This is a genomic window from Actinopolymorpha sp. B9G3 (assembly GCF_040120725.1).
In the GTDB taxonomy this organism is placed as follows: Bacteria; Actinomycetota; Actinomycetes; order Propionibacteriales; family Actinopolymorphaceae; genus Thermasporomyces.
This window is the reverse complement of the sequence record NZ_JBEEAB010000016.1, coordinates 1-181,670: the sequence shown is the minus strand read 5'-3', so window position 1 is coordinate 181,670 and position 181,670 is coordinate 1. Positions and strand designations below refer to the sequence as shown.

The following is a 181,670-nucleotide window of genomic DNA, read 5'->3' as shown; positions in this document are numbered from 1 at the left end:
CCAGTGCAGCATCGGCCAGTGCAGCATCGGCCAGTGCAGCATCGGCCAGTGCAGCATCGGCCAGTGCAGCATCGGCCAGTGCAGCATCGGCCAGTGCAGCATCGGCCAGTGCAGCATCGGCCAGTGCAGCATCGGCCAGTGCGGCCGGGCCAGGCCCTACGCGTCGGGGTTGATGTCGTGTCGGCGCAGCAGGTCCCGGAGGCGGGAGACCTCGGAGGCAAGGCGTTCTGTCTCGGCCCGGAGCCGGTCGTTGTCGTCGAGCATCGCCATTGTCTCGCGCAGGATCAGGTTTCGCCGTCCGCCGGGCTTGTCGGACCCGAGTACGGACTCGCGCACCATCTCGGCAACACTTTCCTCCCATGCCGTCTCCAGCGCCGTTTCCATACCACTGGGAGGAACGGTGCCGCGGTGGGCCTCGAGGCGCTCGAGGACCTTCGCGCGGGCGGCGTCGAGGCTGACGCCGAGCTTCACCAGCGCCTGCATGGCGACGCCCTCCCCTTCACGGATCAGGCCGAGCAGAACATGTTCGGTGCCGATGTAGTTGGTGCCGAGCTGGATCGACTCACGGAGGGCGAGCTCGAGCACCTTCTTCGCTCGTGGCGTGAACGGAATGTGCCCGCCCGGTGCGTGCTTGCCCCGCCCGACGATCTCCTCGACCTGGGCACGGACGGCTTCCGTCGTGATGCCGAGGCTCTCGAGCGCCTTGACGGCCACGCCCTCGCCCTCGTGGGTGAGGCCCAGAAGGATGTGCTCGGTGCCGATGTAGTTGTGGTTGAGCATCCGGGCCTCTTCCTGGGCCAGGACGGTTGCCCGCCTTGCGCGGTCGGTGAACCTCTCGAACATCCCGCCACGTCTCCCCTCGGTTGTCCGTACGGCATGAACCTGCGGATCGAACTCGCCCAGCTCGGCCGGACTCATCCTCGATTCCGTGCCCGTGCGAGGACGGCCGGTACGAAGTGGCCGCAGCAGCGCGCGAAGCTGGTTGTCCACGCGCGCGATGCGCCGTTTCGTGATGTCCTCGGACGACGCTCCGGCGGCGATCGAGTCGAGGAGTCGGTTGACGCCGGCGACGTCGTCGAGGTCGAGGTCCCATCCGTTCAGGGCGAGGAACTGCAGCGTCGTCGCGAGCGCGATGCGGCGGTTGCGCCGCGGGTACGGACGTCGCCGAACGAGGCCGACAAGCAGACTCGCCGCAGCGGGTACGGCGCCTGCTCCGGTGTGCGGTGCTCGCGCATCCACGAGCGTCTCTTCGACACCGTCGACATCTGCCAGCTCGACGATCGTCTCGGACGAGCACCCGAGTACGTGTGCGGCGATGGCCAGCGCGGCCGGCAGGTCGAGGTGGATCACTCGTCGTCCTCCCGCAGCAGATCGAGCGTGCGCTGGTGCCGCGCCAGGCTCTCCTCGAGCAGGGCGGCGAAGCGCTTGTCGGTGCGGCGTTGCTGGACGAGTTCGGCGATCGCTTCGCGGGCGAGGTCGGACACCGAGCGACCTTCGACCTCGGCGATCGCCTGGAGTCGCTCCGCCAGCTCGGGATCGAGCCGGAGCAGCATGTTCTTTGTCGCCTTGACCATAGATAGCAAGATATCACGCTATCGATCCGGCGAGGGAGACCAATTCTCCGGCGGGAGTGGGCGGGTGTCCTCCTGCGGCGGAGTCCGGGGCGCGGCCCTGCGTTCGAGGCGCATCTCGACGACGTTGTAGCCCGCCACCGCCAACAGAAGAGACAGGGCGAGCGAGAACCCGTACCGGGTGTCGACGAGCCCGTCCGCGACGTCGGCCGGTACGTCGGAGTCCCGCAGCTTGGCGATCAGGTGGTCCTGAGCGACGGCCTGGTTGGCGATGAGCAGGACGACCGCGACGCACGCGACGACGCCGCGGACGAGCGGTGAGACCCTCGGCCGGGCAACCAGGGCGACGCCGCCGGCGACGACGAGGACAGTGAGCAGGGCCAATGCCTGGATCGCGACGGGCTCGGCGTTCTCGTCCGGCGAAGGCTGGTCCGGCGGCAACCGGGGCGGATCAGATCCCGCCTCGCCCGGCTTCCCGGTCGTGATGTGCGGCTTGCCACCGATGACGAAGTCCCACCCGGTGTAGTCGGCGGTCATCACTCCGGTCTCCGCCTCACAGGAGACCGTGACAAAGGGGAACGAAAAGCAGACCAGGACGAGCGCGAATCCGACTGGACTGACCAACCGCTGCCTCCAACGCGAGCCGAATATCGCCATCTCCCACCGACTCTCCCTTCAGTTCCTTTCAGACCCCACCCAAGCGGTCCCCTTACGGCGGTTCCCACACCAAACGGCGACAGCGTACGCAATCGGGGCAGCTGAACGCGCACTCGAAGTGAACCGCGACGAATCCGCAGACACCTTCTACGATTGGACGATGGCCAACGGGGACGTCGGCACGACGCCCGGCCAGAAGGCGTCTCATCTGCGCGCGCAAGCTCGTCTTGACGGGCCCGCGGGGCATGAGGTCGTTCCTGTCCTCACCGGAATCCTCATGTCCGCGTGCCAGCTGACCGGCGCTGCGTTCGGTGTGGCGCTGGTGGGCGATTCGGACCATGGCGTCACCGATATCGCCTGCGCGGGGATCCCTGAGCAGAATCTCGGCGATGCGAATGGCGCACCCGGGTGGCACGCCTTTCTCGCAGCCCTCCTCGAGGCGCCGCAACCGCTGCTGCTGAAGGACGTCCGCGCACATCGCGCCAGCTACCACGTCCCGGACCGCCATCCCGCCATGACGAATCTGCTCGGTGCCCCCCTCCACCTGCGCGACGGCTCGTCCGGATACCTGTACGTCGCGAACAAGGCCGAGGGTGAGGAGTTCTCGCCCGAGGATGAGCGCACCGTCCTCACCCTCGCGGCCGCGGCCGGACTTGCCGTCCACGCACATCGCCTGGTCCGCAACAAGCCACGACGGCTCCGGTGGCTTGACGCCATCGCGGAACTCGTTCACCTGCTGCACGGGGACGTCGAACGGGAGACCGGACTCAGGTCGGTCGCCGACCTGCTGAGAGAAGCCGCGGGCGCGGACACCAGTGTGATCGCCTTGATCGACCCCGGGGACGAGGAGGGGCACGTGATCGTCGATGCCGCTTCGGGTCTTGGCGCGGAGCTGATGTCCGGCGCGCGTCTGCCGCGTACTCCCTTCCTCGACGAAGCGATCGACACGGACCGCCCGATCGTGAGTGACGACGTCACCCAAGACGTCCACCTTGCCCCGCCGATTCCGTGGGTACCAAGTCTGTCGGTGCTCGGCCCGGGCCTCTTCCTTCCCCTGAGGACGCCCACCACCTCGCTGGGAGCGATGTTCGTCGCCTGGCGACGGGACTCGCCACAGGTCCAGCATGTCGAGTCCATCGCGACGCTCGCCATCCCGTTCGCCCGGGCGGCCGCGCTCGTGCTCCAACGACACGATGACCAGCAGGTGCGGATCCGCCAGCAGCGGTGGATGGACGCGGGCGCGGAGATCACCCGGTTGCTGCTCGAGGAGGTCGCTCCGCACGAGGTGATGTCCACGGTGACCCGCCAGATCCGGAGCATCTCCGGTGCGGCGTACACCGCGATCGCACTGACCGACCACCTCGGCCCGCAGCGGACCGTGATCTTCGACGTCATCGACGGCCTTGGCCTGGAGCACGCCGCCGGCGTGCGGGTTCCGTGCCCGAACCCGCTCGCCATGGTGATCGAGTCGGGCCAGCCGATCATCGCCTCCGACATCTCCCGCGACGCGCGCTACGACCCGCCTCCGGCATGGCGGGACGCGCTCTCTGACCTCGGTCTGGTCATGTTCATGCCGCTCCAGACCCGGCGGGAGATCCAGGGCGCGCTCATCGTCGGCTGGCGCCGGGGATCGCCGGAGGAACGCATAGCCAGGAACGACGCACCGCTGGTGGAGTCGTTCGCGGACAAGATCGCCCTGTCTCTGCAGCGGGTGCGTACGAACGAGGACCGCGACCGCCGGCAGGGCTGGCTGGACGCGTGCGGGGAGCTGACCCGGCGGCTGGCGGGCGACGCGGACCAGGACGCGACCCTGCGTCGGGTGATCCGGCTGCTGCGGAAGGTGTCCGGGGCGGACTTCGGCGCCATCATCATGCTCGACCAGACGCCCCGCGACAGCGCTTCCCTCGTGATCCTCGAAGGGTACGGCGAGCGCCACTACACCCGGCACCAGATCTCGCACCGGGGCCTGGTGGCGGCCGCGATCGAGTCGGGTCGGATCTTCGTGAGCGAGGACTTCACCCAGGAGGAGGGCTACAATCCGCCACCGGAGATGGCGGACCAGCTCTCGTCCGTCGGCCTGGGCATGGTCATCCCGCTCGTCGCGTCAGGCGAGATCCTGGGTGCGTTGTTCGCCGGGTGGCGGCGCGGCTCTCCCCATGAACGTCCCGCCCGGCGCGAGGTCGCGCTGGTGGAGACCTTCGCCGACCAGACCGCGATCGCCTTGCAGCGAGGGCGCGTCCAGCTCGAACACGACCGCAGCGAACGGTGGCTGGAAGCGACCGCGGAGATGGCACGCCTGCTGATCGGCGAGGTCGACCGCGACGAGGCGATGGCCCTGGTGATCCGCCAGCTTCGCGGGATCTCCGGCGCCGACGTCGGCGGTGTCCTACTCGTCGACCCGATCGATCCGACCTCGATGCGGGTCGTGGACTTCCGGGGTCCCGGTATCCCGCCCGTCTCTCCCGACGCACGGAGCCCGCGGATCGGCCTGGTCGCCCGCGTCATCGAGACAGGTCAACCGTTCGTCAGCGAGGACTATCCCCACCAGCCTGGTCACAATCCGCCCGCGGAATGGCGTGACGCCCTGTCGAAGATGGGTCTCGGCATGATCATGCCGCTCACCGCGGGCGACGAGGTGCTGGGTGTGTTGTTCGCCGGCTGGCTGCGTGACTCACCCCACGCGGCCGCAGCGCGGGAGGAGTCCACGGAGGTGCAGACGGTCGCCGACCTGGCGGCTCTCGCTCTGCAGCGCGTCCGGGCGCAGGACGACAGGGAACGGGTGCACCTGCTCGAGGACCGCGAGCTGATCGCGTACAAGCTCCACGACGCCGTGCTGCAACGTCTCTTCGCCGTCGGACTGCGCCTGCACAGCGCCTCTGCGGTAAGCACCGAGCCGCCGGTGCAACACCGCCTGCGGCAGGCGGTCGACGACCTCGAGGCGACCACCGACCGGGTGCGGTCGACGATCGAACATCTCTCCGGCGACGGGTCCGACCCCGACGGCACGTCCGACACCGACGGTCGGTCCAACGGCGCCGCCGGCTGAACCGTCCTCACGGCAACCGGCCGTACCGGCGCAGGGTGAACGTGTTGAGCAGGGCGGAGAGTACGAGGACGACGCCCAAGGCGAGGAGCTGGTACTGGCTGCCTTCGGATCCCTCGAACGCGAGCAGCAGCCCGGCGTTGAGCCAGGTCACCAACAGCGCGGCGACGACCACACCGCCAACCGTCCCGACTCCACCCTGGATCGCCACACCGCCGAGGACCGCGATGGTGATGGCGGGCAGGGCCATGCCGTTGCCGACCGTGCCGGCGTCGGGCCGCGCGGAGGCGAACTGTGCCACTGTGACCACGGCCACGATCCCGGCGAGCAGGCCGGCGCCGGCGTAGGCCGTGAAGCGCACACGCGGCACCGACAGGGAGGCGAACGTCGCCGCCACGTCGTTCGTACCGACGGCGTAGAGCTTCCGGCCGTACGTCGCGCGGTTGACCGCCAACCACATCAGGACGACGCAGGGCAACAGGATCGTGAAGACCTGGCGGGGTACGAAAAGGCCGCCCAGCTCGACCGGCCGGGCCAGTCCGGTCAGGTCCTGCACCGGCCGGTTGGAGATCGGCGCGTTGTCGTTGCTGACCAGGGCGATCGAGGAGTACGCATAGTAGGTCGCGAGGGTCGCGATCAACGGCGGTACGCGAACGTACGCCGTCAAGAAGCCGTTGACAGCGCCCAGCAGCGTACCGACGGCCAGGCACACCGCCACCGCGGTCAGCACCGGCATGCCCCACACGCCGACACAGAAGCCGAACGCCATCCCCGCCAGGCTGACGATCGCGCCCACCGACAGGTCGATGCCGCCCCGTCCCGACACGATGACGAGCAGCTCGGCGAGCGCCAGCACGCACAGCGGTACGAAGGACTCCAGGGCCGAGGCGAGGTAGCCGGCGTCGTAGGGCGCGACGAGGTAGAGGTTCGCGTCCAGCACCATGAACCACCCGACGACCACCACCAGCAGGACCGTCAGCAGTACGACGCGTTCGGTGAGGACGTACTCCACCAGGCGGCCGGGCCAGGTGTGTCGGCGATGCGTCGCCGTCGCGGCGGGCGTCATCGTGGCTCCCTCCGCCGGGCGCGTACCAGGTCCACGCCGACCGCCACGAGGATGAAGATCCCGACGAAGAGCGTCGTCAGCTCGCTGCGCCAGCCGAGGAGGGTCACCGCACTGGTGACGGTCCCGACGAGGAGGGCACCGAGCATGGTGCCGAGCACGGTGCCGCGCCCTCCGACGATGCTGGTGCCGCCGATGACGACGGCCGCGATCACCTGCAGCTCGAGCCCTTCGCCCGCGTTCTGGCTGACCAGGCCGCCGCTGCCGATCAGTACGCAGCCGGCCAGACCGACCAGCGCACCGGTGAGGACGTAGGCGAAGAGCTGCCGGCGTCGCACCCGCACACCGGCGAGGCGGGCGGCCCACGCGTCACCGCCGATCGCGTAGAGGTGGCGACCGGTCGGCCACGACCGCATGTACCACCACATCGCGGCCGCGAGGACGGCTGCGGCGAGCCAGGCGTTCGGCAGGCCGGTGAGCCTTCCGGCGGCACCGCCGCCGGCGAACGCCAGCGTGTCCGGTACACCGGTGACCTGGCGGTTGTCGAAGATCCGCAGCGCGACGAAGCGGAAGATGTTCAGGGTCGCGAACGTCACGATGATCGGATGGATCCGGCCGAACGCGACCAGCCCGCCGTTGACCAGCCCGAGCACCGCACCCAGTGCGACGGCGACGCCCACCGCGGCCGGCGCCGGGATGCCCACGTCACGGATCAGCTTGGCGACCACCACCATGACGACCGCGACCGCGCTCCCCACCGAGACGTCGATGCCGGCCGTCACGATGACCGCCGTCATCCCGATGCCGATCAAGGCGATGGGCGCGACGTTGAACAGGATCGCCCGCAGGTTCGTGCCGGTGAAGAACGTGTCGGTGGCGAACCCGAGCGCCAACCACAACCCGGCGATCACGACCAGAAGAGCGATCTCCTGACCTTCGACCAGTCGGGCCGCGGCGCGCGGTCGGAGCCGAACCGCGATCGTCGTCACGGGTCCACCCCCTCGCGAGCCGCCGCTGCCAGGGGCTCCGTCATGGGCGCCGCCGTGGGCGCCGCCGTGGGCGCCGCCGTGGGCGCCGTCGTGGGCGCCGCCGTGGGCGCCGCCGTGGGCGCCGCCGTGGGCGCCGCCGTGGGCGCCGCCGTGGGCGCCGTCGTGGGCGCCGTCGTGGGCGCCGTCGTGGGCGCCGTCGTGGGCGCCGTCATGCGTCCACGCTCGGCAGATGACCACGCTGAGCATGGCTCTCGGCGATGGCGCCCGCCGCGGCGGCGAGCACGTCGGCCTGCCGCGCGCCCCGGGCGAACTCCGCCACGATCCGGCCCTGGCGTACGACGAGAATCCGGGCGGCGAGCCGCAGTACCTCGAGGAGATCGCTCGACACCACGACAGTCGCCATGCCCGCGGCCGCCAACTCCGCGACGATCGCGTAGATCTCCTCCTTCGCGCCCACGTCGACGCCCTGGGTCGGCTCCTCGAGGAGCAGCACCTGTGGGGACCGGACCAGCTGCCGAGCGATCAGCGTCTTCTGCTGGTTGCCACCGGACAGTGCGGCCACCGGCGTCTGCGGTCCGCGGGCGCGGATGCGGAGCCGGTCGACCAGCTCACGGGCGACGCGGTTCTCGCGCCCGCGGTCGAGCCAGCCGGGCAGCCGGGACAGGTGCCGCAGGTGCGCGCTGGAGAGGTTGAACGCGATCGACTTCGACGCGAACATCCCTTGCACGGAACGGTTTCCGGGCAGCAGGGCGATGCCCGCCCGGGCGGCGGAACGCGGCGACTTCAGGCGTACGACCCGACCGGCGACCGCGACCTCACCCTCGTGTGCGGGATCGACACCGAACAGCGACCGGGCGATGTCACCGGTCCCGGAACCGACGAGACCGTAGAGCGCGACCACCTCGCCGGGGGCCACGGAGATGTCGACGCCCGCGAAGCGCCCGGCGCGGCCCAGCGCACGGACCCGCAGTGCCGGCCCTGACGCTGCCGATTGCTCGCCTTCCTCCGTTCCTCCGTTCTGGCCGGCGTCTGGCTGCGCGGTTTCCTCGTCCTCACCGTCGGGGACGGTCGCCAGCTCGTGGCCGACCATCAGCTCGGCGACGACGCGCACCGCCAGGTCCTCGGTCGACCGGCTGGCGACCACCCGGCCGTCGCGCAGCACCGTCACCCGGTCACCGATCCGGCTCAGCTCGTCGAGCCGGTGGCTGATGTAGATGATTCCCATGCCCGCGTCCCGGAGGTTGCGTACGACGTCGAAGAGGACGTCGATCTCCCGGCCGGTGAGGATCGCGGACGGCTCGTCGAGGATGAGGATGCGGGCGTCGTGGGCGAACGCCTTCGCGATCGACACCAACTGCTGCTCGGCCACCGGTAGGTCAGCCACCCGGACGCCGGCGATGGCCGGGTCGACACCGAGCTGGCGCAGGAGTTCGGTGACCCGGTGCCGCTGCGTCGGCCAGTCCACCCGCCCGATCCGGCGACGTCGTCGACCCCAGTGGTCGGTGCCCGGTGTGCTCGCGTCGCCGCGGCGGATCTCCCTGCCCAGAAAGACGTTCTCGGCGACGGTGAGCTCCCCGAACAGGTGCGGCTCCTGGTAGACCGTCGCCACGCCGGCACTGATCGAGGCCTGGGTGCTGCCGCCGGCGAGGGGTACGCCGTCGACCACGACCGTGCCCGCGTCCGCGCTCTCGGCGCCAGAAATGATCTTGATCAGGGTGGACTTGCCGGCGCCGTTCTCACCGACGAGTGCGTGGACCTCGCCACCGCGAACGTCGAAGTCGACGCCGCGCAGTGCGTGCACGCCGCCGTAGCGTTTGACGATGCCGGACAACCGCAGCAGGGCCTCGTCCGGTTCGTGCTCGGGCGTGCTTTCCTGGTCTAAGGCAGGTTCGTCGCCGGATCCCCGCTCCAGGTCGGAGGCAGGTTCCTTGCCGGATGCCCGCTCCTGGTCGAGGGCGCGCTCCGGGTCCGGCTCGGTGGCGTCCATGGCGTGCCGGCCCGCTCAGTAGTCGTAGTCGCCGGCGTTGTCCTTGGTGATCAGCAGCGGATCACCGAGCAGGAGCATCTTCTCGTCGGGGAACCACTGCGCGTCCGGCACCGCGTCGGACAGCTCGCTGGTCGCGGACAGGTCCTCGCCCTTGCTCACCTTCAGCCCGGCCCAGGCGGTGAGGTAGCCGAGCCGCTCGACATCCCAGAGCACCGAGGTCGACGACGACCCGTCGGCCAGATAGCCCTCCATCCCCTGCGGGGTGCCGAGCCCGACGGTGAAGACCTTGCCGATCCTGCCGTTCTCGCGTACCGCCTTGGCCACTGCGGGAGCCGACGACGTGCACTGGCCGACCAGCCCGGTGAGGTCGGGGTGGGCGTTCATCAGGTCCTTCGCCATCGACACGGCGCGCGGTTCGTCCTCACCGGCGTACACCACGTCGACGAGTTCGAGCTCCGGGTACTTCTCCGCCGCAACCTTCTTCTCCACCTCGATCCAGGAGTTCAGGTTCGCGGCGGTCTGTCCGCAGGACACGATCGCGAACTTGCCCTTCTCGCCCATGGCCGCGGCGAGCGAGTCGATGATGGCGGTGCCGATGCCGTCGGCGGTGGCCTGGTTGACGAACACCTCGCGGACCGAGTTGGGCGCGTCGGTGTCCGACGTCATCACGTGGATGCCACGGTCCTTCGCCTGTTGGAGGACGGGCGCGAGCGAGTCCGGGTCGTTCGGCGCGACCACGAGGACGTCCACCCGCTGCTGGATCAGGGACTTCACGATGTCGGTCTGGGCGCCCGGATCGGCCGTCGTCCCGCCCTTGTAGATCCAGCGCAGGCCGAGCTCCTTCGCGGCCTTCTCGCCGCCGGCGTTCATCGCCTCGAAGTACGGGATGCCCTGCAGCTTCGGCACGAACGCGACGCTCACCTTGTCCGCTCCCCCGGAATCCCCGGAGGTCGTGGTGTCCGTCTTCTTCGTACACCCGGCCAGTGCCGCTGCCATCACAAGCGCCGCGACCATGGACAGCACCAGCGCCGTGCGAGATCTGCGTCCACGCATCGTCTGACATCTCCTCCACTGATCAGCCGTCAAGGGGCCAGCCGTCACCAGGGCACGCCGGGTCCAGGCAGCGCAGGGTCCAGGCAGCGCAAGGTCCACGATCGCAACCAAGCCGCTACCGTGCGAGGTTTTCGGACAAACCGGTCCGCTTGCGGTCCAATCGGGCGCTCGGCTCCGCGGGGTCCCCCAGGTCAGGTGCGCAGCTTCGCCACCGTGACGACGATGGCCACCGAGAAGTCGGCCGCGAAGGCGCGTGGGCTGTCATACCCGATCGCCGCGAGTCGGTCGCCGTACTTCTCGACGTATGCCGGAATGGTGTCGAGGCCCGGGTAGGACGGGTCGGCAACCGCCTCACCCTCGAGCCGGATCACGTCCCACCCGAGGCGGGTGTCGTCGAGGCCGAGCGCGACGTACGGATGGACTGCGAGGTTGCGCAGCTTCGGCGTGCGCGGCCTGCTGTAGATCAGAATCTCGTCGCCGGTCCAGAGGTACCAGATGGGCACGCAGTCGGGCCGTCCGCTCGGGCGCACGGTCGTGAACCAGGCGATGACGTCGTCCCGCAGTCGCGCCTCGACCTCCGCTCGCCGCTCGGGCGTGAGCCCTTCCAGGATGTCCATCGCGGTCTCCTTCACACCTTGGTTGTCCACCCACGACAGACTGGCGCGTCAAGTGCACTTCAGGTCAAGGTCGGTGGCGAGGACCAGGAGCGTGACCGCCTGAGCCTCGGAAGCTGCCCGCTATTGTCGGCCGGAGTCTGACGGCCCCGACCCGAGAGGAAGCGCCCGCGCCGTGCCCACACTCCCAAACGCCGACTCTTCCGCTGGCGATTCGCTCGTCGGCGATCCTTCCGCCGTCGGTTCCGCCGCCGTCGGTTCCGCCGTCGGTTCCGCCGTCGGTTCCGCCGTCGGTTCCGCCGCCGAAGTCTGGTTGGCGAAGGCGTACGTCGAACCGGCGGTCCACACGCTGCGTCCGGACTACCGCGCACTCCTCGTCCTCGCGGAGGGTCTCGTCCCCGGGCCCAGCGACGACGTGAGCGACCGGCTGCTGGCCGCCGCCACCGCGAAGGCGCGGCAACGGCTGGGCGATGGTGGTGTCGACGGGGACCTCCACGTCGCCGCGTGGCGGGAGGCGTTCCGCTCCTTCGGCGCCAAGCCGAAGCGGACCCGGTCCAGCGTCGAGGCGCTCCTGCGACGGCTCGACGACGGCCTGCCCCGCATCGACCGGCTGACCGACACCTACAACGCCGTCTCGATCGCGTATGCGGTGCCGGTCGGCGGCGAGGACATCGACCACTACGAAGGGCCCCTGCGGCTGGTCCGGGCGACGGGCGAGGAGTCGTTCGACACCGTTGACAAGGGCGAGCCCGCCGTGGACCACCCCAACCCCGGCGAAGTGGTCTGGCGCGACGACGCGGGCGTCACCTGTCGGCGCTGGAACTGGCGGCAGTGCGTCCGTACCCGGCTCACCGGGACTACGACGCGGGCCGTTTTCGTGCTCGACGCACTGGCGCCGATGGACGACGATGCCGTCCACGCCGCCGGTGCGGCGCTCGCCGAGGCCCTGCGGACCACCAGCCCGGACGTACGCCTGACATCGCGGCTGCTCGCCCACGTCGCGACCTGAACCCCCCACCCATCCGGACTACGGGGAGCTACGGGGTTCCGGTGAGCAGGTCGCGGATGGCCTGGACGTAGCGTTCCTGACCGGATTGCGAACGTACGAAGGCCCGCCCTTCCTCGCTCTGGCGCCGGTACAGCGTCGGGTTCTCGCAGAGCCGCCGGACCAGCGCCACGACGTCGCGGGCGAAGCAGTAGAGCGCGCCGTCGCCGAACGTCTCGGCGTACGCGTGCGGGAGGACGGCCACGGCACCACTCGCCATCGCCTCGAGGATCGCCCGGTAGGGCGCGCCGACGCGGGCCGGATGTGGGAAGTAGACGAAGAAGTCGATGCCGGCCAGGAACTGCCTGGCATCGAGGTCACCGTCCGGGCGTACGTCCCAGTTCGGCGGCGGCTCTGCCAGGCCGAGGATGCCGAGCGGCACGTCGGCGCCGCCGAGGATGCGGACGTCGACGCCTGAGTTCTCGCCGTCGACCGGATAGCAGCGCAGCAGCGACTCGCGGGACCGCGGCCACTCCAGAGCGTCACCGCCGACATGGCGCCCGATCACCGGGCGCGGGTTCTGCACAGAGTCCCTCGGCGACCACCACGCGTCGGCGTCCACGAACGGCGGAAGATCCCACCCGGCCAGGGAGTCGGCGGGAACGAGTGGAGCGAGCTGCCGCCGCACGTCCGCTGCCTGCGGAACCCAGATCGCATCCTTGCCGAACAGGTCCCGGACGTTCGCGTCACTGCGGGTCAGCTCGTAACGGTGGTGTGAGCCGTCCGAGGCGTACGGCGCCCCGTCGACCATGATCGCCACCCGTTCGGCGCGCAGGCGTACCGGTCCGCCCGGTGCGAACTGGAGGACTTCCGGGTCACCGATGACGAGCACTCCGACGTCCGCGTCCTCCTCGAGCGCGATCTGGTCCACCGTCGCTTCGTTGAGGAACGCCTGCACCGGTTCGCACGGGCCGAGCATGGCGGCGGTCATTCCCCGCATGGCCTCGAGCGGGACGACCGCCACCCGGAACCCCTGCGCCAACAGGGCTCGAGCCTCCTCGAGCAAGGCGCGTTGCCGCGGGCCGTGCTGCCGCCAGTCGCCGGCGAACGCGACGTCGTACCGGACCGCGCCCGTCTCCCGCCGCGACCTGAAGTCGCGCGGCACCGGAAAGGCACGTGCCAGACCGCCCGCGATGACGAACGGACTCGCCTCGCCGTTCGCGATGTCCTGGTGCCAGTGGGCGTAGGCATGCCGGTACGCCCGCCGTGCCGGGGCGTGCCAGCCCGGGCGGAAGTCGCTCCGCGAGAGGGACGCCGTACGCCGTCGTACGACCGCGAGGGGCGCGGGGTCGATGTCGGTGACCCGTTCACCGAACACGGTGAGCAGCCGCTGGAAATGCTCGGAGTCCGCCGCCTTGCGTACCGGGTCGAAGTAGCCGACGCGATCCATCACCTCGCGGCGCCGGAACATCAGCGAGGAGCTGTTGGGACGCGTCGGGAGATAGCCGAGCTGGTTGAACTCGAGCTGGTCCGAGACGCGGACACACGTACTCCTCGTCGCTACCAGGTGCTCCTGCGCGATGAGCGGCTCGACCTGGCGCTGGATCCGCCGCGGATGCGACCAGTCGTCGGAGTCCTGGAACGTCACGAACTCCCCGCGGGCGAGGTCGAGGCCGGTGTTGCGGGCGGGATAGGTGCCGCGGTTGGCGACCTCGCGAACGATCTTGATCCGTTCGTCCACGCCCTCCCAGCGGTCGAGTGCGGTCTGCCGGTCCTGCGGTGAGCCGTCGTCAACGATCACCAGCTCGAGGGACCGCCACGACTGTTCGAGGATCGACCGGACGGCGACGTCGAGCCCGTTGTCCGGACAGTACGTCGTCATCACCACGGAGACGAGCGGACCACTGAACACGCGTTCGCGCGCGCGGGCGTACAACCGGTCGAACGGAGCGACACGGCCCGCGGGTGCGAGCTCGATCGGCTCGAGACCTTCCCGGGCCAGGAGGCCATTGACGACGGCGAGCCAGGCCCTCTCGTCTCCCACCACCGAACCGGCGAACGGATTGAGCAGGTCGGCCTCGACATAAGGTCGGACGGCTGGACCGAGATTCGCCCGATCGATGAGCGTGTCCACCCGCGAATGGTGACCCATCTCGAACATCAGTTGCAGATAGACAAGACAGTGCACCGGCTTCCACATGCTCGACCCGTCCAGCCAGTCCGCGATTTCATACATCGTCGCCGCGTTGAGCTGGTCGAGCTTCGAGCCAGGTTGCAGTGCGGTCACCCGCGCCATGCTCAACAACCAGGCGACGTCGAGGCGCTCCAGAATCCGCAGGTGTGCCTTCCTGCGTACGGGTTCGCGACAAGCCTCGAGCAGGGACTCGAATTCGGCGTAGGTGTACTCACCGCCGGTCGCCGCGAATGCGAGGACGTCGCGCAACTGCGTCGAACCCGTGCGCAGGCAGGTCTCCTCCATCGCCCGGTGCCCAGGGGTCTCGGCGAGCACCGCCGTGGTCCAGACACTTCCACCGACAGCACCGTACGGTGTTTCCGCCGTGGCCGCCTTCGCGAAACTGGCCGGCGCCCGGGAACGCCCCGCGCGAATGAGATACCGCACGCCTCGAAAGGAAACGAAAGCCAACGCGAGAACGGCGACATGAAGGAACACGAGCCCGCCGACCAACAGCGTCCATTCATGGCGGAACAAACCTGTGAGAGCCACCGAGGTCGCTGATACCGCAAGGACGATGACAAGCCACTGGAAAACGGACAACCTGCGCCGGCCGTGCAGATAAGGCTGAAGGCGACGCCAAGCGGCGCGGGCGACCCTGACCATGCGTTCCCTCGAGTGTGCGCGGCCGGCACGACCCAGGTGGACGTCTCAATGAATTCCCCGTCATCGGCTCCCACAAACGACGCCAGCGGGCCGTCCCCGCGGTGAAAAGCCCTCCCGCTGTACGGAGATGTACGCACCGACGACGGCGGAACTCGCGCTGGCGGAAAAGCTGTTGAAATTCGTGGCGCCGCTGCCGATGATCGGTGGCTTGACGGTGGAACTGGGAGAATCCCTCCACGTTCCCGCGCGGCCGACACGAGGGGCGTTGTGTGCGCTGAGCATCCTGCTGGCCGTGATCCCGGTCGTCAGGTCAGCTACTGCTGGCGACTCCGCGAACTCATGAGCGCCCACGGCATGGTCGCCGCGACCGAACTCCAACCGCCGCTGGCCGCGCGCGGCATCCGGATCTCGGCCGTCGCCGCCTGGCGGCTCGTCACCCACCCGCCGACCCGGCTCTCGCTTCCGGTCCTCGCCGCGCTGTGCGACATTTTCGACTGCACCGCGGCGGACCTGATCCAGACCTCCGCGGTGGACTCCCGGCGTCCGCGTACGTAACGGAAGCCGGTCAGTCGACGCGCCAGGTCAACGCCGGAGCGCGGACGGACGCGAACACCGGCCCGCCGCGGCTACTGGTGAGGTCGAGGTCGGCGACGAGTGTGCGGCCACCTTCGAGCGCCGACTCGACCAGCGGTTCCTCGATCGTCAGGAGCTGCAGCTTGATCCGCCCTCCACCGGCGACGCTGGTCCAGCCGTCGTCGGTGTCCCGTCCCCAGTTGAGGTAGAGGAACCGCTCACCTTTGCGTCCGAAGACGTACGGACCGCGATAGTCCAGACCGTCGGTCCGGCGTACGGCATCGACCGTGAGCTCGAACGCGGCCTCCGGCTTCGTGGTGGGGGTCACCGACACGACCTCCTTGGCCTTGCTGAGCCCGAGGTGCGGCACGTCGTGCGCGAGGCACCAGTCGTTCGGCATGTTCCGTCCGAGAATTCTGATCGGCAGGTCGGTCATGGCTGCAGCCCTCGTTTCGCACTTCGGCCAAGAAGGCCGTCACTCCGGTCAGGTGGTGTAGGAATGGGGATAGCGGCCATGCCGCCCATAGCAGCAGCGCTCTTTGGATCCGGGACCAAGCAGGGATCGAGCCGCCAGCCCGGTAAGACCTTTTGGTCGCGAGGCCCGCAACGAGAGGCGCTCCTGGGGGCTCTCCCGTTGGCCGGAAGGTTGTTCACTGTGCAGCTCGGAGTTTGTTGGCTGCGAACTTCTTCAGCGCGGCGACGACTTCCTCGGTCGTGCCATCGGTGAGGGCCGGCTGGCAAATGACCCAGTTTCGATAGCGCCTGGACCAGAGAACGCGCCGCGGCCCTTCCTTCGGGTCGGTGACGTGGGCAGCGGGCGTTGCAAGCACCATCTCGCGTTTCGCCAATCGCGCGAAGAAATCCTCCGGCACACCTACCCACCAGGATTCGATGTCGGCCCAAGGAATGACAACCTCACGCCAACGGGTGCGTACCACTATGCCGCTAGCACCCAATGAGACTCGATAGCCACGGAGACTCGTGTGGAGGGCGTCGACGCAAACGAGGGTTATGACTGGGCCAAGGATGATAAACAAGACGGCGGACGGGAGTCTTGTGTTCGAAACAAAGAGCGAGACTGCGTAGTACGCACTACACACTCCGAGAAGTACACCAAGAGCCATCGCGACGACTCTTGCGCCATTCACCTTAATGCGGCCGAACTGCGTTCTGACCTCGCTCGCTGTCATCTTTGACCTCTTCCGTCGCCCTACTGCCGCAGCATACCTGGGACAAAGTTATCCACAGCCTTGCGATACGCCCCAATCATGGGATGGCATGATGAGGCCCAGCCACTCGATCTCCAGCCGGGGAGGGAACGGGCCGCGTATGGGAGCGCAGACATCGCACAACGCCAAGCAGCTACGGGCAGTCGCTCGACGCCTGGGGGAAGCAGAGCTGGAGACGCGCGTGGTCCGGCGGATCCGTGACCTGGAGATTCCCGCGTTGACCTGGCCATTGCTGGCCGCGTTGGGTAGTGCGTCCGAGTATGACCGAACCCGCCAAGCTGCAGAAGAGGCGGCAGCCGTTGTCGACACGGTGGTCGGTGCGCTCGGTCGCACGGTCGAGGCGGTAGCGGCGTACTACGAGCGGATGGAGGAGCAGTACGGCACGGACTTCGATTCGGCCATTCCGGAGACCGAGCGGTCAACGGATCGGGAGAAGTGAGGGCCGATGGCGGTCGTTGAGGGCGGTGTCGTCAGTACCGCCGACGTCGCCGTACACGGGGCGTTGTCACTCGCAGTGCTCACGGCGGGCCTCTCCCTGGCGGGTGTCGCCCAGGAGTCAGGCACGAGCGCAGTCATCGCTCTGGTGACGACCGGACTCGCCATTCCCAACCTCGCCGCGCCATGGCCGTTCGATCAGGCCGCGGAAGAATGGCAGGAGGTCTCCGCAGAGTTACACACCTTCCACTCCGAGTTGAGTGATCTGATCAACAAGCGAAGTGGCCTGAATGACTCGTGGGAAGGTCCGGGTGCCGATGCGTTCTGCGCCTATGTGAACAACAAACTCCTGCCAGCAATCGAGGAACTCGCCGACTGTGCCACGGATCTTCGCAACGCCTGCAGGGGCGTAAGTGAGACTCTCACGGGCGGAATCATCGAATATTTCCTTCTGACTGGGATTGCTATCGCCGCCTGCATTGCACTCACCGTAACCAAGAACCCAATCTTGTACCTTGCCTGTGCGCTCGCCAAGGCTGCGATCGTCGAGTCGTGGCTGATTGGACTTACCCTGCAATTCAGGGATATCTACAACACACTGACGGCTCTGGAGGCCGAACAGGCACGGTTGCGCGTTGCGTACGAGAACTTGATTAGCAGGTTCGGTTTCGAAGGCGATCGACTGGATGCTGCGGCCCTGGAGATCATGCGGCGGCGGGTCCTTCCGGCGATGCAGGATGTCGACGGTTGGAACAAGGCGTGAACCCGGTCCCACGGATGCCAGGGAGGAGTGGATGCATGGTCAATTCAGGTGAATCTGGAAAAGATGGAGGGCCCGTTGTCGAGTTACTGGACTTAGCGCGCGAAGCCGTTGCGGAAGGGGGCGATCCCGTTGAAACCTTTAGACCTTTGCAAGAGGGCCTTTCCGGCATTGTACACTCGTTTACAGAAAACCTCTCTCGCCAATATGATGGCTCGGCAGCGGATGGTGAGATTGTCGCTGTCGTGAATGGTCTGGGAAACCTGCTGAGCATCGAAATTGGCCTGGCCGCAATGCGAGACATGGATGCGGCGGCGTTGTCATCTGCATGTACAGACGCGATCGCCGCGGCACAGTTGTCGGTCACCGAGGAAATGAAATCAGTGATGATTCAGCTCGCAGACCCTGACGATTTCGGTACAGCATTACCGGATCCGATGGCAATTTGGCGAAACTCCATGGAGGCGTCTGGATGGAAGAGGCGTACCTAACGGCGCTCATGAGTGAGCTCGAACACAAGATTTCCAATGCCGCAGCGAAGCTCGGCGATCTCGGAGAAGCGCAGGAGTACGTAGGCACGTCCTCAGACGGGTTAGTGACCGCGACAGTCGCGGGGGCGAGCGTCATAGTTGACATTCATATCCTAGCCAAGCGACGACTGGACCGTCATGACCTTGGTGAGGCGATCGTCGAGGCGGTAAACGACGCCGAGCGCCGGTCAACGGAAACTCTGAGCGGCGTGGTCCGTGACCGAGACGGCAATAGGAAGGCCGGAGAGGTGTTCAACCACCACCTTCAGGATGTACTTCGGCAGCTACGTCGAAGAAGAACTCCTTAGCTTTCGTGGGTTTCATGTCCTGGCTCAGCCGGCATCGTAGAGGGATTTCAAGCGAGTCGACCGTCGAGCGGGCACGTTGGTCAACGCGCGCTTCACGGCATGCTGAGTGCCGAACTCGGTGGACGGCTATGCGACGCCCCAGCTCATCACGCTATGGAGGGTGGCGTCCTTATATCCGTCGTGGGCCAGGCTCGTCGGCGCGAAGCTGGCCCCCCTCGGCGCGCGGACCCCAAGGCGCCCTGTGGGCGGTCAGCCGACGACTGTCGCGCCGTCGGTCGATGCGGCCGGTGCCCCGGGCACGGTCTCCTCGGGGAGTACGGCCGACCCGTTCGGCGAGCTGGGCTGGTCGAACTGGGTGCGGTACAGCTCTTCGTACCGCCCTCCCGCCGCGAGCAGCTCGGTGTGGGTACCGCGCTCCACGATCCGGCCCTCCTCGACCACCAGGATGAGGTCGGCCGCACGGACCGTGGACAGCCGGTGCGCGATCACCACGGCGGTACGGCCGGCGAGCGCCTCCCCCAGCGCCGCCTGGACAGCGGCCTCCGATGTCGAGTCGAGGTGGGCGGTCGCCTCGTCGAGGATCACCACCCGTGGCCGGGCAAGCAGGAGTCGGGCGATGGTCAGTCGCTGGCGTTCGCCGCCGGAGAGCCGGTAGCCGCGTTCACCCACCACCGTGTCGAGCCCCTCGGGCATGGCGGTGATGAGCTCGTCGAGGCGGGCCCGCCGCAGGACGTCCCAGACCTCGTCCTCGGTGGCCTCGGGCCGGGCCAGGAGCAGGTTCGCGCGTACGGACTCATGGAACAGGTGACCGTCCTGGGTCACCATCCCCAGCGTGTCGCGGATCGAGTCGGCGGTCAGATCACGGACGTCCACCCCCGACAGGCGTACGGCCCCCTCCTCGACGTCGTAGAGCCGCGGGACGAGCTGCGCGATCGTCGACTTGCCGGCACCGGAGGAGCCGACCAGCGCCACCATCTGTCCCACCTCGGCACGGAACGACACGTCGTGCAGCACCTCGACACCGCCGCGCTGGTCCAGCTTCGCGACCTCCTCGAGGGAGGCGAGCGACACCTTGTCCGCCGACGGGTAACCGAAGTGGACCCCATCGAACTCCACCGACACGGGACCGTCGGGCACCTTCCGCGCGCCGGCCTTCTCCGCGATCAGTGGCTTCAGGTCGAGGACCTCGAAGACCCGCTCGAAGCTCACCAGGGCGCTCATCACCTCGACACGGGCGCTGGCGAGTGCGGTGAGCGGTGCGTACAGCCGGGTGAGCAGCAGGGCGAGTGCGACCACGGCGCCGGGATCGAGCTGTCCGCGCAGTGCGTAGAACCCGCCGACGCCGTAGACCACGGCGAGCGCGAGGGCGGAGACGAGGGTCAGCGCGGTGATGAAGATCGTCTGCACCATGGCCGTGCGTACGCCGATGTCGCGCACCCGCCTGGCCCGCTGGGCGAACTCGGCGGACTCCCGCGACGGCCGGCCGAACAGCTTGACCAGCGTGGCGCCGGGTGCTGAGAACCGCTCCGTCATCTGCGTACCCATCGCGGCGTTGTGGTTGGCCGCTTCGCGTTCGAGCCGGGCCAGGCGGGTGCCCATCCGTCGGGCGGGAAGGACGAACACCGGCAGGAGTACGAGAGAGATCAGGGTGATCTGCCACGACAGCCCGAGCATCACCACAAGGGTGAGGACGAGTGTCACGAGGTTGCTCACCACGCCGGACAGCGTGTCGCTGAACGCCCGTTGGGCGCCGATGACGTCGTTGTTGAGCCGGCTGACGAGGGCGCCGGTGCGGGTGCGGGTGAAGAACGCGATCGGCATCCGCTGGACGTGGTCGAACACTGCCGTGCGCAGGTCGAGGATGAGACCCTCACCGATGCGGGCCGAGAGCCACCGCGTCGCCAGCCCGAGTCCGGCCTCGGCGACGGCGATGGCGGCGATGAGGCCGGCCAGTCCGAGCACCAGGGTGATCGACCGGCCCTGGAAGATCGCGTTGACGACCCGGCCGGCGAGCACGGGCGTCGCCACCGCCAGCGTCGCGGTCACGATGCTGAGCACCAGGAACCGCACCAGCTGGGCACGGTGCGGGCGGGCGAATCCACCGATCCGGCGCAGCGTCGCACGGGAGAACGGGCGTCGGTCGTCCTGTGCGTTCATCGCGTGGTAAAGCGATATCCACGCGGTGACTTCCATGTCCATGCGTACTCCACCTGTCGGGTTCTGCGTTGATCTTCGAACTGCTGGTCTCGGACTACCGCTACCTGGGCTGTTGTCGGACCGCTGCTGTCGGACCGCTGGGCGGTCTGCTCGCTACTCGTACCTGCTCTGACCGCCTGGACTAGCGAAAGTCATCGGCGTGGTCGATCGCCCACTGACGGTAGGTGAGAGCCGGCGCTCCTGTGAGGTCTTCGACCGCTGAGGTGACCTGTTCGGGTGCCGTCACCATCTCGGCGTGGGCGTGCAGCATGCCATCGACCACCGACACCGGCCATCCGTCCGCGAGGTACTGGGCCCGGGCGTCCTCGGAGGAGATCTCCTCGAAGCGCAGCGACCGGCCGATGGCGCCACCGACGATGCGGACCCGTTCGCGGGTGGTGAGCGTCTCGGGGCCCGTCAGGACGTAAGTCTTCCCGCGGTGGTCCGGGTGGGTCAGCGTGTGGGCGGCGACGGCGGCGATGTCCCGCTCGTGGATGACCGACCTGCCGGCGTCGCCGAACGGAGCCCGTACGACGCCTTCCTCATGGATCTGCGCCGCCCACCCGAGATCGTTGCTCGCAAACCCTCCAGCCCGCAGGAAGGTCCACTCCAGTCCGTCCGGTCCGTCCGGTCCGTCCAGTCCGGCGTCCTCGATCAGCCGCTCGAGGTCGGCGTGAAACTGCGTGATGGGGTCGGACTGGCGCGCACGTTCCCTTCGTACGCCCGAAGCGGACAGATAGACGACCCTGCGGACTCGATTCTTGACGAGCGCCTCGAGCACGCCTGGCGCGGCGTCGGCGGTGAGGAACGGCCAGACCAGGAACGCCGCCGATACGCCCTCCAGGCTGCCGGCGAAAGTCTCCGGCGCGGACAGGTCACCCTCCACGACACTCGCGCCGGCCGGCAACCCGGCAGCGTCCGGGTGGCGGGTCAGTGCGCGGACGCTGACACCGGCGTCGAGCAGCTGCGTGACGACGTTTCGTCCCACCTTGCCGGTCGCGCCCGTCACCAGGATCGTGGAGTCTGCCGTCATCGTTCCTGCCCTTCCCCGCTGGCGGGATCTGGTACCCGCGCTCGGAACCGTCCGTGCGTGCAGCCTCGACAGTAGAACCTCAACCATTCTTGAGGTCAAGGTCGCGGATTCAGGGCCCAGGCATCCGATGCGGAGAAGTGGTTGGCCCAGGGACGCCTCAGTTGACCACTACTCCGCAGTGGATGATGTCCGGCCGCCGATCGCCTGCGCCATCGCCCGGTCGAGCCGCGGGGCGAGCGAACGTGCGTAGGTCGCCGTGATGTGGTGAGCGTCCCGCCAGACGATCATGGTCCCGATCACGGGGGCGCATCGCGGCGCCGGGCAGACGTCGTCGGTCAGGTCGACGAGGTCCACGCCGGCGAGCCCCTCGGCGGCACGGATCTGGTCGTCGGTGGACATCGCCATCGCATGCTCCCTGGGTACCGCACACGCGGCAAGGTCCCGAGGATGCGCGGAGAGGCAGTCGGGTACGTCGATGTTCACCCTCGGCGTGTTCCGGATGACGACGAGCGGCACACCCGCCGCGCGGACCGCCTGCCAACTCCGCCGCAGCCCGGAGACGTACGCCGGCCGGCTGGCCCGTGGGTCGAGGATCGACCCGCCGCGTACGACCTGATAGTTGGTGTCGCTGCTCGTCACCACCAGGTCCGGCCGGTCGGGGCCGGTGAGCCGGTGGCGGAGCTTGGCGTTCCAGGCGGTGCAGGCGCGGTACGGAACGGCCGGCTCGCCGACTCCGACCTCGACGTCGAAGAATCCGCAGGCCGACTTCGTGTAGGTCTCCAGCCGCCACCCGTGGCGTGTCGCGACGGCTGCGAGGGCCGGCTGCCACTGAGCCGCGTGGGAGTCGCCGGCGAGAACCATCACCTTGTCCGACCCCAGATCGCCGTACGCACAGAACTGCAGCTCCGCGCTCGGCTGGTCCTGATGGCACTGCGGGCGGTAGATCGGGCCCTTGTCCTCGCGTGCCTTCAGGGGGTCGAGGGTGATCGAGGTCGGCTCGTCCTGCGGCGGATGCTTCGCGGTCGGACGTTTGCTGGACTCGGCGAGCGCCTGCGTCGCCGGTCTACTTCCGGCACTCGCGGTGACCTGCGGCGGAGGCGGGACAGCCGCGTGGACAACCACAGCGCCGGCCACTCCAGCCGCCGTGCACGCCGCCCCCATCAGCAACGCGCGCCGGGGCACGGCGACCAGGCGGCCCGAACGCCGCACCGGCGCCTCGACCAGCCGGTAGGTCAGCCACGCCGGCGCGAACGAGAAGCTGGCGACAAGGATCCCTTCGACGACCGACAGCGCGCCCCAGGCCGCCTCGGCGGCGACGAGCAGCGGCCAGTGCCAGAGATAGAGGGAGTACGACAGAGCCCCGACCGCGCGCATCGGGGCGACGGACAGGAACCGCCCGACGCCTCTCCCGTATCCCTCCGCCCCACCAGTCCCCGCCGCCCCATCAGTCCCCGCCGCGTCGCCGCCACGCCCCGCCGCTCCATCAGTCCCCGCCGCGTCGCTGCCACGCCCCGCCAGACCGGCCATGACCACCAGGGCGGCGCCGACCGTGGGCAGTAGCGCGGCGTACCCCGGAAACAGCGTCGAGGAGCCGTAGGCCAACGCCGCGCCCACGATCGCGGATACCCCCAGCCATCCCGCCCAGACCATGGCCGCCCGAGGCAACCGGCTCAGCCGGACGGCCCCGATCGCGAGGGCCGCGCCGATGGCGAGCTCCCATGCGCGCGTGGTCGACACGAAGTACGCCCGCCCCGGCTCCACCTGCGTGAGGCTGACCGACCACACCAGCGACGGCAGGGCGACGATCGCGAGGCCCGCGAGCAGGGTGCGGTCGAGCGACCATCCCGTACGCCGGTGCCACCAGACCAGCGCCACCAACACCAGCGGCCACACCAGATAGAACTGCTCCTCGACCGCGAGGGACCAGAAGTGTTGGACCGGGCTCGACGCCTGCTCCGACGCCATGTAGTCGACGGCCTGGTCGGCGAGGCGCCAGTTGACCGCATACAGCGCGCTGGCCGCCAGGTCGCCCGCGACCCCGCTCCACCGGATCGGAGGGAGCACTGCCACGGTGAGCCCAGCGACGGCTGCGAGCACGACCGCGGCAGCCGGGAGCAGCCGCCTCGCCCGCCGCGCATAGAACCTCGCCAGGCTGAGCCGACCGGTCGTACGCACCTCCCTGACGATCAGGCCGGTGATCAGGAACCCGGAGATCACGAAGAAGACGTCGACGCCGACGAATCCGCCAGGGACCGCTGGGACCCCGGCGTGGAACACCAGAACGAGGAGGACGGCGAGACCCCGTAGCCCTTCGATGTCGCCCCGGAAACCGGACACCGCCCGCTGCGTCTCCCGGTGGTGCGCGTCGTTCATCGGACGGTGAGGATGTGCTCGCCCCGCGGCACGAGCTCGCCGATCACGGGAGCGCCGGGGATCTCGCCGGCGACGAGCAGTCCGCCCGAGGTCTGGGCATCGGCGAGCAGGAACGCCTCGTCGGCATCGACGCCGCGCAGGTCGGCATGGGGTGCCACCCAGTCGAGGTTGCGCTTCGTACCGCCGCTGACGTAACCGTCGCGGACCGCCTCCCGCGCACCCGCCAGATAGGGCACGGCGGCCGCGTCCACGACCGCGCTCACGCCACTGGCCCGCGCGAGCTTGTAGAGGTGGCCCAGGAGACCGAAGCCGGTGACGTCGGTACCGGCGCGGACGCCGCCGTCGACCGCCGCCTGCGCGGCGGCCGCGTTGAGCGTGGTCATGGTCGCCACCGCTTCGTCGAACCGTTCGCCGGTCGCCTTGTGCCGGGAGTTGAGTACGCCGATGCCGAGGGGCTTGGTGAGGGTCAGCGGCTGGCCGGGCTGAGCGGCGTCGTTGCGGATGAGAGCCGCCGGATCGACGAGCCCGGTGACCGCCATCCCGTACTTCGGCTCCGGGTCGTCGACACTGTGCCCACCGGCCACGTGGCAGCCCGCCTGCGCCGCTACTGCGAGACCGCCACGGAGTACCTCGGTCGCCAGCTCGAACGGAAGAACGTCACGGGGCCAGCCCAGCAGGTTGAGCGCGACGACCGGCCAGCCGCCCATCGCGTAGACGTCGGAGAGCGCGTTGGCGGCGGCGATCCGGCCCCAGTCGTACGCGTCGTCGACGACGGGCGTGAAGAAGTCGGTCGTCGCGACGATCGCGAGGCCGTCCTGGATGCGGACGACCGCGGCGTCGTCGCCGGAGTCGAGACCCACCAGCAGCTCCCCCGGCGGTTCAGCGCCGGCGCTGGCCCCGACACCACCAACAGCGAGCCCACCACCCGCGAGCCCACCGCCCGTAAGGCCGCCACCCGCAGGGCCGCCGTCCGCGAGCCCACCGCCCGCAAGGCCGGCAACGATCTCCTCCAGCTCGCCGGGAGGGATCTTGCAGGCACACCCGCCGCCGTGGGCGTACTGCGTCAGCCGGATCGCCTGAGTCGCCGTCATGTCCCACCTGTCCGTTCGATGTCCCCACCTGTCCGTTCGATGTCCGCTGACAAACATCCCCCGGCCGGGGCGCGTATGCGACGAGCCGCCCACCTCCGCCTGCCAGGATGACGTACATGCTCCGAGGAGGCGTCTCCGGCCTGGTGGCCGGCACGGTCTTCAACACCGATGAGCGGCAGGATCTGTCGCTGGCGGGTTCGATTCCCGTCCGCCTCCGCCACGTCACCCAGCGTCATACCCCGAGTGGCACTGCGCCCACCCAACCGCGACACGCGACCCACCCCGACCGCGATGACTGACCCGCGCCGACGCATCCCCGCCACCGGTCTGGTGCTCGACGACCCCCGGGTCGCCGGGGCCGTCGAAGCCCTGGGCCGGCCGGCGGTGAAGGCGACGGTCACCGAGGTACAGCGCCGGGCCCGGGCGGGCCAGGTGGCGCCGGAGGACGTCGTCGACGTCGTCCTCGCCGCGCTCCCACGACACACCACCTCCCTGCGTACGGTCATCAACGCCACCGGCGTGATCGTCCACACGAACCTCGGTCGGGCCGCGCTCTCGGCCGCCGCCCGCGAGGCGCTCCAGGTCGCGGCGGGACCGACGAACGTGGAGTTCGACCTGGCGACCGGCGCGCGCGCCCGGCGGGGCAGGGGCGCTCTCGACGCGCTCGCCGATGCCGTACCCGAAGCCGGCGGCGTCCACATCGTCAACAACAATGCCGCCGCGCTGCTGCTGGCCGCGATGACCTTGGCCGGTACGAACGGTGAGATCCTGCTCAGCCGCGGCGAGTTCGTCGAGATCGGTGACGGGTTCCGGATCCCGGAACTGCTCGCGGCGAGCGGAGTCCACATCCGCGAGGTCGGTACGACGAACCGCACGACGCTCGACGACTATCGCCGGGCGATCGGGCCACGGACGGGTTTCGTCCTCCGGATCCATCCGTCGAACTTCGTCATCACCGGGTTCACCGCCGCGCCGACCGTGGACGAGCTGGCGACTCTCGACGTCCCGGTGGTCGTCGACATCGGCTCCGGGCTGCTGCGGCCGCACCCGCGGCTGCCCGACGAGCCCGACGCGTCGAGCACGCTACGAGCTGGGGCGACCCTGGTGACCGCGAGCGGCGACAAGCTGCTCGGCGGTCCGCAGGCGGGCCTGCTCCTGGGCGCGGCCGAGGTCGTCGAGAAGCTGCGGCGGCATCCGGCGGCGCGGGCGTTCCGGGTCGACAAGCTCACCCTCGCCGCGCTCGAGGCGACCCTGCGTGGTCCCGCTCCTCCGGTGGTGGCGGCGCTGGACGCCGATCCCGACGACCTGCGGGCCCGCGCCGTGTGGCTCGCGCGCAGCCTCACCGACAGCGGGATCGCGGTCGACGTGGTGTCGTGCGTGTCGGTCGTCGGTGGTGGCGGCGCGCCCGAGGTCGAGCTGGCGAGCTGGGGCCTCGGCGTCCCCGCGGACTGGGCGGCGCCGTTGCGGCTCGGCGACCCGCCGGTGGTCGGCCGGGTGTGGCGGGACCGCTGCGTCCTCGATCTGCGTACCGTCCCCGACGACGCCGACAACCACCTCCTCGGCGCCGTGAAGGCGGCCCACGCACGGTGTACGTCGTAGCGACCGCCGGTCACGTCGACCACGGCAAGTCGACGCTGGTCCGGCGGCTGACCGGGATGGAGCCCGACCGGTGGGCCGAGGAACGCCGCCGCGGGCTCACGATCGACCTCGGCTTCGCGTGGATGACGCTGCCGGACGGCGGGGAGTTGGCGTTCGTCGACGTACCAGGGCACGAGCGGTTCGTGTCCAACATGCTGGCCGGCGTGGGACCGGCGCCGGCGTGCGTGTTCGTCGTCGCGGCCGACGAGGGGTGGCAACCGCAGTCCGCCGAACACCTTGCCGCGCTCGACGCGCTCGGCGTACGGCACGGCCTGCTGGTGGTCACCAGGTCCGACCTCGCCGACCCCGAGCCGGCACGGGTGGAGGCCTTGGCGCGGCTGGCGGAGACGACCCTCGGCAGGGTGCCGTCAGTCACGGTGAGCGGTGAGACCGGCGCCGGCATGGACGGGTTGGAGCGCGCCCTCGTCGAGCTGACCGAGAGGCTGCCGTGCGCGGATCCCGACGCGGACGTACGCCTGTGGGTCGATCGGGTGTTCAGCGTGCGCGGTGCGGGGACCGTCGTGACCGGCACGCTGGGCGCCGGGACGTTGCGAGTGGGCGACGAGTTGGAGCTGGCCTCGGCGGATCCCGACCGCGGTCGGGATCGGGCGCGGGTTCGGGCGCGCGTTCGGCTGCGGGGGTTGCAGGCGCTGGGGCGGGACTCCACCAGGGTGGCAGCAGCGGCACGGGTCGCGGTCAACCTGCGGGGCGTGGAGCGGTCCGAGGTGGGCCGGGGCGCCGCGCTCCTCACGCCCGAGTCGTGGCTCGCCACCGAGGTCGTCGACGTCACCCTGCGGTACGCCGACGGTGGAGAGCGTTCCGACCCCAGCGGACCTGGCGCCATCGCCGAACGCCTCGTCCTCCACGTCGGCTCGGCCGCCGTGCCTGTGCGGGTACGGGCGTTCGACGCGACGACGGCACGGCTCTCCCTGGCGCGCCCGCTCCCCCTGCGTACCGGCGACCGTGCACTCCTGCGCGATCCCGGCCGGAAGCGGGTGGTTGCCGGGGTGGTCGTCCTGGAGGTACGCCCGCCGGAACTCCGTCGGCGCGGCGCCGCCCGGACCCGTGCCGCCGACCTCGCGGGTGCGATCGGACCTGCCAGTGCGGCCAGTGCGGCCGGTGCGGCCAGTGGGCCCGGCGCCGCCAGCGCCGCCAGTGCGGCCGGTGCGGCCGGCGCCGCCAGTGCGGCAGCGCGGGCTGCCGGCGTACCAGCACTCCGCTTCGACCAGCTGGCAGCGCTCGTCCTGCGCGACGGCGGCATCGTGCGAGGACAGGAGTTCCTCGTGCGCGGGCTGCCGGCACCTACCGGAGCGACGACACCGGCCCAGGACTGGTACGCCGACGAATCCCACTGGGCGCGCCTTGTCCGCCAGGCGACCGACGTCCTGGTCACCTGGACCGCCGCGAACCCGCTCGCCGCCGGTATGCCGGCCGACGCGCTGCGCCAACGACTCGACCTGTCGCCCACCCTCCCGTCGGACCTGTTTCAAGCGCTGGTCGCGGCCGCCGGGCTCGACCTTCGTGACGGCGTCGTCCGCCGTCCAGGCGACGACGACGGCCCGGTCCTGCCGCCGCACCTGGAGAAGGCCGTCCGCGCGATCGAGGAGGACCTGGGCGCTGCGCCCTTTGCGTCGCCGGACGCGCATCGGCTCAGCGCCCTGGGAATGGGCACGCGCGAGATCGCCGCCGCCGTACGCGCCGGCCGGCTGCTGAGGATCGCCGACGGCGTCGTGCTGCTGCCGGACGCGGACGACCAGGCGCGCGCCATCCTTGCCGAGCTGCCCCAACCGTTCACTCTCAGCCAGGCGAGGATCGCGCTCGGCACGACCCGCCGTGTGGCGGTCCCCCTCCTCGAGCTCCTCGATGCGAACGGCATCACCGAACGCCTCGCCGACGGGACCCACCGCCTCCGTTGACGCTGCCGGGACACGATCGGCGGTCGGGACACGGTCGGCGACGCGATCCGCAGCCGGGACACGATCGAGTGTGCGCAAACTGTAGGTTTCGCTGCCCAAAACCGACAGTTTGCGCACACTCACGGCCGGCGAAGCCGCGCTCACGCCCGAAACCGTGCCGCGCGCCAACGATCCCCAGCCTGTGCATGCCTCCGGCACGTCCGGTCGGCTTGACGGCATGATTTCCGACCATGCCGAGAAGGGAGCTGCCCGCCGCGCTCCTGGCTGGGCCGTTCCGTCTCAGCGACCTTCGTCGGTGGGGATTGCCTGACCAGCTGGTTCGGACCCGACGGTTCCGGCGCCTCTTCCACGGCGTCTACGCCGCGTCCTGCCTGCCGGACACGCTGCGGCTGCGCGTCGAGGCCGCTGCCCTGATCCTGCCGGCATCGGCGGTGTTCAGCCATCACACGGCTGCCGGACTCCGCGATCTGCCCGTACCGTCCTCGTCGCACCTGCACGTCACCGTTCCGCCAGGCACCGCCGCGCCACGTGGCAACGGGATTCTCGCCCCCCGGGCATCCGTCGAGGGCGGCGCGGTCACGACATCTCGCGGCGTACGAACGACGACACCAGTCCGGACCTTCCTGGATCTGGGTAGGTCGATCGGCCTGATCGACGTCGTAGTGCTGGGCGACGCCATGGTCCGGCGAAGCCTCGCGAGCGTTGGCGAGCTTCAGGACGCCGCGAGCCGCGCCTCGGGGCGAGGTTCGTCAGCGATCCGGACAGCGGCTCCGCTCGTCCGCGGGAGAGTCGACTCACCGATGGAGACCCGGGTGCGACTTCTGCTCGCCCTCGCCGGACTGCCCGATCCGGAGCCGGGCGTCGAGGTGCTCGACGACCATCGGTGGTCGCCACGGTCGACCTCGCCTACGCCGTGCAACGGATCGCGATCGAATACGACGGTGACCTGCACCGGGTCAGCAAACGCAAGTGGCGTCACGATGTGACCGGCCGCGAGCTGCTGCGCGACCTGGGTTGGAACGTCATCCTGGTCACAGCCGACGACATCTACGTACGACCGCACTACACGCTCGAGCGGGTACACGCGGCCCTGGTCAGGCGCGACCACCCGGACGTCCCGCCCGCACTCGACGAACGGTGGCGGGACTACTTCCGGCCTCGCGGACACCTCACCGATCACTGGTAGGCACACCGATCATCGGCCGGCAGGGTTTGCGCCACCGGCCACCGGGAACGTGCGCTCCGGAGGAGGCGATCATGGGCGTACGACAGTGGCTGCGTCAGCTGACGATCAAGGACTGGCCCGTCTATCGACAGCTCACCGGTGCCGACCCGCTCGGCCGGGGGGTCGCGGCGATGTCGGCGAGGACCCGCAGCCTCCGCCCCCGCACCGCCGACGCCGACAAGGTGGTGAGGTCCATATGCCCGTACTGCGCCGTCGGCTGCGGGCAGAAGGTCTATGTCAAGGACGGTGCGGTCACCCAGATCGAGGGCGATCCCGACTCGCCGATCTCGCGCGGCAGGCTGTGCCCGAAAGGTTCGGCCAGCAAGCAGCTCGTCACCAACCCGAGCCGCGTCACGAGCGTTCTCTATCGCCGTCCGTACGCAAGGGACTGGGAGCCACTGCCGCTCGAGCGCGCGATGGACATGATCGCCGAAAGGGTGCTCAAGACCCGCCGGGACTTCTGGCAGGACGAGGTTGACGGGCGCAAGGTCCGGCGGACGATGGGCATCGCCAGTCTCGGTGGCGCCACGCTGGACAACGAAGAGAACTACCTGATGAAGAAGCTCTACACCGCACTTGGAGCGATCCAGATCGAGAACCAGGCCCGTATTTGACACTCCTCCACGGTTCCCGGTCTGGGAACTTCCTTCGGTCGCGGCGGCGCCACGACGTTTCAGCAGGACCTGCAGAACTCCGACTGCATCCTCATCCAGGGTTCGAACATGGCTGAGTGCCATCCGGTCGGGTTTCAGTGGGTGATGGAGGCCAAGGCGCGGGGTGCGAAGGTCATCCACGTCGATCCGCGGTTCACCCGTACGAGTGCGGTCGCCGACCTGCACGTGCCGCTGCGCGCCGGGTCGGACATCGCGTTCCTCGGCGGTCTCGTCAACTACGTCCTGCAGAACGGCCTCGAGTTCCGCGACTACCTTCTCGCCTACACGAACGCGCCCGCGATCCTGCGCGAGGACTTCCGCGACACCGAGGACCTCGACGGACTCTTCTCCGGATACGACCCGGACAGCCGGCACTACGACATCCACACCTGGATGTACGAAGGAGCCGAGGAGGTCACGGCGGCGGCCGGGGAGCGCGACGACACCTCCGTGGGCACGACTCACGGCGGGCGAAGGCACCGCGAGGCGGCCCGCGCCGAGACGTACGGAAGCGGCGGCGCGGCTATCACGGCCAAACCGAGCCTCGACCTCACGCTGGAACACGAACGCTGCGTCTACCAGGTGCTGAAGCGACACTTCGCGCGTTACACACCGGAGGTGGTCGAGGAGACCTGCGGCATTCCGGTCGAGCAGTTTCGCCAAGTGGCGCAGGCGATCACCGAGAACTCCGGCCGTGAACGCACCACCGCCTTCTGCTACTCGGTCGGCTGGACGCAGCACACGGTCGGCGTACAGTACATCCGTACGGCGGCGATCCTGCAGACCCTGCTCGGCAACATCGGCCGGCCGGGCGGCGGCATCCTCGCCCTACGTGGCCACGCGAGCATCCAGGGCTCGACCGACATTCCGACGCTCTTCAACATCCTGCCGGGTTACATCCCGATGCCGCATGCGCACGAGCGGCTGGATCTCGACACGTTCGTGGCAACCGATTCCGCGCAGGCAGGGTTCTGGGGCAACATGCGCTCCTACGTCGTGAGCCTGCTCAAGGCATGGTGGGGCGACGCTGCGACCGCGGACAACGACTTCCTTTTCGACTATCTGCCGAGACTCACCGGCGACCACGGCACCTACCAGACGGTGATGAACCAGCTCGCCGGTGAGTGCAGGGGCTACTTCCTGGTCGGCGAGAATCCGGCGGTCGGTTCGGCCAACGCGAAACTGCAGCGGCTCGGGATGGCGAACCTCGACTGGCTCGTCGTACGCGACCTGCAGATGATCGAGAGCGCGACGTTCTGGAAGGACGGGCCGGAGATCGAGACCGGCGAGCTGCGTACGGAGGAGATTCCCACGGAGGTGTTCTTCCTGCCCGCGGCCGCCCACACGGAGAAGGACGGCAGTTTCACCAACACCCAGAGGCTGCTGCAGTGGCACCACCAGGCGGTCGAGCCACCGGGCGACGCCCGCAGCGACCTGTGGTTCTACTACCACCTGGGCCGGATCATCCGGGAGAAGCTCGCCGGGTCCACCGATCCGCGTGACACTCCGCTGCTCGATCTCACGTGGACGTACCCCACGCAAGGTCCACTTGACGAGCCTGATGCCGAGGCGGTGTTGCGTGAGATCAACGGCGTGGGGCCGGACGGCGCGTTGTCGGCGTACACCGAACTCAAGGACGACGGGTCGACCGCCTGCGGGTGCTGGATCTACTGCGGGGTCTACGCCGGCGAACACAACCATGCGGCCAATCGCCAGCCAGGTCACGAGCAGTCGTGGGTCGCGCCCGGATGGGCCTGGGCGTGGCCGGCGAACCGGCGGATCCTCTACAACCGCGCGTCGGCCGATCCGCAGGGCAGGCCGTGGAGTGAACGCAAACGCTACGTCTGGTGGGACGCCCAGAAGGCGCACTGGACCGGAGCGGATGTCCCCGACTTCGAGGCGACAAAGCCACCCGACTACGTGCCGCCGGAGGGCGCGAAGGCGCAGGACGCCTTGTCGGGAACGGATCCGTTCGTCATGCAGGCGGACGGGAAGGCGTGGCTCTTCGCGCCGGCCGGACTCACCGACGGCCCGCTGCCGACCCACTACGAGCCAGCGGAGTCGCCGGTCGCGAATCCGTTGTACGCCCAGCAGGCCAACCCGGCTCGCCAGGTGTACGTCGACGGGCGCAATCGTTACCACCCCAGTGGCGGGGAGCCTGGCAGCGAGGTCTTTCCGTACGTCTTCACCACCTATCGGCTCACCGAGCATCACACGGCGGGCGGGATGAGCCGGAGCCTGCCCTACCTCGCCGAGCTGCAGCCCGAGTTCTTCTGCGAGGTGTCACCGGAACTCGCGGCCGAACGCCGACTCACGCACCTGGGTTGGGCGACGATCGTCTCCGCGCGATCCGCGATCGAGGCGCGGGTTCTCGTCACCGAACGCATAAAGCCGCTCCGGCTACGGCGAAGCGATGGCGGCACCCGCACCATCCACCAGGTCGGCCTGCCCTACCACTGGGGACCGAACGGCCTGTCGACCGGTGACGCGGCCAACGAACTGCTGGCGGTCGTCCTCGATCCCAACGTGCACATCCAGGAGTCGAAGGCTGCGACCTGTGACATCCGCCCGGGGCGGCGCCCGCACGGCCAGGCGCTGCTGGACTTCGTGGCGCACTACCGCAGCCGCGTGCCGGAGGCGGGAGAGGAAAGGGAGGAGCCTTCATGAACGACGGCCACCGACTGTCCGGGCCGCTCGCCGATCCCGCGGCCGACGCGGGCCATCCCGAAGGCCACCCGCCGCGGGTCGGGTTCTTCACCGACACCTCGGTCTGCATCGGCTGCAAGGCCTGCGAGGTGGCGTGCAAGGAGTGGAACGCCCTACCAGAGGACGGTCTCGACCTGCTCGGCCAGTCGTACGACAACACCGGAGCGCTCGGTGCGAGCACCTGGCGACACGTGGCGTTCGTGGAACAGGGCGACAAGGAGGCCGGCGACGCCGGGGCCTTGCGCTGGTTGATGTCGAGCGACGTGTGCAAGCACTGTACGCATGCGGCGTGCCTCGACGTCTGCCCGACGGGAGCGCTGTTCCGTACGGAGTTCGGCACGGTCGTCGTCCAGGACGACATCTGCAACGGCTGCGGCTACTGCGTACCTGCCTGTCCGTACGGCGTCATCGACATCCGGCCCGACAACGGCGGCGCATTCAAGTGCACGATGTGCTACGACCGGTTGGGTGCCGGGCTCGAGCCGGCGTGTGCGAAGGCGTGTCCGACCGACTCGATCCAGTTCGGGCCGCTGGAGGAGCTGCGCGAACGCGCGGACCGCCGGGTCTCCGAGCTGCGGGACCTGGGCGTCGACACGGCTCGCCTCTACGGCGAGAAGCCGGACGACGGCGTGGGCGGAGACGGTGCCTTCTTCCTGCTGCTGGACGAACCGGAGGTCTATGGCCTGCCACCCGACCCGGTGGTGACGACCCGCGACCTGCCGTCGATGTGGCGGCATGCGGCGGTGGCCGCTCTGAGCGTGGCGGCTGGCATCGCGGCGTCCTTCGTGGTGACCGCGCGGAGGCGGCGATGAGGCACGGCGAGACTCCGAACGTGCCGGAGGCGGCCACCTCGGCGACGAGTGGCCGGTCGTACTACGGGCGTCCGATTCTCAAGCAACCCGCCTGGAAGACGCCTGACGCCCCGCTCTACCTGTTCCTCGGCGGGTTGGCTGGTGCGTCGGCGACGACGGCGGCCGTCGCCGACCTCACCGGACGACCGGGCCTCGCGCGCGCCGGTCGCTACGTCGCCGCGGCTGGCGCGACGGCGAGTGTGGGCACGCTCGTCCACGACCTCGGGCGGCCCGCCCGCTTCCTGCACATGCTGCGGGTCTTCAAGCCGACGTCGCCCCTGTCGGTGGGATCGTGGATCCTGGCACCGTTCTCGGCGGCGGCAACGGCGGCGGCGGTCTCGGCGGCGACCGGTGTCCTTCCCCGCTGGGGCCGTACGGCGGGCATTGCCGCAGGCATCCTCGGGCCCGCCATGTGCACCTACACCGCCGTCCTGCTGGCCGACACCGCGATCCCGGTGTGGCACGAGTCCTATCGCGAGCTGCCGTTCGCCTTCGCGGGGAGTGCGCTGGCGAGCGCGGGAGGGGCTGCGCTGCTGGCCGCGCCGCCGGCCGACCACCCACCCGTGCGCCGCCTCGTCGTGGTGGGTGCCGCCTTGGAGCTCGCGGCCGTGACCAGGATCGAACGCAGGAAGGACATCACCGCCGAGCCCTACCGCAAAGGACGCGTACGCACACTGCTGACCGCCGGCCGCGTACTCACCGGTGTCGGCGCCGGGCTGGCTTTGATGGGGCGGCGGAACCGGGCGATGTCGGCGCTTGCGGGCGTGAGCCTGCTCGCAGGGGGACTGTGTACCCGGTTCGGCATCTTCGAAGCGGGGCACGAGTCGGCGCGTGACCCGAAATACGTCGTACGACCGCAACGCGATCGGCTGGCCCGACAGGGTGGCAGATGAGTGAGGACCCGGACCGCCCGCAAAGCGCGTACACACTGCGCCGGGTCCTCGCGGCACTGGCTCTCGTGGGTGGCCTCGCGGGAACGATCGCCTTCGGAAGGGCCGCGGCACGACCGGACGGCACGACCACCGGTGAATGGGTCGCGGCGGTGATCTGCGCCGGAGTCGCCTTGACCGCGCTAATCGATCTCCTTGTCCTTCGGAGGAAACCGTAAGTTCTGGGGAAAGTGCGCAGATCTCCTTCCGTACAACCCATCCGACGGCCGCGAATGCATGTTTCCGGTAGCGCCGGGTAGAGCGTTCTGATAGGCAGAAAAGAGCAAGCTACGCCGTGTCGGCTCGCGGCGAGGCAGCGAAACCCCGCACGGCGAACCGCTCGTGAAGGTGGAAATGCCATGCCACAGCAACAATGGAGCAAGAAGCGCGAACGCCAGTACGAACACGTCAAGGCCAGCCAGAAGGACCAGGGCCGGTCGGAGGGCCGCGCGAAGGAGATCGCGGCGCGCACGGTGAGCAAGGAACGCGCACGCTCCGGTGAGGCGAAGCAGCGCAGCCGCACCTCGACGAAGGACATCTCCTCTGGTCGCCGCGGTGGGCTGCGTTCCGGACGCGGCCCGGCCGGACGGACCAAGGCCCAGCTCTACGCCGACGCGAAGCGAAAGGGCGTGCGCGGTCGCTCCACCATGACCAAGGCCCAGCTCGAACGAGCCGTCAGCCGGTGAGAAAGTCGCCGCCAGCACGTCGCGGTTGCGACTGACACTGCTCGGGGTCGGCGCGATGAACTCGCCGCGCTTCGCGCCCGCCGGCCTCGTGCTGCGGTACGCCGGGCACCGGATCGTCTTCGACGGCGGAACGAGAACCCCAACGCTACCGCGACGCATCGACGCGTGGCTCGTCACCGACGAACACGCCGAGCTTCGCTCCGTCCTTCGTCACATGGCCGCCGAACTCGGCACCGAGCCCAGGGCGGCGAGCCTCGCGTACGACGACCTCGAGGTGCTCAGCCACCCGGTCGTGCACACGTCCCATCCGGCGTACGGATATCGGATCGTCACCCCCGGACTGGTGGTGGTGTGGGCGCCGGAATTCTGGGAGTTTCCGTCGTGGGCCGCAGATGCGGACCTGATGTTCGCCGAGGCAGCTTCCTGGGACCGGCCGATCAGGTTCCGCGGCGGCGTCGGGGGTCACGCCAGCGTGCGTGACGTCGGCGCTGCCGCTGCAGGCCATGGTGTACGCCGGCTCGTCTACGCCCACATCGGCCGGCCCAGCATCCGGGCAATCGATCGGGGACTGCGCCCGGAGATCGGGGAGTGGGGCCACGAGGGCCGGACCTACGTCCCCCGCCCCGCCACCTGAGCAGGAGGTCAGGACGCCTTGGCGACGGCGCGTTCGAGTTGGGCCCGACTCATCTTCGACCGGCCGGCGATGTCGAGCTTGGCCGCCCGGTCATAGAGTTCCTGCTTGCTGAGGCTTGTGACGTCGGCGCTCTTGCGGCCGCGCGACTTGGCGGCGGTCTTTGTCGTACCCGAAGCCCTTCGGGCCTTCTCCTGCGGCCGGCGCGAACCCTTGCCCTTGGCTTCGTCGATGCTGCGTTGCAGGGCGTCCATGAGGTCGACGACCTTCTCCCTGCGGGGCCCGGGCGCCTCGACGGAGACCTCTCGACCCTTTGCCTTGTCGCGCACGATTCCCAACAGGCGTTCGCGATAGGTGTCGTGATAGCGCTCGGGATCCCACTGCGTGGTGAGCTGTTCGATGAGGTTGACCGCCGCCTTCATCTCCCGCGAGTCCTTCTTGTGCGCACGCGGCAACTCGTCGATCACGTCCTCGGGGTCGCGTACCTCGTCGGCGAAGAGCATCGTCTCCAGGACGAGCACGCGCTTCCAGGTGCGGATGACGGCGAGATATTCCTTGCCCCGCATGATGAACGACGCAACTCCCGCGAGTCCTTTCTGTGCCATCGCGTCACGCAGCAGGCCGTACGCACCGTGCGCGCTCTTGTCCTTCGGGGCGAGGTAGTACGTCTTCTCGAAGTAGATCGGGTCGACCTCGGCGATGTCGACGAAGTCGGTGATCTCGATGTTCCTGGACCTGCCGAGATCGGCGGCACCCACCTCGTCCTTGGTGAGCGTGACGAATGTGTCGCCGGAAAGCTCATAACCCTTCACGATGTCGTCGTAGTCGACCTCGCGGTTGGTGTCCTCGGCGACCCGCTTGTAGCGGATGCGGGCATTCGTCCCCTTCTCCCGTTGGTGAAAGGCGACGTCCTTCTGCTCGGTGGCGCTCAGCAGGCCCACCGGTACGTTCACCAGTCCGAAGCTCAGGGACCCAGTCCAGATCGAGCGCGCCATACCTCTTCTCCTACCACGAGGACGGCGGCGCCATACCCACAGCGTGATCAGCGATGGTCGGACAGTTCGAGACCCCTGGTCACCGTCGCATCGAGGTTCTCCGCGCTGAACAGCTGGTCGAGCGCCATGGCCGCAGCGCCGACGACGCCGGCCCGCGAGCCGAGCCGGGCCGTGACGATCCGCAGGTCACGGGTGGCCAGGGGGACGGCCTGGCCGTGGACCGCCTCCCGGATGGCAGCGGTGAAGAAGTCACCGCTCGCACTCATTCCGCCGCCGATCACCAGGACGGACGGGTTGAGCAGGCTCACGACGGTCGCGAGCATCGTCCCGACGATCGCACCCACCTCGCGCAACAGGCCCAGACAGGCCGTGTCACCGTGGGCGGCTGCCTGCGCCACGGTCTGCGCGGTGACGGTTTCGCCCTGCGCGACGACCTTGGCCAGCCATGGGCTGGTGCCGTCCGCGGCGTACTCCTTGGCTTTCTGGACGACCGCGGCGGCTGTCCACTGGCCGGCCGTGTCGCCGGGCGGCGGGAGATCTGACTGGCGCAGGCTCATCGCGAGGTGGAGGAGGTTGCCCAGCCGCCCGGCGCATCCCTGGGCGCCGCGGTGCAGGCGCCCCTCGGAGACGAGGGCAATCCCGATTCCCGTGCCCAGCTTGATGAAAACGGCGTTGTCGTTGTCCTTCGCCGCGCCTTCACGATGCTCGCCGAGCATCATGATGTTCACGTCGTTGTCGACCCAGGTGGGGGCGTCGTACCGCTCGGCCAGGCGTTCGCGGACCGGATAGTCGTCCCAGGTGGGCATGCCGGCGGGCGCGACCGCGCGTCCGGTGCCGAACTCCACCGGCGCGGGGATGCCGATCCCGACGCCCCAGAGCGGGCCGATGTCCTGGTGGTCGGCCAGCAGTTGGCCGAAGAGCTTCTCGACCTGGCTGAGGGTGACGTCCGGTCCGTCCGTCACGTCGGTCGACTCGGCGACGTGCGCGAGGAGCCGTCCCGCGAGGTCGGTGATCGCGACGTCGACGCTCGTCCAGCCGACGTCGGCCACCAGCAGATGTCCTGCGGGCAGGAACGTCAGCTGCTTGGGGCGCCGCCCGCCGCTGCTCGGACCGAAGCCCTCCTCCCGGAGCAGGCCGACGTCGAGTAGGTGCTGTACCCGCTGCGCGGTGACCATCCGGGTGAGGCCAGTGCGCCGCATGATCTCGACGCGGGACCTGCAGCCGTGGAGGCGGACCGCGGACAGGACCTGTGCCGCCCCGTCGGGGAGGCCGGCCGTGGGCGTGCTCTGGGTGGAAGGCGACGTCATGTTCCGCAGCATACAGCTTGACTTACGCATAATCGCTGCGTAAGTTCGCGCCATCGACGCAGAACGCGTCTCAGCCTCGGGCGACAGGACCCGCGCAGGGCCGCCCGAATGCACACAAAGTGCCGGCGAGAGGAGCCGTAGATGAGTCCAGTCATCAGCCGGCGGGGGATCATGCGAGGTGCGCTCGGCATCGGAGCGCTGCTCACCACCGCGTCGACCGGAGGTTGTTCGTCGGGGTCCCGCACCACCGGCACTCCCGGGACCGCGACCTACTGGTCAGCGCTGGAAGGCGGCGAGGTCCGCGGCTACTTCGCCGACACCATCGCTGCCGGATTCACCGAGCAGTATCCCGGCGAACGGGTGGAGCTCGTCTACAAGACCTCGGAGAACCTCGAACGCGACGTCCGCCTGGCCCTCGCGGCAGGCACCGCACCCGACGTGATCGAGACCAACGGGCCGGCGTTCGTTCCCGAACTCGCCGACCAGGACTATCTCGCCGACCTCACCAAGCGGGCGAGCGACCTGGGATGGAACGACGTCCTCCTGCCGTGGGTGCCCAGCGTCGGCACGATCGACGGCAAGCTCTTCTCCATCCCCACCCAGTTCGAGACGCTCGGCATCTTCTACAACGCCACGCTCTTCGAACGCCGCGGCTACACCCCGCCCCGGAGCCGGACCGACCTGGAAGCGCTGTGCGAGGAACTCACGAACGAAGGGATCGTGCCGTTCGCCGCGGGCAACCGGGAGTTCGCGCAGACGATCGAGTGGTTCACGAGCGTCTTCTTCTCCCACTTCGCCGGCCCGCAGGTGATGTACGACGTCCTGACCGGGGCGAAGCCGTGGACCACACCGCCGATGGTGGAGGCGGCCGCGCTGATGCAGGACTACTTCCGGCGTGGCTGGTTCGGCGGGAGCCCGCAACGGTACTTCACCACCTCGTTCAACGCGATGCATGCCGATCTCGCGGCCGGGAAGGCCGCGATGGACATGGAAGGCACGTGGTTCTTCGCCGAGATCGACAGCTTCTTCGGCAAGCAGGGTGGCAACGCCAACGACTGGGGCTTCGCGGCGTTCCCCGCACTCCGCGACGCGGTCCCCTATCCGCTGTACGCAGTCGGAACCGGCGCGACCCTGTCGATCAACGCCGACAGTGTGAGCGCGGACGAGGCGGCACACTTCATCGACTTCCTCATCGGCGACCGCAAGGCAGCGGCACAGCGGATCGCGGACCACCCGTCGGAGTTCGCCCTGCCGCTGCGGTTCACCGAGAGCGACTTCCCGCAGAGCATGGACCCGCGGATTCGCACGGCGTACGTCGACCTCATGGCGGCCACCGGCAAGGGCAACATCGGCTATACCAACTGGACGTTCTCCGCACCGCGCACGGCGATCGAGATCTACGAAAAGGCGCAGGAACTCGTCGCGGACGACCTCTCCCCCGAGGACTATCTCGCCGGCATCGAGGACACGTTCCAGTCCGACCTCGAGCGCGGGTTCACCCCGGTGGCCATCGACCCGAGGGCCGGCGATGAGTGAGACCACCTTCGCCAACCGGCTCTCCGCCGCCGACCAACGCTCGCGACGGCCCACCAGCACGCTTCACCGCTCCCGTACCCGCTTCGGGCTCGTCCTGCTGGTGCCGTTCGCCGTCCTCAACGCCGCCGTGATCGTGGTCCCGTCGCTCGCGACGGTCTTCTACTCCTTCACCGACTGGACGGGTGTCGGTCCGGCAAGCTGGGTCGGCCTGGACAACTACGTGCGCCTGGCGGGCGAGGGCGACTTCTATTCCGCACTGTCGCACAACCTGATCTGGACCGGGATCCACCTCACCGTGCCGATCGGCCTGGCGTTGCTGGGCGCGGCGATCCTCGCCAGGATCCGCCGGGCGCAGGTGCTCCTCCGGTTGCTCTACTTCCTGCCGTACACGGTGGCGAGCGTCGTCACCGCGTCGGTCTGGCAGGACCTGCTCGACCCGGAGCGTGGCGTCTCCGGCCTCTCGTCCTTCCTGGGCATCGACTTGCCGGATGATCTGGTCCTGCTCGGCAACCAGGCGACCGCGCTTCCCACGATCGCCATGATCAACGTGTGGGCGCTGTGGGGATTCCTGCTGGTGATCTTCCTGTCCGCCATGCAGGGTGTGGACGACCGGCTCTACGAAGCGGCGCGGATCGACGGCGCCAACGTCCTGCAGGAGTTCTGGCACGTCACCGTGCCGGGAATCCTTCCCACGCTGGTCTTCGTCGTCCTGATCAGCATCATGTGGTCGCTGCTGGCCTTCGACTACGTCTGGATCATCACCCAGGGCGGACCCGCCGGCGCGACCGAGCTGGTCAGCACCCTGCTCTACCGCGAGGCGTTCCAGCGTTTCGATGTCGGGTACGCGGCGTCGCTCGGCCTGAGCCTCACGTTCATCAGTGGGCTCATCATCGCCGGATTCCTCCTCCTGCAGAAGAAAGGGTGGACGGTGTGAGCGCACCGACGACAGGACGGATCTCACCGCGTCGCCGCCTCGGCGGCCTCGCCACCCGAGGCGCCACGTCCGTCGCGCTGGTCGTCCTCGCGCTCTATGCGGTCGGGCCGCTCGTCGTGCTGGTCTTCAATGCGTTCAAGACGAACGTCGACATCGCCGGCAACCCACTCGGACCACCGTTGCCGCCGACCTTCGACAACATCGCCGAGGCATGGGAGCTGGGCAACTTCGCGACGACGCTGCGCAACAGTGCCATCCTCGCGATCGGTACGGCGGTGGGGGTCTGCGTGGTTTCCTACCTGACCGCCTACGCGCTCGCGCGGGTCCTGCCGCGGCCGGCGCCCCTGGTGCTCTACCTGTTCGTGGGGACAGCCGTTCCAGCCCAGCTGTTCATCATTCCGGTGTTCTTCCTCTGGACTCGGCTACACCTCAACAACAGCCTCTTCGGCCTGATGCTGATCTACTGGGCGTTGTTCGCGCCGTTCGGAACGCTGCTGTTGCGGGCGTTCCTGGTGACGCTCCCGCAGGAGATCGACGACGCCGCCCGGATCGACGGCGCCACCGAGTGGGCGGTGATGAGCAGGGTGGTCCTGCCGCTGGCGCAACCGGGCATGCTCGTCGTGGCGCTGACCACGGGCCTCTTCGCCTGGAACGAGTTCTTCTTCGCCACCACCCTGATCGATGACGAGGCACTGAAGCCGATCTCGACAAGCCTGCTCGCCTTCCAGGGCCAGTTCTCCCGCGACTGGGGACTGACGAGTGCGGGCTGTCTCTTCATGATCGGCCCGGTGCTCGTGCTTTTCCTGGTCCTGCAACGTCGATTCATCGCCGGCCTCACCGCCGGTAGCCTCAAGGCCTGACCACCGAAGGGATCATCCGTGGCCACCTGTCTCGTCCTGACCGCGCCGCGCACGCTCGAATTCGTCGTCACCGAACACCGACCGCTTCGCGACGGTGAAGTCCGGCTGCGCACCCTCGTGAGCGGCATCAGCCACGGCACGGAGATGAACCTCTACCGCGGCACCGCACCGTTCGCCACGCGGAGCTTCGACCCCCAGCTGCGGGTCTTCGTACCCTCCGAGGAGTCCAGCCGGACGGCCAAGCTGGGCTACGACCTGGTGGGTGAGGTCGTCGAGGTCGGTCCGGGCGTCGACAGCGTGGCGGTGGGCGACATCCTCCACACCGGGCAGGCGCACCAGGAGGAGCCGATCGTCGCGCTCGACGAGCACACGGACTTCTATCCGCCCTGCAAGCTTCCCCGCGCGCACGTGGAGAGAGGCCTGTTCGTCAGTCTGGCGAGCGTCGCGTTGCAGGCTGTCCACGACGCGCGGATCAAGGTGGGTGACGCGGTCGTCGTGTCGGGCGCGGGCGTGATCGGCCAGCTCGTCGCCCAGCTCGCCCGCATGAACGGCGCCGATCCCGTGGTGGTCGTCGAACCCCATGCCGAACGCCGCAACCTGGCCGTGCGGCTCGGCGCGGCGGAGGCGCTGGACCCGACGGCCGGCGACCAGCCGATCGGCTACCAGGTGAAGAAGGCGCTGGGTAACCGCGGCGCCGACATCGCCATCGAGACCTCCGGCACGTATCCCGGCCTGCACGGCGCGATCGCCTCTGTCGGTGTCGGCGGCACCGTCGTCGCGGCCGGCTACTACCAGGGCGGCGCCGCCGACCTCAGGCTCGGCGAGGAATGGCACCACAACCGGCCGAACCTCGTGTCGAGCATGGGCGTCTGGGGCTGTCCGCACCGCGACCACCCGCTCTGGAACCGGGTCCGGATCGCGCGCACGGTGGTCGACCTGATCTATTCCGACCGGCTCGTGGTCGAGCCACTGCTCACCGACCGGGTGCCGTTCCGGCAGGCACCCAAGGCCTACGAACGGCTGGACAACGATCCCGCCAGCGCACTGAAGATCGCCCTCACCTACTGAGCGCGACCGGTCTGGCCAGGCGTCACGTACTTCTCGTGGAGGGCGTCCAGACCGATCCGGCCGTCGAGGTCGTCGGCGAGGGCGACGTTGGCCCGGACGACGTCGGCGTCGCGCATGCCGACGAGCGCCACGTCGACGTACGGATTGGACAGGACGAACTGCACCAGCGCGCTCGAGTAGTCGAACGTGTTGGCCGGGTTGACCAGCTGGACCCAGCGCTGGAACGTCCCTGACGTCGTCGTGCGCATCGTCGCGATTCCCAGCCCGTGCCGGTCAGCCTCCAACATGGCGCCGAACGGACGGCTCGGTTCGTACGGATGCTGGAACAGCAGGTTGTAGCAGACCTGGATGGTGTCAAAGACTCCGCTCGCGATCATCCGGTAGGCGGAGTCGTTGTTGTCCTCGGTGGTGAAGCCGATGTGCTTCACGAGTCCCTCGTCCTTGAGCGACAGCAGCTGCTCGGCCATCCCTCGCGGGCTGAGGATGTCGTCGGTCTGTTGCGTCGTCCAGGACTCGCCGTGCAGTTGCAGCAGGTCGACGGAGTCCCGCCGCAGCCGGGTGAGGCTGGCTTCGAGGGATGCCCGGACGTCGCCGCGCGCGCCGTACCCCACCTTGGTGGCGACGAAGAGGGGCTGCCCGCCGCTCGTCGGCACGCCCTGCAGCGCTTCGCCGAGCACCTGCTCGCTGGCACCGTTGCCGTAGCCGGGCGCGGTGTCGTAGTAGTTGATCCCGCCGTCGAGGGCGCTCTCGATGGCCTCGAACATCCGCGCCCGGTCGCCCGCGTCCTCCGGGTCGAACGCCTCCACGTAGTTGGTCAGGCCGAGCGTGGCGCCGCCGAAGCCGATCCTGCTGACGGTCGCGCCGGTCCCACCGAAGGTGGCGTACTCCATCTGTCGCCTCCGCTCGAACAAACCGGGTGCGCGAGTCTGCCGTCGAGGTTACGGTCTTGCCCATCGGCGTCGAAACCTGACGTCCGGTCGGCCCGCCGCGCGAAAGCTCTGTCCTCGCCGCCCGCTCAGTTCCCGAGTGGTTGCGGCGCTACCCGCGTGTGTCCGCCGCAGGAGCACACTCTCCCCTCACAGAGGACAACCGTGTCCCACGAAACGACCGCTTCCTTCGCCACGGCATTCCGGCTGCTCGTCGGCTTCGTCGCCCGCACGTCGCCGCCACGCTTCGCCGGGCTACTCGCCCTCGCGACCGTCGAGGGCCTGCTCGGCCCGCTCGTGATGGCCGCCACCGGCCTCGCCGTCGCCCGCGCGCCAGCCGCGTTCGACGCTGGCGTCGGGTCGGCGCAGGCGTACGACCTCGCTCTGGCGATCCTCCTCGTCGGGCTAGCGTTCGGCGCCGGGCAACTGCTCGCACCGATCCGCGTCGCCGTCTCGACCGGCCTGGGCTCGATGGTGGCCCAGCGAATCCGCCAGTGCCTGCTCGACGCGACGCTCTCGCCGCCCGGCATCGCGCACCTGGAGGATGCGGAGACCGCGAACGAGATCCAGCGCGCCGGGGAGTACGAATGGGCCGACCTGGCACCGCTGACCCGAATCGTGACCGAGTTCGGCTCCATGGTCTCGAAGGTGGTCACCGCGGCCGGAGCGGCAGTCCTGCTGGCCGGTTTCGCCTGGTGGGCGCCGGTCCTGCTGGTGGCCGGGGCGTTGGCGTCGCACGTGTGGATGGCCGGCAACGAGCACGCCGCCATCGAGAAGCATGAGGAGTACGCCCCGCTGGTCAGGCGGGCCAACTACTTCGCGAACCTCTCGCACGACCCGCCGGCGGCCAAGGAGGTGCGGCTCTTCGGCCTGGTGGGTCTCCTGGCGTCGCAGACCCGCCACTACCGCACGGAGTTCGGCCGGCACGTCTGGCGGGCTCGCCGGGCGAAGCTTCGGCCCGTCCTCGCCACGATCACCTCGATCGCCGTCGCCACCGGGATCGTGCTCGGCGCGTTGGCGTCCGCCGCCGTCGAGGGGCGGATCGACGCGGCCGGGCTGACGGTTGCCGTCCAGGCGATCTACGCGATCGAGCTGTTGGGCAGCGGACTGTTCGCGACCTGGTGGGTACGCCAGGGTGCCGCCGCGCTCCCCCACCTGCGCGCGCTGCCAGCACGGACGTCGGCGCTGAGCTTCGCCGCGTACGGCACGGGCTCGGCCGACGGCATGCCGCGCAGGCACATCCGCTTCGCCGACGTGCGCTTCGGCTACCCGGGCCATGACCGGCCGGTGCTGGACGGGCTCTCGCTGGAGATCCGCGCCGGCGAGTCCCTGGCGATCGTCGGCGAGAACGGCGAGGGCAAGACGACGTTGCTCAAGCTGCTCACGCGCCTCTACGACCCGGACGAGGGCGCGATCCTCGTCGACGGCCACGACCTGCGCGACCTCGACCTCGCGTCGTGGCGGTCCCAGGTGGCGGTGATCTTCCAGGACTTCGTCCGGTACGAACTGAGCGCCCGGGCCAACATCGGCTTCGGACGCGTGACCGACCTCGACAACGCCGAGGCCGCCGCCCGTGCCGCGGACCGGGTGGGTGCACACGACCTCATCACCGGACTGCCGGCCGGATGGGACACCGTGCTCGCCCGGCAGTACCGCGGCGGCCTCGACCTCTCCGGTGGACAGTGGCAGCGGATCGCGTTGGCCCGTGCCCTGCGGGCGGCGGAGGGTGGAGCCCGACTGCTCGTGCTCGACGAGCCGACCGCCGCGCTCGACGTCCGCGCCGAGGCCGAGCTCTTCGACTTCGCTCTTCGGGGGTTCCAGGGGGTCGGCCCCCTGGGAGAGCAGAGCCTCGACCTCACGGCCGGGGTGACGACCCTGCTGATCACCCACCGGCTGTCGAGTGTCCGGCGGGCGGACCGGATCGCGGTGGTGGGGGGTGGGCGGGTGGTCGAGGTCGGTACGCATGACGAACTGCTGGCCGCCGGCGGTGTCTATGCCCGGATGTTCCGCCTGCAGGCACAGCGATTCGAGACGGGAGCAAGCCATGGTTGACAGCACGCGTACGCCTACGGACGAGACCGATGTCTCTTCGTTGAACGGCGCCGACGGTGCCAAGGACCGGGACCTGCCGGGCCTGCTGCGTACCCTCTGGTTCACGGTACGGATCTCGGTCCGCTCCCACCCGGCACTCGCGGCCGGTGGGATGCTGATCATCCCCGTCGGTTGGGTGACGGGAAGCCTCGGCGCCCTGTGGCTGAAGTACTTCATCGACGGGGCCATCGGCGGACAGGCCGGCACGGTCGGCCTCGCGGCGAGCCTGCTGGTGCTCACCCAGGTGCTCGGCTGGGCCGCCGGCGGGCTCGGCATGCGACTCCAGCAGACGTTCCACGAGAAGGCCGGGATCATCTTCGAGGAACGCCTGATCCGGGCGTCGGCCGGTATGAACGGCATCGAGCACCTGGAACGCCCTGACTACCTCGACAAGCTCGACCCGCTCCGCAAGGAGGCCTGGATCGTCCACTGGACGCTGGAGGCGCTGGCCGAGACGATCGGCGCCGTCGCCCAGACCGCGTTGACCGTCGTGCTGCTGCTCTCGGTTGATCCGCTGCTGCTGGTGCTGCCGCTCTTCGGCGTTCCGGCTGTATGGGCCGCCCACACCGGTGCGGTGCGGGAGCGCGACGCGCAGGAGGCCACGGCTGAGTACCGCCGCCGGCAACGTCACCTCGTCACCCTGGGATCGGAAGCGTCGCCGGGCAAGGAGATCCGCGTCTTCGGGCTCGCCGGCGAACTCCTCCGGCTGAGCCGGGAGACGTGGCGGCGCGAACACACGGTCCGGGTCCGGATGGCGTGGGTCGGCGCCGGACGCATCGCCGCCGCGACCCTGCTGATGGCGATCGGGTTCGCCGGCGCGCTGTTGCTGGTGGGCTACCGAGTGGTCACCGGCGCGGCGAGCGTGGGCGACCTCGCCCTGACGTTCGTTCTCGCCCAGTCGTTGAGCGGCAACCTCGGGCTGGTCGTGGGGATGGTCAGCTGGCTCGTCGACTGCCTCGGGATCGGCGCGCGGTTCGTCTGGCTGCTCGACCGCGCCGACGCCGAACGACGCGGCCTCATCGCGAACCCTGTCGACGTGCCGGCCAGGTTGGTCGACGGGATCGCCCTGCAGGACGTGACGTTCGGCTATCCCGGCACCGGCATCATGACGTTCGACAAGCTGTCCTTGACACTGCCCGCGGGCAGCGTCGTGGGCATCGTCGGCGACAACGGTGCCGGCAAGACCACACTGGTCAAGCTGCTCTGCGGCATGTACGACCCGTCGAGTGGTGCCGTGCTGGTCGACGGGATCGACCTGCGCAAGCTGGACCTGACGGCCTGGCGGCAGCGCTGTGCGGGTGCCTTCCAGGACCATGCCCGGTTCGAGTTGCCACTGCGGCAGGCGGTCACGATCGGAGACGTCGCACGGTTCGACGACAGCCCCGCAGCCGCCAGGGCGCTGGCCGCCGCGAGTGCCGACGACCTCATCCGTACGCTGCCGGCCGGGCTCGACACCCAGCTCGGTACCACCTGGCCGGGCGGCACCGACCTGTCAGGTGGCCAGTGGCAGAAGGTCGCGCTGGCGCGCGGACTGATGCGGGCGGATCCCCTGCTCACCGTCCTCGACGAACCCACCGCCGCGCTCGACGCGCAGACCGAGGACGCCCTCTTCACGCGGTACGCCGAGGAAGCCCGCGACCGCCGGTCTCGCGGTGGGATCACGCTGCTGATCTCGCACCGGTTCTCGACCATGCGGACGGCAGACCACATCATCGTGCTCGACGCCGGCCGCGTGGTGGAGCAGGGCAGCCACGAGGAGCTCATGCACAACGCCGGCCGGTACGCCGAGCTCTACGACATCCAGGCCCGCGGCTATCGCTGACCGCCGCGACGTGTTCGCGAGGCTCGGGCGATGACCGGCGATTGGTCGGTGGATTCCTTGAAAACAAGGAACTCCCGCTCTGGCGATGATCACAGATCTGGTAGACTCGCTGGTATGTTCGAACGCGGGGGTGTGGACTTCTCGGCGCTGGCTTCGGCTGCGCCGGGTCCCGAGCTTGCTTCGGTGTTGGCGGGTATCGATCTGGCTGCGATCAATGGCCATGTGCGGGTGTTGGTTCTGCGGGCGTGGGAGCGGCAGTCGTCATGGGTGTCGGCGGCGATGTATGAGGCGATGGCGTTCGTGGCGCGTTCGCCTGCGTGCACACCGGATTCACCGCCTGAGGTGAACGCGTCGTTCTCGGAGTTCGCCTCAGCTGAGGTGGGTGCGGCGCTGGGTTTGTCGCCGTGGTCGGCTGATCGGGATTTGTCGTTCGCGTTCGAGTTGACCGAGCGGTTGCCGGGCACCCGTGCCGCACTCGCGGAGGGGACCATCAATCTGGGCAAGGCGCGGGCGATCGCCGAGGAGACCTGCTGTCTGTCACCGGAACTGGCGCGGGTGGCGGAGGAGTTCATCCTTGCTGCTGACGCTGCGGTCGGGATGGGTTTGACTCGGGCGCAGTTGGTGCGGCGGCTCCGGCGGAAAGTGCTCGAGCTCGACCCGGACGGCGCCGAGCAGCGACGGCGGGAGGCGCAGCAGGGCAGACGGATCCGGTTCGGTGCGGGAGTGGACGGCACCGGCAGCATCACGGGACAGGGCCTGCCGATGGCTGGCACCGCGGCGGCCAGGGTGTTCGTCAAGACCCTCGCCAGACGCATCAAGGGCGATGGTGATGGCAGGACGCTCGCGCAGATCGAGGCCGACGTCTTCCTCGACCTCCTCCGCGGCCGCCACCCCCGCACGGCGGTTGCCGATGCCGATGAGTCGCCTCCCGCCACCAACGCCGACACTGCCGATGACTCGGCGGCTCCCGCAGGCGGCGACACCGCCGGAGCCGACGATGGCGGCGACGGCGAGGACGCCGGGGATGGCGAAGATGCCTGGGATGCTCCGGGTGATGGTGGTGCGTGTGTCGAGACCGGTGACGAGCACCTGGTGGCCAAGGTCGAACTCGTCGCCGACCTCGAAACCTGGCTCCGCCTCGGCACACGAGCCGGTGAACTCGCCGGCCTCGGCGCCATCAGCCCCGCGGTGATCGACGACATCAAGACCGCCGCGGCCGGTGGATTCGAGCACTGCCGCACCGTCACCATCGACGGCAAAGTCGTCTACCACCAGGCCAGCAGCCGACGATACAAACCCACCACCACCCAACGCCGCCTCATCCAGGCGATGCACCGGACCTGTAGCCAGCCCGGCTGCAGCCGTCCCGCCATCGCCTGCGACCTCGACCACACCATCGAACACCGATTAGGCGGACCCACCTGCGCCTGCAACCTCGCACCCCTGTGCCGACGGCACCACCGGGCCAAACACGAAGCCGGCTGGTGGTGGACCCAGAACCAGCCAGGCGAGCTCACCGCCCAGAGTCCACTCGGCCACACCTACGCCATCCGACCCGCACCACCACCCGGCACAGGACCACCCAGCGCAGACGTCGAACCCGCCAAGGCTCCGTTCTGACGCAAACTGGGCGTCACGGCGTGCGTTCGCAGACGTTGGGGGCGTTCGCCGCCAAGCGTTGGAGGTCCGTCGCCTTCTATCCCGACAAACCTCCAACAGGTCGGGTTACGCGTCGGCGTACGCGCTCGCCTGGAGCCGGTACATGCGGGCGTAGTGCCCGTCGAGTGCCATCAGCTCGTCGTGCGGGCCCTGCTCGACCAGGCGGCCCTGGTCGAGGACGAGGATGCGGTCGGCCGTGCGTACCGTCGAGAAGCGGTGTGAGATCAGGACGATCGTACGACCAGCGCGAAGGTCCTGGATGGTCTGGAAGAGTGCCGCCTCGGCTTCGGCGTCGAGGGAGGCGGTCGGTTCGTCGAGCACAATGAACGCCGCCTGCCGGAAGAGCACCCGCGCGATCGCCACGCGCTGCCACTGGCCAACGGACAGGTCGGCACCGCCGTCCACCTCGACACCAAGCGGAGTGTCCAGGCCGTTCGGCAGGTCGGCGAGGAACTCCGCAGCCCCCGCCTGCCTGGCAGCCCGCTCAATCGCCGCGCGATCACCCACCCGGTCGACGTCGCCGAGGCCGATGTTGTCGGCGCCGGAGAACCAGTACCGGCCGAAGTCCTGGAACACCACACCGACGGGCGACAACCCGCCGTCGCGGGTCAGTTCGGCCAGCGGTCGGCCGTCCCAGCGCACCACGCCGCGCGTCGGTTCGTACAGGCCGCACAGTAGTTTGGCGAGCGTGGTCTTGCCGGACCCGTTGTGGCCGACGATCGCGATGACCTCGCCGGACGAGACCGAGAAAGCCACGTCCACAAGGGCTTGCGTTGTCGCGGCTGGATAGGTGAAGGTCACGTCCTCGACCTGGAGGCGCGCGAAGGGCGGCACCTCCACGGGCGCGAGCGGCCGCACCTCGTCGGCCCGCGCCGACACCCGCGCGAAATCCTCCAGATAGCGACCGTGCTCCAGTGTCTGGGCGAGACTGCTCGCCGCCTGCTGTGACCGGTTGGCCAGCAAAAGGACGGCCACGCAGGCGGTCGCGGCCGAGCCGAGTCCGAGGTCACCACGGCGGACGAACCACAGCACAGCAAGGAGTACGCCGCCCAGCACGAGTGCGCCGATCACACTGCCGAACGCCGACCGGCGGACGAACCGCCTGACCAGCTGCTGGATCCCGTCGATCCGCTCGTCGTACAACACCGACCAGCGCCCCAACAGGAACGGTGCCAGCCGAAACGCCCGCACCTCCGGCGCCGACGGGCGGCCGTGCACGATGCGTTCGATGTGGAACCGCGCCCGGTCGTTGGGGGTGTTGCCGAAGCTGAACGAGTACATCTCGTCGCTGTTGACCCGCCCCACCCACCACAACGGAACGCTGGCCAGCAAGGTGATCGGCACGAGCCACGGACTGATCGTCGCGAGTCCCGCCGCGATGCCAACCGTGCCGACCACCGCACCGGCGAACTGCGGCACCGCCATCGCGATGGGCAGCGTGCTGCTCCCGGCCCGCTCCGCGCGTTGCAGCGTGTCGTGGAACGCCGGAGAGTCGAACTCCCGCAGGGGTACGTGTCCCGCCAACCGCAGAACCACCTCGCTGCAGTGGCGTATCGTGCGTTCGGCCAGCAGTCGGTGCATGCCAGCACCCGCCGCTCCCGCGAACGACACCACGCCCGCGATGCCGATCGCGGCCGCGACCAGCCACCACACGTCCGGCGACAGGTCCGCCGCTGTCTCGTGGCCGATCACCTCGTGCAGCAGGGCGTTCCCGATCAGGAGCAGGACCGCGACACCGAGGCCGGAGAGCGCGAAGAGCCCCACGACGGCGAGGAACGCACCCCGCCCGGCCGCCCACACCAGAGCGACCGCGTGCATGAACGACGCCCAGCGTCGTCCCCGGCTGGTCGTCGCGTCGACACCGCCCGCGCCGCTCATGACGACTCCCGGTCCGAGCGCGTCCGACGGCGAGCGCCAGCGTCCGGCGCGTCGGTCCGGAAACCCCACGCGGCGATCGTCACGGGCTTGGCACTCTCCGGAACGTCGCCTGCTGGGCGCTTGAACGGCTCGAGGATCTCGCCGATCTGCCGGCTCACCTTCTTCAGCTCCTCGACCGTCATCCGGGTCTGGAACTCCATCTCGAAGCCGACCTTCTGCCAGGGCTTGGAATAACTGGACCGCTCCGCCACCCAGCGTTCGATTCGGCGGAGCAGGTTCGCTCGCCTGGCTCTGGCCATCGCCACCGCTGCGCGTCGCGCCTCGCCGTCCAGCTCCTCCTCACGAACCAGCAACCCCCCTTTGACCTCGCGCCATGGACGGTTGCGCCCTTTGCCCCGCTCGGCCTCCTCGACGAAGCCGTACTTCGCCAACGTACGCAGGTGAAACGAGGTATTCGCGGGACTCTCGCCGATCCGCTCGCCGAGCTCCGTTGCCGTCAACGGCCCCTCCTCGCCCAGGATCTCCAACACCTGGAGCCGGACCGGATGGGCCATCGCGCGCATCGCCTTCGGGTCCCGCAGCTCGCGGACACCCGGATCGATATCGTCGGAAGACATGTTTCGAAATTACTGTTTCGAAACATGTCTTGTCAACGAGATGGCGAGTGTTACCTGCTTCAGTTGCCGGCGGGAGGGGTGGGACGGTCCCGCAGGACCTGGTAGTCCACTCCGGCAAGCGGTCTCGTCGTGAGTGAGCCGTCTACCAGCGGGACCTCGACCGGCTTGTGGTCGCGGGTGAGCTGGACCCGCTCGACGCCGGGAAGCGAGGTCAGCGACAGCACGACCTGTCCGATGGTGAGCGGGCTCTCGGCGGCAGTCAGCCCAGCAGGGTCGCCGGCGAGGTCGATGGTGACCTGCCCACCCTCGAACGACGCGACGGCGAGCCGCAGGCCGGGTGGGATGGCCGAGCTGAGGCCACGGGCCTGTTCCGGCGCGGCGGGTCCGGAGGTCAGCGCCTCGACCACCACGTCCACCCGGTCCGGCAAGGGCCCCGGTCGGACCTTACGTTTCACTCCGACGAGGGTCTTGCCTTCGACGAAGTAGACCGCCACGCTCGTGTGGAAGAACGGGTCGGCACTCGTGTCCGAACCCGGCAGCGGAGTGACACCCGCCTCGGCCGCCGCCGACCGGTTGCTCAGCAGGCCGAACGGCACCGTGGTCGGTTCGATGAGTGTCGGCCGGTCCTGACTCGGCACCCCACACCCACCGAGCAGCGCCGACGCGGCAGAAAGGACGGCACCCACCAGGAGCAGGCCCACCGTTCGCCGGCTCATGGCTGCACCCGCGGCAGCGAGACGGCGAAGCGTGCGCCGCCCTCCGGACGATCCGTGCACCAGACCGCTCCCCCGTGGGCGGCCACCGTCTCACGCGCCAACGCGAGACCGAGCCCCGTGCCCGACGAGGACCGCCGTGCCGTCCGCCCGGTCGCGAAGCGTTCGAAGATGCGTTCCCGGTCTTCTCGTCGTACGCCCGGACCGTCGTCGTCGACCAATACCAGAACGCGGTCGTCGGCCTCGGTGTCGGCGAGGAGCCGGACCCGCACGAGCCGGTGCCCGTGGATCTCGGCGTTGTCGAAGAGGTTGCCGAACATCCGCTCCAGCATCAGCTTGTCACCGTTCACCTTCGCATCCGACTCGACGACGAGCAGGTCAGGCGAGCGGCCCGACCGGCGGAGCGTATGGCCCAGCAGGTCCGCGAGCGGCAACGGCTCGATCGCCCGCGGGTCGAGACCGGCGTCCATCCGCGCGAGCTCCAGCAGGTTGTCGAGCAGGTTGCGGAACCGCTCCAGCTCTCCGGTCACGAGATCCAACGCCTGCCGGGACCGCTGCGGCAGTTCGTCCCGCCTGGTGTTGAGGACCTCCACGCTCGCCACCAGCGTGGTGAGCGGCGACCGCAGCTCGTGGCTGACGTCGGCGGCCAGCCGGGCGTCGCGCTGGATCCGCTGCTGCAACGTGTCGACCATGCTGTTGAACGAACCGACGATGGTCGCGAGGTCGGGGTCCCTCGTCGCCGCCAGACGGGTGTCGAGTTGCCCGCCCGCGATCTGCGCCGCCGTACTGGCCACCTCGTTGAGCGGTCGCAGGACCGACCGGCTCGCCCACACGCCGAGCCCGCCACCGGCCGCGGCGGCCACCAACGCGCCGCCCAGCAGGACCGTGCCGAGGATGCGGAGCGTCTCCTGCAGTTCGGTAAGCGGCACGACCTCGTAGAAGTACGCACCGACCGCCCGTAGCGGCACCCCGACGACGAGGACGGGTTCGCCACCCAGCCGGGTCCGCATCGACGCGGGCCGCCCCGACTCCACCTCGGCGCGCAGCGCGAACGGCAGTGACTCGCGTCCGGCCTCCAGCGAGGAGGAGTACCACCGCCCACCGCGGCTCACGACGATGGTGGCGTCGGCCGAGGGCGTACTCGCGGTGAGGACCGTGGGCATGTCGGCTCCGGCGGTTTCCAGCCGGCCGCGAAGGAAGTTGGCATCGATGTACACCTGCCGCACCACGGCCTGCTCACGCTGGGTGAGCAGATAGCTCTGCGTCAGACCGTAGGTCAGGACGGCGAAGATGGCGGACACGAGCAGCGCGCCCACGCCGAAGGCGAGAACCACCCGACCACGCAGCCCGCGCGCCCGCACCACCCGGCTCATGCCGGTCGCGCTCATGCTGGGTCCAGCCGATAGCCCAGCCCCCGGACGGTGACGACGAGCCGCGGGGTCGCCGGGTCGCGTTCGATCTTCGTCCGCAGCCGGCGGATGTGGACGTCGACGATGCGTTGGTCGCCGAAGAAGCCGTGCTGCCAGACCGACTCCAGCAGCACCTGCCGGCTGAGTACCCGCCCGGGCGGAGTGGCGAGCTCGCTCAGCAGCCGGAACTCGGTGAGCGTCAGGTGCAGGTCCTGCCCAGCCCGCCGCAGTGTCCCCCGAGCCGGTGAGAGCACCAGCCTGGCGTCAGGATCGGAGTCGAGCACGATGTCGGCCGGCGCCTCCGCATCACTCGGCCCCCTGAGCCGCCTGCGCAGGGCCCGGAGCCGGGCCGTGATCTCCTTGATCTGGAAGGGTTTGGTGACGTAGTCATCGGCTCCCGCTTCCAGACCGGCGACGATGTCGTGGGTGTCGACCCGGGCGCTGACGATGATGATGGGCACGTCGCTTGACCGCCGGATCTCCCTGATGCAGGTGAAACCGTCCATTTCGCCGAGCATCAGATCGACGATGATCAGATCGGGAGACGTGGCCGAGAGGGAGGGCAGGGCCTCCTCCGCCGCCACCGCTTCGGTGACCGCGTAGCCCTCGTCTTCCAGGGCCAGCCGGAGGACGGACCTGATCCGGTCGTCGTCCTCCACCACAAGCACCCGCGTCGGCATGGGCCCATGCTGCCAAAGGTTGTGCGGCGACGCGTTCCAGGTCACGCCCGGAGGACTTCGTCACGTAATCGCAAAGTAACCGGCCGAGCGACCTCAAAGCCATGGTGACAACGTGGAGCCATACATCGGGGATTCTCGAAACCAACTCGGGAGTTGGCCATGGGGGCAACCGGAAAGTCTCTCGTCCACAGCGAGGCCGAAGTCATCCTGACCGAGGCGCTGGTCGCCAACGGCATGGCCGAGTTGCGGTGGGAGCTCCGCGATCTCGTTCTCGCCGGCGTACGCAACCTCATCGTCGACGTGTCCCGGATCGACCGCCTGTCGTCGACCACGCTGGCCGCACTGCTCGGCACCCACCGAGCCTGCAGGGCCCGGGGCGGCGGCGTCATCATCCGCAACCCCAACGCGAAGGCGCTCGACCTGCTCCGGCGTACCGGCCTGCACCGGGTCTTCCTCGTGGATCCGCCCCTTCGCTGACCGCGCAGAGTGCGGGCGCAGGCGACGAGCAGGCAGGGCAAGCGGCCAGCGCTATGCGGCGCGCGCGGTGGCCTTGGCGCCGAGCGATCGGCGGATGGCCCGCACGATCTTGCCCGCCTTCTGGGTCAGCCGGTAGGTGCGCGAGGAGCGGATCGCCATCAGCTCCTCGCGGGCACGCTTGAGTTCCTCCGTACGACTGGCGAGGAGCGCCGCCTGGGTGTGTCGCCTGGCGTCGCGGCGCCGCGCCTTGTCCTCCGCGGTCTGGGTCGCCGCCAGGGTCGTGACCTGCTCGGCGAAGTTGGTGAGGTTGTCGTGGGCGAGCTGGGAGAGCTCCCGCGACCGGGCGAGGACCTCGGGACGGTCGACGGCCTCCAGCGCCATTCCGACGGCCGCGTCCAGCCCGCCCAGGGACACGTCGAAGGGCATGTCTGGGTCCCAGGCTCGCGCGTACCGGGTCGGCTTGGTCCGCGACAGCGTCACCCGCGGGATGCCGTAGGCACAGGCGATGATCCGCACGTGCAGGGACGTGCCGATCACGACCCGCGCCTCGCGCATGCGGTCGCACAGGTCGAACGGGCGCCGGTCGGCGACGATCTCCATGTCGACACCGGGATCGATCCGCTTGGCGTGCGTGATGACCTTCTCGAAGTCGGCCACCGAGTCGTGGCCGTTGGCGGTGCCGGCCATCAGGAGCCGGATCCGCAGGCCCTTGAGGTGTTCGCTGGCGACGAGCGCCGCCGCGACGTTGGCGTGGCCCAGCTTGGTGAGGATGGACGTCGACGCCTGGAAGATCGCTACATCCGAGTCAGGGTTGCGTTCAGCGGGTCGCAGGACACTGATCGCGTGCACGGCGTCGGGAACCTGGCGGTGCTCGATCCCCAACTCGGTGAGATAGACGCTCGACTCCTTGTCCCTCACGGAGACCAGGGTTGCCGCGCGCAGCAGGGCGATGAGCTCTTCCCGGCGGTAGCGTTCGGCGCCCCGGATCCCGGACACCCCGACCGAGTTGAGCACCGAGATGGCCCCCGCGTTGAGCGGGTAGGAGGCCAGCGATGGGATGTACGGCGATGCGATGTGGACCTTGCCCGCCGCCTCGCGCACCATCTCGTCGCGCCTGGCCGGCGAACTGCGCCGGTACTCACGGTAGAGCTCAGGGCCGGCCGACATCCGGAACGCGCTCCTGAGGTCGGTGCCGCCCACCTGTCCTCCGACGGTCCAGACCGCGTCGAACTCCTCGTCCAACAGCAGCGGGCTGTAGGCCTCGACCTTGCGGTCCAGCAACGCGGTCATGTCGGCGCTGAACGGGGCGGACGAGACCACCTGCGCGTTCGGCAGATACTTCTCGGTCACCAGGAGAAACAGCAGGTCACCGAAGTTGTCTCGTTCGTACGCACCCACCATCAGCACCCGGGGACCGTGCGTCGTGCCAGTGCTCACTGCGCTCCTTTGGGTCGAACTGAACGGTATGGGCGATATATCAGACTAGTTAGGTAGGATTTGGAGAGTAGCAGTCAGGCCTGCTGGCAGATTGAGCGCCTGTACCCACACCACTCATCCCCGTGATCACGACCTGCATTCTCATGACGGATGAACTGGCACCAAAGTTGCCGGGGCTGGGCGACAACTTCGAAGCGTGCGCAGACGATCTCTCTGCGTACACAAGTTCGCCAACCGTCGGGATCGCACCGGCCTACAGGCGCGCCACAGTGGAAATACAGCGGCCGGGCTCACGATGGCGGCCATGTTGGGCAGAGCTGCGTACCGTCACCTTCTCCAGGTTGCCACCGCCCTCGCCGCGGCGTCCCTTGCGGCGGGACCGCTCGTGGCGCCCGCGCTCGCAACTCCACCCACCACGCTCCCCACGCTCGCGGCACCGCCCTCCGCGCTCGACAAACTCGACAAAGGCGAGGCCAGCGAGGGCTCGCTGCTGTTGGTACTCGACTCGTCGGGGTCGATGAAGGAGGCCGACCAGTCCGGTACCAGCAAGATCAGCGCGGCCAAGCAGGCGTTGAACACGGTGGTGGACAAGCTCCCGGGGGACGCCGTGGTGGGGCTGCGGGTCTACGGCGCCACCGTCTTCGAGAAGTCGGACCCAGGTGCGTGCACGGACTCCCAGCTGGTCGTGCCGATCGGACCGGCGGACAAGCGGGCGCTGAAGACTGCCATCGCGAAGTACAAGCCGTACGGAGAGACACCGATCGCGCACAGCCTCAAGCAGGCGGCCAAGGACCTCGGCACCGAGGGCAAGCGCACGATCCTGCTCGTCTCCGACGGTGAGGAGACCTGCACCCCCGACCCTTGCCTGGTCGCGCGAGACATCCACGCCAAGGGAATCGACCTCAAGATCGACGTGGTCGGCCTGCATGTCGGCGCCGCCGCGAAGCGCCAGCTGTCCTGCATCGCCGACGCCGGCGGCGGGACCTACTACGACGCGGACGACGCCGGCGACCTCGCCGCAAGCCTTGACCAGTCAGCACTTCGTGCGTTCACCGACTTCGCGGTCTCCGGTACGCCGGTCAAGGGCGGACTCCAACCCGGCGAGGCACCGGAGATCGGCGCCGGCCAGTACACCGACACGCTCGCCTCGCCGACCCAGCAGGACGGCCGGGTCAAGTACTACATGCTGACACGCACTCCCGGCTCCACCCTGCACGCCGCCGCCACCAGTCGGCCGGAGAAGCGCAGTGGCTCGGCGGCCTCCTCGGACGAGCTGAAGCTCGAGCTGCTCACCCCGGCCGGGGACGAGGAATGCACCTGGGGGAACGGCGCCGCGTTCGAGTGGAGCTCGACCAGGGACTTCCTCAACGCCTCGGTGTTCCAGGGGCCGAACGGCAACAGTTCCGCCTCGACGTACGTCCCCGACGAGTGCAAGACGTCCGACCGGCTGCTCCTGAAGGTCGAACGCAGCGAGGAGGACGGGGCGGCCAGCGGGCCCGAAGATCCGATGGAACTCGTCGTGATCGAGGAACCACCGCTCGACGGTGGCGTCGAGCAGTTGCCGGAGCAGGTCGAGGAGGCGGACATCGACTTCGGAGCGCTTCCCGCCGGCCAGAGCCAGGGCAAGGCAGACGGCGGCGGTGGCTTCGCCGACGCGACGACCCTCACGCCAGGGCACTGGACGGGCACGCTGCAGCCTGGCGAGCAGCTCTTCTACCGGGTCCGCGCCGACTGGGGGCAGTCCGTCGCGGTGACCTTCCGGCTCCCTGCGAACCCGGCACTGGACAGCCAACTCGGCCAACTCGGCGAGAAGGTGGAGATCCGTGCGTACGGACCTGACCGCGCCGAGATCTTCCTGCCCGGAGGCACCGAGAAGAACTTCACCGGTACGACGAGGACCTACTCGCGGAACCAGGTCTTCCATGCGACGTTGCCGGAGGTCCGGTACCGCAACCGGGAGGACGGTGGCGGCGACACCATCCAGGCAGCCTCGCTCGCGGGCCACTACTACGTCGCGATCCAACAGAACGCCGACGACGAAGGACGGAAGTACCAGGAGCCCATCGACATCGCGGTGGCGGTCAAGGGCGAGGTCTCTGGAGAGCCGACCTACCTGGAGCCCGACCCGGAACCGGAGCCGGCGAAGACTGAGGAGAAGCATGGTGAGGCTCCGGCTGGATCGTCGGGGGCGTCGGGATCGTCGGGATCGTCGGGAGAAGGAGACGCATCTGAGCCTTCGGCCGCCGACGGCTCGGGCTCGTTGATGCCCGTCGCCGTGGCGGGGGGCAGTGGTGCGGTGGTCCTCCTCGGCGTCATCCTGGCGGTGTTCCTGCTCCGCCGTCCCCGCAGCACGCCAGCAGGGGCACCGGGGCAGAACCTCCCATGGCCACCGCCGCAGCCGCCGCGACAGCCACCGCAACAGCCGAATCAGGGTCCGCCGCAGAACCCGCCGCCGGCCCCGCCTCGATAACACGCAACGCTCGTCGTCCACGATCCCTTACAGGGCTACCCTCGAGCGTTTGCCTCTGACGTGGGAGATTGACCACGGTGCTCGCAGGACGTTACGAACTCGTCGACATTCTCGGCGAGGGCGGCATGGGCGCGGTCTGGCGCACCTGGGACCATCGCGAACACCGCTATGTCGCGGCGAAGGTCCTGCAGCAGTTCAACGCGGGATCGCTGTTGCGGTTCGTCCGGGAGCAGAGTTTCCGGATCAGCCATCCGCATGTGATCACGCCACTCGGCTGGGCCGGCGAGGACGAGCGGGTCCTCTTCACGATGCAGATGGTCCACGGCGGTTCGGTCGCCTCGCTTCAGCGCAACGCGGGACGGCTGCCGCCGCAGTGGGCCGCCCTGCTGCTCGACCAACTGCTCGACGGGTTGGGTGCCGTCCATGCGGCCGGTCTCGTCCACCGCGACGTCAAGCCGGCCAACCTGCTCCTCGAGGCGACCGGCCGCGCGCGTCCGCACGTGTTCCTCAGCGACTTCGGGGTGGCTGTCCCGCTCGACGAGCCGCGCATGACGCGTACCTCGCAGGTCTTCGGAACACCTGGATATCTGGCTCCCGAACAGGTCCGGGGCGCCGAGCCCGAACCCCGCCACGACCTCTACTCCGCTGGCGTCGTCGCCGTCGAGATGCTGACCGGCGTACGACCCGATCCCGACGTCGGCGTGGGTACGCATCGCCCTGACCATGTGCCGCCTCCGCTCTGGGACTACTTGCGCAGGCTCGCCGCCTGGAGTGCTGGCGGCCGTCCCGACTCCGCTGCGCACGCCCGCTCGGAGCTGGCGGCGACAGGCCTGTTGCCGGATCCCGGCGCGGTCCCGAGTGACCCGGCCGGCGTGGTCGACATCGCCGACGTGATCCCGCCGCTGCCGCCAGGATGGGTGCCGAATGGACCATCGGCCGCCGACTTCGTACGCCGGTCGGCACCGCACCCTCCCTCCGTCAAGCCAGCCTTGACAGAACCGACGACGCCTCGCGACCCACGCCCAGCCAGGCCTCCTGCCCCGAGCGGGCGGCATTGGCGGCAGACTCTGGTGGGCCTCACCGTCGTCGCCGCGCTGGGCATGTCGGCCTACGTCGCGCAGGCGGCACTGCGCGGAGAGCAGCCGCCCGACCCGGGAACGCACACGCCTGGTACGCAGGCGCCCGAAACCTCGTCCTCGTCTCCGTCCCCCTCCCCATCTCCGTCCGCGTCTGGGGAGCGGTCGCCAGGAACATCGCCTCCCACCGGCGGCTCGGGGAGTGACGCCCGACCAGGCGAGCCTTGTACGTACATCGAGGTGGGTTTGATCGAGACGACCAGGAACGGAGAGAGGGTCACCTGCGTACGCCGGGAGAACGCGTACTCCTGGGAACGCACTTCCTGACCCCCCCTAAAGCACTGGTTCTCGACCCCGGCCTGCCGTTAGCTTTCGCGCATGGGAGTTCCAGGCTCGTCTCCGGTGGCCGGGTCGTTTCGTCGGATGGCTCTCTACGGCCGGGTGCTGTGGGCATCAGCACCGGCCCACTCGTTGACGGCCTTGGGGCTGGCCGCCGGCTCGGCTGCTGTCGTGACCGGCGGCATCCTGGCGACCGGTCAGCTGATCGGGTCGTTACATCAAGCCGCCGCGGCCGGGGCATCACCGGCCGCTGCCGAACGAGTGTGGCTCTGGCTGCTCCTCGTCGCGGCCACGTTCGTCTCCTCGCCGATCCTGACGTCAGCGACGGCCGCGTTGTCACAGGCGATCTCGGCACGTTACGTCCGCACGTTCTACGACATGGCGATGGACGCGGGGACGGCGCCGCACGGCGTTGCCCACCTGGAGGATCCCGACGTCGCCGGACGCCTCGATGCGGTGATCAACGCCAGCCGCGAGTGGGACTTCACCGCGGGTATCGAGCTCACGTGGTCGATCGTCCGCACCCGGCTCACCGGTGTGGGTTCGTTCCTCGTGCTGATGGCGTGGCATTGGTGGGCACCTTTCGTCGTGGCCGCGTCGTACGTCGTGCTGTCCCGGGTGTTCACCTGGTGGGTGAACAGGCAGCACGACAACGTCCTCGAGGTCGCTGGTGACGAACGTCGCCGCGCGGCCTATCTGCGGGGGCTGCTGACCGGCGCCGGACCAGCGAAGGAGGTCCGGCTGTTCGGCCTGGCGGGCTGGCTGCTGGAGCGTTACTCGACCACGTGGAAAGCCGCGATGGTTCTGGTCTGGCGCAATCGCCACCGTGGGCTGGGCATGGTGATGGTGGCCGCGGTCGCCATGCTCGCCGCCAACGGACTGGTGCTGGCTCTGCTCGCGCGCGACGCCTCGGCCGGTGTGGTCTCGCTCGCGGCGATCGTCACGCTGGTGCAGGCGATCCTCGCGTTGGAGGCGTTCGGCCCGCTGGGCGACGAGCAGATGGCGCTCGGCCGCTCCACCGCCGCGACGTGGGAGCTGGTCCGGCTCCGCACCCAGCTCGGGCTGAGGGAGCTGCCGGATCCTCCCGACCAGACGCCGGCGCAGGCGGCCTCGCGCGCGACGGCGATCCGGTCGGGTGCCGCGGGCATCGAGCTTCGCGACGTGACGTTCACCTACCCGACGCGCGAGGAGCCGACGTTCACGCGGCTGTCGTTGACGGTGCCGGCCGGCCAGGCTTTGGCCGTCGTAGGTGAGAACGGCGCGGGGAAGTCGACGCTGATCAAACTCCTCTGCGGGCTCTACGCGCCAGACTCGGGAACCGTCCGGATCGACGGCGGCGACCCCGCCGCCGACGACTCGGTACGCCAACGAGTCGGGGTGATCTTCCAGGACTTCGTCCGCTACAAGCTGTCGCTGCGCCGGAATGTCGGACCGCACAGCCGAACTGGCCCCACCGGACGCACCAACGCCAACCCACACTCGCCCGCGCACCAGGTCGACGACTCGGTCCTGGCCAGAGCGCTCGAGGACGCAGGCGGCACGGAGCTCCTGGAACGGCTCGAGCACGGCTGGGACACCATCCTGTCGCCTGAGTACGCCGGCGGCACCGACCTGTCCGGGGGCCAGTGGCAGCGGGTCGCCCTTGCCCGTGCGCTCGCCACCGTCGCAAGCGGGGCCGGGATCCTCGTGCTCGACGAACCCACGGCCGCGCTCGACGTGCGCGCCGAAGCGGCCTTGTTCGACCGCTTCCTCGAGGTGACGGCCGGGATGACGACGTTGCTCGTGAGCCACCGGCTCTCCAGCGTCCGGCACGCCGACCGCATCGTCGTGATCGGCCAGGATGCCATCGGCCGGGGACGCGTCATCGAGGACGGCACGCACGACCAACTCCTGGCCGCTGGGGGCACCTACGCCCAGATGTTCAGCCTGCAGGCGCGGCGTTTCGCCGCCGCAGGGGCCGGCCGGTCTGAGTACGCCGGGCACACAGCGGACGACACCGGGCAGGTGCCGGCGCCATGAGGGCACTTCGAGGCATCGGCATCGTCGTGGCCATGTCCGTGCGGGTCAGCCCCTGGCAGACGCTGGTCTGTCTCCTCGAGGCCGTCGGCAAGGTCATCGGCCTGCTTCAACCCCTCTACCTCGCGTGGTTCGTCGAAGGTGCCGTACGAAACGACACGAGGCAGATGGTGCTCGCCGTGAGCGCCTTCACCGCATCGATCGGCCTCAACTGGATCCTTCAGATCGCCGGCACGACCGCACGGGTCAACCAGATGGAACGCGTGGGCTTCGCGTTCGACACCGAGATCGCCCGCATCACCGCGAGCATCCAGACACTGGACCACCTGGAGTCGCCGCGTTATCTCGACCGGCTGCAGATCCTGCGCGATCAGCGCGACGCCCTCGGCGGCGCCTTCAACATGCTTCTCGGCACGTTCAATGATCTCGTCTTCGTGACCGGCACGATCCTGCTCGCGCTGACCGCCGACGCGAGACTGCTGCTGCTCGTGCTCGCCGGCCTCCCGATCCTCGCCGCGACCCGCTGGTTGGCGCCCTGGCAGGCCGCCGCCGAGCAGTCCTCAGCCGAACCGGGCCGCCTGACCACCCACCTGCTGGCTCTCGGCACCTCACCCACAGCCGGTGCGGAGCTACGCGTGTTCGGGATCCGCCGGACCATGCGGGCCGAACTCGCGGAGGCGGTGACCGGCTGGCGACAACCCGGTGTGCGCCTGGCCATCCGTACGAACGCAGTCGAAGGCGCGTGCGCCACGTTCTTCTTCCTCACCGCTGCCGCCGTCGTGGCGTGGATGGTCAGCGACGCACTCGCCCGGTCCGTCCCCGTCAGTGCGCTGGTCCTGGCCGTCCTGCTGGTCGGCCGTCTGCAGTACGCCGGACGGTCCGTGCAGTGGGCCATCATCAGCTTCACCCGCATCGCTCGCATCACCGGCCAGTTCCTCTGGCTGCGCGACTACGACCAGGAAGTCCGCGTCGGACGGTCTCGGACCAGCGCCCCGCCGGCTCGGCTCGACGACGGGATCCGACTGGAGCACCTGACCTTCAGCTATCCAGGCACCGGCTATCCAGGCACCGACACACCAGCCGTCCGCGATGTCGACCTCCACCTACCAGCAGGTGCCGTCGTCGCCGTCGTCGGCGAGAACGGCGCCGGCAAGACGACCCTGGTCAAACTCCTCACCGGCATGTACCGACCCACGTCCGGCCGGATCCTGCTGGACGAGACCGACCTCGCCGAGGTCGACATCGACGCATGGCGAACCAGCACCGCCGGAGCTTTCCAGGACCACGCCAGGCTCGAGCTTCTCGCACAGGAGACGGTGGGTGTCGGCGACCTCTCGCGTCTCCACGACCCGCCGGCCGTTCACGCCGCGCTCCGCAGCGCCGCGAGTGAGGACGTACTCCAGGCACTTCCCCAGGGCCTGGACGCCCAGCTCGGCAGCTCCTGGCCCGGTGGCGTCGACCTGTCCGGCGGCCAGTGGCAGCGTCTGGCGATCGCGCGCGGAATGATGCGTACCGAACCGCTCCTGCTCGTCCTCGACGAACCCACGGCCGCTCTCGACGCCACCACCGAGCATCGCCTCTTCGAGCGGTACATCGCTGCCGCCGGCAAGGCACGGTCCCGCGGCGCGGTCACCCTGCTGGTCACCCACCGCTTCTCCACGGTGGCCGCCGCCGACCTCGTAGTCGTCCTCGACCAGGGAAGCGTCGCCGAAGTCGGCACCCACCAGGAGCTGATGGCCGCCCAGGGCCACTACTCCGAGCTCTACGCACTTCAGGCCCGCGGCTACCACTGACCAGCCGACCCGGACCGTGGCCACAGTAGGCTCCCCAGATGGACGTCGGCTCCGAATCGACCCGGCTCATCGTGCTGCGCGGCAATTCAGGCTCGGGCAAGAGCACCGCGGCCCAAGCCATCCGCGAGGCGTACGGACGTGGACTTGCGTGGGTCTGCCAGGACATCATCCGCCGCACCATCCTGCGCGAACACGACTATCCCGGGATGGCGAACATCGGCCTCATCGAGCAGACGGCGCGCTATGCACTCGACCATGGCTACCACGTCGTCCTGGAAGGAATCCTGTACGCCGACAGGTACGAGTCGATGCTCGCCCGCCTGCACCGGGACCACCGCGGCCCTACGTACTTCTACTACTTCGACGTTTCCTTAGCCGAGACGGTACGCCGCCATGCCACGCGACCACAGGCGACCGCGTTCACGCCGGCCGACATGGAGAGCTGGTACCGACAGCAGGACTGCCTGACGTTCGTGACCGAACGCCTCATCGACGAGTCCAGCTCACTCGACGATACGGTCGACAGAATCCTTTCCGACACCGGCCTGCTGGACTCTCCCCACATCACCGAGATCCAGATGGAGAAGGTCGAGCGGGCTCCCACCCGCCACGAACGCCTCACCAGGGTTCCCTGGGACCACTCGTACCAGGACGCTTCCCCGCCGTGGGACTCCGGCCGCCCGCAGTCGGCGTTCCTCCAGCTCGCCGAACACGCGGGAGCCGTTCATGGTCGCGTTCTCGACGCGGGTTGCGGCACTGGCGAGAACGCGCTGGCGTTCGCCGCGGCGGGTTTCGAGGCCTGGGGCGTCGATGTCGCTCCCACCGCCATCGAAATCGCTTGCCGCAAGGCCAGCGAACGAAACCTGACGGTGACCTTCAAAGTCGAGGACGCCCTGCAACTGCAGCGACTGCAGCAGCGTTTCGACACAGTGCTCGACTCTGGGCTCTTCCATACCTTCGATGACGAGGAACGGGCCAGGTACGTCGACAGCCTCGGCACTGTGATTGAGCCGAACGGGACTGTTCACCTGCTGTGCTTCAGTGATGCGGTGGCCGGAGACGGCGGACCGCGCCGGATCAGCCGAGCCGAGATCTGTTCGGCGTTCGCCGACGGCTGGCATGTCGTCGACATCCGTGCGACCCGCTACGAGACCCGCTTTGGCGGTGACGGCTCACCGGCCTGGCTCGCCACGATCCGACGTGCGGACACGCTGTCGCCGCCAAGGGCCTAGAACGGCAGCCAGCCGGTGCGCTCATACCAGTGACCGCCGGAACGAAGGTGGGCGACGTAGGCGCGTTGCAGGGTGGTTTCCTGCGGGTAGTCGTCGAGGTCGGGGTAGGAGCGGCCGAACACGTACTCCGCGAGGTCCCCATCGGCCGGTGGTAGATCAGCTTCGGTGTGGACAGGTAGTAGGTGGAAGCGCCGTTGGAGCTGGACGATGTTGGAGCTCTCTGGCAGGTAGTCGGCGAGTTGGGGGTCCAACAGCCGGGATCCGCAGGTGAAGAACGTCACCGGTTCCTCAGGAAAGTGGCGGAAGAAGAATTCCCGTGCCTGGGTGAACGACTCATCGCACAAGCTCGGAGACAGCGGCCGGACCGGGGGAACGTGGACGGAGAGCGCGTATCCGCACGGGCCGTCGGACAACGAGATGGCCCCACGGTTGAACTCCAACTGTCCGAGTCTGTATTGCGCTCCTCGAAAGAGCAGCATTGCGCTTGTCCCGAACCCGAAGAGTCCGATGCCGCTGAGCCCGGTGACGGATCGGTGCTTCTGCATCACTGCCGCGAGCCCGGTCAGGCTGCTCCAGGACACGTCATCGGGAATCCCGCGCTCGGCGTGGTAGCGACGTACCTCGGGAAGAACGGCCAGATACATCCAGACAGGCACGTGCCGGCCTACCGGTCCGGTCTCCGGGGAGAACCGCACCGGCCATCCCGAGTGGCCCTCGATCGGTACAGCCTCGCCCATAGTGGCGAGTAGCGCGTGGTAGGCGCGGTCCAGCACCCACCACAGTGCGGGGTGCGTGTGCGGATCGGGGCGAGAGGCCAGCGTCTCGTCGCGGTCCTCCTCCTCGACGCCGAGGCGTTCCAACTGCTGCGCTGCCTCCGCATCGTCGGGCAACACCAGCCCGGGCGAGGTAGCTGGCCGGTCGATTCGCTCCAACCAGTTAACGGCCTCGGCAGGTAGGTCCAGTTCACGGACCAACGCCGCAAGGTCCACGTCGAAGGCAGAAGTCTCGGGCGGATTGACGGTCAGATCGCGGTCACAAGACACGTCAGGCAGGTCCTTCCGCTACTGGTCAGGCATGCGGATTCTGCTTGACGGCATACTGGCCGCCACGCCACGGATGTTTGCGATGACGCTACACCCCATCGCGGCAGGGTCGGGTCCGGTTGTGGACGTGGAGCGGTGTATCGCTGTCGCCGGTGTTACCGTGCTGGCCGCGGCATCGGTCCGTGGGCTGCTGGGGAGAGATGCCGAGATGCCAAGGGAGCAAGCATCCAAGGCTGAGGGACATGACCGCCTGGAGCTTGAGTTCAGTGGCGAGATCTTTCAGTGGCGCGGGCCCGCGCCGTACTACTTCGTCAGGGTGCCCGAGGAGGAGAGCCTCGAGCTGAAGATGGTGTCCTCTGGCACCTACTACCGGGGCATGATCCGGGTTCGGGCGCGTATCGGTGAGACGGAGTGGGCGACATCGTTGTGGCCCAAGGACGGGCGTTACGTCCTCCCGATACGAGACTCGGTGCGCAAGCCCAGGGGGCTCGCCGACGGGGACACCGTCACGATCCATCTCACCGCCGCTGCACCAGCGCTGCAGAAAAGTCAGGATCCCGCTCGGGCGCCTTCTGATCAAGCCAATCGAAAAGCACATCGGGTAGCCGGGCGACGCGAACCCCGTAGCGGAGACGATCAACGGACTGGGCGCCGCGGACCAGGCGTCGCAAAGGCTCGCAGCAGGCCACAGGTCACCGACGATCAGCTCCGGATCGTCCCAGCGAACGAGGCAACCTGGGAAGACTTGCAAGCGATCTTCGGCGTACGCGGCTCTTCGTCCATCTGCTGGTGCCAGCGGTACAAGATGCAGCCCAGAGAGCGTTGTATCGCCACGGTTGGAGCCGCCGAGCTCGCCCCCCGGCTCCGAGAGCAGACCGCCTGCGGGCAGCCGGAGTCGGCTCAGACGACCGGCCTGGTCGCCTACCTCGACGGTGAGCCGGTCGGCTGGTGCGCGGTGGACCCGCGATCTGCTAACCCGCGCCTGTTGAGCCAATGTCCCACACCGTGGGTCGGTCGGACCGAGGACAAGAGCGATGCCAGCGTGTGGGCGGTGACCTGCATCCTTACCCGGGCCGGTTTTCGGCGCCGCGGTATCAGCCGAGCACTCGCCCGGGCCGCCGTCGACTTCGCCCGACAACGCGGCGCCCGTGCCCTGGAGGCCTATCCCCACACCAGCGAGGTCGGGCACTTCGGCACTCCCAGCGTCTTCGCCGCCGCCGGCTTGGTCGAGGTGAGCAGGCCCACCCTCAGGCGCATCGTCATGCGCATCGATTTCTAGCTGCGTTCGGATCAGTCCCGCCTCCGCGAATCTAGGAGACACGGCCTGGCCGCTTAAAAGCACTGCGCCCGGTTCACCGGCGAACGTTACGATCGGCCGATGGCCGGATATGAGCCCGTGGATCTTCATCCGTACTGCAACGCAGGTGTCGACGTTCTCGGCGACCCTGCTGACGATGCCCCGCTCGGTCGCGTGCAGCTTCGTGGGCTGCCGTTCCAGGTCGGCGGCGACGACCCGGCGGCACAGCGGTGCTTCATCGCGCCCCAGCCGCAGACGCCGGTGTCGATCGCTGTCGGCCAACAGGCCAGCCGCGTGATCGTCGCCCATCGCCTGCTCGAGCCCACGAGGCCTGCCGGGCACGGAGTCGGTACGCAGGTCGCCGACTACGCCTTCCACCTCGCCGGCGGCGAAGTCGTCACCGTGCCCATCCGGGAGCGGTTCGAGATCCAGGTCGTCCCGACCGAGTGGGGCCGGGACGCGTTCCTCGCGGTCTCGGACACCCCCGACGGCAACGAGCCGCGTTTCGAGGGCCGCTGGGACGGCGCCGGCTACCGTCTCACCGAGCACCACAAGGGATGGGTCAAGGCGTACTGGCTGTGGTGTTGGGAGAACCCGCACCCCGAGAAGACCATCGAGCGGATCGAGCTCATCCCGCGCGGCCCGGCGTTCCTCGTGGCGGCACTCACGCTCAGCCAGGCCGACGAGCATCCGTTCGTCAACGGGCCTGCGAGGCCGGTGCGGCTCGAGGTCACCGATCCCGACCTTGCCGCCCGCGACGACGTGCTCAGCATCGAGGTCGACCGCGGTGTCGCGACCTATCCGCAGCCGCTGCCGACGACTGTCGACGACCGGCCGGGCTACGGCGCGGCCAACGCACCGCCACCCGCCAGCCCCGCCTACGCGGGCGTCGCGGCGATCCCGTCGGCCACCCTCGTCCTGCGGCAGCGGGACGAGGATCTCGGCCAGGTCACCTGGGGTGATGTCGAACGCGACGGGCACGCCGACACGGGGCGGGTACGGGTCGAGCTGGCCGACTCCGGCCGCAACTGGGTGCACGTCACGGTGCTCGACGACGCCACCGGCAAGCAGGTGCCGTGCCGGGTGCATTTCCGTTCCCCCGAAGGGATTCCGTACCAACCGCACGGCCACCACAACCACGTCGCGCAGAACCTCAACAGCTGGCACTACGACGTCGGCGGCGATGTCCGGATGGGCCAGTCCACCTACGCCTACATCGACGGAAAGTGCCAGGGATGGCTGCCACGGGGCGAGGTCGTCGTCGACGTGGCCCGGGGGTTCGAGTACGCGCCGCTGCGCGAGACGGTACGCATCGAACCCGGCCAGCGGGAGCTGACCCTGCGGCTCAACCGGGTCACCGACATGGCCGCGAACGGCTGGTGGTCCGGCGACTCCCACGTCCACTTCCTGTCCACGGCCGGCGCGCAGCTGGAACAGCTCGGCGAGGACCTGCGCGTCGTCAACCTGCTGCAGTCCCAGTGGGGTGCACTGTTCACGAGCACCGAGGAGTTCACCGGCCGCCCGAGCGGCGTGGGCGGGGTGCATGGCGGCGACTACCTCACCTACGTCGGCCAGGAGAATCGCCAGCACGCCCTTGGTCACATGGTCCTGTGGGGGTTGAAGGAACCCGTCATGCCGTGGTGCAGCGACGGTCCCGACGAGGCGGAGCTGGGCGGTGCGCTCGACACCAACCTCAGCGACTGGGCCGACCGTACCCACGCGCAGGGTGGCACGGTTGTCGCCGCGCACTTCCCCAACCCCAACGGCGAACCCGCCGTGCTCGTCGCCACCGGACGCGCCGACGCGGTGGAGATGCTCGCCCAGGGTGAGGACAACCTGCGCGAGTACTACCGCTACCTCAACTCCGGCTACCGCCTCCCGCTCGTGGGTGGTACGGACAAGATGTCCAGCGCCGTGCCGGTCGGGCTCTACCGCACGTACGCCCGGCTCGACGGCAACCAGGAGTTCAGCTACGACGCGTGGTGCGCGGCAGTCCGGGCAGGGCGGACCTTCCTGTCCGGCGGGCCGTTGCTGGATCTCCGGGTCGACGGCCGGCAGCCGGGCGACATGGTGGAGCTGTCCGGGCCAGGGACGGTCACCGTCGAGGCACAGGTCACCAGCATCTTTCCCCTGCGTACGTTGGAGATCGTGTGCAACGGCGAGGTCGTCGGCACGGCCACGCCCGACTCGACTGGCGACAGCGGCGACCGCCGGCTCTCCCTCACCCAGGACGTACGCATCGACGGCAGCGCCTGGATCGCCGCCCGGGCGTTCGGCACCCAGACGCATCTGGACGAATGGGGGCGGCAGGTCTTCGCCCACACCTCGCCGGTCTACCTCGCCAGCGGTGGACCGTGGGGAATGGCCGATCCGGAAGGCCTGCACTACATGCGCACGCTCGTCGAGGGCGCGCGGGAGTACGTACGCCACACGGCTCCGCGCCGGGCCGACCACCTCACGACCCACCACCACGGCGAGGCGGATCACCTGGCCTGGCTGCAACGCCCCTTCGACGAGGCACTTCGCGCCCTCGACGCCCGCCGCTGAGCTAGCTGTATGTCTGGGTTCGTCAAGCGGCGGGATCCTCCGGTGCCGGGGTCGATTCCCGACGCGCTCCAGGTGTTCGAGGCGGAGGTGCGGTTCTACCGGGAGGTCGCGCCCGTGGTCGGCGTGCGCACCCCCGCCTGCTTCGAGGCGGAGGCGGGTCCCGCCGGCACCCGGCTCGTCCTCGAGGACCTGTCGACGTGGCGGCAGGGCGCCGACCCCGCTGTTGCCGCTCGCGTCCTCGCCGGCCTTCACCGACGCTTCGAGAACGAAGCCGCCGGTCAGTGGCCGTGGCTGCGCCGGAGCGGCGCTGGTGGTGATCTGGTCGGCCAGCTCTACGACCGTACCTGGCCGATCCTCGCCGCCCGTCGCGACGTCACGGCGCGTGCTCGTGACCAGGGCGAGCGGCTCGTCGGAGCCGTGCCGGAGCTGGCGCGCGCCGGATCCGCCGCCGGACCGCTCACCCTGGTCCATGGGGACGCGTCGCTGCGCAACATGCGGACGGGACCCGACGGCACCCTCGCACTCCTCGACTGGGAGGACGTGAGCCTCGCCCCCGGCGTCACCGACCTCGCGTGGCTGCTGGTCTCGTCCGTGCCGCCGCCGCGCTGGCCCGACGTGTTCGCGGCGTACGGCGACTGCGCCGGCCTCGACCTCGTGCTCGCCGCGGCCGTTTCGCAGGCGTTCCTCAGCCTCGCGGACACGCCGGAAGGTTCACCCGACGCGCGGGAATGGATCGCCCGCATCGAGGCGGCTGTCGCGCGGCTGACCTGAGCGCCAGCCGGGCGACTTGTTGGAGGTTGGTCGACTTAAGAAGGCGACGAACCTCCAACAGTTCGAGCGGTGGCAGGCGACGATCCCTACCAGGGCAGGGGATCTGCGGCGTGCGTACGACCGAGGTCGCGGATCGCGTCCAGCGTCTCGGACGGTAGCTGCACCTTCGCCGCGGCGGTGTAGTCGAGGCGACCGGTGGTGCGCCTACGCCGCGGCCTTCCAGTCGACGAGCTGGACGATGACGCCATTGGGGTCGCGTACCTGGAAGGCCCGCTCGCCCCACTCCTCCACGGTCAGCGGCATCGTGATCGTGACCCCCTCCGCCTCCAGCCGTGCCAGCTCGCCTTCGAGATCGTCGACGACGAAGGCGAGGATCAGCCCGGACGCGTGGTCGTTGCGCTGGTCCTCCGGCAGCGACTCGAGCCCGCGCCGCAGGAAGACCACGTTCATCCCGGCGTCGTCGCGGGTCAGTGACGCGAACCCGTCCGCCGCCAGCTCCTCGCGGAAGCCGAAGTGGGTGGCCAGGAACTCGGCGGAGGCCGCCACGTCGTCGACGTTGAGCGACACTGCGGACGAAGTGATCTTCATAGAGCCCTCCAGGAGCGATAGAGTCGAGGCAACAATGCCGTACGCCGTACATTGTACGTCGTACGGAGTAATCTGACGAACGCCGACCCGGAAGGTCCGACATGTCCAGTGACCGCAGCAGCGCAGGCGACCCGGCACGCACCCTCGAACTGCTGTGGCGCGACCGGGGCGCGGCGGCGGGTGGGCAGCGAGGACCACGCCAGGGTCTGACCGTGGACCAGATCGTCACGGTCGCGATCGATCTCGCCGATGCCGAGGGCCTACCGGCGGTGACGATGCGCCGGGTCGCGCAGGAGCTCGGGAGGGCTCCGATGTCGCTCTATACGTACGTTCCCGGCAAGGGAGAGCTCGTCGACCTCATGCTCGACACGATCTACGCCCAGATGCCACGCACGACCCTGCCGGCGAACGCGGCGTGGCGGCGACGGGTCGAGGCGGTGGCGGGCGACAACCGGGCGATGTACGAACAGCACCCCTGGATGGCCACCGTCTCCACCAGCAGACCCACGCTGGGGCCGGGCGCGATCGCGAAGTACGAGCACGAGCTGAGCGCGTTCGACGGTGTGGGCCTCGACGACGTGGACACCGATGCGGCGCTGACCTTCGTGTTGAGCTTCGTCCAGGCATCCGCGCGTTCCGCCGCCGACGTTGCCGCGGCTCGTCGCGACTCCGACCTGACCGATGAGCAGTGGTGGGAGGCGAACGCACCGCTGCTGGAGCGGGTGTTCGACGAGGCGAAGTACCCTCGCGCGGTCCGCGTGGGCGCCGCGGCCGGTGCGGCTCACGGTGCGGCGTACAGCCCTTCCCATGCGTACGACTTCGGACTGCAACGCGTGCTTGACGGCCTCGCCGCCCTCGTCGACGACCGCCGCAGCACTCTCGAAGGCTAAAAGGGATCGACGCGGGCGATCAAAGAGACCTAGCTTCTCCCTGTGTCGACGCCACCAGAGCAGGTCCTTCGCTGGGCGGCCAACGCCGTGGGCGCGGGGGCCGTCGTCGAAAGCAGCCGCAGCCTGCGAGCTGGCGACGACGGTCCATGGCTTCTCCGCCTCACCGACGGCCGGACGACCATCGACGCTGTACTCAAGACCGGGCCGCCGGAATGGCATGAGCTCCGCACGGAAGGAACGGCACTCGCGTGGGCGGAGCAGCACCGGCTTCCCACGCCACGCCTGCTCGCCTTCGAAAAGGAAGCAGCCGCTGGGTTTCTGGCCATATTGACCGCCGTACTCCCTGGCAGCACAAGGATTCCGCGAGTGGCGACACCTCAACGCCTCCGCGCCCTCGGCGCCGCCGCCGCAGCGGTCCACTCCGTACCGCTTGCCCCACGGCCCGATCTTCCGCTGCGTACCCACCACATGCCGTGGGTCGACCGCGCCGCGGAACGTCGATGGGCGCGGAGATACCAGCAGACGACCGACGCACAGGAGCGCGACGCCATCGTGGCGGAGTGGCGCAACGTGGGGCTGGCCCCATCTCAGGACGAGGCCCACACCGTGCTGCGGGAGACCCGATCGACGCCGTTGCTCGACGAGGCGGACGATCGTCTGCAGGACATGACACCACCACGCGGCGAAACCGTCTTCGTCCATGGCGACCTCTGGCACGCCAACACGATGTGGGACGGCGATTCGTACGTCGGGATGATCGACTGGGACGCCGCTGGTGCCGGCCACTACGGAGTCGACCTGGGCTCACTGCGCTGGGATGCGGCCATTCTCTTCGGACCGAACGCACCCGGTGAGATCCTCACCGGCTGGGAAGAGGCCAGCGGCCGCAAGGCGGAGAACGTCGCCTACTGGGACATCACCGCCGCCCTGAACACCGACGTCGAACTCGACAGCTTCGTCGAGATCATCCACGCAGAAGGGCGTCCGGACCTCGACGCGGCAACATTGACCGAGCGTCGCGACGGCTTCATCCGGACAGCGCTCGATCGACTCGGCCACGACTGATCATTTTGTGCCAGCATTGGTTGAATGGGCGGCTCACGAAGGCGGACTCGCGAGCAGGAGGTGGCGGAGTTCCGCGACGCGCTGACAGATTCCGACTCCCAGGTACGCCTCAATGCTGCGGTCCGACTCGCCTACCTCGACTGCGCCGACGGCCTCGCCGAGCTCGTCACGGGCCTGTCCCATCCCGAGGGCGCGATCCGGCTGGTCCAGGTCCCCGAAGCCCTGTCGCTGCTGGGCGAACCCGGACTCTCCAAAGCTCGGCGACTGCTCAGAGACCGCGGTCCGGTGCGGCTCGCCGCTGCCAAGACACTGACGTACGCCGGTGCGTTCGACGGCGTGGTCGAGGTCATCATCGACTCACTGCACGATGCGGATCGTACGACCAGAACCGAGGCCGCCTCGCTCGTCGGCGAACTCGGACCACCTGCGGTCGACGCGTTCGACGCCCTCACGGCGGCATTCCGCGACCAAGGCGAGGAGCTGGCGATCGCTCTGCCGGCGTTGGCCTCCGCCGGTAGGCAACGGGCGCTCCCGATCCTTCGTCAGGCCCTCGGGCACGACACGTCGCCGTCGCCGGTGAGGACCTCCGCGATGCGGGCGCTGGCCAGTCTCGGTACCCGTGCCGCCGACACTCACCCGATGGTGGCGTCGGCCCTCGACGACCACTCGGCCCCGCTGCGGGAACGCCTCACCGCGGCCCACACCCTGACCCGCATCGGCCCTTCGGGCGAGGCGGTGGCCGCGACCATCGGAACGACGCTGCCGCAGGCGGACCGCTGGCTGCGGATCGGCCTCCTGCGGGCTCTTTCCCACATCGCTCCCGGCTACCCGCGGCGGCCGGAGGCCAGCCAGGAGTGGCCGTGGTGGGAGTCGCGCTCCGTCCACACACCACGGCCACAACGGGTCGAGCCGGTCGGGCGAGCCTGTGCCGATCTCCTTGGCACATTGGTCGCACACCTCGACCACGACGATTCAGACGTACGCCGGAATGCCGCCCTGGCGATGGCATTCTTCGGCCGGTTCGGGCGTACGGTCGCAGGCGACGTTCGGGCGGCACCTCGACTGCCGGAACCGTTGCGCGGCGACCTGCTGCGCCGGCTCTTGCCGCGTGCTTTCCACGAGTCCGTGAGACCGTCACCGTTGCAGTCCGGCCGCTACGCCCACCTCGATCCGGCCGCTTGGCAGTGGGGCCTGTATTTCGCGCAACCCGACGTCGACCTCGACGCCATCGCCGCCGACTGTGAACGCCAATGGGCACAGGCCGACGGCGGCGATCTCGACTACCAGCTCGCGGTACCGAAGTGGCAGTTCCTGCACTACCTGGTCGAGCGGCACGGTGTGGTGCTGCACGGTTCGGCGACACCCGGCATCGACGTGCTGCATCCACGCAGTCGCAGTTGGGGTGGCGGTCGTACGTCAGGCCAGCCTGGTGTCTTCGCGGTGGACCATGCCCTGATGGCGATGTACTTCGGGATCGTCGACCGGTCGAAGGTTTCGTCCATGAGCAACGGCGTGTGGTGGGGCAGGAACCCCGACGGAACGCCGCGCCGGTGCTTCTCCCTGGCCGTGGAGTACGCCGGACTAGCCGCGCGGCCGTTCGTGGATGCGACGTTGTACGTGCTGCCCTCCGACACGTTCACGATGATGGGTGAGCTGACGAGTCTGGTGCCGGTGAAGCCGCTGGCTCGGCTCGCGGTCGCCCAGGAGGACTATCCGCTCCTCGAGGACGTGTGGGGAAACGACATCGGACCACTCGCGTCGCAGTTCGGCGGGCGGTTCGCGTTTCTCCGGGACGTCGGGGCCTTTCCTGCCAAGCGTTTTGTGCCCTCCGGATCGAACTGAGGCATCGGTCAGAGCAACCTGTGTGTGCGCATTCTCGCCGCGGGTCCGCCCGGGACGCGGTCACCTGTCGGCGGACCCGTCAAGCGTGATCGTGGCAACGTCGAAGACGTGGACGACGCCAAGCTGGGCCGCGAGCCGACGCGACGCGTCGTTTCCGTGGAGATGGCTGTAGAAAGCGACCTTGCCCGCCGACATGACCTCCGCAGCCCAGGCGTGGGCGACCCGACGCCCATGTCCCTGGCGCTGGAATGCCGGGTCGGTTCTCACCCACAGCTCAGCGGCGTCGCTGTTGCTGCGTGCCGAGCTGGCCCACGACACCGCGCGCCCGTCGACCACACACGCGTACTCCTCCGCGCCCGTCCGCACGACGTCCGGATGCTGGCGTTCCGTCTCTGGAAAGACGTACGTATGAAAGCACCCCACGGCGGTGGGCCGCCCTCCCGCGACCGTTTGCGCGGCCAGTTCTGTGTCGAGGAAGAACAATCCAGGCTCGAGCAACGACGTACGGGCGATCAGGTCGTCGTCGGCGTCCTCGCAGAAGACGACCTGGTCACCATCGACGAAGCGCACAACGGAGCAGGTGGCGATCCCGTCGGGGTTGTCACCAGGGACCCGCACGATCCGGCCAGTGTCGTTCACGGCCTTGCACTCCAGCCGCAGTTGGACCGACCAGAGGATCCGCGGATCAGTGGGCAGCATGTCTTCGTCTATCAGCTAGGCGCGACCTGTGGCCAAGCAATTTGCGCCTGATCTCCCGTGACCTTGACAGGGAGAAGGCGACCACTACTATCGGAACATGCCTTCCGAGAAGGGTCGTTCCGACGATGCCCACGACAACGGTGGCACCGATCCCCGGGCGTTGCGAGCCGTCGCGCATCCGGTCCGCCTGGACCTGCTCTACCTGCTGCGCCGCGAAGGACCGCTCACGGCGAGCCGCTGCGCTGAGTTCCTGGGCCTCACGCCGAAGGTGTGTTCGTACCACCTGAATCTCCTCGGGAAGTACGGACTGACCGAGGAGACCGGCGAAGGCAAGGGGCGCGCCAGACCGTGGCGGCTGCGGCCAACCGGCCTGTCCTACGTCCACCGACCCGGCGAGGGCAGGGCGGCCGCCAGCGCGGCGGACGAGTTCGCCCGGACCTTGCTCGCCCGCGACGCCCAACAGGTCGAGGCGTTCATCGAAGGGCGGCACGCACTCCCGAGCGCCTGGCGCAATGTCGCCACCATGTCCAGCAACCCGTTGCGCCTCACGCGGCAGCAACTCGCGGCGCTCGGTGCCGAGCTGTTCGAGGTCCTGGAGCGCTACACCCAGCTCAGCGGGTCACCCGAAGCCGGTGCCCATCCCGTGCATGTCGCGATGTACGCCGTACCCGTCGATCTCACCGAGCTTGCCTGAGTAGTCGACCTGACCTTCGAACTCACCTGGGCGGGAGCAGTCGATCATGTCGAAAACCGCGCCGGAAAGGCCGGGCCGACTGCTCGGTGCGAATCGCGACTTCACCCTGCTGTGGTCCGGCCAGTCGGTGGCCGCGCTCGGATCCACCTCGTGCATGGTGGCCTATCCCCTGCTGATCCTCGACGTGACGCATTCCCCTGCGCAGGTGGGACTCGTCATGGCGGTCGGAGTCATTGCCCGCCTTGTCGTCGGCCTGCCGGCGGGTGTGTTCGTCGACCGGTGCGACAAGCGTCGGCTCATGCTCGCGTGCGGTGCCGGCCAGCTCGTGACCCAGGCGATCCTCGTGTCCGCCGTCGCCGGTCACTGGGTGAGCATCGGCTTGGTGCTCGCCGTGGAAATCGTCGGCGCCACCCTCGCCACCTTCTTCGGCATCGCCGAGGAGACCGCAGTACGTCAGGTCGTACGCACCGACCAACTTCCCCTTGCCCTGGCCCGAAGTGAAGCTCGGGGCGCCGCCGCAGTGCTCGCGGGTCCCCCGCTGGGTGGTCTGCTGTTCGCGCTCGCGCCAGTGTTCCCATTTGCCGCCAACGCGGCGTCGTCGCTCGTGTCGCTCGCCTGCATTGCGTTCATCCGTACGCCGATGCCGTCCACGCTGACAGCTCGGGCGGCGACGGTCGGCTGGTGGAGCGTGGGAGGTCGGGAACTGGTCAGCGGCCTGCGATGGATCTGGCACCAGCCGTTCCTTCGCGTCACCCTGCTGCTGATCTCCGGAAACAACCTGGTCTCGAACGCTCTGTCGATCATCGCCATCGTGGTCTCCGGCCAGCGCGGAGACTCCGCCGCGACCACGGGCCTGTTGATGACGTTCGCCGGCGTCGGCACCCTCGCTGGTGCGCTGTTCGCGCCACGCCTCGTGCAACGGCTGAGCGTGCGGACGATCCTCGTCGCGAACCGATGCCTGTGGGCCGCACTCATCCCGTTGTTTCTCGTGGTCGACAGTACGTATGTGATCGGCGCGCTCTTCGCGGTGATGTTCGCGATGGGCCCGACCGGCAGCACAGCCGTCACCACTCACCAGATGGGCGTGACGCCGCCAGAGCTGCAAGGGCGCGCGAGCAGTGCCCGTGGCTTCTTCACCAGCCTGGCCGCTCCGATTGGGCTCGGCCTTGCGGGATTCAGCCTTGGGCACTTCGGGCTGGTGGTGTCCGTGCTTTCCCTGACGGCGTGGGTGATTCTCATGGCTGTCATCGCCACCGTTAGCCGCGCCATCCGATCACCGTCGGCCGCCCAGCGATCGTCGGGCAAAACGCGATAGCCTGCTGAGGACAACTGACCGTACCGGGTAAACCAAGAGATAGCTCACGGCTTCCTCCGGGAAGATCGTGAACGTAGCGCAAGCGGCCTTCGGCCTAGCGCGCTTGGGAGCCACGGTCCTCTCCGCGTCCATGCTCGTGCTGGATCGTGGAGACGGATCGCTGCTCCCGGCGTGTTCTCTAGGAGCCGTCCATGTCCGCGCCAGTACCGCCATCCGCAGCAGCCCTGCCCTCCCCATCGATCCAGCCTTCGCGTTATCTCGACCGGTTCGTTCGTACGACGGTGGGAGCGAGGCTCGCCAAGTCCCGGGTCTTCCCGAACGCCAAGGAGGTAACGGAAAGCTACGCGGCGAGAGCGGCGGCTCTCCGTTTCCGGGCGGAGTTCCCGCCCGCGGATCCTCACATTCTCCTCATCGCCGTCGCCGACGGGTCGACCCCACGAACGGCGGCCACCTTCGCTCTGCACACCGCATGGGAATGTCACTCCGTCGACCCCCGGTTGAGAAGCTCCAGGCGCTGGGCGGAGATACCGCGACTGACGCTTCATCCGCAGCGGATCGAGACCTGCCGGTTCTCGGCCCCGCGCGCCGTCGTGGTTGCCGTTCACTCCCATGTCAGCCTGGCGTCGTCCTTGGCAAGCGTGTTCGCTGAGGACCTGCTGGTGATCGCCATGCCATGCTGCCTGCCGATCGACCTCAACGAGCCAGTGGATCTGAGTTTCGACGACGCGCACGTTCTGTCTGCCCGGCGTACGATCCACGTCTGGTCACTACCGCGCGGCCGACCGTGCGCGAGCGAAACCGTGGGAGCGGACATATGAGGGTGGAAACCTACGCCGAGCGCCCGCGCCGGCTCGCGCGCAAGCTCCGCCAGCCGGGCCACGTCGCCGCGTCGTGGACCGAGACGGTCGTCGGTCGGGATGACGTGGGTGAGTGGGCGGTCCTTCCGGCTGGAACACCGATCCATCGAGATTCCGGCACCATCCTGCGGTACCAGTCGGCGCAGGTCTTCTGCTATCCCCACCAGGGGTGGTGGGTCGCGCGTCTCGGCGGACCCGACGCCACGTTCCTTGCCTCTCGCGTGGACGGAACGGTCAAGAGCTTTGACAACCCGGCACCGGATCGCGTGGACGTTTCTACGCCGCACGTCGTTTCGCCAGCCGGCGTGGAGTTCGTCGACCTCGTCCTGGACGTCGTGCGCCATGCGGACGGCACTGTCGCGGTCCAGGATGAGCACGAGGTCGAACAGGAGGCGGCGGCGTGGTCGATTCCTGCCGACCACATCGAGCAGGCCTGGCGTTCCTGTACCGAGATCGTCGCGATGATGGAACGTGCCATGGCGCCTTTCGACGGATCCGCTGCGTACTGGCTCGACCAGTTTTCCGTCGGGTCCGGCAGTCCTGCGCGCCGTCGATAATCGGTACGCCGCTCAGCCCATGCCTGCCATGCTGGCCGCATGGACACGCACACGACCGTCAACCAGCGGCTGTGGGATGAGCTGGCTCCCCTGCACGCGGCGTCGGACTACTACGACGTGGAGTCCTTCGTCCAGGGCGCGGAGACACTCGAGGACACGGAGGTTCGCGAGGTCGGCGACGTCACCGGGAAGCGGCTCGCCCACCTGATGTGCCATTTCGGGATGGACTCGCTGTCTTGGGCGCGGCATGGCGCCTCCGTCACCGGGCTGGACTTCTCCCGCCAGGCGGTCGACATCGCTCGCACCCTCGCCACCCGCACCGGTGTCGAGGCGGAGTTCGTCTGCGCCGATGTCATGGCGGCTGCCGACGTCCTCGACGGCACGTTCGACGTCGTGTTTCTCTCCAAGGGCGTCATGATGTGGATCGAGACCGTCTCGGCTTGGGCGCAGGTCTGCGCTCGGCTCCTCAAGCCTGGCGGCGTCTTCTACCTGCTCGAGTTCCATCCCCTGGCCATGGTGATGTCTCAGACCGAGGACGGCCTCGCCTTGCAGGGCAGCTACTTCCATTCGCCAGACCCGGAGATCGTCGTCAGTGACGGCTCCTACGCCGTCTCCGAGCCCGGCCTGGCACACCAGGAGTCGCGGGAATGGACGCACTCCGTCGGCGAGATCGTCACGGCTCTGGTCGACGCTGGCATCAGGATCGACTTCCTGCACGAGTTCCGCGCGGCCGAGAACGCCTTCACGACCGTGTCGGGGACCAAGGTCCCGACTGGCACAAGTCTCCCGGCCGCCTTCTCCGTCCGTGGAACCCGTACGTAGGCACGGAGTCGCGGGCGGCCGGGCACTTGCCGACGCCCTGGTAGTCCAGGTCCTAGTCGGCGACGAAGTACTGCTCGGGCCTTGTCGGGCCGGGCGTCGGGTAGAGCCAGGCGGCGGGGATCTTCCTCGGCACGTTACGGAAGTTCCTCCGGACAGTTCCGTACGTCCCGTCGACCGAGACCAGGCCGATCACCCAGAACTGCTCGATGGCGATCTGGAGGATCTGGTTGAAGAGCCCCCTTGCCTCGGCCTTGTCGACAGTGGCGCGGAACTGGTCGTAGAGCTTCATCTGCTCGATCGCGGCCGCCGGGGGCTTCTCGCCTTCGGCGCCACCGGAGGTGTACCACGTCGACCACAAGGGCGCGTAGTTCGACTCGCCACTGTAAGGAAAGTACCAACGAGGATCCAGATCCGCGTCGAACAATCCCCCGTCACCAGTCCACACACTCGCGTCGTGCAGGTTGGCCGCCTTGCGATCGTAGAAGAGGGTCCGGTCCTCCGTCTTGACCTGCATCTCGACTCCGACCTCGCGCCAGTACCCCGTCACCAGATCCATCGCCGAGATCTGGTTGGGCTCATTGGTCACGACCTCGAGTGAGAACGCGATTCGCTTGCCATCCCGGGCCAAGGCGGGTCCCGTCGCCGTCACGCCGCGAGTAGCCCGCCCGGTCGAGGTAGCTGTTTGCCTGGTCGACGTCGTAGTCCGTGAACTGCTTCGCGAGTTCCTCGTTGAAGAACTCCGACTCTTTCCGGGGAGCCGCCTGCCATGGCTCGCCCTGCCGCTGGTAGACCGCATTCACGATCTCCTGCCGGTTTATTGCATAGGAAAGACCAATGCGGAAGTCGCGGTTCTGGAACACCTCGCGAAGAGCGGCGTTCTTGGTGTTCAGGTTCAAGGAGATGACTCCCTGGTTCATGCTCCCGGGAACTCCGTCGATGAACTCGTACTCGCCCTTTTCACGCCCGCGGGCCAAAACTGGTTTGTTGTCCAACGTGGCGACACCACCGGTCAGCGCCGGAGCGTTGAAGTCGAGATCGCCACTCGTCGTGCGAAGGAGCACAACCTCGAGATCCATGATCTCGTACGTCACCCGATCGATGTACGGCAGCTGACTACCGTCTGGATCCACCTTCCAGTAGTACGGATTCCGTTCGAACACACCACGACCCGACGAGTCGTCGACCGCCGTCGTGAGAACCCAGGCGTTGAGGCTCGGACGGTCAGGGTTGCTCGTCGTCGTGTTGCGGTCCCAGAAGTAGTCGATCCAGTCCGAGAAGCCCTCGTCTTTTGCGGCCGCCTCGGTGTCGGGGTTGTAGTCGACGTGAAACTTCTCCATGTAATGGCGAGGAGTGATGAGTGAGTTCGCGCTCGGAGTGGCGAGGCGACGGAGGAACAACGCGTTCGGAGCACCGAACACGAAACGCACGGTGTGGTCGTCGATCTTCTCGAGCGTGGCGAGCTTGCCATCGGTCGAGAACATCTCTGGCGGTATCGGGCTGATCTCCTTGTTACCCCAGACATCCTCGAACATGAACGTGAGGTCGTCCGCGGTAAAGGGTTCACCGTCGGACCATTTGACGCCTTGCCGCAGCTTGAAAAGGTAGGCTTGGCCTCCGTTCTCGACTTCCCAGCCTTCGGCAAGGTTGGGGATGAGGTCACTCCAGTCGGGCGCCCAGGACACCAAGGGGTCGTATCCGAGTTCGACGTAGAACTTGTATCCCACTGCCGCCAGACCGTCGAGGTAGCTATGCCATGTCCCGCCGTAACGCCCCACCTCATCGATCGGGTTCACCACGAGCGGGTTCTTCGGCAGCCGGGATGACAACGGTGGCAGGTCGCCCGCCTTCACCAGCTTCTCGAGGCTCGGTGCCTGTTTTCCTTTGGCCGCGCCAGCGTTGCTTCCCGCATCAGAACCGCCAGGATCGGTGGAGAGCAGGTCACAGCCCGCGACCGCCACGCTCGTCAGCGCCAAGCCTCCCGCCAGTCCCAACGCGTCCCTTCTCGACAGCCGACGTGGGAACTCTTGACTGTTCCTGATCACGTGACGTTCCTCCGCTCTACTGTGCGGCTCCTGCGGCGACACCACACGCCACACGCCACCAGCCGGCGTTGCCGGCCTCACCAACGGGTAAGCGCTTACCCTTGGCGCTCACCCTCGTCGTGTCAAGACCTCATCAGTGCCGACGGTCCAGTCGGGCCGAGGTCGGACAGCCGGCGACTCGAGTGTCGACGTCCTGGGAAACGACTGGGATGCGCTGTGCGACGATCTTCGCCGTACGCATGCGGTGCAGCCATACGGGGGAGGACGCATGGAGTACCACCTGCTCGGGCCGGTCGAAGCACGTCACCAGGGGGACGCCCTCCGGATCGGGGGCCCACGACAACGGACGGTGCTGGCGACCCTGGCCCTCAACCTCGGCCAGGTGGTACCCGTCCGCAGCCTCGTCGAGGCGGTGTGGGATGGCGCGCCACCGGCCACCGCCCACCGGCAGATCCTGACGGCCGTGTCTGGGCTGCGCCGCTCGCTGGGCACGGCGATCGAGACCCGGCACGCCGGCTACCTGTTGCACGCCCGCCCCGACGACGTTGACGTTCATCGCTTCGAACGCCTGGTCGCCGAAGCCCGGCGGCTCGACGAAGGTAGCCGGCACGCCGCCGCCGCGCGGCTCCGGGAGGCGCTCGCGCTGTGGCGCGGACCGGCTCTCGGCGGAGTGCGCGGCATGGCTGCCGAAGTCGCCCGGTTGGAGGAACGACGACTTTCGGTGCTGGAACTGTGCCTCGAAGCCGAGCTCGCCACCGGCGCACACGCCGACCGGGTGGCGGAGCTGTTCACGCTGGTGAGGGCGCATCCACTGCGAGAACGGTTCCGGGCGTTGCTGATGAAGGCGCTCCACCAGCTCGGCCGTCAGGCCGAGGCGCTGGAGGTCTACCGGTCCGGGCGTACGCAGCTCGTCGAGGAGTTGGGCATCGAACCCGGCCAGGAGCTGGTCCGGTTGCACGCGATGATCCTCGCCGGCGGCGACGAGCGGATGCCCGTCGCCGCGGAGCCACTGCGCGCGTCCGATCGCGTTACCGAGCAGCAGGTCCCGGGTCCGGCGTGGTACCGCGACCCGCCCGTATCCGTGCCGCCGGCTTTCTTCGGCGTGACCCTCAACAGCACCCGCGGTGAGATGCCCGGCTTCCGGGTGAGCGCGGTCCGTTTGTGGGACTGCGCCTGCCGATGGTCGAACATCCAACCCCGCAAGGACGTCTTCGACTGGCAGAGACTCGACCGGTTCGTGGCGGGCGCGCAGAGTGCCAAGCTGCCGGTGCTCTACACGATGGGCATGCCCGCCGGATGGGCGAGCCCGGACGCACGACGCGCGCCCTACACCAACGACTCGCGCGCCGCACCGCCGCGCGACCTCGCCGACTGGGACGCCTACGTGCACGCCACCGTGACCCGCTATCGCGGCCGGATCGAGGCGTACGAACTCTGGGACTATGCCAACTCGCCGATGAGCTACAACGGCAGCGCCGACACCCTGGCCGAGATGGTCCGGCGCGCGGCACGGATCATCAGGTCGGTCGACCCGGCGGCGTTCATCGTGTCGCCGTCGTTCGGTGACCTGTGGGAACCTTCTGGCCGCGAGCAGCTTCACAGGTATGCGCTGGCGGGTACGTTCGAACCCTGTGATGCCGTGGCGGTCAAGCTCCATCAGCGGGATACCCTCGACCCGCCCGAGCAGATGATCGAGCTGACCGACCTCATCAACCGGACGTTGCACAAGGCCGGCGTCCAGCGCGCTCTCTGGGCAACCGGACCGTCGCACGACATCGTCCACGCTCCACGACCGGACCAGGCCACGGCCGGTGCACACGCCGTTCGACACTTCCTTGCCGGCATCTACGCCCGTTGCGCCCGGATGTACTTCTACAACTGGGGAGGCCGGAAGATTCCCCTCGTCCTGCAGGCCGACGGAGGTCCGCCCACCCAGGCCGCCCGGTTCGTCGAACGACTGCAGCACTGGCTGGACGGTGCGTGCGTACGATCCGGTAGCCACGGCAGCGACGACAACCTCCCGCCGAACGTCTGGCAGATCCGGCTCGTGTCTTCCTCAGCATCCGGACGTGGCCCGACCGACCGGTCGTGGGACGAGGCGATGATCCGGTGGACCGACATCGGCGAGGCGACCATGCCGGTCGAGCCGGGGATGGCAAGGATCGAGCACCTCGACGGCACGGTCGAGGTGCTCGATCCCGCCGGCCCGATGGTCATCACCGAGTTGCCCGCCCTGGTTCACTACCACCCGGGCAGCGAAGTCTCCGCGGGCAGCTGAGCAGGTGCGGGAGCCGGAACCTGGCGATGCTCCCCGTAGAACTCATTCGACACAGAGCAGGCAGTCCTGCGCCCCGGTGGCGGTGAGCTCCGCACCCGGAAGCACGCCGTCGAGGGCGTCGCCGAGTGGCAGTGGTGCTCCTGGTACCCAGCCGCCGTCGATCACGGTGGCACCGGTGGTGAGGGCGCGCGGCTCGGCGACGTCGACATCGAATCCCGCGTCAGGACTGGTGTCATAGAGCAGGTCATCGGGCGGAATGGTTCCCGCGGAGAGCGGCCAGACCACCGCACGGAACCTGGCGTCGGTGGCGTACGCGACGAATCCGTACTCCCCGGCCGTTCCCTTCACCGCGCTCTTGGCGTCCGGTGTGATCACCAGCCACTCGAGCGTGGTGGTCGTGAAGGTGAGCCGCTCGTCGCCGCTGGCCGGCGCGGAGAGCGTGAAGGTCCCGAACGGCTTGGTGGAGTCGGTCGTGAGGTACTTCGCCACCGTAGCGAAGATGGTGTGGTCGTCGACCTTGCCGGCGCCGGTCAGCAGGCCGGCTCTCGGGTCGTAGACAACGACCATGACCTCGGCCGAGTCCGCGCCACCGTCATCGTCGGTCACGGTCATCTCCATCGTGTACATCCCGGCGTGGTCGAAGGTCCTGCCGCGACTGCACGTGTGGTCTTCCGCGGCGAACGTCGACGTGGTCCCGTCGTCCCAGGAGATGGAACAGGTGTGCGTGTCGTTGCTGCCCGGATCGGTGAATGGCGCGTCGAGCTCTATCCGGTCCTCGACGCGGTAGACGGCCCAGTTCTCCGGGGCTTTCAGCCTGAGGGTGGGCGCGACATTGCGTACCGTCAGAACCGCGCTGTCGCTGACCGGCGCGTTCACCCCGTCATCCGCCGTGAGCGTGAGCCGGTACGTGCCGTCGTCGGTGCATCGCACCGTGGTCACGGGATCGCTCTTGTCGGCAAAGCGGCACTTCGCGCCGGCATCCACCCCGTCCATCGGTTCGTACGTCCAGTGGACGGGAGGCTCCCCCAGCTCGTCGACCGCCTCGCCGCGCAACTTGACGTCGGCGCCTTCATGACCGTCCACGTCCGGTCCGGCGTTCACGACCGGCGGCTGATTGTCCGGCCGGTCGACCGGGGGGATGTACCCGTCGTAACCCCCCTCGGAACTCCAGTTGCATTCGTGCTCTTTGGCGCCGCCCCACACCTCCGCCCAGGAGATGTTGGGGCGCCATGACTCGAGGTCCCACGAGTCGCCGATCTGGTCCGGTTCGGCGAAGTACTTCCCCTGCGCGTGGCAGACGAGTTGCTTGTAGATCGACTCCCGTTGGTCGTCGGAGAAATGTTCGGGAAGCGGCGTTCGGGCGTTCAGCTCCGCCGACATGAGTTTGAGCGCAAGCCCTGCGAAGATGTCGGTGTCATTGGTCTCCTGCGTGGGCCACACGCTGGCGGTGATGCCGAGATCGCCGTGGTACTCGTCGTTGTAGACGCTCGTCTTCTCGAAGAAGATCCGGTCGTCCTTGTCGTCGGAGAGCGATCCCAGCCAGTCCTTCTCGCTCCGACCGCTGTACTGGATCTCACCGTCGGAGTCCTTGGCCCAGAGTCGCCAGGACATTTCCGTGATCTTCGAGGTCTGGCGGTCGATCGTGAATCCGTAGTCGTCACCGCACTTGTCCTTCGGAATCTCCCGTACGCCATTCGCGCGTCCCACTCGCCAGGTCACGCCGATGGTGAGTCCGTCGTCGCAGTCGAGGTCCAACAGGATGAACGAGTTGAACCCTGCCCCACCCGTGCGCCCGTGCTCGCCGTCGTTGCCGCTGTAGAACCAACCCTCGCCGAGGACGTCGGACCCGTCGCCGACGTACCCGAAGCTGGTGGACGCGCTAGCTGTCGAGGTGATGTTCGACGCGACGAGAAGGCTGCCGACCATGGCCACAAGCGCGAGCGCACGCACGAGAAGGCGGCGCGGCAGCAGCGGTGCCGGCATGCGCGCGCCGAGAGGGGTCTTGCGTTCCGGCAACCCCCTCGTGCCGGAACGCCTCTCGGCACGCGCCTTTGCCGGCCTGCGGTGGGTCCCGCGTAGCAGACGCCTCATCACTGTCCCCCCTTGGCAGTGCCCTGCCTGTCGCGTCGCCGGGTCGGCCGCATCGCGGGCCGGCGCATATCCGTACGAACCGACCAGCAAGGGTCGCGGAAGCCGGTATCGATCCGGTACTGATCCGGTATCGCGCGCCCGACGAGGAACCACGTGCATGCCTTGACAGGCATATGCGGTCCTCGGCATATTAGGTATCGTGACCGCAGATACCTTCGCCGTGCTCGCAGAGCCGACCCGCCGCCGCATCCTCGACCAGCTCCTGCGATCGGAGCGAAGCGTGAGCTATCTGGTCGACGCGGTGTCGATCAGCCAGCCGACGATGTCGAAGCACCTGAAGGTGCTGCGGGAGGCGGGTTTCGTGTCCTGCCGCACCTCGGCGCAGCAGCGCATCTACCGGATCGAACCCGGACCGTTCGCGGCGTTCGACGAGTGGCTCGAGCCCTACCGCCGGCTGTGGACCCAGCACCTTGACGCCCTCGAACGCCACCTCGACAACCAACCTGACGACCAACCTGACGACCAGGAGGAATGATGGATCGCAGCACCTTCAAGCCGGGACCGCTGTCCGAGGTCCACGCCCGGGCCAGCGCGGACCAGTGGACGCTGGTCTTCGTCCGTACCCTTCGCCACTCGCCCACCAAGGTGTGGGCGGCCCTGACCGAGCCCGCTCAGGTGGCCGAATGGGCGCCGTTCAGCACCGACCGCGATCTGGGCAGTCGCGGCGACGCGATTCTGACGATGATCGACGGCGAGGTTGCCGAGCCGACGTCGGCGACGGTGACGCGCGCCGAGCCACCGACCCTGCTGGAGTACACCTGGGGAACCGACCAACTCCGCTGGGAACTGGCCACCGTCGAAGGCGGAACACGGCTGACCCTCCTGCACACCCTCAAGGACCGCGACTGGATTCCCAAGATCGCCGCCGGCTGGCACATCTGCCTCGACGTCGCCGAACACCTGCTCGCCGGCAACCCGGTCGGACCGATCCGTGGCAACCAAGCACGCGACCACGGATGGGACGAGTTGAACCATGCGTACGCCGGCAAGCTGGGAATCCCCGCCACGGACCTACCCGACAGCGAGCAGTCCTGACCGAGCGGTCCACTGAGCGCTGGCCAGTGAGCGCTGTCCAGTGAGCGCTGTCCGGAACCGGGCGAGGTCTAGCGGCGCGAGAGGACGACCGGGAAGCCCTCGTCGGTCATCGGTTCACCGTCGCCAACGGTGACGAACCGCTTCATCACGTGGTCGCCGCTCGCGTCGTATCTCGTGTCGTCACCCATGACGTGCAGCGCGATCGCCCGGCGAGGCCGGTTGCTCGTGTTGCCGTGGGAACCGTGCCAGGTCAACGAGTGGTGGTAGTGGACCTCGCCCTTGGCGACGGGGCGGAGGACCACTTCCACCCGATGCCCTTCGTAGGTCTCGGGGAGGACGGGTTGGCCCTGCTGCTGGACGGTGTGCAGGAACTCGATCTGGTCACCCCACAGATGCGAGCCGCGCACCATGCTCATGCAGCCGTTCGACTCGTCGACGTCGTCCAGCGCGACCCAGGCGGTGACCTGCGTCATCGGCTGGATGATCGGCCAGAGCGGGGCGTCCTGATGCCAGTGCAGCAGTCCACCCTGCTCCGCCGGCTTGTACTGGATCTGGTCATGCCAGATCCGCAGCTCGTTCGCGCCGGTGAGCTGGCCCAGCTCCTCGGTGATCGTCGGATGCGTCGTCAGGCGGGCGAACGCCTTGCTCGCCTGCCAGATGTTGACGATCTGCCAGATCGGGTGGTCCTCTTCAGCCAGGTTGTTCAGCAGAACCGGCTGCGGCTGATCGGCGCGGTCACGCTCCTCGATCACCCGCAGCATCTCGGTACGCAGCTCGTCGACCTCGGCGTCGTCGAGCACCCTGCCGCCCTTGACGAACCCGTCCGCGTGGAACCGCTTCACCTGCTCATCGGTCAGCATGCTTCTCGCCCCATCCGCCTCATCGGTGAACGTTGACCAGTCTCCGGCGATCCGCGCGCGTCTTGTCAAGAAGTGTTCATCGGACTGACGGACGGCCAGGCTCACGGGCTGGCGGCGGCGAACACGCGCACAGGCCGGGCGGATGCTGATGTGATGCCGGTGGTGGGCCCTGGCAGGCGCAGAGGCCGGGCGGATGCCGGTGGTCCATGGTCAGTCTCCGTCCATGAGGTCTGCCGTAGCGTACATAGCCCGGGTCAGGCCACACGGAACGCGTCGACGTGCTTGACCGCCCACTGCGCGAACGTCGTCGCCGGCCGACCGGTGACCTGCGCGACTGTCGCGACCGCCTGCTGCGGATGCGCGACGAGGGCGGCCTTGCCCTCGAGATACCAGTCGGCGTACTCCCCCATCGCCTTCGACAGTTGCTCGACAGCCTGTTCGCGGGTCAGCTCCACATAAGGGATGTCGCGACCGAGTGCGGCCCCGATGCACCGCACCAGGTCGGCTCGGGTGAGCGACTCCGGGCCGGTCAGTTCGTACGCCCTGCCGACGTGACCGTCCTCGATCAACGCGAGGGCCGCTACGGCGGCGATGTCGTCCATGGCGATGGGTGCGTTTGCCGCATCGGGGTAGGCGTCACGGACCTGCCCGGTCGTACGGATCTGGTCGGCCCAGATCAGGCTGTTCTCCATGAACTCGCCGGCGTCGAGATGGGTCCACGCGATGCCGGACTCCTCGACCGCCACCTCGATCGCGTGCCACCAGTTGCCCTCCGGTCCGGCCAGGTCGACGACGTGCTGGACGCCAGCCTTCCTGGCCAGGGCGAGGACCTCGTGCACGGTCTCCGTGAGCGGTGCGAGGTACATCCGGTCGACGCCCTCGAGGGCGGGTGGGAGGGTCTCGGGCAGGCCGATGTAGCCCTTGACGACGTCGACCTCGTTCGGCAGCGCCGCCTTCTCGGGCTTGTTGGTCAGCGCACGGACGTCCGTCGCCCCGGCCGCCAGCAGGTGGTCGACCACGAGCCGCCCGACGCTTCCGGTCGCTCCTGTCACCAGAATCGTCACTTCCGGCCATCCCCTCTCTTTTCCGTACGTATGACGAGAATGATTTAGTGTACGGCATACGAGAATGTAGGATCGCCCCTGCGACGCGACGCTGGGCTCACCGCAGTCCTGCGTACCCTGGATCGCCGGCGAACCGGCACGAGACGACGAGCAGGCGATGACGATCGAGTACAGCGGCGGCGGGACGGATCCCGACCGACTCCTTGCACTGCTGTGGCGTCGTTCCCGAACCGGCCCGCCCGCGCCCGCGGCGGGGGTCGCGGCCGCCAACGCCGACGCGAGTGGCGAGAGCGGGAAGACCAGGCCAGCACGGGGACGGAAGCCACGGCTCACCCTCGACGCCGTCGTGACCGCCGCGATCGCCCTCGCCGATGCCGAGGGACTGCCGGCGATGTCGATGAACGCCGTGGCGGCATCGCTGGGCGTGGCGGCCATGACGCTCTACACCTACGTTCCGTCCAAGCCCGATCTCATCGACCTGATGGTCGACGAGGCCCTGTCCGAGAGGGCACTGCCCGCGCCCGGAGAGCCGCGACCGCCGGGCTGGCGCGCACAGGTCGAGCTCTATGCCGAACGCACCCGCACGATGTACCAACGACACCCGTGGCTACGCCACATCTCCACCATCAGGCCACCGATCGGTCCGGGGATGTTGGCCGAACGGGAGTACGTGCTGTCCGCCTTCCTCGACACCGGCCTGAGCCCGCAACAGATGGACGCCGCCGCGCTCGCCATCGGCACGTACGTCGAGACCACCTGCGGCCGTACCGCCGAGAGCGCGGAACTCGAACGCCTCACCGGACAGTCCAACGACGACTGGTGGCACGAACGGACGCTGCTGTGGGAGGAGTACTTCGACGGCGAACGCCATCCGACGATGACCCACATCTGGAACAGCGGCGGCTTCGACAAGGGGACGGCCGAATCGATGACGGTGGCGCACGCGTTCGGTTTCCAGCGTCTGCTCGACGGGATTCAGGCGCTCATCGAGGAGAACTGACCTGAAGGCGGTGTACGCCGCCACCGTCCGTTCCGGCGAAGAGCCACCCGCCGTCGGCCGTCATCGCCAGCGACCTGACCGACGTGTTCTGCAGGCCGGCGGAGACGTTGGCCCACGTCCTGCCGCCGTCTTTGCTCCTGAGGACTCCGCGACCGGTCTGCCAGAGGACGTCGTTGGCGAAGGGCTCGCCGTGGTGGACGTCCCCGACCTCGAAGGTGCCGCTGGCCGCGTAGATCGTGTCGGGGTCACGCGGCGACGTGATGAGGTCGTTGACCATGGTGGGCAGCGACCCGAGGTCACCGGTCCGCCAGGTCTTTCCGTTGTCCTCACTGGTGAGAACGCGGTCGCCTCCGGCGATGACCCGGCGCTCGTGGGAGTCGACCAGGACGGTGCGGAACGTTCCGGCGGCGATCCGCGTCGCGGTCTCACCTCCGTCGTCCGATCGCCAGAGCCCGTCGTCTCCGCCGATCCAGATCCGGTCCGGCCGGCGTGGATCACCTGCCAGCGCGTGGATCAGGGCGCCATCGCCTGGTGCGAGGTAGCGCTTCCAGGTGGCGCCGTTGTCCTTCGTACGCAGGAAGTAGACGCCGTCCGGCTGGCGGACCGCCACGTCGACTCGGCGCGGGTCGGCCGGGTGGACCAACAGGGCCGTGGGCGTGCCGCCGTAGACGGTGCCAGGTTTCCAGCTACCTCCGGCGTCGTCGCTGCGTTCCACCGCGAAGCCACCGACGGCGTTCGGCCGGACCTTCCACAGCGTTCGGGGGTCCTGCGGCGACACCGCCACGTGCCGGACCGCGGTCGCGAAGGTGCCCTCGGCGCCGTTCGTTCCCCACTCCAGGGTTTCGGGAACGACGGGACCGGTCGGTGCGGGTGTCCGGTGAGTCTCGCGGATGGTGCCGGCGACGAGCACGTCGCGTCCCTGGTCGTCACGGGGTATCGCCAGGTCATAGACGGTCTGGCCGGGGAATCCGAGTCGGCGGTAGCTGGCGCCGCCGTCATCGGTGACGTACACACCCGCGCCAGAAATCGAGACCACCACATCGGCATCGGCATCGGGCTCGGCTTCGGAATCGCCGTTGCCCGACCACGGCGCGGATCCGACCTCCGCGGCGACTCCGCCGGGCACGGGGTTCTCCCACTCCGTCCAGCTGGTGCCGTGGTCCCGCCCGACGAAGAGCCGGCTGTAGCTCGCGACGTACACGACACCATCGGCGACCCACACACCGTGCACGCGCCGCGTCGGCGGCATGAAGGCCGACCGCCACGACTGCCCGCCGTCGGTGGAGACGAGAACGCCGGTGTCGAATCCCGCGGCCACCAGAACCGTGCCGTCGGTGGCGAAGCTGCTGATCCAGCGCGGCCCGGACGCCGGCGTGAGGATGCGGTCGGCAGGTTGTGGCGTGCCGGTGATGTCGCGCACCAGCCACAGGCCGTCGTTCGTGGCGACGTACAGGTCGGCTCCGGACAGGGTCACCGATCTCACCCCCGGTGCCGGGGCGGGATAGGTCGCCCAGTGTGCGCCCTGGTCGTGGCTCACGTGGACGGCCTCTGACGAGTGGGCGACCAGAACTCGTCCGGTGTCGTCGATGGCAAGACCCACGTGACGGTGTCCGCCGTCGGGCCAGCCCATCTGGGTCCAGGAGCGGCCGCCGTCGTCGGTGCGGAGCAGTTTGCCGTTGTAGACCGGGAAGTCGGCGTCCCCCGGCGATACGGTGAGCCACATTCGCTTCCCGTCGGTCGGGTCGACGACGGGACGGCTCACCGTGGAAACGAGGGCCGGAAACCGTCCGCGTTGGGTCCAGGTCCGTCCCCGGTCCGGCGAAACCCAGATCGAGCGGTTGCCGAGGGCGACCAGCTGGTCAGGTGCCGCCGGCGAGAAGGCCAACGGACCGGCATCGCCGTGCGGACCGACCGGCTCGAACTCGGTTCCACCGGCGTCGCGGTCGAGGACCTCGAACGCCGACGAGCCGGCGAGGGTGACGCCCCCGTGGTCAGGCGTCGTGACCGCGCTGACGTCGACGTCGTACGTGCCCGGACGTGGACCTGTCACGGCTGCCCGCCACGTACGCGCGTGGTAGGGCACCATCCCCACCTGGGTGGAGTCACCCCCGGGGTGGTGGACGGTGACGGTCGGCGGTTCGCTCAGGTCCACCGGCGTGTACGCGAAGACCTCGCTGGGACCCTCACTCGGATCCGGTGCGACGAAGACGTGCAGGGGCGCGACCGCGAGCAGGTACGGAACACGTGAGTCCGACGAGCGGCCCGGCGCGTCGACCTCGATCCAGCCGCCGAGATCGGTGTCGGCGGCTCGCCTCTCTCCCGAGACCGTGACGGTGACGGCTGCCGATCCACCCGCTGGCAGCGTCACCCGGTTCGGTGCGACGCGTACCGACCCCGCGTCGCTTCCCGCCGGCACGCCGCGCAGTTCGAGCTGAACGGCGTTCGCCGACGTGTTCGTCACGGTGACCTGACCGGTGGACGTGACGCGGGTCCGTGACAGGTCCGCGAGGCCGAGGGAGAGGGTTGCCGGCGAGGCGAGAACCGACGACGTGGCCGCGGCCGGAAGGTCGAGAAGTCCGGCACCCTGCTCGGTCGGCGTACGGCCGGCAAACAGTCGTGCACTTCCGACGAGCATCGAACGGATCTGCAGACCATGCCGGTCTGGATGCAGCTGCCGGAGCAGAGCGGCGCCGGCGGCGACATGAGGAGCGGCCATGCTGGTGCCACTCAACCGCGCGACGCCAGGTTCCCAGAGCGAGGTGGGATACGCCGACCGGATCTGAACACCGGGTGCAACCAGATCGGGTTTGAGGTGGTAGCGATCGTTCGGCCCGCGCGAGCTGAACGACGCCAAGGTGTCGGTGCGGTCGAGGCCCACGATTCGCACGCGGACGGTTCCCTGCGCCAACAGGGCACGCAGCTGCGCGTACTCCGTACTGTCCGCGCTCAGGGCCACCAGCCGGTCGAGCCTGCCATCGTCGCCGGAACCCACGGACAACCGCGGGAGAAGTTCGCCGTCGGTGCCTCCTGCGAGCGGCCCGGGCGTCTGGTCGCCACCGGCACCGGGGTGGAAGACCACACCCACCGCGCCCGCCGACTCGGCCAGCTTCGCGGTCTCGAACGGATCAGGCCCGGGATCCTGAGGTGGCCGCAGGTGAATGAGGGCCAGCTTGTCCCGCAGCTTCTCGGGCACGAGATCGGCAGGTTCGCCGGACCCGAGGTCCACCACGCCGGCGGTGACCGGCTTGGCCGGAGCGTTGGCGGAGAACGCCAGTGCCCACGCCTGCAGGGTTTCTCGTTCGGGCGTGGTGAGTTCGAGGGCGGGTGTGCGGACCCCCGTCGCCGACGCGCCAACCGCGATGACGTTCGCGGCGGCGGCGGGGCTGCCGATTGTTCGCGGACCCGGCCCGTTGTTGCCGGCCGAGGCCACCACCACGACGCCAGCGTCGGTGGCGCGGTTGCTGGCCTGGCTCAGCGGATCGGTGCCGTCACCGGGTCCGCCCACGCTGAGGTTGACGACGTCCGCGCGGTGTGGACTGGCGGGATCGACGGCCGCTTCGAGCCCGGCGAGAACCTGTGACATCGCACCGGAGCCGGCGGCGTTGAGGACGCGGTAGGCAGTGAGGTGTGCGTCGGGAGCCACGCCGACGAGGGCGGGAACCTCGCCGCCGCCGCCGCCACCGCCGCCGCCGCCACTGCCGCTGCCGGCGATGGTGGCGGCCACATGCGTACCGTGACCGTTCTGGTCCATCGGGTCCGCGTCGTTCGCGACGAGATCGTGCCCGCCGATCACCTTGTGTCCGGGACCGAAGCCGCCGCCGAGGGCCGGATGGGTGTAGTCGATCCCGGTGTCGATGACCGCGACCGTCACACCCTTCCCGGTGACGCGGGCACCGGTGGGATCCGTACGCCGCCACAGTTCAGGAGCGCCCACGTGCGGAACGCTGACGTCGAGCGCCGCCCTCATCGTGGCGTCGTCGTGGACCACGCGGACACCCGGAAGGTCACGAAGCCGCTCCACCTGGCCGGCCGGCACGCGTGCGGCGACGCCGTTGAACAGCAGGGAGAACTCCCGGTCCTCGGTCACGTCAATGCCCGCGGACCGGGCCGCCTGGTCCAGCTTCTGGTGCTGATCCGCGAGCTCGCCACGCCGGCCCTCGAGCTGGCGCAGGGCCGCGTTCGAAAGAGTCCGCGACTGGTGGTGTTCTGCGTTCAGGATCGTCATCGCCGGTGCACCGGCCAGCTCGATGATGACCCGCCGCTGCTCCTCGGGTGCCTGCGGGCGGGTGATGGTCAGCCCTCCTCCGGCCGACGCGTCGGTGGCCGACAGCAACGGAGCGAGCAGGATGGCGGCGACGGCGAGCAGCAGGCCGCCGCGGACCTGTACAGCGGGCGTGGACACGCGGGCACCCATACGATCTCCAAGCTTGCTTGCCTGGTCTCCTGATTGGCCCCGGCCGCGGATCGAAGGCTCGGGTCGCCGGGACAGGTCAGTCGTACAACCCCGCGATCGCCCTGGTCCAGAACCTCGACTGGCGCCATGCCGCCAGTTCGCGGTTCCGCCAGCGCCACGGGCCGGCTGATCGCGGAGCGCGGTCGGTCGGGTAGTCCTGGGTCGCGAGGAGACCGGGACCCCGTGAGCCCGCCGCCGGCGCGGCGGCGGGATCATCCGTTCATGAAGACCGCTGAGAGGTACGCAGAGTTCGCCGCGCGCGAGGCACACGGCGTGTCGCCCGTCTACGAGCGCCTGTCGCTCGCCGTCTCCCGTGACGACGAGACGCTGGCCCTGCTCGACACGCTCCCGCCGGTCAAGCGGCAGCCGAACCTGCTGTTCGGCGTCGTACGGTTCCTCGGAGGTCCGGTCGAGGACCCACCCGCGTTCCACGACTACACGGTGGCGAACTGGCCGGCGATCGAGGTGGAAATGCGCACCCGCGCCACGCAGACCAACGAGGCCGGGCGGTGCGCCGTCCTGCTGCCGGTGCTCGCCGCCCTGCCACAGCCGCTCGCGCTGCTGGAGGTCGGAGCATCGGCGGGGCTGTGCCTCTACCCCGACCGGTACGCCTACCGCTACGGCGACCAGACGGTCGGCTCAGGCGAACCGGTCCTGGAGTGCGCGGCGACCGGACTGGTGCCGCCGACCCGCTCCCCCTCGGTCGTGTGGCGTGCCGGCCTGGACCTGAACCCGCTCGACGTGACCGACCCCGCGGATGTCGCCTGGCTCGACGCCCTCATCTGGCCCGAGCACGCGCACCGCCGCGCCCGGCTGCGGGCCGCGGCGGCCGTCGCCGCGGCCGACCCGCCGCTGCTCGTGCGCGGCGACCTGGTCGACGACCTGCCGGCGATGGCCGCTCGCGCGCCGGCCCGCGCGACGCTGGTGGTGTTCCACTCCTCGGTGCTGTACCAGGTGCCGGAGCCGCGAAGGGACGCGTTCGCCGAGACGGTACGCGGGCTGCCCGGGCACTGGATCGCGAACGAAGCCCCGGACGTCCTGACCTACGACGCACTACCGAAGCCGCCGGGAGTCGCGCTGCAGAACGTGCTCGCACTGGACGGGACGCCACTGGCCTGGACCAGGTCCCACGGGCAGGCGATCAGCTGGTTCCGGTAGTTCCTGGACCATCTTCTCGACCGCACGTCTCGCCTCAGGATCTCGTGCCCGACGGCGGGCACAGGGCAACGGAGCGGGGAGTCCTATCGGATGGCCTGCACCGCGGCGGCCACGACGTTCGTGAGCTCCGGCACGGTCAGGCACAGCCCCGCCATGGTGACCACGAGCAGGACCGGGAACACGATCCACGCTTCGTACCACGCGCCGGTGATGAGCGGACCGTCGTCGTAGTCGTCCCCGGGCTGACGTCCGTTGATCCACGACAGCGGACGCGGAACCGACGCGCGGGTCACGGCGTCCCCGACGATATGCGCCACGACCCCGAGGCCGAAGGCGAGCGGGAGCCACCACGGGTAGGTCGCATAGGTCACCACCGCCCATCCCGCCCCCGCCGAGACGAGCAGGTTCGCCGGCCAGAACTTCTCGTTGTCACCCGGAATCACGAACGCCAACGCCCGCAGGGCCGCACCGACCACCGCCGCGACCGCGACACCGGTCGAGATCGGATGCAGTGAGGCTGCGTACGCCAGTGCCGCGAACAGCGCCGGCGCCACCAGCCAGTCATGCGTACCCCCACGGTGGCCGCGGAACACGACGTGCACCAACCGATGAACGACGCGCGACAGCGGGCCCCACATGATCGTCACCGAGGACGAGCGGTGGTCCCAGTCAGGAATCAGTGCCGCGCCCGCGCAGGCGGCCACCCATGCAAACTGGTCCACCATGCCATCGACGGGTACGACGGTGAGCAGGAGTGCGCCCGCGGCGAGCCCTGTCGCCGCATGCGTACGCCACATCATGGGTCAGTCCGCTCGTGATCATGCACGCGGACATCATCAACGAGGGCGCCGACATTTCCTCACCGGACACGCCGAATGCTCGGGGCGACGGACCTCCACCGGACAGCGCGTGGCACGGATCACATTGGGCGTTATGAACCATTCGGTCCTGGTTCGCGTGTCCCCGATGCATCAGCGCCTGGATCAGGCTTGAGCGCGCCACAGGATATGCGGGGGCCCACACATCTGCGTGATGCGTGAGTCCGCTGTCGCGCCGACGACCTGTTTCTCAGGCATCCGACATGCGTACCGCATCAGCAACAACGGTGTGGCCGCGTGTCTCATCAGGGGATTCTCGTGAATTTCGCTGGTTCGACCAGCTGAAGAGGAGACGACAGTGGAGTTGAGAAAACAACGGCTCACGGCCAAGGCACTCGTCCTGGCATCGTTGTGTGCCGGGACGGTCATGGTGAACACAGGCGTGGCGGTAGCCGCAGATGACACCTTCGCGGTGGTCACGGCATTCGATGGGTGCACTACGACACCCAATGCAGCGTGGAAGGGCTTCGCACAGTTCCAGGACTACGGGCCTGGCGCACCGGGCGGCGGCGACAACGACGACTACGTCATTGTCGGTGACAGTTGCGCGGACGGTCGCGGTGTCAAGGCGTGGGCCTGGGTCGATGGCGACTACAAAGGTGCTAAGTACGTCGGCACAGGTGTCGACACCTCCGCCGTCTGGGACCCGCTGGGCAACGTCCCAGGTGGCCACTCCGTCGGTCTGAAGGTGTGCTCGGTCGACGGCAACAACGACTCGACTGCACTTTGGTGTGACTCCCATACCGTCACGATCGACGGATAGCGTCAGAGACCCGCTGACGAGCTGGAAGGTCGTCGGCACCCGATGCTGACGTGAGCTGGTCGGCGGACCACTGTGGACCGCCGACCAGCTGTTCACACTGGCAACACGACCTTGCCAACTCCTCTGGTCGATCCTCAGGATCCTTGTAGCCGCACGCCGTTCGGACGTTTCGTACCACGACGAAGGAGCCCTGTGGGATGACCGACGTGGCCTTCGACGCCGACTTCACCGTCGCGCTCTGGCTGGTGGTGCCGGCTGACCGACCCGGATCCGCCGGCGGGCTGGCGACCACGTTCGACCCCACGTCCCGGACCGGATTCAACCTCGGCGTCATATCCAGTGCCGGCGGTTACAACGGACCCGGTGACGAACTGCGCGTCTCTTTCGGTATAGACGCAGGAACCGACCCGCGGTGGATCGACTGCGGACGGCCATCCCCCTCCTCGAACCTGATCAGCAATTCGCTCACCGTCTTCGACGGACATCTGCACGCGGCGTCCACCGACGCACCGGCCGTTGCTGACTGGGCGCACGTGTACCGCCACCATGGTGGGAAGGAATGGGAGGACCTCGGCCAGGTCGGCAAGGGTGCGGCGCATGGCGTCGGACCGCTCATCGTCCACCGCGGAAGCCTCTACGCCGCGACGTGGAACTATGACTGGACCCGCGTGGACACCGAAGACCTCACGCCCTGCCGCGTCTACCGATACGAAGGACCAGGACGGTGGGAGGACTGCGGCCAGCCGGGTGCCTCCCGACGGCTCTACAGCCTCGCGTCCTACCGTGGCGACCTCTACGTCGCCGGTGACGACTGCTCCGTCCACGTCTATCGCGGCGACCGGACCTGGGAAAAGGTGCGTTCGTTCGCCTCCCATGCTCATCCCATGACGGTCCACGATGGCTCACTCGTCCTCGCGACGCTCAATCCGGCCACGGTCTGGACGTACGACGGCACCACCTGGACCGACCTGGGCAATCCACTGGGTGATGAGGAGCACTGCAACCAGATTCACACGCTGGACGAATTCGACGGAGCACTCCACCTCGGCTCATGGCCGCTCGGCAAGGTCGTCCGATGGGGCCCAAGAAGCACGAGGTGGAAAGACCTTGGCCGGCTGGGTGACAGCACCGAGGTGCAGGCACTCGCGTCGTACAACGGCATGCTCTACGCCGGCGCGATCCCCCGTAGCGAGGTCTTCCGGTACGACGGCGACCACAACTGGACCAGCGTCCGCCGTTTCTACGACCGGCCGCGTTGGGAACCGCTCCAGGTCTGCGAAGTCGACGACACTCCACGCGGCGAGCGGGGCCTGCGGGAGTGGAGTCGGGTCACGAGCCTTACCCAGCACGCGGGAATGCTCTTCGCGTCAACGGGAAGTTGCACGGGCGCGGCGGCCGACGCTCCCGCAGACGTCCGCGGCACCGTCCACGCCATGAGTGCCGGCGTCACCGCCACGACAGCGCACTCTCTCGAGCCCGGCCGGCACCACCTCGCCGCCGTCCGCCGCGGCGGAACGGTGTCGGTCTACGTCGATGGGAAGGAGGCCGCGACCGCCCAGGGTGAAGTGACGGGATCCCTCGCGACAGCCACTGGTCTCCGGGTCGGCCCGGACGTTCCCGGGGCGTTCCGCGGTGAGGTCCGCGACTTCGGCGCCTACGACCACGCCCTCGACTGCGGAGCGATCGAGGAACTCGCCGCGCAACGCCCCGACTGATTGCGCATGCGTGTGCGGCGCCTACGACTCGCCGCTGACAAGACAGATCGCCTTCGTCGCGGTGGAACCGTGGCAAGTACGGCATGCCCGAACGACCCGCGCCGTGTCTCGAAGCCAGGTCAACCAGGCCTCGAGACACGGAAACGGCATCAACGCCTTGCCCAGCGACCACAGCCCCAGCCAACCAGGCGAGTAACCCTGCCAACCAGGCGAGTAACCCTGCCAACCAGGCAAGCCCCGCCCAACCAGGGCGCCACCCGTCGGTCTCCGCCGACCCGTCACGCTGCGAGTAGTGCCGCGAGGCTCAGGACTGTGAGGCCGGCTTGAGGAGCGGGAAGATCTGGCACTCGCGAATGCTCTTGTCCATGAAGAAAGCGAACACCCGCTCACTCATCCCGAAACCGCAGGCGGGCGGCATTCCGTATTCCAGCGCCTCGACGAAATCATCGTCCGCCATCTGTGCCTCATTGTCACCGGCGTCCCGCAACGCCTGCTGCTGGTCGAACCGCTCGGCCTGGTCGATCGGGTCATTCAACTCCGAATAACCATTGCCGAGCTCGCTGCCGGCGATCAGGACGTGGAAACGCTCGACGATTCCGGGGCGAGAGGCGCTGCGCTTGGCAAGCGGCGACACCTCCAACGGTTCGTTGACCAGGAACCCTGGACCGGTGAGCTGGCGGCGGCAGTGCTTCCAGAGCGAGTCCGTCGCTCGCGCGCGGTTCAGGCCGGCCTTGTCGTAGGAAACGCCCAGCTCGTCAAGCCTGGCGACCATCTGGTCGACACTCGCGTCGAGGACATTGATCCCCGTCAGCCGGTGAACCGTCTCCACGTAGTCGTAGCGTTCCCATGGACGGCTCAGATCGACGTCGTAGGTGCGTTCGTTGCGGTGCAGGGTGAACTGCAGAGTGCCAAAGGTCTCCATGACGACGTAGGTCATCAACTCCTCGACCAGGGCCATTCCCCACTCGTGATTGGCGTACGCCCAGTAGAACTCCATCTGGTCGTAGTCGTTGAGATGCTCCCGGCTCTGGCTCTCGTTGCGGAACTGCCGGCCGATCTCGAACACCTTTTCCAGACCGCCGACGAGCAGGCGCTTCTGCCACAGCTCGCCCATCGAGATCCGCAGGCACACCTCGGTGTCGAGGAAGTTGTGGTGGGTGACGAACGGACGCGCGTCGGCCCCACCGCTGGTGTGTTCCAGAGCGGGCGTCTGCACCTCGACGAAGTCGCGGTCTTCGAGGAATCGCCGGATCGACCGCCAGTACCGCGCCTTGGCATAGATCATGTCCTGGACGTCGCGGTGTAACAGGATGTCGAGGTAGCGCTTGCGGAGCAGCAGATCCTCGTTGGCCAGCCCGGCGTGCTTGTCCGGCAGCGGGCGGAGCGCCTTCGCCAGCAGCGTGACCGCACGGGCACCGACCGACGGTTCGCCCGTCTTGGTCTCCATCCGTACGCCCTCGACGCTCACGAAGTCACCCAGGTCGAGGTGCCTGATCCAGAACTTGTATCCCTGACCTGGCTCGGCACCCTGGTCAAGATCCTTCTTGGACAGCACGAACTGGATGTCGCCGCTCTCGTCATGGAGCCGGCCGAACGCGATGTTGCCCATCACCCGGAAGAGCATCACCCGTCCCGCGACGGTGACGGGGGTACCGTCGGTGAGCTTCAGGGCGTCCGCCGCCGAGGTCTTGTCCACCGGGCCGGAGGGGTAGGGCTCCACCCCGGCCGCCCGGAGCTTGGCGATCTTCTCGGTCCGCTGCCTGCGGATCGTCGCCACCAGATCCTCGTCGCCGCCACCATGCTGGGACACGTCGTCGTTCGTCACCGCTGCCGTCCACGCCTTTCCTGGTCCGCCCGGAGTCGTCTCCGGTGCACGTCAGGCGGCCAGTCTGGCAGACGGCAGGAACGAGCTCACGGCCTTGACGGCGCCGCCGCGCTGGACGGCTCGCTCAGGCGCCGGCACCGCTTCCGCCGTGCTCGTCCGGGTTGCGCCAGAAATACGCCTCAGGATCGTAGACGGCCGGTGTCGGATGGATCCACGGTGCGGTGAACCCGCCTTGGGCGAGATTCTCCTTCCTGGGTACGTTCCCGAGATCGCGGTGCGCGACCGTAAGCGACGGGGTGTTGGCCACCGAACCCTGGAAGAACGGCCCTTCCTCGACGTGGATCTTGGTGATCTCCCAGACGAGCTGATGGCGTTTCATCTCGTCCGGCTCGACCTTGCACTGGTCGTAGAGCTTCCACAGCTTCTCGATGGGGCCGCCCGGTTCGGGCTCCATCCGGGGCGGTGTGCGGTCGTAGGGGTCCTTGTCACGTTCGGCGTTCTCGGCCGGCGTTCCCCGCACGTTGTAGAACTGGCCCTCGAGCGGTGCCCAACGGGTCGGCTCGATCGGCACGATCCACTGGGGGAAGACGAGACAGTTCGGGCCGTCGCCGACGCCCCAGTCGCCGCGGCCCATGATCTTGCCGCTCTGCCATCCCGGATCCATCGACTCCGGCGGGATGGGATCCTCGCGTACGTCGAGTCCGATGCGTCGCCAGTCCCTGACCATGAGGTTGTTCGACTGCGACACGACGTCGTTGGGATTGGCCGCGAACGTCAGGACGATGGTGAGCTTGTCGCCGTCAGGCATCTCGCGCTTGCCGTCACCGTCCTTGTCGACCACGCCGAGCTCGTCGAGCAGCTTCTTCGCGGCCTCGGGGTCGTAGGCGTTGTACGCGTCCCGCCAGCTGCGGTAGACGTCGGGGCCCTCCGAGCCGACGTGATACTCGACCGCCTTCGGGCTCATCGTCCCCGTTGTCGCCTCGCCCATGCCGAAGTGCACGGCCTTTTGGACCTCGGCCCGGTTGAACGCGAGCGACAACGCCTGCCGGAACGCCGGCTCCCGGATCAGCTTTCGCATCTTCTCGTCGTGATAGTCGTAGTTGAAGAAGAAGCAGGCGTTTCCGGTGCCGTCGCCGTTGTCCCACAGGACAGTTTCCACGCCGCTGCGGTCGGCGGTCTCCTTGAGTCCTGCGACGTCGGCGAGGGCGAGCTGGGCGAACGGCCCGTGCACGTAGTCGTACCTGCCCTCCTGGACCTGCAGTTTGCCGACCTGCGCGTCCTGGACCACCGACATGATGAGGCGGTCGACGAACGGCAGCTGGTTTCCGTCGGGATCGACACACCAGTAGTACGGATTGCGCTCCCAGCGCAGGACCTCGCCCTCCTTGACCGAGGTGACGCGCCAACCGGTGAGTGTCGGGCACTCGGGATTGCGGACGAAGTCGGCCTTCGTGTAGAAGACGCCGTCCTTCGACGCCCAGTCGGCGGGTGCGTCCGGGTTGTACTTCGGGTGGAACTGCTCGACGTAGTGCCGCGGCAGCGTCCAGATCGGCCCGACGTCGCCGTTGCCGCCGCTCACCCACGTGGCGAGCCGGTCGGCGGTCAGTGGAGCGGGGGCGTCGTAGGTGAGGACCAGAGTGAAGTCGTCGGGCGCGGTCATCTTCGCCAGCGTGCCCTTGCCTGACCGCATCTCGTCCGGCGGCACGGCGGAGTGGTCCTCGTCGAGGACGAGATCCTCCCACCAGAAGAGGATGTCCGCCGTGGTCCACGGCTTGCCGTCGGACCATTTGAGACCTTCGCGGAAGTGCAGGGTCCACTCCGACGCGTCGGCGTTCGACTCCCAGCTCTCGGCTATTCCCGGGCCGATGTCCATGCCGTCGTTGAGGTAACGCAGGATCGAGTGGCCGTACATGTACTCGCGGACCTGACCGTCGCTGACCTTCGGCGTCATCATGCGTAGTTCGCCGCCGAACTTGCCGGGCTCCAGCCAGTTGTGCGGGACGACGTAGGGCCGCGCGGGGAGCCGGTCCTTCACCGGCGGGAGGTCGCCGGCCTTCACCTGGGCGGCCAGCATCGGCGCCTCGTGGAACTCGGCCGGCGCGGAGAGCGGCTTCTTGCTCGACCCCACGCCGTCGGCCTTGCCGCCGCCGCCCTTCGTACCGTTGCCGGCCGTGTCGTCGCCGGCTCTGTCGTCGCCGGCCGAGCACGCGCCGAGCATCACGCCAGCGGCGGCCGCCGCCGAGCCGAGAAGAAACGCCCGCCTGTTGGTTCCCACCGTCGGTGTCATCCTCGACTCCTCATCTGGTTCCCTCATCCGACGTACGACGGCCGAGGCGAAGATCACCCCCCACCGTGGGCCCGACCCTAGTCGTCCGTTCTGTCCGGAGTCCTGGCCAGCACCGGCGCCCGTCCCGTGGCCCGGGCTGGGCGGCACTCCGATACATCTCAGCGTTGACTTATATAAGCTTCGACTGAGATGCTTCGCGCGACGCGGCACGCTGCGCAGACAATCCGGACAGCAAGGAGAACGACCCGATGGACATCGGCGACGAGATCAACGCCATCCAGCGCGAGACCGGCCAGGGGCGCATCAAGGAGCAAGACGTACGCACGATCACCTTGCGACGCAGCTACGACGCTCCGATCGAGGACGTCTGGGACGCCATCACCGACCCGAAGCGGGTCAACCGCTGGTTCCTTCCGGTCACCGGAGACTTCCGCCTCGGCGGTACGTACCAGATCGAAAACAACGCCGGCGGCGAGATCGTCGCCTGCGAGCCGCCGGAACGCCTCAAGGTCACGTGGGTGCTCGGCGAGCCTTCCGAGGCCGACCTCAGCGAGGTCGAGGTCCGCCTGTCGCCCGGCACCGACGGCCAGACGCTCTTCGAGCTCTGCCACACCGCGGTCGTCGACCCCGGCTTCTGGTCGATGTACGGGCCGGGCGCTGTCGGCGTCGGCTGGGACCTCACGCTTCTCGGCCTGGGCCTCCACCTGGGCGGCGGCGAGATCGACAAGGCCGAACGGGAAGCATTCGAGCAGTCGCCGGAGGCGCGCGACTTCATGACCAGGAGCAGCAGGGCGTGGGGCGCGGCATACGAAGCCTCGGGCGCCGACAGCGCCGAGGTGGCCACGGTCGTCGAGAACACGACGAAGTTCTACGCCCCCGACCAGGACGCGCCGAGCCAGAGCTGACCGACCGGGACCTGTCCGAAGGTGCTGAGGCCCGAAAGGGATGTCGAGCCCTTCGGACAGGTGCCACCCATCACGCTCACACCGGCCCGACGTCCGGCTCAGGCCTGCGGGTCGTGCCAGGTGGTTCCCGCTGGGAGCAGGCTGTCCGCCGCCTCCGGTCCCCACGAGCCCTGGGCGTACGGATGGACCGGCACCGCATCGTCGAGGATGGGGTCGACGATCCGCCAGGACGCCTCCACCGAGTCCTCACGGGCGAAGAACCACTGGTCGCCTGCCAGCGCGGCTCCGATCAGCCGGTCATACGGCCTCGGGTCGGAGCCCGGCTGCTGTGCGAAGGTGAGCTCCTCGACCTGCGCCTCAGGGCCGATGGCAGGTTTCTTGCCCGCCAGACTGAGCGTCACCGCGGTCTCCGGGCGTACCCGGAAACGCAGTTCGTTCATGCTCTCGAACGGCTTGGTGCCGCAGATGTTGCGTTCGGGCCGGCGGAACCGCACCGAGACCTCCGTCGCGCTGACGGGGAGGCATTTGCCGGCGCGGATGTAGATCGGTACGCCCGCCCATCGCGCGGACTCCGACGCCAGCCGCACCGCGAAGTACGTCTCCACCGTCGAGTCGGGCGCGACACCCGGCACGTCGCGGTAGCCGTCGTACTGCCCGCGGACGACATCGCCCGGCGTCAACGTCCGCAGCGCCTGCACGGCCTCGGCGCGTTCGTTCCGCCAGGACCTGATGTCGTGCCGCGGCTCGTCGGCCATGATCGTCACGAGCAGTTGCATCAGGTGGTTCTGCAGGACGTCGCGGATCGCGCCGGTCCGGTCGTAGAACCGGCCCCGGTCGGCCACCCCGAACGACTCCCCCATGGTGATCTGGATGCTCTCCACGTGGTCGCGGTTGAGCAGCGGTTCGACGATGGAGTTGGCGAAGCGGACGAACTGGATGTTCTCCACCGGATCAAGACCGAGCCAGTGGTCGACGCGGAAGATCGCGTCCTCCGCGAAGACCTTGTGCATGGCGGCGTTGAGTTCCTGGGCGCTGCGCAGGTCCGTGCCGAACGGCTTCTCGACCATGACGCGCGAGTCGCGTTCGCGGCCGACACTGGCGATCCCCTGCGTGATCCGCCCGAACAGCTGCGCCGGGACCTCGAGATAGAACAACGTCCGGCGGCGGTCGCCGAGGCGATCCGAGACCTCCTGATAGGTCGCGTCGTCGGTCAAGTCGCCGTCGACATAGCCGAGCAGCCCCAGCATGCCCGCCGCCGCGCCCTTCGTCGGATCGATGTCGTGGTGCCGCAGCGACTCCGCGGCATAGTCGCGGAACTGCTCGAGTTTCCACCCACTGTTGGCCACGCCGATGATCGGTACGTCGAGTACACCGCGCTCGACCAGGCTGACCAGAGCGGGGTAGGTCTGCAGCTTCGCCAGGTCCCCGGTCGCGCCGAAGATGACCAACGCGTCGACAGTGTCACGTTCCATCTGTGTGCCCGCCTTTCCTGTTCGTCGTCGCGACGCGGCCCGACGTGGTGGCACCCGCGCCCGCACGGGCCCGGGCGGGCAACACGTAGCGCTCGACGGCGTTCGCGAAACCCTCGTCGGTGTTGGCCGTCGTGACCCGGCGGGCCGCGCGCTGCACCTCGGGGCTCGCGTTGCCCATCGCGATGGACAGGCCCGAACGCGCGAACATGAGAACGTCGTTCGGCATGTCGCCGATGGTCACGATCTGTGCCGGATCGATGCCGTACATCCTCGACAGGAACGCCACCACGCTCCCCTTGTTGGCCTCCGGGTGCGTGACGTCGAGGTAGTAGGGCTGGGACCGTGCCGCCGAGACGTGGTCACCGAACTCGTCACGGGCTGCCGACTCCGCCGCGGCCACCGCGTCCAGGTCGTCGCTCACACCGACGATCTTCGCGACGTCGCGCATCCCGGCGTAGCTCTCCACCACGGTCGGTGCGAACTTCACCGTCCACGCCTCACGGTCGACGTGCGGGCCGGTCCGGTCGTGGACGAACCACTCCGTGCCCCGATAGATCCAGACGTCAAGCCGGTACGACGCCAGCAGCGAAACCACCGGCGCGACCACCTCATCCGGGACGGTCCTCGCTTCGATCACCGACATGTCCGGATGGACGAAGAGACCGCCGTTGAACGCCGCGACCGGTGTGCTGAGGCGGAGCGGCTCGACGAGCATCGACATGCCACGTGGCGGGCGCCCGCTGGTGACCGCGAACAGGATGCCGGCGTCGTGCAGTCGGTGGACGGCCTCGACGGCGCGGTCGGTGAGCACCTTGTCGTTCGTCACCAGCGTGCCGTCGACATCGGCCAGGAACAGCCGGACCGGTGGAACGTCGGCGGCGTTCATGACCGCTCCGAGCCGGCCAGGACGCTCGCGTCCGACGCGGTGAGGAACGTGTGGATCAGCGCGAGGTAGCGATCGCGGTCGCCGCGTGGTCCCGCGTCACCGTGCCGGCCAGCCACGCCCGCAGCGCGTCCTCCCACAGTGTCCGACCGACCGCGAACCCGTCGAAGCCTGGGACGCCGGCGGCGATCCGCAGCCACTGCTCCACCAGGGCCTCGTCGGCACCGCGCCCGAGAACGACACAGCAGACGTCGGAGCGGCCGCCTGCCCGGGCCTGTGCCACCACCCGGGCGCAGGCGTCCGCGGTGTCGAGTCCCTCGATCTTCCAGATGTCCGGCTCCACATCCGCGTCCTGAAGCGCCTCGAGGGCGCGGACGACGAGGTCCGGCCGCAACTCGCGGTCGTACCGTCCCTGGTCCCCACCGCAGCGCGTCCACTGGTCATCGGTCGACGGGACGAGCAGCTCGAAGAGGAACCTGCGTTCCGTGTCGTGCAGCCACGCGCTGAGCTGGGCGAGTCGCTGTGTCTGGCGGGCGTTCAGGTCCTGGTCACCGTCGGGGTTGTAGCGAACCAGAACCTTCGCGAACGTCGGACCGAACCGCTCGATGTGTGCCGCGAAATCCTCGCCGTAGGCGAACTCGAACTCCTCCTGCCCGGACTTCTCCACCGGCATCGCGAGCACGTGCCCGGCCGCACTCGCCGCGCGCGCCACCTGCGTACCGAACTTCTCGTCGACGAGGACACCCGCCGCGTCCCGCGGCGCGCCACGCTCGAGGGCCTGGACGAAGCCTTCGTAGATGAGGTTCTTGGCGTCGATGATGCCGGCGCGGACCGTATCGCTCGGCCCCCCGGCGGGTTTCGCCCGACTGTCGCCCGCTCTCGCCTGCGGCACGGACGGACCTTTCCCGCCGAACAGGTCGTGCTCGAACGATCCCCGATGGTCGAAGGCCATCAGGTAGAGCGGCGCGCGATATCCGAGAGCCATCGCGATCCCTCCGTTGCGGCATGCGGTGCGGCGCTGCCGAGGTGTGTGCGGGCGGCCGGCGGGGAGACTGTGTGCACGTGAGCGAGCGAAGCGAGGGAACCAATGAGCACAGCACGCGGGAACGCGTGAGCGCCGAGCAGAATCTGTCCGAGCCGAGCCAGGCCGGGCACGACAGGGTCGAACGGGAGAAGCGGATCGCTGCCGAGGCCGCCGCTGCACTCGTGCAGGACGGAATGACCGTCGGCCTCGGTACGGGCAGCACCGTGGCCTACCTGCTGCCGGCACTCGCCCGGCGGAACCTGTCTCTTCGCTGCGTGGCGTCGTCGCCCCACACCCACCACGCCGCTCTCGGCCTCGGCCTCACGGTCCAGGAGTTCGACACGCTCGACCACCTCGACATCACCATCGACGGCGCCGACCAGGTGGCCCCCGACGGCTGGCTGGTCAAGGGCGGAGGCGCCGCGCACACCCGGGAGAAGATCGTGGCGGCGGCCGCCGACCAGTTCATCGTCATCGTGGACTCGCGCAAACTGGTCGCCGCACTGCACGCCCCGGTTCCGGTCGAACTGCTCGAGTTCGGGCTGCCGGCGACGCTGCGGCGCCTGGCGTCGGTGACGGTGCGGGGTGTGCCGCGCAGTCCGGACGGTGGCGTCATCGCCGACTACCACGGCGAGGTGGGCGACCCAGCACGCCTCGCGGCCGACCTCTCGGGTACACCCAGTGTCGTGGAGCATGGCCTCTTCCCGCCCAGCCTCGTGGCGACCGTCCTCGTCGGGCGCGACGACACCGTCGAACGACGCGACCTGCGGTCGCCGGGCCGCTGAACTCGCTTCCATCGGTAGGGCCGTCATCGGGGGGCCCTCATCTGGCGGGTACTCATCGGCCGGGCCTTCGTCTGGCGGGTACTCATCGCCCGGCCGCCGACCGGTCGGCGAGGACGAGTGAGGCGCGCGCCTCGACCTGGCCCGCCGGGATGGACTCGTCGCCGGCGAGGAGCTTCGCCAGGGGCAGGTGTTTGTCCTCACCGGTGACCAGCCAGAGCAACTGGTCCGCCCGCGCCAGCGCCGGATAGGTGAGGGTCATGCGCCGATGCTCCTGGTAGGGACCGGTGATCGCGACCAGGTGGTCGGTCACCTTCAGCACCGGGTCATCCGGGACCAGCGAGGCAGTGTGTCCGTCCGGTCCCAGACCCAGGTGGACCAGGTCGAACCGGTCCGGCAGCAGCGCCGCATAGCCGTCCGCAGCCGCCTCGAGGCCGGCGACGTCGGTGTGCACGGCGTCGTTCACCGGCATCGGTACGACGTCCGCATCGGCCGAACCGAGGCTCTCGCGCAGGTGGGTGAGATTGCGGTCCGGATCGCCGGCCGGCGCGACGCGCTCGTCGACCTGGAAGATCACGACGTGGTTCCACGCGACGTCGCGTCGGGCGAGCTCGGCAAACATCGCCCACGGCGTGTGCCCGCCGCTCACCGCGCACGTGAACCGTCCGTGGTCCGCGATCGCCTCCCGGCTAAGGCGTACGACGTGATCGGCCGCGGCCGCTGCCACCGCCGCCGGATCGGCGAAAACCTCGAGGTCGTGGTGCATGCTGGTCAGTTCCCCTTCTCCGCATGGCCCCCGAACTCGCTCCGCATCGCCGACATGGCGGCGTCGGCGAAGTGTCCGAGCCCGCGCGACTCGAAGCGTTCGTTCAGGGCGGCGGTGATGGCGGCTGCCGGCACGCTCTCCTCGATCGCCGCGATCACCGTCCAGCGACCTTCGCCCGAGTCGGAGACCCGGCCCTTGAAACTCTCCAGCTGGGGCGAGGCGGCGAGTGCGTCGGCGATCAGGTCGACGAGCCACGACTCGATGACCGAGCCCCGCCGCCAGACCTCCGCGACCTCGCCGACGTCGATGTCGTACTGATAGGCCTCCGGGTCACGCAGCGGCGAGGTCTCCGCGTCGACCGGGCGGTCCTTCTTGCCGATGTTGGCGTGCCGCAGAATGGACAGGCCCTCGGCGATCGACGCCATCATCCCGTACTCGATGCCGTTGTGGACCATCTTCACGAAGTGCCCGGCCCCGTTGGGCCCGCAGTGCAGATATCCCTGCGGTGCGGTGCCGTTCAGGGTGCGGTGCGGCGTGGGCGCGGCGCTCCCGGCTCCGGGCGCGATGGTGGCGAAGATCGGGTCCAGCCGGCTGACCGCACGGCTCTCGCCACCGATCATCAGGCAGTAGCCGCGTTCCAGACCCCAGACCCCACCGGAGGTGCCGCAGTCGACGTAGTGGATCTGCCGCTCGGCCAGCTGCTTCGCACGGGTGATGTCGTCGCGGTAGTAGGAGTTGCCACCGTCGATCACGACGTCGTCCGGGTCGAGCAGTCCCACCAGCTGGTCGAGGGTGGACTGGACGACACCCGCTGGCACCATCAGCCAGATCGCCCGTGGCTTGTCCAGGGCCGCCACGAACTCCTCGAGGGTCGTTGCCCCGGTGGCACCTTCGCCCGCCAGCTCCTGCACGGCTGTCGCATTGACGTCGTACGCCACACACTGGTGGCCGTCCCGCATCAACCTCCGGACGAGGTTGGAGCCCATCCGGCCGAGCCCGATCATGCCGAGCTGCATGGGTGTGTCGGTGGCCATCGTTCGTCCCCCCTGAGAGTTCTTCGGTGGTCAGGCCGCGCGCGTCCATCCCTGCTGCCGCTCACCGCCGCAGCGTGCGGTAGCGACGGATCAGCGCGTTGGTCGACGAGTCGTAGCGCAGGTCGGGTTCGGTGTCGCTGGTGAGATCAGGGATGATGCGCTTCGCGAGCACCTTGCCCAGCTCGACGCCCCACTGGTCGAAGGAGTCGATGCCCCACACCGTGCCCTGGGTGAAGACGCTGTGCTCGTAGAGCGCCACCAGCGAGCCCAACAACCGGGGCGTCAGCACCTCGGCGAGCAGGACGTTGGTGGGGCGGTTGCCCGGCATCACCTTGTGGGGTACGACGTCCTCCGGTGTCCCCTCGGCTCCCACCTCGTCCTCGGTTTTCCCGAACGCCAACGCCTGCGCCTGGGCGAAGACGTTGGAGGTGAGGATGTCGTGGTGCTCACCCAGCGGGTTGAGCCCCTTGCCGAACCCGATCAGGTCGACCGGGATGAGGCGGGTGCCCTGGTGCAGCAGTTGGTAGAAGCTGTGCTGGCCGTTGGTGCCCGGCTCGCCCCAGTAGACGGGACCGGTGTCGTAGTCGACGGCCTTGCCGTCGAGCGTCACGTGCTTGCCGTTGGACTCCATCGTGAGCTGCTGCAGATAGGCCGGGAACCGCTTCAGGTACTGGTCGTACGGCATCACGCCGATCGTCTGCACGCCGAAGAAGTTGACGTACCAGCAGGCGAGCAACCCCATCAGGGCGGGAAGGTTCTCGGCCAGCGGTGCGGTGCGGAAGTGCTCGTCCATCGCGTGGAAGCCCGCGAGCATATCGGCGAACTGCTCCGGGCCGATCGCGACCATCGTCGACAGGCCGATCGCGGAGTCCATCGAGTATCGGCCACCCACCCAGTCCCAGAAGCCGAACATGTTCTGGGTGTCGATCCCGAACGCCGCGACCTTCTCCGCGTTGGTGGAGACCGCGACGAAGTGCTTCGCGACGGCGTCGTCGCTGCCGACCTCGCGCACGACCCAGTCGCGGGCTGAGTGCGCGTTGGTGAGCGTCTCCTGCGTACCAAAGGTCTTCGAGGAGATGATGAACAGCGTCTCCTCGGCCGACAGGTCCCGGGTCGCCTCCACGAAGTCGGTGGCATCGACGTTGGAAACGTACCGGAACGTCAACTCACGCTTGCTGTAGTGCCGTAACGCTTCGTGGGCCATCACCGGGCCGAGGTCCGAGCCGCCGATGCCGACGTTGACGATGGTGCGGATCGGCTTGCCGGTGTGGCCCTTCCACTCCCCCGAACGGATCTTCTGGGCGAACGCCGCCATCTTGTCCAGCACGGCGTGCACCTCCGAGACGACGTCCACGCCGTCGACGACGAGCGACGCCTCCCTCGGCATCCGCAGGGCGACGTGCAGCACCGAACGGTGCTCGGAGGTGTTGATCGGCTCGCCGGCGAACATCATGTCCCGCCGGCGTTCGAGCTCACACTCCTCCGCGAGCCGCACGAGCAGGCGCATGGTCTCGTCGGTGACGCGGTTCTTGGAGTAGTCGAGGTAGATGCCGGTCCCGGCGGCCTCGGCGCACAGGCGTTCGCCGCGTCCAGGGTCCTCGCCGAACAGGTCGCGCAGGTGTCGCTGCCCGATCTCGGCGCGGTGCTCCTCGAGCGCTTTCCACGCCGGTCGGTCGCGGAGCGGGATCCTCGGCATCGTCGTTCCTCCCGATCAGGTCCTGATCAGCTTCGATGTGGTGGCGTCAGGTCGTGAGCGCGGCGCGCTGGGCGGAGATCCGACCCAGCAGGTCCTTCCACGACGTCACGAACGCCTGCGCACCGTCGCGTTGGAGCTTGTCCGCAAGGGCTCTGACGTCCACGCCGGCGTCGGCGAACCGGCTCAGCATCTCGTCACATGCTCCGCCGTCGGCGGGCATCGGATCGCCCACCTCGCCGTGGTCGTGGAACGCCTCCAACGTGGCGTCCGGCATCGTGTTGACGGTGAACGGCGCCGCCAGCCCGTGGACGTAGAGCGTGTCCGAGGCGGCCAGGTCCTTCGTCCGCGTACTCGCCCACAGCAGGCGTTGCGGCCGCGCGCCGGCGTTCTCCAGCCGCTGCATGGCGTCGGAGTCCAGGAACCGCCGGTACGCACGGTAGGTGTCCAGCCCCACCGCGAGGGCCAGCTGGTCCTTCAGCTGCTCCGGAACCTGGTCGGCGACGGCCACATCCCAACGGGACATGAACACCGACGCGACCGAGCCGACCGCGGGATCGCGATCCGCCTCGACCCGACGCTGGACGCCGTCGCGGTAGGCGCGCGCGGCCGCACGGTAGTGGTCGGCGGAGAAGAGCAAGGTGACGTTGACAGGGACGCCGGACGCGATGCACTCGGTGATCGCCGGCAGCCCCTCCTTCGTACCCGGGATCTTGATCAGCAGGTTCGGTCGACCCGCCCTTGCGTGCAAGGCCTTCGCCGCCCTGATCGTCGCGTCGGTGTCGTAGGCCAGCAACGGCGAAACCTCGAGGGAGACCCAGCCGTCCACGCCGTCGGTCCGTTCATGGATCGCCAGGAAGAGGTCGGCCGCGCGCCGCAGGTCCTGGATCGCCAGCTCGAAGAACAGGTCCTCGTCCGTGCGACCTCGCGTCGCCGCGGCGCGGATCGCGTCGTCGTAGTAGCCGGTCTCGATCGCCTGGTCGAAGATCGACGGGTTCGAGGTGAGCCCGGTGATCGAGTACGCCTCGATGTAGTGCTGGATCTGCCCGGTGTCGAGCATCCTGCGGGTGATGTTGTCCAGCCACAGACTCTGCCCGCGCTGGTGCAACTCCTGCGTGGCGGTCACGGCCTGTCCTCTCCCTGAGCTTCGGTCTCGCTGCGGGCACGCGCCTGTCTCACCACGGCGCGGGCAGCCTCGGTCACCCTGTCGGGGGTGAACCCGAACTTGTGCAGCAGTTGCTTCAGCGGTGCCGACGCGCCGAACGTGTGCATGCCGATCACGGCACCCGCGGGGCCGACATAGCGGTCCCATCCCAGGGTCGACGCCTGTTCGATCCCGACCCGGGCCGTCACCTCCGGTGGGAGGACGGAGTCGCGGTAGTCGGCGGGCTGCCGGTCGAACAGCTCCCAGCACGGCATGCTCACCACCTGCGCCCCGATTCCCTCCCCGGCGAGCTCGTCCTGCGCCGACAGGGCCAGTGCCACCTCGGAGCCAGTGGCGAGCAACAGCACGTCCGGTTGACCACCGTCGGGAGGATCGGCGAGGACGTACGCGCCACGGGCGACACCTTCGGCACCGTGCAGATGCTGCCGGTCGAACGTCGGCAACGCCTGCCGGGACAACACGAGAACGGCCGGCTCGCGCCGGAACCCACCCACCACCCGCCAGGTCTCGACCACCTCGCTCGCGTCTGCCGGGCGGAAGACCAGCAGCCCGGGCATCGCCCGCAGGGACGCCAGCTGCTCCACCGGCTGGTGGGTCGGCCCGTCCTGCCCGACGCCGATCGAGTCGTGGGTGAAGATGTGGATGACCGGCACCTCCATCAGCGCAGACAGCCGGATGGCGCCCCGGGCGTAGTCGGAGAAGATCAGGAAACCCGACCAGAACGGCCGGAGCTTCGACAGCGCCATGCCGTTCGCGATCGCGGCCGTGGCGTGCTCGCGGACGCCGAAGTGGAAGTTGCGCGCCGACCGGTCGTCCGGCTCGAACGCGGTCCCACCATCGACCTGCAGCCAGGTCTTGGTCGAGGGCTCGAGGTCGGCCGATCCACCGAGCAGCCACGGCACGTGCCGGGCGACGGCGTTGAGCACCTCAGCCGACGAGGCCCGGGTGGCGAGACCCTTCGGATCTGCCGGAAACGTCGGGAGGTCGGCGTCCCACTCGGGCGGAGCTTCGCGGCGCTGCATGCGCTCTACCTGGTCTGCGAGCTCGGGATAGGCGTTGGCGTACTCCTTGAAGTTCGCCTCCCACGCCGTCCGCGCCGCCTGACCGCGGGTGCCGATCCCCTGCTCGAACCAGTGATAGATGCCGTCCGGGATGTAGAAGTCCACGTCGTCCGGCATCCCCAGCACCCGCTTGGTGGCCTTCACCGCCTCGACGCCGAGTGGTGAACCGTGTGCCTTCGGTGAGTCCTCCCACGGCGAGCCGTACCCGATGTGGCTGTGGACGAGAATGAGCGTCGGCCGCTCGTGCTCGGCCTTGAACGAATGGAACGCCCGGGCGACCATCTCGAGATTGTTCGCGTCTGCGACCGTCGTGACATTCCAGCCGTAGGAAAGGAACCGGGCGGCCACGTCCTCGGTGAAGGTGATGTCGGTGTGGCCCTCGATCGTGACGTGGTTCGAGTCATAGATCCAACACAGGTTGGACAGCTTCTGGTGGCCGGCGAATGACGCCGCCTCCGACGAGATGCCTTCCATCATGCAGCCGTCGCCGGCGAGTGCGTACACGTCGAAGTCGAAGAGCGGACTGAGCTTGCCCGGGGGACGACCCCCGGACCCCCGCGACACACCGTCGCGGTTGTACCGCGCGGCGAGCCACTGGCTCGAGATCGCCATCCCCACCGACATCGCGACACCCTGGCCGAGCGGTCCGGTCGTCGCCTCCACGCCACTGGTCAACCGATACTCCGGGTGCCCCGGGCAATGCGAGCCGAGCTCCCGGAAGGTCTTGAGATCGTTCAGGGTGACCGCGGGGGTTCCGAGAACCTCGTAGTCGGGATCGACCGAACGTACGCCGCTCAAATGCAGAAGCGACCACAGCAGCGCGGACGCGTGCCCTTCGGAGAGGACGAACCGGTCCCGGTTGGGCCAGATCGGATCGCCCGGATCGAATCGCAGGAATTTCTGCCAGAGCGTGTAGGCGACAGGCGCGATTCCCATCGGCGTACCCGGATGACCGGACTCGGCTTTCTGCACGGCGTCCATGCACAAACCGCGGATCGTGTTGACCGACAGGAGGTCGAGCCTGGAGGGGAAGTCGTGATTGGATCCGGATTCGAAGTCCGCCATGGCCCACCCGCTCCCCACTCGGTCGTCTCACCCGTGCCTCGGGCCCCCACGTGGCCCACATGGTCAGACTGGTCCGCAAGATCGGATCTGGCACGGGCCGCGCGGCCGTGGTCACGAGGGCCCAACGGGGGACCTCCGACCTCACAAGCAAGACGGAGCTACTCCGTGAGCGAGCTGCCGCGACGGCGCACGAGTGCGAGTCCGCCGGCCGCGGCCATGACCCCGACGCCGAGGACGACGGCCGCCACCCCGATCCAGCGACTCGCGCCGGTCCAGCCCGCCCGCGTCAGACCGGAGATCACGCCACTCTCCGAGTCGCCGGCAGTACTGGCCTCGCCCGCTGCCGCCGGAACCGCGCGGAGGGTGAGCGCCGGGGCGGGGTGCGCGGATTGTCCCTCCGCGCTCGCGCGCGCCGCCGACCGTTCCACCGAGCCGTCGTCATAGGTCTGGACGGTCGGGAACGTGAGGCGTTCCACCAGCGGCAGTGGCCCCACGAAGACCTCGAACTCGTCGAACTCGCCCGGATTGATGCGGGCGCTTCTGTCTGCCGTCCAGGTGATCGACGTCACGGCGGGCGTCATCGCGCAGTCGCAGGTGTCGCCTGGCCCGCGGACCTTCGTCTCGATCACGTCGGCGGTCCAGCCCGGCTGGCGCTTGACCCGTACCGACGCCAACGGCGGCTTGGTCGGGAACGCCACCTTGACCTTCACCGTGCTGGCGCTCTCGGACTCGTTCGGGACGACGAAGGTCAGCGTGGTGTAGTCGCCCTGGCTGGCCGTCGAAGGACTGACGATGACATCGGCGGCGACATCGGCCGCGGCGGCCGCCGGCGCAAGAGTCAACGCGAGCGACGCGGCGACCGACACCGCAGTGACGACCAACCGGCGAGAGGACGTACGCACGACGACATGGTGACCGATCCCGCGGCCCTTGGCTATCCGAAGGTCCGACCCCGGCCCGGTGGGTTCGGCTCGTCTTCGAGGCCGCCGCGCCGGAATTTGTCTGCGTACGAAATAATCCCGCGACAGACAATCTTGCTAGGATTGCGTCATGCCTGCCCAGACACCGACTGACCTTGCCGCCGACCTGCTGTTCCTGCTGAACCAGGCGAGCTTCGCCCTGGCGACCCAGATGGCCTCCGGGCTGGCCGACCTCGGGATCTCGCCGCGGGACTACTGCGTACTCATGAGTGCGAGCAGCGGGCGCTGGACGCAGAGCCAGCTTGCCGAGATGTCCCACCTCGACAAGACGACCATGGTCGTGACGATCGACAAGCTCGAAAGGCTCGGTCTCGCCGAGCGCCAGGCCTCGCACACGGATCGCCGCGCACGGGTGATCGCGGTCACTCCGGCGGGAGAGAAGACGGTGGCTGCCGCCCGGAAGATCGTCGCCGAACTCTACGACGATGTCCTCGGCGACCTGCCCGCCGGCAAGCGGAAGGTCTTCCTCGACGGCCTCGTCCGTCTGGTCAGCGGCCAGCTGGCCACCCCGTCCCACGTCGACCAGCCGATCCGCCGCCGCGCACCGCAGGTTCCGCAGACAGCAAGTTCGTCCCGAACTAGATAGTCCCGAACAAAACTATCTGCTACGGTCACTCCTGGAACTCATATCAGGAGGCGACCACTCATGCTCCGACACTCACCGAGCGCGGCCCGGACCCGCCAGCTCGCCCTTCTCGTCCTCTGCGCCGGGTCGTTGATGGTCATCCTCGACCAGACGATCGTCAACGTGGCCCTGCCGTCGATCCAGGCCGACCTCGGCTTCTCCCAGTCGGAGCTCGCCTGGGTCGTCAACGCGTACCTCATCGCGTTCGGCGGGTTGCTCCTGCTGGCCGGGCGACTCGGCGACCTGATCGGCCGCAAGCGCGTCTTCCTCGCCGGGCTGGCCGTCTTCACCGGGGCGTCCCTGTGGTGCGGTCTCTCCACCAGCCAGGAGATGCTCATCGTCGCGCGGTTCGTCCAAGGGGCCGGCGCGGCCATCAGCTCCGCGGTGATCCTGGGCATGATCGTGACGATGTTCGCCGAGCCGGGGGCGCGGGCGAAGGCGATCGGCATCTACAGCTTCGTCGGTGCCGGTGGCGCCTCGATCGGCCTGCTCGCCGGCGGCGTCCTCACCCAGATCCTCACCTGGCACTGGATCTTCCTCGTCAACCTGCCGATCGGCATCGCCGTCGCCCTGCTGGGCGTCCGGCTCCTTCGTACCGACCGCGGGATCGGACTTCGCCAGGGCGCCGACGGCGTCGGCGCGATGCTCGTCACCGCGGCCCTGATGCTGGGCGTCTACACGATTCTCCGGTCGGCGGACGGCGACTGGGACTCGACGCGAACGCTCGTCCTCGGCGCGGCGACCCTCGTCCTGCTCGCCGGGTTCGTCCTGCGCCAGGTCACCGCGAAGAAGCCGCTCCTGTCGCTCCGCATCTTCCGCTCACGTCAGCTCACGGGCGGCAACGTCGTGCTCGCCCTCATGCTGGCGGGGATGTTCGGGCAGTTCTTCCTCGGCTGCCTGTATCTGCAGCACGTGCTCCACTACAGCCCACTCGAGATCGGCCTCGCCTACCTCCCGGTTGCGGGGACGATCGGCACGCTGTCGGTCGGTCTCTCGCCCCGACTCAACGCCCGGTACGGCGAACGCACCGTGCTGCTGGCGAGCCTGGTGTCCGTTGTCGCCGGACTCACGCTGCTGGCCCGTGCGCCGGTGGACGGGGTGTACGTGGTGGACGTCCTCCCGGCCTTTCTGCTGCTCGGCGCGGGCGGCGGCCTGGGCTTTCCCGCCCTGGTCACGCTCGCCATGTCCGGCGCCACGCCCAGCGACTCCGGGCTCGCATCCGGTGTCGTCAACACGACCCAGCAGGTAGGCGGCGCTCTCGGACTGGCCGTCCTCGCGGCCCTGGCGACCGTGCGTACGGACCTTCTGCTCGCCGAAGGGCACTCGTCGGTCGCGGCGCTGAACGGGGGTTACCACCTCGGATTCGGCGTGGCCGCCGGCATCGTCGCCATCGGCGCCGTCGTGGCCGCGGTGGTCCTGCGCCCGCGCCAGGTTCGGGGGTCGACGCCCGCGCGGTCTTCCGATGTCATCCGGTCCGAAACTGGGGCCTGATCAGGACTTCGGGGTCCGGCGGCGAGCGAGCCGACGCCACCAGGGGGTGCGCTGCGCTGGGACGCCAGCCTCTGGCGCCACCTCCGCGGCGGCGGTCCGGGCAGCGGCCCGCTTGGCCGCCGCCTCCTCGCGGTCCGCCCGCCACCGGCCCACCACGGCGTCCGCCTTGACGGGGACGACCGGCACGCGCGGACCCGACGGGGCCCGCAGCCAGCGGGTGATCCGATGGTTGAGCTCGTCGACGACCGCACGTACGTCCTGCTCCGAACGCAACTCGCGGACCGTGTCCGGCAGGCGCTCGATCTCCTTGCGCAACTGGAGCGGTGTCGGCAGCAGGTCCTCGGTCGACACGCCCTCCTTGCGCAGGTGGCGGAGCACCCACACCTCGTCGTAGGGCTTGTCGAGGTCGGCGATGGGCTTGCCCGCCCCAGGCAGGTTGTCGAACTCGCCACGCGCAACGGCGTCGTTGATCTGCTTGTCGACCCATGACTCGAAGCTGATGCCGGGCGGTTTGCGTTCGGTCATGGTGCCATTCTCCCGCATATCGCCAATGCCCTTCCAGGTCACTTCCGCCGCCCGGCCGAACGTGGCGAAGGTGACCGTCACTGGCGCCGGCGTACGGTGAACGTGACCGCCACCAGGCCGAGGACCCAGGCGATCAACAACGCACCCCACAAGGGCATGGTCACCTCAGGGACGAGCAGGCGAATGCGCACGGTGGCGGTGTTCTGGAAGATGAAGATCAGCGCGAGTGCGGCAATCACGGCAAAACCGACGATCCGACGAACCATTGGGCGGGACAGGAATCCCGGCTTGCGTTGAGTGTCCGACCCTGCCATGGAGTCCCCCGATCTCCCTGCGCTCCGACGAGCGTCCCATCCCACGATGCCTCGCAGACCGCGGCCGGGTGGACCCTTTCCCGATCAGGACGTCTCCCTCTCAGGATGAGAAGTCAGGATGAGAAGACCAGGCAGTAGTCGTTGGTGAGCCACGCCGGCGGTTCGTCCCAGTCGATCACGACCTCCTGCTCGTAGGTCAGGACGGTCGAGACCACCTGACCGATGTCCCACGCCAGTCGGGTCGAATGCAGCCGGAGGTTGGCGGCGTTGATCACCACCGTCGCCCCGGGCACGAGGCGGGTCGCCACCCTGCGATAGATCGCGGCCAGCTCGTCGAGATAGGTCCGGTAGTCGCCGTCGAGCGTCTGGTATCCGGTCAACGGGTTCTGCGGGTGATCCTCCCTCGACATGTACGGCGGCGAGGTGATGCTGAAGTCGATCGGCGGGAGGTCGAGCCGATCGAGGTTCCTCGTGTCGGCACACAGGATCGCCGACGGGTCCTCGAGCTTCGCCCGCACGACCTCCACCCGGTCGGCCATGATCTCGATGCCGAGCGGACGGCGGCCCATCCGTTCGGCGACGACAAGGGTGGTGCCGAAGCCGGCGAAAGGATCGAAGACGACGTCACCTGGCTTGGTGTACTCGTCCAGGAACGCCTCGACGAGCTCCGGCGTAAACGTGTCGCCGCCCGCCCTCAGCGAAAGGACCCCCTTCACTCCCCTCCGCCCCTCGCTGTGGCGGTGAATCGGCGGAGCCGGAGGCTGTTGCTCACCACGAAGACCGAGCTGAACGCCATGGCCGCTCCCGCGAGCATCGGGTTGAGCAGCCCGGCAGCGGCGAGCGGCAGCGCCGCGAGGTTGTAGGCGAACGCCCAGAACAGGTTCCACCGGATCGTCCGCAACGTCTGCCTGGCCAGGCGGATCGCGTCGGCCGCGACCCGCAGGTCACCGCGGACCAACGTGAGGTCGCTGGCCTCGATCGCCACGTCCGTGCCGGTTCCCATCGCCAGCCCCAGGTCTGCCCCGGCGAGCGCGGCCGCGTCGTTGACACCGTCGCCGACCATCGCGACGACCCTGCCCTCGCTCTGCAGCCGGGCCACGACGTCGGCCTTGTCCTGGGGCAGGACACCCGCGATCACGTGCTCGCGGTCGATGCCGACCTCGTGGGCGACCGCGCGAGCGACCGTGTCGTTGTCGCCGGTGAGCAGCCGCGGCGAGAGTCCCAGGGCACGCAGGTCCTTCACCGCTTCGGCACTGGTCGGCTTCACCGAATCGGCGACGACGAGGAGCCCGCGCGTGGCGCCGTCCCACGCGACCGCGACCACGGTCCGGCCAGCGGCCTCGGCGTCACGTCGTACGTCCTCCAGAGCGGACGGAAGCGGCAGCCCGCGTTCGGCCAGCAGACTCACCCGACCTGCGACCACCGATCGCTGGTCGACGACACCTTCGACGCCGAGGCCTTCGAGGTTGGCGAAGTCCGACACGGAGGGCAGGTCACCGACGCGTTGGGCGGCACCGGAGGCGACGGCCCGGGCGACGGGATGTTCCGACGCATGTTCCAGCGCCCCGGCGAGCCGCAGCACCTCCTCGACATCCTCGCCCTCGGCCGCGACCGCCTGGGTCAGCGTCATCTGACCGGTGGTCAGCGTGCCGGTCTTGTCGAGCACGATCGTGTCGATCCGGCGGGTCGACTCGAGTACCTCGGGTCCCTTGATCAGGATGCCGAGCTGGGCTCCCCGTCCGGTGCCGACCAGCAGCGCCGTCGGTGTCGCGAGGCCGAGCGCACACGGGCAGGCGATGATCAGCACCGCGACCGCCGCCGTGAACGCGATACCCGCCGAGCCGGTGCCACCGATCCAGAAGCCGAGCGTCGCGACCGCCAGGGCGATGACGATCGGAACGAACACCCCGGAGATCCGGTCGGCCAGCCGCTGCACCTCGGCCTTGCCCGACTGGGCTTCCTCGACGAGCCTCGCGATCTGGGCGAGCTGGGTGTCGGCACCGACCCTGGTCGCCTTGACGACGAGCCGACCACCGGCGTTGACGGTCGCGCCGACCACGGGACTTCCCACCCGGACGTCGACGGGTACGGACTCACCGGTGAGCATGCTCTGGTCGACTGCCGAGCTGCCTTCCACGACGTCGCCGTCGGTGGCGATCCGTTCACCCGGTCGTACGACGAAGAGGTCGCCGACCTGCAACTGCTCCACCGGAACCCGTTGCTCGTGACCGTCGCGCAGCACGGCGACGTCCTTGGCGCCCAACCCGAGCAGGGCACGGAGCGCGGCGCCCGCCCGGCGCTTGGCCCGCTCCTCGAAGTACCGCCCCGCGAGGATGAACGTCGTCACGCCCGCCGCGACTTCGAGGTAGATGGTCATGGCACCGTCACCGCTGCTCGCGGTCAGGCTGAACGGGTGCCTCAGCCCCGGCTCGCCCGCCGAACCGAGGAAGAGCGCGTAGAGCGACCACCCGAAGGCCGCGATGGTGCCCATCGAGATCAGCGTGTCCATCGTGGCGTTGCCGTGCCGGAGGTTGACCCAGGCCGCGCGGTGGAACGGAAGCCCGCCCCAAACCACGACCGGAGCCGCCAGCACGAGTGACAGCCACTGCCAGTACGTGAACTGCAGCGCGGGCACCATCGCCAGCAGGACGACGGGAGCCGAGAGCACGGCGCTGACCACCGCACGGGTGCGGGCGTCTCGCAGGCGGGTTGTCGCCTCCCGGTCCGCACCTTCGGTGCCGGTGGGTGTGGAGCCGCCTTCCGCGGGCGGCTCCCCCTGCGGCGGCCGCTCGGTGCGCAGCGGCTCGGCCGTGTAGCCGGTCTCCTCGACCGCCGCTATCAGGTCCGTGACCTGCAGCGAGGCGGGATAGGCGATGGTGGCCTTCTCGGTCGCGATGTTGACCGTGGCCGTCACGCCGTCGATCTGGTTGAGCCGCTTCTCCACCCGGTTGGCACACGAGGCGCAGGTCATGCCGCCAACTGCCAGCTCGACCCGTTCCCGCTCCCCGTCCAGGACCAGGGTGGACGACGTCGCCGACGCCACCGGGGCCGCGTCGGCGAGCACCGTCAGCTCGGTCCGGTCGCCGCGATCAATGGCCATGACCGTCGTCCTCCTCGCTGGTCGATGGGGTCGGCGCCTCGCCGCCCGGTGGGACCCGCACGGTGAACTCAGCCGTGCGTACGGCGTCGTCGTGGCGGAAGTCCAGGAAGAGCCGATAGGCGCCGGGCGACGGTACCTCCACCACGAACGTGATGTCGGGTCCCGGCCGCGCGCCAGGGTCGTCCGCCTCTTCGACTGGATGGACGTGCAGATAGGCGAGGTCACCGTCGCGCAGAGCCACGAGATGGCCGTACGCACCGAGATAGGGCTGCAGGTCGGTCACCGGCCGGCCGTCGGCGCTGACCGTCAACGTGACCCGGCTGGCCTTGCCGGCCGTCGGCGTACCCTTCCAGGTCACGGTGTAGCCGTCGACCGTCGCCGACCGCGCGGGCTCGGGCAACGGACGAGGTGTGAAGCCACCGGGCACGAACACGTCGATGCCGAGCGTCAACGCCTCCTGCGCCCCGACGGGGTCGAAGTCGGCGAACATCCGGTAGGACCCGGAGTCAGGGAACGTGAACGGAACGGTCCAGTTCCCGTCCTCGTCGAGTGTCGGATGGACATGTTGGAACCCGGACATGTCACGGCGTACGACGATCAGGTGCAGGTCGGCCTCGTGGGCTCGGGTGAACTCGGTCACCGCATTGCCGTCGGGCCCGAGGACTCGAAACGCGAGCTCGCCGCGGGCGCGCGACCTGGCGGGCTGGTCGAGAAGTTCGAGGGAGTAGCCGTCCTGGGAGACCTGGAGGCCGTCCGGGATGCTCTGCTCGCCCGCCTTCGAGCTGCCCGGGTCAGTCTCCTCTGGGCTGTCCGCGTGGCTCTCTTCTGGGCTGTCCGCGGCCATGTCGGCGTGGCCGTTCCGGGGCGTCGCGCCGGCGCCCGCGCCGGCTGGGTCCGCCGCCAGGTCGATCTCCGGGTCGACAAGACGTCCGGCACCGAACGCCACGCCGAACGTCGCGCCGAGTGCGATCGCGAACGCCGCCAGGGTGACTGGTGCTTTTCGCACGGGATTTCGTCCTCTCGGGATTGGCGTCGCAGATCAGGACCGGACCAGCCGGGCGATCGCCTGCTGTGCCTCGCGGACCTTCTCGTCCGCCTCGACGCCACCTGCCCGCGCGGCGTCGACGACACAGTGCGCGAGATGCTCGTCGAGGAGTTCGAGCGAGAACGACTGCAGGGCTCTGGTCGCGGCGGTGACCTGGGTGAGGATGTCGATGCAGTACTGGTCGTTCTCGACCATCCGCTGCAGTCCTCTGATCTGGCCCTCGATCCGGCGAAGGCGCTTCAGGTGGTCATCCTTGCCGTTGGTGTAGCCGGCCATGAGGCTTCTCCCGTCCGTTCGGTGCGTACGACGCCACACTATACCCCCCTAGGGTAAGTGCGCGCACTGCTCGTACGAACGAACCAGACGTGGCTTCCACCTGGCGGCCGGATGGACGTGAACGCTCAGGCGCGCGACCCGCGGGGCGTTCGTGACTTTCGTGACTTTTGGGACCGCCGGTCGATCATCGCCTCCAGGCCGTCAAGGAGCGGGCCCAGACCGAACTCCAGCGCCTCCTCCCCGCCGATGGAGAACGCGTCTTCTGGCAGCTTCGCGATCTGCGGGTAGCCACCGCTCCCCATCGCCTCGGTCAGCACCGGCTCCTGGGCCGCCCAGAAGTCCTCGTCGCTGATGTCGGACTGCTGGCAGACCTCCTGCTGGAGGATGTAGGTGCGGGCCGCGCCGGTGACGTAGTGGTCGACCGCGAGGATCATGGCCACCTTCTCCCGGCCGGTGAGGCCCAGGTCCTCCATGCTGGCGAGCGTGAGGTCGAAGGCGCCGAGGGCGTTGGGACCGAGGATCGGGCGGGCCTGGTTGACCTGCAGCAACCACGGATGGGCGAGGTAGAGCCGCCAGGTGCTGCGGGCCGTCAGCGTCAGCACGCTGCGCCAGTCCTTGCCGCGAAGCTCCGCATGCGACTCCGGCGGACCGATGACGTGATCGAGCATGAGGTCGAGCAACTCACCCTTGCCCGGGACATGCTGGACTGGCTCGGGGCGATCGCGATGTGGAACCCCGTCTCCTCCACGGCCAACGCCATCCGGGAACTCTTCGGCAATCCCGTGCCGACCGGTGGGAGCTGGATCGAGCAGAACGCCGCCCTGATGGCCGTCGCCTGGCCCGTCCTCATCACCGTGATCTTCCTCCCGCTCGCCGTCGGAAAGTTCCGGAACCTCAGCCGATGAGCAGGGATCGCACCTGTTGACACGGCTGGTGTTCCGTGCCGAAAATACAGTCGCTGCTGTAGGGCGCATCGGCAATAGCCGAAAGGGCAATGCCCACCCACCGACGATCACACCGGTAGAGCGCCCCAATGCCCAATGTCGAGAACCTGAAAAAGCAGGCCAAGCAGCTGGTCCGTTGGCATCGCGAGCGGAACCATTCCGTCGCCGCCAGGATCCGTGCCGTCCTCCCGCGCTATCGCGGCCTGAGCGACGCGGACATCCTCGCGCGCCCTTTCGCACTCGGTGAGGCTCAACTGCTGCTGGCCCGTGAAGCCGGGTTCGAGACCTGGGCCGGACTCACGTCAGGAGCCGCAGCCATGTCCGACACCGCCGAATCCCTTACCGCACAGCCGATCCTCACCGGCGCCGAACCTCAGCTCTTCGTGGCCGACATCAAGGCGTCCTGCGCCTTCTTCGAGCACACACTGGGGTTCTCGACCGTCTTCACCCACGGAGAGCCGCCCTTCTACGGCCAGGTCATGCGCGACCAGGCGCGACTGAACCTCCGCTTCGTCTGCGAACCGGTCTTCGTCGCAGAGGTGCGTGAGCGGGAACAGCTGCTCGCCGCGGCTATCACGGTCGCCGACGTCAAGGCGCTGTACGCCGAGTTCTCCGCGGGTGGAGCTGATTTCCAGCAGCCGCTCAAACGTCAACCCTGGGGCGCGCATCAGTTCGTCGTCCGCGACCCCGACGGCAATCTGATCCTGTTCAGCGGGCAGTGACGGTCGGCTCTACCCGACCGGGCGGGTGCCCCAGACGAGGCGGTAGCCACCGGCCCGAAGGGTGCTGCGGAACCAGGCGTACGACATGAACATGCCCACCGCGGCAACCGGCAGGGAGGCGGCGGTCGCCACCGGCACCGACCACGTGGTGGGGGTGGTGAGCAGTAGGCCGAGAGTCACGCTGGCATTGATCAGCAGGACCGACGCCCAGAGCAGCGAAAGCCGCTGGAAGAAACGGCGTAGCGGTGCCGAGCTCACCACCTCCGGCGGCAGCGGGCAGAAGTCGTGAGCCAGTCGCTGGATGAGCGGACGATCAAGCGGGACGGTGATGAGCAGCGCCACCGCGAACAGGTAGGTCGCGGCGGTTGGCTGCAGGAGGAACACGACGGGCGATCCCGCCGCGGTGGTCAGCCCCGCCTGGAGCGTGGCCAAGGCGGCGGTGGCCAGCAACAGTGCCGGGGGGCGACCGCCCTGGACCAGCCGGACCGCAACCGCGAGATACGCCCACGAAAGGGCACCGATCAGGGCGTACTGCAAACCGACGCTGACGAGAATGCCGTAGAACAGCGCCAGTGGAATGATCATCGACTCACCGACATGGCCGGCGACGTCCCGCAGCAGGCGCATCCGGTCAGGCATGGCGATGATTCGGGCGTGTGAATGGCTATGCACGCGGCGACTCCTTGAGCGAAGGGTCCAGAGTACGAAACGCCGCTGCGTAGAGCGAGACCGGCCAGCACGATGTCCGCCTTGTGTCACCGGGTTCTGCGAGCCCTTTTCGGCACAAGTACGGCCTTGTCGCATGCGTTCCTGGTCGAGGCGTACGCGCAAAAAATCCAGGTGTGCCGCCGAGCTTGCCGCAGCACACTACGAGGATGGATGCAGACGAGGTTCGACATCGGTTCGAGGAGACCGGCGTCATCCGGATGGACGCGGCATTCACACCCGACGAAGCCGCCGCGATGCGCGATGTCATCTGGAGGTATGCCCACCACAAGGCGGGTGTGCGATTCGACGACCCCTCCACCTGGCCGGAGGGCGCCTACCCGGGGGTCAGTTGGAAGGGCCTCAAGCGGAATCGCGCCTTCGTTCCGCTGATCGAGAACGCCGCGCTCCTCACCGCCCTCGAAGCGATCTTCGGAGTGGGCGGCTGGACCCCACCGAAGCCCGGCGCCCAGGTCCTCTGCACCCTTCCGCAGCCCGGACCGTGGGTGCTGCCGGACGCCTGGCACATGGACTGCGGCTTTGAGAAAGCGACCTGGCCGGTGTTCGCCGTCAAGCTGTTCGCGTTCTTCGGCGAGGTCGGCCCCGAAGGCGGCGGCACCATGATCCTGCCCGGCAGCCATCGCCTCGTCGACCGATACCGTACGAAGCTTCCTCCAGGCACCGGTGGCGGCAAGACCAACTGGCGCCCGTTCATGAAACACGATCCGTGGCTCGCCCAGTTGCTCGAGGGGAAGAAGATGCCGGACGGCGGCCGCTCGCTCGTCGGTCAGACCCGCGAGATCGACGGCATACCGGTGGAGGTCACGGAGCTCACCGGACGGCCAGGAGACGTCGTGCTCACCCATCTGCACGTCTTCCACACCGCCTCTCCCAACACTGGACCACAGCCTCGGCAGATGCTCGGCAAGGCGATCAGCGCACAGGAGACACCCGCACAGGTCTGATGGTGTCGTGGTCGGCGCGCGTCAGGTCGGTTGGCCGAAACGGCCTCATCGTTACGCCGTAAGGAAGGGCCTCACGAGAATGGCTTGAAGCGGTCGAAGGCAGGTTCGAACGGTGGATCGGGCAACCGGAACGCCTGCGTACGATGGCGTCCCGTCCCATCGCGCACCGAGCCGCCGTCGAACGCGTGTGGTATCGCCTGCCATCCCATGTTGGTTTCGTAGTAGCGCTCGGCGGTATGGACGGAGGGCCACCAGTGATCGTCGAGAATGACGATTCCTCCGGGGCGCACGATCTTGCGGAGGAAATAGAGATCGACGAACACCTCATGGAAGCGATGACTCCCGTCGACAAATGCCGCATCGGCGGTGAACTTCTCCGAGATCAGGTGCGGGAGTGCCATCGAGGAAGGTTCGAGAATGAGGGTTGTAGTCCCGTCCAGACCGGCAGACCTGATCATTTCCCACCCCACGTAGGACCACTCCGTGGCCTGGAAGGGATCGATCACGACGTGGCTCGGCGTTTCCGCCTTGCCGGACAGCAATGCTTCGCCGATCGCGAGGGCCGAGCTTGCATAGGCAAGCCCGACCTCGACGATGCTCCCCACGCCTTCGGCGATCAACAGATCGCGCACGAGGTCGCAGTCGTGCTGGGGAACCGTGACGGTTTCGAAGTCACCTTCGTGCGCGCGGGTCCATGGCGGGCCGTCCTGCCCCAACTGTCGGCGCACTTCGCGGACCCGTTCGACCTGTCGTTCTCTGCTAATGACGCCTTCTCCCACAGCCCATCCCATTCTTTGCATCAGTTCGAAATTGCGACCATCACGCCCCCACAGTGTTCGGGTCCAGGCGGACCATATTCAAGTCTTGTTCTTGCGACCTGGCTGTGATTGATTGGGGGAAGAGGTTGATGCGCAGCCGGGCCCAAGTCGCCGACAGCACGTGTTCGTCGTCGTCGCGACGGCCATGGACCATCTGGGGCATCAACATGACCGCGACAAGACTCCTCACCACACCCTTCAACGCCCAGTCGACTGCTGCCGAGGTCGTGGCGGGTATCGATCTGGGCGGCCGCCGCGCCATCGTCACCGGCGGCTCGTCCGGCATCGGGATCGAAACGGCGCGCGCACTCGCGAGCGCCGGCGCCGAAGTCACTCTGGCGGTCCGCAACCAGGAAGCCGGCGAGCGCGCGGCGGAGGACATCATCGGCGCGACCGGCAACAGGCAGGTTGTCGTTGCTCCGCTGGACCTGGCCGATCCGTTGTCCGTCGCCGAGTTCGTCGCCGCCTGGAGCGGTCCTCTGCACGTTCTGGTGAACAATGCCGGTGTCATGGCGACGCCTCTGATGCGTACGCCTGCAGGGTGGGAACTCCAGTTCGCCACCAACCATCTCGGCCACTTCGCGCTCGCCAACGGCCTCGAACGTGCGCTGTCGGCTGCCGACGATGCCCGTGTCGTGTCCGTGAGCTCCAGCGCACACCTGCAGTCGCCCGTCGTCTTCGACGACATCCACTTCCGCTGCCGAGCCTACGATCCGTGGCTGGCGTACGGGCAGTCCAAGACCGCCAACGTGCTCTTCGCCGTCGAGGCGACGAAACGTTGGGGCGGCGACGGAGTCACCGTGAACGCGCTGATGCCGGGAGCCATTCCCACCGCCCTGCAACGTTACGTCACCGACGAGGAGCTCGATCGGCTGCGGGCCGAGCTCGGAGCCGCGGACTATGCCTGGAAGTCGCCTCAACAGGGCGCCGCGACGTCAGTGCTCCTCGCGACCTCACCCCAGCTTGCGGGCGTGGGAGGGCGATACTTCGAGGACTGCAACGAAGCCGGACCTCACCAGCCAGGCACGATGACGGGCGTCGCGGCGTACGCACTCGACCCCGAGGCCGCGGCGCGGCTCTGGCAAGTGTCCGTTGACACCCTCGCCTCGTGACCCAACCGATGATGACCGCAACCGGACTCCACTCGAAACCACCTGCCGCCGGATCCGAGTTTCCCCTTACGCCATGAGCAAAACCACGTGAGCCGGGGCGCTACGCATCCAGCTCTTCGTGGACCGCCAATGCCGTCTCGTACGCCCTGCGGCCGAAGAGGACCAGCCGCGCCGCGACGAGATCATCCGGCTCCGCGGGTACGAGCACACTCAGCGCCTGGCGCGCCGCATCTTCGACCGGCCAACCGTAGAGTCCGGCGGAGATCAGCGGAAACGCGACAGTCGCCGCGTGCAACCCGTCCGCGACGAGCAGCGCGCTCCGGTAGCACGCGCGGAGCAGATCACTCCGATCTGTTGATGCGCTCCAGACCGGTCCGGCCGTATGCACGACCCACCGCGCGGGAAGCTCGCCAGCCGTGGTCGCAACGGCCTCGCCGATCGGGAGTCCCCGTGGGTACTGGGACGTACGAAGCGCCTGGCACTCGGCGATGATCGCCGGTCCGCCACGCCGGTGGATGGCCCCGTCGACGCCCGCTCCGCCGAGGAGCGACGGGTTCGCGGCATTGACGATCACGTCCACGGACTGCTCGGTGATGTCGCCGTCCAGCAGTTCGACCCGCATCTCGCTACCTCCTCCGCCTCCGACCAGGTAAGGGCGCCGGCTGCCTCGTCGTCGTACCGGCGACTCCCCGCCACCCGACTCCGGCCTCATCCGGCCAGTACAACGGATCGACCACACGCGGAACGCGCCTGTGCTGCCCTTTGATCATGCAACTGCTCGAGGCGGGGATGGGACTGCGGTCAGCGGTCATCGAGTTACGCAGGCCGGGAACCCCTCTTCGGTTCGTCCTGTTTCCCATGGTCCACCTCGGTGAGCCATCGTTCTACACATCTGTCATGGACCGCCTACGCGACTGCGATCTGATCGTCGCGGAAGGGCTCCGAGGCAGATCCCGGAGCGGTTCCCTGCTGACATTGTCCTACCGCCTCGTGCGCCGAGGCAGGCTCGGACTGATGAAGCAGCATCTCGACCTCGGGTCGCTCGGACGTCCGGTGCTCCGACCGGACATGACCGGCCAGGAGTTCGACGAGGGCTGGCGGACGGTTCCACTCCTGACCCGGCTGCTCCTCATGCTCACTCTCCCGGTTTTCATCCTGTACGTCTTCGCCTTCGGCTCCCGTGCCAGGCTCGCTCAGCAACTCGCCCTGGAAGACGATCATGGCCTGGGCGGTTCGGAAGGCGACGAGGACATCGACGCGATCCTTGGCGACGCACGGGACCGGCTCCTGATCGACGCACTCGCGAAGATCCACGAGGACCGCGGGACCGAGCCGATCACGGTCGCGGTGGTCTACGGCGCGCAGCACATGATTCCTGTCGTCCAGGTCATGTCGGCCCGGTTCGGCTACGTGCCCTGTGCTGGCGAATGGCTGATCGTCTTCCAGACCTGACCTGCTGAAGCGCCGGATACCGCACGTCGCCTGCCGCCCGGCCGAATCCGGACGGCCTCGTCCCTCCATGCTGCATTCAGTGCAAGGGACGCATCGTTCGCGTTCTCGATGGCCGGCCGGGATGTTCCTAGGGTGGAAGCCGACGTGGCGATGCGGGAGGCCAGGATGACGACGGCGGCAGCGAGCTTCGACAAGGGAATCGTGGGCGACACCGACGTTCTGTACCGTACGCCAGGAGTGGCTGAGCCACTCGACGATCTCCAGGCGGTGAGCAGCGCGGCCATCGAGCACTACCGGGCCGAGGGCTTCCTCGCCATCCGGAGCGGCGTCACGCCAAGCGCCGTCGCCGACCTGATGGCCGGCCTCGCCTCCTTGGCCCGTCCTGACTCACCTGCCGACATCCAGTACGAAAAGTGGGCGGAGGATCGCTTCGACCAACTCTCGCCGGACGAGCGGCTCGATGCGACCCGGAAGTACATGTCCTTCGCCCGGCATGACGCCCGGCTGGAGGCGGTCGCGCACGACCCGGGGATCATGAGGGTCGTCACCATGCTGCTCGGCGGCGAACCACGGCTGTTCCAGGAGATGGCGCTGATCAAACCGCCCGGTGGCGGGCGGGAGAAACCGTGGCACCAGGACAACGCGTACTTCCATCTGGTGCCCGGCACGCCCATCGTCGGGGTGTGGATCGCGCTCGACGAGGCCACCCTCGACAACGGGTGCATGCGGGTGATCCCGGGTTCGCACCGCGAAGGGCCCGTGCGGCATGCGTTCCTGCGCGATCTGCAGATCTGCGACGGTGAGGTGCCGATCGACCGAGGCGTCGCCGTGCCGCTCCCGCCGGGCGGTCTCCTGCTCTTCGACGGGCTGCTCCAGCATGGAACCCCGACCAACTTCACGCGTACGAGACGCCGGGCGCTGCAGTTCCACTACACCGTGGACTCCGCGGTGTCGACGTCGGACGACGAGCACCGTGCGACGTTCGGGTGGGTCGACGGAGCCGAGTGCTGAGTCCGGCTGCCCGTTCTACCAACGCCACAAGCACAACCACAGCCACGGGGCGCAGGCGAGAGGAGCGGCGAATGAGGCGGATGGGCTCAACGGCTGGGCGGAACGAGCGCATGAGTCGCCGCGACCTCTTGCGTACGACGGGATCTGCCTTGCTCGTGACCGCCTCGCTGAGCGGCTGCGACCTGCTCGCCACCGATCCCAAGGGATCCGCTGGGGACAGCCGCGGATCGGCGCGTACGAAGGACAAGGAGGCACCCGGCCTGGCCGCACAGGTCACGGCAGGGAAGCTCCCCTCGCTCGCCGAGCGCCTCCCGGTGAACCCCCTTGTCGTCGAGCCGGTCGACAGGGTCGGTGTCTACGGCGGTACCTGGCGGTCGGCACTGCTGGGTCCGGCAGACACGCCGTGGCTCGGGCGTACGGTCGGGTACGAATGCCTGTTGCGCTGGGACACCGCGTGGACGACGTTGGTCCCCAACATCGCCGAAGGCTATGAGGCGTCCGCCGACGGGCGGACCTACGAATTCACCCTGCGTGAAGGGATGCGATGGTCCGACGGCGAACCCTTCGGCGCCGACGATCTCGTCTTCGCCTGCACCGACGTGTTCGGCGACGAGTCCCTCTATCCGGCGGGCCCTCCGTTCTACCTGACGACGGCGAAAGGCCCGGCACGCGTGGCGAAGGTGGACGACCTGACAGTGACCTTCGAGTTCGCCGATCCGTCAGGGCTCTTCCTCAACAATCTCGCCACCGGCGGTGGAGCGGGGCTCACCGGCCTTCCGCGCCACCACCTGGAAAAGTTCCACCGGAAGTACAACCCGGATGCCGAAACCCTGGCCAAGGACGAGGGCTTTCCGGACTGGGTGGAGCTCCTCACAGCCAAGTCCAACGCATGGGCGAACAACGACCTGCCCACGCTGTGTGCGTGGCGGGTGACGACTCCGGTGGGCGAGTCCAACCGGGTCGTGGTCGAACGCAATCCGTACTACTGGAAGACCGATCCCGACGGTCGGCAGTTGCCCTACCTCGACTCCGTGGTCTACGACGTCGTCCAGAACGACCAGGTGATCCTGCTCAAGGCCGGCAACGGTGAACTCGACATGCAGGCCCGGCACATCAACGTGCTGACCAACAAGCCGGTCCTGGCGGGGAACCGCGAGAAGGGACATTTCGACTTCTTCACGATCGAGCCATGCTTTGAGAACCAGATGGTCATCGCGCTGAACCTCACCCACGACGATCCTGAGCTGCGCCGGCTGTTCCAGAACAGGGACGTCCGGGTCGCGCTGTCGCATGCGATCGACCGGCAGGAGCTCATCACGTCGGTGTTCCAGCGTCAGGGCCTGCCATGGCAGGCGGCACCACGGCGCGAGTCACCCTTCTATGACGAGGCGTTCGCCACGCAGTATCTCGAGTACGACGAGAGCGAAGCCGACGAACTGTTGGACGAGGCGGGCTACCGCCGGCGCGACGCGCAGGGGTTCCGACTCCTGCCAGGCGGGAGGCGGATCTCTTTCGACGTCGAGGTGGCCTCACCCGCGCTGGTGCCGTACTGGACCGACGCCATGCAACTCGTCCGCAACTACTGGGCGAAGGTCGGTGTCGAGATGCGGGTCAAGGCAGAGGACCGCGCGCTCTTCTACGAACGCAAGGAGGCGAACAAGCCCCACGCCACCGTCTGGACAGGTGCCGGTGGCCGGGAGTTCGACGTCATGCTCGACCCGCGGTGGTACTTCCCGTTCAGCGTCGAGTCCAACTTCGCGATTCCGTGGGCCACCTGGTTCACCAGCAACGGCGAGAGTGGCCTGCGACCACCGGCCACGACCCGCCGGCAGATGGAGCTGTACCGCGAACTGCGCCAGACGCCCGACGAAGGTGGCCGCGCCGAGCTGATGAGGCAGATCCTCACGATGGCACGCGAAAAGTTCTATGTCATCGGCACGATCCTCGAGGAGGAGGGGTACGGCATCGTGTCGGATCGCATGCACAACGTCCCGAAGTCCATGCCGGAGTCGCACCTGTACAACACGCCGGGCCCGACCAACCCCGAGCAGTACTACATCGAAGGCTGATCCGGGACTCACCGCGACGAGGCGCCCGCCACCGGCCAGGACCGGCCGGATCGCCGCCAGCGCCCCTACACTCTGCGGCTATGGGCGATCGGCTGGACTACCGCGGCCGGGACGTCTGGACCGAGCTCGCCGCCTCCCTTGGTCGTACGTACGTTCCCGAGCCCAGTCGGCACTCCGGCCACGTCAGGTGTGGGCCGGAGTGGTCGTGGCGTTTCTCCTTGCAGGACTTCGATCTCTGGCTGGTCTGCAAGGGCCGCGGAAGGGGTGCGATCGGCGACCAGCCGGTCACGGTCTCGCCCGGGACGCTGCTCGTCCTGCGGCCGGGCGACGCGGGTTGGATGGCGCAGGATCCCAACGATCGGCTGACGGTGACCTTCGCCCACTTCGCCCTGGTCGCGCCGGCCACCGGCCTCCCCGTCGATCTCCCCGCCGACCGGCTGCCCTCCCGGCACCTGCGGCTCACCGACTTCCGAGCCGTCCACGAACCCCTGTTGACCGTCGTACGCCTGATGGAACGCGCCGGGCCGCTCGCCTTGCTCGAGGCGCGGCTCGTCTTCGCCCACCTGCTGCTCACCATCGTCTGTCAAGACGCGGTTGCGGCCGGGCTCGCGCCGGAGATCGTCGATCCGCGGGTGCAGACGGTGATGCGGTTCGTCCGGGAACGGCCCGCAGAGCGACCGACCATCCAGGCGGCCGCGGCGGTGGCGCGAGTGTCCCCCACCCACCTTCGCCGGCTGTTCGCCCGGGAGGTCGGTATGAGCTTTCGTTCGTACGTCCTGCGGTCGCGGATGGAGCAGGCACGCTCGATGCTGTGCGAGTCGGCGATGTCGGTCAGTGAGATCGCGCGGGCGCTCGGCTATGTCGACGTCGCATTGTTCAGCCGGCAGGTCCGTGCGTACTTCGGGATGTCTCCGAGCGACCTTCGCCAGGCCAGGTAGATCGTTGTGCGTTGCTAGGTTGGGATCACGAGGTCGGTGGGCGAGGACTCTCGGCCGTGGCCCGCCAGGCTCGTCGCCGCAACTGTGAACGTGTACGCCTGACCAGACGTGAGCCCCGGGACAACGACCTCGGTGGTGTCGACGCCGACATTGACCGCGTCGAGCGGCGTGCCGTCCTCGTACGGCGTCACGACGTATCCGGTGATCGGCGCTCCCCCGTCGAATGCGGGCGGATCCCACGACACCGTGGCGCTTTCCTTCCCCGCGCGCGCGGAAACCGCGGTGGGCATGTCCGGCGGCCACGGCAGAGCGTAGACCTCGAGTTCGGAAAGCCCGGTGTTAGGTCCGGTCCCGCCTTCGACCTGGAACCTCACCGACGTGAACGTCTTCGTGCCGAACGTCACCGTCTTCGCCCCACCCGCTGGCGGAACGTCGGTCACCTCGACCGTGCTGCCATCGCTGAAGCTCAGCGTGCCACCCCTGACATCGTCGATGCCGGCACGGTCGTAGATCACGATCCGATCGGCCTCGATCGGCGTCTCCCACTCCAGCTGGATCCAGGGGTTCTGCTCGCCCGCCGAGGCCCAGTCGCCGTTGTCGGGTTGCCCGATGACGCCGTCCCTGACGTTCTCCGGTCCATAACTGCTGTTGTACGCCGACGACGCGGTCACGCTCGAGCCCGGCCACCGCGCGGCATTGCCACGAAGCAGCGCGGTGTCGAGGGCGATCTGCACCAGCACGCTGGCCTGTGCTCCGGCGCCGTCGGCCGCGGTGGCGGTGACCAGCACGTCACCGTCGCGATGGTTGACGGTCAGGATCCCGTCCTCGTCGATCGTCGCCTTGTCGGTCGGTGTGCCGTCGGGTTCGGTGACAGACCACACGACCTGATGGAGGGACCTCTCCGGCGTGAACGATGCCGTGAACGACACCGACGCGTAGGGTGCGTCGACGAGATCCGGGCCGTCGATGTCGATCGTTTCCACCTGCTGGCACCGGCCGAGGCCGCCGGCGCGCAGGGCATCCTCGACCGCACCAGCGACGAGGGCGTGCCCGGCATCGTTGGGGTGGACGCCGTCCACGGCGATATGTGCCTCGGACCACTCGGAGCGGACGTCCACCACGGTGACGTTCGTGAACTCCGCCGCGATGCTCTCCAGCTTCTGGGCGTAGGCGTCCGCGATCTCCTGGGTGCCCTTGTCGTACGGCGGATACTTCGCCCACGCGGCGTCCGCGATACCCGGATCGGCCACCAATACCACGGGGACTCGGCTACCCGTTTCCATGGCACGTACGAACGACACCATCTCGGTGAGGTGTTGGCCGTACCGATGCAGCAGATCCGCGTCCGGGCCGAACAGCCGGACGTCGTTGATGCCGGTCTCGATGACAACGACATCGCTGGGGCGGAGTGTGCTCGCCGCCATCAACAGCTGGTTCTCGGTCTCGGCGGAGAGATCCCCGGATCTTGCCTTGTTGACGAGCGGCCGGCACGTTCTGGCAGCGGCGATCGATGGCCAGGCCTTGCTGGCCTTGGATGCGCCGAGTCCTGCGACATAGGAGTGCCCGAACGTGAGAACTCTCCCGGTCCCAGCTTCCTGGGGCGTCGACATGGCCTCGGCCGCGGCGGTGGGCGAGGCACCGCCCGCGCTGTGGCCAGCGAGCAGAAGTGCGATGCCCGCCACGAAGGGACCCACCCTGAATCGCCTCATGCGTTTCCTCTCGACCTCCGTACCGGTCATGACGGAACCACCGGGTCAGTTCGCGCGGACTCCGGTCCCGATCCGATGATGTTCGTGGCAGCGACGCTGAACTCGTACGCCTGACCGGCCGTGAGTCCTGGCACCATCACGCTGGTGCCGCCGCCCGCATCGACGGTAACGGGGTCCAGCGCGACGCCTTCCTGGTAGGGCGTGACGACGTAACCGGTCACCGGCGCGCCGCCATCGAATGCCGGCGGGCTCCACGTCACCATGGCTCCACCCTCCTCAGGAGCGGCCGCCACGTCGGTCGGCGCCTGTGGCGCGGACGGCACGGCGTGGACCTCGAACTCCGCGAGGCCCACGTTCGGCCCCGATCCGCCTTCGACCTGGAATCGCACCCAGGTGAACGCCCTCTCCTCGAAGGTCACCGTCTTCGCAGCACCGCCGGAAGGTATCCCGTCGACTGCCACACTGCTGCCGTCACTGAAGCTCAACGTGCCGCCCGTCGCATCGTCGACTCCCGGCCGGTCGTACAGCATGATCTTGTCCGCCCGGACGGGCTCGCTCCACTCCAGGCGTACCCACGGGTTCTGCTCTCCCGCGGATGCCCACTCACCGGACGATGCGCCGAATCCGTCATGCACCTTCGCCGGACGATAGTCGTCGTTGAACTGCGACGAGGCGGTCGTGCTCACGCCCGGCCAGCGGGAGGCATTGGACCGGAACAGGCTCGGGTCGAGCGCGAGGGTCACCGTCGTGCTCGCACTGACCTTCCCGGCGTCGGCAGCGGTCGCCGTGACAAGCACCGGACCGTCGCGATGGTTGACCGTGAGCACGCCGTCGTCGTTGATCCTCGCCTTGTCCGTCGGCGCACCGTCAGGTTCGGTCACCGACCACGTAGCCTTCTTCAGCGTCGTGTCGGCCGGCGTGAACTCCGCGTCGAACCGCACGGAACCGTAGGGTTCCACGACTTCCGATGGCCCCACGATGGTGATATCGGTCGCCAGGATGGGCTCCCCGCGTTCCGGACCGGTCCCGATGAGATTCCGCGCGGCCACCGTGAAGTCGTACGCCTCGGCCCCGGACAGGTTCCCGACCACCGCCTCCGTGGTGTTCTCGTCGACCTCGACCGTCGTCTCGGCCGCGCCGTCGCGATAGGCCGTCACGACGTAACCGGTCAGCGGCGCACCCCCGTCGAACGCCGGCGGCTCCCAGGACACGAGAGCCTCGGTACCCTCCCGGACCACGGAGACGTCCGTCGGGGCATCCGGTGCGGATGGCACGGCGTAGACCTCGAACTCCGACAGGCCCGGGTTGAGCCCGGTGCCCCCCTCGACCTGGAACCGCACCCGGTCGAAGGTCTTCATCGGGAAGGTCAACGTCTTCGCCGAACCGTTGCGCGGAAGGTCGGTCACATCGACGGTGCTGCCGTCGCTGAAGCTCAGCGTGCCACCGTTCGAGTCATCATCGCCGGGCCGGTCGTACAACGCGATCCGGTCGGCTTTGATCGGCTTTTCGAAGTCCAGCTGGACCCACGGCGCCCGCTCGCCACGGGAGGCCCAGTCGCCGCCGTCCTTCGATCCGATCACGCCGTCGTGCACCTTGGCGGCGCGGTAGCCGTCGCTGTACTCCGACGACGCCGTTGCCGTCACCCCCGGCCAGCGGGCGGCATTCCCCCGCAACAGCGCGACGTCGAGGTCGAGCGTCACGGTCTTGCTCGCGCGCACCGTGGGGCCGCTGTCGGAGTTCGTCGCCGTCACCACCACGTCACCGTCGCGGCGGTTGACCTTCAAAACGCCGTCGTCGTCGATGACCGCCTTGTCGGTCGGCGAGCCGTCCGGCTCCGTCACCGACCAGAACGCCCGCTGCCAGGTGGTGTTCTCCGGCGCGAACTCCGCCTCGAACCGCACGGAACCATAGGGCTCTTCCACCCGGTCGGGACCGTTGATGGCGATGTCGGTCGCGTAGACCGGCTGCTCGCCCTCCGATGCCGACTCCGAGGGTGGCAACTCGCCGACTCCCCAACTCCGGTTGGGCTTGTCGCCCATCCACAGCTCCAGCGTGCCACCATCGGACAGCTGGTCGTGCCGGAACCACGACCGGTCCAGGGCCTTGCCGTCGAGGTTCGCCCGCTGAATGTACATGTTCTGCACGGAGTTGTTGTGCGTCACGATCCGGAATTGCTTGCCCGGGTAGTAGTCCTGGTTCAACGTGATGGTGATCTCGTCGAATATCGGCGACGTGATGTCCCAGACGGGACGCTCGTGACCGCCGCCGGTGACCTCGAAGAGTCCCATGGCCATCAGGGCACTGGTCGCCCCCATCTGGCCTTGGTCCTCGTCGTGGTGGCCGTATCCGTCGGTGGTCGAGATCGAGCCGTACGTCTTCTCCTTGACCTGGCGTACCCAGTACTGCGTCAACCATGGCTTGCCGACGTAGTTGAACAGGTGGGCGACCTGCAGGCCGGGCTGGTTGCCGTAGCTCACATAGCCTTGACCGTAGACGCCGATGAAGTTCGAGTCTTTCGCACGTTCGAACGCGTAGTTGAGCCGGTCGGCGTACGCGGCCTCCCCGCCCATCAGGTTGGCCAGTCCCATGACGTCGTGGGAGGTGAACCACGTGGCCTGCCAGGAGTTGGCCTCGACGAAGTCGCTCGGGCTCAACGGGTCGAAGTCCTCCAGGAACGTCCCGTCCGCATGCCTCGGTCGGATGAACCCGGTCGCCGGGTCGTAGAGGTTCCGCCAGTTGCGGGATCGGTCGCGTAGGTATCTCGCGGTGTTGGTGTCATCCCAGACCTCGATCTCGTTGAGCCCGACATTGGCCCCGGCGCCTCCGGTCGCCTCGAACCTGACCCAGGAGACGTCCTTGCTGCCGACATTGACGACTCTGTTCGTACCGTCGGCGGAGATACCACTGACGTTGACCGAGGAGCCGTCGCTGAAGGTCAGCCGGCCGGAGTTGACGTTGGACGTCGGGTCGGCCCGGTCGCTCAGCACGATCTTCCTGATCGTCTTCTGCTCGTCCCAGCTGAGCGTGATCCACGGCTTCTGCTCACCCGCGGAAGCCCACTCGACGTCCTCACCGGCAACGCCGCCGGACCGGACCGGCCGGCCGTCGACGGCACGCTCCGCCGCCCACTGCGAGCCGCTCGCCTGGGACGACGCCTCCACGCGGGCGATCTGCGAGACGTTCATGCCTTCCTTGTCCAGCTCCCTGGCAAGCTGGGCGAGCGTCCAGTCCTGGAAGGCGTACTCGAGGGTCTGGCCGGCGGCGCCGTTGAGCCCGCCACCCGGCCGGTAGGCCACGTAGCCGTTGTCGAGATAGCTGCGGATCCCGCCGGCTCCGGTCCACCCCTTGTACTCCAGGGCTCCCTTGTCGAACAGGCCACCCACCGCGTGCGCGTCCAGCATCGCGTCGTAGGCGAGATCGGGATCGAAGTCGCGGATTCCCTTGTTCCACGCGCCGGTGATGAACGACGTGACCGGCGATCCGGTCATGATCAGCGAGTCGTTTCCGGCGATCGGTCCGCGCGGGAGCAGACCGCCGTCTTCGTACATCTGCAGCTGCGACTGGACGAAACTGCTGTAGATCTCCGGGTACGCGAGGCCGAGCACGGAGTTGACGTTCCACTGGGTGAGCCAGAGCGCGTCGTAGTTGTACATCGCGAATCTCGGCTTGCCCTGCCTGTCCAGCGGGATCTGCTTGACCTGGTTGTGGTTCCACGTGTCGTCCATGTACTTGCCGTCGACGTCGCTGACGACACTGCGCCCGCACAACACGTGGAAGAGGTCGGTGTAGAACTTCACCTGCTGCTGGTGGGTTCCACCGCGCACGTCGATGCGTCCGAGCATGTCGTTCCAGTGGCGTTGCGAAGCCTCCTTCACCTCGTCGAACGACCAACCAGGCAGCTCGGCGTCGAGGTTCTTCCGCGCACCCTGTGTACCGGTCAGCGACAGGCCGACCTTCGTCTGCACCACTTCGCCGGCGTCGAGGTGGTTGTAGCGGACGTAGATGCCCATGTTGTCGCCGTCGAGGCCGTCGATCGCCGCGCCGCCGCGCGCCAGCCTGCCGTCGGCCCAGCCGTGCAAGGAACTGAAGGGCTTGTCGAACCGCATCACGAAGAAGAGCCTCGTGTCGTGGTCGGCGTAGGCGCCGCCGCGCTGGTTGACGTATCCCTCGATCTCGGTGCCGCTGACCTTCGTCACCTTGGCGTCCTTCATCACCGCCTCGCCAAGGGTCCCGCCGAGGTTGAGGATGATCTCGCTCTGTCCGGCGCGGCCGTAGGTGTAGCGATGGAGCCCGACGCGGTCGGTGACGGCCAGCTCCGCGGTGATGTCATAGCGGTCGAGGTGGACCTTGTGGTAGCCGGGTTCGGCGACCTCGCTGTCGTCGTGCTCCACGTGCGACTGCCACCCGGTGTCGCCCTCGGTCTTGGGGACGCTCGCTCCGGAGGTCGGCATCACCTGGATGCCCGAGAACTGCCATTCGTGAATGTGGCTGAACCCTTTGACGTTGTTCTCGGTCGTCCGGTAGCCCGTGCCCCCGCTGGAATGCGTAGACGTGTCGGGGCGCAGTTTCACGAAGCCGAACGGGTTGCTCGCCGACTGGAAGAAGAAGTAGCGCGCGATGTCGGCCTCCACCCAGGGATTGACCAGACTCACGTAGTCGCGCCCACCGGGACCCTCCGGGGCGGCCGCCTCAGCGGTGCTGTCCCGGAGCCCGCCGAACACGGCGACACCGCACAACAGGGCGACGACACCGGCCATCGCCACCACCCGTCGCACCACTCTCGCACTGGTCATGACGCCTGCCACGCTCCTCTCAGCCGACGGGCTTGAGACTCGAGACGAAGAAACGCTGGAAAGCCAGGAAAAGGACGACCGTGGGGAGGGAAACGGCGAGTGCGGCCGCGAGCACGATCGGCGGTCCAAGGCTGGAGTATCCGCCGTTGAGCTCCGCGAGCGCGGCCATCACCGGGCGGATGTTGGGGCTTGTCGACAGGGTGATTCCGAACAGCAGGTCGTTCCACACCCACGTGAACTGGAAGATGAACGCGGCGAGCAACGACGACCGCGCGATCGGGAGATGGATCTGCAGGAACAGCCGGACCCATCCGGCGCCGTCGAGTTGGGCGGCCTCACTGATCTCGACCGCCACCGTCGTCAGGTAGTTGCGTACCACGAAGAACGCGAAGGGCACACACAGCGCCGCGTAGATGGCGATCATGCCGATCTGGGTGTCGTAGACCTTCACCCCGACGTACGCCTTGAACAGTGGAGCGAGAAAGATCTGCAGCGGCAGAAGCGTGCCGGCGTAGATGATCCAGAACCACAGGCCACGCCGGCGGGTCGGCATGACGATGACCGCGAACGACGCCATCGCAGCGGTGAGCACGGCGGCCCCCGCGGACAACGATGCGTACAGAAGGCTGTTGGCGATACCGAGCCCGAGGTCGGCGGCTGTCCACGCGCGGGCAAGGTTGTCGAAGAACCCGAACGCCTGCGGAAACCAGACCGGACTCCCGGCGTAGCGATCAGCGGGCACGAACGCGTTGACCACGAGGAGGTAGGTCGGAACGAGCCAGATCGCCGCGAGGACGACCAGCACAGCATGGCGGATGAACCTTGTCATGAAGCGCCTCCTCATCCGGCCCGGGGCATCTGCCGGCGCAGGTAGATCCACGAGACCGTGACCACGATGCCGGCGAGGACGACCGCCACCGCGGCGCCGAATCCGTAGTCGCTCACGACGAACGTCTGGCGGTACATCGTGACGGCGAGCGTCTCCGACACCCGGCCGGGACCGCCGCCGGTGAGCAGCCAGATCAGGTCGAAGACCCGCAGGCTGTTGGCGATGGAGATACCGACGACGACCACGGTCACGGCCCGCAGCTGCGGGAAGACGATGCTCCGGAAGAGCCGGAACCCACTCGCACCGTCCAGCGTGCCGGCCTCCACAGTCTCCGGCGGCACGGTCTGGAGGCCCACCACGAAGAGGATGACCGCGACACCAACGGCCTGCCAGGTGTTGGCGAGGATCATCATGAGCGTGTTCGTCGGCCACTCGAGCAGCCACGGTGTCTGGAGCGAGTCGAGCTGGACGAATCCCAGCGCCTGGTTGAGCGCACCGTCGGTCCGCAGGACAAAGCCCCAGATCACCGCGGTCGCCGTGCCGGAGATGGCGTACGGAAGGACGAAGGCGTACCGCAGCCACGCCGCCCAGCCGGTCGTGTTCGTCAGGACCGCGATGAGCAGTCCCAACGCCACCGGCAGCAGCAGGGTCCCGACCGTCCACAGCACGGTGTTGAGCACCGAGGCGAGAAACGCCGGGTCCCGCAGCAGAGCGGCGTAGTTGCCTGGACCGATGAAGGTCGCCGGTCCGAGGCCGTCATAGCGGGTGAGGCTCTGATAGACGGTGATCGCGAACGGCACCAGCAGGAGCACGCAGACCAGGGCGACCGCAGGCGAGAGGAAGAAGGCTCCGCTTGCCTGCGTTGCCCAGTGCCGGTGCGGTTTCCGCGGACGCCGCGGGAGGTTGTCGTTCGCCCGCACCCGTGGTGTCGTCTGCGTCTCCCGCAGGGCTGTTGTGGGCATGGGATCTACTCCCGGCCCTTCCACTTCGCCCACTCGGTGTCGGCGCGGTCCTGCATCTTCTGCAGGGTGCCGTCGATGTTCGCGGGCGTCGGATCGACCATGAAGGCCGCGAGATCCTGCACGTTGCCTTCGATGAGAGCCGGCGGGCTCGCCTCCCAGTAGCGTTCGAGCTCGGTCGGCTTCGCCTCTCCCACCTGCTCGGTGACCGAGGTCAGCAACGGGTTCTCGATACCGACCGAGGGGTTCGCGGAGATGTCGTTGATCTTCTCCACCCAGGCCTTCTGCACTTCTGGGTTGAGCCACTCACCTAACGCCTTCTTGGCGGCGTCCTTGTTCGGTGCGTTCTTCGGGACCGCGAAGATGCCACTCTCGACGATGACGGACGGCTTCGTTCCCTCCTTGACCATCGGCAGGATGAAGGCGCCGTAGTCGTCTTCGGTCAGTCCGTTCTCCACGAAGATCGCGTTGCGCCAGGTGCCCATCGGCACCATGGCGACCTTGCCCTCCGCGAAGAGCGCGGGTTCGTTGTCCCAGGCGGTGTCAGGTGCGGTGAAGTAGCCACGGGCGTAGAGATCGGCCCAGACCTCCATTGCCTCGCGGGCGGTGGGATCGGTATAGCTCGCCTCGCCGTTCATCAGGCGTACGTAGAAGTCCGGGTCGAGCTTGCTCAGGATCTCGCCGAACCAGATGAACGACGTCCAGCCCGCCTCCTGCGTCGCGAACAGCGGAGTGATGCCGGCCTTCTTGATCTTCTCGGCATTGCCGAGGAACTCCTCCCAGGTCCCTGGCACCGACAGGCCCAGGTCCGCGTAGACCTGCTTGTTGTAGTAGATGACCCAGTAGGACTTGTACATCGGCATGGCGTAGACCTTGCCGTCGTAGGAGAAGCTGGCCTCGGTCTCAGGGTTGACCCAGCCCTTCTCGACGGCGGCGTCCCATTCGGCACTGAGGTCCTCGATGCCTCCGGTCTGGGCGAGGTCCTGCAGGCGGTAGCCGCTCCACCACTTGATCAGGTCGGTCGTGCTACTGGTCTGCAGCGACGAACGGATGACCTGCTGGTAGTTCTCCGTGCTCGGGACGTTGCGCGGCCTGATCCCGGAACCGGTGATCTCGGCGAGCTTCGCGCCTGCTGCTTCGTACGCCGGTACGAAGTCGGCGCGGTCGCCGTTGAGGGTCAGCGTCGCACCCGAGCCAGCGCCGGCGCCTGAACCGTCGTCCCCGCGAGTTTCCGTGCCCTGGGCACATGCGCCTAGCAGCACGGCACCAGCCGCGACCAACGCGGCCAAGAACCTTCGATGCTTCATGAGTTGCCTCTCCATCGCCGGTGAAGGGTTCGAGAGTGGAGCGGTACGGGGGCTGGGGTCGACCGCAACGGGCGCCGGCCTCGAAGGTGAGGTATCGATAACATGTCTGTGTGGTCGATGACCGTACAAGACAGCCACCGCCTCACGGCACGTCGCGCCACGACTTCGACCGGAATCGGCCTTTTACAGCAGGCGCCTCGCTGATCTGCCCGACCTGGGGCGGCCAGGTACCCTTGCGCGGGCGGCCCGGCTACCGGCATGGTGTCGATACCACAGGCGGGATCGGAGTCGAGGAGGACAAGCGGTGACGGGGACAGTTGCGTACGAGGCCAACCCGGCCTATCCGCCGCTCGGCGACGCCCCCGGCGCCACCGTCCTGCGCGGCTGGCCCCACGCGGTCGCGACGCTGCCCTCCGCGCCGTTCGTCCTGGCGATCGACGGCCCGGCCATCCTCGACTGGTCAGCGCTCGTCACGGGTATCACCAAGGCGCTGTCGGGCGCTGGCACTTCCGCAGAGTGGCTCGACCTGCGGGCACACTTCGCACCGTGGGAGAAGATCGTCGCCGCCACGGAGTCGGCCGCGCTCCCGGAGGATCCAGACTTCGCCACCCTCGCCACGCACGAACTCGGCGACCTCTTCGAGGAGCTGCCGGAGCCCGATCCGACGGCCGATCCGACGGCCGGGCGTAGTGCCCTCGTCGTCTTCGGGCCGGGCGCGGCACTCGTCCACCACGACGTCCTGTGGTACGCCGACCTGCCCAAGCGCCACGCCGAGGCTGCCGTCGTCGACGGGACGGGCCGGAACCTCGGCCAGACCGACGACGCGGGCGCGGGCACGACGAAGCGGCTCTTCTACATCGACTGGCCGATTCTCGACCGGCACCGGGACGCGATCGCCGGCCGGATCGACCGGTGGATCGACACCCGGGACTCAGCCAACCCGAGCTCCCTCGACGGCGAAACCCTTCGGCGTACGGCGGCCGCTCTCGCGACGAGGCCCTTTCGTACCCGCCCGACGTTCAACACCTCCTCGTGGGGCGGCCACTGGGCGCAGCAGGAACTCGGCCACAACCCGGAGGCCCGCAACACGGCACTCGGCTACGAGCTCATCGCGCCGGAGAGCGGAGTACTCATCGGCCAGGCGACCGGCGCGCAGGTCGAGCTGCCGTTCCAGCTCGTCGTCAGCCAGCGTCCGGTCGAGATCCTGGGCGAGCGGGTCCACGCACAGTTCGGCACGTCGTTCCCGATCAGGTTCGACTACCTCGACACCGTGGGCGGCGGCAACCTCTCGGTCCACTGCCATCCCCAGTCCGACTACATGCGACGCGTCTTCGGCTGGCCCTACACCCAGCACGAGACCTACTACATCCTCCTCGGCGGTGAGGACCGGCAGGTCTTCCTCGGACTGAACGACGGCACGGATCTGGAGGTCTTCCACCACCGGGCGCGGACCGCCGACGACCACGGCGTGCCGTTCGACATCGAGGAGTACGTCCAGACGTTTCCGGCGACTCCACACCAGCTGTTCCTGATCCCCGCCGGCACCCCGCACGGCAGCGGCGAGGGGAACGTCGTCCTCGAGGTCAGCGCGACGCCGTACCTCTACAGCCTGCGGTTCTACGACTGGTTGCGGCGCGACGAGAAGGAGCGCCAGCGACCTGTGCACGTGCGACATGCGTTCGCGAACCTGGACCGCCGGCGGAGGGGTCCGGCGGTCCGCGAGCAGCTGGTGCAGCAGCCGCGGGTCCTTCGCTCCGGAACCGGCTGGCACGAGGAGCTGCTCGGGTCGTCGCCGGAGATGTTCTTCGAGGTACGCCGCCTGGTCGTCGAGGCGGGCAGAGCCGCCCAGGACGACACCGACGGACGCTTCCATGTGCTCAACGTCGTCGAGGGAAACGGCGTCGCGGTCGAAACCGGGAGCGGGCACCGCCACGACCTCGCCTACGCGGAGACGATGGTCGTCCCCGCCTCGGTGGGTCCCTATCTCGTCCGCGCCCTCGGCCCTGACCGGGCCCGGATCGTCAAGTCGCTCGTGACGTCATGACCGTCCCCGCCTCCCTCCGCGTGCCCGTCCGCACTCTGGTTCCCGTGATGGACATCGGCGGTACGCATGTGACGGCCGCGCTCTTCGACCCGGCCGCGCAAGCTGTCCTTGACAGCGCGCGTCAGCGCCGCCACCGTCGCCCGCTCGACGCATCGGCCTCCGCGACCGATATCGTGCAGCGCCTCGTGCGATGCGCCAACGACGTCGCCGCACCACCGGACGCGGCCTGGGGTGTCGCCTTGCCGGGACCGTTCGACTACGAGGGCGGCATCGGATTGTACGAAGGCGTGGGGAAGTTCGATGCGCTGAAAGGTGTCGACCTTCGCCAGGCGTTTCTCGACGCTGTGAGACCGGCGCCGGCGGAGGTCCATTTCCTCAACGACGCCAACGCGTTCGCCGTCGGGGAATGGGTGTCGGGCGCGGCGGCTGGGCATGACAGGGCGCTCGCCCTCACCCTCGGCACCGGCGTCGGGTCGGCCTTTCTCGACCGTGGGCGGATCATCGAGGAAGGGCCTGCCGTACCACCCGAGGGTCGTGCCGACCTGCTCACCTTCAATGGCCAGCCGCTGGAGGAGACCGTCTCGCGGCGAGCCGTTCTGGCGAGATACTCAGCCATGACCAGACGCGACGACCCGCGGTTGGATGTCCACGACGTGGCACAACGGGCCCGGGACGGCGACATCCTTGCGGAAACGGTGCTGAGCGGGACGTTCCGCGCTCTGGGCGAGGCGCTACGGCCGTGGGTCAACCGGTTCGGCGCCACCGTGGTGGTGGTGGGTGGCTCGATGGCCGGGTCGTGGGATCTGATCGCCCGACCGCTGCGTACTGGCCTGGGTGGAACGTACGGTCCCGCGGTCGTCCATGCCCGGCACGGCGACGACGCCACCCTCATCGGGGCGGGAATCCACACGATCCGGCAGGGCCGGCGACCGTGACCGACGCACCGACCCCGCGACGGGCGCCGACGATGCGCGATGTGGCCGACCACGCGTCGGTCAGCCCGATGACCGTGTCCCGGGTGCTGCACGACGACCCACGCGTGTCCGGGCAGACGAGGGAACGCGTCCTCGCCTCCGTGGATGCGCTCGGCTATCGCCGCAACGAAGTGGCCCGCAACCTGCGGCTGGGACACACCAGCGGCCTCATCGGGCTCGTCGTCACCAACCTCGCCAACCCCTTCTATTCACAGCTCGCCCTCGGGGTGGAGTCGGTCGCGGGACAGAACGGCCTCAAGGTCGTCCTCACCAACACCGACGAGGACGTCGGGCGCGAACGCCGGCTGGTCGAGGAGCTCACCGCGCGCCGGGTCGACGGCATGATCGTCGTCCCCGCGGGCAGTGACCACTCCCACCTCGACCCGCAGACGCCCGGATCGGTCCCCGTCGTCCTCGGCGCGCGTCCACCCACCAACCTCGCGTTGGACTGCGTACTCGTCGACGACTTCGGCGGCGCCCGCGAAGCGACCGCCGGTCTGCTGGCAGCCGGCCACACCCGGGTCGGCTTCCTCGGCCTGCCGCCGTCGGTGTGGACCAGCTCGGAACGGTTCCGGGGTTTCTGCGTCGCACTCGAGGAGGCGGGCGTCGGCCTCGACGAGCGGTACGTCCGGCTGCAGCAGCGCACCATCCCGGCCGCCGAGGACGCGGCCCGCGAGCTGCTCCGCCTGCGGCGCCCGCCGACCGCGTTGTTCTGCGCCAACAGCCGCAACACGCTCGGCGCGTATCGCGCGGCCACCCGACTCGGCGTTGACGTCGAACTGGCAGGCTTCGACGACTTCGAGCTTGCCGACGTTTTGGGCGTGCCACTGATCGTGGCGTACGACCCGCGCGAGCTCGGCCGGCGGGCGGCGGAGTTGTTGATGGAACGCATGAGCCGTACGGACACCGAACCTGAGGTCCAGCCGCGGCGGATCGTCGTCCCCACCACCGTCGTCCGCTACGGCAACGCGACCCGCTGAGGTCCAGCTCGGTGGGGTCGAAGCCTCCCTGCATGGTTCATGCGTCACCATCGCCGGCTTCTCGGCCGCGGAGCAGGAACTCGTGACGCGTGATCACACAGCACGGCGCAGGGCGTAGACCGCGACGCCGACGACCAGTACCGCCGCCCCTGTGATCACCGACGACAGTGGCAGCGCGAACGCGAGGACCACGCAGCCGATCGCGCCGAGCACAGGGATGGGGCGCGGCGGCCGGCCCTCGTCGGGCCCCAGAGTCCACGCGCTGGCGTTGGCGATCGCGTAGTAGACAAGGACGCCGAACGACGAGAACCCGATGGCGGCCCGCACGTCCACCGTCGCCGCCAGGACCGCAACGACCGCGCCCACGACCAGCTCCGCACGGTGCGGAACCCTGAACCGAGGATGGACCGCGGCCAGCGCAGGTGGCAGGTGCCGGTCGCGTGCCATCGCCAGCGTCGTCCGCGACACGCCCAGCAGCAGGGCGAGCAGTGACCCCAGAGCCGCCACCCCGGCACCTACCCGCACCACGGGGGCCAACTCCGGAAGGCCGGCCGCACGTACCGCGTCGGCCAGCGGTGCCACCGCCTCGCCCAGGCCTCTACTTCCCAGCACGCTCAACACGCCGACGGCGACCGCCGCATAGACCACCAACGTGATGCCGAGCGCGAGCGGGATCGCCCGGGGAATCGTGCGTTCAGGATCGCGGACCTCTTCCCCCAGGGTGGCGATGCGCGCGTATCCCGCGAATGCGAAGAACAGCAGGCCCGCCGCCTGCAACACGCCGCCGACCGAAGCGTCCGCTCCGACGTCCAACCGCGCCGGTTCGGCCGCGCCGGAAGTGAAGCAGGAAACGACGACGGCGGCGAGTACGGCGAGGACCACGGCGACGATCGCCCTTGCCAGCCAGGCGGACTTCTCCACGCCGACGTAGTTCACGGCCGTCAACGCCACCACCACCGCGACCGCGACCGCGTGCGCCTGCGACGGCCATGCGTACAGCCCGACGGTCAGCGCCATCGCCGCACACGAGGCCGTCTTGCCGACCACGAAACTCCAGCCGGCGAGGTAACCCCAGAAGTCGCCGAGCCGTTCGCGACCATAGACGTACGTACCACCGGAGGCCGGATAGCGCGCGGCCAGGCGCGCCGATGACGTGGCGTTGCAGTACGCGACCACCGCGGCGACTGCCAGGCCGACCAGCAACCCGGAACCCGCCGCATGGGCCGCCGGTGCGAGCGCGGCGAAGATGCCGGCGCCGATCATCGACCCGAGACCGATCACCACGGCGTCGCCGACGCCGAGCCGTCGCCGCAGCTGCGTCATCAGCGGAAGGACTCGAAGATCTCGACCGGATTGCCAGAGGGATCGTCGAGGAGAATCTGCTTGCCTCCGCGCCCGGTGACGATGGTGTTGCGGAACGACGTGCCGGCAGCGGTGAGGCGCTCGACCTCGGCTTCGAGATCTGGGACCTGGACGGTGATGCGGTTCCAGCCGCCGGGTTCCGGTACGCGCCCGTCGGGCATGGCCTGGCCACCGCCGCCCTCCCCGCCCGGTTGGGACAGGGCCAGCCGCAGAGCACCGTGCGCGAGAATCGCGAAGCCGGGTGCCGGATGGGCCTGGACGGTGAACCCGAGCTTGTTCACGTAGAAGTCGACGGCGGCCGAGACGTCATGGACGATGTAGCGCACGGTGGCGGTCTCAGTCATGACCCTTCTCCCATTCGCGACAGAGAGCTTCTATCAAACCACATTGATGTATCATCGGTCCATGGTGTCTGACCCGGATGTGGCGCCGCCGCCGTTCGTCCAACTGGCCGGCCACGAGCTGAGGTGGCGGCTCCTGCGGGAGCTGGCACAGAGTGATCGGCGGGTTCGAGAGCTCGTGACCGAGATCGACGAGCCGCAGAACCTCGTCTCCTACCATCTGGGCAAGCTGCGTTCCGCCGGGCTGGTCACCACGCGCCGCAGCAGCGCCGACGGTCGCGACATCTACTACCACCTCGACCTGGCCAGGTGCGCCGAGCTCCTCGCAGGGACCGGCGCGGCCCTGCACCCAGGGCTCGCCCACGCTCCTTCTCCCGCCCCACCGCGGCGCGCGTCAAGCCGCCGGGTCAGGGTGTTGTTCCTCTGCACCGGAAACACGGCCCGGTCCCCGATGGCCGCGGCGCTCCTTCGCCACCGGACGCACGGCAAGGTCGAGACCACGAGCGCCGGCAGCCATCCCAAGCCCCTGAGCCCCCATGCCGTACGCGCGTTACGGGAGTACGACGTCGACCTGTCCGACCATCGGCCACGGCACGTGGACGCCTTCACCAGTGAACGGTTCGACTACGTGATCAGCCTGTGCGACCGGGCACGGGAGGTGTGCCCCGACTTTGCCTACCATCCCAGGTTCGTGCACTGGAGTATTCCCGATCCCAACGCCGCAACGGCTTCCGACCCCGGCGGTACGGGATACCCGGCCTTTCGCCGGACGGCGGCCGAGCTCGACACCCGCATCCGCTTCCTGATTCCCGTACTCCAGCAACAGCCACGTGGCCAGCCGACCCGACGCCTCTGAACGTGCGGTCCGTTCCTCGCCCCACGCGATGAGAGACTGTTCGGCGTGGGGGACACGTCGGCTCGGGCGCATCGAGCGCCAGTACATCGACCAGATGGAGCCGGTCGCGACCTCACCTCGCTGCCGAAGGCACACCTGCACCTGCACCTGGCCGGAGCGATGCGACCGGCGACACTGCGGGAGCTCGCCGCCCGCTACGGCGTCCCGGCACCGGCGCACGACGGGCGCGGCGTCAAGGACTGGGCGGAGTTCCAGCAGCTGTACGACGCCGCGCGGGCGGTGATCCGTACTCCCGACGACATCGGTCGCGTGGTCGCCGAGGCCGCCGCCGACGACGCCGCGGACGGGTGCGGCTGGCTGGAGCTCCAGGTCGACCCGACGTCCTACGCGGAGACGATGGGAGGGGTCCGCGCGGCCCTCGAAGCGGTGCTCACCGCAGCCGCCTCGGCGCCGATCCCGGTAGGAGTCATGGTGGCGTCGAGCTGGGCCAGATCACCCGACCATGCCGAACGCCTTGCCCGGTTGGCAGCTGCGTACGCCGATGCGGGTGTGGTGGCGTTCGGACTGTCCAACGACGAGCGGCACGGTGAGGTGGCCGCTTTCGTACCCGCCTTCCGCCTGGTCGCGGACGCGGGGCTCCTCGCCAGCCCGCACTCGGGCTTCTACACCGCCGCTCCTCATGTCCGCGACTGCGTCCACCTGCTCGACGCGGCGCGGATCGGCCACGGCACGTCCGCGGTGGGCGACCCCGAGACCCTCGCCTTGTTGGCCGAACGGCGCGTGACGCTGGAGGTCTGCCCCACGTCGTACCCGCCGTTCGGCGTCCACGCACTCGACGAGGTGCCGGTCCAGCGGTTGCTCGCCGCCGACGTGCCGGTGGCGCTCGGCAGCGACGATCCCCTGCTGTTCGGGGTCGGACTGGCCGGGCAGTACGCCATCTGTCGTGACCTGCTCGGCCTGTCCGACGACCAGCTCGCCACCCTGGCGGGCCACAGTATCGAAGGGTCAGCGGCACCACCGGAGGTCAAGCGCGATCTGCGCACCCGCCTGGACGACTGGCGCCGACCGGAGCGCTTTCAGGGGCCAGCTCGCTGAATCACTGGCCCCTCGAACATCCCTGCCGCTGAGCTTTCCGCCATCCTGTGCAACAGCGAGGATTTACTCCTCGACCGGTGCGGTGCTCGCGGGCCGCTCGAGTTCTGACGCCAGGGGCCACGCATTGGGTCGGCACTCGCCGATGGCCTCGCTCTGCGGCATCATCACCGGCGCGGGCACTCCGCCGCCCGCGCATGCCCCATGACTTTTGCCAAGCAGGTGACCGATCGCGTGGTTGAGGACGTAGTCGTGGAAGTTGTCGAGATCCGCGCCGAACGTCTCGGCCGGGGCTGCCCATGCTCGCGCATCGATCACGATGCGATCCTTCACGCGACAGGTCAGGTGGTCGTCACTTTCGGCCTCCCTGCACAACCGATCAGCCGTCATCGGTGTCGCGAGCAGGATGTGCAGATCGACCGGTCCACTGTCGACCCGCTCGAATGACGCCCAGCCGCCGTATGCCCAGCCACGGTGATCACTCAACGTGTCGTGTACCGCCTGACCGACCTTGACCGGAGGAAACGGCAGGTCCCGCTCGACATCGACCTGGTAGCGGATCAGCTTGCCGATGCCGTTGCGTCCGGAACGTCCCAGGGCGACGGCGAAGTTACCCGAGCCCTTCTCGACAATCCTGACCGGCGGCCTCGGCCTCGTCGTCTGTGGGTGCTGCGGTGTCGCGGTCGCCGATGGCGTGGCGCTGCCGGTGGCCTCCACCGGGAACGGACCTCGGTCCTTGGCGCGCGGGTTCGCCCCGTTCTCCGTTGCCTTCTGGTCGTTCGTACCCCTCTGGGCCAACTGGGCGGTGGGCCGGTCGGAAAGGTCGGCGTTCGGAGCGACGACCTGGCCTGAAGGTACGGCGAACCCGAACCAGTCGGCGAGCGCGAACCCGATGACAACTGTCGAAAGAAGAGCGGCGGTGGCGATCCAGACCTTGCGCCGTGGAGTCCCGTGCGTACCTGTGTGACGTACCTTCCTGCGGGCGGTCATCGTCGGCGAGTCCCTCCCCTGGTTGATCCACTCACCGGGGCCACCCCTGGAGGTCTGGCGACGCTCTCGCCTGTCGCGCCGGCCTCCTGGAAGCCGACCGGCTCAGCCGCGAGTGATCCGATGCAGGGCAAGGTCGTGCTGCGTCCGCCGCATGGTCATACGCCGTGAGCCGGCCCTGTCGATCCGAACCGGGTTCTCGATCCGATCGCAGGCCCCATCGACAGTCCCCTACCCCGTGCTCGACCTCGGCTACCCGGCTTGCTGTGCGACCGTGTTCGATCCGCATACGTACGACCGAACCGCGGCGGCCGTCTGAGGACCTTCCGCCACCTGCGACCCGTGACCTCGGCAACGACCGCGATTCGGCACCTCAGGACCAGCTGGTGGAGACGTCGCTGGCGATGTGGGTGCCGTGCGCTTCGCCGCGGCAGATTCCCGCCATCACGCCCGTGCGGTCGATGTCGAACACATGCAGCGGCAGCTTCTGGTCCCGGGCCAGGATGAACGCGGCCTGGTCCATCACGCGCAACCCCTGCCGAAGCACGTCGTCATAGGTGATGGACCGGTAGCGCCGCGCCGAGGGGTTCCCCGCCGGGTCACTGTCGAAGACACCGTCCGCCCCGTGCTTCGCCACCAGGATCGCCTCCGCGCCGATCTCGGCTGCCCGCTGCACCGCGGGGTAGTCGGTGGTGACGAACGGCTGACCGATCCCCCCGGCGATGATGACGATCTTGCCCTTGTCGAGGTGGGTCATCGCCCGAAGTCTGATGAACGGTTCGGCGACCGAGCTGATCGGAATCGCCGTCATGACACGAATGTCGTGCTCGCCCAGGGCCGTCAGCTTGCCGCGCAACAGGATCGCGTTGATCACTGTGGCGAGCATGCCGATATTGTCCGCCTCCACGCGGTCGATACCCCACTCCTCAGCCGAGCTTCCGCGGAAGACGTTGCCGCCGCCGACGACGATCCCGACCTGGATACCGATGTCGCGCGCCTGCAGGACCTCGCGGGCAAGGTGGTCGAGTGCGCCCGCGTCGAAGCCAGACTGATGGGGCCCGGCAACGGCCTGACCGCTGAGCTTGATGAGGACGCGTTGGTATCGCGGCATGCATGCTCCCGTCGACGTGAATAGCCCGCCGCACTCTACTGCCCAGCGTGGCCGCCGCCACTGACCGGCGCCGGCCACGTCACAGGAGCGTTCTCGTGGCCCGCTACGCCACAGATCATGGAACTGAGGTGGTGCAGAGGTTCGGCCGGGGCGCGGTGCTATTCGCAGAACACCCGGACCTTGGCATCGGGCTGGTCCACGTCGACCGTCACCTCGTCGAGCTGCTCGATCAGGTCTTCGATGTGTTCCGGCTTCAGCCGGCTCAGGTCGATCGGCATCCCTGAGTTGTGCATCTCCTCGTTGACCTGACCGAGTGCCTGCGGCGGAATCAGGGTGGTGAGCTGGACCCCTGCCCGCAGTAGTTGCAGCGGGATGCGCACGTTGACCCGGCCGGGTCCGTTGCCGTGGTCCGGCGTGTTCTCCACCAGGACCCGCAGGAACTTCGGCCGACGTTTCGCGCCCGGCTCCACTGCCGTTGATCGCTGGACGGGCCGGTCCCGCTCCAGCGCGGCGATCAGCTGCTCGGCCTCGTCCGCGGTGATCTGCCCTTCGGCCAGCATCTGCAGAATCTGCTTGCGGTCGTTCATGGTCGCCTTTCCTCCGCGTTTTGGTATGGGTGGGGCTGTCTTGATGTGGTGAGGGTCAACGGCGTGAGGTGTCGTCAGTGGGCTATCTGAAGTGGAGGAGCAGTCCCATACGGGCCTGCTCGATCTCGATCCGAGTTCCGCCGAGGGCATACAGCAGCCGCCAGCCGACGCCGAACGCCCGAGTCGGGCTGATCCGGTAGACCAGGCAGGCGACGGTCCCCGCCACGGCGGCGAGGAGCAGCACCGGCGAGAACACCAGGGCCACGGGCAGGATCGGTACCCAGAACCGCACCCAACCGCCCTGTCGGCGGCGGAATCTCACGGTCACCAGCTGCGGCATCATCGGGACGCCTCCAGCTCTTCCACCGCGTCCTGTGCGCTGATCTCGCCACGCCGCAGCCGGTCGAGGACGTCGGCTTTGGACGGAGCCGGGTCGGTGTCAACGAAGTCAAGACCGCTGGCGATCCGGTTCAGCCGGGACTTGATCGTCGGGTAGCTGACCCCGAAGATCCGCTCCATCTCCTTGATCGAGCCGTGGCACCGGACGAACGCGGTGACGAACACCTGGTCCTCGGCGCCCAGCGCGGCGAGCTGTGGCAACTCGAACTCGCCCTCGATCGCGACTCCGCTCGCCAGGCGTACCCGCTCGACCACGAACGCCTGGCCGCGCGTCAGGTTGGTCAGATCCTGCCAGTCCACTCTCGCCTCGCCTCCGCCGATGAGTCGGGTTAATCGTGATCTCAGATTTTTTAAGTTATGGGCACTCTAGATCTTAATTTTTCTAATCTCAAGGCTTTGATGTGGTCAATATCCGACATGGCCGGACCAGGAACCGGGCATCGGTGGCGGCACTCCGCTCGATGACTGTCCGACACCACGACCACATCGACGACCGTCCGCAGGACACGACACTGCAGCGCGCACACCGTCAGAGCAGGTGGGCGTAGCGGCGGACCGTTTCACACCACCAGTCGAGCTTGCCCCGGGAAAATCGGCGGTGAACCGGATCAGGGAAGTCGACCGCCGAACAGGTCAGCGCCGGTACCAGACCGGACGCCTGACCGAGAAGGCACAGCCCGAGCGCCCGCTCGTCGTGCCGGCCATCCCGAAGGGAACGCCACAACCCAAGGAGTTCGTCGATACCGAATGCATAGAACTGCGCGAAGTTGGCAAGCCATGCCGCTTCGGCCTCGGGCGGGCCGGCCGTGGCCAGACTCCAGTCGAACAACACCAGCTCCGACCCGACAATCGCGGCGTTCGCGGGAATCGCGTCCCCGTGCAGGAATGCGGGCTCCAGCCCACCGGTGACACGAACCGGATCGGCGACGATTCCGCGGACGACGTCGACGACATCGGAGGGGACCACCTGGTCCAACAGATCCCATCCTCGGGCGACTTCCTTGACGAACTGGTCGGGTTGGTTGCATTCCCGCTCCACCGCCGACGGCCACAGGAGCCCCCACCGCTGCTCGAGGCTGGCAAGGCAGTCGGGAACTCCGCTGCCCTTGAACGCGGCGTACATCGCATCGAGGGCAGAGACATAGCCGCGCATCTCCGCCAGCGAAAGGCGGCGACCGCGCAGCAGGTACGGCGTCAGGTCACGCGAGATGGTGACCCACATGTAGGCCCCGAATGGTTCGGCGGCAACGATCGGATGCGAGAGGCCGTCCGGTAGTCGATCGAGCCACCCCTGTGTCCACAGCGCTGCCTCGCGGCCGGTGTCCCCGGTCAGTCGGCCCTGCCAGTCCTGACCAGGTACGCACCACTTGACGAAGAAGGTCTCCCCGCCCGAGGTCTCCACTCGCTCGATCGGCGTTCCGCTGGCGCCCGGCTCGGCAGCGTCGCGTTTGGCGGCTGACCCATACAACCCACGCAACACCGGGCCGGGCTCGCCCTCGGGACGCCGCTGCTCAGACCGCGGATGGTCCGAGACCACCAGGTGGCGATGGACGCCCTCCTCGCCCACATGGAGATAGTGCGTACGTCGATGCACGGTCCGCTGAGCGCGCTGATCCGCAGCGGAGGGAACGCGCCACTCCAGGTCCGCCACCACGCCGACGACCGAGCCCGCCTGGTCGGAGAAGACGCGGGACGACCTGTGCAGCAGCTCCCCCGGCTGCCCGTGCCAGCGTTCGAGGACGGCAAGCGCCCCGTCGCGCGAATGGGCGTGAACGACCTCCCCTGGCACGTACGCACCGAACTCCACCGACGGCGCGTAGCACCGACCAAGGGCGGCACCGCCGTGCCCGAGCACGACCACCTCGTGCAGCCCCGCAACGAAGCGATCAGCCCACTCGCGGCCCGACATCATCAGGGGGTGCGCCTCAGCAGATAGAGGCACGGACGGTGGCCTTTGGCGAACACCTGGATGCGTTCGTCACCACGCCAGTCCGGGCTCGCCGACACGAGTGCGTCCATCAGCCGCAACTCCTGCGTCGCCACGATCATCGTCGCCCGCTCTGTCGCTCGCTCCGCAGAGCGACGCAGCAACGCGTTGTAGAGTTCGCGATTCTCCCGATGCGATCCATGCTTGTCGCCCCAGGGCGGGTCGGCGACCAGCAGGTCGAAGGTCCCGACACCGTCAAGGGATTCACCGACCCGAATGTCGCTGGAGATCAGTTCCGCGCGGCCCGCCAGGCCGGCAGAACGCAGGTTCTCGACAGACGCGGCGATCGCCTCATCGCTGTGGTCGACGCCAACAGCGCGTCGCACCGGAGCCACCAGCAACCTCTCGACAAGCAGGGTCCCGGATCCGCACATCAGGTTGAGGAAACGGTCCCGCGGATCCGGCCGCGTCCACCGCACCATCGCCGCCGCGATCGTCGCGTTCAGGCCACCGGGGTAAGGCGCCGTGCGCCACTCACGCAGCGAAAGTGGCCGGGTGCTGAGGCGGACCAGAACCTCCCATCCGCCCCTCGCCCGCGACGGACGGAACCTCAGATGGCAGTTTCCCTCGTCCTGGTCGCGCGGCAGTCCGGTCAGCGACTCCAGCTCGCGCGCGATCCTTGCGAACACCGCCGAGTCGGCGCCGGCGGCACCGATCCGGATGCCGCGCGGGGGCAGCGACCGATTCAGTGACCGGACCCGCGCGACGGCATCGGCGATCGCCGGAAGGTACTCCGAACTCAGCAGCGACCGCGGCCGCGGGACCGGAAAGCAGAGCACGAGGTACGCGGCCAGGACCGTCCGCAGACCGAACAGCCGTCGCGGCGATCCGCCGTAGGTGAAGGAGATCTCAGAGCGCCCGTCCGCCTCACGCACCCGGGTCACGTCGCCGAGCTCCCCCAACTCCGAACGTACGAAGGAAGCCAGCCCAGGCAGGAAGGTGACCACCAGCTTCATCCCGAAGATCCTCGCGTACGCAGGCCGCGAGAGGCCACCGGATTAGCCGGCCCAGCGGCGGGAACCAGCGAACGGATGGACGCTGGAACGAACGGCTACTGGGGCTCGGACTGCAGGCGTACCGACCCGTCGTCGTCATGGTCCACGACGAACAGCGTGCCGGGCGGAAACTCGCCGAGCACCTCGGGTGGCAACTGGACCGTGCCGTCGCCCGCGACCACCGCGAAGTCCTGCCCGTCGCGTCCTTCCGCACCGACCCGGCCGTCGCGGATGGTCACCACCCGGCCGAGCTGGGACCCGACCTCCGGGTCGTGGGTGACGACGACGATGGTCGTGTCCCGCTTGGCGTTGACCGCCTTCAGCGCGGCCAGTACCTCGTCGCGGCCGGCCGTGTCGAGTTGGCTGGTCGGCTCGTCGACGAGCAGCAGTCCCGGTCCGGCGGCGATGCCCACCGCCAACGCCGCACGCTGCTGCTGGCCGGCCGTCAGCTCGGCCGGCTTCGCCTTGCCCAGACCGGCGAGCCCCACCAGGTCGAGGATCTCGTCGGCCTCCGCGAGCTCGATCCCGCGGGTGCCAGCCGCCCGTCGCTGCGCCAGCCAGATGTTGCGGTGCAGGCTTGCGTACGGCAGCAGGTTGCGGCCGACCCCCTGCAGCACCACGCCGATCTCGGTACCTCGCAGCCGGTTCAGCTCCGCGTCGCTCAGCTTGCCGATGTCGTAACCGCCGACGCCGATCCGGCCCGCCGCCGGCCGCATCAACCCGGCCAGCAGCGAGATCAGGGTGGACTTGCCCGACCCGGAGGGGCCGACCAGCGCGACCATCTCGCCCGAACTGATCGACAGGTCGACACCGGAGAGTGCCACCACGTCCGAGCCCTCGACCCGGTAAATGTGCACCACTCTCCGGCACACCACCGTCAGGCCCATCAGCCCACCTCCTGCTGTCGTCTGATCACGTGCCGCTGCCACCAGCCGCCGGCGGCTACCCCGGCGAAGAGGACGGCCACGACCAGCAGCTCCGCCACCGCAACAGGCGCCCATCGCGGCCAGTCCGTGAGCAGCGCCTCGTCCACACCGAGGGGCAGCCGCTCACCCGCGGCGAACCATGCCCCGGCGGCGGCGAGCATGCCCGTCACCGCGCTGGTCACCACGATGCCCCCGTACGACCACAGCGCCGCCCCGGTCGTCGTCCGTTCTGCCGTCCCCTGCGCCCGCAGGGCGCGCATCCCCGGGCTCCACGTACGCCGGTCCACCACGACGATCAGGGCCAGCGCGCCGAGCCCGACCAGTACCGTCACGCCGGCACCGAGCTGGTAGGACTGCAACGCCAGCGCCGCCCCGGACCTGTCGATGGATGCCTGGATGCTGGCGACCGTCCGGTCACCGGTGATGACCAGGCCCTCCTCGCGGAGCCGGTCGACGACCGAGGCAGGAGCGTCCGCGGTCAACCAGACCTGGGGGTACCCGGCCATCCCGGGATCCCGTGCGAGGCGCTCGGCGTACTCCAGATCGACGAGGGCGCCGGTCGTGCCGACGCCGGGGAGACCGTCGAGGTTCGCCTTGGCGTCGAACCTGACCGGCTGGTTGTCGACGTTCGTCAGGAGCTTGCCGGGCAGCTGGCCGGCGGTGACGGCGGGCAGCGGGTACGGCACGTCGACGGCCAGCAGCTCGTACTCCGTGTCGGGCCAGGGGTCGGGCTGGGACAGGAGCAGACCATCGGCCGCGCCGTTGGCCCAGAGCTGCTCGGTGACGAGCGCTCCCTCCGGGGCACGCCACCGGCTGTCGTCGGCGAGCTGCTGGGACGTCAGGACATCACGGCCGTCCTGGCGTAGGGACCCGAGCGTGACGCCGAACCGTCGTACGTCCTCGTCGTTGGTGGTGGCGGTGACGCCGGTGAGCCGGCAGCCGTCCTCGCAGCCGGCGATCTCGTCGGTGTACTCCCGTTGGTCCGCGGTCACCGGCCCGAACGTGGCGACTTCCCGGTCACCTGACGGCGACAGGAGACGGACCGTGACGGTCAGGGACTCGTCCTTCGTGAACGGATCTGGCCGCAGGTCGGCGGTGAGGTCGCCGTCGCCGACCATGGTGGGATCCGGCGCGGGAGGGCGCAGCGACGCCGCGATCTTCGCGGGATCCACCGCGCCGTAGTGCTCGGACCACAGCGCCACGCGAGCGAGCCGGGTGGAGTCGACGGCCACCACGGGCGGGTCGTCGTCGGTGGTGCTGCGGGCGGGCACCACGGCCATCGCGTGGGTACCCTCCGGGTCGGCCGCGCGGACCGCCCGCAGGAAGTCCTGCCGGCCGACCTGCTGCAGCTCCAGCACCCGCGCCGCGCCGAGGAGTTGCTGGGCCTCGGCGAGCCGACCCTGTGCGGCCACGTCGGTCGCGGTGGCGGCGAACCCGAGCGTCCCGAAGACGAGGACGAGAACGACGAGCAGCCGTACGGATCCCGCCGGCCGCCTGGCGAGATAGAACGCCGCGACCGCGGGACCGATCCGGCCCCGCCGCAGCGACCATCGACCGGCGAGGTCGAGGAGCGGCTTGACCGCCAGCGACGCCAGCATCGCCACCGCGAGGATGATCAGGACGGGTGCGGCGACCATGACGCCGACCAGGTTGCCGTCGAGCGAGCGCAGCTCGACCACGACCACGATGCCGAGAGCGATGGCGAGGACCTCCACCGCCGCCACCGCGAGTCGCCGGGAGCGTGGCGGGACCTGCCGCAGCAGCGACCCGATCGGGCCGGCCAGTTCCCGCCGCAGGGCGAGCAGGCCGGCCGCGAGCGTCCCGGCGGCGGCCAGTCCGGCGGCCAGCAGCTGGGCGCGGTCGATCGGGACGGGTTCGCCTCCACCCGGCGCGATCAGCCAGACAAGCGGCGGCGTGAGCGCCAGACCCGCGGGTACACCGGCGAGTAGCGGAAGCAGGCTCTCCGCGGAGACGGTGGCGGCCCGCGTCGGCCACTTCGCCCCGCGCAGCACCACCGCGCCGATCTCCAGCCGCCGGCCCCAGATGCCGTGGCCGACGGCGAGGTGAATGACGAACCAGCACAGGGCGATCAGCGGCGCCGCGGCGATGGGGAGCAGCGCCCGGGCGTTCTCGCCGTGACCCTCGATGCGATCCAGCAGGCGCGGCAGGGTGGTGAGCGGCCCGGCGCTGAACGGGTCCTCCTGCATGAGCCGCTCCTCGACGGCATCGAGCTGGCGGCGGATCTGCGGGACGCGTTCCGGGGTGAGCCGGTCGGCTGGCAGGACCGAGTCGACCCAGATCGTCTCGTGTCCGTGGACGAGTGTCTGGAGCGTGGTCCGGTTGGTGAAGAGCTTGGGGGTGTCCAGTTTGCCCAGCGGGTCCTGGAGGACCCAGTACGGTGCCGCGGCGTCCTTCGGCTCGAACACCCCGACGAGAGTGATCGAGGCCGGTGGTCCGTCCGGCTGCAGGCCGTCCTGGGTACGCCGAACCGGTGTGAGCACGACCCCGTCGCCGGCGTGGAGCTTGAACTCGCGGGCGAGGTCGGCGGGGAGGGCGGCCTCCCGGTTGCCCACCGGACAGCGGCCCTCGGCGAACGTGACGTACGGACAGAACCCGTCCCTGGCGAGCAGGCTGTATGCCTCATTGGTCGGCTGGCCCGGTTCGAGCCCCTGCACCTGGATCTGGCCGGTCGTGACGGGGGTGAACCCGGCCAGCTTCGACCGCGCGTCCGCGTAGGCGGCAAGGTCCTCCGAGGCGGCCGTCGCGGCCCCGTCGTCGGAATCCGAGGAGTTCACCGACACCGGCGTCAGCGACACGACGAGCTCGATGTTCTCGGCGGTGGCGAGTTCGTTGTCGACCGCGGCCCGGTCGATCGCCACCGCGAAGGCCGGGACGCTCACGGCCGCGACGGTGGCCGCCATCGACAGGACGAACAGCGTCAGCGCCTGGCCCCATCGGGCGGCGAGCTGCGTGAACACGAGGCCGATCACGAGCGCTCCCGGGTCCGGCGGACCAGTGCGGCGCCGGCGGCGAACACGACCGCACCGAGCACCGCGGCCGTGGCGCCCGCGGCAGCCACGACCGGATACGGATGGAGGGAGACGGTGGGAAGGATGTCCCATCCGTCGACGAAACCGGGCGACAGGATCCGGCCGATCGCGGCACCGGCGAGCCCGGCGAGGACGCCGACCACGATCGCCGTGGCCACCACCGCCGCGAGACCGCCATAGCCCACGGCGCGGACGATGCGAAGGTTGACACCCTGTGCCCGCAGCGCGGCGAGTTCTGCCGCCCGCACCGGACGGTCCCGGGACGCGTCGACCAGCACCACGCCGGCGGCGAGCAACAGCCCGACCACCGCCACCGCGGCCTGGAACCGGCCGCTGACCGCGTTGCCCTGGGCATGCAGCTGGCTCAGTCGATCGGACAACGACTCCTCGCGCAGGGGCGTCAGTCCCACCTCGCGCAGGTCGTCCACGATCGAGGCCGGTGCGGTCGCGGACAGCCACACCTGCGAGGTACTGCCGCCGACGAGCGGGAACGGCACCAGCCGATCCGCGTAGGTGAGGTCGACCAGCGCACCGACCTTGCCGTGCCGCGGCACGAGAGACGCCGTACGGACGACCTCGGTTGGCACGGACGCCCCTGGCAGCGGAGGAAGGCGTACCTCCGCGGTCGAATCGGGCCGCCAGCCCGCGACGACCACCGGCAGGGGGGCGGGAGTGTCCGCGACGTACGCCCAGTCGGAGCGGTCGACCGGCACGCCCTTGGGAGGCTGCGACACGGTGAGGCGCAGGGCGTCCTCGCCTGCGGCAATGGCCGGTCCGAGGTCCCGGGGACCCACCGCGGGCCGCCACCGGGTCGGTTCGGACAGCAGTCGCGCCAACGTCGTCGCCGACTCCGCGCCGGTCGAGCCCGCGGGCGTCGGATACAGCTCGACCTGCGTACCGCCGCGCGGCGGGCCATGACCGACCGCGGCGGCATCGTCGGAGCGCGCGCTGATGGCGTCAGGTCGCTCCGGCCCGAGGATCTGGACACCGACCAGCCGGCATCCTGAGGCACACGCGGGGACCTCCGTGGCGTAGGTCTCGGGCTTGTCCCTCAAAGGGCCCACAACCGCGTCGACCGGCTCACCGGTCTTCAGCGCCCGCAGCCGGATCCGCAGATGTACGACGGTGGACCCGCCAGGGTGGGTGGCCGCCGCCTTGAGCCCGAACTGGTCCGCCCTGATCACGACCGGCTTCGGCTCGGCCGGGCGCAGGGCGGCGGCGACCTGGTGGACGTCGCCGCCGTACCCATCGCGCCAGCCGGCGACCACCCCCAACCGGCTGCTGTCCACCGCGAGGATCGACGGGTCGTAACTGATGCCCGGCTGGTCGACCACCGCCATCGCCTGGGTGCCGTCCGGGTCCACCGCCCGGACACCCTCCATCAGCTCCACCACGTCATCGGCGGCAACGGTGACCACCCGGTCGGCGCCGACCTCGAGGGCGGCCCGCTGCCACTGCGTACGTGCGCTCGTATCCCAACCCACGAAGGCCGTCGTCACCAGCGCGACCGCGACCACGACCAGCGCGAAGAGCCGGTGGGTCTCCGGCCGACGCGCCATCAACGCCGCGATCAGCGTCCCCGCCAGCCGGCCCGACTGGCGGGCGCGGACGGCCAGCCAGGTGGCAAGGGGCGGCACCGCCCAGGCGGTGATGAGAGCGATACCGAGGGCGGCGAGTGCGGGCGCCAGCAGCGGCAGCCCTTCGACGTCGCGCTGGATCACCAGGGCCTGCACGACGCCGTACGCGGCGAGCCCGATCAGCACCAGGTCGACCACGGAGCGGCGCCACCGCGGCCGGCGCATCGGAATCCGCCGCAACAGGTCCCGCACCGGCGTGAAGAGGGTGCCGACCTGCGCCGCGACCACCGCCACGAGGCCACCGGCGAGCGTGAGACCGACGAGAAGGAGCGAGAGGAGGAACGCTGTGCCGCCGGCGCCACCCTCCAGCGTCCCGGCCATGACCTGGCCGACGCCGAGCCCGACGGCGGCACCGACCACGGCGCCGGCCAGCAGGGGAACCACACTCTGGCCCAGCACCAGCATCCAACCGCGACCGGACGGCGCTCCCCGAAGTCGCCACCAGCCGACGTCGCCGCGGATCTGGACACCGCCCTCGCGGACCACGACGGCGAGGGCGAACCAGGTCAGCAACAGCAGCACGATGATGCCGACGCCGACCCCCGCGGTGACGTTGCGCCGGTCCCGGGCGATCCGGTCGATCAACCCGTCCAGCTCCATCGTGCTCGCGGAGTAGCCCTCCTCGCGCAGCTGCGACAGCCCGGTGTCGAGCCTGGTCGCCAGCTTCTCCATGTCCATGGTGGCGAACGCCCGGGGAGAGGCGAGCAGGTCGTAGGTGTAGGTGACCCGCTCCTGCCCCTGCAGGGTCGTACGTACGGTGAAGACGGTCGCCCGGTCGCTCGACGTGTCCGAGCCCCCGCTGATGAGGTCGCCGTCGCCCCAGTACGGCTCGCCCGGGTCGATCACCCGGTAGATACCCGAGACCCGTGCGGAGAATGGCTTGTCGTTCGTCGCCTCGATCTGCAGCCGGTCGCCCACCTCGAGCGCGAGCTCGCCCGCGAGGGTCGACGGAAGGGCCACGTCGCCCTTCCTGGTCGGGCAGTCCCCGGCCACCACGAGGTGCTCGCAGACGTCCTCGCGCACAGCGAGGTGCACCTCGGCGGGCTCTTTCTCCGACGCACCGGGGAGCAGCTCACCGGAGACGGAGCCACCGACGACCGACGTGAAGCCGGACGGTCTGAACTGTTCACGCGCCCCGTCGATCGCCACCGCGGACGTGGTGTCGCCGCTGCCGCGCCACCCGGCGAGCCAGGTGACCGAGATCAGCCGCTCCTCGACGGTGGCGCCGTTCACCGCCGACACCCCAGCCTGCTGGGTGGCTCTGACGGCGTACGACGGCGCGGCCGCCAGGGCGGCGCAGGCCAGCAACGCCACCAGCGCGACGATGACAGCCTGCCTGCGGCGAGCCGCGAGGACATTGCCCAACACCACCCACATGCAGGTGCCCTACCTGGCCGCAGGCTGGTTGACGGGTTGTCGCTCGCGTACGACGGACAGGGCCGCCGGGTCGAGCTCGGCCCTGACCAACTCGGCCCTTCCGTCGACCAGGTGGAGTTCGGCGTCGCAGACGGCGGCGGCCTCCGGGTCGTGCGTGGCGAACACGACCGCCGCCCCACGTTCGGCCTCCGCGCGCAGCAGATCCAGAACGGTCTGGCGGGAAACCGCGTCCAGTTCGCTGGTCACCTCGTCGGCCAGGAGGACGTCGCCGCGCAGCGCAAGGCCGCGGGCGATCGCGGTGCGCTGCTGCTGGCCGCCGGAGAGTTCCTCGACCAGCTGGTCACGCTGGCCCGCGAGGCCCAGCCGTTCCAGCGACTCGGCGGTGAGCCGGCGGGCCTCGGAGGGCTCGATCCCGTTGGCGAGCAACGCCACTTCGAGGTTCTCCCCCGCGGTGAGGAATGTAGCAAGGCCGTTGCCCTGCGGGACGAGGACGAGGCGCAGCGCCACCGCGTGGTCGCGGTCACGCAGGGACTCGCCGTCGACCGCGACTGTGCCCTTCGCCGGTTGCAGGAGTCCCGCCATGGTCGAGAGCAACGTCGTCTTGCCGGCGCCGGAGCGGCCACTGATCGCGACCACGCGTCCGGGCTCCGCGGTCAGTGTGACGTCCTGCAGGACCGGCGGCCGGCTGCCGTAGCTGACAGACACCTGGTCCACCGTCACAGTCCGCACAGCGGCCTCCCGTCCCGTTGTGCCCCTGGCTGAGGCGCGATGAGCATACCTGGACAAGGTCGACTCCGCGATGGTCCGACGTGGGCGTACGGACCCGCGAAACCGCCTCTGACCTGGGCCTTGACCAACCTGGTCACGGTGCGGCATAACCCACCGGGGTGGTCGGTACCAGGCACTCGGTGGACCTGTCGACGCGCCCTTCCACGGGTGTCGAATCCGGAAGTGGAGCGTCCGGAACAGGTCGTAGCGTGCGCAGTCGAAGACCGTCGAGGGTCGCGGTCGCTGGAGGAGGGCGAACATGACTGTGGAGGACTGGCTGCTCGACTCCGACCCGGCACTCCGGTGGCAGGTCATGCGCGACCTGACCGGTGCGTCCGAGGCGGACGTCGGTGCCGAACGGGCTCGGGTGGCGGGCGAGGGCTGGGGCGCTCGACTGCTGGCCCTGCAGGCACCGAACGGTCAGTGGGGCGGAGGAACGCTCTTTCCCGTCTGGACCTCCACCGCCTGGACCTTGATGCTCCTGTACCACTTCGGCCTCGACCCGGCCACCGCCCAGGCCCGCCGCGCTGTGGCCCTGGTCCGCGAGAACAGCCGCTGGGAGCATGCCGGTCAGCCGTTCTTCTCAGGCGAGGTGGAGCCGTGCATCAACGGCAGGACCGTGGCCATCGGCGCCTACTTCGGTGAGGATATCGGCGCCATCGTCGACCGGCTCGCCGACGAGCAGATGGCCGATGGCGGCTGGAGAACACCCATCCCGGCGACGTGCACTTCGAGATGGACGACGGCCAGGGCAGGCCGAGCCGATGGAACACCCTGCGCGCCCTCCGCGTCCTGCGCTGGTCTGAGCGGAAGCGTCAGTGACCACCCACGACACCGACAGGCTGCAGTGCGAGCACAACGGCACCTTGGACTCCTCCTTGAGCCGGGCTACGACGTCGAGGGCGTCGCCGCTCACGACGGTCGCGTTCGACCAGTCGAGGGGGTCCTTCGAGTGTCGGCGGATCAAGCCTCGGCGTCGATGGGTGTCAGATCCTCCGGCCGCAAGTCTGGGCGTATCCGCAGGAACCGCACCGCGTGCCGCCACCGGCCGCCCTGATCCGTGGCGACGTCGACCAGGATCTCCACCACCTCGGTGGGTTCGACGCGAACGTAACGCACCGGGCCAGCCCGCCACGTCACTGTCATGGCCTCCGGCCAGGGATGATCAGGGCCCGCCAAGGTGAGGAGCGACGCCAGGGTCGCGGCGGCGGAGGGGCTGAGTGGGGTCGTCCGCCCGACGTAGCGCAACTCGCCGGCCTCCGTGGCGTACCGACCCAACAGCAGCGCCTCTGGGTGTTCGATACTGCCGGTCACGCCGCCGACGATCGCCTCGGTGGTCCTGTGCGCCTTGTACTTCAACCATTCGCGGCGTTCGGAGTAGCGGCTGTCCGCGGGCTTGATGATCAACCCCTCGACTCCGGAGGCGGGTAGTTCGTCGTACCAGAGCTGCGCCAACTCCGGATCGTCGGTCTGCATGCCCAGTGACAGATGGGAGCCGGAAGGCACCCGCGCGAGCAGCCGCTCCAGCACCTTCCGGCGCACCGTCAACGGCCGGCGTCGAAGGTCCCCGTCCGCCGCGGTCTCCAGGACGTCGAACACGACGAGATGCACCGGATCGGTCACCGCGAGATCCCTGGACCTGGCGCGTTGGGCGTAACGCCGTTGCAGCGCGTCGAAATCCAGCCGACCACCCACCCAGCGCACGATCTCTCCGTCGACGACTGTGCCCGGTGGAAGACCCGCGACGACCGCACCCGTCAACTCGGGAAATACCTGATCAAGGAGTACGCCACGCCGCGTATAAATGTGCACGACACCGTTGTCGTCAATGTGGGCCTGCGCGCGATATCCGTCCAGCTTCGGCTCATAAACCCACCCTCCCGTACGCGGCGCCGGTAGGCGATCGACACTCTTCGCCAACATCGGCTGAACTGGCCCCTGGATGTGCACACCGGCACACCTACCCGCGGGCACGCGTCCTAGGAGTAGCGCGACGGCGGCTGAATCCGCGACGTGGGCTTCCGCCGCTTCCCGCGTCCGAGCAGAACGGCACCGATCCGCTGTTTCTGGCCGGTTCCATTGCACCGGTGGCATGGCCGCAGTGAGTAGGTGAACAACGAGCCCGGGTGGCGGCCCAAACCCTTGCAGCGATCACATTTTGCATACGGATGAAGGAGTATTGACAACACGTAGCCAACAATCACGATCACGACCAGCATCCCAACCGGATCCATCGAGCCTCCCCCCATGTGGTCGTCGCTCATACGTACTCCTCTGTGCCGCCACTGTCCACTGAATTGCTGGTGGTTACTCAGCCATAAAAGTCTCATGAAGCCTGCCCGACGCCGCCCGGCACCGGGAGCCCCGCGTCGGCGCGCGTACCGCCGAAGGTCATGGTCGAAGAAATTCGAATGGCCCGGTCGTACACAAAGCTCGCCCTGATATCAGAGAAGGGACGGCACATGCTTTCGTACGGTCGTTTCCGCTGACGCCCCTGGGGAGATCATGAAAGCAATTACGGTTGTTCCGGGCAAACCCGACGAGGTACGCGTCAGCGACGTCGACGAGCCGCCGGGCACACAGGGATCGATCCTGGTCGACGGCCGGCTGCTGGGAGTCTGCGGCAGCGACGTCGACATCGTCGAACAGGGATACGGATGGCCGCCTCCCGGGAAGGACCGCCTCCTGGTGGGACATGAGTCCCTCGGGGAGGTTCTGGAGGCACCCGGAGACAGCGGTTTCGAGCCCGGCGATCTTGTCGTCGGCATCGTGCGCCGGCCCGACCCGGTGCCGTGTGAGCCGTGCGCGCACGGCGAGATGGACTTCTGCCGCAACGGCCGGTACACCGAGCGTGGCATCAAGGAGCTCGACGGATTCGGCTCGCAGCGGTGGCGTATCGAACCGGAGTACGCGGTCAAGGTGGACCCGGACCTGCGGGACCTTGGCGTACTCGTCGAGCCGGCATCCGTTCTGGCCAAGGCCTGGGAGCAGACCGACCGCTTCGTCACTCGCTCCTGGTCGCGGCCCAAGGCTGCGCTGGTCACCGGCGCGGGCCCGATCGGACTGCTGGCCGCTCTGTTGGGGGTACAACGCGGCCTTGACGTGCACGTGCTCGACATCAACGACGCCGAACCGAAACCACAACTCGTCGCCGGCCTCGGTGCGACCTTCCACACCGGCAGCGTGACGGACATCGACGTCGAACCAGATGTCGTCATCGAGTGCACCGGTCACGGACCGCTGGTATTCGATCTCCCCGACGTCGCTCCGCCCAATGCCGTGATCTGCCTCACTGGGCTCTCCGCAGGGACCCGCGAGGTCAGGGTGGCGCTGGACCAGGTCAACAAGGAGATGGTGCTGGAGAACACCGTGCTCTTCGGTTCCGTCAACGCCGCCCGCCGCAACTTCGAACAGGCCGCCGACGCACTCGCCAAGGCCGACCGGGGATGGTTGGAACGCTTCATCACCCGCCGGGTTCCGATGAACGGATTCTCCGACGCCCTTCACAAGGCTGCCGGAGACGTGAAGGTCGTCGTCGACCTCAGCGGCTGACCACCGCCAGGATGATCACCCGCCGACGAACGGTCCGCGCCGCCGGAACCAGCCTCAGACCGCGGTGACGACCTCGGCCAGGAACCAGGTGCGTCGTTCCGTCTCGTCGATCCAGGTCTCGATCAGGCTGGCCGTCGCCACGTCGTCAAACTTCTGACAGACCTCGTGCGTCGCCCGCAGGTAGTGCGTCAGCGCCCGGTTGTCGTCGCGTAGTTCCCGCATCATCTCGTCCGGGGGCATGAATTCGACGTCGTTGTCCACAAGACGTTGGTTCCTGGCAATGTCACCGACGGAACGAATGGTCGTGCCGCCGATCTTGCGCGCCCTCTCGGCAACGTCATCCGACATCGCGAAGATCTGTTCCGCCTGCTCGTCGAGCAGCAGGTGATAGTCACGGAAGTGCCGGCCGGTCATATGCCAGTGAAAGTTCTTCGTCTTGACATAGAGCGCGAAGACGTCGGCGAGGAGCTTTCGGAGCTCTCCCGAGATTTCCACGACACCTCCGTGGCTGAGGTCCGTGGGTACGTCGAGCGCACCGGGTTCGGCTCTGCTCGTGGGTTTGGCACCGCTCTCGGTCATTTCGTACTCCTCTCGGTTCCCAGCCTCCACCAAAAAGGAGATCTCTGGTCACGTCGGAATCCGACCGTCCGGAGGTCCATCACCCGTGGGCCGTTCGGCCCCCGGACCTCACGGCCCCGGGTCGAACGGCCACGGGCTTGAACTGCCAACGGGCCACGATCACGAGAGAGCCGCGGCGAGGCGCTGTTCGAGCCTGTCGGGAGAGGGCAGGCGCCCGGAAAGGAGATGTCGGACACTGCGGTCCGCCAGGCGTTGATCCTCGCCACCGTGGGCGTTCAGTGCTGTTTCGACCTGCTCGGCGATGTAGTTCGCGAGGCTGTTGAGCGCTCCGCGGAACATGGCCAGGCTCAGGGGCGGGAGCGATCCCGCGTGTGCCCGGTAGCCGTCGATCATCGCGCGGTGGCCGGACGCAGTGTGCACAAAATGCATCAGGGCGTCGCACAACTCCCAGCTTGGTGGCTGTCCACCGGCGTAGTCCCAGTCGACGACGATGAGGCGACCGCCCTCTCCGCGCCACACCTTGGCCGGGCCCAACGTGTTGTGGCACATCACCGGTGCCGGCACGGGGACGTCGGCACCGATGGTCTCCCACTCGACCATCGCCGGTGTGGCCTTGGCGAGGAGGGGCGCCCAGTCGACTCCCCTGGCCTGTGCCGCCGCAACCAGTCCAGGCCACTGCGCTCGGAACAGGAACCTGGCGTGCCACGGGCTGATGCGGTCCACGGGCATGGCGAGGCGGTGGACCTTGGCGAGGATCTCGCCCACCGCGTACGCGTCCTTCGAGCTCACCGGCCATGCGAGTGGTGGACCGGAGTTGACCCATTCGTAGACGCGCCAGCTGTGCCCACCGACCGACTCGACGATCGCGCCGGTCCGGCTGCGTACCGGCGCCGGGATCCGAATCCCCTCCGCGGCCGCCGCCTCCTGCAGGGCGACGTCGGTCTCCGCAGCGGTGATCGGGGTCCAGTTGTCCATCGTACGAACGGTCCAGCGGCCCTGCTCGGTCTCCAGCGACCATCGCTGCCCGATGTTGTCGGGCCGGGCCACAGAGCGCATCGGAGCGGTCACCTTGCCGAGCCCGTAGCGCGCTGCCACGGCTTCGGCCAGGGTCTTGTCGGCGACGTCTGCCTTGCCCCTGTTCCGGTCGACCTCTGCTTTGAGGTCGGTCCAGGTGCGGAACCCGTACTGCTTGGCCAACGCCGACTGTGCATCCGACAGGGATGTTCCCGGCTCAGACTCCCGCAGCCCGCCGAGAAGGTCCTTGGCCTGTCGACGAAGGTGGTCGAGGCTGGGGTTGTCGGGGAGCGTCCTCATGAAAAACACCTCGCTCTTCGCCCGGACCCGCACGGACGATTCAGAGCTTCGGGTGTCTGCCGCTCAAACCCAAGCGCAGCGAGGTGGCTTCAAGCCTTCCGGCGAGTCTCGGCGCGACCCCAGCGCGCTGGCGCCACTTTAACCGGCGACGCCCGACAGTCAAGGCTCGGCCCGAGCGAACGATCACGCTGCGCCGAGGTCGTGGTGGATCCAGACGTTCGGTTCGACGTAGACGGCGTTGTCGCAGAACGCCGGGGTCCGACGCGACCCGATTGCCTACGCCAGGTGGTCGCCGGTCTCGCCCTGGAACGGGCGTACCTCCACCGGGAGCGTGGTCGCCGCGGCAAGCTTGCGACCCCACTCGAGGGCGGCGTCGAGATCGGCCGCCTTCACGATGGAGAGCCCGCCGACGTGCTCCTTGCCTTCGACGTACGGTCCGTCGGAGGTCAGCAGGTCCCCATCCTTCACCCGTACGACGGTGGCGGTGCTCGGTTCGTGTAGCCCGCCGGCGAAGACCCAGGCACCGGCGGCCCTGAGCTCTGCGTTGAAGGCGTCCACGTCGCGCATGATCGGCTCGAGGAACTCCGGCGGCGGCGGGCCGGCTCCGTCGGGCTGTTGGATGCTGAGCAGATAGTGCTTCATCTCGTACGCCTCCATGGGTGTGGTTCCTGCCGGCGTTGTTCGGCCCGGCTCTCATCGTCTACACGATCGGCGCCCGCCCGGATCGACATTCGGGCGTCCTGATCTCTCGGTGGGCGCCCCCGCCTGCTCAGGAGCATCCGCGAGAGCTGTACTATGAATCTCGTATTATCTGGGTTGCGAACCACTGTGCGATCATCGTTCGGAGGAGACTGTGCGTACCTACCACCACTCGACGGGTCTGCGAATCGCCAACCGAGTCATGACGATCCTCATCAAGCTCGGCCTACCCGTCCGCGGGTCCGGTGTTCCCACGGCCCTGCTCACGGTCCCGGGCCGCAAGAGCGGACTGCCTCGTACCACTCCCATCGCTCTGCTCCCCGACAACGACGGCGAAGGCGAGGGTTGGCGGTTGATGGCGCCCTACGGAGTGGTGGACTGGGTGAAGAACCTCCGCGCCGCAGGCTCTGCCACCCTCACCTGGCGAGGGAGCACCTTCGACGTGACCGCCCACGAGCTGACGCCGGCGGAGGGAGCACCCCTCCTCCGCGACGCCGTGGCCAACGCGAGCCCCATGCTGCGCAAGGCGTTCGCGCCGTACTTCTCCACCTCACCCGATGCTCCCCTCGCGGACTGGGAGGCAGAGGCAGGCCACCACCCGGTGTTCAAGCTCCGGCGAGCCGCCCACTGACACGTATCCTGCTGCGGTCGTTCCTGCTCGTGCCCGTGTAGGAGGCTTGCCTCGTGCCGCAGATTTACGAACCAGCGCAGCATGTCGATCCCCGCCTGCTCGGGTGGAAGGAGCGGCTGGCCAGTCGATGCGCGGAGGCGGTCGAGGCACTGGCCGCGGTTCCCGGCGTCACCGGACTCGTCCTGGGCGGAAGCGTCGGCCGCGGCCAGCACTGGCCCATGTCCGACATCGACCTCATGGCCCTGTGCTCCGGACGCGACGTGCGGGAGGCAGCCGCCGACGTCGACCGGGCGGCGTACCAGCTGAGTGAGATGTGGGGCAGCAGCGGGATCTACACCGCGGTCGACGCCGGGCGGCTGACCTTCGACGAGGCCGAGGTACGGCAGACGGCTTCGGGTGGTCTCCCCGCCACGGTGGAACGCATGGACGACCCGCGCTGGCTGCACGGCATCGACAAGATCTACGGCGGTGTCGCGATCCACGACCCACACGACGTGGCGGCGGTCTTCCTGGACTGGTCGTCTCGGCACCGCTTCGACACCGGTGTGGTCGCGAGGCGCCGGGAGTCCTGGTGCGACCTGGCCGAGCAACTACTCCGGGACACCGAGCGGTTGGTGCACAGCGGCGACACCGCGGGCGCCTGGATCAGTCTCCGAAAGGCCGGGGGCGCTCTGGCCGAGGTCGCCACCGAACGCTGGGGTCGACGGGCCGGTTCGCTCGGACGGTACTGGACGCTCTTCGAAGCGCGGGCGCGACGGCACGGTGATCCCGAGCTTGCCGCTCGCCTCATGACGGCAGCGCACGCGCACCCTCAGTGCGTCTCCGCCATGGTCGACGCCGTACCCGAATGGCTCCAGGACCGGATCGCGCTGTCGTACTCCGCGCGCCGCCTGGTCGGCGAGGAGGTTACGCCGGCGCAGAACGCCCGGGACAACGTTCTCGCCTTTGCGCAGCTCTACCGTGGCCGGTTCCCGTCCGCGCAGCATGCCTGGATGCGGGCCGAGGACGGCGCTATCCCGCAGGACTCGATCGCCGCGCTCACGGAGCTGCTCTCACACCTGCGGTAATGAGCATGCCGGGGATGGCCCGCTTGGCCTCTGACTAACCGTCAAGCCAGTCGAGCAGGCTCGCCGCATCCTGCCGGAACGCTCCTGGGTCGTCATCGCGTACGAACTCCAGCAGGGCGAAGCGGGTCACCGCATCGCCGTCAGCCCGCGGCTCGGCCCCCTGCTCGCCCCGCAGATCGGCGAGTACGCCCTGCCACAGGTCCGCGCGGTCCGCGAGTGGCAGCCGGGCACCGTCGGCGCTCCAGGAGAAGACGTGGGCCGTCATGAGATGGCGGCCGAGCGCGCGCACTTCGTCGCGTGCCTGGGCCGGCGTCGGCGTACCACGTCCCGGCTGCCAGTAGGTCCACGCTGCCGGGCCAGACGTACCCAGCAGCACACGCACCTCGTCGAGCAACGCGAGCGTCGAGTCGACCGTGTCGGTCAGGGTGCCCGGATGGAACTCCAGCGCGACCTTCAGGTCATGCTCGGCCGCCTGCACGACTGCTTTCGCCAGCCCGTCGACGACGTCCGCACGCTGGCGTTCAGTTGCCTCCCCCGAACCGAGCCGCCCGGCCCACACCCTTACCGAGGGTGCGCCAAGTGCGACGGCGGTCTCGACGACGGGTACGAAGTCGGCGGCAGCGTCGGAACCCGGCCGGAAGTACGAGCCGTAACTCGCCACAGCCAAGTCGTGGCCGGCGCACAGTCCTCGTACGTGCTCAGCGGCCCGCAGGTTTCCCACGGGTACGTGGACATCGCCACCCCACTCGACCGCCCGCAGCCCGGCGTCGGCAGCTAGCTCGACGACCCTGGCCGGCGCGAGCTGGCGGAACGTCACCGACACAAGGCCGGGAACAACGGCTGGCCGCGGTCGTACGTCCGTCACGCCACTGTTCACGGGGTCGGGACCTCCTCGAGATTTCCGCGTACGTCCGATCATCCTGGCACGTGGTGTCGGCCACCGGCGAAGGCGACGATGTCGGGCAGGGCGGGCCGGTATCCGTTGGTCGTGTCGACGTGGAGCACGGGTGCGTCCATCGAGATCGGGTCGTACGCATACGGCCTGGGCTCCCCCGACCGCTGCGCCGATCTCATTCCATGGGCAGCGCGGCGGAGCGGATTCTCCTTCGCACGTTGCATGTTCCTCGCGTGGGCGATGTCCGGATCGACGATGCACTGGAGAACTCTGAGGTCCGCGAGCCTCGCCAGTCGTTCGAGGCCAGGGCGCCATACCGGGCCCTGGAAGGCCGCTTCGGCGACCACACTCACACCGGCACCCACCAGCATCGCGAGAACGTCGAAGAACAACGGAAACACCCGCTCCGTCAGCGGGTCACCGGGACCAGGCACGAAGCCGGGATTGGCATGCACCATGCCTTCCTTGATCTCGTCGCGACAGATCGCCGGGCAACCCACCGCGCGGGCGATCTCGTGCGCCAGCGTGGTCTTCCCGAATCCACCTGGCGGCCCACTCACCACGACCAGCGTCGGCAACGGCACTGCGACCCCTCTCCCCTCTCCAACGCATCGGCCAGCGACGCACCGCAGGCGCCGCACCAAGGCAGTCACTCACACGTCAGGGACGGCGTACGCCGGCTGCTGGGCGCCGCCGCCGATCCCGACGGAACGATCCCGAACAGGCGGTAGTGCGTAGGCGCTCACGAGGTTGCGCCCGATCCGCGCCAGCTCGTGTCGTACGGACGCTGGAGCGAGGACCCGGACCGCCTCGCCGAAGTAGATCAGCTCGAAGGCGGCATCGCCGACGGACGGGAAGCGGGCACGGAACCGCCGCGGCCCAGCTGACCCGTTCTCGCCGGGGTCGAGTGCCTGAACCTTGTTCCAGGGGCCGAGGACCCCGGTCACCTCGGGTACGGCGTCCGCTTCGACGGAGAACTCCACACTGATCTGGTCGGGCCAGTGGGGCAACTCGTGGTTGACCTCTTCCCAGGCGCGAGCCAGGTCGAAGTCGTCCGGGCGTTCGACCGGCTCGGCAGTGGCGGCGACGTCGGCCACCCGGGAAGCTCGGAACGTCCTCGGGCCGGCTTCCGTGCCGGCGAGGAGGTACCACACACCGCTCTTCGAGACCAACCCGTACGGATGGACCCGGCGTACGGACGCCTCGCGCCCTGGTTTGGCATAGGTCAGGTCCACCTGAAGGCCGGCGACGACGGCGGCGCGAAGGCTCGCCAGCATTCTCGGCGTCTCCTCGGCGAGCTGACCCCACCGGGTCGGGTCGACGTGGACAGCTCGGTGCGCCTTCGTGGCGTGGCTCCTTGTCTCCTTGGGCAGAGCGGCGAGCAGCTTGCGCAGGGCCGAGGACACGCCCTGTTCGATCCCGAGACCCGCGAGGAGTTCGGGACCGGTCGCGAGGAAGAGCGCCTGGGCCTCGTCGGCGGTCAGGCCCGAGAGGTTGACCTGGTAGCCGTCCGTCAGTGCCCACCCGCCACCCCGGCCGCGCTGTGAGTACAACGGCAGCCCGGAGAGGAGCAGAGCGTCGAGGTCACGACGGATCGTTCGTTCGGACACCTCGAGCCGGCTGGCCAACGCAGGGGCGGTCAGCTGTCCGTGAGCCTGGAGGAGCAGGACGATGGCCACCAGGCGGTCGGCACGCATGAAAGCACAAGATAGCGAGGAAACAGGACGCAGGGGTGGCCGGTTTTCCTCCGTATCGTGCCGCCGATGCTCACACTGATCGGTTACGCCTACCGGGTCGGCCGTACGCCGACGCTGCTCGCGTTCGGGCTCGCGGTCCTCTCGGCAGCACTCGGGGTCGCGATGACGTTGCTCGTCGGGCAGGTGGTGGGCGCCGTTCCTTCGGTGGTCGCTGACCGGCCAGGTGCCATGTCGTTGCCCGTCTTCGCCGCGTGGTTGACCTGCCTTCTGCTCGTCTTCGTGGTCGTGAGCGTCCTGCCGGCGTTCCGGCATCCCGCCCGCCAGGCGATGGTCAACCACGTCCGGCGGGACGTCACGGTCAGGCTCACCGACCCGTTGCTCGGTCCCAGCGGGATGGCCCACCTCGAGGATCCCGTCGTCCTGGACCAGGCCGCACGGGCGAGTGGGGACAACGATCATTTCGGCTTCCAGGTACGCACCGGGCTGGAGACGCTGCCGGATCTGGTGGCGAGTCGGTTGCTCCTGCTGGGGAGCGCCGGGCTGGTGGGGCTGACGTTCTCGTGGTGGGTCGCGGCGGGGTTGGCGGCGGCAACATTCTTCATGGAGTGGCACCAAGGTCGCCTGGTCAGTACGGAACTCGACTCGATGTTCGGCTACACCGAAAACGCCCGCAAGGCCGACTACGTCTTCGACCTCGGGATGAGGGATGCGCCCAAGGAGCTCCGGGTCTTCGGGCTGGGGCCGTGGCTGGTGGGGCGGCACACGACCGCGTTCCTCGCCAATTGGACGCCGATCTGGACGGCACGCCGACGCCGGCTCTGGAAGACCCTTCCAGTAAGCCTTGCGCACCTTGGCGTCCACGCCATGGCGATCCTCCTGGTGGGGCGGGCCGTACTGGCCGGGCAGCTGCCACTGACCGAGGTCGCCACCGTCGTGCCCGCGATCCTCGCGGTGGGGACGTCCCACAACGGGTGGGCCGCCATCCAGGCCAAACGGTCCGCCGCCGCCTTTCGCGCTTTGCGCGACCTGCCCGGACTGATCGCCAGCCGGCATCCCGTACGTACGATCCGCGCGACGCAGCCCGCCCCGCCGGCGCCGACGACCCCGGCGATCGCGTCCCTGCCGCGGCACAGCATCCGCTTCGAGAACGTCTGTTTCCGCTATCCCAGCACGGATCTGGACGTGCTCCACGACCTGGACTTCGAGCTGCCTGCCGGCCAGGCAGTGGCACTGGTGGGGGTCAACGGCGCCGGCAAATCGACGTTGGTCAAACTTCTCGCCGGCGTGTACGAACCGACAGTCGGCCGGATCACGGTGGACGGTATCGACCTGCGCGAGCTGGAGATCTCCGCCTGGCAGCGACAGGTGGCCACAATCGTCCAGGACTTCTGCCGCTTCCCGCTGTCGGCACGCGACAACGTCGTGCTCGGTGCCGTGGAACACGCCCGCGACATCCGGACCCTGCATCGGGTCGCGGCGCAGGCCGGTATCACCGAACCGATCGAGCAACTCGCGGGCGGCTGGGACACGATCCTCGACAAGACCCACGACGGCGGGGTCGACCTGTCCGGCGGCGAGTGGCAGCGGGTCGCATTGGCGCGTGCGTTGTTCGCGGTCGCCGCTGGTGCGTCGGTCCTGGTCCTGGACGAGCCGGCCGCGGCGTTGGATGTGCGCGCCGAGGCCGCGCTGGTCGAGCGCTACCTCGACCTCACGACGGGAGTGACGTCGCTGATCATCTCCCACCGGTTCTCCGTCGTACGAGATGCGCACCGGATCTGCGTGCTGGATGGCGGGCGGATCGCCGAGTCCGGCAGCCACGACGAACTCATCGCCGCCGACGGCCGGTACGCACAGATGTTCCGGCTGCAGGCCGAGCGGTACCTGTCCGGAGTGGGCGATGTCTGAGGCCTTCCGGGCGTTCCGGCTGTGTCTGACGACGGCGTTCGGTGCCGCGCCGCTTCTTGTCCTGGTGCAGTGCCTTGCTTCAGTCGCCGAGTCGGTGGCCGCGCCGGTTCAGGTGTACGGCGTGAAGCTCCTGGTGGACGGCCTGACGGCAGAGTCCAGCTCGGCGATAGCGTGGGGCATCGGCGTCCTTCTCGCCGGGTTCGGCGTGCTGTTCGTCGCGTCCGTGGTCACCGGCCAGGTGAAGGACACCACCGACGAGAAGGTCTTCGGGCGAGTGTTCCAGGACCTCCTGCGCACTACGACGTCGGTTCCCGGCATCAGGCACCACGAAGATCCCACCGTCGCGAACCGGATCGAGTACGTCCGCGAGCACTCCTGGAACCTTGGCTTCAGCTTCCAGATCCTGATGTACATGGCCGCCACGATGGCCAACACCATCGCCGTTCTGGTGCTGCTCGGTAGCATTCACCCGGCGTTGCTGCTCCTGCCCCTGCTGGGCGTCGGCCGGGTCTGGGCCGCCTACGTGAGCACGCGGTGGAACACCAGCGCACACGAGGCGGGCATGCCGCAGGGCAGGGTGGTCAGTCGGCTGATCGACGTCGTCAAAGACCCGAGGCATGCCCTCGAGCTGCGCGTCTTCGGTCTGCGTACCGTCCTGGTCGACCGGCTCACGCGGCTGCAGGAACACCGGGGCGCACTCGAGACCCGTGCGGCGGTCCGTGGCGGGATGGTGGACGCGTCAGCCCGCATCGGCTTCGGCGTCGCCTACGCCCTTGCCGTCCTGTGGGTGATCTCGCAGGCACGCAAGGGCCAGTTGACCGCCGGAGACGTCGCGCTCGTGATTCTGGTCGCGCCACAGATCGACCAGCTGACCGGCGGGATCGCCGGGCACTCCGCATGGCTCGCCGACATTCTCCGCACGTTCATCCGGTACGACTGGATCCGGCGCTACGCCGACGAACACGCCTGGGGGGACGCGTCGGGTCCGGCGCCGGCCCGGCTGCGGTCCGGCATCGAGCTCCGGTCGGTCGGCTTTTCCTATCCCGGCGCCGGCAGTCCCGCGGTTTCCGGGATCTCCCTGTCGTTGGCCGCCGGTTCGACCGTGGCCCTCGTCGGTGACAACGGGGCGGGCAAGACGACGCTGGTCAAGCTGCTGGCCAGGATGTACGACCCGACCGAGGGCGCCGTGCTGGTGGACGGCGCCGACCTGCGGAGCATCGATCCGACCCGGTGGCGGCAACGGATCTCGGCGGGGTTCCAGGACTTCGTGAAGTTCGAGTTCCTCGCCGGTGAGGCGGTCGGGATCGGCGACGTCGACCGGATCGACGACCTCGCCGCGGTGCGGGCGGCACTGGACCGCGCCGACGCCCGGACCGTGGTCGAGTCGCTGCCCAGCGGCGTGCGGACCCAGCTCGGCAGCCGCTTCGCCGGTGGCATCGACCTCTCAGGCGGGCAGTGGCAGCGGGTGGCACTGGCGCGGGCGTTCATGCGTGAGCGGCCACTGCTGGTGCTACTGGACGAGCCAACGGCCGCGCTGGATCCCGAAGCCGAACACGCGTTGTTCGACCGGTTCGCAACGGCCTCGAAGGCGGCGTCGGCGGCGACCGGCGGGATCACCGTGCTGGTGTCCCACCGATTCTCGACCGTACGCATGGCCGATCGGATCGTGGTCCTCGACCACGGCCGGATCCTGGAAGCCGGTACGCACGAGGAGCTGGCGAAGGCCGGCGGCCGGTACGCGGAGCTGTTCGAGCTGCAGGCGCGGGCCTACCGCTGAGCGACTGAGTGCGAGTCCTGGCGCGCCCGGCGGCGGAGCGTCACGCCGTCGTCCCTTGCTTGCGGGCCATGAGGTAGGCCTGCTGGGACTTCTCAGGCCCGGAAGGCTCGCGGAGCGTCCGTGCGTACACGACGAACCCGGCCGCGGCCAACAACGCGGCGATCCGGTCGGGCGCCAAGCGGTAGGCGTCGAGCTCGATCGCGTGGCCATAGGCATGCTCGAGGCGTACCCGCTCGTCACCGGCCTGGAAGGCGAGCAACACCTGGCCGTCCACACGGAGGACCCGGTGGAACTCCGCGAAGATCCGCGGCAGGTCCTCCGGTGGCGTGTGGATGATGGAGTACCACGCGACGATGCCGCCGAGCACGCCGTCGGCCACGTCCAGATCGGCCAGCGAGCCTTCGTCGAAGCGCAGGTGGGGGTGCGCCTGCCGGGCCACCTCGATCATCGCCGGCGACAGGTCCACGCCGAACACGCGCAGGCCGAGACCGTCCAGATACGCCGTCACCCGGCCGGGTCCGCACCCGAGATCGGCGACCGGAGCCGCGCCCGCCCCCGCCGCGCCCGCTGCGCCCGCCGCACCGGCGCCGCCGGCCTGCACGAGTTCGGCGAACGCGGCCAGGAACGCCCGATCCAGCGGCTTCTCGCCAAGTTCGACCTCGAGGAGCTCGGCGTAGTCGACGGCGACGGTGTCATAGGCGGCCCGGGTGGCCCGGAGATAGGACGGCTCAGTCATGCCGCGGACGGTACTGTCCGCCACCGACCACGATCCGAGCAGGCGGACCACCGGTGGCTGGTGCGGACCCTTCCTGAGCGAAGACCCCGGCGGGCTTCTGCCCGTCTCGGCGGACGGGCACAGGCTGCGTATGCTTGCACCGCTATTGGCGGGGATGCACAGCGACAGTGGCGGCGCCCAGGCCACACACAGTGGCGGCAGACGATCGGACGGTAACCATGTCCCCCAGTCACCGGGCTGAGAACCACGGCACACCGGTTGCCGAGCAGACCGGCTTACCCCGACTCGGCGGTCGGTATGACCTTGGCGAGGTGCTCGGTCACGGGGGTATGGCCGAGGTGCGTATCGGTATTGATCGGCGTCTTGGTCGGACGGTTGCGGTGAAGACGTTGCGGGCTGATCTGGCTTCTG

At 68.7% G+C, this 181,670-nt stretch carries 152 protein-coding genes, 1 tRNA gene and 3 pseudogenes; 75 read left to right on the top strand and 81 right to left on the bottom strand.

Annotated features, from left to right (window positions below; translation table 11 throughout):
- Window positions 1-402: 402 nt before the first annotated feature.
- The 3 genes and pseudogenes from ABNF93_RS25085 to ABNF93_RS25075 all read right to left on the bottom strand — a co-directional run.
- Window positions 403-843: pseudogene (locus tag ABNF93_RS25085) on the bottom strand (Clp protease N-terminal domain-containing protein); the annotation flags it as partial.
- Window positions 844-1,346: 503 nt separating this feature from the next.
- Complete coding sequence (locus tag ABNF93_RS25080; RefSeq protein WP_349330625.1) at window positions 1,347-1,574, bottom strand: ribbon-helix-helix protein, CopG family; 228 nt, start codon at window positions 1,572-1,574, stop codon at window positions 1,347-1,349.
- An 18-nt stretch (window positions 1,575-1,592) separates the two neighbouring features.
- On the bottom strand, window positions 1,593-2,195 hold the full coding sequence (locus tag ABNF93_RS25075; RefSeq protein ID WP_349330624.1) for a hypothetical protein: 603 nt from the start codon (window positions 2,193-2,195) through the stop codon (window positions 1,593-1,595).
- A gap of 193 nt (window positions 2,196-2,388) precedes the next feature.
- On the opposite strand from ABNF93_RS25075, the gene ABNF93_RS25070 reads away from it, so the two are divergent.
- A complete protein-coding gene (locus tag ABNF93_RS25070) occupies window positions 2,389-5,274 on the top strand; it encodes a GAF domain-containing protein (RefSeq protein WP_349330623.1) in 2,886 nt (961 codons plus the stop codon).
- Window positions 5,275-5,281: 7 nt separating this feature from the next.
- On the opposite strand, the gene ABNF93_RS25065 is transcribed toward ABNF93_RS25070, so the two are convergent.
- The 5 genes from ABNF93_RS25065 to ABNF93_RS25045 all read right to left on the bottom strand — a co-directional run bounded on the left by ABNF93_RS25065 (window position 5,282) and on the right by ABNF93_RS25045 (window position 11,010).
- Window positions 5,282-6,337 carry an ABC transporter permease gene (locus ABNF93_RS25065; protein WP_349330622.1) on the bottom strand — a complete coding sequence of 352 codons (1,056 nt, stop codon included), beginning with the start codon at window positions 6,335-6,337 and terminating at the stop codon, window positions 5,282-5,284.
- Entirely contained in the window at window positions 6,334-7,569 is a 1,236-nt protein-coding gene (locus ABNF93_RS25060; protein WP_349330621.1) for an ABC transporter permease, read from the bottom strand. Before ABNF93_RS25060 ends, ABNF93_RS25065 begins: the two co-directional genes overlap by 4 nt.
- Window positions 7,532-9,310, bottom strand: coding sequence for a sugar ABC transporter ATP-binding protein (locus ABNF93_RS25055; RefSeq protein WP_349330620.1), 1,779 nt, complete (start codon window positions 9,308-9,310; stop codon window positions 7,532-7,534). The genes ABNF93_RS25060 and ABNF93_RS25055 overlap by 38 nt, the downstream gene beginning before the upstream one ends.
- 15 nt (window positions 9,311-9,325) lie before the next feature.
- The gene (locus ABNF93_RS25050; RefSeq protein ID WP_349330619.1) at window positions 9,326-10,363 is read right to left on the bottom strand and encodes an autoinducer 2 ABC transporter substrate-binding protein; all 1,038 of its coding nucleotides are present in this window, start codon (window positions 10,361-10,363) and stop codon (window positions 9,326-9,328) included.
- 191 nt (window positions 10,364-10,554) lie between these two features.
- Window positions 10,555-11,010 (bottom strand): pyridoxamine 5'-phosphate oxidase family protein, encoded by a 456-nt coding sequence (locus tag ABNF93_RS25045; RefSeq protein WP_349330618.1) that lies wholly within the window; start codon window positions 11,008-11,010, stop codon window positions 10,555-10,557.
- A gap of 280 nt (window positions 11,011-11,290) precedes the next feature.
- On the opposite strand from ABNF93_RS25045, the gene ABNF93_RS25040 reads away from it, so the two are divergent.
- Complete coding sequence (locus ABNF93_RS25040) at window positions 11,291-11,986, top strand: B3/B4 domain-containing protein (RefSeq protein ID WP_349330627.1); 696 nt, start codon at window positions 11,291-11,293, stop codon at window positions 11,984-11,986.
- A 28-nt stretch (window positions 11,987-12,014) separates the two neighbouring features.
- On the opposite strand, the gene ABNF93_RS25035 is transcribed toward ABNF93_RS25040, so the two are convergent.
- Window positions 12,015-14,687: a glycosyltransferase gene (locus ABNF93_RS25035; protein ID WP_349330617.1), complete on the bottom strand. Its 2,673-nt coding sequence runs from the start codon at window positions 14,685-14,687 to the stop codon at window positions 12,015-12,017.
- Between the two features lie 241 nt (window positions 14,688-14,928).
- On the opposite strand from ABNF93_RS25035, the gene ABNF93_RS25030 reads away from it, so the two are divergent.
- Both ABNF93_RS25030 and ABNF93_RS25025 read left to right on the top strand, forming a co-directional pair.
- Complete coding sequence (locus ABNF93_RS25030; RefSeq protein WP_349330616.1) at window positions 14,929-15,144, top strand: hypothetical protein; 216 nt, start codon at window positions 14,929-14,931, stop codon at window positions 15,142-15,144.
- Window positions 15,141-15,356, top strand: coding sequence for a helix-turn-helix domain-containing protein (locus ABNF93_RS25025; protein ID WP_349330615.1), 216 nt, complete (start codon window positions 15,141-15,143; stop codon window positions 15,354-15,356). Before ABNF93_RS25030 ends, ABNF93_RS25025 begins: the two co-directional genes overlap by 4 nt.
- A gap of 10 nt (window positions 15,357-15,366) precedes the next feature.
- Here the strand turns inward: ABNF93_RS25025 and ABNF93_RS25020 are convergent, their stop codons facing one another.
- Window positions 15,367-15,810, bottom strand: coding sequence for a DUF5990 family protein (locus ABNF93_RS25020; RefSeq protein WP_349330614.1), 444 nt, complete (start codon window positions 15,808-15,810; stop codon window positions 15,367-15,369).
- A gap of 214 nt (window positions 15,811-16,024) precedes the next feature.
- Window positions 16,025-16,564 (bottom strand): hypothetical protein, encoded by a 540-nt coding sequence (locus ABNF93_RS25015; RefSeq protein ID WP_349330613.1) that lies wholly within the window; start codon window positions 16,562-16,564, stop codon window positions 16,025-16,027.
- Window positions 16,565-16,703: 139 nt separating this feature from the next.
- Here ABNF93_RS25015 and ABNF93_RS25010 point away from each other — a divergent pair, with 139 nt between their 5' ends.
- Genes ABNF93_RS25010 through ABNF93_RS24995 form a run of 4 tightly spaced genes read left to right on the top strand, consistent with a single transcriptional unit; the run spans window position 16,704 to window position 18,636 of the window.
- Entirely contained in the window at window positions 16,704-17,042 is a 339-nt protein-coding gene (locus ABNF93_RS25010; RefSeq protein WP_349330612.1) for a hypothetical protein, read from the top strand.
- A 6-nt stretch (window positions 17,043-17,048) separates the two neighbouring features.
- Complete coding sequence (locus ABNF93_RS25005; protein ID WP_349330611.1) at window positions 17,049-17,801, top strand: WXG100 family type VII secretion target; 753 nt, start codon at window positions 17,049-17,051, stop codon at window positions 17,799-17,801.
- A 35-nt stretch (window positions 17,802-17,836) separates the two neighbouring features.
- On the top strand, window positions 17,837-18,289 hold the full coding sequence (locus ABNF93_RS25000; protein ID WP_349330610.1) for a YbaB/EbfC family nucleoid-associated protein: 453 nt from the start codon (window positions 17,837-17,839) through the stop codon (window positions 18,287-18,289).
- The gene (locus ABNF93_RS24995; RefSeq protein ID WP_349330609.1) at window positions 18,271-18,636 is read left to right on the top strand and encodes a YbaB/EbfC family nucleoid-associated protein; all 366 of its coding nucleotides are present in this window, start codon (window positions 18,271-18,273) and stop codon (window positions 18,634-18,636) included. The genes ABNF93_RS25000 and ABNF93_RS24995 overlap by 19 nt, the downstream gene beginning before the upstream one ends.
- Before the next feature lie 249 nt (window positions 18,637-18,885).
- Here ABNF93_RS24995 and ABNF93_RS24990 read toward each other — a convergent pair whose 3' ends face one another.
- The 4 genes from ABNF93_RS24990 to selD all read right to left on the bottom strand — a co-directional run bounded on the left by ABNF93_RS24990 (window position 18,886) and on the right by selD (window position 25,329).
- Window positions 18,886-20,835, bottom strand: a complete 1,950-nt coding sequence (locus tag ABNF93_RS24990; RefSeq protein ID WP_349330608.1) for an ABC transporter ATP-binding protein — start codon at window positions 20,833-20,835, stop codon at window positions 18,886-18,888.
- 139 nt (window positions 20,836-20,974) lie between these two features.
- On the bottom strand, window positions 20,975-21,865 hold the full coding sequence (locus ABNF93_RS24985) for an SDR family oxidoreductase (protein WP_349330607.1): 891 nt from the start codon (window positions 21,863-21,865) through the stop codon (window positions 20,975-20,977).
- Window positions 21,866-22,033: 168 nt separating this feature from the next.
- A complete protein-coding gene (locus ABNF93_RS24980) occupies window positions 22,034-24,238 on the bottom strand; it encodes an acyltransferase family protein (RefSeq protein ID WP_349330606.1) in 2,205 nt (734 codons plus the stop codon).
- A complete protein-coding gene (gene selD / locus ABNF93_RS24975) occupies window positions 24,235-25,329 on the bottom strand; it encodes a selenide, water dikinase SelD (protein ID WP_349330605.1) in 1,095 nt (364 codons plus the stop codon). Before selD ends, ABNF93_RS24980 begins: the two co-directional genes overlap by 4 nt.
- A 125-nt stretch (window positions 25,330-25,454) precedes the next feature.
- Between selD and ABNF93_RS24970 the strand changes: the two genes are divergently transcribed.
- From ABNF93_RS24970 to ABNF93_RS24920, 12 genes and pseudogenes are all read left to right on the top strand, one after another.
- Window positions 25,455-25,549: transfer RNA gene (locus ABNF93_RS24970), tRNA-Sec, on the top strand.
- A 71-nt stretch (window positions 25,550-25,620) separates the two neighbouring features.
- Window positions 25,621-26,928: an L-seryl-tRNA(Sec) selenium transferase gene (selA, locus tag ABNF93_RS24965; RefSeq protein ID WP_349330604.1), complete on the top strand. Its 1,308-nt coding sequence runs from the start codon at window positions 25,621-25,623 to the stop codon at window positions 26,926-26,928.
- On the top strand, window positions 26,916-28,883 hold the full coding sequence (gene selB, locus ABNF93_RS24960; protein ID WP_349330603.1) for a selenocysteine-specific translation elongation factor: 1,968 nt from the start codon (window positions 26,916-26,918) through the stop codon (window positions 28,881-28,883). Before selA ends, selB begins: the two co-directional genes overlap by 13 nt.
- A gap of 230 nt (window positions 28,884-29,113) precedes the next feature.
- Window positions 29,114-29,869, top strand: coding sequence for a hypothetical protein (locus ABNF93_RS24955; RefSeq protein WP_349330602.1), 756 nt, complete (start codon window positions 29,114-29,116; stop codon window positions 29,867-29,869).
- Window positions 29,866-30,069 carry a hypothetical protein gene (locus tag ABNF93_RS24950; RefSeq protein ID WP_349330601.1) on the top strand — a complete coding sequence of 68 codons (204 nt, stop codon included), beginning with the start codon at window positions 29,866-29,868 and terminating at the stop codon, window positions 30,067-30,069. Before ABNF93_RS24955 ends, ABNF93_RS24950 begins: the two co-directional genes overlap by 4 nt.
- 71 nt (window positions 30,070-30,140) lie before the next feature.
- Window positions 30,141-30,722, top strand: a complete 582-nt coding sequence (locus ABNF93_RS35015; protein ID WP_502877624.1) for a hypothetical protein — start codon at window positions 30,141-30,143, stop codon at window positions 30,720-30,722.
- Window positions 30,723-30,734: 12 nt separating this feature from the next.
- Window positions 30,735-33,428 (top strand): annotated as a pseudogene (fdh, locus tag ABNF93_RS24945) (formate dehydrogenase); the annotation flags it as partial.
- Window positions 33,425-34,279: a 4Fe-4S dicluster domain-containing protein gene (locus tag ABNF93_RS24940; protein WP_349330599.1), complete on the top strand. Its 855-nt coding sequence runs from the start codon at window positions 33,425-33,427 to the stop codon at window positions 34,277-34,279. The pseudogene fdh and the gene ABNF93_RS24940, both read left to right, overlap by 4 nt.
- Entirely contained in the window at window positions 34,276-35,211 is a 936-nt protein-coding gene (gene nrfD, locus ABNF93_RS24935; RefSeq protein ID WP_349330598.1) for an NrfD/PsrC family molybdoenzyme membrane anchor subunit, read from the top strand. The genes ABNF93_RS24940 and nrfD overlap by 4 nt, the downstream gene beginning before the upstream one ends.
- Window positions 35,208-35,426: a hypothetical protein gene (locus ABNF93_RS24930; protein WP_349330597.1), complete on the top strand. Its 219-nt coding sequence runs from the start codon at window positions 35,208-35,210 to the stop codon at window positions 35,424-35,426. Before nrfD ends, ABNF93_RS24930 begins: the two co-directional genes overlap by 4 nt.
- Window positions 35,427-35,606: 180 nt before the next feature.
- Entirely contained in the window at window positions 35,607-35,933 is a 327-nt protein-coding gene (locus ABNF93_RS24925) for a plasmid stabilization protein (protein WP_349330596.1), read from the top strand.
- A gap of 25 nt (window positions 35,934-35,958) precedes the next feature.
- Complete coding sequence (locus ABNF93_RS24920; protein WP_349330595.1) at window positions 35,959-36,567, top strand: MBL fold metallo-hydrolase; 609 nt, start codon at window positions 35,959-35,961, stop codon at window positions 36,565-36,567.
- 8 nt (window positions 36,568-36,575) lie between these two features.
- On the opposite strand, the gene ku is transcribed toward ABNF93_RS24920, so the two are convergent.
- On the bottom strand, window positions 36,576-37,559 hold the full coding sequence (gene ku, locus ABNF93_RS24915) for a non-homologous end joining protein Ku (protein WP_349330594.1): 984 nt from the start codon (window positions 37,557-37,559) through the stop codon (window positions 36,576-36,578).
- Window positions 37,560-37,606: 47 nt separating this feature from the next.
- A complete protein-coding gene (locus ABNF93_RS24910) occupies window positions 37,607-38,866 on the bottom strand; it encodes an ROK family transcriptional regulator (protein WP_349330593.1) in 1,260 nt (419 codons plus the stop codon).
- A 141-nt stretch (window positions 38,867-39,007) separates the two neighbouring features.
- Here ABNF93_RS24910 and ABNF93_RS24905 point away from each other — a divergent pair, with 141 nt between their 5' ends.
- From ABNF93_RS24905 to ABNF93_RS24890, 4 genes are read left to right on the top strand one after another with little or no spacing between them, the layout of a single operon-like run.
- Window positions 39,008-40,402, top strand: a complete 1,395-nt coding sequence (locus ABNF93_RS24905; RefSeq protein WP_349330592.1) for an ABC transporter substrate-binding protein — start codon at window positions 39,008-39,010, stop codon at window positions 40,400-40,402.
- Entirely contained in the window at window positions 40,395-41,336 is a 942-nt protein-coding gene (locus ABNF93_RS24900) for a carbohydrate ABC transporter permease (RefSeq protein WP_349330591.1), read from the top strand. Before ABNF93_RS24905 ends, ABNF93_RS24900 begins: the two co-directional genes overlap by 8 nt.
- The gene (locus ABNF93_RS24895) at window positions 41,333-42,196 is read left to right on the top strand and encodes a carbohydrate ABC transporter permease (RefSeq protein ID WP_349330590.1); all 864 of its coding nucleotides are present in this window, start codon (window positions 41,333-41,335) and stop codon (window positions 42,194-42,196) included. The genes ABNF93_RS24900 and ABNF93_RS24895 overlap by 4 nt, the downstream gene beginning before the upstream one ends.
- A gap of 18 nt (window positions 42,197-42,214) precedes the next feature.
- Window positions 42,215-43,264: a zinc-binding dehydrogenase gene (locus ABNF93_RS24890; protein WP_349330589.1), complete on the top strand. Its 1,050-nt coding sequence runs from the start codon at window positions 42,215-42,217 to the stop codon at window positions 43,262-43,264.
- On the opposite strand, the gene ABNF93_RS24885 is transcribed toward ABNF93_RS24890, so the two are convergent.
- Window positions 43,258-44,154: an aldo/keto reductase gene (locus ABNF93_RS24885; protein ID WP_349330588.1), complete on the bottom strand. Its 897-nt coding sequence runs from the start codon at window positions 44,152-44,154 to the stop codon at window positions 43,258-43,260. The two genes, ABNF93_RS24890 and ABNF93_RS24885, sit on opposite strands and share 7 nt — an antisense overlap.
- A 201-nt stretch (window positions 44,155-44,355) precedes the next feature.
- Here ABNF93_RS24885 and ABNF93_RS24880 point away from each other — a divergent pair, with 201 nt between their 5' ends.
- The 3 genes from ABNF93_RS24880 (at window position 44,356) to ABNF93_RS24870 (ending at window position 49,723) form a co-directional block, all read left to right on the top strand.
- Window positions 44,356-46,242, top strand: a complete 1,887-nt coding sequence (locus ABNF93_RS24880) for an ATP-binding cassette domain-containing protein (protein ID WP_349330587.1) — start codon at window positions 44,356-44,358, stop codon at window positions 46,240-46,242.
- Window positions 46,235-48,103, top strand: coding sequence for an ABC transporter ATP-binding protein (locus ABNF93_RS24875; protein ID WP_349330586.1), 1,869 nt, complete (start codon window positions 46,235-46,237; stop codon window positions 48,101-48,103). The genes ABNF93_RS24880 and ABNF93_RS24875 overlap by 8 nt, the downstream gene beginning before the upstream one ends.
- 114 nt (window positions 48,104-48,217) lie before the next feature.
- Window positions 48,218-49,723, top strand: coding sequence for an HNH endonuclease signature motif containing protein (locus ABNF93_RS24870; RefSeq protein ID WP_349330585.1), 1,506 nt, complete (start codon window positions 48,218-48,220; stop codon window positions 49,721-49,723).
- A gap of 105 nt (window positions 49,724-49,828) precedes the next feature.
- Here ABNF93_RS24870 and ABNF93_RS24865 read toward each other — a convergent pair whose 3' ends face one another.
- From ABNF93_RS24865 to ABNF93_RS24845, 5 genes are read right to left on the bottom strand one after another with little or no spacing between them, the layout of a single operon-like run.
- On the bottom strand, window positions 49,829-51,640 hold the full coding sequence (locus ABNF93_RS24865) for an ABC transporter ATP-binding protein (protein WP_349330584.1): 1,812 nt from the start codon (window positions 51,638-51,640) through the stop codon (window positions 49,829-49,831).
- A complete protein-coding gene (locus ABNF93_RS24860) occupies window positions 51,637-52,257 on the bottom strand; it encodes an ArsR/SmtB family transcription factor (RefSeq protein ID WP_349330583.1) in 621 nt (206 codons plus the stop codon). Before ABNF93_RS24860 ends, ABNF93_RS24865 begins: the two co-directional genes overlap by 4 nt.
- Window positions 52,258-52,316: 59 nt before the next feature.
- On the bottom strand, window positions 52,317-52,973 hold the full coding sequence (locus tag ABNF93_RS24855; protein WP_349330582.1) for a GerMN domain-containing protein: 657 nt from the start codon (window positions 52,971-52,973) through the stop codon (window positions 52,317-52,319).
- A complete protein-coding gene (locus ABNF93_RS24850; RefSeq protein ID WP_349330581.1) occupies window positions 52,970-54,358 on the bottom strand; it encodes a HAMP domain-containing sensor histidine kinase in 1,389 nt (462 codons plus the stop codon). Before ABNF93_RS24850 ends, ABNF93_RS24855 begins: the two co-directional genes overlap by 4 nt.
- A complete protein-coding gene (locus ABNF93_RS24845; protein WP_349330580.1) occupies window positions 54,355-55,059 on the bottom strand; it encodes a response regulator in 705 nt (234 codons plus the stop codon). Before ABNF93_RS24845 ends, ABNF93_RS24850 begins: the two co-directional genes overlap by 4 nt.
- Window positions 55,060-55,218: 159 nt before the next feature.
- On the opposite strand from ABNF93_RS24845, the gene ABNF93_RS24840 reads away from it, so the two are divergent.
- Window positions 55,219-55,536 carry an STAS domain-containing protein gene (locus tag ABNF93_RS24840; protein ID WP_349330579.1) on the top strand — a complete coding sequence of 106 codons (318 nt, stop codon included), beginning with the start codon at window positions 55,219-55,221 and terminating at the stop codon, window positions 55,534-55,536.
- 51 nt (window positions 55,537-55,587) lie between these two features.
- Here ABNF93_RS24840 and ABNF93_RS24835 read toward each other — a convergent pair whose 3' ends face one another.
- Window positions 55,588-56,973 carry a polysaccharide pyruvyl transferase family protein gene (locus ABNF93_RS24835; RefSeq protein ID WP_349330578.1) on the bottom strand — a complete coding sequence of 462 codons (1,386 nt, stop codon included), beginning with the start codon at window positions 56,971-56,973 and terminating at the stop codon, window positions 55,588-55,590.
- Window positions 56,974-57,277: 304 nt separating this feature from the next.
- On the opposite strand from ABNF93_RS24835, the gene ABNF93_RS24830 reads away from it, so the two are divergent.
- From ABNF93_RS24830 to ABNF93_RS24810, 5 genes are all read left to right on the top strand, one after another.
- Window positions 57,278-59,443, top strand: a complete 2,166-nt coding sequence (locus ABNF93_RS24830) for a VWA domain-containing protein (protein ID WP_349330577.1) — start codon at window positions 57,278-57,280, stop codon at window positions 59,441-59,443.
- 77 nt (window positions 59,444-59,520) lie between these two features.
- Complete coding sequence (locus tag ABNF93_RS24825; protein ID WP_349330576.1) at window positions 59,521-60,846, top strand: serine/threonine-protein kinase; 1,326 nt, start codon at window positions 59,521-59,523, stop codon at window positions 60,844-60,846.
- A gap of 51 nt (window positions 60,847-60,897) precedes the next feature.
- Window positions 60,898-62,877, top strand: a complete 1,980-nt coding sequence (locus ABNF93_RS24820) for an ABC transporter ATP-binding protein (protein WP_349330575.1) — start codon at window positions 60,898-60,900, stop codon at window positions 62,875-62,877.
- On the top strand, window positions 62,874-64,667 hold the full coding sequence (locus ABNF93_RS24815; RefSeq protein ID WP_349330574.1) for an ABC transporter ATP-binding protein: 1,794 nt from the start codon (window positions 62,874-62,876) through the stop codon (window positions 64,665-64,667). The genes ABNF93_RS24820 and ABNF93_RS24815 overlap by 4 nt, the downstream gene beginning before the upstream one ends.
- Before the next feature lie 38 nt (window positions 64,668-64,705).
- Window positions 64,706-65,899, top strand: a complete 1,194-nt coding sequence (locus tag ABNF93_RS24810; protein WP_349330573.1) for a methyltransferase domain-containing protein — start codon at window positions 64,706-64,708, stop codon at window positions 65,897-65,899.
- Here the strand turns inward: ABNF93_RS24810 and ABNF93_RS24805 are convergent.
- The gene (locus ABNF93_RS24805; RefSeq protein WP_349330572.1) at window positions 65,896-66,942 is read right to left on the bottom strand and encodes an acyltransferase domain-containing protein; all 1,047 of its coding nucleotides are present in this window, start codon (window positions 66,940-66,942) and stop codon (window positions 65,896-65,898) included. The two genes, ABNF93_RS24810 and ABNF93_RS24805, sit on opposite strands and share 4 nt — an antisense overlap.
- A gap of 31 nt (window positions 66,943-66,973) precedes the next feature.
- Here ABNF93_RS24805 and ABNF93_RS24800 point away from each other — a divergent pair.
- From ABNF93_RS24800 to ABNF93_RS24785, 4 genes and pseudogenes are all read left to right on the top strand, one after another.
- Window positions 66,974-67,450: pseudogene (locus ABNF93_RS24800) on the top strand (DUF1905 domain-containing protein); the annotation flags it as partial.
- 297 nt (window positions 67,451-67,747) lie between these two features.
- Window positions 67,748-68,221, top strand: coding sequence for a GNAT family N-acetyltransferase (locus ABNF93_RS24795; RefSeq protein WP_349330626.1), 474 nt, complete (start codon window positions 67,748-67,750; stop codon window positions 68,219-68,221).
- Between the two features lie 99 nt (window positions 68,222-68,320).
- Window positions 68,321-70,786 carry a CehA/McbA family metallohydrolase gene (locus ABNF93_RS24790; protein WP_349330571.1) on the top strand — a complete coding sequence of 822 codons (2,466 nt, stop codon included), beginning with the start codon at window positions 68,321-68,323 and terminating at the stop codon, window positions 70,784-70,786.
- Window positions 70,787-70,795: 9 nt separating this feature from the next.
- Window positions 70,796-71,557, top strand: coding sequence for a phosphotransferase family protein (locus ABNF93_RS24785; protein WP_349330570.1), 762 nt, complete (start codon window positions 70,796-70,798; stop codon window positions 71,555-71,557).
- A 204-nt stretch (window positions 71,558-71,761) separates the two neighbouring features.
- Here the strand turns inward: ABNF93_RS24785 and ABNF93_RS24780 are convergent, their stop codons facing one another.
- Complete coding sequence (locus ABNF93_RS24780) at window positions 71,762-72,145, bottom strand: VOC family protein (RefSeq protein ID WP_349330569.1); 384 nt, start codon at window positions 72,143-72,145, stop codon at window positions 71,762-71,764.
- 101 nt (window positions 72,146-72,246) lie between these two features.
- On the opposite strand from ABNF93_RS24780, the gene ABNF93_RS24775 reads away from it, so the two are divergent.
- From ABNF93_RS24775 to ABNF93_RS24765, 3 genes are read left to right on the top strand one after another with little or no spacing between them, the layout of a single operon-like run.
- Entirely contained in the window at window positions 72,247-73,035 is a 789-nt protein-coding gene (locus tag ABNF93_RS24775) for a TetR/AcrR family transcriptional regulator (protein WP_349330568.1), read from the top strand.
- A 42-nt stretch (window positions 73,036-73,077) separates the two neighbouring features.
- Window positions 73,078-74,100 (top strand): aminoglycoside phosphotransferase family protein, encoded by a 1,023-nt coding sequence (locus ABNF93_RS24770; RefSeq protein WP_349330567.1) that lies wholly within the window; start codon window positions 73,078-73,080, stop codon window positions 74,098-74,100.
- Window positions 74,101-74,124: 24 nt separating this feature from the next.
- Complete coding sequence (locus ABNF93_RS24765) at window positions 74,125-75,942, top strand: hypothetical protein (protein ID WP_349330566.1); 1,818 nt, start codon at window positions 74,125-74,127, stop codon at window positions 75,940-75,942.
- Between the two features lie 60 nt (window positions 75,943-76,002).
- Here ABNF93_RS24765 and ABNF93_RS24760 read toward each other — a convergent pair whose 3' ends face one another.
- The gene (locus ABNF93_RS24760) at window positions 76,003-76,641 is read right to left on the bottom strand and encodes a GNAT family N-acetyltransferase (RefSeq protein WP_349330565.1); all 639 of its coding nucleotides are present in this window, start codon (window positions 76,639-76,641) and stop codon (window positions 76,003-76,005) included.
- A gap of 97 nt (window positions 76,642-76,738) precedes the next feature.
- Between ABNF93_RS24760 and ABNF93_RS24755 the strand changes: the two genes are divergently transcribed.
- From ABNF93_RS24755 to ABNF93_RS24735, 5 genes are all read left to right on the top strand, one after another.
- Entirely contained in the window at window positions 76,739-77,335 is a 597-nt protein-coding gene (locus tag ABNF93_RS24755; RefSeq protein ID WP_349330564.1) for a winged helix-turn-helix domain-containing protein, read from the top strand.
- A gap of 46 nt (window positions 77,336-77,381) precedes the next feature.
- Window positions 77,382-78,650 carry an MFS transporter gene (locus tag ABNF93_RS24750; protein ID WP_349330563.1) on the top strand — a complete coding sequence of 423 codons (1,269 nt, stop codon included), beginning with the start codon at window positions 77,382-77,384 and terminating at the stop codon, window positions 78,648-78,650.
- A 191-nt stretch (window positions 78,651-78,841) separates the two neighbouring features.
- The gene (locus ABNF93_RS24745) at window positions 78,842-79,468 is read left to right on the top strand and encodes a hypothetical protein (RefSeq protein WP_349330562.1); all 627 of its coding nucleotides are present in this window, start codon (window positions 78,842-78,844) and stop codon (window positions 79,466-79,468) included.
- Window positions 79,465-80,064, top strand: a complete 600-nt coding sequence (locus ABNF93_RS24740; RefSeq protein WP_349330561.1) for a ribonuclease FAU-1 family protein — start codon at window positions 79,465-79,467, stop codon at window positions 80,062-80,064. The genes ABNF93_RS24745 and ABNF93_RS24740 overlap by 4 nt, the downstream gene beginning before the upstream one ends.
- Window positions 80,065-80,103: 39 nt before the next feature.
- Window positions 80,104-80,886 carry a class I SAM-dependent methyltransferase gene (locus ABNF93_RS24735; protein WP_349330560.1) on the top strand — a complete coding sequence of 261 codons (783 nt, stop codon included), beginning with the start codon at window positions 80,104-80,106 and terminating at the stop codon, window positions 80,884-80,886.
- A gap of 52 nt (window positions 80,887-80,938) precedes the next feature.
- On the opposite strand, the gene ABNF93_RS24730 is transcribed toward ABNF93_RS24735, so the two are convergent.
- A complete protein-coding gene (locus tag ABNF93_RS24730) occupies window positions 80,939-81,472 on the bottom strand; it encodes a periplasmic substrate-binding domain-containing protein (RefSeq protein WP_349330559.1) in 534 nt (177 codons plus the stop codon).
- The gene (locus tag ABNF93_RS24725) at window positions 81,462-82,928 is read right to left on the bottom strand and encodes an ABC transporter substrate-binding protein (RefSeq protein ID WP_349330558.1); all 1,467 of its coding nucleotides are present in this window, start codon (window positions 82,926-82,928) and stop codon (window positions 81,462-81,464) included. Before ABNF93_RS24725 ends, ABNF93_RS24730 begins: the two co-directional genes overlap by 11 nt.
- A gap of 268 nt (window positions 82,929-83,196) precedes the next feature.
- Here ABNF93_RS24725 and ABNF93_RS24720 point away from each other — a divergent pair, with 268 nt between their 5' ends.
- The gene (locus ABNF93_RS24720; protein ID WP_349330557.1) at window positions 83,197-85,206 is read left to right on the top strand and encodes a BTAD domain-containing putative transcriptional regulator; all 2,010 of its coding nucleotides are present in this window, start codon (window positions 83,197-83,199) and stop codon (window positions 85,204-85,206) included.
- 42 nt (window positions 85,207-85,248) lie between these two features.
- Here ABNF93_RS24720 and ABNF93_RS24715 read toward each other — a convergent pair whose 3' ends face one another.
- Entirely contained in the window at window positions 85,249-87,297 is a 2,049-nt protein-coding gene (locus ABNF93_RS24715) for a DUF2599 domain-containing protein (protein ID WP_349330556.1), read from the bottom strand.
- Window positions 87,298-87,496: 199 nt separating this feature from the next.
- Between ABNF93_RS24715 and ABNF93_RS24710 the strand changes: the two genes are divergently transcribed.
- Together ABNF93_RS24710 and ABNF93_RS24705 are read left to right on the top strand one after the other, a co-directional pair.
- A complete protein-coding gene (locus tag ABNF93_RS24710) occupies window positions 87,497-87,832 on the top strand; it encodes an ArsR/SmtB family transcription factor (RefSeq protein WP_349330555.1) in 336 nt (111 codons plus the stop codon).
- The gene (locus tag ABNF93_RS24705; RefSeq protein ID WP_349330554.1) at window positions 87,832-88,392 is read left to right on the top strand and encodes an SRPBCC family protein; all 561 of its coding nucleotides are present in this window, start codon (window positions 87,832-87,834) and stop codon (window positions 88,390-88,392) included. The genes ABNF93_RS24710 and ABNF93_RS24705 overlap by 1 nt, the downstream gene beginning before the upstream one ends.
- A 68-nt stretch (window positions 88,393-88,460) precedes the next feature.
- Here the strand turns inward: ABNF93_RS24705 and ABNF93_RS24700 are convergent, their stop codons facing one another.
- Together ABNF93_RS24700 and ABNF93_RS24695 are read right to left on the bottom strand one after the other, a co-directional pair.
- Window positions 88,461-89,252, bottom strand: a complete 792-nt coding sequence (locus ABNF93_RS24700) for a phytanoyl-CoA dioxygenase family protein (protein WP_349330553.1) — start codon at window positions 89,250-89,252, stop codon at window positions 88,461-88,463.
- 254 nt (window positions 89,253-89,506) lie between these two features.
- Complete coding sequence (locus ABNF93_RS24695; protein WP_349330552.1) at window positions 89,507-90,316, bottom strand: NAD(P)H-binding protein; 810 nt, start codon at window positions 90,314-90,316, stop codon at window positions 89,507-89,509.
- Window positions 90,317-90,473: 157 nt separating this feature from the next.
- Between ABNF93_RS24695 and ABNF93_RS24690 the strand changes: the two genes are divergently transcribed.
- A complete protein-coding gene (locus ABNF93_RS24690; protein WP_349330551.1) occupies window positions 90,474-91,316 on the top strand; it encodes a TetR/AcrR family transcriptional regulator in 843 nt (280 codons plus the stop codon).
- On the opposite strand, the gene ABNF93_RS24685 is transcribed toward ABNF93_RS24690, so the two are convergent.
- The gene (locus ABNF93_RS24685) at window positions 91,300-95,718 is read right to left on the bottom strand and encodes a S8 family serine peptidase (RefSeq protein WP_349330550.1); all 4,419 of its coding nucleotides are present in this window, start codon (window positions 95,716-95,718) and stop codon (window positions 91,300-91,302) included. The two genes, ABNF93_RS24690 and ABNF93_RS24685, sit on opposite strands and share 17 nt — an antisense overlap.
- Window positions 95,719-95,991: 273 nt before the next feature.
- Here ABNF93_RS24685 and ABNF93_RS24680 point away from each other — a divergent pair, with 273 nt between their 5' ends.
- A complete protein-coding gene (locus tag ABNF93_RS24680) occupies window positions 95,992-96,927 on the top strand; it encodes a DUF2332 domain-containing protein (protein ID WP_349330549.1) in 936 nt (311 codons plus the stop codon).
- Window positions 96,928-97,010: 83 nt separating this feature from the next.
- Here the strand turns inward: ABNF93_RS24680 and ABNF93_RS24675 are convergent, their stop codons facing one another.
- A complete protein-coding gene (locus ABNF93_RS24675; RefSeq protein ID WP_349330548.1) occupies window positions 97,011-97,727 on the bottom strand; it encodes a metal-dependent hydrolase in 717 nt (238 codons plus the stop codon).
- Between the two features lie 376 nt (window positions 97,728-98,103).
- Here ABNF93_RS24675 and ABNF93_RS24670 point away from each other — a divergent pair, with 376 nt between their 5' ends.
- The gene (locus tag ABNF93_RS24670) at window positions 98,104-98,568 is read left to right on the top strand and encodes a hypothetical protein (protein ID WP_349330547.1); all 465 of its coding nucleotides are present in this window, start codon (window positions 98,104-98,106) and stop codon (window positions 98,566-98,568) included.
- A 197-nt stretch (window positions 98,569-98,765) separates the two neighbouring features.
- Window positions 98,766-100,283, top strand: coding sequence for a LamG-like jellyroll fold domain-containing protein (locus ABNF93_RS24665; RefSeq protein WP_349330546.1), 1,518 nt, complete (start codon window positions 98,766-98,768; stop codon window positions 100,281-100,283).
- A 304-nt stretch (window positions 100,284-100,587) separates the two neighbouring features.
- Here ABNF93_RS24665 and ABNF93_RS24660 read toward each other — a convergent pair whose 3' ends face one another.
- Together ABNF93_RS24660 and ABNF93_RS24655 are read right to left on the bottom strand one after the other, a co-directional pair.
- Window positions 100,588-102,108 carry a lysine--tRNA ligase gene (locus tag ABNF93_RS24660; protein WP_349330545.1) on the bottom strand — a complete coding sequence of 507 codons (1,521 nt, stop codon included), beginning with the start codon at window positions 102,106-102,108 and terminating at the stop codon, window positions 100,588-100,590.
- Window positions 102,109-102,232: 124 nt separating this feature from the next.
- Complete coding sequence (locus ABNF93_RS24655) at window positions 102,233-104,395, bottom strand: ABC transporter substrate-binding protein (protein WP_349330544.1); 2,163 nt, start codon at window positions 104,393-104,395, stop codon at window positions 102,233-102,235.
- A gap of 248 nt (window positions 104,396-104,643) precedes the next feature.
- On the opposite strand from ABNF93_RS24655, the gene ABNF93_RS24650 reads away from it, so the two are divergent.
- Window positions 104,644-105,300 carry an SRPBCC family protein gene (locus ABNF93_RS24650; RefSeq protein WP_349330543.1) on the top strand — a complete coding sequence of 219 codons (657 nt, stop codon included), beginning with the start codon at window positions 104,644-104,646 and terminating at the stop codon, window positions 105,298-105,300.
- A gap of 98 nt (window positions 105,301-105,398) precedes the next feature.
- Here the strand turns inward: ABNF93_RS24650 and zwf are convergent, their stop codons facing one another.
- From zwf to ABNF93_RS24635, 3 genes are read right to left on the bottom strand one after another with little or no spacing between them, the layout of a single operon-like run.
- Entirely contained in the window at window positions 105,399-106,772 is a 1,374-nt protein-coding gene (gene zwf / locus ABNF93_RS24645) for a glucose-6-phosphate dehydrogenase (RefSeq protein WP_349330542.1), read from the bottom strand.
- Window positions 106,762-107,658, bottom strand: coding sequence for a Cof-type HAD-IIB family hydrolase (locus tag ABNF93_RS24640; RefSeq protein ID WP_349330541.1), 897 nt, complete (start codon window positions 107,656-107,658; stop codon window positions 106,762-106,764). The genes zwf and ABNF93_RS24640 overlap by 11 nt, the downstream gene beginning before the upstream one ends.
- A 55-nt stretch (window positions 107,659-107,713) precedes the next feature.
- A complete protein-coding gene (locus tag ABNF93_RS24635) occupies window positions 107,714-108,640 on the bottom strand; it encodes a 2-deoxy-5-keto-D-gluconate 6-phosphate aldolase domain-containing protein (RefSeq protein ID WP_349330540.1) in 927 nt (308 codons plus the stop codon).
- A 77-nt stretch (window positions 108,641-108,717) separates the two neighbouring features.
- Between ABNF93_RS24635 and rpiA the strand changes: the two genes are divergently transcribed.
- A complete protein-coding gene (gene rpiA / locus ABNF93_RS24630; RefSeq protein WP_349330539.1) occupies window positions 108,718-109,464 on the top strand; it encodes a ribose-5-phosphate isomerase RpiA in 747 nt (248 codons plus the stop codon).
- Window positions 109,465-109,546: 82 nt separating this feature from the next.
- On the opposite strand, the gene pgl is transcribed toward rpiA, so the two are convergent.
- From pgl to ABNF93_RS24600, 6 genes are all read right to left on the bottom strand, one after another.
- The gene (gene pgl / locus ABNF93_RS24625; protein WP_349330538.1) at window positions 109,547-110,227 is read right to left on the bottom strand and encodes a 6-phosphogluconolactonase; all 681 of its coding nucleotides are present in this window, start codon (window positions 110,225-110,227) and stop codon (window positions 109,547-109,549) included.
- 5 nt (window positions 110,228-110,232) lie between these two features.
- Window positions 110,233-111,261, bottom strand: coding sequence for a phosphogluconate dehydrogenase (NAD(+)-dependent, decarboxylating) (gene gnd, locus ABNF93_RS24620; RefSeq protein WP_349330537.1), 1,029 nt, complete (start codon window positions 111,259-111,261; stop codon window positions 110,233-110,235).
- A 61-nt stretch (window positions 111,262-111,322) separates the two neighbouring features.
- Window positions 111,323-112,957: a glucose-6-phosphate isomerase gene (gene pgi, locus ABNF93_RS24615; RefSeq protein WP_349330536.1), complete on the bottom strand. Its 1,635-nt coding sequence runs from the start codon at window positions 112,955-112,957 to the stop codon at window positions 111,323-111,325.
- 46 nt (window positions 112,958-113,003) lie between these two features.
- Window positions 113,004-114,080, bottom strand: a complete 1,077-nt coding sequence (gene tal / locus ABNF93_RS24610; RefSeq protein ID WP_349330535.1) for a transaldolase — start codon at window positions 114,078-114,080, stop codon at window positions 113,004-113,006.
- Complete coding sequence (gene tkt, locus ABNF93_RS24605) at window positions 114,077-116,245, bottom strand: transketolase (protein ID WP_349330534.1); 2,169 nt, start codon at window positions 116,243-116,245, stop codon at window positions 114,077-114,079. Before tkt ends, tal begins: the two co-directional genes overlap by 4 nt.
- 158 nt (window positions 116,246-116,403) lie before the next feature.
- The gene (locus ABNF93_RS24600; RefSeq protein ID WP_349330533.1) at window positions 116,404-117,147 is read right to left on the bottom strand and encodes a YcnI family protein; all 744 of its coding nucleotides are present in this window, start codon (window positions 117,145-117,147) and stop codon (window positions 116,404-116,406) included.
- Window positions 117,148-117,295: 148 nt separating this feature from the next.
- On the opposite strand from ABNF93_RS24600, the gene ABNF93_RS24595 reads away from it, so the two are divergent.
- Both ABNF93_RS24595 and ABNF93_RS24590 read left to right on the top strand, forming a co-directional pair.
- Window positions 117,296-117,811, top strand: a complete 516-nt coding sequence (locus ABNF93_RS24595) for a MarR family winged helix-turn-helix transcriptional regulator (protein WP_349330532.1) — start codon at window positions 117,296-117,298, stop codon at window positions 117,809-117,811.
- Between the two features lie 60 nt (window positions 117,812-117,871).
- A complete protein-coding gene (locus ABNF93_RS24590; protein WP_349330531.1) occupies window positions 117,872-119,341 on the top strand; it encodes a DHA2 family efflux MFS transporter permease subunit in 1,470 nt (489 codons plus the stop codon).
- On the opposite strand, the gene ABNF93_RS24585 is transcribed toward ABNF93_RS24590, so the two are convergent.
- The 7 genes from ABNF93_RS24585 to ABNF93_RS24555 form a co-directional block, all read right to left on the bottom strand.
- Window positions 119,342-119,947, bottom strand: coding sequence for a DnaJ family domain-containing protein (locus ABNF93_RS24585; RefSeq protein WP_349330530.1), 606 nt, complete (start codon window positions 119,945-119,947; stop codon window positions 119,342-119,344).
- Window positions 119,944-120,180: a LapA family protein gene (locus ABNF93_RS24580; protein WP_349330529.1), complete on the bottom strand. Its 237-nt coding sequence runs from the start codon at window positions 120,178-120,180 to the stop codon at window positions 119,944-119,946. Before ABNF93_RS24580 ends, ABNF93_RS24585 begins: the two co-directional genes overlap by 4 nt.
- Window positions 120,181-120,293: 113 nt before the next feature.
- Window positions 120,294-120,896: a DNA methyltransferase gene (locus ABNF93_RS24575; protein WP_349330528.1), complete on the bottom strand. Its 603-nt coding sequence runs from the start codon at window positions 120,894-120,896 to the stop codon at window positions 120,294-120,296.
- Window positions 120,893-123,280, bottom strand: coding sequence for a heavy metal translocating P-type ATPase (locus ABNF93_RS24570; protein WP_349330527.1), 2,388 nt, complete (start codon window positions 123,278-123,280; stop codon window positions 120,893-120,895). The genes ABNF93_RS24575 and ABNF93_RS24570 overlap by 4 nt, the downstream gene beginning before the upstream one ends.
- Complete coding sequence (locus ABNF93_RS24565) at window positions 123,270-124,286, bottom strand: DUF8832 domain-containing protein (RefSeq protein WP_349330526.1); 1,017 nt, start codon at window positions 124,284-124,286, stop codon at window positions 123,270-123,272. The genes ABNF93_RS24570 and ABNF93_RS24565 overlap by 11 nt, the downstream gene beginning before the upstream one ends.
- A gap of 33 nt (window positions 124,287-124,319) precedes the next feature.
- Entirely contained in the window at window positions 124,320-124,601 is a 282-nt protein-coding gene (locus ABNF93_RS24560; protein WP_349330525.1) for a metal-sensitive transcriptional regulator, read from the bottom strand.
- A gap of 125 nt (window positions 124,602-124,726) precedes the next feature.
- On the bottom strand, window positions 124,727-125,269 hold the full coding sequence (locus tag ABNF93_RS24555) for a TetR/AcrR family transcriptional regulator C-terminal domain-containing protein (RefSeq protein ID WP_349330524.1): 543 nt from the start codon (window positions 125,267-125,269) through the stop codon (window positions 124,727-124,729).
- Between ABNF93_RS24555 and ABNF93_RS24550 the strand changes: the two genes are divergently transcribed.
- Both ABNF93_RS24550 and ABNF93_RS24545 read left to right on the top strand, forming a co-directional pair.
- Window positions 125,258-125,506 (top strand): hypothetical protein, encoded by a 249-nt coding sequence (locus ABNF93_RS24550; RefSeq protein WP_349330523.1) that lies wholly within the window; start codon window positions 125,258-125,260, stop codon window positions 125,504-125,506. The genes ABNF93_RS24555 and ABNF93_RS24550 overlap by 12 nt on opposite strands.
- A 128-nt stretch (window positions 125,507-125,634) precedes the next feature.
- Window positions 125,635-126,267: a bleomycin resistance protein gene (locus ABNF93_RS24545; protein WP_349330522.1), complete on the top strand. Its 633-nt coding sequence runs from the start codon at window positions 125,635-125,637 to the stop codon at window positions 126,265-126,267.
- Window positions 126,268-126,276: 9 nt separating this feature from the next.
- Here ABNF93_RS24545 and ABNF93_RS24540 read toward each other — a convergent pair whose 3' ends face one another.
- A complete protein-coding gene (locus ABNF93_RS24540) occupies window positions 126,277-126,939 on the bottom strand; it encodes a VC0807 family protein (RefSeq protein WP_349330521.1) in 663 nt (220 codons plus the stop codon).
- Window positions 126,940-127,142: 203 nt separating this feature from the next.
- On the opposite strand from ABNF93_RS24540, the gene ABNF93_RS24535 reads away from it, so the two are divergent.
- Window positions 127,143-127,937 carry a phytanoyl-CoA dioxygenase family protein gene (locus ABNF93_RS24535; protein WP_349330520.1) on the top strand — a complete coding sequence of 265 codons (795 nt, stop codon included), beginning with the start codon at window positions 127,143-127,145 and terminating at the stop codon, window positions 127,935-127,937.
- Window positions 127,938-128,008: 71 nt separating this feature from the next.
- Here the strand turns inward: ABNF93_RS24535 and ABNF93_RS24530 are convergent, their stop codons facing one another.
- Complete coding sequence (locus ABNF93_RS24530) at window positions 128,009-128,716, bottom strand: class I SAM-dependent methyltransferase (protein ID WP_349330519.1); 708 nt, start codon at window positions 128,714-128,716, stop codon at window positions 128,009-128,011.
- Between the two features lie 206 nt (window positions 128,717-128,922).
- Here ABNF93_RS24530 and ABNF93_RS24525 point away from each other — a divergent pair, with 206 nt between their 5' ends.
- The gene (locus tag ABNF93_RS24525) at window positions 128,923-129,867 is read left to right on the top strand and encodes an SDR family NAD(P)-dependent oxidoreductase (protein WP_349330518.1); all 945 of its coding nucleotides are present in this window, start codon (window positions 128,923-128,925) and stop codon (window positions 129,865-129,867) included.
- A gap of 100 nt (window positions 129,868-129,967) precedes the next feature.
- Here the strand turns inward: ABNF93_RS24525 and ABNF93_RS24520 are convergent, their stop codons facing one another.
- A complete protein-coding gene (locus tag ABNF93_RS24520; RefSeq protein WP_349330517.1) occupies window positions 129,968-130,489 on the bottom strand; it encodes an O-acetyl-ADP-ribose deacetylase in 522 nt (173 codons plus the stop codon).
- Window positions 130,490-130,635: 146 nt separating this feature from the next.
- Between ABNF93_RS24520 and ABNF93_RS24515 the strand changes: the two genes are divergently transcribed.
- The 4 genes from ABNF93_RS24515 to ABNF93_RS24500 all read left to right on the top strand — a co-directional run bounded on the left by ABNF93_RS24515 (window position 130,636) and on the right by ABNF93_RS24500 (window position 135,337).
- A complete protein-coding gene (locus ABNF93_RS24515) occupies window positions 130,636-131,319 on the top strand; it encodes a hypothetical protein (RefSeq protein WP_349330516.1) in 684 nt (227 codons plus the stop codon).
- 165 nt (window positions 131,320-131,484) lie between these two features.
- A complete protein-coding gene (locus tag ABNF93_RS24510) occupies window positions 131,485-132,330 on the top strand; it encodes a phytanoyl-CoA dioxygenase family protein (protein WP_349330515.1) in 846 nt (281 codons plus the stop codon).
- 110 nt (window positions 132,331-132,440) lie between these two features.
- A complete protein-coding gene (locus ABNF93_RS24505) occupies window positions 132,441-134,399 on the top strand; it encodes an ABC transporter substrate-binding protein (RefSeq protein ID WP_349330514.1) in 1,959 nt (652 codons plus the stop codon).
- A gap of 80 nt (window positions 134,400-134,479) precedes the next feature.
- Window positions 134,480-135,337: a helix-turn-helix transcriptional regulator gene (locus tag ABNF93_RS24500; protein ID WP_349330513.1), complete on the top strand. Its 858-nt coding sequence runs from the start codon at window positions 134,480-134,482 to the stop codon at window positions 135,335-135,337.
- Between the two features lie 14 nt (window positions 135,338-135,351).
- Here the strand turns inward: ABNF93_RS24500 and ABNF93_RS24495 are convergent, their stop codons facing one another.
- From ABNF93_RS24495 to ABNF93_RS24475, 5 genes are read right to left on the bottom strand one after another with little or no spacing between them, the layout of a single operon-like run.
- On the bottom strand, window positions 135,352-137,046 hold the full coding sequence (locus tag ABNF93_RS24495) for a DUF7402 domain-containing protein (RefSeq protein ID WP_349330512.1): 1,695 nt from the start codon (window positions 137,044-137,046) through the stop codon (window positions 135,352-135,354).
- Between the two features lie 26 nt (window positions 137,047-137,072).
- Window positions 137,073-141,839, bottom strand: coding sequence for a glycoside hydrolase domain-containing protein (locus ABNF93_RS24490; RefSeq protein WP_349330511.1), 4,767 nt, complete (start codon window positions 141,837-141,839; stop codon window positions 137,073-137,075).
- A gap of 19 nt (window positions 141,840-141,858) precedes the next feature.
- Window positions 141,859-142,668: a carbohydrate ABC transporter permease gene (locus ABNF93_RS24485; protein WP_349330510.1), complete on the bottom strand. Its 810-nt coding sequence runs from the start codon at window positions 142,666-142,668 to the stop codon at window positions 141,859-141,861.
- A gap of 11 nt (window positions 142,669-142,679) precedes the next feature.
- A complete protein-coding gene (locus ABNF93_RS24480; RefSeq protein ID WP_349330509.1) occupies window positions 142,680-143,630 on the bottom strand; it encodes a carbohydrate ABC transporter permease in 951 nt (316 codons plus the stop codon).
- A gap of 5 nt (window positions 143,631-143,635) precedes the next feature.
- The gene (locus ABNF93_RS24475; RefSeq protein WP_349330508.1) at window positions 143,636-144,934 is read right to left on the bottom strand and encodes an ABC transporter substrate-binding protein; all 1,299 of its coding nucleotides are present in this window, start codon (window positions 144,932-144,934) and stop codon (window positions 143,636-143,638) included.
- A 304-nt stretch (window positions 144,935-145,238) separates the two neighbouring features.
- On the opposite strand from ABNF93_RS24475, the gene ABNF93_RS24470 reads away from it, so the two are divergent.
- The 3 genes from ABNF93_RS24470 to ABNF93_RS24460 are packed head-to-tail and all read left to right on the top strand — an operon-like array spanning window position 145,239 to window position 148,932.
- Window positions 145,239-146,978: a class I mannose-6-phosphate isomerase gene (locus ABNF93_RS24470; protein WP_349330507.1), complete on the top strand. Its 1,740-nt coding sequence runs from the start codon at window positions 145,239-145,241 to the stop codon at window positions 146,976-146,978.
- Entirely contained in the window at window positions 146,975-147,913 is a 939-nt protein-coding gene (locus ABNF93_RS24465) for an ROK family protein (RefSeq protein WP_349330506.1), read from the top strand. Before ABNF93_RS24470 ends, ABNF93_RS24465 begins: the two co-directional genes overlap by 4 nt.
- Window positions 147,910-148,932, top strand: coding sequence for a LacI family DNA-binding transcriptional regulator (locus tag ABNF93_RS24460; protein ID WP_349330505.1), 1,023 nt, complete (start codon window positions 147,910-147,912; stop codon window positions 148,930-148,932). The genes ABNF93_RS24465 and ABNF93_RS24460 overlap by 4 nt, the downstream gene beginning before the upstream one ends.
- A gap of 93 nt (window positions 148,933-149,025) precedes the next feature.
- Here ABNF93_RS24460 and ABNF93_RS24455 read toward each other — a convergent pair whose 3' ends face one another.
- Both ABNF93_RS24455 and ABNF93_RS24450 read right to left on the bottom strand, forming a co-directional pair.
- Window positions 149,026-150,255, bottom strand: a complete 1,230-nt coding sequence (locus ABNF93_RS24455) for an APC family permease (protein WP_349330504.1) — start codon at window positions 150,253-150,255, stop codon at window positions 149,026-149,028.
- On the bottom strand, window positions 150,255-150,638 hold the full coding sequence (locus ABNF93_RS24450; RefSeq protein ID WP_349330503.1) for a VOC family protein: 384 nt from the start codon (window positions 150,636-150,638) through the stop codon (window positions 150,255-150,257). Before ABNF93_RS24450 ends, ABNF93_RS24455 begins: the two co-directional genes overlap by 1 nt.
- A 61-nt stretch (window positions 150,639-150,699) precedes the next feature.
- Here ABNF93_RS24450 and ABNF93_RS24445 point away from each other — a divergent pair, with 61 nt between their 5' ends.
- Together ABNF93_RS24445 and add are read left to right on the top strand one after the other, a co-directional pair.
- On the top strand, window positions 150,700-151,491 hold the full coding sequence (locus tag ABNF93_RS24445) for an arsenate reductase/protein-tyrosine-phosphatase family protein (RefSeq protein WP_349330502.1): 792 nt from the start codon (window positions 150,700-150,702) through the stop codon (window positions 151,489-151,491).
- A gap of 45 nt (window positions 151,492-151,536) precedes the next feature.
- On the top strand, window positions 151,537-152,586 hold the full coding sequence (gene add / locus ABNF93_RS24440; RefSeq protein ID WP_349330501.1) for an adenosine deaminase: 1,050 nt from the start codon (window positions 151,537-151,539) through the stop codon (window positions 152,584-152,586).
- A 63-nt stretch (window positions 152,587-152,649) separates the two neighbouring features.
- Here the strand turns inward: add and ABNF93_RS24435 are convergent, their stop codons facing one another.
- From ABNF93_RS24435 to ABNF93_RS24385, 11 genes are all read right to left on the bottom strand, one after another.
- Complete coding sequence (locus ABNF93_RS24435; protein WP_349330500.1) at window positions 152,650-153,573, bottom strand: DUF3152 domain-containing protein; 924 nt, start codon at window positions 153,571-153,573, stop codon at window positions 152,650-152,652.
- 370 nt (window positions 153,574-153,943) lie between these two features.
- Window positions 153,944-154,681, bottom strand: coding sequence for a UMP kinase (gene pyrH / locus ABNF93_RS24430; RefSeq protein ID WP_349330499.1), 738 nt, complete (start codon window positions 154,679-154,681; stop codon window positions 153,944-153,946).
- A 158-nt stretch (window positions 154,682-154,839) separates the two neighbouring features.
- Complete coding sequence (locus ABNF93_RS24425; protein WP_349330498.1) at window positions 154,840-155,268, bottom strand: SHOCT-like domain-containing protein; 429 nt, start codon at window positions 155,266-155,268, stop codon at window positions 154,840-154,842.
- 82 nt (window positions 155,269-155,350) lie between these two features.
- The gene (locus ABNF93_RS24420; RefSeq protein WP_349330497.1) at window positions 155,351-155,611 is read right to left on the bottom strand and encodes a hypothetical protein; all 261 of its coding nucleotides are present in this window, start codon (window positions 155,609-155,611) and stop codon (window positions 155,351-155,353) included.
- Window positions 155,608-155,967: a DUF2089 domain-containing protein gene (locus tag ABNF93_RS24415; protein ID WP_349330496.1), complete on the bottom strand. Its 360-nt coding sequence runs from the start codon at window positions 155,965-155,967 to the stop codon at window positions 155,608-155,610. The genes ABNF93_RS24420 and ABNF93_RS24415 overlap by 4 nt, the downstream gene beginning before the upstream one ends.
- Window positions 155,968-156,196: 229 nt before the next feature.
- Window positions 156,197-157,579 (bottom strand): phosphotransferase, encoded by a 1,383-nt coding sequence (locus tag ABNF93_RS24410; RefSeq protein ID WP_349330495.1) that lies wholly within the window; start codon window positions 157,577-157,579, stop codon window positions 156,197-156,199.
- Window positions 157,579-158,610: a methyltransferase gene (locus tag ABNF93_RS24405; RefSeq protein WP_349330494.1), complete on the bottom strand. Its 1,032-nt coding sequence runs from the start codon at window positions 158,608-158,610 to the stop codon at window positions 157,579-157,581. The genes ABNF93_RS24410 and ABNF93_RS24405 overlap by 1 nt, the downstream gene beginning before the upstream one ends.
- A 95-nt stretch (window positions 158,611-158,705) precedes the next feature.
- Window positions 158,706-159,536, bottom strand: a complete 831-nt coding sequence (locus ABNF93_RS24400) for an ABC transporter ATP-binding protein (RefSeq protein ID WP_349330493.1) — start codon at window positions 159,534-159,536, stop codon at window positions 158,706-158,708.
- Window positions 159,536-162,565 (bottom strand): hypothetical protein, encoded by a 3,030-nt coding sequence (locus ABNF93_RS24395; RefSeq protein WP_349330492.1) that lies wholly within the window; start codon window positions 162,563-162,565, stop codon window positions 159,536-159,538. Before ABNF93_RS24395 ends, ABNF93_RS24400 begins: the two co-directional genes overlap by 1 nt.
- Entirely contained in the window at window positions 162,562-165,639 is a 3,078-nt protein-coding gene (locus ABNF93_RS24390; protein WP_349330491.1) for a hypothetical protein, read from the bottom strand. The genes ABNF93_RS24395 and ABNF93_RS24390 overlap by 4 nt, the downstream gene beginning before the upstream one ends.
- 9 nt (window positions 165,640-165,648) lie before the next feature.
- Window positions 165,649-166,368 (bottom strand): ATP-binding cassette domain-containing protein, encoded by a 720-nt coding sequence (locus ABNF93_RS24385; protein WP_349330490.1) that lies wholly within the window; start codon window positions 166,366-166,368, stop codon window positions 165,649-165,651.
- A gap of 298 nt (window positions 166,369-166,666) precedes the next feature.
- On the opposite strand from ABNF93_RS24385, the gene ABNF93_RS24380 reads away from it, so the two are divergent.
- The gene (locus ABNF93_RS24380) at window positions 166,667-167,464 is read left to right on the top strand and encodes a hypothetical protein (RefSeq protein WP_349330489.1); all 798 of its coding nucleotides are present in this window, start codon (window positions 166,667-166,669) and stop codon (window positions 167,462-167,464) included.
- Here the strand turns inward: ABNF93_RS24380 and ABNF93_RS24375 are convergent.
- Complete coding sequence (locus ABNF93_RS24375) at window positions 167,371-168,330, bottom strand: ATP-dependent DNA ligase (RefSeq protein WP_349330488.1); 960 nt, start codon at window positions 168,328-168,330, stop codon at window positions 167,371-167,373. The two genes, ABNF93_RS24380 and ABNF93_RS24375, sit on opposite strands and share 94 nt — an antisense overlap.
- Before the next feature lie 582 nt (window positions 168,331-168,912).
- Between ABNF93_RS24375 and ABNF93_RS24370 the strand changes: the two genes are divergently transcribed.
- Entirely contained in the window at window positions 168,913-169,959 is a 1,047-nt protein-coding gene (locus ABNF93_RS24370; RefSeq protein WP_349330487.1) for a glucose 1-dehydrogenase, read from the top strand.
- A gap of 54 nt (window positions 169,960-170,013) precedes the next feature.
- Here the strand turns inward: ABNF93_RS24370 and ABNF93_RS24365 are convergent, their stop codons facing one another.
- From ABNF93_RS24365 to ABNF93_RS24355, 3 genes are all read right to left on the bottom strand, one after another.
- Entirely contained in the window at window positions 170,014-170,538 is a 525-nt protein-coding gene (locus ABNF93_RS24365; RefSeq protein ID WP_349330486.1) for a Dps family protein, read from the bottom strand.
- A gap of 159 nt (window positions 170,539-170,697) precedes the next feature.
- Window positions 170,698-171,852 (bottom strand): phosphotransferase, encoded by a 1,155-nt coding sequence (locus ABNF93_RS24360; protein ID WP_349330485.1) that lies wholly within the window; start codon window positions 171,850-171,852, stop codon window positions 170,698-170,700.
- 276 nt (window positions 171,853-172,128) lie between these two features.
- Entirely contained in the window at window positions 172,129-172,509 is a 381-nt protein-coding gene (locus ABNF93_RS24355; protein ID WP_349330484.1) for a YciI family protein, read from the bottom strand.
- 196 nt (window positions 172,510-172,705) lie between these two features.
- Between ABNF93_RS24355 and ABNF93_RS24350 the strand changes: the two genes are divergently transcribed.
- Window positions 172,706-173,182, top strand: coding sequence for a nitroreductase family deazaflavin-dependent oxidoreductase (locus ABNF93_RS24350; RefSeq protein ID WP_349330483.1), 477 nt, complete (start codon window positions 172,706-172,708; stop codon window positions 173,180-173,182).
- Window positions 173,183-173,235: 53 nt separating this feature from the next.
- Window positions 173,236-174,249, top strand: a complete 1,014-nt coding sequence (locus ABNF93_RS24345; RefSeq protein ID WP_349330482.1) for a hypothetical protein — start codon at window positions 173,236-173,238, stop codon at window positions 174,247-174,249.
- Window positions 174,250-174,283: 34 nt separating this feature from the next.
- Here ABNF93_RS24345 and ABNF93_RS24340 read toward each other — a convergent pair whose 3' ends face one another.
- The 3 genes from ABNF93_RS24340 to ABNF93_RS24330 all read right to left on the bottom strand — a co-directional run bounded on the left by ABNF93_RS24340 (window position 174,284) and on the right by ABNF93_RS24330 (window position 176,841).
- Window positions 174,284-175,126, bottom strand: coding sequence for a sugar phosphate isomerase/epimerase family protein (locus ABNF93_RS24340; protein ID WP_349330481.1), 843 nt, complete (start codon window positions 175,124-175,126; stop codon window positions 174,284-174,286).
- Between the two features lie 38 nt (window positions 175,127-175,164).
- Window positions 175,165-175,728 (bottom strand): P-loop nucleotide/nucleoside kinase family protein, encoded by a 564-nt coding sequence (locus tag ABNF93_RS24335; protein ID WP_349330480.1) that lies wholly within the window; start codon window positions 175,726-175,728, stop codon window positions 175,165-175,167.
- A gap of 69 nt (window positions 175,729-175,797) precedes the next feature.
- Window positions 175,798-176,841 carry a helix-turn-helix transcriptional regulator gene (locus ABNF93_RS24330; protein ID WP_349330479.1) on the bottom strand — a complete coding sequence of 348 codons (1,044 nt, stop codon included), beginning with the start codon at window positions 176,839-176,841 and terminating at the stop codon, window positions 175,798-175,800.
- 66 nt (window positions 176,842-176,907) lie between these two features.
- Here ABNF93_RS24330 and ABNF93_RS24325 point away from each other — a divergent pair, with 66 nt between their 5' ends.
- Window positions 176,908-178,746 carry an ABC transporter ATP-binding protein gene (locus ABNF93_RS24325; protein ID WP_349330478.1) on the top strand — a complete coding sequence of 613 codons (1,839 nt, stop codon included), beginning with the start codon at window positions 176,908-176,910 and terminating at the stop codon, window positions 178,744-178,746.
- Window positions 178,739-180,523: an ABC transporter ATP-binding protein gene (locus ABNF93_RS24320; RefSeq protein ID WP_349330477.1), complete on the top strand. Its 1,785-nt coding sequence runs from the start codon at window positions 178,739-178,741 to the stop codon at window positions 180,521-180,523. Before ABNF93_RS24325 ends, ABNF93_RS24320 begins: the two co-directional genes overlap by 8 nt.
- A 40-nt stretch (window positions 180,524-180,563) precedes the next feature.
- On the opposite strand, the gene ABNF93_RS24315 is transcribed toward ABNF93_RS24320, so the two are convergent.
- Window positions 180,564-181,259, bottom strand: a complete 696-nt coding sequence (locus ABNF93_RS24315) for a class I SAM-dependent methyltransferase (RefSeq protein ID WP_349330476.1) — start codon at window positions 181,257-181,259, stop codon at window positions 180,564-180,566.
- Window positions 181,260-181,670 lie beyond the last annotated feature (411 nt).

What these genes read in the sequence shown, in the direction of transcription:
- ABNF93_RS25080 (WP_349330625.1), bottom strand. Translation starts at nt 1,574, where the DNA reads ATGGTCAAGGCGACAAAGAACATGCTGCTCCGGCTCGATCCCGAGCTG.
- ABNF93_RS25070 (WP_349330623.1), top strand. Translation starts at nt 2,389, where the DNA reads ATGGCCAACGGGGACGTCGGCACGACGCCCGGCCAGAAGGCGTCTCAT.
- ABNF93_RS25065 (WP_349330622.1), bottom strand. Translation starts at nt 6,337, where the DNA reads ATGACGCCCGCCGCGACGGCGACGCATCGCCGACACACCTGGCCCGGC.
- ABNF93_RS25060 (WP_349330621.1), bottom strand. Translation starts at nt 7,569, where the DNA reads ATGCTCAGCGTGGTCATCTGCCGAGCGTGGACGCATGACGGCGCCCAC.
- ABNF93_RS25055 (WP_349330620.1), bottom strand. Translation starts at nt 9,310, where the DNA reads ATGGACGCCACCGAGCCGGACCCGGAGCGCGCCCTCGACCAGGAGCGG.
- ABNF93_RS25050 (WP_349330619.1), bottom strand. Translation starts at nt 10,363, where the DNA reads ATGCGTGGACGCAGATCTCGCACGGCGCTGGTGCTGTCCATGGTCGCG.
- ABNF93_RS25030 (WP_349330616.1), top strand. Translation starts at nt 14,929, where the DNA reads ATGTACGCACCGACGACGGCGGAACTCGCGCTGGCGGAAAAGCTGTTG.
- ABNF93_RS25025 (WP_349330615.1), top strand. Translation starts at nt 15,141, where the DNA reads ATGAGCGCCCACGGCATGGTCGCCGCGACCGAACTCCAACCGCCGCTG.
- ABNF93_RS25020 (WP_349330614.1), bottom strand. Translation starts at nt 15,810, where the DNA reads ATGACCGACCTGCCGATCAGAATTCTCGGACGGAACATGCCGAACGAC.
- ABNF93_RS25015 (WP_349330613.1), bottom strand. Translation starts at nt 16,564, where the DNA reads ATGACAGCGAGCGAGGTCAGAACGCAGTTCGGCCGCATTAAGGTGAAT.
- ABNF93_RS25010 (WP_349330612.1), top strand. Translation starts at nt 16,704, where the DNA reads ATGGGAGCGCAGACATCGCACAACGCCAAGCAGCTACGGGCAGTCGCT.
- ABNF93_RS25005 (WP_349330611.1), top strand. Translation starts at nt 17,049, where the DNA reads ATGGCGGTCGTTGAGGGCGGTGTCGTCAGTACCGCCGACGTCGCCGTA.
- ABNF93_RS25000 (WP_349330610.1), top strand. Translation starts at nt 17,837, where the DNA reads ATGGTCAATTCAGGTGAATCTGGAAAAGATGGAGGGCCCGTTGTCGAG.
- ABNF93_RS24995 (WP_349330609.1), top strand. Translation starts at nt 18,271, where the DNA reads ATGGAAGAGGCGTACCTAACGGCGCTCATGAGTGAGCTCGAACACAAG.
- ABNF93_RS24990 (WP_349330608.1), bottom strand. Translation starts at nt 20,835, where the DNA reads ATGGACATGGAAGTCACCGCGTGGATATCGCTTTACCACGCGATGAAC.
- ABNF93_RS24985 (WP_349330607.1), bottom strand. Translation starts at nt 21,865, where the DNA reads ATGACGGCAGACTCCACGATCCTGGTGACGGGCGCGACCGGCAAGGTG.
- ABNF93_RS24980 (WP_349330606.1), bottom strand. Translation starts at nt 24,238, where the DNA reads ATGAACGACGCGCACCACCGGGAGACGCAGCGGGCGGTGTCCGGTTTC.
- selD (WP_349330605.1), bottom strand. Translation starts at nt 25,329, where the DNA reads ATGACGGCGACTCAGGCGATCCGGCTGACGCAGTACGCCCACGGCGGC.
- selA (WP_349330604.1), top strand. Translation starts at nt 25,621, where the DNA reads ATGACTGACCCGCGCCGACGCATCCCCGCCACCGGTCTGGTGCTCGAC.
- ABNF93_RS24955 (WP_349330602.1), top strand. Translation starts at nt 29,114, where the DNA reads ATGCCGAGAAGGGAGCTGCCCGCCGCGCTCCTGGCTGGGCCGTTCCGT.
- ABNF93_RS35015 (WP_502877624.1), top strand. Translation starts at nt 30,141, where the DNA reads ATGGGCGTACGACAGTGGCTGCGTCAGCTGACGATCAAGGACTGGCCC.
- ABNF93_RS24940 (WP_349330599.1), top strand. Translation starts at nt 33,425, where the DNA reads ATGAACGACGGCCACCGACTGTCCGGGCCGCTCGCCGATCCCGCGGCC.
- nrfD (WP_349330598.1), top strand. Translation starts at nt 34,276, where the DNA reads ATGAGGCACGGCGAGACTCCGAACGTGCCGGAGGCGGCCACCTCGGCG.
- ABNF93_RS24930 (WP_349330597.1), top strand. Translation starts at nt 35,208, where the DNA reads ATGAGTGAGGACCCGGACCGCCCGCAAAGCGCGTACACACTGCGCCGG.
- ABNF93_RS24925 (WP_349330596.1), top strand. Translation starts at nt 35,607, where the DNA reads ATGCCACAGCAACAATGGAGCAAGAAGCGCGAACGCCAGTACGAACAC.
- ku (WP_349330594.1), bottom strand. Translation starts at nt 37,559, where the DNA reads ATGGCGCGCTCGATCTGGACTGGGTCCCTGAGCTTCGGACTGGTGAAC.
- ABNF93_RS24910 (WP_349330593.1), bottom strand. Translation starts at nt 38,866, where the DNA reads ATGACGTCGCCTTCCACCCAGAGCACGCCCACGGCCGGCCTCCCCGAC.
- ABNF93_RS24905 (WP_349330592.1), top strand. Translation starts at nt 39,008, where the DNA reads ATGAGTCCAGTCATCAGCCGGCGGGGGATCATGCGAGGTGCGCTCGGC.
- ABNF93_RS24900 (WP_349330591.1), top strand. Translation starts at nt 40,395, where the DNA reads ATGAGTGAGACCACCTTCGCCAACCGGCTCTCCGCCGCCGACCAACGC.
- ABNF93_RS24885 (WP_349330588.1), bottom strand. Translation starts at nt 44,154, where the DNA reads ATGGAGTACGCCACCTTCGGTGGGACCGGCGCGACCGTCAGCAGGATC.
- ABNF93_RS24875 (WP_349330586.1), top strand. Translation starts at nt 46,235, where the DNA reads ATGGTTGACAGCACGCGTACGCCTACGGACGAGACCGATGTCTCTTCG.
- ABNF93_RS24870 (WP_349330585.1), top strand. Translation starts at nt 48,218, where the DNA reads ATGTTCGAACGCGGGGGTGTGGACTTCTCGGCGCTGGCTTCGGCTGCG.
- ABNF93_RS24865 (WP_349330584.1), bottom strand. Translation starts at nt 51,640, where the DNA reads ATGAGCGGCGCGGGCGGTGTCGACGCGACGACCAGCCGGGGACGACGC.
- ABNF93_RS24860 (WP_349330583.1), bottom strand. Translation starts at nt 52,257, where the DNA reads ATGTCTTCCGACGATATCGATCCGGGTGTCCGCGAGCTGCGGGACCCG.
- ABNF93_RS24855 (WP_349330582.1), bottom strand. Translation starts at nt 52,973, where the DNA reads ATGAGCCGGCGAACGGTGGGCCTGCTCCTGGTGGGTGCCGTCCTTTCT.
- ABNF93_RS24850 (WP_349330581.1), bottom strand. Translation starts at nt 54,358, where the DNA reads ATGAGCGCGACCGGCATGAGCCGGGTGGTGCGGGCGCGCGGGCTGCGT.
- ABNF93_RS24845 (WP_349330580.1), bottom strand. Translation starts at nt 55,059, where the DNA reads ATGCCGACGCGGGTGCTTGTGGTGGAGGACGACGACCGGATCAGGTCC.
- ABNF93_RS24840 (WP_349330579.1), top strand. Translation starts at nt 55,219, where the DNA reads ATGGGGGCAACCGGAAAGTCTCTCGTCCACAGCGAGGCCGAAGTCATC.
- ABNF93_RS24830 (WP_349330577.1), top strand. Translation starts at nt 57,278, where the DNA reads ATGTTGGGCAGAGCTGCGTACCGTCACCTTCTCCAGGTTGCCACCGCC.
- ABNF93_RS24820 (WP_349330575.1), top strand. Translation starts at nt 60,898, where the DNA reads ATGGGAGTTCCAGGCTCGTCTCCGGTGGCCGGGTCGTTTCGTCGGATG.
- ABNF93_RS24815 (WP_349330574.1), top strand. Translation starts at nt 62,874, where the DNA reads ATGAGGGCACTTCGAGGCATCGGCATCGTCGTGGCCATGTCCGTGCGG.
- ABNF93_RS24810 (WP_349330573.1), top strand. Translation starts at nt 64,706, where the DNA reads ATGGACGTCGGCTCCGAATCGACCCGGCTCATCGTGCTGCGCGGCAAT.
- ABNF93_RS24795 (WP_349330626.1), top strand. Translation starts at nt 67,748, where the DNA reads ATGCAGCCCAGAGAGCGTTGTATCGCCACGGTTGGAGCCGCCGAGCTC.
- ABNF93_RS24790 (WP_349330571.1), top strand. Translation starts at nt 68,321, where the DNA reads ATGGCCGGATATGAGCCCGTGGATCTTCATCCGTACTGCAACGCAGGT.
- ABNF93_RS24785 (WP_349330570.1), top strand. Translation starts at nt 70,796, where the DNA reads ATGTCTGGGTTCGTCAAGCGGCGGGATCCTCCGGTGCCGGGGTCGATT.
- ABNF93_RS24780 (WP_349330569.1), bottom strand. Translation starts at nt 72,145, where the DNA reads ATGAAGATCACTTCGTCCGCAGTGTCGCTCAACGTCGACGACGTGGCG.
- ABNF93_RS24775 (WP_349330568.1), top strand. Translation starts at nt 72,247, where the DNA reads ATGTCCAGTGACCGCAGCAGCGCAGGCGACCCGGCACGCACCCTCGAA.
- ABNF93_RS24765 (WP_349330566.1), top strand. Translation starts at nt 74,125, where the DNA reads ATGGGCGGCTCACGAAGGCGGACTCGCGAGCAGGAGGTGGCGGAGTTC.
- ABNF93_RS24760 (WP_349330565.1), bottom strand. Translation starts at nt 76,641, where the DNA reads ATGCTGCCCACTGATCCGCGGATCCTCTGGTCGGTCCAACTGCGGCTG.
- ABNF93_RS24755 (WP_349330564.1), top strand. Translation starts at nt 76,739, where the DNA reads ATGCCTTCCGAGAAGGGTCGTTCCGACGATGCCCACGACAACGGTGGC.
- ABNF93_RS24750 (WP_349330563.1), top strand. Translation starts at nt 77,382, where the DNA reads ATGTCGAAAACCGCGCCGGAAAGGCCGGGCCGACTGCTCGGTGCGAAT.
- ABNF93_RS24745 (WP_349330562.1), top strand. Translation starts at nt 78,842, where the DNA reads ATGTCCGCGCCAGTACCGCCATCCGCAGCAGCCCTGCCCTCCCCATCG.
- ABNF93_RS24740 (WP_349330561.1), top strand. Translation starts at nt 79,465, where the DNA reads ATGAGGGTGGAAACCTACGCCGAGCGCCCGCGCCGGCTCGCGCGCAAG.
- ABNF93_RS24735 (WP_349330560.1), top strand. Translation starts at nt 80,104, where the DNA reads ATGGACACGCACACGACCGTCAACCAGCGGCTGTGGGATGAGCTGGCT.
- ABNF93_RS24720 (WP_349330557.1), top strand. Translation starts at nt 83,197, where the DNA reads ATGGAGTACCACCTGCTCGGGCCGGTCGAAGCACGTCACCAGGGGGAC.
- ABNF93_RS24715 (WP_349330556.1), bottom strand. Translation starts at nt 87,297, where the DNA reads ATGAGGCGTCTGCTACGCGGGACCCACCGCAGGCCGGCAAAGGCGCGT.
- ABNF93_RS24705 (WP_349330554.1), top strand. Translation starts at nt 87,832, where the DNA reads ATGGATCGCAGCACCTTCAAGCCGGGACCGCTGTCCGAGGTCCACGCC.
- ABNF93_RS24700 (WP_349330553.1), bottom strand. Translation starts at nt 89,252, where the DNA reads ATGCTGACCGATGAGCAGGTGAAGCGGTTCCACGCGGACGGGTTCGTC.
- ABNF93_RS24690 (WP_349330551.1), top strand. Translation starts at nt 90,474, where the DNA reads ATGACGATCGAGTACAGCGGCGGCGGGACGGATCCCGACCGACTCCTT.
- ABNF93_RS24680 (WP_349330549.1), top strand. Translation starts at nt 95,992, where the DNA reads ATGAAGACCGCTGAGAGGTACGCAGAGTTCGCCGCGCGCGAGGCACAC.
- ABNF93_RS24675 (WP_349330548.1), bottom strand. Translation starts at nt 97,727, where the DNA reads ATGATGTGGCGTACGCATGCGGCGACAGGGCTCGCCGCGGGCGCACTC.
- ABNF93_RS24665 (WP_349330546.1), top strand. Translation starts at nt 98,766, where the DNA reads ATGACCGACGTGGCCTTCGACGCCGACTTCACCGTCGCGCTCTGGCTG.
- ABNF93_RS24655 (WP_349330544.1), bottom strand. Translation starts at nt 104,395, where the DNA reads ATGACACCGACGGTGGGAACCAACAGGCGGGCGTTTCTTCTCGGCTCG.
- ABNF93_RS24650 (WP_349330543.1), top strand. Translation starts at nt 104,644, where the DNA reads ATGGACATCGGCGACGAGATCAACGCCATCCAGCGCGAGACCGGCCAG.
- zwf (WP_349330542.1), bottom strand. Translation starts at nt 106,772, where the DNA reads ATGGAACGTGACACTGTCGACGCGTTGGTCATCTTCGGCGCGACCGGG.
- ABNF93_RS24640 (WP_349330541.1), bottom strand. Translation starts at nt 107,658, where the DNA reads ATGAACGCCGCCGACGTTCCACCGGTCCGGCTGTTCCTGGCCGATGTC.
- ABNF93_RS24635 (WP_349330540.1), bottom strand. Translation starts at nt 108,640, where the DNA reads ATGGCTCTCGGATATCGCGCGCCGCTCTACCTGATGGCCTTCGACCAT.
- pgl (WP_349330538.1), bottom strand. Translation starts at nt 110,227, where the DNA reads ATGCACCACGACCTCGAGGTTTTCGCCGATCCGGCGGCGGTGGCAGCG.
- gnd (WP_349330537.1), bottom strand. Translation starts at nt 111,261, where the DNA reads ATGGCCACCGACACACCCATGCAGCTCGGCATGATCGGGCTCGGCCGG.
- pgi (WP_349330536.1), bottom strand. Translation starts at nt 112,957, where the DNA reads ATGCCGAGGATCCCGCTCCGCGACCGACCGGCGTGGAAAGCGCTCGAG.
- tkt (WP_349330534.1), bottom strand. Translation starts at nt 116,245, where the DNA reads ATGGCGGACTTCGAATCCGGATCCAATCACGACTTCCCCTCCAGGCTC.
- ABNF93_RS24595 (WP_349330532.1), top strand. Translation starts at nt 117,296, where the DNA reads ATGCCTGCCCAGACACCGACTGACCTTGCCGCCGACCTGCTGTTCCTG.
- ABNF93_RS24590 (WP_349330531.1), top strand. Translation starts at nt 117,872, where the DNA reads ATGCTCCGACACTCACCGAGCGCGGCCCGGACCCGCCAGCTCGCCCTT.
- ABNF93_RS24580 (WP_349330529.1), bottom strand. Translation starts at nt 120,180, where the DNA reads ATGGCAGGGTCGGACACTCAACGCAAGCCGGGATTCCTGTCCCGCCCA.
- ABNF93_RS24570 (WP_349330527.1), bottom strand. Translation starts at nt 123,280, where the DNA reads ATGGCCATTGATCGCGGCGACCGGACCGAGCTGACGGTGCTCGCCGAC.
- ABNF93_RS24560 (WP_349330525.1), bottom strand. Translation starts at nt 124,601, where the DNA reads ATGGCCGGCTACACCAACGGCAAGGATGACCACCTGAAGCGCCTTCGC.
- ABNF93_RS24555 (WP_349330524.1), bottom strand. Translation starts at nt 125,269, where the DNA reads ATGCTCGATCACGTCATCGGTCCGCCGGAGTCGCATGCGGAGCTTCGC.
- ABNF93_RS24545 (WP_349330522.1), top strand. Translation starts at nt 125,635, where the DNA reads ATGCCCAATGTCGAGAACCTGAAAAAGCAGGCCAAGCAGCTGGTCCGT.
- ABNF93_RS24535 (WP_349330520.1), top strand. Translation starts at nt 127,143, where the DNA reads ATGGATGCAGACGAGGTTCGACATCGGTTCGAGGAGACCGGCGTCATC.
- ABNF93_RS24525 (WP_349330518.1), top strand. Translation starts at nt 128,923, where the DNA reads ATGACCGCGACAAGACTCCTCACCACACCCTTCAACGCCCAGTCGACT.
- ABNF93_RS24520 (WP_349330517.1), bottom strand. Translation starts at nt 130,489, where the DNA reads ATGCGGGTCGAACTGCTGGACGGCGACATCACCGAGCAGTCCGTGGAC.
- ABNF93_RS24515 (WP_349330516.1), top strand. Translation starts at nt 130,636, where the DNA reads ATGCAACTGCTCGAGGCGGGGATGGGACTGCGGTCAGCGGTCATCGAG.
- ABNF93_RS24510 (WP_349330515.1), top strand. Translation starts at nt 131,485, where the DNA reads ATGACGACGGCGGCAGCGAGCTTCGACAAGGGAATCGTGGGCGACACC.
- ABNF93_RS24505 (WP_349330514.1), top strand. Translation starts at nt 132,441, where the DNA reads ATGAGTCGCCGCGACCTCTTGCGTACGACGGGATCTGCCTTGCTCGTG.
- ABNF93_RS24500 (WP_349330513.1), top strand. Translation starts at nt 134,480, where the DNA reads ATGGGCGATCGGCTGGACTACCGCGGCCGGGACGTCTGGACCGAGCTC.
- ABNF93_RS24495 (WP_349330512.1), bottom strand. Translation starts at nt 137,046, where the DNA reads ATGAGGCGATTCAGGGTGGGTCCCTTCGTGGCGGGCATCGCACTTCTG.
- ABNF93_RS24490 (WP_349330511.1), bottom strand. Translation starts at nt 141,839, where the DNA reads ATGACCAGTGCGAGAGTGGTGCGACGGGTGGTGGCGATGGCCGGTGTC.
- ABNF93_RS24485 (WP_349330510.1), bottom strand. Translation starts at nt 142,668, where the DNA reads ATGACAAGGTTCATCCGCCATGCTGTGCTGGTCGTCCTCGCGGCGATC.
- ABNF93_RS24480 (WP_349330509.1), bottom strand. Translation starts at nt 143,630, where the DNA reads ATGCCCACAACAGCCCTGCGGGAGACGCAGACGACACCACGGGTGCGG.
- ABNF93_RS24475 (WP_349330508.1), bottom strand. Translation starts at nt 144,934, where the DNA reads ATGAAGCATCGAAGGTTCTTGGCCGCGTTGGTCGCGGCTGGTGCCGTG.
- ABNF93_RS24465 (WP_349330506.1), top strand. Translation starts at nt 146,975, where the DNA reads ATGACCGTCCCCGCCTCCCTCCGCGTGCCCGTCCGCACTCTGGTTCCC.
- ABNF93_RS24455 (WP_349330504.1), bottom strand. Translation starts at nt 150,255, where the DNA reads ATGACGCAGCTGCGGCGACGGCTCGGCGTCGGCGACGCCGTGGTGATC.
- ABNF93_RS24450 (WP_349330503.1), bottom strand. Translation starts at nt 150,638, where the DNA reads ATGACTGAGACCGCCACCGTGCGCTACATCGTCCATGACGTCTCGGCC.
- ABNF93_RS24445 (WP_349330502.1), top strand. Translation starts at nt 150,700, where the DNA reads ATGGTGTCTGACCCGGATGTGGCGCCGCCGCCGTTCGTCCAACTGGCC.
- ABNF93_RS24435 (WP_349330500.1), bottom strand. Translation starts at nt 153,573, where the DNA reads ATGACCGCCCGCAGGAAGGTACGTCACACAGGTACGCACGGGACTCCA.
- pyrH (WP_349330499.1), bottom strand. Translation starts at nt 154,681, where the DNA reads ATGCCGCGATACCAACGCGTCCTCATCAAGCTCAGCGGTCAGGCCGTT.
- ABNF93_RS24425 (WP_349330498.1), bottom strand. Translation starts at nt 155,268, where the DNA reads ATGAACGACCGCAAGCAGATTCTGCAGATGCTGGCCGAAGGGCAGATC.
- ABNF93_RS24420 (WP_349330497.1), bottom strand. Translation starts at nt 155,611, where the DNA reads ATGATGCCGCAGCTGGTGACCGTGAGATTCCGCCGCCGACAGGGCGGT.
- ABNF93_RS24410 (WP_349330495.1), bottom strand. Translation starts at nt 157,579, where the DNA reads ATGATGTCGGGCCGCGAGTGGGCTGATCGCTTCGTTGCGGGGCTGCAC.
- ABNF93_RS24405 (WP_349330494.1), bottom strand. Translation starts at nt 158,610, where the DNA reads ATGAAGCTGGTGGTCACCTTCCTGCCTGGGCTGGCTTCCTTCGTACGT.
- ABNF93_RS24400 (WP_349330493.1), bottom strand. Translation starts at nt 159,536, where the DNA reads ATGGGCCTGACGGTGGTGTGCCGGAGAGTGGTGCACATTTACCGGGTC.
- ABNF93_RS24390 (WP_349330491.1), bottom strand. Translation starts at nt 165,639, where the DNA reads ATGTGGGTGGTGTTGGGCAATGTCCTCGCGGCTCGCCGCAGGCAGGCT.
- ABNF93_RS24380 (WP_349330489.1), top strand. Translation starts at nt 166,667, where the DNA reads ATGACTGTGGAGGACTGGCTGCTCGACTCCGACCCGGCACTCCGGTGG.
- ABNF93_RS24375 (WP_349330488.1), bottom strand. Translation starts at nt 168,330, where the DNA reads ATGTTGGCGAAGAGTGTCGATCGCCTACCGGCGCCGCGTACGGGAGGG.
- ABNF93_RS24370 (WP_349330487.1), top strand. Translation starts at nt 168,913, where the DNA reads ATGAAAGCAATTACGGTTGTTCCGGGCAAACCCGACGAGGTACGCGTC.
- ABNF93_RS24365 (WP_349330486.1), bottom strand. Translation starts at nt 170,538, where the DNA reads ATGACCGAGAGCGGTGCCAAACCCACGAGCAGAGCCGAACCCGGTGCG.
- ABNF93_RS24360 (WP_349330485.1), bottom strand. Translation starts at nt 171,852, where the DNA reads ATGAGGACGCTCCCCGACAACCCCAGCCTCGACCACCTTCGTCGACAG.
- ABNF93_RS24355 (WP_349330484.1), bottom strand. Translation starts at nt 172,509, where the DNA reads ATGGAGGCGTACGAGATGAAGCACTATCTGCTCAGCATCCAACAGCCC.
- ABNF93_RS24330 (WP_349330479.1), bottom strand. Translation starts at nt 176,841, where the DNA reads ATGCGTGCCGACCGCCTGGTGGCCATCGTCCTGCTCCTCCAGGCTCAC.
- ABNF93_RS24325 (WP_349330478.1), top strand. Translation starts at nt 176,908, where the DNA reads ATGCTCACACTGATCGGTTACGCCTACCGGGTCGGCCGTACGCCGACG.
- ABNF93_RS24320 (WP_349330477.1), top strand. Translation starts at nt 178,739, where the DNA reads ATGTCTGAGGCCTTCCGGGCGTTCCGGCTGTGTCTGACGACGGCGTTC.
- ABNF93_RS24315 (WP_349330476.1), bottom strand. Translation starts at nt 181,259, where the DNA reads ATGACTGAGCCGTCCTATCTCCGGGCCACCCGGGCCGCCTATGACACC.